Origin of the sequence: Flavonifractor hominis (assembly GCF_040095835.1) — a bacterium.
GTDB classification, from domain to species: Bacteria; Bacillota; Clostridia; order Oscillospirales; family Oscillospiraceae; genus Flavonifractor; species Flavonifractor hominis.
Genome location: NZ_JBBMFT010000001.1, coordinates 339849 through 566779, shown reverse-complemented (window position 1 = coordinate 566779; position 226931 = coordinate 339849). Strand labels below are relative to the sequence as shown.

227 protein-coding genes, 2 tRNA genes, 1 other RNA gene, 3 pseudogenes and 1 other annotated feature (2 of these 234 cut by a window edge) are annotated in these 226931 nt (G+C 54.3%); of the genes and pseudogenes, 101 read left to right on the top strand and 132 right to left on the bottom strand.

Annotated elements, in window-relative coordinates; translation table 11 throughout:
- Both WMO45_RS02925 and WMO45_RS02920 read right to left on the bottom strand, forming a co-directional pair.
- On the bottom strand, positions 1-764 hold the 5' portion of the coding sequence (locus WMO45_RS02925) for a DMT family transporter (protein ID WP_349139151.1). Its footprint begins 193 nt before the window's first position; 764 of the gene's 957 nt are visible here — the first part of the coding sequence; it begins with the start codon at positions 762-764; its stop codon lies off the left edge, out of view.
- Positions 761-2464: an ABC-ATPase domain-containing protein gene (locus WMO45_RS02920; RefSeq protein WP_349139150.1), complete on the bottom strand. Its 1704-nt coding sequence runs from the start codon at positions 2462-2464 to the stop codon at positions 761-763. The genes WMO45_RS02925 and WMO45_RS02920 overlap by 4 nt, the downstream gene beginning before the upstream one ends.
- A gap of 155 nt (positions 2465-2619) precedes the next feature.
- Here WMO45_RS02920 and WMO45_RS02915 point away from each other — a divergent pair, with 155 nt between their 5' ends.
- Positions 2620-3231 (top strand): TetR/AcrR family transcriptional regulator, encoded by a 612-nt coding sequence (locus WMO45_RS02915; protein WP_349139149.1) that lies wholly within the window; start codon positions 2620-2622, stop codon positions 3229-3231.
- Between the two features lie 137 nt (positions 3232-3368).
- Positions 3369-3854: a hypothetical protein gene (locus WMO45_RS02910; protein ID WP_349139148.1), complete on the top strand. Its 486-nt coding sequence runs from the start codon at positions 3369-3371 to the stop codon at positions 3852-3854.
- A gap of 222 nt (positions 3855-4076) precedes the next feature.
- On the opposite strand, the pseudogene WMO45_RS13660 reads toward WMO45_RS02910, so the two are convergent.
- The 3 genes and pseudogenes from WMO45_RS13660 to WMO45_RS02900 form a co-directional block, all read right to left on the bottom strand.
- Positions 4077-4595, bottom strand: a pseudogene (locus WMO45_RS13660) (DNA polymerase beta superfamily protein); the annotation flags it as partial.
- Positions 4596-4695: 100 nt separating this feature from the next.
- Complete coding sequence (locus WMO45_RS02905; RefSeq protein ID WP_349139147.1) at positions 4696-5898, bottom strand: RtcB family protein; 1203 nt, start codon at positions 5896-5898, stop codon at positions 4696-4698.
- A 30-nt stretch (positions 5899-5928) separates the two neighbouring features.
- Positions 5929-7026, bottom strand: a complete 1098-nt coding sequence (locus WMO45_RS02900) for a slipin family protein (protein WP_349139146.1) — start codon at positions 7024-7026, stop codon at positions 5929-5931.
- Positions 7027-7555: 529 nt separating this feature from the next.
- On the opposite strand from WMO45_RS02900, the gene WMO45_RS02895 reads away from it, so the two are divergent.
- The 4 genes from WMO45_RS02895 (at position 7556) to WMO45_RS02880 (ending at position 12396) form a co-directional block, all read left to right on the top strand.
- Complete coding sequence (locus WMO45_RS02895) at positions 7556-8803, top strand: helix-turn-helix transcriptional regulator (RefSeq protein ID WP_349139145.1); 1248 nt, start codon at positions 7556-7558, stop codon at positions 8801-8803.
- Positions 8775-9725, top strand: coding sequence for a WYL domain-containing protein (locus WMO45_RS02890; RefSeq protein WP_349139144.1), 951 nt, complete (start codon positions 8775-8777; stop codon positions 9723-9725). The genes WMO45_RS02895 and WMO45_RS02890 overlap by 29 nt, the downstream gene beginning before the upstream one ends.
- A 5-nt stretch (positions 9726-9730) precedes the next feature.
- On the top strand, positions 9731-10291 hold the full coding sequence (locus tag WMO45_RS02885; RefSeq protein WP_349139143.1) for a TetR/AcrR family transcriptional regulator: 561 nt from the start codon (positions 9731-9733) through the stop codon (positions 10289-10291).
- A 146-nt stretch (positions 10292-10437) separates the two neighbouring features.
- Positions 10438-12396: an oleate hydratase gene (locus tag WMO45_RS02880; RefSeq protein ID WP_349139142.1), complete on the top strand. Its 1959-nt coding sequence runs from the start codon at positions 10438-10440 to the stop codon at positions 12394-12396.
- A 113-nt stretch (positions 12397-12509) separates the two neighbouring features.
- On the opposite strand, the gene WMO45_RS02875 is transcribed toward WMO45_RS02880, so the two are convergent.
- The 5 genes from WMO45_RS02875 to WMO45_RS02855 are packed head-to-tail and all read right to left on the bottom strand — an operon-like array spanning position 12510 to position 15902.
- Positions 12510-13262, bottom strand: a complete 753-nt coding sequence (locus tag WMO45_RS02875) for a carboxymuconolactone decarboxylase family protein (RefSeq protein WP_349139141.1) — start codon at positions 13260-13262, stop codon at positions 12510-12512.
- 14 nt (positions 13263-13276) lie between these two features.
- A complete protein-coding gene (locus WMO45_RS02870; RefSeq protein ID WP_349139140.1) occupies positions 13277-13771 on the bottom strand; it encodes a cyclophilin-like fold protein in 495 nt (164 codons plus the stop codon).
- Between the two features lie 24 nt (positions 13772-13795).
- A complete protein-coding gene (locus WMO45_RS02865) occupies positions 13796-14770 on the bottom strand; it encodes an alpha/beta hydrolase (protein WP_349139139.1) in 975 nt (324 codons plus the stop codon).
- A 14-nt stretch (positions 14771-14784) separates the two neighbouring features.
- Entirely contained in the window at positions 14785-15324 is a 540-nt protein-coding gene (locus tag WMO45_RS02860) for a flavodoxin family protein (protein WP_349139138.1), read from the bottom strand.
- Complete coding sequence (locus WMO45_RS02855) at positions 15321-15902, bottom strand: sugar O-acetyltransferase (RefSeq protein ID WP_349139137.1); 582 nt, start codon at positions 15900-15902, stop codon at positions 15321-15323. The genes WMO45_RS02860 and WMO45_RS02855 overlap by 4 nt, the downstream gene beginning before the upstream one ends.
- Before the next feature lie 141 nt (positions 15903-16043).
- Here WMO45_RS02855 and WMO45_RS02850 point away from each other — a divergent pair, with 141 nt between their 5' ends.
- Positions 16044-16934, top strand: a complete 891-nt coding sequence (locus WMO45_RS02850; protein ID WP_349139136.1) for a LysR family transcriptional regulator — start codon at positions 16044-16046, stop codon at positions 16932-16934.
- Positions 16935-17372: 438 nt separating this feature from the next.
- Here the strand turns inward: WMO45_RS02850 and WMO45_RS02845 are convergent, their stop codons facing one another.
- The 10 genes from WMO45_RS02845 to WMO45_RS02800 all read right to left on the bottom strand — a co-directional run bounded on the left by WMO45_RS02845 (position 17373) and on the right by WMO45_RS02800 (position 24375).
- Positions 17373-17666: a hypothetical protein gene (locus WMO45_RS02845; protein ID WP_349139135.1), complete on the bottom strand. Its 294-nt coding sequence runs from the start codon at positions 17664-17666 to the stop codon at positions 17373-17375.
- Between the two features lie 122 nt (positions 17667-17788).
- A complete protein-coding gene (locus tag WMO45_RS02840; RefSeq protein ID WP_349139134.1) occupies positions 17789-18853 on the bottom strand; it encodes an FUSC family protein in 1065 nt (354 codons plus the stop codon).
- Complete coding sequence (locus WMO45_RS02835) at positions 18840-19286, bottom strand: MarR family transcriptional regulator (RefSeq protein WP_349139133.1); 447 nt, start codon at positions 19284-19286, stop codon at positions 18840-18842. The genes WMO45_RS02840 and WMO45_RS02835 overlap by 14 nt, the downstream gene beginning before the upstream one ends.
- 196 nt (positions 19287-19482) lie before the next feature.
- A complete protein-coding gene (locus WMO45_RS02830) occupies positions 19483-20160 on the bottom strand; it encodes a hypothetical protein (RefSeq protein ID WP_349139132.1) in 678 nt (225 codons plus the stop codon).
- Between the two features lie 3 nt (positions 20161-20163).
- Entirely contained in the window at positions 20164-20547 is a 384-nt protein-coding gene (locus WMO45_RS02825; RefSeq protein WP_349139131.1) for a hypothetical protein, read from the bottom strand.
- The gene (locus tag WMO45_RS02820) at positions 20535-22046 is read right to left on the bottom strand and encodes a recombinase family protein (RefSeq protein ID WP_002575864.1); all 1512 of its coding nucleotides are present in this window, start codon (positions 22044-22046) and stop codon (positions 20535-20537) included. Before WMO45_RS02820 ends, WMO45_RS02825 begins: the two co-directional genes overlap by 13 nt.
- Before the next feature lie 94 nt (positions 22047-22140).
- On the bottom strand, positions 22141-22332 hold the full coding sequence (locus WMO45_RS02815) for a hypothetical protein (protein ID WP_321118048.1): 192 nt from the start codon (positions 22330-22332) through the stop codon (positions 22141-22143).
- A 4-nt stretch (positions 22333-22336) separates the two neighbouring features.
- Entirely contained in the window at positions 22337-23281 is a 945-nt protein-coding gene (gene mobV, locus WMO45_RS02810; protein WP_002575862.1) for a MobV family relaxase, read from the bottom strand.
- A 173-nt stretch (positions 23282-23454) separates the two neighbouring features.
- Positions 23455-23850 (bottom strand): replication initiator protein A, encoded by a 396-nt coding sequence (locus WMO45_RS02805; protein WP_002575861.1) that lies wholly within the window; start codon positions 23848-23850, stop codon positions 23455-23457.
- Positions 23851-23961: 111 nt separating this feature from the next.
- Positions 23962-24375, bottom strand: a complete 414-nt coding sequence (locus WMO45_RS02800) for a cysteine-rich VLP domain-containing protein (RefSeq protein WP_002575860.1) — start codon at positions 24373-24375, stop codon at positions 23962-23964.
- A gap of 228 nt (positions 24376-24603) precedes the next feature.
- On the opposite strand from WMO45_RS02800, the gene WMO45_RS02795 reads away from it, so the two are divergent.
- Together WMO45_RS02795 and WMO45_RS02790 are read left to right on the top strand one after the other, a co-directional pair.
- The gene (locus tag WMO45_RS02795) at positions 24604-24867 is read left to right on the top strand and encodes a hypothetical protein (protein WP_002575859.1); all 264 of its coding nucleotides are present in this window, start codon (positions 24604-24606) and stop codon (positions 24865-24867) included.
- Positions 24868-24945: 78 nt separating this feature from the next.
- Positions 24946-25746 carry a helix-turn-helix domain-containing protein gene (locus WMO45_RS02790; protein ID WP_002575858.1) on the top strand — a complete coding sequence of 267 codons (801 nt, stop codon included), beginning with the start codon at positions 24946-24948 and terminating at the stop codon, positions 25744-25746.
- An 80-nt stretch (positions 25747-25826) separates the two neighbouring features.
- Here WMO45_RS02790 and WMO45_RS02785 read toward each other — a convergent pair whose 3' ends face one another.
- The 3 genes from WMO45_RS02785 to WMO45_RS02775 form a co-directional block, all read right to left on the bottom strand.
- A complete protein-coding gene (locus tag WMO45_RS02785; RefSeq protein ID WP_349139130.1) occupies positions 25827-27047 on the bottom strand; it encodes an MFS transporter in 1221 nt (406 codons plus the stop codon).
- A 1004-nt stretch (positions 27048-28051) separates the two neighbouring features.
- Positions 28052-28240, bottom strand: coding sequence for a hypothetical protein (locus WMO45_RS02780; protein ID WP_349139129.1), 189 nt, complete (start codon positions 28238-28240; stop codon positions 28052-28054).
- 71 nt (positions 28241-28311) lie between these two features.
- Positions 28312-28869 (bottom strand): TetR/AcrR family transcriptional regulator, encoded by a 558-nt coding sequence (locus tag WMO45_RS02775; protein WP_349139128.1) that lies wholly within the window; start codon positions 28867-28869, stop codon positions 28312-28314.
- A 202-nt stretch (positions 28870-29071) separates the two neighbouring features.
- Here WMO45_RS02775 and WMO45_RS02770 point away from each other — a divergent pair, with 202 nt between their 5' ends.
- The 4 genes from WMO45_RS02770 to WMO45_RS02755 all read left to right on the top strand — a co-directional run bounded on the left by WMO45_RS02770 (position 29072) and on the right by WMO45_RS02755 (position 31669).
- A complete protein-coding gene (locus tag WMO45_RS02770; RefSeq protein ID WP_349139127.1) occupies positions 29072-29581 on the top strand; it encodes an AAA family ATPase in 510 nt (169 codons plus the stop codon).
- A gap of 27 nt (positions 29582-29608) precedes the next feature.
- On the top strand, positions 29609-30520 hold the full coding sequence (locus WMO45_RS02765; protein WP_349139126.1) for an O-acetyl-ADP-ribose deacetylase: 912 nt from the start codon (positions 29609-29611) through the stop codon (positions 30518-30520).
- Positions 30521-30524: 4 nt separating this feature from the next.
- Positions 30525-30875, top strand: coding sequence for a DUF2200 domain-containing protein (locus WMO45_RS02760; RefSeq protein WP_349139125.1), 351 nt, complete (start codon positions 30525-30527; stop codon positions 30873-30875).
- A 131-nt stretch (positions 30876-31006) separates the two neighbouring features.
- Positions 31007-31669, top strand: coding sequence for a CatB-related O-acetyltransferase (locus WMO45_RS02755; protein WP_349139124.1), 663 nt, complete (start codon positions 31007-31009; stop codon positions 31667-31669).
- A 227-nt stretch (positions 31670-31896) separates the two neighbouring features.
- Here WMO45_RS02755 and WMO45_RS02750 read toward each other — a convergent pair whose 3' ends face one another.
- The 24 genes and pseudogenes from WMO45_RS02750 to WMO45_RS02635 all read right to left on the bottom strand — a co-directional run bounded on the left by WMO45_RS02750 (position 31897) and on the right by WMO45_RS02635 (position 50357).
- Positions 31897-32346, bottom strand: coding sequence for a helix-turn-helix transcriptional regulator (locus tag WMO45_RS02750; protein ID WP_349139123.1), 450 nt, complete (start codon positions 32344-32346; stop codon positions 31897-31899).
- Positions 32347-32608: 262 nt separating this feature from the next.
- Positions 32609-33052, bottom strand: a complete 444-nt coding sequence (locus WMO45_RS02745; RefSeq protein WP_349139332.1) for an arsenate reductase ArsC — start codon at positions 33050-33052, stop codon at positions 32609-32611.
- Positions 33044-33556, bottom strand: a pseudogene (locus tag WMO45_RS02740) (DUF5714 domain-containing protein); the annotation flags it as partial. The gene WMO45_RS02745 and the pseudogene WMO45_RS02740, both read right to left, overlap by 9 nt.
- A gap of 149 nt (positions 33557-33705) precedes the next feature.
- The gene (locus tag WMO45_RS02735; RefSeq protein ID WP_349139122.1) at positions 33706-34395 is read right to left on the bottom strand and encodes an alpha/beta hydrolase; all 690 of its coding nucleotides are present in this window, start codon (positions 34393-34395) and stop codon (positions 33706-33708) included.
- A gap of 11 nt (positions 34396-34406) precedes the next feature.
- Positions 34407-34910 (bottom strand): DUF6933 domain-containing protein, encoded by a 504-nt coding sequence (locus tag WMO45_RS02730; RefSeq protein WP_349139121.1) that lies wholly within the window; start codon positions 34908-34910, stop codon positions 34407-34409.
- Entirely contained in the window at positions 34910-35368 is a 459-nt protein-coding gene (locus WMO45_RS02725) for a metallophosphoesterase family protein (RefSeq protein WP_349139120.1), read from the bottom strand. Before WMO45_RS02725 ends, WMO45_RS02730 begins: the two co-directional genes overlap by 1 nt.
- Before the next feature lie 14 nt (positions 35369-35382).
- Complete coding sequence (locus WMO45_RS02720; RefSeq protein WP_349139119.1) at positions 35383-36021, bottom strand: Vat family streptogramin A O-acetyltransferase; 639 nt, start codon at positions 36019-36021, stop codon at positions 35383-35385.
- Between the two features lie 184 nt (positions 36022-36205).
- Positions 36206-36658 carry a flavodoxin family protein gene (locus tag WMO45_RS02715; RefSeq protein ID WP_349139118.1) on the bottom strand — a complete coding sequence of 151 codons (453 nt, stop codon included), beginning with the start codon at positions 36656-36658 and terminating at the stop codon, positions 36206-36208.
- Positions 36655-37371 (bottom strand): SDR family oxidoreductase, encoded by a 717-nt coding sequence (locus tag WMO45_RS02710; protein WP_349139117.1) that lies wholly within the window; start codon positions 37369-37371, stop codon positions 36655-36657. Before WMO45_RS02710 ends, WMO45_RS02715 begins: the two co-directional genes overlap by 4 nt.
- A gap of 12 nt (positions 37372-37383) precedes the next feature.
- Complete coding sequence (locus WMO45_RS02705) at positions 37384-37698, bottom strand: TIGR04076 family protein (RefSeq protein WP_349139116.1); 315 nt, start codon at positions 37696-37698, stop codon at positions 37384-37386.
- Positions 37695-38105, bottom strand: a complete 411-nt coding sequence (locus tag WMO45_RS02700; RefSeq protein ID WP_349139115.1) for a peptide deformylase — start codon at positions 38103-38105, stop codon at positions 37695-37697. The genes WMO45_RS02705 and WMO45_RS02700 overlap by 4 nt, the downstream gene beginning before the upstream one ends.
- Positions 38102-38674, bottom strand: coding sequence for an SGNH/GDSL hydrolase family protein (locus WMO45_RS02695; RefSeq protein ID WP_349139114.1), 573 nt, complete (start codon positions 38672-38674; stop codon positions 38102-38104). Before WMO45_RS02695 ends, WMO45_RS02700 begins: the two co-directional genes overlap by 4 nt.
- Positions 38675-38687: 13 nt before the next feature.
- Entirely contained in the window at positions 38688-39419 is a 732-nt protein-coding gene (locus WMO45_RS02690) for an AlkZ-related protein (RefSeq protein ID WP_349139113.1), read from the bottom strand.
- Between the two features lie 91 nt (positions 39420-39510).
- A complete protein-coding gene (locus tag WMO45_RS02685; protein WP_349139331.1) occupies positions 39511-40101 on the bottom strand; it encodes a TetR/AcrR family transcriptional regulator in 591 nt (196 codons plus the stop codon).
- A 273-nt stretch (positions 40102-40374) separates the two neighbouring features.
- Positions 40375-41088 (bottom strand): alpha/beta fold hydrolase, encoded by a 714-nt coding sequence (locus WMO45_RS02680; RefSeq protein WP_349139112.1) that lies wholly within the window; start codon positions 41086-41088, stop codon positions 40375-40377.
- A complete protein-coding gene (locus WMO45_RS02675; protein ID WP_349139111.1) occupies positions 41085-41531 on the bottom strand; it encodes a hypothetical protein in 447 nt (148 codons plus the stop codon). The genes WMO45_RS02680 and WMO45_RS02675 overlap by 4 nt, the downstream gene beginning before the upstream one ends.
- A 21-nt stretch (positions 41532-41552) precedes the next feature.
- Positions 41553-42455 carry a DMT family transporter gene (locus WMO45_RS02670; protein ID WP_349139110.1) on the bottom strand — a complete coding sequence of 301 codons (903 nt, stop codon included), beginning with the start codon at positions 42453-42455 and terminating at the stop codon, positions 41553-41555.
- Positions 42456-42482: 27 nt separating this feature from the next.
- Positions 42483-43847, bottom strand: a complete 1365-nt coding sequence (locus WMO45_RS02665) for an NAD(P)H-dependent oxidoreductase (protein ID WP_349139109.1) — start codon at positions 43845-43847, stop codon at positions 42483-42485.
- Positions 43844-44395 (bottom strand): helix-turn-helix transcriptional regulator, encoded by a 552-nt coding sequence (locus WMO45_RS02660; protein ID WP_349139108.1) that lies wholly within the window; start codon positions 44393-44395, stop codon positions 43844-43846. The genes WMO45_RS02665 and WMO45_RS02660 overlap by 4 nt, the downstream gene beginning before the upstream one ends.
- A gap of 162 nt (positions 44396-44557) precedes the next feature.
- The gene (locus WMO45_RS02655) at positions 44558-47212 is read right to left on the bottom strand and encodes an ABC transporter permease (RefSeq protein WP_349139107.1); all 2655 of its coding nucleotides are present in this window, start codon (positions 47210-47212) and stop codon (positions 44558-44560) included.
- Between the two features lie 13 nt (positions 47213-47225).
- Positions 47226-47894 carry an ABC transporter ATP-binding protein gene (locus WMO45_RS02650; RefSeq protein ID WP_349139106.1) on the bottom strand — a complete coding sequence of 223 codons (669 nt, stop codon included), beginning with the start codon at positions 47892-47894 and terminating at the stop codon, positions 47226-47228.
- Positions 47895-48015: 121 nt separating this feature from the next.
- Entirely contained in the window at positions 48016-48747 is a 732-nt protein-coding gene (locus WMO45_RS02645; RefSeq protein WP_349139105.1) for a class I SAM-dependent methyltransferase, read from the bottom strand.
- Between the two features lie 27 nt (positions 48748-48774).
- Positions 48775-49677, bottom strand: a complete 903-nt coding sequence (locus tag WMO45_RS02640) for a sensor histidine kinase (protein WP_349139104.1) — start codon at positions 49675-49677, stop codon at positions 48775-48777.
- The gene (locus WMO45_RS02635) at positions 49674-50357 is read right to left on the bottom strand and encodes a response regulator transcription factor (protein ID WP_349139103.1); all 684 of its coding nucleotides are present in this window, start codon (positions 50355-50357) and stop codon (positions 49674-49676) included. Before WMO45_RS02635 ends, WMO45_RS02640 begins: the two co-directional genes overlap by 4 nt.
- Before the next feature lie 166 nt (positions 50358-50523).
- Between WMO45_RS02635 and WMO45_RS02630 the strand changes: the two genes are divergently transcribed.
- The gene (locus WMO45_RS02630) at positions 50524-51141 is read left to right on the top strand and encodes a CatA-like O-acetyltransferase, family 2 (protein WP_349139102.1); all 618 of its coding nucleotides are present in this window, start codon (positions 50524-50526) and stop codon (positions 51139-51141) included.
- A 54-nt stretch (positions 51142-51195) separates the two neighbouring features.
- Positions 51196-51960, top strand: coding sequence for a MerR family transcriptional regulator (locus WMO45_RS02625; protein WP_349139101.1), 765 nt, complete (start codon positions 51196-51198; stop codon positions 51958-51960).
- Positions 51961-52499: 539 nt separating this feature from the next.
- Here WMO45_RS02625 and WMO45_RS02620 read toward each other — a convergent pair.
- From WMO45_RS02620 to WMO45_RS02575, 10 genes are all read right to left on the bottom strand, one after another.
- Entirely contained in the window at positions 52500-53099 is a 600-nt protein-coding gene (locus tag WMO45_RS02620; RefSeq protein WP_349139100.1) for a TetR-like C-terminal domain-containing protein, read from the bottom strand.
- 19 nt (positions 53100-53118) lie between these two features.
- Positions 53119-53478 carry a dihydropteridine reductase gene (locus tag WMO45_RS02615; protein WP_349139099.1) on the bottom strand — a complete coding sequence of 120 codons (360 nt, stop codon included), beginning with the start codon at positions 53476-53478 and terminating at the stop codon, positions 53119-53121.
- 177 nt (positions 53479-53655) lie between these two features.
- On the bottom strand, positions 53656-54645 hold the full coding sequence (locus tag WMO45_RS02610; RefSeq protein ID WP_349139098.1) for a DUF3089 domain-containing protein: 990 nt from the start codon (positions 54643-54645) through the stop codon (positions 53656-53658).
- Positions 54646-54892: 247 nt separating this feature from the next.
- Positions 54893-55750: an AraC family transcriptional regulator gene (locus WMO45_RS02605; RefSeq protein WP_349139097.1), complete on the bottom strand. Its 858-nt coding sequence runs from the start codon at positions 55748-55750 to the stop codon at positions 54893-54895.
- A gap of 110 nt (positions 55751-55860) precedes the next feature.
- A complete protein-coding gene (locus WMO45_RS02600; RefSeq protein WP_349139096.1) occupies positions 55861-56370 on the bottom strand; it encodes a helix-turn-helix domain-containing protein in 510 nt (169 codons plus the stop codon).
- 83 nt (positions 56371-56453) lie between these two features.
- The gene (locus WMO45_RS02595; protein WP_349139095.1) at positions 56454-56849 is read right to left on the bottom strand and encodes an SRPBCC family protein; all 396 of its coding nucleotides are present in this window, start codon (positions 56847-56849) and stop codon (positions 56454-56456) included.
- A gap of 4 nt (positions 56850-56853) precedes the next feature.
- Complete coding sequence (locus WMO45_RS02590; protein WP_349139094.1) at positions 56854-57411, bottom strand: DUF3795 domain-containing protein; 558 nt, start codon at positions 57409-57411, stop codon at positions 56854-56856.
- Complete coding sequence (locus WMO45_RS02585; RefSeq protein ID WP_349139093.1) at positions 57408-58043, bottom strand: GyrI-like domain-containing protein; 636 nt, start codon at positions 58041-58043, stop codon at positions 57408-57410. Before WMO45_RS02585 ends, WMO45_RS02590 begins: the two co-directional genes overlap by 4 nt.
- Before the next feature lie 2 nt (positions 58044-58045).
- A complete protein-coding gene (locus tag WMO45_RS02580; protein ID WP_349139092.1) occupies positions 58046-58366 on the bottom strand; it encodes a TfoX/Sxy family protein in 321 nt (106 codons plus the stop codon).
- A gap of 1 nt (position 58367) precedes the next feature.
- Positions 58368-59276, bottom strand: a complete 909-nt coding sequence (locus tag WMO45_RS02575; protein ID WP_349139091.1) for a helix-turn-helix transcriptional regulator — start codon at positions 59274-59276, stop codon at positions 58368-58370.
- A gap of 128 nt (positions 59277-59404) precedes the next feature.
- Here WMO45_RS02575 and WMO45_RS02570 point away from each other — a divergent pair, with 128 nt between their 5' ends.
- The 3 genes from WMO45_RS02570 to WMO45_RS02560 are packed head-to-tail and all read left to right on the top strand — an operon-like array spanning position 59405 to position 61143.
- A complete protein-coding gene (locus WMO45_RS02570) occupies positions 59405-59935 on the top strand; it encodes a dihydrofolate reductase family protein (RefSeq protein WP_349139090.1) in 531 nt (176 codons plus the stop codon).
- A gap of 6 nt (positions 59936-59941) precedes the next feature.
- A complete protein-coding gene (locus WMO45_RS02565; RefSeq protein ID WP_349139089.1) occupies positions 59942-60691 on the top strand; it encodes a GNAT family N-acetyltransferase in 750 nt (249 codons plus the stop codon).
- Positions 60692-60699: 8 nt separating this feature from the next.
- Positions 60700-61143: a GNAT family N-acetyltransferase gene (locus WMO45_RS02560; RefSeq protein WP_349139088.1), complete on the top strand. Its 444-nt coding sequence runs from the start codon at positions 60700-60702 to the stop codon at positions 61141-61143.
- Between the two features lie 53 nt (positions 61144-61196).
- On the opposite strand, the gene WMO45_RS02555 is transcribed toward WMO45_RS02560, so the two are convergent.
- Entirely contained in the window at positions 61197-61673 is a 477-nt protein-coding gene (locus tag WMO45_RS02555; protein ID WP_349139087.1) for a flavodoxin, read from the bottom strand.
- 154 nt (positions 61674-61827) lie between these two features.
- Between WMO45_RS02555 and WMO45_RS02550 the strand changes: the two genes are divergently transcribed.
- Together WMO45_RS02550 and WMO45_RS02545 are read left to right on the top strand one after the other, a co-directional pair.
- Complete coding sequence (locus tag WMO45_RS02550) at positions 61828-62703, top strand: LysR family transcriptional regulator (RefSeq protein ID WP_349139086.1); 876 nt, start codon at positions 61828-61830, stop codon at positions 62701-62703.
- Between the two features lie 97 nt (positions 62704-62800).
- Positions 62801-63163, top strand: coding sequence for a MerR family transcriptional regulator (locus tag WMO45_RS02545; RefSeq protein ID WP_349139085.1), 363 nt, complete (start codon positions 62801-62803; stop codon positions 63161-63163).
- A gap of 65 nt (positions 63164-63228) precedes the next feature.
- Here WMO45_RS02545 and WMO45_RS02540 read toward each other — a convergent pair whose 3' ends face one another.
- On the bottom strand, positions 63229-63972 hold the full coding sequence (locus WMO45_RS02540) for an EFR1 family ferrodoxin (RefSeq protein ID WP_349139084.1): 744 nt from the start codon (positions 63970-63972) through the stop codon (positions 63229-63231).
- 456 nt (positions 63973-64428) lie between these two features.
- Here WMO45_RS02540 and WMO45_RS02535 point away from each other — a divergent pair, with 456 nt between their 5' ends.
- Together WMO45_RS02535 and WMO45_RS02530 are read left to right on the top strand one after the other, a co-directional pair.
- On the top strand, positions 64429-65823 hold the full coding sequence (locus WMO45_RS02535) for an MATE family efflux transporter (RefSeq protein WP_349139083.1): 1395 nt from the start codon (positions 64429-64431) through the stop codon (positions 65821-65823).
- Positions 65820-66443, top strand: coding sequence for a CatB-related O-acetyltransferase (locus WMO45_RS02530; protein ID WP_349139082.1), 624 nt, complete (start codon positions 65820-65822; stop codon positions 66441-66443). The genes WMO45_RS02535 and WMO45_RS02530 overlap by 4 nt, the downstream gene beginning before the upstream one ends.
- Positions 66444-66537: 94 nt before the next feature.
- On the opposite strand, the gene WMO45_RS02525 is transcribed toward WMO45_RS02530, so the two are convergent.
- From WMO45_RS02525 to WMO45_RS02510, 4 genes are all read right to left on the bottom strand, one after another.
- A complete protein-coding gene (locus tag WMO45_RS02525; RefSeq protein WP_349139081.1) occupies positions 66538-66987 on the bottom strand; it encodes a zinc ribbon domain-containing protein in 450 nt (149 codons plus the stop codon).
- A gap of 173 nt (positions 66988-67160) precedes the next feature.
- Positions 67161-67514, bottom strand: a complete 354-nt coding sequence (locus WMO45_RS02520) for a DUF3795 domain-containing protein (RefSeq protein ID WP_349139080.1) — start codon at positions 67512-67514, stop codon at positions 67161-67163.
- Positions 67511-67888, bottom strand: coding sequence for a DUF1801 domain-containing protein (locus tag WMO45_RS02515; RefSeq protein WP_349139079.1), 378 nt, complete (start codon positions 67886-67888; stop codon positions 67511-67513). The genes WMO45_RS02520 and WMO45_RS02515 overlap by 4 nt, the downstream gene beginning before the upstream one ends.
- 87 nt (positions 67889-67975) lie before the next feature.
- Positions 67976-68051, bottom strand: a tRNA-Pro gene (locus tag WMO45_RS02510).
- Between the two features lie 450 nt (positions 68052-68501).
- Here WMO45_RS02510 and trmB point away from each other — a divergent pair.
- Positions 68502-69179: a tRNA (guanosine(46)-N7)-methyltransferase TrmB gene (trmB, locus tag WMO45_RS02505; protein WP_349139078.1), complete on the top strand. Its 678-nt coding sequence runs from the start codon at positions 68502-68504 to the stop codon at positions 69177-69179.
- A 25-nt stretch (positions 69180-69204) separates the two neighbouring features.
- Here trmB and WMO45_RS02500 read toward each other — a convergent pair whose 3' ends face one another.
- Complete coding sequence (locus WMO45_RS02500; protein WP_349139077.1) at positions 69205-70584, bottom strand: ROK family protein; 1380 nt, start codon at positions 70582-70584, stop codon at positions 69205-69207.
- Positions 70585-70781: 197 nt separating this feature from the next.
- Here WMO45_RS02500 and WMO45_RS02495 point away from each other — a divergent pair, with 197 nt between their 5' ends.
- From WMO45_RS02495 to WMO45_RS02455, 9 genes are all read left to right on the top strand, one after another.
- Positions 70782-71984 carry an AGE family epimerase/isomerase gene (locus WMO45_RS02495; RefSeq protein WP_435387676.1) on the top strand — a complete coding sequence of 401 codons (1203 nt, stop codon included), beginning with the start codon at positions 70782-70784 and terminating at the stop codon, positions 71982-71984.
- A 10-nt stretch (positions 71985-71994) separates the two neighbouring features.
- Positions 71995-72849: a MurR/RpiR family transcriptional regulator gene (locus tag WMO45_RS02490; protein ID WP_349139075.1), complete on the top strand. Its 855-nt coding sequence runs from the start codon at positions 71995-71997 to the stop codon at positions 72847-72849.
- Positions 72850-73007: 158 nt separating this feature from the next.
- Positions 73008-74354, top strand: coding sequence for an ABC transporter substrate-binding protein (locus WMO45_RS02485; RefSeq protein ID WP_349139074.1), 1347 nt, complete (start codon positions 73008-73010; stop codon positions 74352-74354).
- A gap of 133 nt (positions 74355-74487) precedes the next feature.
- A complete protein-coding gene (locus WMO45_RS02480; RefSeq protein ID WP_349139073.1) occupies positions 74488-75423 on the top strand; it encodes a carbohydrate ABC transporter permease in 936 nt (311 codons plus the stop codon).
- Between the two features lie 17 nt (positions 75424-75440).
- Positions 75441-76286, top strand: a complete 846-nt coding sequence (locus WMO45_RS02475) for a carbohydrate ABC transporter permease (protein WP_349139072.1) — start codon at positions 75441-75443, stop codon at positions 76284-76286.
- A gap of 36 nt (positions 76287-76322) precedes the next feature.
- A complete protein-coding gene (locus WMO45_RS02470; RefSeq protein ID WP_349139071.1) occupies positions 76323-77228 on the top strand; it encodes a dihydrodipicolinate synthase family protein in 906 nt (301 codons plus the stop codon).
- 34 nt (positions 77229-77262) lie between these two features.
- Positions 77263-78015: a glucosamine-6-phosphate deaminase gene (nagB, locus tag WMO45_RS02465; protein WP_349139070.1), complete on the top strand. Its 753-nt coding sequence runs from the start codon at positions 77263-77265 to the stop codon at positions 78013-78015.
- Positions 78006-79127 carry an N-acetylglucosamine-6-phosphate deacetylase gene (gene nagA, locus WMO45_RS02460; RefSeq protein WP_349139069.1) on the top strand — a complete coding sequence of 374 codons (1122 nt, stop codon included), beginning with the start codon at positions 78006-78008 and terminating at the stop codon, positions 79125-79127. Before nagB ends, nagA begins: the two co-directional genes overlap by 10 nt.
- Before the next feature lie 188 nt (positions 79128-79315).
- Positions 79316-80437, top strand: coding sequence for an ABC transporter ATP-binding protein (locus WMO45_RS02455; RefSeq protein WP_349139330.1), 1122 nt, complete (start codon positions 79316-79318; stop codon positions 80435-80437).
- Positions 80438-80485: 48 nt separating this feature from the next.
- Here WMO45_RS02455 and WMO45_RS02450 read toward each other — a convergent pair whose 3' ends face one another.
- The 4 genes from WMO45_RS02450 to csaB are packed head-to-tail and all read right to left on the bottom strand — an operon-like array spanning position 80486 to position 85568.
- Positions 80486-81148 carry an HAD family hydrolase gene (locus WMO45_RS02450; RefSeq protein ID WP_349139068.1) on the bottom strand — a complete coding sequence of 221 codons (663 nt, stop codon included), beginning with the start codon at positions 81146-81148 and terminating at the stop codon, positions 80486-80488.
- Between the two features lie 50 nt (positions 81149-81198).
- Positions 81199-82197 carry an inorganic phosphate transporter gene (locus WMO45_RS02445; protein ID WP_349139067.1) on the bottom strand — a complete coding sequence of 333 codons (999 nt, stop codon included), beginning with the start codon at positions 82195-82197 and terminating at the stop codon, positions 81199-81201.
- A gap of 60 nt (positions 82198-82257) precedes the next feature.
- A complete protein-coding gene (locus WMO45_RS02440) occupies positions 82258-83331 on the bottom strand; it encodes a glycosyltransferase family protein (RefSeq protein WP_349139066.1) in 1074 nt (357 codons plus the stop codon).
- Complete coding sequence (csaB, locus tag WMO45_RS02435) at positions 83328-85568, bottom strand: polysaccharide pyruvyl transferase CsaB (RefSeq protein ID WP_349139065.1); 2241 nt, start codon at positions 85566-85568, stop codon at positions 83328-83330. The genes WMO45_RS02440 and csaB overlap by 4 nt, the downstream gene beginning before the upstream one ends.
- Before the next feature lie 119 nt (positions 85569-85687).
- On the opposite strand from csaB, the gene WMO45_RS02430 reads away from it, so the two are divergent.
- Positions 85688-86197, top strand: coding sequence for a DUF4330 domain-containing protein (locus WMO45_RS02430; protein ID WP_349139064.1), 510 nt, complete (start codon positions 85688-85690; stop codon positions 86195-86197).
- A gap of 66 nt (positions 86198-86263) precedes the next feature.
- On the top strand, positions 86264-86809 hold the full coding sequence (locus tag WMO45_RS02425) for a phosphatase PAP2 family protein (protein ID WP_349139063.1): 546 nt from the start codon (positions 86264-86266) through the stop codon (positions 86807-86809).
- A gap of 59 nt (positions 86810-86868) precedes the next feature.
- Here WMO45_RS02425 and rplL read toward each other — a convergent pair whose 3' ends face one another.
- The 7 genes from rplL to rpmG form a co-directional block, all read right to left on the bottom strand.
- On the bottom strand, positions 86869-87243 hold the full coding sequence (rplL, locus tag WMO45_RS02420) for a 50S ribosomal protein L7/L12 (RefSeq protein ID WP_087188131.1): 375 nt from the start codon (positions 87241-87243) through the stop codon (positions 86869-86871).
- Positions 87244-87291: 48 nt separating this feature from the next.
- Entirely contained in the window at positions 87292-87837 is a 546-nt protein-coding gene (rplJ, locus tag WMO45_RS02415) for a 50S ribosomal protein L10 (RefSeq protein WP_349139062.1), read from the bottom strand.
- A gap of 44 nt (positions 87838-87881) precedes the next feature.
- Positions 87882-88016, bottom strand: a sequence feature (ribosomal protein L10 leader region).
- Positions 88017-88081: 65 nt separating this feature from the next.
- Positions 88082-88774, bottom strand: coding sequence for a 50S ribosomal protein L1 (gene rplA / locus WMO45_RS02410; protein ID WP_349139061.1), 693 nt, complete (start codon positions 88772-88774; stop codon positions 88082-88084).
- A gap of 20 nt (positions 88775-88794) precedes the next feature.
- Positions 88795-89220 carry a 50S ribosomal protein L11 gene (rplK, locus tag WMO45_RS02405; RefSeq protein WP_297212709.1) on the bottom strand — a complete coding sequence of 142 codons (426 nt, stop codon included), beginning with the start codon at positions 89218-89220 and terminating at the stop codon, positions 88795-88797.
- Positions 89221-89319: 99 nt separating this feature from the next.
- Positions 89320-89841 carry a transcription termination/antitermination protein NusG gene (nusG, locus tag WMO45_RS02400; protein ID WP_349139060.1) on the bottom strand — a complete coding sequence of 174 codons (522 nt, stop codon included), beginning with the start codon at positions 89839-89841 and terminating at the stop codon, positions 89320-89322.
- A gap of 9 nt (positions 89842-89850) precedes the next feature.
- Positions 89851-90177: a preprotein translocase subunit SecE gene (secE, locus tag WMO45_RS02395; protein WP_349139059.1), complete on the bottom strand. Its 327-nt coding sequence runs from the start codon at positions 90175-90177 to the stop codon at positions 89851-89853.
- A gap of 42 nt (positions 90178-90219) precedes the next feature.
- Positions 90220-90384, bottom strand: coding sequence for a 50S ribosomal protein L33 (gene rpmG, locus WMO45_RS02390; RefSeq protein WP_009259908.1), 165 nt, complete (start codon positions 90382-90384; stop codon positions 90220-90222).
- 319 nt (positions 90385-90703) lie between these two features.
- Here rpmG and ruvX point away from each other — a divergent pair, with 319 nt between their 5' ends.
- On the top strand, positions 90704-91123 hold the full coding sequence (gene ruvX / locus WMO45_RS02385) for a Holliday junction resolvase RuvX (protein WP_349139058.1): 420 nt from the start codon (positions 90704-90706) through the stop codon (positions 91121-91123).
- 7 nt (positions 91124-91130) lie between these two features.
- On the opposite strand, the gene WMO45_RS02380 is transcribed toward ruvX, so the two are convergent.
- The 6 genes from WMO45_RS02380 to WMO45_RS02355 form a co-directional block, all read right to left on the bottom strand.
- Positions 91131-91487 (bottom strand): TSUP family transporter, encoded by a 357-nt coding sequence (locus WMO45_RS02380; RefSeq protein WP_349139057.1) that lies wholly within the window; start codon positions 91485-91487, stop codon positions 91131-91133.
- Positions 91487-91849 carry a TSUP family transporter gene (locus WMO45_RS02375; protein ID WP_349139056.1) on the bottom strand — a complete coding sequence of 121 codons (363 nt, stop codon included), beginning with the start codon at positions 91847-91849 and terminating at the stop codon, positions 91487-91489. Before WMO45_RS02375 ends, WMO45_RS02380 begins: the two co-directional genes overlap by 1 nt.
- A 44-nt stretch (positions 91850-91893) precedes the next feature.
- Complete coding sequence (locus tag WMO45_RS02370; protein ID WP_349139055.1) at positions 91894-92610, bottom strand: tRNA threonylcarbamoyladenosine dehydratase; 717 nt, start codon at positions 92608-92610, stop codon at positions 91894-91896.
- A gap of 56 nt (positions 92611-92666) precedes the next feature.
- Positions 92667-94277, bottom strand: coding sequence for a peptidylprolyl isomerase (locus WMO45_RS02365; protein ID WP_349139054.1), 1611 nt, complete (start codon positions 94275-94277; stop codon positions 92667-92669).
- A 257-nt stretch (positions 94278-94534) separates the two neighbouring features.
- Positions 94535-94733: non-coding RNA, 6S RNA (ssrS, locus tag WMO45_RS02360), on the bottom strand.
- A gap of 18 nt (positions 94734-94751) precedes the next feature.
- Positions 94752-95066 (bottom strand): DUF1292 domain-containing protein, encoded by a 315-nt coding sequence (locus WMO45_RS02355; RefSeq protein WP_349139053.1) that lies wholly within the window; start codon positions 95064-95066, stop codon positions 94752-94754.
- Between the two features lie 214 nt (positions 95067-95280).
- On the opposite strand from WMO45_RS02355, the gene WMO45_RS02350 reads away from it, so the two are divergent.
- The gene (locus WMO45_RS02350) at positions 95281-97986 is read left to right on the top strand and encodes a transglycosylase domain-containing protein (RefSeq protein ID WP_349139052.1); all 2706 of its coding nucleotides are present in this window, start codon (positions 95281-95283) and stop codon (positions 97984-97986) included.
- A gap of 45 nt (positions 97987-98031) precedes the next feature.
- Here WMO45_RS02350 and ytvI read toward each other — a convergent pair whose 3' ends face one another.
- Complete coding sequence (ytvI, locus tag WMO45_RS02345) at positions 98032-99093, bottom strand: sporulation integral membrane protein YtvI (RefSeq protein ID WP_349139051.1); 1062 nt, start codon at positions 99091-99093, stop codon at positions 98032-98034.
- 177 nt (positions 99094-99270) lie between these two features.
- On the opposite strand from ytvI, the gene WMO45_RS02340 reads away from it, so the two are divergent.
- From WMO45_RS02340 to WMO45_RS02330, 3 genes are all read left to right on the top strand, one after another.
- Positions 99271-99711, top strand: a complete 441-nt coding sequence (locus WMO45_RS02340; RefSeq protein WP_349139050.1) for an ACT domain-containing protein — start codon at positions 99271-99273, stop codon at positions 99709-99711.
- A gap of 32 nt (positions 99712-99743) precedes the next feature.
- Positions 99744-100943 carry a homoserine dehydrogenase gene (locus WMO45_RS02335; RefSeq protein WP_349139049.1) on the top strand — a complete coding sequence of 400 codons (1200 nt, stop codon included), beginning with the start codon at positions 99744-99746 and terminating at the stop codon, positions 100941-100943.
- 81 nt (positions 100944-101024) lie between these two features.
- A complete protein-coding gene (locus tag WMO45_RS02330) occupies positions 101025-102248 on the top strand; it encodes an aspartate kinase (protein ID WP_349139048.1) in 1224 nt (407 codons plus the stop codon).
- A 52-nt stretch (positions 102249-102300) separates the two neighbouring features.
- On the opposite strand, the gene WMO45_RS02325 is transcribed toward WMO45_RS02330, so the two are convergent.
- Positions 102301-103908, bottom strand: a complete 1608-nt coding sequence (locus WMO45_RS02325) for a PucR family transcriptional regulator (RefSeq protein WP_349139047.1) — start codon at positions 103906-103908, stop codon at positions 102301-102303.
- A 206-nt stretch (positions 103909-104114) separates the two neighbouring features.
- On the opposite strand from WMO45_RS02325, the gene WMO45_RS02320 reads away from it, so the two are divergent.
- The 13 genes from WMO45_RS02320 to WMO45_RS02260 all read left to right on the top strand — a co-directional run bounded on the left by WMO45_RS02320 (position 104115) and on the right by WMO45_RS02260 (position 117810).
- The gene (locus tag WMO45_RS02320) at positions 104115-104774 is read left to right on the top strand and encodes a hypothetical protein (RefSeq protein ID WP_349139046.1); all 660 of its coding nucleotides are present in this window, start codon (positions 104115-104117) and stop codon (positions 104772-104774) included.
- A gap of 30 nt (positions 104775-104804) precedes the next feature.
- A complete protein-coding gene (locus WMO45_RS02315; RefSeq protein WP_349139045.1) occupies positions 104805-106001 on the top strand; it encodes a thiolase family protein in 1197 nt (398 codons plus the stop codon).
- Positions 106002-106013: 12 nt separating this feature from the next.
- The gene (locus tag WMO45_RS02310) at positions 106014-106358 is read left to right on the top strand and encodes a Zn-ribbon domain-containing OB-fold protein (RefSeq protein ID WP_349139044.1); all 345 of its coding nucleotides are present in this window, start codon (positions 106014-106016) and stop codon (positions 106356-106358) included.
- Between the two features lie 4 nt (positions 106359-106362).
- A complete protein-coding gene (locus WMO45_RS02305) occupies positions 106363-107235 on the top strand; it encodes an oxamate carbamoyltransferase subunit AllH family protein (RefSeq protein ID WP_349139043.1) in 873 nt (290 codons plus the stop codon).
- Positions 107222-108778 carry an acyl-CoA synthetase FdrA gene (fdrA, locus tag WMO45_RS02300; protein WP_349139042.1) on the top strand — a complete coding sequence of 519 codons (1557 nt, stop codon included), beginning with the start codon at positions 107222-107224 and terminating at the stop codon, positions 108776-108778. The genes WMO45_RS02305 and fdrA overlap by 14 nt, the downstream gene beginning before the upstream one ends.
- A gap of 15 nt (positions 108779-108793) precedes the next feature.
- Entirely contained in the window at positions 108794-110218 is a 1425-nt protein-coding gene (locus WMO45_RS02295) for a YlbE family protein (RefSeq protein ID WP_349139041.1), read from the top strand.
- A 61-nt stretch (positions 110219-110279) separates the two neighbouring features.
- Complete coding sequence (locus WMO45_RS02290; RefSeq protein WP_349139040.1) at positions 110280-111080, top strand: cyclase family protein; 801 nt, start codon at positions 110280-110282, stop codon at positions 111078-111080.
- An 89-nt stretch (positions 111081-111169) separates the two neighbouring features.
- Positions 111170-111757, top strand: a complete 588-nt coding sequence (locus tag WMO45_RS02285; RefSeq protein WP_349139039.1) for a hypothetical protein — start codon at positions 111170-111172, stop codon at positions 111755-111757.
- Positions 111754-112587 (top strand): FAD binding domain-containing protein, encoded by an 834-nt coding sequence (locus WMO45_RS02280; RefSeq protein ID WP_349139038.1) that lies wholly within the window; start codon positions 111754-111756, stop codon positions 112585-112587. Before WMO45_RS02285 ends, WMO45_RS02280 begins: the two co-directional genes overlap by 4 nt.
- Before the next feature lie 13 nt (positions 112588-112600).
- On the top strand, positions 112601-113077 hold the full coding sequence (locus WMO45_RS02275) for a (2Fe-2S)-binding protein (protein ID WP_349139037.1): 477 nt from the start codon (positions 112601-112603) through the stop codon (positions 113075-113077).
- On the top strand, positions 113074-115398 hold the full coding sequence (locus WMO45_RS02270; RefSeq protein WP_349139036.1) for a xanthine dehydrogenase family protein molybdopterin-binding subunit: 2325 nt from the start codon (positions 113074-113076) through the stop codon (positions 115396-115398). The genes WMO45_RS02275 and WMO45_RS02270 overlap by 4 nt, the downstream gene beginning before the upstream one ends.
- 112 nt (positions 115399-115510) lie before the next feature.
- Positions 115511-116830 carry a uracil-xanthine permease family protein gene (locus WMO45_RS02265; protein ID WP_349139035.1) on the top strand — a complete coding sequence of 440 codons (1320 nt, stop codon included), beginning with the start codon at positions 115511-115513 and terminating at the stop codon, positions 116828-116830.
- Positions 116831-116955: 125 nt separating this feature from the next.
- Positions 116956-117810 (top strand): patatin-like phospholipase family protein, encoded by an 855-nt coding sequence (locus WMO45_RS02260; protein WP_349139034.1) that lies wholly within the window; start codon positions 116956-116958, stop codon positions 117808-117810.
- On the opposite strand, the gene WMO45_RS02255 is transcribed toward WMO45_RS02260, so the two are convergent.
- Positions 117807-117992: a DUF6774 domain-containing protein gene (locus WMO45_RS02255; RefSeq protein WP_349139032.1), complete on the bottom strand. Its 186-nt coding sequence runs from the start codon at positions 117990-117992 to the stop codon at positions 117807-117809. The genes WMO45_RS02260 and WMO45_RS02255 overlap by 4 nt on opposite strands.
- 72 nt (positions 117993-118064) lie before the next feature.
- Here WMO45_RS02255 and WMO45_RS02250 point away from each other — a divergent pair, with 72 nt between their 5' ends.
- Complete coding sequence (locus WMO45_RS02250) at positions 118065-119201, top strand: aldo/keto reductase (protein WP_349139030.1); 1137 nt, start codon at positions 118065-118067, stop codon at positions 119199-119201.
- A 3-nt stretch (positions 119202-119204) separates the two neighbouring features.
- On the opposite strand, the gene WMO45_RS02245 is transcribed toward WMO45_RS02250, so the two are convergent.
- On the bottom strand, positions 119205-119384 hold the full coding sequence (locus WMO45_RS02245) for a hypothetical protein (protein WP_349139029.1): 180 nt from the start codon (positions 119382-119384) through the stop codon (positions 119205-119207).
- Positions 119385-119579: 195 nt separating this feature from the next.
- On the opposite strand from WMO45_RS02245, the gene WMO45_RS02240 reads away from it, so the two are divergent.
- The 3 genes from WMO45_RS02240 to WMO45_RS02230 are packed head-to-tail and all read left to right on the top strand — an operon-like array spanning position 119580 to position 122200.
- Positions 119580-120425, top strand: a complete 846-nt coding sequence (locus WMO45_RS02240; protein WP_349139027.1) for a transketolase — start codon at positions 119580-119582, stop codon at positions 120423-120425.
- 3 nt (positions 120426-120428) lie between these two features.
- Positions 120429-121376: a transketolase family protein gene (locus tag WMO45_RS02235; protein WP_349139026.1), complete on the top strand. Its 948-nt coding sequence runs from the start codon at positions 120429-120431 to the stop codon at positions 121374-121376.
- A complete protein-coding gene (locus WMO45_RS02230) occupies positions 121373-122200 on the top strand; it encodes an HAD family hydrolase (protein WP_349139025.1) in 828 nt (275 codons plus the stop codon). The genes WMO45_RS02235 and WMO45_RS02230 overlap by 4 nt, the downstream gene beginning before the upstream one ends.
- 39 nt (positions 122201-122239) lie before the next feature.
- On the opposite strand, the gene WMO45_RS02225 is transcribed toward WMO45_RS02230, so the two are convergent.
- Positions 122240-123568, bottom strand: coding sequence for an MATE family efflux transporter (locus WMO45_RS02225; protein ID WP_349139023.1), 1329 nt, complete (start codon positions 123566-123568; stop codon positions 122240-122242).
- A gap of 74 nt (positions 123569-123642) precedes the next feature.
- Between WMO45_RS02225 and WMO45_RS02220 the strand changes: the two genes are divergently transcribed.
- Complete coding sequence (locus WMO45_RS02220; protein WP_349139022.1) at positions 123643-124446, top strand: MerR family transcriptional regulator; 804 nt, start codon at positions 123643-123645, stop codon at positions 124444-124446.
- 47 nt (positions 124447-124493) lie between these two features.
- On the opposite strand, the gene trhA is transcribed toward WMO45_RS02220, so the two are convergent.
- From trhA to infC, 4 genes are all read right to left on the bottom strand, one after another.
- A complete protein-coding gene (gene trhA, locus WMO45_RS02215; protein ID WP_349139021.1) occupies positions 124494-125243 on the bottom strand; it encodes a PAQR family membrane homeostasis protein TrhA in 750 nt (249 codons plus the stop codon).
- 225 nt (positions 125244-125468) lie between these two features.
- On the bottom strand, positions 125469-125825 hold the full coding sequence (rplT, locus tag WMO45_RS02210) for a 50S ribosomal protein L20 (RefSeq protein WP_349139020.1): 357 nt from the start codon (positions 125823-125825) through the stop codon (positions 125469-125471).
- A 38-nt stretch (positions 125826-125863) separates the two neighbouring features.
- Complete coding sequence (gene rpmI / locus WMO45_RS02205; RefSeq protein WP_007488951.1) at positions 125864-126067, bottom strand: 50S ribosomal protein L35; 204 nt, start codon at positions 126065-126067, stop codon at positions 125864-125866.
- Between the two features lie 45 nt (positions 126068-126112).
- Positions 126113-126646: a translation initiation factor IF-3 gene (gene infC, locus WMO45_RS02200; RefSeq protein WP_349139329.1), complete on the bottom strand. Its 534-nt coding sequence runs from the start codon at positions 126644-126646 to the stop codon at positions 126113-126115.
- Positions 126647-126960: 314 nt separating this feature from the next.
- On the opposite strand from infC, the gene WMO45_RS02195 reads away from it, so the two are divergent.
- Both WMO45_RS02195 and WMO45_RS02190 read left to right on the top strand, forming a co-directional pair.
- Positions 126961-127326, top strand: coding sequence for an Hpt domain-containing protein (locus WMO45_RS02195; RefSeq protein WP_349139019.1), 366 nt, complete (start codon positions 126961-126963; stop codon positions 127324-127326).
- A gap of 16 nt (positions 127327-127342) precedes the next feature.
- A complete protein-coding gene (locus WMO45_RS02190; RefSeq protein ID WP_349139018.1) occupies positions 127343-129289 on the top strand; it encodes a bifunctional metallophosphatase/5'-nucleotidase in 1947 nt (648 codons plus the stop codon).
- Between the two features lie 67 nt (positions 129290-129356).
- Here WMO45_RS02190 and spoVAE read toward each other — a convergent pair whose 3' ends face one another.
- Both spoVAE and spoVAD read right to left on the bottom strand, forming a co-directional pair.
- Positions 129357-129725, bottom strand: coding sequence for a stage V sporulation protein AE (gene spoVAE, locus WMO45_RS02185; RefSeq protein WP_349139016.1), 369 nt, complete (start codon positions 129723-129725; stop codon positions 129357-129359).
- Between the two features lie 9 nt (positions 129726-129734).
- Positions 129735-130748, bottom strand: a complete 1014-nt coding sequence (gene spoVAD, locus WMO45_RS02180; protein ID WP_349139015.1) for a stage V sporulation protein AD — start codon at positions 130746-130748, stop codon at positions 129735-129737.
- Positions 130749-130908: 160 nt separating this feature from the next.
- On the opposite strand from spoVAD, the gene WMO45_RS02175 reads away from it, so the two are divergent.
- The 3 genes from WMO45_RS02175 (at position 130909) to guaB (ending at position 133808) form a co-directional block, all read left to right on the top strand.
- Positions 130909-131532: a hypothetical protein gene (locus WMO45_RS02175; protein ID WP_349139014.1), complete on the top strand. Its 624-nt coding sequence runs from the start codon at positions 130909-130911 to the stop codon at positions 131530-131532.
- On the top strand, positions 131529-132269 hold the full coding sequence (locus WMO45_RS02170; protein ID WP_349139013.1) for an acyl-[acyl-carrier-protein] thioesterase: 741 nt from the start codon (positions 131529-131531) through the stop codon (positions 132267-132269). Before WMO45_RS02175 ends, WMO45_RS02170 begins: the two co-directional genes overlap by 4 nt.
- Positions 132270-132332: 63 nt before the next feature.
- Positions 132333-133808, top strand: coding sequence for an IMP dehydrogenase (guaB, locus tag WMO45_RS02165; RefSeq protein ID WP_349139012.1), 1476 nt, complete (start codon positions 132333-132335; stop codon positions 133806-133808).
- A gap of 84 nt (positions 133809-133892) precedes the next feature.
- Here the strand turns inward: guaB and malQ are convergent, their stop codons facing one another.
- The 3 genes from malQ to WMO45_RS02150 all read right to left on the bottom strand — a co-directional run bounded on the left by malQ (position 133893) and on the right by WMO45_RS02150 (position 138471).
- Entirely contained in the window at positions 133893-135374 is a 1482-nt protein-coding gene (malQ, locus tag WMO45_RS02160) for a 4-alpha-glucanotransferase (RefSeq protein WP_349139011.1), read from the bottom strand.
- A gap of 86 nt (positions 135375-135460) precedes the next feature.
- Complete coding sequence (locus tag WMO45_RS02155) at positions 135461-135979, bottom strand: DUF4358 domain-containing protein (RefSeq protein WP_349139010.1); 519 nt, start codon at positions 135977-135979, stop codon at positions 135461-135463.
- Positions 135976-138471 carry an ATP-dependent Clp protease ATP-binding subunit gene (locus WMO45_RS02150; RefSeq protein ID WP_349139009.1) on the bottom strand — a complete coding sequence of 832 codons (2496 nt, stop codon included), beginning with the start codon at positions 138469-138471 and terminating at the stop codon, positions 135976-135978. The genes WMO45_RS02155 and WMO45_RS02150 overlap by 4 nt, the downstream gene beginning before the upstream one ends.
- A gap of 326 nt (positions 138472-138797) precedes the next feature.
- Between WMO45_RS02150 and fdxA the strand changes: the two genes are divergently transcribed.
- A complete protein-coding gene (fdxA, locus tag WMO45_RS02145; RefSeq protein ID WP_349139008.1) occupies positions 138798-138968 on the top strand; it encodes a 4Fe-4S ferredoxin in 171 nt (56 codons plus the stop codon).
- 72 nt (positions 138969-139040) lie between these two features.
- Complete coding sequence (gene brnQ, locus WMO45_RS02140; RefSeq protein ID WP_349139007.1) at positions 139041-140348, top strand: branched-chain amino acid transport system II carrier protein; 1308 nt, start codon at positions 139041-139043, stop codon at positions 140346-140348.
- 37 nt (positions 140349-140385) lie between these two features.
- Here the strand turns inward: brnQ and WMO45_RS02135 are convergent, their stop codons facing one another.
- Entirely contained in the window at positions 140386-141348 is a 963-nt protein-coding gene (locus WMO45_RS02135; RefSeq protein ID WP_349139006.1) for an alpha/beta hydrolase, read from the bottom strand.
- A gap of 301 nt (positions 141349-141649) precedes the next feature.
- Between WMO45_RS02135 and WMO45_RS02130 the strand changes: the two genes are divergently transcribed.
- Both WMO45_RS02130 and WMO45_RS02125 read left to right on the top strand, forming a co-directional pair.
- Positions 141650-142786, top strand: coding sequence for a hypothetical protein (locus tag WMO45_RS02130; RefSeq protein ID WP_349139005.1), 1137 nt, complete (start codon positions 141650-141652; stop codon positions 142784-142786).
- A gap of 18 nt (positions 142787-142804) precedes the next feature.
- Positions 142805-143509 (top strand): DUF6320 domain-containing protein, encoded by a 705-nt coding sequence (locus WMO45_RS02125; RefSeq protein WP_349139004.1) that lies wholly within the window; start codon positions 142805-142807, stop codon positions 143507-143509.
- Between the two features lie 50 nt (positions 143510-143559).
- Here WMO45_RS02125 and dinB read toward each other — a convergent pair whose 3' ends face one another.
- From dinB to WMO45_RS02105, 4 genes are read right to left on the bottom strand one after another with little or no spacing between them, the layout of a single operon-like run.
- Entirely contained in the window at positions 143560-144798 is a 1239-nt protein-coding gene (gene dinB, locus WMO45_RS02120) for a DNA polymerase IV (RefSeq protein ID WP_349139003.1), read from the bottom strand.
- A gap of 47 nt (positions 144799-144845) precedes the next feature.
- Positions 144846-148016, bottom strand: a complete 3171-nt coding sequence (locus tag WMO45_RS02115) for a peptidase (protein WP_349139002.1) — start codon at positions 148014-148016, stop codon at positions 144846-144848.
- A complete protein-coding gene (locus tag WMO45_RS02110) occupies positions 148009-150453 on the bottom strand; it encodes an efflux RND transporter permease subunit (protein ID WP_349139001.1) in 2445 nt (814 codons plus the stop codon). The genes WMO45_RS02115 and WMO45_RS02110 overlap by 8 nt, the downstream gene beginning before the upstream one ends.
- 5 nt (positions 150454-150458) lie before the next feature.
- The gene (locus WMO45_RS02105) at positions 150459-151028 is read right to left on the bottom strand and encodes a TetR/AcrR family transcriptional regulator (protein WP_349139000.1); all 570 of its coding nucleotides are present in this window, start codon (positions 151026-151028) and stop codon (positions 150459-150461) included.
- Between the two features lie 181 nt (positions 151029-151209).
- On the opposite strand from WMO45_RS02105, the gene WMO45_RS02100 reads away from it, so the two are divergent.
- A complete protein-coding gene (locus WMO45_RS02100; RefSeq protein WP_349138999.1) occupies positions 151210-152388 on the top strand; it encodes an NAD(P)-dependent malic enzyme in 1179 nt (392 codons plus the stop codon).
- A 56-nt stretch (positions 152389-152444) separates the two neighbouring features.
- Here the strand turns inward: WMO45_RS02100 and purD are convergent, their stop codons facing one another.
- The 11 genes from purD to WMO45_RS02045 form a co-directional block, all read right to left on the bottom strand.
- Positions 152445-153701, bottom strand: a complete 1257-nt coding sequence (gene purD, locus WMO45_RS02095; RefSeq protein ID WP_349138998.1) for a phosphoribosylamine--glycine ligase — start codon at positions 153699-153701, stop codon at positions 152445-152447.
- A 13-nt stretch (positions 153702-153714) separates the two neighbouring features.
- Positions 153715-154488, bottom strand: a complete 774-nt coding sequence (locus WMO45_RS02090) for a TraX family protein (protein WP_349138997.1) — start codon at positions 154486-154488, stop codon at positions 153715-153717.
- Positions 154488-155660 (bottom strand): phosphoribosylaminoimidazolecarboxamide formyltransferase, encoded by a 1173-nt coding sequence (locus WMO45_RS02085; protein WP_349138996.1) that lies wholly within the window; start codon positions 155658-155660, stop codon positions 154488-154490. Before WMO45_RS02085 ends, WMO45_RS02090 begins: the two co-directional genes overlap by 1 nt.
- A 53-nt stretch (positions 155661-155713) precedes the next feature.
- On the bottom strand, positions 155714-156421 hold the full coding sequence (locus tag WMO45_RS02080) for an IMP cyclohydrolase (RefSeq protein ID WP_349138995.1): 708 nt from the start codon (positions 156419-156421) through the stop codon (positions 155714-155716).
- A gap of 3 nt (positions 156422-156424) precedes the next feature.
- Entirely contained in the window at positions 156425-157057 is a 633-nt protein-coding gene (purN, locus tag WMO45_RS02075) for a phosphoribosylglycinamide formyltransferase (RefSeq protein ID WP_349138994.1), read from the bottom strand.
- Entirely contained in the window at positions 157054-158097 is a 1044-nt protein-coding gene (gene purM / locus WMO45_RS02070; RefSeq protein ID WP_349138993.1) for a phosphoribosylformylglycinamidine cyclo-ligase, read from the bottom strand. Before purM ends, purN begins: the two co-directional genes overlap by 4 nt.
- Positions 158098-158105: 8 nt before the next feature.
- Positions 158106-159527, bottom strand: coding sequence for an amidophosphoribosyltransferase (locus tag WMO45_RS02065; RefSeq protein ID WP_349138992.1), 1422 nt, complete (start codon positions 159525-159527; stop codon positions 158106-158108).
- 3 nt (positions 159528-159530) lie between these two features.
- Complete coding sequence (gene purC, locus WMO45_RS02060) at positions 159531-160250, bottom strand: phosphoribosylaminoimidazolesuccinocarboxamide synthase (protein ID WP_349138991.1); 720 nt, start codon at positions 160248-160250, stop codon at positions 159531-159533.
- A 2-nt stretch (positions 160251-160252) separates the two neighbouring features.
- Positions 160253-160747, bottom strand: a complete 495-nt coding sequence (gene purE, locus WMO45_RS02055; RefSeq protein ID WP_349138990.1) for a 5-(carboxyamino)imidazole ribonucleotide mutase — start codon at positions 160745-160747, stop codon at positions 160253-160255.
- A gap of 313 nt (positions 160748-161060) precedes the next feature.
- Positions 161061-161750, bottom strand: a complete 690-nt coding sequence (locus WMO45_RS02050) for an ATP-binding protein (protein ID WP_349138989.1) — start codon at positions 161748-161750, stop codon at positions 161061-161063.
- 120 nt (positions 161751-161870) lie between these two features.
- Positions 161871-162119, bottom strand: a complete 249-nt coding sequence (locus WMO45_RS02045) for an IreB family regulatory phosphoprotein (RefSeq protein ID WP_349138988.1) — start codon at positions 162117-162119, stop codon at positions 161871-161873.
- A 224-nt stretch (positions 162120-162343) separates the two neighbouring features.
- Between WMO45_RS02045 and codB the strand changes: the two genes are divergently transcribed.
- Positions 162344-163585: a cytosine permease gene (gene codB, locus WMO45_RS02040; RefSeq protein ID WP_349138987.1), complete on the top strand. Its 1242-nt coding sequence runs from the start codon at positions 162344-162346 to the stop codon at positions 163583-163585.
- A gap of 32 nt (positions 163586-163617) precedes the next feature.
- Positions 163618-164853: a cytosine deaminase gene (codA, locus tag WMO45_RS02035; protein ID WP_349138986.1), complete on the top strand. Its 1236-nt coding sequence runs from the start codon at positions 163618-163620 to the stop codon at positions 164851-164853.
- A gap of 66 nt (positions 164854-164919) precedes the next feature.
- On the opposite strand, the gene pheT is transcribed toward codA, so the two are convergent.
- The 3 genes and pseudogenes from pheT to pheS all read right to left on the bottom strand — a co-directional run bounded on the left by pheT (position 164920) and on the right by pheS (position 168654).
- Positions 164920-166977 carry a phenylalanine--tRNA ligase subunit beta gene (gene pheT / locus WMO45_RS02030; RefSeq protein ID WP_494337555.1) on the bottom strand — a complete coding sequence of 686 codons (2058 nt, stop codon included), beginning with the start codon at positions 166975-166977 and terminating at the stop codon, positions 164920-164922.
- A gap of 141 nt (positions 166978-167118) precedes the next feature.
- Positions 167119-167610: pseudogene (locus WMO45_RS13690) on the bottom strand (phenylalanine--tRNA ligase subunit beta); the annotation flags it as partial.
- An 18-nt stretch (positions 167611-167628) separates the two neighbouring features.
- Positions 167629-168654, bottom strand: coding sequence for a phenylalanine--tRNA ligase subunit alpha (gene pheS, locus WMO45_RS02025; RefSeq protein ID WP_349138983.1), 1026 nt, complete (start codon positions 168652-168654; stop codon positions 167629-167631).
- A 376-nt stretch (positions 168655-169030) separates the two neighbouring features.
- On the opposite strand from pheS, the gene WMO45_RS02020 reads away from it, so the two are divergent.
- From WMO45_RS02020 to WMO45_RS02000, 5 genes are all read left to right on the top strand, one after another.
- Positions 169031-170560, top strand: a complete 1530-nt coding sequence (locus WMO45_RS02020; protein ID WP_349138982.1) for an NAD(P)H-hydrate dehydratase — start codon at positions 169031-169033, stop codon at positions 170558-170560.
- An 11-nt stretch (positions 170561-170571) separates the two neighbouring features.
- Positions 170572-171201 (top strand): hypothetical protein, encoded by a 630-nt coding sequence (locus tag WMO45_RS02015; RefSeq protein ID WP_349138980.1) that lies wholly within the window; start codon positions 170572-170574, stop codon positions 171199-171201.
- 75 nt (positions 171202-171276) lie between these two features.
- The gene (locus WMO45_RS02010; RefSeq protein WP_349138979.1) at positions 171277-171588 is read left to right on the top strand and encodes a cysteine-rich small domain-containing protein; all 312 of its coding nucleotides are present in this window, start codon (positions 171277-171279) and stop codon (positions 171586-171588) included.
- Positions 171589-171685: 97 nt separating this feature from the next.
- A complete protein-coding gene (locus WMO45_RS02005; RefSeq protein ID WP_349139328.1) occupies positions 171686-173464 on the top strand; it encodes an ABC-F family ATP-binding cassette domain-containing protein in 1779 nt (592 codons plus the stop codon).
- Between the two features lie 26 nt (positions 173465-173490).
- Entirely contained in the window at positions 173491-175431 is a 1941-nt protein-coding gene (locus tag WMO45_RS02000) for a family 10 glycosylhydrolase (protein ID WP_349138978.1), read from the top strand.
- 264 nt (positions 175432-175695) lie between these two features.
- Here WMO45_RS02000 and WMO45_RS01995 read toward each other — a convergent pair whose 3' ends face one another.
- Positions 175696-176838 carry a YibE/F family protein gene (locus tag WMO45_RS01995; RefSeq protein WP_349138977.1) on the bottom strand — a complete coding sequence of 381 codons (1143 nt, stop codon included), beginning with the start codon at positions 176836-176838 and terminating at the stop codon, positions 175696-175698.
- An 81-nt stretch (positions 176839-176919) separates the two neighbouring features.
- Positions 176920-178791 carry a purple acid phosphatase family protein gene (locus WMO45_RS01990; RefSeq protein WP_349138976.1) on the bottom strand — a complete coding sequence of 624 codons (1872 nt, stop codon included), beginning with the start codon at positions 178789-178791 and terminating at the stop codon, positions 176920-176922.
- A gap of 236 nt (positions 178792-179027) precedes the next feature.
- Between WMO45_RS01990 and WMO45_RS01985 the strand changes: the two genes are divergently transcribed.
- From WMO45_RS01985 to WMO45_RS01975, 3 genes are all read left to right on the top strand, one after another.
- Complete coding sequence (locus WMO45_RS01985) at positions 179028-180128, top strand: HD-GYP domain-containing protein (protein ID WP_349138975.1); 1101 nt, start codon at positions 179028-179030, stop codon at positions 180126-180128.
- On the top strand, positions 180125-182647 hold the full coding sequence (locus WMO45_RS01980; RefSeq protein ID WP_349138974.1) for a hybrid sensor histidine kinase/response regulator: 2523 nt from the start codon (positions 180125-180127) through the stop codon (positions 182645-182647). Before WMO45_RS01985 ends, WMO45_RS01980 begins: the two co-directional genes overlap by 4 nt.
- 666 nt (positions 182648-183313) lie before the next feature.
- The gene (locus tag WMO45_RS01975) at positions 183314-183658 is read left to right on the top strand and encodes a hypothetical protein (protein WP_349138973.1); all 345 of its coding nucleotides are present in this window, start codon (positions 183314-183316) and stop codon (positions 183656-183658) included.
- A gap of 47 nt (positions 183659-183705) precedes the next feature.
- On the opposite strand, the gene WMO45_RS01970 is transcribed toward WMO45_RS01975, so the two are convergent.
- Positions 183706-184521 carry a cell wall hydrolase gene (locus tag WMO45_RS01970; RefSeq protein WP_349138972.1) on the bottom strand — a complete coding sequence of 272 codons (816 nt, stop codon included), beginning with the start codon at positions 184519-184521 and terminating at the stop codon, positions 183706-183708.
- 401 nt (positions 184522-184922) lie between these two features.
- Between WMO45_RS01970 and WMO45_RS01965 the strand changes: the two genes are divergently transcribed.
- Positions 184923-185013: transfer RNA gene (locus tag WMO45_RS01965), tRNA-Ser, on the top strand.
- Positions 185014-185068: 55 nt separating this feature from the next.
- Here the strand turns inward: WMO45_RS01965 and WMO45_RS01960 are convergent.
- From WMO45_RS01960 to WMO45_RS01910, 11 genes are all read right to left on the bottom strand, one after another.
- Positions 185069-185728, bottom strand: coding sequence for a hypothetical protein (locus tag WMO45_RS01960; RefSeq protein ID WP_349138971.1), 660 nt, complete (start codon positions 185726-185728; stop codon positions 185069-185071).
- A 114-nt stretch (positions 185729-185842) separates the two neighbouring features.
- Positions 185843-187105 carry a nickel pincer cofactor biosynthesis protein LarC gene (gene larC, locus WMO45_RS01955; protein ID WP_349138970.1) on the bottom strand — a complete coding sequence of 421 codons (1263 nt, stop codon included), beginning with the start codon at positions 187103-187105 and terminating at the stop codon, positions 185843-185845.
- A complete protein-coding gene (gene larB / locus WMO45_RS01950) occupies positions 187102-187863 on the bottom strand; it encodes a nickel pincer cofactor biosynthesis protein LarB (protein ID WP_349138969.1) in 762 nt (253 codons plus the stop codon). The genes larC and larB overlap by 4 nt, the downstream gene beginning before the upstream one ends.
- The gene (gene larE / locus WMO45_RS01945; RefSeq protein WP_349138968.1) at positions 187864-188607 is read right to left on the bottom strand and encodes an ATP-dependent sacrificial sulfur transferase LarE; all 744 of its coding nucleotides are present in this window, start codon (positions 188605-188607) and stop codon (positions 187864-187866) included.
- A 12-nt stretch (positions 188608-188619) separates the two neighbouring features.
- Positions 188620-189153 (bottom strand): FmdE family protein, encoded by a 534-nt coding sequence (locus WMO45_RS01940; RefSeq protein ID WP_349138967.1) that lies wholly within the window; start codon positions 189151-189153, stop codon positions 188620-188622.
- 15 nt (positions 189154-189168) lie between these two features.
- On the bottom strand, positions 189169-190800 hold the full coding sequence (locus tag WMO45_RS01935) for an ABC transporter ATP-binding protein (protein WP_349138966.1): 1632 nt from the start codon (positions 190798-190800) through the stop codon (positions 189169-189171).
- A gap of 1 nt (position 190801) precedes the next feature.
- The gene (locus tag WMO45_RS01930) at positions 190802-191605 is read right to left on the bottom strand and encodes an ABC transporter permease (protein WP_349138965.1); all 804 of its coding nucleotides are present in this window, start codon (positions 191603-191605) and stop codon (positions 190802-190804) included.
- Entirely contained in the window at positions 191602-192567 is a 966-nt protein-coding gene (locus tag WMO45_RS01925; protein WP_349138964.1) for an ABC transporter permease, read from the bottom strand. Before WMO45_RS01925 ends, WMO45_RS01930 begins: the two co-directional genes overlap by 4 nt.
- A gap of 29 nt (positions 192568-192596) precedes the next feature.
- A complete protein-coding gene (locus WMO45_RS01920) occupies positions 192597-194177 on the bottom strand; it encodes an ABC transporter substrate-binding protein (protein WP_349138963.1) in 1581 nt (526 codons plus the stop codon).
- Positions 194178-194377: 200 nt separating this feature from the next.
- On the bottom strand, positions 194378-196252 hold the full coding sequence (locus WMO45_RS01915) for a DUF4914 family protein (protein ID WP_349138961.1): 1875 nt from the start codon (positions 196250-196252) through the stop codon (positions 194378-194380).
- A gap of 381 nt (positions 196253-196633) precedes the next feature.
- Positions 196634-197404, bottom strand: coding sequence for an XRE family transcriptional regulator (locus WMO45_RS01910; protein ID WP_349138960.1), 771 nt, complete (start codon positions 197402-197404; stop codon positions 196634-196636).
- A gap of 180 nt (positions 197405-197584) precedes the next feature.
- On the opposite strand from WMO45_RS01910, the gene WMO45_RS01905 reads away from it, so the two are divergent.
- The 4 genes from WMO45_RS01905 (at position 197585) to WMO45_RS01890 (ending at position 201738) form a co-directional block, all read left to right on the top strand.
- Positions 197585-197863, top strand: coding sequence for a DUF6514 family protein (locus tag WMO45_RS01905; protein WP_349138959.1), 279 nt, complete (start codon positions 197585-197587; stop codon positions 197861-197863).
- A 138-nt stretch (positions 197864-198001) separates the two neighbouring features.
- Complete coding sequence (locus tag WMO45_RS01900; RefSeq protein WP_349138958.1) at positions 198002-199123, top strand: SLC13 family permease; 1122 nt, start codon at positions 198002-198004, stop codon at positions 199121-199123.
- A 127-nt stretch (positions 199124-199250) separates the two neighbouring features.
- Positions 199251-201086: a TIGR03960 family B12-binding radical SAM protein gene (locus tag WMO45_RS01895; RefSeq protein WP_349138957.1), complete on the top strand. Its 1836-nt coding sequence runs from the start codon at positions 199251-199253 to the stop codon at positions 201084-201086.
- The gene (locus tag WMO45_RS01890) at positions 201079-201738 is read left to right on the top strand and encodes a TIGR03936 family radical SAM-associated protein (protein WP_349138956.1); all 660 of its coding nucleotides are present in this window, start codon (positions 201079-201081) and stop codon (positions 201736-201738) included. Before WMO45_RS01895 ends, WMO45_RS01890 begins: the two co-directional genes overlap by 8 nt.
- Before the next feature lie 29 nt (positions 201739-201767).
- Here the strand turns inward: WMO45_RS01890 and WMO45_RS01885 are convergent, their stop codons facing one another.
- Both WMO45_RS01885 and WMO45_RS01880 read right to left on the bottom strand, forming a co-directional pair.
- Complete coding sequence (locus tag WMO45_RS01885; protein WP_349138955.1) at positions 201768-202349, bottom strand: HdeD family acid-resistance protein; 582 nt, start codon at positions 202347-202349, stop codon at positions 201768-201770.
- 99 nt (positions 202350-202448) lie between these two features.
- The gene (locus WMO45_RS01880; protein ID WP_349138954.1) at positions 202449-202844 is read right to left on the bottom strand and encodes a thioesterase family protein; all 396 of its coding nucleotides are present in this window, start codon (positions 202842-202844) and stop codon (positions 202449-202451) included.
- Between the two features lie 128 nt (positions 202845-202972).
- Here WMO45_RS01880 and WMO45_RS01875 point away from each other — a divergent pair, with 128 nt between their 5' ends.
- Positions 202973-203428, top strand: a complete 456-nt coding sequence (locus tag WMO45_RS01875) for an AlbA family DNA-binding domain-containing protein (RefSeq protein WP_349138953.1) — start codon at positions 202973-202975, stop codon at positions 203426-203428.
- Between the two features lie 6 nt (positions 203429-203434).
- Here the strand turns inward: WMO45_RS01875 and WMO45_RS01870 are convergent, their stop codons facing one another.
- Together WMO45_RS01870 and WMO45_RS01865 are read right to left on the bottom strand one after the other, a co-directional pair.
- Positions 203435-203815, bottom strand: coding sequence for a DUF4363 family protein (locus WMO45_RS01870; RefSeq protein WP_349138952.1), 381 nt, complete (start codon positions 203813-203815; stop codon positions 203435-203437).
- Positions 203815-204492 (bottom strand): DUF421 domain-containing protein, encoded by a 678-nt coding sequence (locus WMO45_RS01865; RefSeq protein ID WP_349138951.1) that lies wholly within the window; start codon positions 204490-204492, stop codon positions 203815-203817. Before WMO45_RS01865 ends, WMO45_RS01870 begins: the two co-directional genes overlap by 1 nt.
- 89 nt (positions 204493-204581) lie before the next feature.
- On the opposite strand from WMO45_RS01865, the gene WMO45_RS01860 reads away from it, so the two are divergent.
- The 18 genes from WMO45_RS01860 to WMO45_RS01775 all read left to right on the top strand — a co-directional run.
- Complete coding sequence (locus WMO45_RS01860) at positions 204582-205418, top strand: metallophosphoesterase (protein ID WP_349138950.1); 837 nt, start codon at positions 204582-204584, stop codon at positions 205416-205418.
- Positions 205419-205598: 180 nt separating this feature from the next.
- Positions 205599-206690 (top strand): carbamoyl phosphate synthase small subunit, encoded by a 1092-nt coding sequence (locus tag WMO45_RS01855; RefSeq protein ID WP_349138949.1) that lies wholly within the window; start codon positions 205599-205601, stop codon positions 206688-206690.
- Entirely contained in the window at positions 206683-209979 is a 3297-nt protein-coding gene (carB, locus tag WMO45_RS01850) for a carbamoyl-phosphate synthase large subunit (protein ID WP_349138948.1), read from the top strand. The genes WMO45_RS01855 and carB overlap by 8 nt, the downstream gene beginning before the upstream one ends.
- Before the next feature lie 525 nt (positions 209980-210504).
- Positions 210505-211554, top strand: coding sequence for a D-alanine--D-alanine ligase family protein (locus WMO45_RS01845; RefSeq protein ID WP_349138947.1), 1050 nt, complete (start codon positions 210505-210507; stop codon positions 211552-211554).
- A gap of 13 nt (positions 211555-211567) precedes the next feature.
- Entirely contained in the window at positions 211568-212959 is a 1392-nt protein-coding gene (locus WMO45_RS01840; protein WP_349138946.1) for a UDP-N-acetylmuramoyl-tripeptide--D-alanyl-D-alanine ligase, read from the top strand.
- A gap of 34 nt (positions 212960-212993) precedes the next feature.
- Positions 212994-214895 carry a ribosomal protection-like ABC-F family protein gene (abc-f, locus tag WMO45_RS01835; protein WP_349138945.1) on the top strand — a complete coding sequence of 634 codons (1902 nt, stop codon included), beginning with the start codon at positions 212994-212996 and terminating at the stop codon, positions 214893-214895.
- On the top strand, positions 214892-215530 hold the full coding sequence (locus WMO45_RS01830; protein WP_349138944.1) for a YdcF family protein: 639 nt from the start codon (positions 214892-214894) through the stop codon (positions 215528-215530). The genes abc-f and WMO45_RS01830 overlap by 4 nt, the downstream gene beginning before the upstream one ends.
- Before the next feature lie 12 nt (positions 215531-215542).
- Positions 215543-216607, top strand: coding sequence for a peptide chain release factor 1 (gene prfA / locus WMO45_RS01825; RefSeq protein ID WP_349138943.1), 1065 nt, complete (start codon positions 215543-215545; stop codon positions 216605-216607).
- A 42-nt stretch (positions 216608-216649) separates the two neighbouring features.
- Positions 216650-216907 carry a hypothetical protein gene (locus tag WMO45_RS01820; protein ID WP_349138942.1) on the top strand — a complete coding sequence of 86 codons (258 nt, stop codon included), beginning with the start codon at positions 216650-216652 and terminating at the stop codon, positions 216905-216907.
- Between the two features lie 149 nt (positions 216908-217056).
- Positions 217057-218073 carry an L-threonylcarbamoyladenylate synthase gene (locus tag WMO45_RS01815; protein ID WP_349138940.1) on the top strand — a complete coding sequence of 339 codons (1017 nt, stop codon included), beginning with the start codon at positions 217057-217059 and terminating at the stop codon, positions 218071-218073.
- Positions 218074-218193: 120 nt separating this feature from the next.
- Positions 218194-218427, top strand: a complete 234-nt coding sequence (locus tag WMO45_RS01810; protein ID WP_349138939.1) for a hypothetical protein — start codon at positions 218194-218196, stop codon at positions 218425-218427.
- 42 nt (positions 218428-218469) lie between these two features.
- Positions 218470-218952: an RNA polymerase sigma factor gene (locus tag WMO45_RS01805; RefSeq protein WP_349138938.1), complete on the top strand. Its 483-nt coding sequence runs from the start codon at positions 218470-218472 to the stop codon at positions 218950-218952.
- Positions 218945-219676 (top strand): anti-sigma-I factor RsgI family protein, encoded by a 732-nt coding sequence (locus WMO45_RS01800; protein ID WP_349138937.1) that lies wholly within the window; start codon positions 218945-218947, stop codon positions 219674-219676. Before WMO45_RS01805 ends, WMO45_RS01800 begins: the two co-directional genes overlap by 8 nt.
- Before the next feature lie 176 nt (positions 219677-219852).
- Positions 219853-220452 (top strand): dephospho-CoA kinase, encoded by a 600-nt coding sequence (gene coaE / locus WMO45_RS01795; RefSeq protein WP_349138936.1) that lies wholly within the window; start codon positions 219853-219855, stop codon positions 220450-220452.
- Between the two features lie 25 nt (positions 220453-220477).
- Positions 220478-221887 carry an aminopeptidase gene (locus WMO45_RS01790; RefSeq protein WP_349138935.1) on the top strand — a complete coding sequence of 470 codons (1410 nt, stop codon included), beginning with the start codon at positions 220478-220480 and terminating at the stop codon, positions 221885-221887.
- 105 nt (positions 221888-221992) lie between these two features.
- Positions 221993-223459 carry a sensor domain-containing diguanylate cyclase gene (locus WMO45_RS01785; protein ID WP_349138934.1) on the top strand — a complete coding sequence of 489 codons (1467 nt, stop codon included), beginning with the start codon at positions 221993-221995 and terminating at the stop codon, positions 223457-223459.
- A gap of 104 nt (positions 223460-223563) precedes the next feature.
- Positions 223564-224298 carry a ClpP family protease gene (locus WMO45_RS01780; RefSeq protein ID WP_349138933.1) on the top strand — a complete coding sequence of 245 codons (735 nt, stop codon included), beginning with the start codon at positions 223564-223566 and terminating at the stop codon, positions 224296-224298.
- Between the two features lie 76 nt (positions 224299-224374).
- A protein-coding gene (locus WMO45_RS01775) for an FtsK/SpoIIIE family DNA translocase (protein WP_349138932.1) crosses the window boundary here: on the top strand, positions 224375-226931 show its 5' portion. Its footprint extends 116 nt past the window's final position; 2557 of the gene's 2673 nt are visible here — the first part of the coding sequence; the start codon lies at positions 224375-224377; its stop codon lies off the right edge, out of view.

The window sequence follows — 226931 nt, the reverse complement described above, 5'->3', positions numbered from 1 at the left end:
ACCGGCCCCAGCTGTTTGACTGCAAAATTCCATGTGACAAAGCAGAGCGCCGAGGCACCCAACCCCAGAAAGACCATGTTCAGCAGGGAAACGGGATCGGCGAAGCGGGTCAGCTCCGGGTGAAAATCCAACAGAAACAGCGCTGGGATCATAAACAGAATGCCGTAGAAGAATGTCCGGCGGGTGGTCAGAACGGTGGGATAACCATATCCGCTGATGAGCCTGGTCAAAATGGAGTAAAAGGCCCATACAATGGCAGCCAGCAGGGCCAGTATGTCGCCTACGGGACTGAGGTGAAGGGTGGAACCGTTGAAGCTGATGAAAGCGATACCGACCATGGCTACCGCAAAACCGAGGAAGAAATGGATGCGCAGCGTTCCTTTTTCTTTGAGCAGAAAGTGGGACAAAATGGCGGTAAAGAAGGGTGCTATAGAGACGATCACACTGATGTTGGAGGCCATGGTGCTTGTCAAAGCAATATTTTCCAGTAAATAATAAAGGCAGACTCCGCACAGACCTGCGGCAGCAAGGGTGAGTTCTTGCTTAGGTGTGGTGTCTTTCAGACGCCGGGGAAAGACCACTACCAGGGCTAAAAAACCAATGACGAAACGAATAAACAGGATCTCCACAGGCTGAAAATGCACCAACAGAACCTTTGTGGAAATAAATGTGGTACCCCAGACAAGGATCGTAAACAGTGCGGCCAAATGGCCTGAGGCAGATGGATCCAAACGAACACTGTCTTTCCAGAAGGGTCCGTTCATAGCTTCAACCCCCTATACCGATTCAGACAGGCAAAAATCTCCTGCTTTCTGGGACGGGCCAGAAAATCCGTGCCGGCTCTACGCTCACACAGGGCTGCCAGGCCCTGCTGCTCCAACATACCATCCAGCGTATCTACCACCTGCTGCAGTGTGTGTGCTCCGTCCAACAGATGGCGCTGGGCATAAAGCAGGCAATAACCCAGAGCGGCCGTCTGCTCACGGTCGGTGAGCTGTTCCACGTATCGCAAATCAATGGTCTCATGCTGAAGGGATATCTCATCCCGACCCAGGACCTTGAGCTTGACCCGTTCGCTGCTGCGCAGATCCGCACAGGGCAGAGGGCGACGGTCAAAATCCGGGGCTTTGGCGGGGGGCAGAGGGTCGGGATCCATAGGAAAGGCCCTGGCTTCCTCTTTGGCAAAGATGGTGATTTCTCTGGGGACATACCGGTCCATCTGTATGATGTGGTCAGCTACGTGAAAATAGGACCCAGAACTGCCGGCTACCAAAATGGTAGAGATATCATAGTCCTCATAAAGCGCCCGGATCCGGTCGATCAGCGGTGTGATGGGTTCCATATCCCGGTGGATGACTCGCTGCATCAGCGCATCCCGGACCATAAAATTGGTCGCACTGGTATCCTCATCAATGAGCAGCAGGGAAGCGCCTGCCTCCATGCTCTCCACCACATTGGCTGCCTGTGAGGTGCTGCCGCTGGCATCCTGAGTTTCAAAATGGACAGTGTCCTTGCCGTTGGGCAGATCGCGGATGAACATAGAGATATCGGTCCGGTGGATGCTCCGGCCATCCTCGGCCCGAATCTTTACGGCGCTGTTGTCGGTGATCACATACTCCCGACCATCTCCGGCAATGTGATTGTATACGCCTCGTTCCAGTGCCTTGAGCAGGGTGGATTTGCCATGATAGCCGCCCCCCACAATCAGGGTGATGCCCTTGGGAATCCCCATGCCGGTGAGGCGCCCTCTGTGGGGCAGGTTCAAACATACAGAGCGTTCCGGAGGGGAGCGGAAGGGAACGGCGTCTTTCATGGGCAGGGAAGAGACGCCGGATGCCCGGGGGAGAATGCTGCCATCTGCAACAAAAGCGCACAGGCCCAGCTTGGGAAGCTGGTCCCGGATGTACTGCTGATCTTCCGCCAGGTCGGCCACGGCCTGAAGGCGTCCGGCATCCGAAGGGTGATAGAAAAGGGCGGACTCTATGCACCTGGGCAGCAGCTGGAAAAGAATTTTCTCCAGCTCGCGGGCGTTAATGGTCCGACCGTTGGCAGGAAAGCCCACCTCCAGGAGGAGCAGAATATCCCCACTGGCGGGATCGATCTGGCAGGCGGTCCGCTCCAGAACCTCCTGGCCGCAGCGGCTGATGGAGATCAGCCCGCTGTGGCCCGAACCTTTGGCCTGGAAGGAAGCTTGCTCCGCCTGTTGGCTGAAGCGACGGGTCAGTGCGTCCTGAAGGGCCACGCGCTGGCAGGCGGTTTGGTACAGAGTGTGTGGAAATCCCGCTTTTGTCCCGCGCACATGGACGCTCAGTTTGGACGCAGCGGCAAAGGGATCCCCCTGCACATGGTCAATGGAGAGCACATATCCCGGGAACTGATAGGAGCCCTTGGTATCTTTATAAGCCGGATAGCTTTTCCGGTCGATCCGCGTGAGCAGATTTTTTAGATCAGCTGCTGTCTGCATAGGTATCTTCCTCCCGCGTTGATTGGAACACAACGATTTTATTATAACTGGGTTTTCCAGCTTTTACAATGCGCAGGTTTTGCTTGCATCTGTCTGGTGTGCGTGGTAAAATAAAAACAAATTGATGAAAATGTTTTTATTTTGGAGAGAAAACCATGCCCAAGGTCGCTTATTCGGAACAGGAACGAGAACAGATCCGGAAGACGCTGGTTGCCACAGGGCTTGCGCTGATGGCCAAGCAGGGGATTCAGCATACCACCGTGGAACAGATCTACCGGGCGGTAGGCATTTCCCGCACATTTTTCTATTCCTTTTTTCCCAGTAAGGAAGACCTGATTGTAGAGGCGCTCTATCTCCAGCAGCCCAAAATTCTGGCCTATGCACGCGGTCTGATGTCGGATCCTGCGCTGAGCTGGAGGCAGGCAGTGGGACAGTTCCTCCACACGTGCTGTGACGGGGAGCGCAACGGGATTGCTGTGCTGACCGTTGAAGAGCAGCAGCTTTTGTTTCGGCGGCTGTCGCGGGAGAGTTATCGGGTTTTCCAGGAGAAACAGGCCAACCTGTTTGGGCAGCTGCTGGAGTGCTTTGGAGTGCGGGCGAACCGGGAGAGGGTTGCACTGTTTACCAATCTGAGCCTGAGCGTGATGATCATCCGGCGGGCGATCCCGGATACCTTGCCGCTGTTTGTACCTGAGGCGGCGGATGAGACCGTTCGGATCCAGATCGACGCTATTTTAAATTATCTGGAACCTCTGCGGGAGAAATAAGAAAATAAACAGAAGATCCGTCGTAACAGGCGGATTTCTGTTTGCTATAAATAAAGACAAAAATAAGAATTTATTTTTATTTTGGCAGTTAGCCGGAACATGCGGCCTGCAATAGACGATCTAGGGAGGATGTATCTATGGGATTTTTTAAAAAGCTGTTCAAAGGGCCGGAAATTGACCAAGCCAAGAGCGATGCCAATGCCGGGAAAATGCGCCTGCTGTTCGATCAGGTCGTGGAGAACGGGGCGAACTATCGGCTGATCTTCGGATATACCGAGGATGTGTCCCGGTTTAATTACGGCTTTGTTCATGGCAGCCGGACAAAGATCGGCAATTTGATCGTGGGATGGAATGAGACGGATTTGACCATTGTGGTGGTTCCAACTGTGCCGGACCTGTCCGGCTGTGGCGAACCTACCTATTACCGCCGCGGGGAGATCCTGAAGGCCTATCGAAACAAATACCCGACGGACGCATTTGTCATTTATCCGGACAAAAGAGGCTACATTGCCATCAATGCCTATGACTGGCTGGAGGATGAGTCCCTGTATGTCTATGTCTCCCAGGAAAAAGAACTGGCGGATTTTACAGACTTTTTCCAGAATCGGTTTGCCACCAAGTGATTTGTATGGTACAAGGAAAGGGGACCTTGGAACGGTACCGGCCTGATTTCTAAAATCGGAACATGCATGAGCAAGATGAAAGGTCATGCCCACTTTTGCGTGGGCATGACCTTTTTGGTACTTCTTATCCTGCGTCCTACCGTCAATGCCGTTTGCTCGGCTATCGGAAAAAATATGATGGATTGGGTCAAATAGTGCCGTCCAAACGGACAGAAATAGCTGGTCCAGTTCCTCCCAGCTGCCCGACTGTGAAGGGGGCAGGCAGGTCAGCGCTTGTTTTACCTGCGCAATACTTGTTTCCAGATAGGCATTGAGATGGTCGATGCGGGGGATATAGTTGCGTTCAGGCGCACATTGCTTCTGTGTCAGGAGTTGATAGACGGTGTCTTTCATGCGCTCATCCAGCTGATGTGCCGCCAATACGGAAAAGCGCATGGGAGGCGGTGTCCCATATTCCAGGATCCACCGGCAGGCCAGGATGGGCCGCAGTACATAGAAATATTTCTTGGATCTCACCCTATCGCCGCGCAGATATTCCTGGTAATTGCCTTCCGCCATATGCAGGTAGTGCCATAGTCCGCTTCTGGAGGAGAAGTATCTGGCCAGCAATTGGCGCAGCTGCTGAGCAAACGGACTGTCTCGGTAGACGATGGGAGAAAAACTCCACTCGAAAAGAGTAGGGTTGGAGCCGTGTAGCAGACGCAGGGCCTTGCGAATATCCCAGCCGTTGATATCCAGCATACCGCGGCCAGCAGGATGCGGCAGGCCTCCCGGTCTTCGATTTGACGGAGTGTTTCCAGGATTGCCTGCTCCATGCCAGAAGTCTCCTTTCTGTGTGACGTTACTCTGCCGCCTTGAAGTTGTATATGGGGCGGAGCTGTTCTACGACTTGCGCTGTGGGGTCGATCTGGCAAAGAATCTCGTCCGTACTTTTGTAGGCCATGGGTGCTTCGTCCAGCGTGTCGGGCAGCACGCAGGTGGTATAGACCCCGGCCATTTCCAGGCGGAATTGTTCCATATTCAGCCGCTCGCGTGCGGTTTTACGACTCATGAGCCGGCCTGCGCCGTGGGGCGCGGAACAATTCCATTCTTCGTTGCCCTTACCAATACAGAGCAGGCTGCCGTCCCGCATGTTGATGGGAATCAGCAGCCGCTCGCCTGCTCTGGCGGAGACACACCCTTTGCGCAGAACCATGGCGTCGGTATCAATGTAGTTATGCACGGTAGAAAAGCAGTCGGCAGACGTCAGCCCCATCCATGTAAGAATGGTATCTGTAATGGCTCTGCGGTTCAGCTGGGCGAAGCGTTGGACCAGCTTCATATCATGGATGTAGTCTTCAAACAGCTGATCCTCCACGTAAGTCAGTTCCGCAGGAAGGTCCGACGGATGCTCTGTTCTCAGTGCCAGAATGGTGCGCTGGATCTCCTGCGCACGGCCCTGTGCTTTCAGAGATGTGATAACTGCCTGGATCTGGTGGGCAGCACTGCCCCACAGGGCCCGGCGGCCTTCTTCCTGATAGTAGTTGGCCACCTGAGTGCCCAGATGCCGGCTGCCGGAATGAACCACCAGGTATAAACGGCCGTCTTCGGCTCGATCCACTTCGATGAAGTGGTTGCCGCCGCCCAAGGTGCCAATGCTGCGGCGGGCACGTTCCAGATTTACCTTATGAGTGCAGCGAAGCGCTTCCAGGGCGAGCTGTGCGCTGTAGGGGTGGGGATTTGCCCGTATTTGACGGCCAAAGGGGATGCATTCCCGGATCACCTGATCCAGCCGCACCAGGTCGAGCGTGTTCTCTTTCAGTATGACGGTTTCCATCCCGCAGCCGATGTCCACACCCACCATAGCGGGTGCGATTTTATCCTGAATGGTCATGCTGGTACCAATGGTGCAGCCCTTTCCGGCGTGTACATCGGGCATAATGCGCAGTTTACAGCCGGCAAACGCGGCCTGATCACAGACCATCTTGATCTGCTGGCGTGCCACGTCATCCATTGTCCGGCAAAAGCAGAGGGCTGTGTTATAGGCGCCTTCGATCCGTATCATGGTTTCTCCTTCCCTCTGTATGTGCGATGGTTAACCGCTTTGCAGCAGTGCCCCCAGCTGAGCCAGCAGATCGCCGCCGCCGTTCAGGTGGATACTGCCCACGTTTTCACAGATGCGCTCCATGTATTCCATCTCTTTCAGACGCATCAACGTCTGGTTTTCCTCCATCAGTCTGGCTGTGTTCAGCAGGCTCCGGGTGGAGGCGACCTCTTCTCGGCGGGTGATCACGTTGGCCTGTGCCCGCTTTTCCGCGATAAGTACAGTGTTCATGATATCCCGGACCTCGCCGGGCAGGATGATATCCTTCACACCTCCGTCAGTGATCTCCACATAGAGGCTGGCGGCTTTTTCCTGTAGCCTGGAGAGCACCTGGCGGCTCAGCTGCTCTTTATTTTCCAACAGTTCATCCAGCCGCTGCTTGCCGACAAACTCCCGCATAGCCAACTGGGCGGCCACATGCAGCTGCTCAAGATAATCGTCGATCTCAGTTGCCACTTTTACGCAGTCTGTGATGCGGTAGGTACACACAAAATTCAGGCGCAGATTTACCTTATCGCTGGTCAGGATTTCTTGCCCGGTGATGTTCAGCTGGGTCAGGCGGGTATCGATCAACTCGACGCTCACCGGAACATGAGTCTTCCAGAAATAATAGGTACCGGGGTCAAGGATCCGCTCCAACTTCCGGTCAAAGTAGAGCCGGCCTTTTTGGTACGCCTCCACCGTTATGCGTTCACAGCAGGATGCGGGAAGCATCTCCAACACATAGTCCGGCACATCTTTAGCGACGGCAGGGGAGGAGAGATCAATCAGCTGAACGGTATGCTCCGTTTGGGTGTGCCAGAAGGCAAATTTGCCGCTGGGGAGCACCCCGGCGAACCGACCATTGGTAAAGTGTAATCCAAGCTGTTGATCCCCTACCTCCACGACGGTGGTCTGTTCCGCGACGGCGGGGTTGGAGAGCAGAATATCCAGCGGACATTTTTCTGAGGTCAGCATGGCATCCAGGGGCAATACCTCGATCTCACGGCTGCCGAACACACGATATTTGCCGGAGCCCAACGGTTTGACAAAGCGGCCGCTCTGGAACAGCAGGCCACGCTGATTGTCGTTAATTACAATTTTTTTCATATTGATATCCTCCAAAGGCTTACTGTGTGGTTGTAGTTCCCCGGCGGACCGTGCGCGGCCGATGACTTGAGCGAAGCACGCGGCGGGCGGAAAGCGCTGCTTCTGGCCCGGCTGCGTGACTGACGCGGTATCCGCCCCCCGGACAGGGCGCACGGTCTGCGGTGTGCTCCTTCCGAGAGAAGGAGCATGGGGAAGGGTGAGCATTTTTGCGTGCCGCTACGGGCAGTACCAAACCACTGGCCGCATCTGTGGATGCGGGCGGGATTCGAACCCGCGATGCAGGGACGTTACGTCCCCATGTCTCTCTGACGATGCTGCATACAGGGCCTGACGGCATGCACGTCGGCATCTCCTGGTGCACCGTGGTGACTGCAAACACCGGCCCTTGCAAGGCATATCTTACCAGGGAGATGGCTCTTGTTCATGGAAAAAAAGTTGCGAACACGAACCGAAGAGAGGAGAGATTCTTTTCATCCTGTGCAGCCTGTGGTAAGATGAAGACAAAAAGCGGCCAGGGGAGGTGCGGTATATGGCGTACAGTGAGCTGATCAAGGATTTTGGACGGATCCGCGACTACATGAGGCAGTTTTACGTCTATGGCTTTAAAAGCCGTGGAGAGTATGATGCCAAGAGTGCGCGCAGCTATGACAACGAACGCCGCCGCATCGAAAGTTGGCTGGGTGAGTACATGGAGTTTCGCCAGGATGCTGCCGGAAAAAGCGTGTTTTTGTCGGTAGACAGCCGGCGGATCCCGCACAATCCGCTTTATCGAGCCTTGAAGGCAAAGAGTTTTACGGATAAGGATGTTACCTTGCATTTTTATCTTCTGGATCTTCTGGCCGATGGGTGCGCACGTTCCGCCCGCGAGATCGTGGACCGGATTGGAGAGGACTATCTCTCCCGGTTTGATGGTTCCTTTTCTCTGGACGAGTCCACCGTACGAAAGAAGCTGAAGGAATATGTAGCGCTGGGATTGCTCTGTTCCGAGAAACGGGGACGGGAAGTATGTTACCGTCGGACGGATGACGAGCGGCTTGCGCTGTCTTCCTGGTCGGATGCGTTGGCCTTTTTCTCTGAGGAAGATCCTGCGGGAGTGATTGGCTCCTTTTTGCTGGATCGGCTGGACGGGGGAGAAGATCTGTTCCGATTCAAACACCATTACATCCTTCACGCCCTGGACAGCGAGCTGTTGTGCCAGCTGCTGCAGGCTATATCAGAACGAAGAAGCGTTACACTGACGATAAAGAGTCTGCGCAATGGAAGAGATTATGTGCGCACGGTCTGTCCCTTGAAGTTATATGTGGGAACACAATCCGGGCGTCAGTATTTGTTGGGCTATCATTATCGTGCCAGACAGATGGCATTTTTCCGCCTGGATGCGATCCAAACGGTCCAGACTGGAAGCGTAGAAGAGGAGTATGACCGGTATCTGGGCAATCAGGAACGGTTTGACCGGCACCTATGGGGGGTATCAACCGGCTCGGGATATCATTTGGATCATGTGGAGATGACGATACGCTTTGACCAGGGGGAGGAGTTCATCGTTCAGCGGTTGGAGCGGGAAAAACGCCACGGCAGCGTCGTGCGCATCGATGAACACACCGCCCGCTTTTCCGCAGATGTCTATGACGCTGTGGAGATGCTGCCATGGATACGCACCTTCATTGGCCGTATTGTAGCACTCAACTGCAGCAATCCCCATGTAGTGGAGACCTTTTACCAGGACCTTGCACAGATGAGCGCGATGTATGGAGGCAACGGGAATGGTGTTCAGTGAGATCTACGGAAGCTATTTCCAGGTTCTGTCCGCGATCCTGGCCGAAGCGGTAGAGGGACGCCTGACCGGGGCCAGTCTGACCGAGCGGGTGCGGGAGAAGGCGTTTTCAGAAAGTACGCTGGCCATCCCGGCGGCGCTCAGGCAGAAGCAGTGGCCTCTGCTGGACGATATGATGCATACCGTTCTGCACCATAAACCAACCATGCCTGTTACTATGTTGGAAAAGCGCTGGCTGAAAGCGCTGCTGTCCGATCCGCGGATCGCCCTGTTTGCCCCGGATACAACCGGATTGGAGGATGTGGAACCGCTGTACAGTCCCGATGTATTCGTCTACTATGACCGCTATAATGATGGCGATCCCTATAGCGACGAAACCTATATCCGTTGTTTTCGCACGCTCCTGCGGGCAGTGCGGGAGGGGCGCTGCCTGCAAATCGGGTTCCGGAGCCGAAGCGGTGCGGCCCGCCGTGTGGTATGCAGACCATATCAGCTGGAGTATTCCGCAAAAGACGACAAATTTCGCCTTCTGGCTGTGTCTGAAGGCCGTCTGCATATGTTGAACGTAGCCCGTATCCGCACCTGTGAGCTGCTGGAGCCCTATGATCCTGCGGCGTTTTCCCTGCCCCGGGACAAAGAAGTAGAGCTGACGATGCTCCTGCATGATGAGCGCAATGCACTGGAGCGGGTCCTGCTGCATTTTTCTCATTTTGAAAAGACAACGCGAAAACTGGATGAGCAGTGCTACGAGATCAAGCTGTGGTATGACAAAAGTGACGAGACCGAGCTGCTGATCCGGGTCCTCTCATTTGGCCCTATGCTGGAGGTGCGGGCGCCTGCCGACTTTCTGGCACATTTGAAGCGGCGTATCAGCGCGCAGAGAGAGGCATTCTCTCCGAAGCAGACAACCCCACAGAAGGAGTGACAAGCATGTCCAACACCACCAAACAGGCACTGGAGGCATCTCTGAAGCGAATGATGCTGAAAAAACCGCTGGACAAAATCACCATTCGGGATATTACAGAAGAGTGCGGCATCAGCCGCATGACGTTCTATTACCACTTCAAAGATATCTACGATTTGGTAGAATGGGTCTGTGTGGAGGATGCCTCCCGCGCTCTGCAGGGGAAAAAGACCTGTGATACCTGGCAGGAGGGCCTTCAGCAGATCTTTGACGCGGTACTGGAAAACAAGCCCTTCATTCTGAATGCCTACCGCTGTATACCAAGGGAACAGATGGAACATTTCCTCTTTCAGCTGACCTATGGGCTTATCCGGGGCGTAGTGGACGAAAAGAGTCAAGGCGTGGAGATTTCCGAAGCAGATAAGGTCTTTATTGCAGAGTTTTACAAATACAGCTTTGTAGGGATTATGCTGGACTGGATCCGGCAGGGAATGCAGGCCGACCCATCTGCTATCGTTGAAAAAGTCAGTGCCACCATGCGGGGCAATATCTCCAACTCCATACAAAATTTTATAGCGATTAGGTAAATGTCTTACAAATAAGGCCGGGTGATCAAACTTTGATCACCCGGCCTTATTTGTAAATGGCGGTATGAGAAGAGAGAGAGTAGGATAAAGCCACGATCAAAAACCGGGCCGCAAAAGAGCGGAATCGGGAAAGGAAGGCAATCAGAATGGCAAAACATATGGAAAAATGGGCTGCTGCAGCCGCAGGTCTGGCAGGCGCAGGGGCGGCTGTGGCATTGGCGAGGAAAGCGGTCCAGAACAAAAAGACGCCGGCAGGGGAGTGCGGCAGTTATCGCAATACGGAGTTGGGACGTCACGGGAAAAACCGCAAGGGCATTTACTACTCCAGCGGAAACTATGAGGCCTTTGCGCGCCCGGAGAAGCCGGAGGGGGTGGACGATAAGAGCGCCTATATTGTAGGCAGCGGCCTGGCTGCTCTGGCTGCGGCTTGCTTTTTGGTGCGGGATGGTCAAATGCCAGGTCATAACATCCATATTTTAGAAGCTATGGATGTGGCCGGCGGTGCATGTGACGGGATCTATGACCCTACCCGGGGTTATATCATGCGGGGCGGACGGGAGATGGAGGACCATTTCGAATGTCTGTGGGATCTGTTCCGTTCCATCCCTTCTTTGGAGACCCCCGGAGCCTCCGTCCTGGATGAGTTCTATTGGCTCAATAAACACGATCCCAACTACTCACTGTGCCGCGCTACGGTGAACCGGGGGCAGGATGCCCACACCGATGGAAAATTCAACCTAAGTCAGAAGGGCTGCATGGAGATCGTCAAACTTTTCCTGACTCCGGATGAGCAGTTGTACGACAAGACCATTGAGGATGTGTTTGACGATGAGGTGCTTTCCTCCACCTTCTGGCTTTACTGGCGGACCATGTTTGCCTTTGAAAACTGGCACAGTGCGTTGGAGATGAAGCTCTATTTTCAGCGGTTTATCCACCATATTGCCGGCCTGCCCGACTTCAGTGCACTGAAGTTTACCCGTTATAACCAGTATGAATCACTGATTCTTCCCATGCAGAGATATCTGGAAGAAGCCGGGGTGGACTTCCGGTTTGGCACCGAGGTGACCAACGTTCTCTTTGACATCAAGGACGGCAAAAAGGTGGCGACCGCCATTGAGTGCAAGGTCAGAGGTGTGGAACAGGGGATTGTTCTGAGTGAAAACGATCTGGTGTTTGTTACCAATGGCTCCTGCACCGAAGGGACTATTTACGGGGATCAGGACCATGCCCCCAATGGTGACGCGGAGGTACGCACCAGTGGCTGCTGGAGTTTGTGGAAGAACATTGCCCGGCAGGATCCGGCATTTGGCCGGCCGGAGAAATTCTGCTCCGATGTGAAGAAGACCAATTGGGAGTCCGCCACCATCACCACCCTGGACGACAAAATCCTGCCCTATCTTACGAATATCTGCAAGCGGGATCCAAGAATGGGCAGGGTGGTTACAGGAGGCATCGTCAGCTGCCAGGATTCCAAGTGGCTGATGAGCTGGACCATCAACCGTCAGGGCCAGTTCAAGGAACAGGATCCGGAAAAGGTGTGCGTGTGGGTGTACGGCCTGTTCACTGACGTGCCGGGCGACTATGTGAAAAAGCCCATGAGGGAATGCACCGGTAGAGAGATCACCCAGGAGTGGCTCTATCACATTGGCGTTCCGGTGGAGCAGATCCCGCAGCTGGCGGAAGAGAGCGCCGTGTGCGTACCTACTATGATGCCTTATATTACCGCCTTTTTCATGCCACGGGCCAAAGGAGACCGCCCGGACGTCATCCCAGACGGCTGTGTCAACTTTGCGTTTCTAGGCCAGTTTGCTGAAACCCCGCGAGATACGGTGTTTACTACGGAGTATTCGGTGCGCACGGCTATGGAGGCGGTGTATGGCCTGCTGGATGTGGACCGGGGGGTGCCCGAAGTGTGGGGCAGCGTATATGACATCCGAGCGTTGTTGGACAGCTCCGTGTGCCTGATGGACGGCAGATCGCCTCTGGAGATGGAATTGCCCGGGCCCTTGAACCTGCTGAAAAAGCCGGCGCTGAAATGGATCAAAGGGACGGTGCTGGAAAAACTGCTGTGGGACCATGCTGTTCTTCGGGATGGGATGCAGTAAACCGCTGCTGACAGATGCAGTTTAAATAAAATGCCGGACAGGGAACCTGTCCGGCATTTTTAGTGGTAATCCTGTGGTTTGACTCTTTTGCAGAGTATATACGGCATTCTTGCTCAAGAAAGCGCGCCGTACTCCTCATCGGTAACAGCCTCCAGCCACTGGTTGGAACAGTTCTTGCCGGGCACTTCCAGAGCCAAATGAGAGAACCAACTGTTTGGAGCTGCGCCGTGCCAGTGTTTTACACCGGTGGGGATGTTGACCACATCCCCCGGATGCAGTTCCCGGGCCTTTTTTCCCCACTCCTGATAGTAGCCCCGGCCGGCCACACAGATGAGAATTTGCCCGCCGCCCTGGTCGGCGTGGTGGACGTGCCAGTTGTTGCGGCAACCCGGCTCAAAAGTGACGTTATATACCCCAACCTGAGAGGTGGAGAGGGGCTGCAAATAGCTCTGACCCACAAAATACTGGGCAAAGCTGTCGTTAGGGGCACCGATGGGGAAGACCATCTCGTTCTGGTGCTGCGTCTTGCCATCCGCGCCAGCATCCACGGCCCAGACCTCTTTCGCCATACGGAAGGCCGCCCAGGCCTTGGGCCAGCCGGCGTAAAAAGCCGCATGAGTCAGGATTTCTGCGATTTCCTGCCGGGTGATGCCGTTTTGTTTGGCGGTGGTCAGATGGTACTGGAACGAGCTGTCCACTAACCCCTGGGACATTAAGGCTACTACAGTGACGAGGGAACGGTCCCGCAGGGAGAGTTTATCCTCCCGGTTCCAGACTTGGCCAAACAATACATCGTCATTCAATTCTGCAAATTTGGGCGCAAATTCGCCCAGAGCATCTCTGCCAGCTGTCTGCTGCACTGCCATACTGGATATACCTCCTATGCAAGAGAAAAGGTTACCTGAACGGGTCCCTCGCCCAGAATCGCCTCCAGGTCAGAGGGGTCGTCGATTCTGGCCAGCCGGGTAAAGCTCCAGGTATTGGTGCCGTAATAGATCGTGATCTGATTGCCTTGATAGAGGATCACATCACCGGGTTGGGTTGTGATCTGCTGGTCGCTTCGTGCCAGTGTTGTACCAAGCGGTCCCACTTTTTCAAAGCCGCCGTAGTCCTCCATTTCAATGGTCAGCGGACCTTGAGAGAGCAGTTCCTGAAATTCTTCGGCAGAGCGGTTATCTTCAAAGGTAGCCAGCAGTTCGTGGTCTCCTACGGTAATTTTCAATGCGGACTCCTCCTCTGCGGATGGTTGGGGGTCGGCGGTTTGCTCTGCCACAACGGTGGGGGGCAGGGAAGCGGAGGGATCGACCAAACTCTCACCGCTTCCGCAGGCGGAAAGACCGAGGACGGCGAGGAGCATGTAAAATAGTCGTACCATGCGAGGCCTCCTTCTGCAAAATTTTTACTTCAGATACGCCTGGAAAAATTCCTGGATCTTGTCGAAGGGGATGATATCCTTCCGGTCATAGAGGTCGGTATGGACGGCGCCGGGGATGATAAGTAGTTCTTTGTTGCAGGCGTAGGTGTTGTCCTTTACCATGTCGGCAAAGGCGTCTCTGCTGAAATAACAGGAGTGGGCCTTTTCCCCATGGATCATCAGCACGGCGCTGCGGATCTCATTGCTGTAGCGCAGAATGGGCATGTTGAGGAAGGAAAGGGAGGAGGTGATGTTCCATCCATCGTTGGAATTGAGGGAACGCTCTGTATAGCCCCGCTCCGTCTTGTAATAGTCATAGTAATCCTTGACAAAGAAGGGCGCATCCTCGGGCAACGGGTCCACTACACCGCCTGCCCGGGTATAGCTCCCATTTTTGTAGTCCCGGGTCCGCTGGGTGTTGAGGGCCTTTTTGGACTCATGACGGGCGTCGGCGCTATCGGCGGCATCAAAGTAACCGCGGGCGGTAACCCGGGACATATCGTACATGGTGGAAGTGACGGTAGCTTTGATACGGGTATCCATAGCGGCGGCATTCAAAGCCATGCCGCCCCATCCGCAGATGCCCAGAATACCCACTTTTTCCGGATCCACGAAATCTAGGGTGGAGAGAACATCCACTGCGGCGGAAAAGTCCTCCGTGTTGATGTCGGGGGAGGCCACATTTCGCACCTGCCCTCCGCTCTCTCCGATGAAGGAGGGATCAAAAGCCAGAGCGGCAAAGCCCCGACTGGCTAACTCCTCGGCGTACAGCCCGGCGCACTGTTCCTTCACCGCGCCGAATGGTCCAGCCACCGCTATGGCGGCCAGCTTACTCACAGCCCCCTTGGGCATATACAGATCGCCCACAAGCTCAATGCCGTAGCGGTTGTGGAAGTGTACTTTCTCCCGCAGGACCGTGTCCCGCACGGGGAAGGAATATCCGTTGTATCTGGAATTCATGTCTGCGGTCCCCCTTACACCTTCTGCCCCATCTCATAGGCCTGCTGCAGCGCGGGATGCCCCTGAATTTCGCCCACGGAGGTTACGCCGCCGGCAAAGACCGTCCCGGCAAGGCGGGCCTTTTCAAAGCAGTCGATCCAGCCCTGCAGGCCGGTGACCGTTCCATCCACGGTATGTTCATTTTCTTCAGCGGCTGCCGCCAGCAGATAGACATCCCGAAACTGATAATCGGAGGGGAAGAGCGGGTTGGCCCGGTCCAGCATGGTTTTCATCTGGCCGCACATCCCGTAGTAATAAATGGGGGTAGCAAACACAATGACATCGGCCGTCAGCATACGTTGGGTGATGACATCGGCATCGTCACGAATGACGCAGCGCTGGGTACGTTGACAGGTGAGGCACCCCTTGCAGAATGCAATGGTTTTGTCATATAGCGTGACCTTCTCCACGTGATGCCCGGCATTCTGGGCACCGCGGATAAATTCGTCCGCCAGAGTATCCGAATTGCCGCCCTTCCGTGGGCTGGTGGAGAGCACCAAAACCTTTTTGCTCATGACAGTTCCTCCTTGCTTAAGTGGCGAATGATGCTTGCAGGTACACCGCCTACAACGGTATTTTCCGGGACGTCTTTGGTTACGACCGCTCCAGCTGCTACGATAGCTCCATCTCCGATGGTTATGCCCGGAAGAATAGTGGAGTTAGAACCGATCCAGACATTTTTACCAATATGGATTGGCGAGGGGATCATACTGCCACGGTCTTTGGGCGACATGGCATGGTTAAGGGTGGCCAGTACCACATTGTGACCGATGAGGACCCCGTCTTCAATGAAAATACCGCCCTGATCCTGAAACTTACAGCCCATGTTGATAAAAACATGTTTTCCAATATGGATGTTTTTTCCGCAGTCGGTGTAAAAGGGAGGAAACAGCCCGAAACTTTCGTCTACCGGCTGGCCAATCAGTTGAGAGAAGAGGGCGCGCAATTCCTCCGGTTCGTGGTAGCTGCCGTTAATCTCTGCGGTGAGCCGCAGAGCTTCCTGACTGACGCGGTGCATGAACAAATGGGCTTCACTGCCGTTTTGTACGGGATTTCCGCTGTTCAGACACGTTAAAAATGCTTCTAAAGTCATTTTGCACTCCTGATATAGGAAGATTTGATTTCATTGTATCACTGGATAAAACAGATAACAAATACTTATAGAGAATAATGATCCATGCTTGAAAGCTATAGCTGTTCTGTGCTATCATCCGAGTATCCGGAGGTAAATGCGATGGAATTGAGAGTGCTGCAATATTTTCTGGCGGTGGCACGGGAGCAGAACATTTCAGCGGCGGCCCAGGCTTTGCACCTCACCCAACCGACCCTTTCTCGACAGCTTAAGGAGCTGGAGGAACAACTGGGCAAGCAGCTGATGGTCCGGGGCAACCGGAAGATTACCCTCACCGAGGAGGGGATGCTCTTGCGCAAGCGGGCAGAGGAGATCCTTGAATTGGTGGACCGGACGGAAAAAGAGGTCATGCGGTCCGACGATACCGTCAGCGGAGATATATACATTGGCACCGGTGAGACGGATGGCATGCGCCAGATTGCCCGGGTTGCGAACCGACTCCAGGAGCGCTGTCCTGGTATTCGCTTTCATATTGTCAGTGGAGACGCGGCGGATGTGTGTGAACGCCTGGACAAAGGTTTGTTGGATTTTGGCGTTCTCCTTGGCGACATGGATAAGACGAAGTATAATTATATGGAATTACCCATGAAGGACACCTGGGGAGTTCTGATGCGGCGGGACAGTCCGCTGGCACAGCGGGATGTCATAACACCGCAGGACTTGTGGGACAAACCGTTGATTCTCTCCCGTCAGGTTGATAATAAAAGCGGCCTGTACCGCTGGCTTCAGAAGGAACCTTCCGAGCTTCATACCGTGGCTACCTACAATCTGATTTATAATGCCTCGCTCATGGTGGATGAGGGGATGGGCTATGCCTTTACGCTGGATAAGTTGGTGAACACCAACGGCAGCGCGCTCTGTTTTCGGCCTCTGCAGCCAAGGCTGGAGTTGGGAATGTATTTGATCTGGAAGAAGGCGCAAATTTTTTCCAAAGCGGCAAAACAGTTTCTGGAGTGTTTACAGGAACGCCTGATTCCAGGACGAGAAGGCTAGGAGCATACAAAGAAAACCGGAGCCAGAGGCCACACGGGGTGGCTTTTGGCTCCGGTTGTCCCCGTCTCAGAGGTAAAGTTCCTCTGTCTTTCCACCTGAGCAGAGTACCGGGCTGCCATAGTATGGAAGGGAAAGCACCGTCAGATCTCCCGGCTTAAATTCCACGGTAGTACAGTCGAAGCCACCGCCTGTCCGATCCTGAGGCAACGGCCCTGTTCCGTAGCGAAAACATTCAAGCCGTATGGAACGGACCCTAGGTATCTATATTGAAAGACGTTCATCGGCAGTCAATGGAGGATATGCCTCAAGAGAAATAAAAAAGGGGATGGTGCGGGCTGCACCATCCCCTTTAAATCAATCTTTAAGCCGGTTTTATTTTATACGGTTTCAACATTTTGAATCAGGTCAGAAGTGGGTTTCCCGGCCTGTGAGAAATGGTTACTTCAGTTTCAACCCATCATGGAAGGCGTTGCCGACCGTTTCACTCAGCCTGCGGTAGGTGTTATGGATGGGATCGAAAGTGATGGGCTGGAGTTTGTCCGGGTCAATCTTCCCATCGGCGTCCAGTACCGACTCGTCAGCGCTGACGTTGACAATTTTGCCTACCAGACGGCGGCGCTCAGGATCATATTGGATGAGGCCGACACTCCACCGCCATCGGCAGCTCTTCGATGAGAGGGGCGTCCACGCAGCAGTTTTTCCTAGCGGCTCAGCAGTTTTCTGCGTATACATGCCGCAGATGCTGACGGGCTACATCCGCCAGCCGGACAGGACGCGCAGCTCGTCCTCACGGTCACTCTTGCCGGAGATGATCAGACAGTGACATGGAAACTCTGGGCAGCCAGGGCAATTTGTCATTCCAGGTCTGGATCGGGCAAAAGTTTGGCCGCAGCCAGCCGGTGGAAGAGCGTGGCAAATACCAATCCAAATGTTACTCCCAGAAGGGTATCCACAATGCGCAGGATTACCGCCCCCTGGAGCCCATAGATTCCGGTAGCCAGCATCAACGCGCCGAAACAGTTCATAGCGGTTTTATACCGGTAATCGACGCAAAAGCCCAGACATAGTCCCCCCAAGGGCCCCATCAACGGATGAAAAGCTTCCGGTGTTACCAGATAAAGCGCAAAAAATGCACAGGAACCCGCGATGGCTCCTACGATCCGTTGCCAAAACCGGCCAAAGGTATTCCCGGAATATGGATATTCCGACAGCAGCGACGCACAGGCAAATCCCATCCACATAAACCGCTCCACATCCAGTATCTGTCCGGCAGTCATTACCAAGCTTACACCAAGCGCCATGCGCAGCTGCCAAAGGTATACTGGTATGGAGAGATCAAACTTCCGTATCACTTGATGAAAACGAGTGGTTTTGTGCTGATCACGGTGCTTGACAAACAGAATTGCGCCGCAGATCAGATAGCCCACCAGAGCCAGAAGCCCACGGCGTATGAGAGCCTCTCCAACAACTGGATTGCCGGTCAGATAGATGTAGGCAAAGCTGTATAAACCGCCGTTACCCATTTCAGGACGCTGGGTGGTCATGCACAGCAGGGCAAAAAAGGCTGCAAAGTGCAATGGGATCAAGAGGACCGGCAGGAGCACTGCGGCCGCACAGGGAGCCAAGACCAGAATGGCCAACACCGCCGCCAGAGTGATGAGTGAGTCGCCGACACAGTATTCAAAATTAACAAAGCGAATACCAAGCATCATACAGAATAATGCTACCGCAAGGGGGGTGTTGTCGGCACCAAATACACGGGATAACAAACTGATAAAGACGATGGCAAAGGCAACAATCAATGCGGAACGTACCGCCATTGCAGACCAGTAGTATATTCTCTCACGCTTTGTGTCACAAGCGGCAATCTTCCGTTTTAGTATGGCGGGATCCATCTGCAGCGCGTCATAAAACTTCATGGTCACGTTTTTTCCCCTGTCCTTTCTCCATATGTGTAGCAAGCCTGTCTGCGTAATGCATAAAGGCTTCAAAATCTTCACTGGAACTGCGCCACAAATCATAGAAGGGCTGCAGAATACTCTCATATCCATTCTTTAATTCGGCAAGGCCGGTTTCTGTGATAAACAACCGATAGCTCCGCTCATCCGCTGTCTGCTGCTGTTTGCGTATGCAGTTTTTTTCATAGAGCGATTTCAGGCAGCGGCTCACCGCTTCTTTTTTCATGCCGCTGCCCTGACTGAGCAAAAGAGGTGTATTTTGTTCCGGCTGCAGATATAGCCGGGCCAGAAGCTCACACTCACTGGCGGTAAGCATGGATTTGCGTATAGGCAGCAGGGAGCGCACGATTTTTTGGAACTGCTGTTGATAGTGCATCATGTCAGTCCATTCCATAGCACCAGATCCTTTCTATAGTTAACGGTGTTAAGTATATGATGAAACTGCTTTGGTGTCAAGAGGTTCAGACAAAGCTTTCCCTTCTTTCAAGTGATGGAGTTTGGTCCTGTTTGTAGAGCGTGCGTAGGACAGGTTCAAAGATAAACGTTAAGGGGTTGATACCATACTGTGGTATCAACCCCTTTGATTTATTTCATTTAGTTGTATGAGAGAGCGTTTTGCGCATGGCGCGATACCCAATCAACACGGTCCAAACATAGGCGCAGGTCTTGGGGATCATCAGCATCCCGATCATGGGAATGGCATCTGCCCATAGTACCACCGGGATGTAAAAAGCAAAGCTCAGCACAATGGTCAGCCACATCCAGCGGAACGCCCGATCTTGGTGTTCTTTGGCACTGCGGTAAAACAGCACGATCACCAGAATGCCAAGCAGGGCGAAGGGAATGTTGCGGTAGATACCCCAGGAGAGGGGCGCGTCGGCGCTGAGCCACTGATTCTGCGGCATCATACACAACAGGATCCGCAGGCCAGCCAGGACATACACCGCCACAGTGAGGCCGCTCTGTCCCTTAATGCGGTACCGCTGCCGCCACACATAGTAGAGCAACACGTAGAAAATGGTCATGGTGATGGAGGTGATCCACTTTCCCAGGCCCAAGGGAACGGTGTAGTGTTCAAGGCCTGTGGTACACAGGGCATACGCCCGTGGAATCAGATGAAACGCATCGCCTGCGCCCAGTACCACCGCCATGAAACCGAACAGACGGAACTGGCCATTTCCCTTGCTACCCCGGATCATCAGGATTCCGATGGTAATGACCAAGATCAGATAGACGGCATCAAACAGAGTTTCCATGACTGCCTGCATTGTTTACTCTCCTTTTTGCTGTGTTTTGTTTTGGGGGGCGACTGTGGCAAAAGCCGCCTTGCTGAAGTTTCGGCCAAACAACAATCCGGCCAGCAGAAGCGCAGCGCCCAGACCGGTATAGAAGACGGCGATAAACCGCTCCGGCGCAATTCCGCTTACTCGCAGCCCAATGCCCCCGGTCATCATTACTGCCATAATGGCAAAGGCCTTTCGGTCAAAAAATTTCAGGAAAAAATGCCGTTCTTCCAGATAAGCGTTGATTCTGGCTGTATGTTTTTTCACCAGTTTTCCGAAGATAAACCTCTGAAACACGGCAAAGTACAGTTTACAAGGGACTACACAGGGTAGGTATCTGACGGGAGGGGTGCCGCCAGTCAGATTTTCCATGTGATGTTCAAGCTGTCGCTTGTGGCGGCTATGGTGGTGATCATCAAATCCACCACACGCCGCTTGTCATCAAAAGATACATTCTCCCAGGTATCGAGGTAGCCGGAAATCTGGCTGACCTGTTCCGGGCTGATGGCCTCCACAGTCAACTCCGCTATCCTTGCCAGAAGTTCCTGCTTGCGCCCGTCCAGTTCCGCTATCTTCACATTCACATAGGAGAACAGGACATTGTTTGCCCCCGTCAGACTGTCCACCAGCTTTTCAATCTCGCTGTCTACATGGGCAAGTTCCACTTGCAGGGCGGTGATTTTCGGGTTTGCCTTTGCCGCTTTCTTTTTTCCTGTCAGCGTCTTGTAGCTTGCCAGCTTCTTTACCATCTGCTGATAAACAACCGCTTCCAGTTCCGAAGTGATGATTTTCCCACAGCCAGGACAGCTTTTATTGTCCAGCCGTTTCGTGCAGCGGAGATACTGTTTGCCGGAGGGATTGTAGATACTCATAAGAGCATACCCGCAATTCCCGCACTTGATTTTTCCTGCCAGCCATGTGTGGGTGGCTTTCCGGGCAGACTGGATTTTCATGTTGTTCATCAGCTTCTTGCGGCAGGTCAGCCAGGTGTCGGAGGGGACGATACCCTCATGGGGAGCCAGTACCAGCATTTGGTCTTTTAAGTCGTTTTTCTTGCTGGCCTTTACATCTCGCCCTTGATACAGATAGCAGCCGTTCATGCCCGTAAAATCGGCAACGTCATTGACAATGACTGTACCTTGACTTTTGAAAAATTCGTACACATCAAGGTCTGCCTGCACATAGACAGGATTGCGTAACATCTGCGCCAGCGTGGGGCGTATCAGCTCTTTGCCATGGAACAAAATCCCCTGTTCGGCAAAGTACCGGGTAATGTCCCCGTAGGAAGTTGTGGGCTGGGCGTACATCTCAAACATCAGCCGGATATTGGCCGCTTCCTCCGGGTTTACCACCAGCTTCTTTGTGTTGATACCGTCCATCTTGATAGGCTCCGTATGGAAGCCGTAAGGGGCTTTCCCGCCCATCTTAAAGCCCCGCTGACTGCGGGAGTAGTAAGCGTCCGTTACCCGCTTCTGTATCGTTTCCCGTTCAAGCTGGGCGAACACGATACAGATATTCAGCATGGCCCGTCCCATCGGCGTGGAGGTATCAAACTTTTCCGTAGAGGACACAAACTCCACATTGTACTGCTGGAACAGCTCCATCATGTTGGCAAAGTCCAGAATGGAACGGCTGATACGGTCGAGCTTGTAAACCACGACCTTTGCAATCAAGCCCCGCTTGATGTCCCGCACCAGTTCTTGAAACTTCGGACGGTCTGTGTTCTTGCCGCTGTACCCTTTGTCTGTGTATTCCTTGCAGTTACCGCCTTTCAACTCGTATTTGCAAAATTCAATCTGGCTTTCAATGGAAATGCTGTCCTTTTTGTCTACCGATTGTCTTGCATAGATTGCGTCTATCCGATTGTTCATATTGTCGCTCCTTTTCTTAAAAAAGAAACGGAGCTGCTGACAGTTCTATTATACCGCCAGCAGCCCCGCAAATCAATGATGGGTTTGGAAAACCTTATGTCCCGGCTTCCTCACTCTCCCGCTTGTCGGCGTACTTGCGGAACACCTCATAAAGCTGCTGTTCCAGTTCCCGGCGTTTGGCTGCTTCCTGTTCCGGCGTGAACACCGGGGAGAGATTTTCCAGTGTGATTTCCTTTCCCTGAAAAGTCACGATTTCGATTTCCTTTTTGTATCTGATATTACTTATAAGATCACCTTTCCTTTCCATGCTGCCGCTGTTGCCGTTTCAGTTCCGCTAAAATCTCCGGCGGGATACGGTCAACCAGCCGCCGCATATCGTCCAGTTCGCTTTTTAACTTCGCCCGTTCCATCGTGTCATTCATCTTGCCTTTTTCGCTGGCCTTTGCCCTGACTTCCAGCTTTTCATTTTCCGCTAACAAGTCATTGATTGTGACCTTGTATTTTTTCAGTTGCCCGGAGAAGTTCTCCATCTGCGGAAACCACTTTTTCAGCATGGAGAGGGCTTCCTCTTTCTTCTTTCCGGCGTTCAGCGGGGTAATGCCGGAGAGAACCGCTTCAATGGCCCTCGCCTGTTTGGAGAGGTTGACCGCCTGTTTGAACAGCCGGGTGGGGATATGCTTCCGGCCCGTCTTGCTGGCGCTTTCCCCACGCTCCAGGTCGGGGTACTGCTCCACCATACAGGCGTGAAAATCGTCCTGCCACTTCGTCAGATTGGCCCGGTTGCCGATAATTTCTTTGGCGCACAGGCGGTTGTCCTTTGTCAGCGGCACAAAGACCAAGTGCAGATGGGGCGTTTTTTCATCCATGTGTACCATAGCCGAAACGATGTTCTCCCGGCCCACCCGGTCAATGAGGAAGTCCGCCGCCCTCTGGAAGTAGGCCGCTATCTCCTTTGGGGACTTGCCCTTGAAAAACTCCGGGCTGGCGGTAATCAGCGTGTCCACAAACCGAGTGCTGTCCTTGCGGGTGCGGCATCTGGCCTGCTCGATGCGGCTCTGAATGAAATGGTAGTAGCGGCCATCCGGCTTGACGATGTGGAAATTGTACTTGCTCCGGCTGGTGTCAATGTCCGGGTTGCTGGCGTACTGCTCCTTTTTCCGTTCATGGTGGGCTTCCAGCGGCCCCGCCGGGTGGCCCTTGTGCTTCTCAAATCGCAAAATTGCGTGTTGTGCCATTGAACTCCTTTCCCCATTCCATTCCTTTCCGGCGGGTTTTCCCGCCGAAAATATCTCTGATAGGATTGGAATGGAATGAATGTAAATAGATGGTTTTAATCTCTGTATTTCTATATACCGTCAGATTTCCGTACTTCAAGAGGATTGATTTTCGTACTCGCCAAGTACGGTTTTCAGCCCTCCGGCGTACCATAACCGGATTTCTTGAAGTCGGTGTTTGGAACCGCTTCATAGGATTTCGGGTAAATGCGGTTGGGTTTTCCACAGCCCTGTTTCTGGATTTCCACCAGCCCCGCATACTGCAACTCCCGCAGGGTGTTGACCGCTTTCTGCCGCCCGCAGCGGAGCAAAGCGACCACCTCGCAGATGGGGTAGTACAGGTAGACCCGCCCGTACTCGTCCGCCCAGCCGTTCTTCCGGGACAACTCCGCCCGGCGCAGGACAAAGGCATACAGCACCTTCGCTTCGTTGCTCAAGGGCTGGAATGTGGGTGCTTCAAAAAGGAAATTGGGGAGCCGGGTGAAACTGAACGCCTTTTCCGGCTGGTGAATATAAATCGTGTTTGTCATAGCGTGTTTTGTGGACGGTTAGAGGCCCGTTTTCCGGGGCGAATGATAAATGATACCAGCCGCCCCGGTTGAGGGCTTGCGGAGCCTTGCAAATCAAGGCTTTTCCCGCTCTTAACTGTCCACAGCAGACCTCCTTTTCCGTTCACTTTCTGTTTTCTGCCGCCTGTGAACTCTGGCGGCGCAGTCCGGGCAGTATTTGCCCCGGTTGGACTTCGGGACGAACACACCGCCGCACTCCGCACAGCGTTTCAAGTCCCTGTCCCGGTAAATCTCCGCTTCCAGCGTCCTGTCCAGCGGCAAGACCGCCCAGCGGAACCACTTGCAGCAGACGGAGAACGAAATCATCTGCGGACAGGCGCAGGTGTCGCCATCGTCCAGCGCAAGGCAGTTTCCGTCCTCGCAGTTGCAGCACTCCCGGCGTATCAGGCCGCTGGCTCGTCTCTTCTGGGGCGGGGTTATGCGGTAGGGGGAGCCGTCCGGCCTGTGTTCCAGCGGCGGCAGGTGTTGATAGGGTCTTTTGCTCATGCGTCCCTCCGTTTTCTTTGGCGTGTTCTGTTTCCAAGGTGCTTGTCCATCGATGAACTATCCCAAGTCTACACCTTTTTGACCGCCTGTGCCGTATATCCAAGAGGTAGGAAATCAGCCTGAAAAACTCCCTATTTCCACGCTCTCGGATTTGTGATATAATCAAAAAAAGATAAAAGACAAATTCAGGTTTCTGGTCTTCTTGCACAAAATAAAGGAGGAGCTATTATGCAAATTGTTTATATTCCAAGCGAATCAATGTCTGTTCAAGGTAAAAAAGATGAAATCTATAAAAGATATGGGAAAGACTGGAATATTAGAGAACAGGGAGGAGGTAACGGAAATTGGTTGTTGACCAGAAAAAGTGATGTGCTTGTAGATGGAAAAAGTTATCGTACTTTTGTACTTGAACACTACGGTAAATCCAAGCTGACAGCGAAGCTTGTTGATAAATTTCGTGAAGATGTAGCAAATGGTAAAATAAAACTGTAAATGCCTATGCCGTTATGCTATGAGCATAGTACATAGCATAACGGCTTCTCTTTCGTTGAGCTAGCAAGGAGGGTGAATATGTCTTTATCCATACAAGAGCGATTAAAAGACCTACGTGTGGAGCGTGGCTTGACGCTGGGGCAGCTTGCGGAGCAGACCGGGCTTTCCAAGTCTGCGCTGGGCAGTTACGAAACGGAAGACTTCAAGGACATCAGCCACTATGCCCTTATCCGGCTGGCGAAGTTTTACGGTGTGACCGCTGATTATCTGCTGGGGCTGTCTGAAATGAAAAATCACCCAAACGCCGATCTTGCAGACCTGCGTTTGAGTGATGAAATGATTGACCTGCTGAAAAGCGGGAGGATAGACAATACCCTGCTGTGTGAGCTGGCGGCGCACCCGGATTTCCCCCGGCTGATGGCTGACCTTGAAATCTATGTGAACGGAACGGCACTGAAACAGGCGCAGGGTGCAAACGCCATAGTGGACACGATGAGCGCAACTGTTATAAAAAAGCATAATCCTGGCATGAGTGATACGCAGTTAAGACAGCTTATCACCGCCCATATTGATGAGGACGAGTTTTGCCGCTATGTGATACAACGGGACATAAACGGGATTGCCCTTGCTCTGCGGGAAACACACAAGGACGATTTTTTCAGCGTCCCAGAGGATAACCCGCTAAAAGAAATGCTGGAAACTGCTGGTGAAATCGTCAGCCAGGACAGCGACACGGAACAAGCGTACTTGGCGTTTATCTGCAAACGGCTCAAGCTGAATTTTAGGAAGCTGTCAGTAGAAGAACGGAAGTGGCTGAAAAAGATTGCGGAAAAATCCGACTTGCTGAAGAATCCAAAACCGCAGAGAGGACGAAGATAAAAAATGCCTGAACGGCGGTTCTGGTTTTTCAGAACCACCATCCAGGCATTTTGTTTAGTAATAGAAAAAGGTGCAGTTGATTATTGCGTATTGTCAATCTCTCTCAAACCGGGTAGTAAAAATACGGCAAGCGCAACGATGATAATGCCAATTCCGCAAATGACAAACCATTTCTCAACTCCCAGCCGCTCCGCCAGAGGCCCGGAAATGACAAGGCCAAACGGCATGGCGAGGGAAGCGGCGCTTGTCAGTAGAGAAAAAACTCTCCCCAGATATTCTGGTTTGACCGTTTCTTGAAAAATCGCATTTTGCACACCGTAAAATGGAGCGGAAATTCCCATAACAGTACAGCACACAACAAAGACAAGAAATGCGTCTGGCGGCAAAAGCCCGGAGAGCATATTGCTAACGCCCATCAGGAGAACGGAAAGACCGATGGTGTACCGCCGTTTCTTAAAACCGCCCCAAATGCTCAGAATGACTCCGCCAAGCAGCATACCAACCGCAAAAGCAATTTCAGCGGCAGAGGCATGGGCCGGTGTTCCTTTGAAGTATGACATACAGATGAGAGGAAAAAGCGTACTGATTGGCATATAAAAGAACATATAAATTACACCAATCCAGAGCAGAGCAAAGAGGCCCCTGTTTTGCTTTAATACCACATACCCCTCTTTCATATCCTGTAAAAACTGTTGTCTTTTCGTTTCTGGACATAGTTCAGGCGTTGGTATGGACGAAATCGCAACAGTCACACAGGCAAGGATTGCACCCACAATATCTAACAATATAATTGCATTAAGAGGCAAAACAGCATATAAAAACGCTGCGGCAGCTGGACTGATAATCGCACTTACTGCTTGCATGGTCTGCGTGTAACCAGCGCATTTTGTAAGTTCCTCTTTTGGCACAATCATAGGTGTTGCTGCGCTGAATGCTGGAGAATGAAAAGCAGTTCCCGCACTTCGGATTAACAGGACAACCATAATAGACCATACGGGCAATTCCATGTAAAACGCCACCAGCGCCAGAATACCGCCAGCGGCGGCAATTATCAAATCCGCACCAATCATTACGCTTTTACGGCTGTGCCGGTCAACAAAAGCACCTGCAAACGGGCCTAAACAGGCTTGCGGCAAAAATCCAATCAGTGTTGCCGCCGTCAATATGATTGCAGAATTAGTTTTCGCAACCAAATAAAAGATAATGGCCATTTGCAAAATACCGCTGCTAATAAAGGATATTGCTTGTCCGGCAAGAAGTGTAAAATAAGTTTTTCTCCATGAATTGTTGTTTTGGGTCATAATGCGAACCTCCTTTTTTATTGCATTGTTCCTTTGTTTCTGCAATAAAAAGCAGGCGTTGTCCCACAGAGAGGGCAGACGCCTGCATAACAACAAAGCACGAAAAAACACCACGATACAGTTCAAAGACTGCTCGTGTCAAACCTACGTGTTCCTTTGCATACGCACGCAAAAAAAGCCCACCATCATGTGGAAAGGTACTTCTACTTTTTATTGCTTATTAGCGTACACAAATTAACACACGTAAGCCTCCTTCCAATCTCAAACTGTCGCACAGTATAACACACATCCGATAGACTTGTCAACCATTTTTAACCTTGTTTTCCATCTTGTTTTTCCATCTCTTACGGGCAGTAGCAAAGCCAGGCGAGCCAGTCAACGGTCAAGATGAACGGCGCTTTCAGCGCCGCCGTTGACAGTCTCGCCCGTCTTTGCTAATGGGTAATCAAGGCGGGAAAGCCATTTTAGGGCTTTCCCGCCCATTTCAATTTTGGGAGAAGAAAGGCCCCAAAATGAACGAGTGCGGCCAAACACTTTTAGGGATTGGCCACCTTGTCCACCCATCCAGCGGGGCGGCGGGGAACGGTCAAGGCCGGGCGTCAGCCCATTCATTTCAGCCTTGACGGTTTCCTGCCGTCCTGCTACTTTTCCCGGAGTGTGGCCACACATCTGGTCACGGTGTCCAGAGCTTTGGGACTTTTTGTCCCATAGGCCGGGGGCGGAGGACGAGGGACGGGGGCTTTCATAATACGCCCTGTCTGCTGCTGAAATCAGCCCTTTGTTTCCGGCTTACCAGCCCCAAACAAAGCCCTGCTTTCCTGCCGCGTCAAATGCCCTTGCCCTCCCCGGCGGCAACGGTATTTTCAGGGCAACGCCGACAGAGCGTATAACACACTACACTTTGCTCCGCAAAGTCGTGTGCCAAATGGGGCGCTGCCCCCTTTGGAAACCCCCGCAACAAACAGGTGCTATGCACCCAGCCGGGAGCATAGCGCCGTTTGTTGTCAGCAGCCCGTTTCACGGTCTGCGTGTAGTTCCTTGTAAACTGACCTAAAGACCAGTACAGACAACAGAACATTCAGTACCGTAAAATAGGATGGGTAGACCATCAGACCGATGCGGAGGATATTGAATCCTGCTGCGCTCCACACCAGACAGGCCAGGAGCAACAGGGTATTCCGTTTTACTTTCATTATCTGTCTCCCTTCTTGGTGAACAATGTTCAATTTCTAGAACATAAAATTCCCACAGTTGAGTGGGAATTTTAATAGAGGGTCCTGCGGACGATCTCCAGTACAACTGTGGGATCATAGTCCTGCCTTAGCAAAGCCGACAACATCAGAGAGAAGAGAAGATCCGCATATTTTTCAACGGTAAATTGTTCGGTAAAGGCATCCGGCCGAACTCTGGCATCCCGCTGCAAAACAGAACACAGTCCAGCTAAAATGTGCTGCCAGGTCTGCTGCATCTTCTGTCTCCCGTCAGATTTGTCCTCTCCCATAAAGCCGAGGGAGTGGAGGGTAAAAAATCCGGGATACTGTTTGCAGCCGTATTCCATCCGCCCGTACAGCCAGGCAATGCAGGTCTGGGTGTCCTGAAACACGGTCCCATCCTCCGGGCGGTGGAAGATCTCACACCAGACGCTTTCCACTGTGGCGCCGACCAAAGCAGCTTTGGAATCAAAATAGTTGTAAATGGAACCAACCGACACGCCGCAGGCTGCCGCCACCGAGCGGATATTGACCGCGGACCAGCCATGCTGCTGGATTAGTTCCCGGCTGGTCTTTAAGATTTCCTCTTTTGATGTGACAACGGTATTCATCGGATCACCTCAATATGAACAATGTTCATTATAAGGCTTTGCGTTATCTTGTCAAGCCTTTGGCCAATAAAAAAGTTATTGCCCAGGTCCGTGCAGTCCTTTTGATTGTCAGATAAGGCTGCCCATGCTATTATGATAAGGAGATCCGCTATCCGTTACGTTCTATATTCACGCCGCTACTGCCAGGCTGGGAGGGAACGATATGGTCTTTCTGATTGCAGGGGCATCGCACACAGGGAAAACTGTTCTTGCGCAAAGATTGTTACAGAAATATGGATACCCCTGTCTATCCATCGATCACCTGAAGATGGGCCTGATCCGGAGCGGATACACATCGCTCACACCCATGAGCAGCGACCGGGACCTGACGGATTACCTGTGGCCGGTGGTGCGGGAGATGATCAAAACCGTCATCGAAAACGGGCAGAATCTCATCGTCGAGGGCTGCTATATTCCATTTGACTGGGAAAAGGATTTTGCAGAAAAATACCGCACTCAGATTCAATACCGGTGTCTGGTGATGAGTGAAGCGTATATCCGAAGTCACTACCTGGATATTAAAAAATATGCCGATGTTGTGGAACAAAGGGTAGATGATTCAGCCTGCACAGTGGAAAGCCTGCTCCGGGACAACGCTCAAGCGCTGGAATCCTGCCAGAAATATGGTGTGGAATATGTGCTGATTGACGGGAACTATTGCGTAGATCTTTAATTGTATCGTAACCGAGGAGGTGTCCCAATGCCCCTGTACATCGTGCAAAATGACATCACCGCTATGAGGGTGGATGCCATTGTCAATGCCGCCAAAGAGAGCTTGCTGGGAGGTGGAGGCGTGGACGGTGCCATCCACCGTGCTGCAGGGCCGGATTTGTTGAGAGAGTGCCGTACCTTAGGCGGCTGCAAAACGGGACAAGCCAAACTCACGAAGGGATACCGCCTGGGCGCAAAGTTTGTGATCCACACGGTGGGGCCAGTCTGGCGGGGCGGGGAACATGGCGAGCGGGATTTGCTGGTCTCTGCCTATCGTTCGTCTCTGGAGCTGGCCTTGGATAACAAGTGTGAGACGGTGGCCTTTCCTCTGATCTCCTCCGGAGCATATGGCTACCCAAAGGACCAGGCGCTCAAGGTGGCAGTGGATACCATAGGGGACTTCCTGCTCATCCACGATATGACCGTCTATCTGGTTATTTTTGACCAGAGTGCTTACACCATTGGCGAAACGCTCTTTGCCAATATTGCCGCCTACATCGATGACCGCCATATCAACGATCAGGAGGAACCATGCCGTTGTAATGAGACTTTGGACCAGATGGGTGAGAGCTTTTCCCAAATGCTGCTGCGGAAGATGGATGAGCGAGGTATCACCGAGGCTCAGTGTTACAAAAGGGCCAACATTGACCACAAAGATTTCTCTAAGATCCGCACGGACATCCACTACAAGCCTTCCAAGTCTATTGCCATGGCCCTCGCTGTGGCCCTGGAGCTGCCGCTGGAGGAGGCGCGGGAGATGCTGGGGAAAGCTGGCTTTGCCTTCTCCAACGCCAGCAAGGGTGACATCATTGTGGAGTATTTCATCACCCACCGGAACTATAATATTTTTGAGATAAACGAGGCCCTGTTTGCATTCAATCAGAGTCTGTTGGGAGGTTGATATTGTGCCCCGTACCGATGTAACACAGATGCCCTTTTCTAAACTATACCACTTGTTGGTGGCGAAAGCTGAGAAAAAGAACCGCAGTAAAGAGGAAGTGAGTCAGGTAACTGCCTGGCTCACCGGATACACCATTGAAGATATTACTCGTCTGGAACAGTCCGAACTCAGCTACGGCGATTTCTTCCGAAATGCCCCTGCCATGAATCCCAACCGGATGCTTATCACGGGTAAGGTGTGCGGTGTCCGGGTGGAGGAGGTCGAGGATCCGCTGATGCGGGAGATACGGTATCTTGATAAGTTGGTGGACGAGCTGGCCAAAGGCAAATCCATGGAACAGATTTTGAGAAAGTAATGGTCGGATGGGAATGTGCCCCATCATGACAGGAGGATACTGCAATGAAAGAAATCAGGAAAAAACGGGCGGTTGCCACCATAGAATGCCGGGGAAAGGATGTGATATAAAACAGAGAAAGGACGACAGCTATGCATCAGATACCAGACCCTGATCAGGTCTTTCCAAACGAATATAAAACCTCTTGCTTCATCAAAAATGTGGTCAAGGCGCCCAATATCTTTATCGGGGATTACACCTATTATGATGATACGGTAGACCCTGCCGGTTTTGAAAAGAACAATGTGTTATTTAACTACCCGGAGTTTGGCGACCATCTCATCATCGGGAAATTTTGCGCCATTGCATCCGGCACAAAGTTCATCATGGGACCCGCCAACCATCGGGTCAGCAGCATCACGACCTATCCGTTCCATGTATTTGGCGGAGCATGGCAGGAGAATACCCCACCCCATCTGGATCAGCTTCCTCGGAAAGGCGACATTGTGGTCGGAAACGATGTCTGGATCGGCCGGGAGTGTGTCATTATGCCGGGCATCAAGATTGGGGATGGCGCCATCGTGGCCGCTTACTCTGTGGTAGTCAAGGACATTCCGCCTTACACGGTGTTCGGCGGCAACCCGGCGAAGTTTATCAAACAGCGCTTTGATGAGGAGCTGACCGAACTTTTGCTGAAATTTGCTTGGTGGGATTTGGAGCCGGAGACGCTGGTGGAGGTCCTGCCCTTGCTGTGTGATCCGGATTTGGAAAAGGTGAAGCAAGCGCTCAAGATAAGGCTTACGGCTACGAAATGAGTTTGTCGCCTGTCAGGTGACCACGGCTATGAAAAAGTAAAATCCCCCGATTCTGCGTCTGTAAGGCAGGCACACAGAATCGGGGAATTTTGTTGTGAAAAAATTTGAAAGCAGTGGTTCTCCTCCAGAATCGTACCGGCTTCATGCAGAAACTGGAGAGCGATACCACCGGCACCATTGAGGAGAACTTCCCCAAACGGCAGAGCGGCCGCTGCGGCGAAACACTTTCACATCTGCCCTTTCCATACGCGGGCCAAAATATCTTTCAGTACCAGCAGGGCATCGGTGTTATTGTAGCCGTAATCCACCCGCAGTTGGGTGAGCAGTTCCCGCAGTGCAGGGGCGTAGTCGTTGATGCGCACCGTTTTATGGTAGGTAGCCAGGACCGGGTATTTCTTGCTCCACACCTTGTTCCAGTCAATCCGAGCCTGTGCCTCGTCGCTGACGCTGTCGATCATCTGCTGGGCCTGCTGTTCGTCAAAGTCGTACTCGATCAGTTCGTCCAAAGTCATGTGGTAGAGCATGGCCAGGCCCTTGGACTGACGGATATCAGGCAGAGTCTCATTGGTTTCCCATTTGGAGATGGTTTGGCGGCTGACGCCCAGCTTTTCAGCTACATTTTCCTGAGAAAGCCCGCTTTTTTTCCGAGCTTGATACAAACTGCTTCCCAAACTCATGGTGTTCTCCTCCTGATTGGCGATTTCTGTGCTTCATTATACCGTTTGGCGTGCAGAAAATCCACCAAGTAAAACGGACACTTTCGCCCGGTTTCCTGACATTTTCTCCGCGGGTGTGGGAGGAAGGCTTCGGTGCCGCATGCAAGCCTTTACGATTGCCGTTTCTCTCATTGAGAGGGAACTGGAGCAGATAGCGAAATGACAGCAAGACGCCCGGAGTTTCTGAATTTGCAGAAACTCCGGGCGTTTCTTTATCCTGAATTTATTCCAATTCACCTGTTTGAACGCGGCGTTTCAAATCCAATACCTTTTCTTCAATCTGTGTCATGACGGCAAGGAAAGCGCTGTCTCCCTTGCCGCTTGGATCATCCAGTCCCCAATCTTCCCGGTGGGAGCAGGGGAATGTCGGACATTGAACGTTACAGCCCATAGTAACCACGATATCCACCACGGGAAGAGCGGATAAAGGTTTGTTGTATTGGGTCAGCGCCATATCAACGCCATAGACCTGCTTCATTAGACGTACGGCATCGGGATTGATTTGAGTGCCGGGATTGGTGCCGGCAGAAAAACACTCAAACACATCGCCTGCCAGCTGTTTGCCAAGTGCCTCCGCCATCTGGCTGCGGCAGGAGTTGTGGACACAAAGGAAAGCTACCTTTGGCTTTTTATGATTGGCGGATGCAAAGGGACAGCGACTTCCGATACACTGATTATTCCGGCTGCTGTAGGGGCAGATGGGGACGGTTCGTTCCATTTCCACTCCAAGATGTTCTCGCACAAAGTCCACAGCAGCGAGAATGGCCAGAAAGGAGTCCCGCTTACAGCAACGAGGACCGCCTGTCTTGCCGATGCACTCCAGAGCCCGGGCGGTCATCTGATTGCTCAGCCCCCAGGGTTCCCGGGCCAGCGGTGTGGACTGGGTGGCAATGGCCAAAAACTGCCCCGCGCTGATTCCGGCCCCACAAGCTCCCCAGAAGCCACAGGCACCACCGGGGACCGCTTTCCCACGACGATACATCTCATGAAGAGCGTGCTCCAGATCCAGGGTACCTCCGGCATTTTTGTAGGCGGTGAGCAGAGCAGCGCCCACCATTACATGATGCTCCGGTCCGTGCATGTGGCAGAAGGGGAGGTCCATCATCCGGCGGACGATGCTTACGGGGTCGGTGGAGCGTTCGGAAAGGCACAGACCAAAGATGCGGTCCATACCCTGGGTATGGCAGTCGTTGCAAATATAATGGCCTTTTACACAGCGGGTTTTACTGGGTTCTTTCTTATGGCAGATGGCACACTCCATGACCATATCTTGAACCAGGTATTCCAGCGGTGCGTTACAGATCAGGCATTCCTCTGTATTCAACTCTCTCTTTCCTCCCATTTTCGCAGTGCGGATAATTGCTGAGCTGTGTGGAACCAGTGTTCTGCGCCCTCTACTACAGTGAGTCTGGCGTTATGCTGGCGGCTATATTTTTCCACACTCCGGCGGGCAGTCATATTGTCACCGCTTCCATAGAGAATGCTGATGTGACAGCTCCAGTCATGGACCGGATGCTCCCGTACCCAGCACAGGTACTTCCAGGAAAGAGTCTGGCTGGAGGAAGTCGTGATCTCGCCCTGTTCCCGCAGCTCATCTTCTGATACACCGGCCTGATCCATCATAGCTAAAATCAGGCCCTCCATATCCAGAATGGGAGAGACCAGCAGAACATGCGTCGGTGAGTCAAAGGCTAACATGGCAAAATAGGCCCCTATGCTGTTGGACCGGAGAGAGACCGTTTCCCAACGGGGTCTGACCCAATTCAGCGCGGCCTGGATGTCTGATACCGCCGTCCAGGGGAGCAATGACTTGCCTTGCCCCCGGCGTTCTCCGTGACCGGGCAGGTCAATGGATAGTACCTGGTACCCCTTGGGACAGACGACCTGAGCAAAGGCCTCCGCCTCCTCCTTGCGGCCCATTTGGCCGTGCAGGAATAAGTAGCCTTGTTTTGCAGGTTCCCCGTATAAAATTGCTGGAATCGTATCGATTTGAACTCGTTGGATGTTCATAGTTCTGCCTTTCAGTTTGTCCATATAGTGGATATCCGTTCCAATCCCGTCCCGAGCCCATCAAAGCCTGCGCAACGGCTGGGACGGGTATTCACGGCATAATCCAACAGGGGCTGAGCCTGATGGGAGCAGTCCAGACACAGATCCGATGCCAGTACATCTTCCCAGGCCCGGTTGAGAAAGGCTACCTCCCGACGGCCGTGTGTGCGGGTGATAATGGGGGAGCCAGCTTGTTGCGAATATCCATCTACCTGCTCTTTGGAGCGACCAGCGGCGATGAGGCTCTCTGTGAGACCTTCGTGGAATAAGCGCGGAATATCTGCCCACTGAAAGGATGTCACGTTGAAGCGGACGAAGGTATACCGGCTATGACAGTGAACGGCCAGCAGGCATTTGTGCCCCCGCAGGTCGATCACATGCAGGTCCCAGCAGAAACGCCGGTCCGGTTCTATACCGTAGGCCGGCGTTTTTATTTTCAGGAATCTCTGCAGCGGAAAGGTAAGTCCCAGTTCCATCATTTCGCCTCATGGGGGATGGTGATCTTTTCCACTCGGAGCTTTCCAAGAGCAACCTCGGCCATCATCATAGTGATCTCCTGATGGAAGCGCCGGGGACCACATGAGCCGGGGTTGAGCCACAGAATGCCGCCCTTTTCTTCCTGAACATATTTATGGGAATGGCCGAACACCACAACGTCTACACCGGAAAGATCCGTTGATAGTTCTTTCTTGTCGTGGACCATGCAGAAGGTTATGCCGCCCAAGGTGACAGTAAGATCATGGGGGAGAGCCTCTGCCCATTCTTTGTCATTGTTGCCTCGGACGATGTAGAGAGGGGCGTACTGCCGAAGTTTATCGACAATATCCGGCTTGTTGATGTCGCCGCCATGGAGAATGGCGTCGGCGGTTTTCAAATACTCGAGCACCTCTGGACGCAATAGGCCGTGTGTGTCGGAAAGAATGGCGAGTTTCATTTGGTGTCCTCCCATCACGGCTCGATGCGGCGGATTTGCTCCAGGTCGCCGCTGCACAGAGCCTCCAAATTCCGAAAGATCTTCTCCGCATCCCAGTCCCACCACCGCAGTTCCAGCAGATAGTCCGTCAGCTCCCGGTCAAAGCGGGGACGGATTACCCGGCAGGGGTTCCCAACTGCGACGGTGTACGGAGGAATGTCGCCGGCTACCACAGAGTCGGCTCCGATAATCGCTCCGTCACCAATATGGACGCCGGGCAGGACCGTAACATTCTGACCGATCCACACATCGTTGCCGACAACGGTATCGCCTTTGAGAGGCAGATCGTCCAGCGCAGGCGTGTACATCTCCCAACCGTGGGCAAAGATATTGAAAGGATAGGTGGTGACCGAGGCTATGCGGTGGTTGGCTCCGTTCATCACAAATTCCACGCCCTTGCCGATGGCACAGAACTTGCCGATAATCAGCTTGTCCCCGATAAATGCATAGTGGTGGGTCACATGGGACTCAAAGTCCTCTCCGCCGGTGGCTGCGTCGTCATAGTAGGTATACGCCCCAACTTCAATGTTCGGACGGGTAATGACATTCTTGATATAGCAGACGCTGGGGATGTTCTCGTTGGGGTGGACAGCGTCCGGATCTGGACCAAACATAATTGGATCACCTTCTTTGCCCCTGTTGTTCCAGTATATCAGATTTTTAAACATGTCGGAAGAAGGAGATTTTCCTCCGTTACGACGCTGTGGAGGTAAAACGGAAACAACCGGAGGTTGCTATCCAGGCCGGGCTGTGTCCGCTTTCTGCTGGACCGGCTGAGAGAAAGAGACGCTTTGGGCGTCAGCTCAGACGGTCTTGGATCTGGCGGAAAAAGCAGCAGGCATCTTCCAGATCCTGCGCATTCGGACGGCCTTTTGCGATGCCGCCCACCAGCTTGAAGGGACCGAAGGTGTCATAGCCCTTACAGCTGAATTCTCCGAGTACCGGACAGCCTTTCTCCTTGGCGATCTCGGTGAGGGACTTTGCGCCGTTGCCCTTGGCTCCGCCGTAGGTATAGACAAAGAACACCGGCTTTCCCTGGGGCAGATACTGCCGGGCGAACTCCACCACGGCCTTTTGAAATTCAAAGCCGTAAATGCCGGAGGCAAAGCCGATGCAGTCGTATTCCTCCAGATGGACGACCTGGCGCACCGTCACATCGATAAGGTCGACCTCGCCGACCTGGGCCATGGCTTTCAGAACGGTCAACGTATTCCCGTGGTGGCGAGAGTAGTAGCAAATGGCAGTTTTCATGAAAGATTCCCTTTCTCCAGTTTCCAGCCGAAGTCGTTGTGGTAGATCATCTGGCGGGTCATGCCGCCGTCAATGCAAATATTCTCTCCGGTGAGAAAGCCGGCTTTATCTGAACAGAGGTAAAGCACCATATTGGCAATGTCCAGGGGATTGCCCACCCGGCCAGCAGGCTGCTGGGCTGCGTCCGGGCCGTCATAGACAGTGTAATCGGTGTCGATCCAGCCGGGAGAGATGGAATTTACCCGAACCTTGCCGGCAAGGCTCACTGCCAAGGCGTGGGTCAGGGCGGAAATGCCGCCCTTGGCAGCAGTATAGCTCTCGGTCTGAGGCTGGCTCATCCGGTCCCGGGAGGAGGAGATGTTCACGATGGCCCCACCGGGAGCAAAATAGGGCATAAACAGCTTGGCAAGGTAAAAAGGCGCAGTGACACCGACCCGCAGGGCATAGTTGAACTCCTCGTAAGTACATGCATCGATGCCGCGCATCAGGGGCAGAGCGTTGTTGATGAGATAGTCCACATGGCCGTAGTCGGCGATGACTTTTCGGGCAAACTGCTCAAGGACCGTTTGATCGGCCACATCTCCCACAAAATAGCCGCCGGGGAGCAGGTCGATGACACACACCGTAGCGCCTTCCTTCCGGAATTCCTCCGCAATGGCCTTGCCAATGCCTTTTGCGCCGCCGGTGACCACAGCAACTTTGTTTTCAAACATGGTTAGTCCTCCTCAATCTGCATCCTCGTCCAGGGCCTCAACGAAAAAACTGACTGGACGGAAGCCGTCATTGCAGGAGAGCATGGCCGACTTTGGGTTCTTCATCCAGCCGTCGTAAAAATTTTCTCCACCATGGCTCAAGGCCAGCACAAAAGGGGAGAGGGTATCCCAGGCGCTCTGGCAAAAGCCCTCGGGTTTGGCCCAGCCGTTGGCGATGAAGACCTGTCCTACCGACATGTCACAGGCATGAGAGATGGGGTTTTCATATTGGGCCATCAAATCCTCGTACCGAGTTATGCGCATGACGGTGATCTTACACTTTTTCATATGAGGATGCCCTCACAGTGATCGATTTCATGCTGGATGATCTGGGCTGTCCAGCCGGTAAAGGTTTTCAGCCGTGTCTGGAACTGCTCGTTCTGCCAGCGCACCTTGATGGATTGCCAGCGCCTGGCAGGCCGGGTGCCAATAAGGGAGAGGCAGCCCTCCTCCGTGTCATAGGGACCGGATTTTTTAATGATATCCGGGTTGAACATGATCATATAGGTGCCTTCATTGTCAAAAGCGATAATGCGCTTGTTTACGCCGATCATATTGGCTGCCATACCCACGCAGCCGTCCTTGTGGTGTTCCAACGTTTCCAGCAGATCGACGGCGACTTGAAGATCGTCAGGGGTGGCGTACTCGGCCTTTTGAGCCAGAAAGGCTTCGTCTTTACAGATATCTCGAATCACGGTTTGTCCTCCTCGTGTGCCTGAATGACCGCTGCAAGGGTTTCCGCCACAATGCGGGAGCCCTGCTCATTGGGATGAACGCCGTCACCGGCGTAAAGGTCCTGAGTGTCGGAAAGTTCGTAGAACCGCCGGCCCGTATCGGCGATAAGGGTGTGATTTTCCTGAGCGGCCTTATGATATGTGTCCGACATCTGACGGACCATCGTATCATAGTCCCAGCCCTTGGCGGTCAACTTTGCCCCGCCTTTTTGATAGGCCCAGGTGGCGTAGAGAATCGGAATGGCACCGTTTTTTCGGATTTGCCCGCATAGTTGCTCCACGCTGGAAAAGAAGCGCTCAGGGAAAGTTATGGGCCCGTGGCTCATCTCCTGGAGTACCACATAATCCCAATGCTCATGTTCCAGCGCCGCTTGTGTCTGTGCACCCAATTTGGCCTTGGGATTCAGGTGCTCTGACAACCGTGCCCCGCCCCGGGTATGACAGATTACTTCTGCGCCGGTCAGTTCAGCCAGCATCTGGGGCATACCATTGCTGGAGGTAAAACTGTTGCCCAGCATCAAGATCCGCATGATAATACTCCCTTCATCTTTCCCATCCAAGCACTGTTTGAAGTGTGGCCTCTGTGGCTGACGGGAAATTTTTGCGTACCTGTTCATAGATTAGTTGTTTGGACTGTGCAGGCTCCACGGAGTAGGCGGAGGAAATATGTTTATAGCCCCATAAGGCCTCTGGTGTGGCATAGACGGAGATGGGCCATCCATAGGGCTGGCCTTTTTTGTTCAGACGCTGCCGGAAGTCCCGGATCAGCAGATAGCCGCCCATCTGAAGGTCGGTCACAGTACCATCAAAGTTTTTTTCACCCTCTTTGCCAAAGCCGGCCAAACGCTTGAGCTCAAAGGAGTAAAGTTCATCTCTGGCGCTAAACTGGTCCATAATGTGCTTCTGGCGAAGACTGGCCAGTGCCTCATCCCAGCGGCTGTCAAAATCATAGCCGTCCCGCCGCCAGTTGGCAAAGTGGGGGAACCATTGCCTGGAAATAAAGCCGGCCTTTTTTCCAAAGAATTTGCCATAAGCTACTTGGCCGCTGCGGGCCATGAATTGCCGCCACTCCCAGGGATCTTGCTCCGGATTTCCGCTCCACCAGTAGCGCGCAGAAGTGCGCTCCTCAGCGGAGAAGCCGTTGATCTCATTTTTAAAGAGGGGGAGAAACCCTACTTCATTGACCCAGCGAATCAGTTCCTGCCAGCTGTGGATGCGGGATGGATTGTTCCAATCCATCCCACGTATCGTCCATCTGTCATTTTCGATGTCCATGGTACATACCTCCCGGTCCAACTATGATAGCACAGCGATGGGAGGACCACAATTGATGGCTTGATGCAGTAGTAAAGATGGTACACGTCTCTCAGATGTTCTCATCTTCCTGTACGCATTTCTCAATACGCTCCGCAACACGCTCCACCCCGTCAGCGCAGTCTTGGCACAGCCACTCGTTGATGATCGCAATGATTCTCTCTATGTAATAGGCGATATAATGGGGGCGATCTGCCATCGGGATATCAAACTGTTCCAGAATTGGGCTGAGAATGTGCTCTTTGTAATCTCCGTACGGTTCACATGCCTGCATATCATCCGGATTCTGAAACGCTGTACGATAGATGGTTCGGTTGTCTTTCATAAAATGGAGATACGGACGCAGATACTTCAGAGTGATCGGAAGCAGGTCCTTTCGTTCTTGGGGCTCTGTTTCATCGATCGTCTCCTCTTTGATCTGAGGAAAATAGGAGAGAAAGCGTTGATTGGTCACCTCTACAACTTCATCTATAAGATTAGAGATGGTTTCATAATGCCGGTTAAAGATAGGGAGAGTTACTCCGGCTGTTTCGCAGATCTCTTTTACCGTAATATGCTCCAGGTCCTTTTGTTCCAACAAGGTAATGAACGCTTCATCCATGCGCATGGCATCCTTGAGATAGTTTCTGACAAATTTGTCCATCTTCAAACCGCATCTCCTCCTGATTCAAATACGTTTGGTGTTCTTAAAAGAGCAGTTTTATAGGCGTGTCAAATAATCGTGTCCATGTCCATGCGACCTAAGGTCCATACAACGGGCCCGGTATCTGATATAAAAGATCCACGGTTTCCAATCGCTGCAGTCAGCAATAAAATTATAGAGGATCTGAAGTCAAAAGGGAACAACTCATTTTGTGCTTTGTGCCGATTTTAAGAACGTCCTTGTTGCTCAGGCGTCCTTTTTTGCGGATTCTGCTTACCGTCCGAGAAAGGCCTCAATGGCGGCCACAGTCTGAGCCTGCTGCTCCACTGCAGAGATTGTAGCGGTCAGATCCCCCTTCTGCGGACCATAGTTGCCAAACTGGGCATGGTTGCCCCCTTCGATCTCCACGATGTTCTCCGTGTAGTCGATGTGGTCCTCCACGCTCTGGTTAAGGGAACCGTAGATGGTCAGGGCCTTTTCATCCGGATAATCTCCGTAGATGTAAGCCCCCATCAGGATAAGGCCGTCTACCTGGTCAGGATGGTCTGAGGCGAACTTGGATGCCATGGCGCCGCCCATGGAGTGCCCGGCAATATACCAGTGCTGGATCTCAGGAAACTGAGGGATTATCTGTTCCGCGGCATCGGCATCAAAAATCGCCATATGGAAGGGCATATGTACCAAAATACAGGTGACTCCGGTCTGGCGGATCTGATCCAGCAGAGGCAGGTAGGCCTCGGCTTCCACTTTGGCGCCGGGATAGAAAATGATGGCGGTATCGGTGGGATAAGTGGGGGATAAGATGGTCAGATTGTCCTGTACAGTGATGCCGCTGTCCTGGGCCATCACCTCAAGAGCCACGTCCTCTGCCCGGTAGTAATCCGACACGTACCAGAAAAATACTCCGGCCAGAATGGCCAGGATAAGAAGAGCGATTCCTCCGGCGATGAGCCACTTTTTGCGCCGGGACGTTGGCTTTGTTTTCATACTCCCATCACCTCAGTCAGTATATGCCCAATCAAAGCCAGGGTAAACATGATGAGAAACCCGGTGATCATCCAGCCCAGCGCCTTGGAATAACCCTTGGGTGTGATACAGCCCATGGCGTCCAGCTTTTTGATGGTGGGGTGCAGCCGCCAGAAATAGGTGGCAATGGACAAGATCATAGCCACCACCGCCCACATACGTACCTGCTCTGTGCCGATGACCAGAATCACCGCCAGCAGGAAGAGAAAGATCAGCTTTACACCGGCTACCCAGTTCACCAGATAAGAGGAAAAAAGCCGCTGTTCTTCACTCTCGGGATTGGAATAGGCATGGAACACGCCTACGCCGTTGCCCAGTTGACTGCCGGGCCAGAAATAGAGGATGGCCACATTTGCCGACTCCATGATAATAAAAATGAAAATTGCAATTGATAAAATATCCATAAATTGTTCTCCCTATGACATTTATTCTCCATCCGGAACGTCGTTTTTTGATGATGTAAGTGAAGAAAAAATCGCTACACCAAGAATGATAACGCCGCCAATAAGTTCCCGAGGACCGGGTATTTCTCGTAAAAACAGAAAAGCGAACAGAATACCGTATACAGTCTCCATTCCAGAAATGACTCCGGCAATCTGTGCCTTAACGTTTCGCTGTGCTGCCACATATAGGGAATGGGCAAGTGCTGTACAAATCAGTCCAATTACCACAATTCCAGCAATATTTTGAACCGTCCACTGGGCCTGTATCAGAAACATGGAAGGCAGCAATATCACAGCAGCAGTGCCCTGTTCGTACAGACATATCGTTCTCGATCCATAAAATCTGGAAAGATAGCGGTTGGAAAGCGACATCACCGCATAGGCCAGAGCGGAGATCAGCCCCCAGACAATGCCCATCGTGGTCTCATTTTCCAGTGAAAAGGCAGGGACTGTAATTCCCACACCCAGCAGTAAAACCAAAGCGCTTATCACGCTGCGAAAACGCAACTTTTCATGAAAGAGCAGTGGCTCCAAAAAGGTGAGAAATAATGGGAAAGCAGAAAATGTGATTGTACCAATCGCCACAGAGGAACTCTGTATAGATTGAAAGAATGTTGTCCAGTGGATGGCCAAGATTACGCCCGTAAACAGAATAATTCCGTAATCCTTTTTACTCCTGAGTGTTAAGCTGGATTTCGTAACAAGGGAAAAAAGCAGGAGTGCTGCCGAAGAACAAACTACCCGCCCCCCAGCAATAATGACCGCCGGTGCATCCACAAATTGTCCCAAAACAGCAGATAAGCCAAACAACATGACAGATACATGCAGTAACCCAACGCTGTTTCCTGCTTTGACTGTTTTTTTCTTTTTTAGGTTATCTATCATTACAAAGCCCCTCTTTCTATATGGGGGTCAGGCCAATGTTTTCGAAGATTTTTTCGCTTCGTCCACCACTTTTTGATAAGGAGCGATAATATACTGGTTCATCTGTCCCTTCATCTTTTTCTGCACCGACGGAACTGCCAGCATAGCGCCCACCAGCTTCATCTGTAAAATGCGCTTTTTCTGTTTCTGGGGGAAATCGTAGATGCCATGCTTTTTATAAAACTTGTGGTCAGCTTTCATGATACCCTGCATGATATAGATCAGGTCCCGGAAGATTTTCATGCCGCCCACGCCGTAGAAATTGGCCGGGCGGGACAGCTTCTTCTCCAGAGCAAATACCAGGCAATCGGCCAAGGTCTGGATATTGGCTGCTGTGTTTCCCTCGTCGGTGGCTACGCCGCACAGATAATTACCACCCACTTCACTGCGTCCCTCCACGATCATACGCAGGTTGTTCTCATACTGATAGTCGCCGCTGATGAGGTATGCGATAGGGGTGCCGTGGGTGACAGTGCGGTGACCATTGCAGAACTGCCGGTCGTCAAAGCATTTGAAGCTGGAGTGGGTGTAGTGGTCTGAGATGGTAAAGGCATAGACGAAAGCGTCAGCGGTCTGGATGGTGCTGCGCAAAAAGGTGTCAAATCCATCCTTGTAGACGCATTTTCCGGTGATGGCACAGCCAAAGCACCCAAGACAGCCGCCATCAAAGGGGAAATCCCGCAGGTTTACCACCCGGCTCTCAATGGGAAGAGCGGCGCGAAAATCAGTGATCATGTTTTGGAGATTTTTATCCTCCGGAGCACAGTTGGTGACGATAATTACATCCTTATCTTTGCGTTTGGAAGAGAAGGGAAGTACCGGCTGATAAACCGTCTTTTCATGTTGGGGCGCTCTGGCGGGTGGCGTAACAAACAGTCCGTGTTCACAGGCGAACAACAGTTGATCGAAAAAATTCCGGGCCTCCTGCCGGCCCTGTTCCGTGAGCAGGTCATCCATATCGGCAGACAGCCCCCGAACTACTTCCATTCCCAGATCAAAGCAGTTTTCTTCCACATAGCGGTGGGCCGTCACATCGTAGAAGTGCTTGGAGGTGGTGATTTGAGAGGCAAATTTTCCGGAGAGGTCTACGCCATCGGCTTTGATGAGTTCAATAAGCCGGTGAAGCTGATAGGGGGCGATAAAGGTGTAGACCGGGTAGCAGAACAGCAGCAGGTCCGCCTGTACCAGCTCTGCGCGCAGCGGAGCAAAGTTTTTCTCATAGCTTTGGATGTGCTGGCCTACCGGAAGGATGGTGAAAGAGTGTTCTGGGTGCAGAGCCTGCAAATACAGGACAGTGTGGACCGTAGTGGAGTTCTTTCCTTTGGGACTGGCGTTCAAAACAAGAATCTTCATGGTTGTTCCTCCAATTCGTGAAGAAGGCGGCTATACCAGCCAATCTCAAATTCTGCGGCGGCGATGCCGTACTGGATGGTGTATCCCTGAAAGCGCAGTACCTCAGGCCAGTTGACCCCCGAAGGCAGCTGCTGCTGGTCCATCTGTTGAAAATATGCTCGAATGGTACACAATACCCTGTGGGTCTCGTCCATCTGCCGGATATAATCACGGATGGCGGCCAGGCGTTCCTCAGGTTTGGCCAGTCCTGCGAAAAACAGCCGGGCCAGTTCCATATTTTTCACTTTGCTTGCCTGCATGGGCTGGGCCACCCAGTTGGAAAAGGCGGCTCGACCGCTGTCTGTAATGAAAAGGGTCTTCTTGCGGCGTTTACCCTCTATGGTTTCACAGATCATCACCTTGCCCTCCCTTTCCAACTTGGAAAGGGCTGTCTGTACGCTGCCCGCACTGTGGGAGCAGATCAGAGCCAGGTTTTTCTTAATAAACTGCTGCAGTTCATATCCTGTCATAGGGGAGAGCATCAGCAATCCTAAGAGAAGGTATTCCATAATATCCTCCAATATATCGAATAGAGATATTATAGAAAAAAACAGGATTTGCGTCAACCATTGCTTGACGTTGTGTTCAACAAAACTCAGCTCACTGAAATGGATGTTGGGGCAATAGAAACAAGTCAACCGCAAGCAAATGCTGCTTGCGGTTGACTGTCATTATTCCTGCCGCAGACGCTCTACTACGGAATAGCGCTGGGCGGCGCGGCAGCTCAAAACCGGGATGAGGATACCCAGTGCCCCGAACAGGGGCAGCACCACGGCGATGGGCCAGATGGTAAAGCGATAGGTGAAAAACCAGATCAGTCCGTTGAGGGCGGGACCAAGAAATGGTGCAGTGACCACAATCAGAGCCAGGGCCAGGAATGCTGCGCCTACTGTGTAGAACAGGCCCTCCAGTGCCAGCATGGTACGCAGCTGCCGAGCTGTCATACCGATGGACTGGAGCACCGCCAGCTCCCGGCGGCGGGCGGTGATGCCGGTAAGGATGGCGTTGAAGAAATTCAGCACGCCCACCAGACCCACGATGAAGCTGAGGGCGCTCCCCAGCAAAAGGAACATGCTCCGGGTGCTCTCAAATTCCCCGGCATAGGTGGCCTTGCTCTCATAGTCAAACTGAGGATTCACATTCTCTGTGTAGTCCGCCAGAAAGGCTTCCATGGCGGCGTTTGCCTCATCTGTGGTGTCAAAGGCGTAGTACATGACGGAGTCGGTTTCCGTATCCCGGAGGAAGATCTCCGCCCCCATGATAAACTCGTCGGCACCGTAGTAGCGGTAGCTCAGAGCGGATGGCACCGTTACCAGGGCGGCTACGGTGTAGTCCACATCCCGGTACTTGATCGCCCGCTCGGTGTAAGAGGCGCCTTCCGGCACGTTCTCCCAGGAACCATAAACCTCGCCGGTATTGGGATCGTAGTATTCGAACTCCTCCACATAGCGGATGGTCACCGTATCCCCCAGCCGGGCCCAATGGCTGCTCATCTCCGCCTTGCCGTAGTCGTCGGTGCTGTACACGGCGGCGATGTAGTTCCCGTCGGAATCGTTGAGCTTGGATAGATTTCCTTCCAAAACTGTTAGATGGTCCAGCGCAAAGGACTCCATGCCGTAGAGCTGTACCCGGTCAGCCAGAAGGCCGTCTTCGGTGCGATCCTTGAATGCTACCATGCTGTCCAACTGCTCCTGGGTGTTCCACCGACTCCAGATGGAGCGGTAATACTCCTCGGTGACAAACTCCAGCGCAGGGGCAGTCTTGCCGTAGACGCGGCCGCTCCCGGTGATACCGCCCTGGGCATCCACGGCGTTGATGACCTCCTCCGGTACCTCCATCTCGTCGTTAAAAGCGTCCCCGCCGGTCTGGAACTGCCCCGCGTCGGCCAGGATAAAGTCACTGGCAGTGAAGCTGGACACATATTTGTCCATGTCGAAGCCGCCTGTGAAGGTCACGGTCAGGGTCAGCAGCACCACGGCAAGGGTCAGGGACAGCACCGTGAGAAAGGTCTTGCCTCGGCTGCGGCCCAGGTTGGCCCAGGCCATGGACAGCAGAGACACGCCTTTGCCGCTCCGTTTCCCTTTCCGCTTCAGCGCCTTGCCCTCAGTGTAGCGCACCGCCTCAACTGGGGAGACCTTGCCTGCCAGACGGCCGGGACGGCGGCAGGAAATGAGCACCGTCATCAGGGCAAAAAGGGCTGCCCCCACAAAGAGAAGTGGGCTGACCGAGACCACCGTGGTCACTCCATTGAGTTGTGCGGTAATAACAGGGGTGAGTACACCGCCCAGCAGCCAGCCCAGCAGCAGACCGACGGGGATGCCGACGAGGGAGAGAAGCAGCGCCTGAGTGCGGATGATCCGCCGCAGCTGCCGGGGCGTGGTACCGATGGTTTTCAGCAGGCCATAGAAACGGATGTCTCCCGCCACGGAGATTTGGAACACATTGTAGATGATGAGATATCCGGTGAGCAGAATGAGGGCTAGCACTCCCACGATGATAGCCACCACGGTGGGGTCCAGCTTATCCGAGAGCTGCGCCCCGGTGTAGCCCCAGTTGACGCCGGTGGAGATGTAGTTCTCTCCCGCAGTTTCCGACTGATAACCGTGGTTTACCAGGATTTCCTCCAGGTCGGAGGCGATGGAGCGGGCGCCGTGTCCCAGCATCACATCCAGATTCCAGCTGCCCGTCATACCGTCGCTGCCAGGCGGGGTAACCCCCACTTCTGCCAGAATGGCGTCCACCCGGCTTTCGGGAATGAGGATGTGGTTGGCCACCACGGCCTCGTCGTACTCCCACCAGCCGCAGAGGGTAAAGGTCTGGGTCGTCTCATGGCCGTCCACATCAAAGGTGACGGTGAATTCTGCGCCGAGTTCCGGCTCCACGCCCAGCAGTTCCAGCACATGGGTGTCTGTGGCCGCCTCGTTGGTGCCCTCTTGAGGGAGGCGTCCCTCCACCGGGTCGCAGTAGCTCCAGTGGGCCTGGTTGGCATCGGAGTAACCGATCTCTACATGGGATTTGTTGAAGGGAGCCTGGGTGGGCATCCCCAAAAATCGCCGCAGGCCCCACTGGTCAATCAGCGGATCGTCCTTCAATTCCTCAAACTGTTCCTCCGTCAGATATTTAAGCGTGCCATGGGACCAGCCTCCGGCCTGGCGGAAGTTGTTTTGCTGGATACCCTCATTGATGGAGAGGGCAATGGTAAAGAGGGAAGTAAAGAGTAGCGCCGTTAGGGCGATGGCCAGCACTGCTACGATGTTCCGGGTGCGGCTGGCGAGAAGAGAGCGCAGGCTCAGGCGGCGGATGCAGCTGCGGTTGGAGACCTTCATACTGTCCGCCCCCTTACCGCGTTACGATTCGCCCGTCCTCGATGCGGACGATACGGTCGGCCATCTGGGCGATCTCCTCGTTATGGGTGATCATTACCATAGTCTGAGCAAACTTCTGGCCGGTCACCTTCATCAGGCTGAGCACGTCCTGGCTGGTTCGGCTGTCCAGATTGCCGGTGGGCTCGTCAGCGAGAAGAATGGCAGGCTTGGTGGCCAGGGCCCGGGCAATGGCCACACGCTGCTGCTGACCGCCGGAGAGCTGATTGGGCAGGTTTTGGAGCTTTTTCTCCAGACCCAGGGTGGCGATGACCTCCTGTACGTAGGCCTCATCTACCTTGCTTCCGTCCAGCTCCACCGGCAGGACGATGTTTTCCCACACGCTGAGTACCGGCACCAAATTGTAGGACTGGAATACAAAGCCGATCTTCCGGCGGCGGAAGATGGTCAGGGCCTCGTCCTTTAGAGCAAAAATGTCCTTGCCGTCCACAGCAACGGTGCCCGAGGTGGGCCGGTCCAGCCCACCCAGCATGTGGAGCAGGGTGGACTTGCCGGAACCGGAGGTGCCCACAATGGCCACAAACTCTCCCTGCTCAATGCTCAGATCCACGCCGTCCAGGGCCTTTACCTGGGTGTCCCCGGAGCCGTAGTATTTTTTCAGATCATGGGTCTGTAAAATCGTCATGGCTGTTTTCCTCCAATAAAAAAGTCTGTACCGTCTTGTGACAATACAGACTTTAACATGGAAATCTGTCCTGATACTTTCGAGAATGTGACAGTTTTGAAAGAAGTCAGCATCGGTTTGGTCAATGTATCGCTCTGGCCCGGACCAACAGCATCATGGGCCGGCGCAGCTCGTCCCGCATGCCGGGAATGTCCAGCATTTCCGCAGAGGGCTCCGCCTCCTCCACTGCTTCCAGGACAAAGCCACTGCGCAGTAACCCCATTAGGATTTGGGTGAGTGTGTGGTGCTGCTTGCGGACCTCGCAGCCCAGAAAATGAGTGATCCGCTCCCCAGGCATGAAATACTGATCGATGGGCCAATACAGCGGCGTGCCATCTTCATCATAGGCCCAATCCTGCCCCACGCCGGCGGTGAAGACGGGGTGCTCAATGTTGAACAGAAAGATTCCATCTTTCTTCAACGTCCGATGGACTTTTTTAAAAACGGAGTCCAAGTCCTCGATGTAGTGCAAAGCCAGATTGGAGACCACGCAGTCCCATACGCCCTCTGGGTACTCATATTCATCGATCCCACAAACCCGATAGAGGATGCTTTCCCCACTGTTGCGGCGTTTGGCTTCCTCGATCATTTTCTGGCTTAAATCAATGCCCAGCACCTGCCGGGCGCCCTGCTCCACGGCGAACTTGCAGTGCCACCCATAGCCGCAGCCCAGATCCAGTACGGACTTTCCCTCCAGCGGCGGGAAAAGGGGCTTGAGCTGATGCCACTCTCCCGCTGCGGAAAGTCCGGCCTGGCTGCGGGGCATCTGCGCGTATTGCTGGAAAAATGCTTCGTTTTCATATTCGTTTCTCACAGTTTCTTCCTCCTGTGCTCTGCTTCCCTAGGCCTCCCGGGGAACATAGAGCGAAAATGAACTCCCTATCCCGGGTGTGCTTTCTACCTTCACATAGCCGCCCTGCTTTTCGGCGATCTGCCGGGTGAGGTAGAGGCCGATTCCCACGCCCTCTGCCTGCCAGGCGCCGGGGGCGCGGTAAAACCGTCCGAAAATTTTGGCCTGCTCCTCCTCGAAAATGCCCGGGCCGGTATCAGTCACCCGGATGGCGGAGAACAGCTCATAGTTTTTTACCTCCACCGTCACAGCACCGCCGGGCGGTGTGTACTTAACGGCGTTGTCCAACAGGTTGCACACCGCTTCCTCCGTCCACTTGGGATCAAAGACGGCAGAGCCCTCCGCCTGTCCAACGGTCAAAGAAATGCCCCTTTCTGCCGCCTTGGGGGCATACTGGGCGGCAGCGCGTTCCACTACCGGGGAAATTTCGCCGGGCTGGGGGTGGAGGGCCAGGATCCCCGTCTCCAGCCGGGAGGTCTTGACCAGGGCCTCAATGAGTGTCTGAAGCTTTTCCGCCTGGGCGGAGATGGCGGCGGCACAGTCCGTTCCCTGGGGCGTGAGCGGCTGTTCCGAGAGCAGCTGGGCATACAGCTGAAGATTGGCCACCGGGGTCTTGGTCTGGTGGGAGATATCGGAGATCAGAGCGCTGATCTGGTCCTTCTGCTCCCGCACGTTCCGTTCAGACAGGGCGCTGGCTGCCAGATACCGCCCCAGCCGGCTTTCCAGAGCGGAGAGGCGGCTCTCGTCAAAGGTTTTTTCGGAAAAGCTGCCGTTTATGGCTGCAGTAAGCATATCATCCAGCCGCCGGATGGTGCGGGCGATCCGCCAGCGGTCATAGACGACCACGGCCAGGGCCAGCAGCAGGGCGGTAACCATCACAAGATATCCGGTCATGGCTTCACCGCCCAGGTGTAGCCGATGCCATACACCGTTTTCAGATATTCCGGCTTGGAGGGATCGGCCTCCAGTTTGCTCCGCAGCCGCTTGACTGTGACAGACAGGGCGTTTTCCTCCACAAATTCCGCGCCGTCCGTCCACACACGATCCACCAGTGTGGACCGGGGAACGGCACGTCCCCGATTCTCCACCAGTACCCGCAGCAGTTTCTGCTCGGTTTTGGAGAGCTCCACCAACCTGCCGTCCCGGCGAAAGTCCATCTGTTCAAAATCAAAGGCAAAGGGACCCACGGACAGGGGAGAGGAGACCTTGGGAGCGCTTCGACGGAGCTGTGCATTCACCCTGGCCCGGAGTATTGCCAGAGAGAAGGGCTTGGTGATGTAGTCATCCGCTCCAGCCTCCAGTCCGGTGACCTCGTCCAGTTCCAGGTCGTTGGCGGTGAGCAGGATCACCGGAGTGGCATCGCCCTCTGCCTGCATCTGACGCAGCAAGTCCAGACCGCTGCCATCGGGGAGATTTACGTCCAGAATCAGCAGGTCAAACCGATCTTCTGCCAGCGCTTCCCGAGCCTTGGCCAGGCTTGAGCGGCAAATGACGGATGTCTCCGGCCCCGTTAGAGCCATAGTGATTCCCCGCCCCATGGTTTCGTCGTCCTCCAAAAGAAAAATGCGTTTCATGTTCGGTCCTCATCATTCGTTGTTTCCGTTTGGCTTATGGTGTTCCATTATAACACAAGTTCTGACGTTAGAACATGGAGATCGGTTGCCGACTATGGGAAGCTATGATAAAATCTACCTGCCGCGGCCAACCGAACCGGATTTGACGAACAGAATGGAGAACGACATGAAAGAAGTAGATCCCAAAAGTACCGCCCGGGCGCTGGCCTTTGAACTCTGGAGGAAGGCCCCCATGCCTATGGTGACCCTGATGAAGACGCTGGATGTGACCCCGCTGGTGCGCATGAGCCGGAAACGGGGTTATAAATTTCATATGCTCCTGTGCTGGTGCATTGGAAAGACAGCGGCCCGGACGGCAGACTTCTACCTGCTTCCGGTGGGAGACAAACTGATGCAGTACGACCAGCTGGCGGTCAATACGGTGGTGAACACCCGGGATGGTGGTATCGCTACCTGCGATATTCCCGTTTCCGCTGACTTGGAGCAGTTCAATCGAGACTACTTGAGGCTCACTGGGCAGGTTCACGTGAGCGGAGAGAGCTTTGAACTGGGCGAGGAGTATATGGTGATCGGCACCTCCGCACTGGCGGGGTATGAGATCGACGGCGCGGTGAACATTTATGCCGGGTGCTACAACAATCCATTCCTCATCTGGGGCAAATATCGAAAAAAGTGGTTCCACGCCACCTTGCCGGTATCCTTCCAGTTTCACCACACCCAGATGGATGGAATCCCAGCCGCGGAATTTTTAGAGCGGCTGCAGCAGGAGATCCATCAAATTTAAAACTTCCCCTTGACTCTGACGCTCCGTCAACTGATACAGTAACCCAAGGGAGGGATGTTCATGGAGTATTCCATTCAGGAACTGTCGCGCCTGTCCGGGGTGACCACCCGCACCTTGCGCTGGTACGACCAGATCGGGCTGCTGAAACCCAGCCGGGTAGCAGAGAGCGGCTACCGTTATTACGGCAGGGAAGAGGTAGACCGGCTGCAGGACATTCTCTATTACCGGGCCCTCGGGGTGGAGCTGGCCCGGATCAAGGAATGTCTGGACGATCCCGCCTTTGACCGTCTGGCCGCCCTAAAACGCCACCTGGCCTCTTTGGAGGCAGAGCGGGAGCGGCTGGAGAAGCTGATCCAATCGGTGAAAGATACCATTGGGGCGGAAGAAAGGAACGAGATCATGAACGACGAGCAGAAATTTGTGGTGTTTAAGCAGCAGGCCGTGGCCCATAACGAAGAAACTTATGGAGCGGAGATTCGCGCCAAGTACGGCAACCAAGAGGTGGACGAGGCCAATGCCGCGGTGATGAACCTGACCCAGGAACAGTATCAGGAGTGGATGGATCTGGGGCGGGAGATTCAGGAGCGGCTGGAAGCGGCTGTCCAGACGGGCTTGACCCCAGAGAGCGAGGAGGGCAAGGAGATTACTGCCCTCCACCGTCGGTGGCTCACCATTACCGGGAACCGGTATGACCCGGCCAAACATCGTGGAATTGTGGAGCTGTATGTAATGGATGAGCGGTTTACCGCCTACTACGATAAGCGATTTCACGGCTGTGCCCGTTTCCTGAGGGACGCGGTGGTTTATTGGGCAAAGTAAGAATGAAGCAGGCCCTCGGCAAAACGCCGGGGGCCTTATGAAGGAGAACAGGGTATGCTGGCTCCACAGGCTGTACCAGGCATGATCCAGTACCTCCATGTCCTCCAGGTAGTTTCCGGTGCTCGGAATAGCCGGGAAGATAGGCAGCAGCACAAAGGCCAGCCATACCGGGGAGCGGCGGCACATTTGCATTTCCGCTTTCAGGCAACGCAGCAGCATCTCTCACACCTCTCCGCCATTGGAGCTGGACGGAGGGGCCGCCCGCAGAGCCATAAAACACGAAAAGCACATCGGCAGGATGGCAAAAGGCCATCTGCTGGATGTGCTTTTCTCTATCAGAAGGACAATTCCATGAGCTACAATGAGCAAGAGATAACAGATACCGGTGTTCCCGTGTCAGGCTGACCCATAGCGAAATCACAGATATCCGTTGTAAAGGGCAAAGAGTGGTGTACAGCCAGAGGACACAGCGGAGTACATCAGGGGCCGGTGAATGTAATTCTCCCGACATGTCCGTAGGAAGCCGCACAGCCCTGCCGTTATTTCTCATCGCTTCCGTTTCTGGGCCGCACGCAGGACTCAATGATGTCGGCAATCATCTCCACCTCATCCGTACAGTCCCGCCGCAGCCACTCCCTGACAATTGCGATGATACCCTCCACATAGTAGGCCATGTAGTAGGGACAGTGAGCAGCTGGAACCTCAAATCGCTCCAGAATGGGGCCGAGGATATGCTGCTTCAGGTCCCCATATCGTGTATGGGCCTGCATACTGCCTGGGTTCCGGAAGGCCGCCCAGTAGACTTTTTTGTTGTCCCGGATGAAGCGGAGGTAGGGAAGAAGGTATTCGCGGGTGACCAGCACCAGGTCTTCCCGTTCCCGGCTGCCCATATTCCCCAGGACCTCCTCTTCCTGCTGAGGGAAATAGGAGAGGAAACGCTGGTTGATCATCTCCAATGTCTCATTCACCAGGTCGGAAATGGTCTCATAGTGCAGATAAAAGGTGGAGCGGTTCACACCGGCCTGGTGGCAGATCTCTTTCACTGTGATATACTCCAGTGCCTTCTCCTCCAGCAGGGCCAGGAGCGCCTCGTCCATCCGCAGGGCGGTATTGAAGTATTTGCTTTCGGACTTGTTCATCTGCCGCCCTCCTCTCTGGTTACTCTGCCGATTCGCTGATCTCCCGGGCCAGCTGCATGATTTCAAAGGCATACTTTTCCTTGCCGGACCGCAGGAGCTTTCTATAGATGGGGTAGTTCAGGCCCACGCCGACGATGCCCAGGATCCCGAGAAGGATTCCGGCACCCGTCATCAGGATGCCGCCCCCTCCGATCACCTGCATGGAAAGGCACATCCCAAGGCCGAGGACCAGGGTCATCAGGACGCCGAAGCTGTATGCAAAGATGTTGGCCGGGCCCTTCGCTTTCCGGTCCAGCTTTCTCAGGGCGACGACCTTGGAGGTATCCTTAGGGGCGTATTCGTTGGCAATGGCTTCTGCAAAAATTTTATCCGTGTTCATGGTGATGTTCTCCTCTTACAATCATTCTTCGCAGCTGCTGATATGATCATAAGGGATGTAAGACAAAAAGAGAACAACACGGTTTGGGTTTTGTGCTGATTTCAAGAACTCTGTATCGTAAAAAAGAGCCGCGATCCGGATACCCATCGTATCAGAATTGCGGCTCTTATGATATGTCTAGACCGCCCGGCCAGCCAGATAGGCGTCCAGCCGCACCTCGACATTTTCCTGCAGGTTGCGATAGAAAAACTGGTAGTCATACAGGTGGTACACACCGTCGGAGAAGATGGGCAATACCGGCGGATATTCCTCCGGCGTTACATCCGTCACCTTTAAAGCGCCCCGCTCCGAATCAATATAGGCTCCGGTGAGCTGGGGAATCTCGGTAACAATGTTACCGTCATAATCGGTAAAGCAGGCGCCCAGGTTTTCCTCTTTCCCGGCGGTTGTACCGTCGGTTTTCCAGTTGAGGGGATTGATGGCCAGGGTGCGGGTTCCGGCGGGAATCATCAGGGAATCGGTGACCGTTTCTGCTTCACTGTTGAAGGAGACGATCACCCCGGTGTCGTCTTCACCGGAGGCAAACCGGAGGTGGGGATACTCCGCCAGCTCCTCCTCCGTGATGCTCCAGCCGATGGCGTAGCAGGCCACCAACAGGTCGTTGACCTCCTCATCGGCAAAGCAATCTTTCAGCAGGCGGATGCTCATGTCGGCTCCCTGGGAGAATCCGGCCAGGATGATAGGCTGGCCCTCGTTGTAGTGTTCCAGATAGTAAGTAAAGGCGTCTTTCACGTCCTCATAGGCAATCGACAGGTAGGCTTCCCGTTCCTCGATGGGCAGTTCATAGACGTTCAGACCCACCTGCCGGTAGTAGGGGGCAAAGAATCGGGCATTCTGGTCGTAGATGCCTTTTTCCATGTTGGTGGCACCCAGAAAATCGCTTTTGGTGGTCTCGTCATCCATAGACATGTTGAAATCGCCCTCTTCGCCGCCGTAGACGGTAGGACAGATGAAAAACACATCCGCATCCGCGGTTTTGTCAGTTTCCAGATAGGCCCAGTTTTCTTCTTGAGCATACATGGAGGGTTGTTCTTCGGGTGTTCCGCACCCCGCCAGAGTGAACACCAGGATCAGGGCCAAGAGCAGTACCGTCGTTTTCTTTCCCATAGATAAATAATCCTTTTTTATCCTTTGCATAATTTCGGAGAACGCCCAGGTAATGATCCTTTGGGGACGGGCATCCTGAGTGTTTACTATAACACAAAAGAACACCGTAAAACAACTCTCCGGTTTCTGTTTTTGGCCTGGCTTCCTTTATTTCTCGCCTAGAGTGCGCACAGGGTTTTGATGCCGCCATTGGTCCATACGTTCCCGCCGCTGCCACACAGGCGCATTTTTCCGAAGAAGATAGGTCTTATTTCTTTTCTACCGGGATCCAGACCTCACAGTAGTAGTCCTGACCTTGGGTACCGTCCTCAAATTTGCTGGCGTCGCTGTACATCTCCACATTGATTCCGGCCGCGATCTTGTAGTCGAGGTTCGTGGGCAGCCACTGGGAGAAGATCTGCTGGTTCAGGCCCTGGAGAGCCTGGGGCATCCGGCCAATGCAGGGGAACACCGCCCAGGTATGGGCCGGGATGGTACGAGTGGTGAAGCCGTCCGGGATCTCCTTGGCGGGGTCGTAGTTGTCAGCGATGAGATATTCAAACTCATTGCCGCCCATGCTCTCGTCCAGATTGATGCCGTACATGCCGCACACCACGTTGCCGCCGCCTGCGGCGAAGTGCTCCGCCCAGAACTGGGGAACCTGGGCCACCGCGTCCTCATACTTGAAGGTCTTTGCCCGGCAGAGCACCGTAAACGCTTCTTTTTTCATAATCTTGCAATCCATGTTTTGACCACCTTCCAATGTCACTTTGATCCGAAGCGGAGCAAAAGAACGGACCGCGCCTCCGCTTTTTCTCAGTGCGGCAGGTGTGAGGCCGTGGAAGCGGGCAAAAGCCTTGGTAAAGCTGTCCGGCGAGTCATAGCCGAACTCCAGTGCGATGTCGATGATCTTTCGGTCCGTCGCAAGGACCTCCAGCCCGGCGGCGGAGAGCCGGCGTTGACGGATGTAGTCGCCCACCGTCATGCCGCACAGCATGGCAAAGCCCTTCTGAAAGTAAAAGGGGGACAGGGCCGCCTGCTGTGCGATGTCCCGGATGGTCAGTTCCGCCCGGAGATGTTCCTCGATATACCGGATCGCCTGATGAATGCTTGTTACCCAATCCATTGCTCACACCGTCCTTCTGGATTCAGCATACCGGAAACAAGCGGCCCCTGCCCGATTTTCTATGCTCATGTTTGTCCGGTGGCCTTTAAGAAGTGTGGAGTTAAAACATGTTATACGTTTTTCCGCGTCATAAAAATGCCGACAAGTGCCGCAAGCAGCACAATGGGGGCCAGCCTGACGAACAGCCATTCAAATGCGTGAAAGACCGTGCCGACAACGGCCGTTTCCGGATCACGAAAGTCCCAACCCAGGTAAGGACTATTGGCTACGACCAGGGCCGCTGAAATTACCACAATAACCGCGCATAGTGCGATCAGCGACCAATGAAGGAACGCTTTTTGCGTGGCCGCTCTCCGTGCAAACTGCAAATTGATGATTTCCAGTTTTTCGGAGAGGACTTTGACCGTGTCCACCTCCGATTCTATCACATTCTCTCCCAGCAACGTGCTCACAGGTGTCTCCAGGGCTTCGGACAGGGCAATCAACAGATCCGAATCCGGGACGGACAGTCCTTGCTCCCATTTGGAGACCGTTTGCCGCACCACATTCAGTTTTACGGCAAGCTCCTGTTGGGAAAGCCCTTTTGATTTCCGGATTGTTTTTATGTTTTCGCTTAACATGAGGGATAACTCCTTTCGCACAGGTGTTACCGCTATTGTAGGGAGAATGGCCCGTTGCCGCAAGCAACGCAGATTAACACGGCCTATTTCAGCAATTCCTTCCGCAAATCGTCCAGATACAGCTTCTGCTGCCGCTTCAGATAGCCAGGAACAAAGGGGCGCATCCACCAGTGCTTGGCATTGACGGTCTCCGTGCAGGTCAGGAAGGCGCCGTCCTGTGCTGCCTCAAAAATCCCCTCCCAGGAGCCCGACATGTTGCCGTTCTCCATGGTAAAGGTCCAGAGGTGGAGCGACTCACAGGCTGTGACGGTAAACTCCGTGGCATAGCCGCTTTTGGTGTGCTCCACAAAATGGGTTCCGTCCAGGAATTCCACTCGTGCCAAATCACTGCGCCAGGTGGTATGGGTAAGGTCAGTCACGGTCTGCCACACCTGTTCCAACCGGCAGGGGAGATGGACGGTCACCTTGGAAGTCGCCATAGGATCACTCCTTCTTCGGTTTCTTATTGAGCTTCAGACTGATGCCCCGGCAATCCGCCGCCTCCTGAAGCAGTGTCACGGCGGCGAGGGCACGCTCCTTGACAGGCTGTTCGCCCAGCTCCGGCTGGTTTTCCAGAGCGGTCATCACGGAACACAAATCCTCCAGAGACAGGAGATACACCGCCGTGTTGAACAAGGTCTTGCGGCGTCCATCGTTGTAATGGGCCAGAAGTTCCTCTAACATCGCCCGCTTTTCCTCCAACTGGGCAAGGTAAGCATCCAGACCCAGTTCTCGGGCCAGAGCAATATCCTGCTGCCGGTTCCGGTGCGGGACAAAGGAATCCCCGTCGTCGAAGCCCTCGTAGCGGGGACAGGGATACTCCGGGCACTCCCAGCAAAACGGAACGCCGCTGTGCTCCAGGGAGCATTTGGCAATGGCGCAGCTCTGGTTGCCTGTTCCGCCGCCGCAGCCCGGACAGTAGCCGCCCAGATGCATGGAGCACAGGGCACAGTTGAGACCACACAGAGAGAAACGGGTTTCTGTACGGGTAAAGCCTTTCATAGTACCCTCCTGATTGGGTGCCGGATGACGGTTTTCAGCCGTTCCGGCCTGCACCGCCGCACATCACTCAAATAGATCTCATGGTGATACCGGCCTTCTCCAAAGTCCTCTTCATAGCCTTGGGCCTTGGCGTATTCCTCCATGGCAGACACGGTGGCAGGCTCGTTGTCATAGGGGCCGATGTGCATGCACTGGACGCACAGGCCTTCTTCCCAGGGAAAGAACTCCACCTGGGAGAAATCCTGCTGTTTCTTTTCCGTGGTCTCCCGGATGGCCCAGTCAAAGACCTCTTTTGTCACGAACTCCGGCAGGCGGATGAGGGAGATCCACTGAAAATCCTGTTTATGGGCGTAGTCTACTCCATAGATGCCATCCTGCCACCACAGGCCCTCAAGAGGGGGGACCACGTAGTCAAAATAGCCCTCCAGTTGGTGTTTGCCCAGTTTGCTCATTTTGATGGTGAAGGCTACGGCGTAGAGCATCCCCAGGGCCTGCTTATAGGTGCCGTCTTCCTCGTTGGGATCGCCATGGCCCCGCGCGGCCAGGAAGTTTATAGCGGGTACGGTGACGATGCCCGGCATCTTGGGTGGCAGATAGAATTCCTTGTATTCTTTCTTATAGTCAAAGGCCATGGTCATTTCCTCCGTTTTGTGGGCTGTGCCTGAAGCGCCAGACAGGTAAGGCGGGTGAGAGCGGTCATGGTGTCCCGGTCGTCCACATCCTCCACCCAGATGTAATCCTTGGCCCCCTCATAGGGCGGGACTTTGGGCAGGTCGGGGAACGCCGCTTCGCCCTGTGGGGTGACTTTTACGAAAAACTGGTCGTCACAGATAACGCCGAAGAACACCTCATCGCAGTAAAGGCCGTATTCGCCGAACATCTTCCGGCTGCGGATGGTTCCGGCCTCCCGTAGCTGCTCGGCCACATAGTTTACAAAATCCTTATGAGATGCCATGTCAACTCCTCCTGTAACGGTCGGCCAGCGTTTTTGTCAACGCCCCAAGCTGCTTCCGAAGTTCTTCCGGTTCCAGCAGCTCCGCCTTGTCCCCGAAGGTCAAAACCCAGCTGAGCACGCTGTCCGCATCGGGAAAGCCCCCGGTAAAGCGCAGTTTGCCGTCCGGCTCCACAGTGAAGCGGTCCGCGCCGTACTCCTCCACCAGCCGCCAGCGGCAGGTCGGGTCAAAGAGAACGGTGACCTGATATTTTATTGGAAAGACCCGCTCTGGTTCCAGGTCGGGCAAAGGGGAGGAACGAGGGGGAAAGGGATCACCGGCGGTGAGCCCCATCATGCGGTTTAATTTGAACAGGCGGAAATCCTTCCGCATTTGGCACCAGCCCCAGACATACCAAGCAGACCAGTGGAACACCAGGTAGCAGGGCTCGACGGTACGCACCGATTCCTCCTTGGGAGAGAAATAGGTAAAGCGGATGGCGCGGTGCTGCTCAATGGCTTCCTGAATCAGCTCAATTTTCGGCGGCAGGCTGGTTTTGTACCAGGAAGACAGGTCAATGAGCATGTGGCTGCCGCCGGGTACCAGTTCACCTGTTCCGGCGGACAACTTCTCCATCAGCTGCGCATAGCGTCGGGTACCGCTGACGCTGTCCAGGCTCCGGAGCCCTGACAGGATGGCCTGCATCTCGGGAGTGGTAAGTACCGTACGGTCCACACGATACCCCTCCATGATGGAGATGCCGCCGCCCGCGCCCTGGGTGGTGGAGATGGGAATACCGGCCCGGCACAGGGACTCGATGTCCCGTTGGATCGTCCGTCGGGACACCTCGAACTGTTCCGCCAGCTCCGGAGCGGTAACTTTTTCCCGCTGGAGCAGGATGGACAGGATGCCGATGAGCCGCTCTATCTTCATGTGCCGCACCGCCTTTCCTGAGCTTTTCTGTATTATACCATAGGAATGCGACAACGGTATGTCATGTCTCTTCTGCCTTGTTCTTTTTACAACTCTTGGGTACAATAGGGACAATGGAGGGGATGCCCATGGGAAAAATTGTGTTATATCTCGCCATCAGTGTGGATGGGTATATTGCCGACGAGCAGGGCGGCGTGAGCTGGCTGGTGGGCGACGGCAGTGAGCCGGATGCTCCCGGCAGTTACCCGGCATTTTTGGATACGGTGGACGCCATCGTCATGGGATGGACCACCTATCACCAGCTGGTCACAGAGCTCTCCCCGGACAGCTGGCCCTATGAAGGCCGACCCTGTTATGTAGTGACCCACCGGCAGGAAGAGAATCAGGAAGATATTTTCTTTTGGAATGGGGAGTTGACTGACCTGGTGGACAAGCTGAAATTGGAGCATAAGGGCACTGTCTGGATCTGCGGCGGCGCGTCCGTGGCTGGGCAGCTTTTGAAAGAGAGCCGCATCGATCAGTTGTGGCTGTCGATCATCCCCACCGTGCTGGGCAAAGGCGTGCGGCTGTTCCCAGAGTTTCCACAGGAACTGCCGCTGAAGCTGGTGGGGACGGAACATTGGAACGGGATCGTGGATCTGGTGTACGAAAAGCGGTGATAAGCGATGGGTGAGCAATTTATCAATCTGACGGAAGAAAATTTAGCGCAGGAGCATCTATGCTGCATCATCCGCAGCAAGAAGCCCCATCCCGGCGTGGAGGCCAAGCGGGCCTGGCTCAAAGAGCGGCTGAAAGAAGGCCATGTGTTCCGCAAGCTGGACGCTAAGGGCGTGGTGTTCATCGAGTACGCCCCGCTGGAGACGGCCTGGGTGCCGGTGGAGGGAGAGAACTATCTCTATATCTACTGCCTGTGGGTCACCGGGGACTTCAAGGGCAAGGGCTACGGCAGGCAGCTGATGGAGTATTGCCTGGCCGATGCCAGGGCCAAGGGAAAGTCCGGCGTGTGTATGCTGGGCGCGGAAAAGCAGAAGGCCTGGCTCTCGGACCAGGCCTTCGCGGAAAAATACGGGTTTGAAACGGTGGACGCCACTCCGGACGGCTACCGGCTGCTGGCCCTCACCTTTGACGGAACGAAGCCACGCTTTGCGGAGAACGCCAAACGGCTGGAGATGGAAAATCAGGAACTGACTATCTATTACAGTTCTCAGTGTCCCTACATCCATCAAAGCGTGGAGCTGGTGCGCAAGACTTGTCAGGAGCTGGAGGCGCCCTATACCCTCATTCCGGTGGACACGCTGGAAAAAGCCAAGGCTTTGCCCTGTGTGTTCAACAACTGGGCGGTATTTTATCAGGGCAAGTTCGTGACGGTGAATCTGCTGGACGCCGCCGCGCTGAAGCGGCTTCTGAAAAAGTAGGGCAGGCTATGGAAATCCGAAAAGTTGAGAAGAATAAAAAACAGTACCTGAATTTGCTTCTGCTGGCGGACGAGCAGGAGGACATGATCGACCGCTATCTGGAGCGTGGGACCATGTATGTGCTGGAGGATGATGGAGTCGTGGCCGAATGTGTGGTGACGGACGAGGGCGGCGGCGTTCTGGAACTGAAAAACATTGCCGTAACGCCGGACTGCCAGGGCAAGGGTTACGGAAAAGCTCTGGTTGACTTTCTCGTTCGAACCTACATAGGACAGTATACGGTGCTGCAGGTGGGCACCGGGGACAGCCCCTCTACTATCCCGTTTTATGAATCCTGCGGTTTTTACAGGCATCATCTGGTTAAGAACTTTTTCACTGATTACTATGACCACCCCATCTATGAGTGCGGGGTTCAGCTGGTGGATATGGTGTATCTGCAAAGAGAGATGTAAAAAATGTGGAGTGTCCCGATAGACACTCCACATTTTTTAATATCCGGGATGCTTTACAGCTTCAGTCCTTCTGCCCAGGCTTTCAGTTCGGCCTCGTTCAGGCGGCCATTGAGCATTCGGCCATCCACAATCTTGGCACCGGGGGCACTGGAGCGTAGCCCGACCGCCGACTTGCCCAGACCGCTGCCGCCGGAGGTGGCGAAAAGAACGATGGTCTTACCGGAGAAATCGTATGCCTCCAGGAAGGTGTTGAGGATGGTGGGAGCCACATACCACCACACGGGGAACCCCAGGAAAATTGCATCGTGACTGCCCACCGGGGCATCCGTGTCGGCCAGAGCGGGGCGGGAGTGGGCATCCTTCATCTCTACGCTGGAGCGGGAACTCTTGTCCATCCAGTTCAGATCGGCGCTGGTGTAGGGAACGGCGGGTTTGATCTCATAGAGCTCCCCACCCACGGCACTTGCCAGAGTCTTCGCCGCCTTGGCGGTGGTGCCGGTAGCGGAAAAATAAGCAACCAATGCGTTCATACGAATAACCTCCTTACGCATCTTCTGGCTCCATTGTAAATCCAGCGCTCAGAAATGTAAAATACTCATTTTCTATTTACAATTATTCTATAAAGGCATTTTTATCTTGCGGGAACCGGGTGGGAATGGTAGGATGAAACAAGGAGGGATTCCCATGGAACTGCGTGTTTTGCGATATTTTCTGGCGGTAGCCCGGGAGGAGAACATCACCAAGGCTGCAGCCATGCTCCATCTGACCCAGCCTACCCTGTCCCGGCAGCTGATGCAGCTGGAGGAGGAACTGGGGGTACAGCTCTTTCACCGCAGTCGCTACCATATCGTCCTGACGGATGAGGGGATGCTGCTGCGCCGCCGGGCCCAGGAACTGGTGGACTTAGCGGACAAAACAGCCCGGGAATTTGCCGCCCGGGAGACAGAACTGATGGGAGAGATCGCCATCGGGGCAGGGGAGACCCGGAGCATGAGCTGCCTCTCCCAGGCCATCCGCACTTTTCGGGAGCGCTACCCCAAGGTCACCTTCCGTATCTTCAGCGCCAACGCCGACGATGTGAAGGAGCGTTTGGATATGGGACTGCTGGACATGGGACTGCTGACGGAGCCTGTGGATGTGGGCAAGTATGCTTTTTGCCGGATGCAGGAGAAGGACCGCTGGGGCGTATTAGTGCGGAGGGATTCTCCCTTAGCAGAGTTAGAAGCAGTTACGCCGCAGGATTTGGAATCGGTTCCTCTGCTGGTCAGTGGACGGGAGAGTGTACAGCGGGAGCTGGCCAGTTGGTTTGAGGATCGTTGGGATCGTCTGCAAATTGCCGCAACCTTCAACCTGATCCTCAACGCTGCTAATATGGTACGCTGCGGGGTTGGAGCGGCACTGGGCTTCGATCTGAACCTGGCCTTTGATGATCTCCGGTTCCTGCCCCTTTCTCCGGCTATGGAGACGGGAACGGTACTGGTCTGGAAAAAAGATCAGGCGTTGACTCCGGTGGTAGAGGCCTTCCATCAGCACATAAAAAATGTTCAACAGGCATATTAAAAGAAAGAAAATAAGCATTAGACATAGTAAACGAACCGCTTTAGAATGTGGGTGTCCGAGATAAGACGCCCACATTTTTTCGTTTGGAGGCTTCGATATGACCATACAGCAGGTGAGCGAGCGCTATCGCATCCCTATGCACATTCTGCGGGGATATGAGAGTTGGGGTTTGTGCGGCGCGGTGAAAAAGGTGATGGGCGATTGGCAGTATGGCGACGCCGATCTGGAGCGGCTGAGCACCATCATGACCCTCCACGACATTGGATTTACCGTGGGGGAAGTAGAGGTCTATATGCGCCTTTTGCTAGAGGGAAATCATACGGCAGCTCAGCGTCTCAGAATGCTGGAGGAAAAGCGCAGTGCCGCCCTGGAGGAAATCCATTTCAAGGAGCGCCAACTCCAGCGGCTGGATTACCTGCGCCATGAAATTCGAAAGCTACAAGGAGGGAAGAAGGAATGAAGCAAGTCTTTGCTGCGCTGACCGCTTTGCTGCTGCTCTGCACCATGACAGCCTGCGGCGAGTCATTAAATTTGCTCGTCCTGGGGCAGATATGCCCGGATGGTATAACGGCGCCGCCCGGCTGTGGACGTTCCGTATTGGATGGCCTGCTGGGGGCATTCATTTATGCAGCGCAGGCATTGGAAACACTGGGATGCCCATACCGGCTTTCTGTCCCGGAGGGAAATAGCAGACGCCGGACAGTTCCTGACGCACTGGCCGCACCCGTTGCAGCTGTTTCCGGAAAAGAATGGTTTCGTGCTTCGGGCAAATTTGTTAAATCCAAAGTTGGCAAGATAAGACTTCACTCCGGCCAATGCTCCCTCGTGGACCCGATAGACCCGCTCCTGCCGTCGGATCTCCTGGGCCATCCGCTCCAGCTCCGCTCGGGCGGAGGTGATGGTTTGGAGGATCTCAGCCTCCGTATCGGTATCGGAACCGATGATGTAGTTGTTGGGCATCAGTAAGCTATAGCTGCTGCTCAGAGGATACAGCTTGGAAAACTGCTTCATGGTAAGTCCGGCGTCCCCGCCACAGGTGCAGATACCGAAGGTGAACACCTGGGACTTGGGCAGCTTTTTTGCAAAGTCGACGATAAACTCCGGGGCACCCCAGGCATAGACCGGAAAGACAAAGCCGATCTGCTTGGCGTTGTCCATATTCGGTAGTTCTTCCAGGTTAACAATATCATAGGCCGCATCGCCAGTGAGGCGGGCCATTTGCCGGGCCACCCACGCCGAGTTACCGGTTCCAGAAAAATAGAAAATCATCTTTTATGCTCTCTTCCTTTGTATGCCGCGGGATTTTAAATATAATGGATCAGATGGACTTATCATACTGTCAGCACCCTGACCTGTCAATGATAGGCCATCAAAAGGACATTGACAGACGGTGGCACGCGGTATAGTATTTACTGTAAGAAAGCGAGGTGAGCACGATGTTGTTCGGAAAATTCTGTATTGATTTCGGCTCCGTACAAGTGGATACCACAAAACATTGTGCGGAGCCTTTTCGGACTGTCAAGTTGTAAAACCGGGAGGCCGGGGCAGAACATCTCTGCCTTTGGTTTTTGTACCCTTTTTGCAGACTGACAGGGCAAGATAGTTTATTTTGGGCCGCGGACGATGTTTTGTCCGCGGCCTTTTGTTATGCCCATTTCAGGGGCGATGGAACAGAGGGCGCACAGCATTGTGCTGCCCTCTGCCCTTTTGAAAGGAAGATATTACATGACCCAAAAACAAGATTTATTGACCGGGAGCGTACCCAAAAAACTGATCCGGTTTGCCTTCCCACTGTTTCTGGCCAACCTGCTGCAGGCTCTCTACAATGTGGTGGATATGCTGGTGGTGGGGAAAATGGTGGGCGAAACCGGCCTGGCCGCTATCAGCAACGCCTCCATGCTGTGCTTTATCATCAATTCCCTCTGTATCGGCCTGACCATGGGCGGGAGCGTTTTGGTGGCCCAGTACAAGGGGGCGGGCGACCAAAAGGGACAGCGTGACACCATCGGAATGCTGTTTCTCCTGTCATTGGCGGCCTCCGTTGTGGTTACCATACTCGGGCTTGCCGTCTATGAGCCGCTATTCCGGGTGCTGGATGTACCGGCGGAGGCCTATCCGGACGCCTGCGGCTATATGGAGATCATCTGCTGGGGGACCGTATTCGTCTTTGGCTACAATACAGTCTGCTCCATTCTGAAGGGCCTGGGCGATTCTAAAACGCCGCTCTTTTTCGTAGGTGCCGCCACGATTCTCAACGTCTTGCTGGATGTACTGCTGGTAGGGCCGTGTTCCATGGGCACCGCCGGTGCAGCCTGGGCCACGATCACTGCCCAAGGCGGTTCCTTTTTGGGTTCTCTGGTATATCTGTGGCGGCGTCAATGGAGTTTTCCCCACGAAAAAATAGAACTTCGCCGGGAAATCCTGCTGGCCATCTTGAAGATAGGCCTGCCCACTGCCACCCAGATGGTGGTGGTGAACACGGCCTATCTGCTGGTGACGGGAATGCTCAATCCCTTTGGCACCGCGGTGGCCGCCGCCTCCGGCGTGGGACTGAAGATCAACACCTTTGCCGGGATGCACTGCTGGGCCATTGGGCAGGCCATCACCGCCATGGTGGGCCAGTGCGTGGGAGCCGGTCAGATCCGGCGGGCCCGCCAGGTGGTGCGGTCCGGTTTGCTGCTGAACCTCGCCGTCACAGCGGCGGTAGTGGTGACGGTTCAGTTTCTGGCGGAACCTCTCATCCGCCTGTTTGACAGCACCAGCCCGGAGGTGATCCGAGTGGGCGTGCTATATCTGCGCCTGTGCTGCGGCGTCAACAGCCTGGTCTATGCCGCCATGTACACGCTGGATTCCTTTTCCATAGGTGTAGGCGCAGCCCATGTGGCCATGGTCAATGCCCTGTTGGACGCGGTGGTGGTGCGCCTGCCGGTGGCGTGGTTGCTGGCCTTTTCCCTCTCCATGGGCTTTTCCGGAATCTATCTGGGTCAGGCCCTTTCGCCCATCCTGCCCGCCCTGGTGGGGTTTATCTACTTCAAAAGTAGGGGCTGGGAAAGAAAAACGCTGGTGCGTGAGCCTTTGAGAGCGGCAGCCGAGACGAATAAGAGGAGGAGAAGAATATGAATCCATCCAACATCTATCCCCGAACAGGAGATACTCAGACCGTCTATCTCAACCAAGTCGTGACGGATCCCAGCATCCTTGTGGGAGACTACACCATGTATAACGACTTTGTCCATGACCCCGTTGACTTCGAGAAGAACAATGTGCTGTATCACTATCCCGTCAACCACGACCGGCTGGTGATTGGCAAGTTCTGCTCCATCGCCTGTGGGGCAAAGTTCCTCTTCAACAGCGCCAACCACAGCCTGCAATCCCTCTCCACCTATCCCTTTCCCATTTTCTTCGAGGAGTGGGGACTGGACCGGAGTCAGGTGGCCAAGGCCTGGGATAACAAGGGTGATATTGTCATCGGAAACGATGTGTGGATCGGCTACGAGGCGGTCATCCTGGCGGGGGTGACGGTTGGTGACGGAGCCATTATCGGTGCCCGGGCCGTCGTAACAAAAGATGTACCGCCCTATACCATTGTGGGCGGTGTCCCGGCTAAGCCTATCCGAAAGCGGTTTTCCGAGGACACAATCGCCGCGCTGTTGGAGTTGCGGTGGTGGGACTGGCCGGAGGAGCAGATCAAGGCCAATTTGGATGCCATTCAATCGGGACAGCTGGATCAAATCAGATGACCTGTTTAATTGTAAAGTCCGGGCTCCCCCTATCTTGAATGACACAGAGCAAAAAATACATCCCTCTGAAACCGCAGATTTCAGAGGGATGTATTTATGTCTCGGGCTGTTTCCAGTGATTCAGTTTTGGCAGCTGAGCCTCAAAATAGGCTCTAACTTGCTCTGGGGGCCAGGCTTCATTGGACATATGACTTTCCAGAAAATTCAGCAGTTCATCAAGGCTTGTGTAGACGAATTTCCCGTCGGCATAACACCACTTGCAGTACTCCTCGTTAAAGGTGCCGTCCGGCTCCCGGCTGATATTGGGATCCTCCAGGGGCATACCACAGCACTGGCAGATCAACTGCCTGGGGGAACCCAGCAGGGTATTGATGGAGACATCAAACAGCCTGGAAAGCAACTTCAAAGTTTCTGTGTTGGGCACTGTTTCGCCGGTCTCCCAGCGGGAAACCGCCTGCCGGGTCACATGCACTTGTTCCGCCAGCTGCTCCTGGGAGAGTCCGCGTTTGGTGCGCAGCTCCAGAAGGATTTCTTTGGTATCCATGTTGATCACCACCTTGCCCGGATTGTACCACAGTGGGAGCAAAAAGCAAAGCAACTGGCTGTTGCCCCAATTTTGCTTTGCTATCGCATCAGGCGTATCAGTATTTAACAAGCTATAAACAAAGAATAGCGCCCGCTGAAATCAGTGGATGTTCAGCGAGCGCCACTGCTTTTTTAGTTGTCCTGTTCGTGGTATTTACCATAGGCATTTTTCCAATTTTCAGCCGTTTTCATGAAAGCAGCATAATCATGGGCGCGGATGTACTCCAGTGCCTGCTTGTATTTGGAGTATTTGTAGCCGGGATGGTTGATAAAGGATTGAATGGTCTCGCAGTGTTCATATTCGTCGCAATCTGCGCAGGTAATGTGGCCTCTGGTCAGGCAGCATTTCTTCATCCTGCATTTGACCCGCCTCAAATCCCGAGAGCCGTCCAGATACCCCGGTTTGCAGCCCTTGCAGGTCTTCTCAAATTCACGGCAGGTCTTGCAGTAGGCGCCGCAGCAGCCGATTTCCTCTGTACCATTCATAGGGAGGAACTCCCTTCAGAGCGATAGAGCTTCAGAAAATCGCCGATGCTTTCTTCGACTGCATGTAGGAACGCTTCATCGCCGTATTTGATGTTGATGCACCGCTTTCCCTTTTTGCAGGCAGGTAGGCTTTCGGCCAAACGGTTCAAAAACTCCTCATCGGAAAAATGAATGGAGAAATGGTTTTTCGCTGCGGAGACCGCCACATATCCCTCATTCATCTTTTTCCCCACCAGCCACATGGGCATAGAGAAGGAGATCTTATTGGTCAGCTGGGGAAATTCCGTATTCATAAATTCTATGAATGCGCAGATATGTCGCTGTTGCTCTTCATTTAACGATGCCACATACTCGGAAACAGAAGCTACACCCATGTTACACCTCCACAGCTCGTAAATGTCAACAAAATCAAGCGATAAATGCAGAAAAACCGCCATTTCGGACGGTTTTTCTGACAAATTTGGTCCGAGTGGGGAGACTCGAACTCCCGGCATCTTGCTCCCAAAGCAAGCGCGCTACCAACTGCGCTACACCCGGTTATAAAGTTTTCCAATTGTGGTCAAACATGTGGTCAACGCCGATTTTTGACCAGTTATCGGCGAGGGTGAAAGTGCTATCAGCCTAAGTGTCCCAAGGCTTTCCGGGTTTTTCAAAGGCTGTGGCCCGAACCTGGGCCTCACGCTCCCAAAGCAAGCGCGCTACCAACTGCGCTACACCCGGTTATGGAATTGTTTTATCTGTGGTCTTGGCCGTTTTTTGACCAGCGGCTTTGTGGAAATGGTTCCCGCTTCTGGTAGTGTCCCAGCGGGGTGCATAGTTGCTGTCTTGTGGCTCACGCACTTCTTCAAAGTAGACATGATCCAGATCATCAAGTGTCAAAGGGAAGTACCCGAATTAGCATAACATCGATATTATAATATATCTGTCCAGAGATTGCAAGAAGATAATAAAATATGATATGATGAACAGCAAGAGGTGAGCAATAACATGCGAATGAGAAAAAAGCCAAATTTGATTCCGAGAATGGAGAGGTGCAAACAGGTATTGATTGAGGATCCGGAATGTCACCGTGGAAAGTGGCGTGATTTAATGCCACAAGCAGAAGAAATATATCTGGAGCTGGGGTGTGGAAAGGGGCGCTTCACAGCGGAAACTGCGGCGCAGAATCCAAAGGCCCTGTATATTGCGGTAGAGCGAGTGCCAGATGCCATGGTAATTGCCATGGAACGCGTGTGTGCTCAAGAACTGTCCAATGTATTTTTTATTGATGGAGATGTGGCGAGACTACAAGAATTTTTTGCGCCTGGTGAGATAAACCGTATCTACATCAATTTCTGTGATCCATGGCCCAGCAACCGTCATGCAAAGCGGCGGCTGACCCACCCGGATTTTCTGATGCGTTACCGTCAGGTGCTGGATGCGGCAGGGGAGATACACTTTAAAACAGATAACCACGATTTATTTGAGTGGTCTCTCTTTCAATTCCCCAGGGTTGGTTTTGAGCTTTCGCAGGTGACAAGAAATCTGCATGCTAACGGTATTTGTGGTATAATGACTGACTATGAAGAGAAATTTCATAATTTGGGAACGCCTATCAACCGCTGTGTTGCTTCGGTTGGTGTGTTGCCAGAACGAGAAGAAGAGGTAGAAAAGGAGCCGGATTGATCCGGCTCCTTTTCTGTTTGCTGATTTAATTCAACTCTGGCAGGGAAGCGGCAGCTACGGACTGACCTACGCGGCGGGCCTTTTCGTCGGGAAGAGTGGGGTTAATTTGGCGGGCGATGGCAGGATATTCATCCTTTAATACGGACTTACAGGTGTCTAGAATCAGGTCACCACCACGACCGGACATGACTCGTCCCAGCAACAGTACATGCTTGAAGCCGTAAAAATGATGGTATAGGGCCAGGGAATGTGCCAAATAAACGCCGATAGAGCGATAAATCTTCTCAGCAGGAGAACCCGGAGTCTCCATTAACTTTTGGACCTCTTTTAGTTTTTGGGCAGGGGAGAGGTCCGCTGAGAGATTGATTCCGGCAGCGGGAGCCAATTTGATGACTGCATCCTGGGAGAAATACTTCACACCGCAGCCAATATCGCCCGACCATTCATCTACCATAGCAGTATCAGAACCATCGACAGGGGAGAAAGCCAGCTCATTGAGCCAACCGGTGATATTGCCGTTTTCATCCACATAGCCCACAGCTTCGCTAGTTCCCATGGCAATGCCGAGGATATTGTTTTCTTCCAGGCTCATAGCACCGGCCAGAGCGGATACGTCTCCGTCATTGGCAACAGCATAGGGAATATCACCAAAAGTATCATGGATGGCGCGGATGTAGATGTCCTTCACTTTGGCCTCAAAGGCATCGGGGGGGACCTGAAGGAAAAGAGAGGCAACCATGGTGCGGTTTTTCACGTATACACCGGCGGAAGATACACCCACGGCATCTACTCGCGGCAGGTGTTCGGCGGCAGACTTCAAAGCAGAGACGATGCCCTCATAGTGATATTCCGGATCGGCAGTGGTTTTAGGGTACCAGACGACTTCCTCGCTGAATACGGGTTCACCGTCGATAACAGCGGAGACCTTTCGATCAGAGCCGCCGGCGTCAAAACCGATCCGACAGCCGCTCAAATGGCGGCCGACGGCTTGGGGACTGTTCTTTTCAACAGGAAGATGTTCGCAGTGTACGACCTCAAAGGGACGCTCATAGACCTTCGCCATGAAATCAGCATCAAACTCCCTGGCACCGCCTGGGCAATAGATCTGTTTCATGGCTTCGGACATATTCCGACTGCCGCTGATATAAACTTTGAAACCGCCCTTGGTCCACAACAAGGTCTTGATGATGCGGTCGACAAAATAGCGGTCAGCCTCTTCTCGCTCGGGAGTACCGTGAATGAACGTATGATAGACCGAGATCTCGCCGCCGGCCCGCTCGACAGCTAAGTGGAGCGGCTGGTGTGCATCCCGGAGGAACGCAGTGTAGAATTTCCCGAGAGGAAGAAAACCGGGATCTAGTTCGGGAAGGTGTTTCACAGGGACTTCAATGCCAAATTTGTTCATGAGGGGACCTCCTTGTTGTGGCAGTTGCCCAAAATCCGTTATCTATAGGCTACCAGTTTTTTTAAATCTGTCAAGCATATTTTCAAAGTTTTGAAAATAATTTTCTTCTTTTCCCTTGACGATACCCGGACCGGCGGGTATGATGAAGACAATCGGGGGATTCTCCCAAATTGAAAAAGGTGGGATTTTAAATGGGTATGACAGCGTTACAGAACCATCAAAAATGGATCCGGGAGGAGTTGGACCGTAGTATTCAGTTTTGGCTGAAAAACGGTATGGATCCGGTGCATGGCGGTGTATATACCTGCCTGGACCGTCAAGGGCAGGTTTTTTCCACCGATAAGAGCGTGTGGATGCAGGGGCGCTGTGCCTGGACGTTTGCCTATCTGTGCCATGTATATGGGGTGAAAGAAGAATGGTTGTCGGCCAGCCGCAGCTGCTTGGATTTTATGGAGAAATACTGCATCAATCGGGAGGCTGGTAACCGTATGTACTTTACGGTGACAGCCGATGGTAAGCCGCTGCGTCAGCGCCGGTATTGTTTTTCAGAGGGATTTTATGCCATTGCCAATGCAGAGTATTACGGTGTGACCGGGGAGCGGGAATGCCTGGAGCGTGCCAGGGCTGCATATGAACTGATTTGGCAGTTGAACCAAGGGCTGATCGAAGATCCCACTGGGCTTGGGCCTAAGACCATTCCTGCCACCCGCACGGGACGGGCGCTGGCCAATCCCATGATTTATCTGAATATCACCTCTGTCCTGCGCCGGGTGGACCCGGAACAGGAGGAGCTTTACAGTCAGCGGGCAGCCCAGTGTGTGGATGAAATTTTCCGCTACCATTATAAGCCGGAGTTGGGCTGCACACTGGAGAGTGTTGGACCCAACGGTGAGTTCAGGTCTGAGGTAACGGAAGGGCGTGTGGTCAATCCTGGACATGATATTGAATGCTCCTGGTTCCTGATGGAGGACGCCAATTACAGAGGGAATAAACAGCAGCATGCCACTGCAGTCAAGATTTTTGACCAGGCGATTGAAGCCGGTTGGGATAAGGAATATGGAGGGCTGCTCTATTTTATCGATTGCCTGGGTCGCCCGCCGGAGGCCTATGAGCACGATATGAAACTGTGGTGGCCCCATGACGAGATTCTCATTGCGAGTCTGATGATCTATCGAGATACAGGAGAGCAGAAGTATCTCGATTGGTTTGAGAAGACACTGGACTATTGTAAGAAGTACTTCTCAGACCCGGAATATGGTGACTGGTATGGCTACCTGCGTCGGGACGGCAAACCGACGATGCCTCCGTGCAAAGGAAGTACATTTAAGGGGCCGTTCCATCTGCCGCGCATGCTGATCATGTGCGATCAGATGCTGACACAGCTTCTGGAGCAGAAGTGAGGGGATACCCATGCCCTACGGAAATGTTTTTGAGAAGATCAACAGTGAATATTATCAGTTGACCAGTGCGGAAAAGAAGGTAGCGGACTATGCAGTAATCCACCAGCAGCAGACCCAGTTTATGTCCATTTCTGAGCTGGCGGAAGAAGCCGGTGTGGCTGAGGCTACCATTTCCCGTTTCTGTAAACGGTTGGGCTATAAGGGGTACAGTGCCTTTAAGCTGGCAATCGCGAACTCTACGGCTGGGCGAACAGAGAGCAGTACGCGCTCGGGAGAATTTCAGCCGGAGGATAATATTTTGGGCATCTGTCAGAAAATCTGTGATTCAGATGTAGATGCCATACGTCAGACTTTGGAACTGATTGACCCGGAGAAGATCCGGCGGGCAGCAGACATTCTGGTGTCTGCTGGTCGGGTGCTGTGCATGGGACAGGGTGCGTCCATGATTCTGGCTCAGGAGTGCGCGCATCTGTTCAGCCTGGTGCGCCCTAATTTTTATGCGGTGATCGATTCTCACATCCAGGCCATCGCGGCATCACAGCTGACCGCCCGGGACGTGGTGCTCTATTTTTCTTATTCCGGTTCCACCAAGGAATTGCTGGACAACCTGAAAATTGTCCGGGAACAGCGGGCAATGAGCATTCTTATCACTCGTTTCCCCAAGTCGCCTGGTGCAGCTTATGCGGATGTGGTGCTCCAATGCGGATCAAGAGAGGGGCCCCTGCAGGGCGGGTCGATTGCTGCACGTATTGCACAGTTATATCTTGTGGATGTTCTTTTCAGCGAGATCTGCCGCAGAGATGTAGAAGAAAGTACCCGGCATCGGGAGCAGGTGGCGGAAGTACTTTCGGATAAGCACATTTGATCTTAAATGGCGGAATGTGAAAGAAATTTGCAGAAAATAATAAAAATAAAAAATTTCTTTCAAAATGATATTGACAAATCTCAGGTTCGACTGTACAATTTGTCCAACGAGACCCGGGTAGGGACGCCCAATTTTATCAAAAATGAGGAGGAATCACAATGAAGATGAAAAAGCCTCTTGCGCTTCTGTTGGCTGCTGGTATGACACTTGGACTGGCTGCCTGCGGAAACACCACGAGCAGCGGTGAGACGACGCCTGCCGGAAGCAATACCTCTACCGGGGAAGGCAGTCAGGTGGAGCTCAGCCTGTGGGCCTTTAACATCGGTGGCTTTACGGAAGCGTCCAACTGGGATTCCCTGATTGCGGCTTTTCAGGAGGCCAACCCCGGTATCAATGTGACGGTTACTCCCATCAACTATCAGGACGGCGACCAGAAGCTGACCACCGCCATCACCTCCAACCAGGCGCCCGACATCATCTTTGAGGGCCCCGAGCGCATCGTGGGCAACTACGCCCGCAATGGCCTGATGGTGGACCTGGGCGATCTGTGGACCGCCAGCGGCTCCGACATCGCCGAGGGCATTTCTTCCGTGTCTCAGCTGGACGGTACTTACTACATGTACCCCCTGAGCGTGGCCGCCCACTGCATGGCCATCAACTACGAGGCCTTTGAGGCCGCCGGCGCGCTCCAGTACCTGGACGAGGAAACCCGCACCTGGACCACCGACAACTTCGTGAAGGCCATGGAGGCCGTCCGTGACGCCGCGGCCGCCGGCACCATCGCCATCAAGACGCCCGGCATCATCTACTGCGGCGCCCAGGGCGGCGACCAGGGCACCCGTGCTCTCGTCAACAACCTGTATTCCGACTACTATGTCACTGATGACGGCTCTTCCTACAACGCCAACAGCGCCAACAACGTGAAGGCTCTGACCCTGCTGCAGGATATGGTGGACAACGGCTCCATGAGCGCCAACGCCAGCTTCGCCGCTTCCGACGAGCTGCAGGCCTTTGCCAACCAGACCGCCGCCGTCACCTTCTGTTGGAACTACTCCAACTATACCCAGTATGCCGAGCAGACCCAGTTCACTCCCTTCGCCATGGCGTTCCCCTCTGATGACGGCGTGCCCGAGCTGGAGATGGCCGGCCCCTACGGCTTCGGTATCTTCGACAATGGTGACGATGCCAAGATCGAGGCTGCCAAGAAGTTCATCGACTTCGTGTGCAACGACCAGACTGCAGGCGTTGAGGCCGTCAAGACCACCGGCTTCTTCCCGGTGCACTCCGACTGGGGCGACGTCTACGCCGATGCTGAGGACGCGGATCTCCGCGCTCCCTTTGCTCTGATGAGCGACTACCTGGGCCGTTATTACAGCCTGACTGGCGGCTGGACCGAGCAGCGCGCTCTGTGGTGGCCCATGCTGGCTGAGATCATGACCACCGGCGCGGATCCCCAGACTGCGGCTGACAACTTTGTGCAGCAGGCCAACGCCAACATCGGCTGAACCCGTTCAGCGGCCTGACATGACCTGAGCGAATGTTGTGCCCGCTCCCTGGATGAGAGGGGGCGGGCATATTTTTTCCCGCAGATCTGTGTGCTGCGGGACGGCACTACTTAGTGAAAGAGGGGAGAGACTCATGGCGCAAACCACCGTAACGGCGCCGGCCGACCAGAAACCCAAAAAGCAAAAGAAATCGCAATTCTCCGGTATGAGCAAGGCTCTGGTCCGGAGAGAGACCATATCCGCCTACCTGTTCCTGCTGCCCAGCCTGGTGTTCTTCGTATCCTTCGTGGTGGTACCCATGTTTATCTGTGTGTTTTACAGCTTCATGGAGTACGGCCTGAGTGGCATCACGGGCTTTGCCGGACTGGACAACTACATCAGACTCTTTCAGGATGAGATCTTCCACCGCGGTTTCCTGAACACCGTACTTATCGTGGTGGTGGCGGTGCCCACGGTCACTGCTTTCTCCCTGTGGGTGAGCTCCGCCATCTACAAGATGCACTCCGTGCCCCGCTCCTTCTTCCGGTGTGTGTTCTACCTGCCGGTGGTCACCGGCTCGGTGGCCATCACCGTGGTGTGGAAGTGGATCCTCCATCCCTACTACGGCATTCTCAACCAGGTGGCCGGCACCGGCACCTTCGACTGGCTGGGCAATCAGCACACCGCCATCTGGTTTATCATCCTGATCCTGTTCACCACCTCCATCGGCCAGCCCATCGTGCTGTACGTGGCGGCCCTGGGCAACGTGGATCAGTCCCTGGTGGAGGCGGCCCAGGTGGACGGCGCCACCAAGCTGCAGGTGTTCTGGAAGATTAAGTGGCCCCAGATCCTGCCCACCACCCTGTACGTGCTGGTCATCACCACCATCAACTCCTTCCAGTGCTTCGCTCTGATCCAATTGCTGACCAAGGGCGGCCCGCTGAATTCCACCATGACCATCATGTACCAGGTGTACGACACCGCCTACCGGCTCAACGACCTGGGCTACGCCAACGCCATCGGCGTCGTCCTGGCCATCATCATCGCCGTCTTCTCGGCCATCCAGTTCAAGCTGGTCAAGACGGATTAAGGGGGGAGTGAGAGAATATGAAAGCGAAAACGACGGATCTCAGCGGCACTTCCACCGGCTACAAGGTGTTTTCGGCGGTGGTGCTGGTCCTGCTGGCCATCTTCTTCCTGTTCCCCCTGTACTGGATCGTCACCGGTTCCTTCAAGAACAAGATCGAGATCAACGCCAACTACCCCATCTGGTTCCCGCAGGATCCCACTGTGGACAACTACGCCCGGCTGTTTGAGCATCCCGCCTTCCACTGGCTGTTCAACATCGTCTTCATCTCCGCCATGGCCATGATCCTCACCTGCCTCACCGCGGCCCTAGCCGGCTACGCCCTGGGCAAGAAGCGGTTCTACGGCCGCGGGGTCCTGTTCACCATCATCATCTGCGCCATGGCCCTGCCCAAGCAGGTCATCGTCATCCCCCTGCTGCAGGAGATGACCTTCTTCCACATGAACAACAACCTGTGGGCGGTGATCCTGCCCACCGTTGGCTGGCCCTTCGGCGTGTTCCTGATGAAACAGTTCTCTGAGACCATCCCCAACGAGATTCTGGAGGCCGCCCGGGTGGACGGCGCCGGGGAGCTGCGCACCTTCTTCAGCGTGGTGTTCCCCATGATCAAGCCGGGCATCGGCGCGCTGGCCATCTTCACCTTCGTCAACACTTGGAACGACTACTTCCTCCAGCTGGTCATGCTCACCAGCGACACCAACTGGACCCTGCCCCTGGCCATCGCCAACCTGCAGGGCGAGATGTCCAACGATTTCGGCCTCATTATGGCGGGCGCGGCCTTGGCCGCTATCCCCATTGTAGTGGTGTTTATTGCATTCCAGAAGTACTTCACACAGGGGATTGCAATGGGCGCTGTCAAGGGTTGATTTTTGCTTATTAAAAATGGAGAGAAGGATTATAACATGAGCGATCTGAAAAAATACCAGGGTGTGATCCCGGCGTTCTATGCCTGCTATGACGAAGCGGGCAATATTTCCCCTGAGGGTGTGCGGGCGTTGGCTCGCTATCTTATCGGCAAGGGCGTCAACGGACTGTATGTTGGGGGATCTTCCGGTGAGTGTATTTACCAGAGCGTGGCCGAGCGCAAGCTGGTGCTGGAGAATGTAATGGCTGAGGCCAAGGGCAAGGCGGTCGTTATTGCTCATGTGGCCTGCAACAACACTGCCGATAGCATGGAATTGGCCGCGCACGCCGAGAGCCTGGGGGTGGATGCCATTGCGGCCATTCCTCCTATCTATTTCCACCTGCCGGAGTACGGTATTGCCGGATACTGGAATGATATCTCTTCCGCCGCTCCCAACACCGATTTTGTCATCTACAACATCCCTCAGCTGGCTGGTGTGGCGCTTACTCCTTCTCTGCTGGCAGAGATGAAAAAGAACCCCAGAGTCATCGGCGTGAAGAACTCCTCCATGCCGGTCCAGGACATTCAGATGTGGCGGGATGCTGGAGTCATTGTTTTCAACGGGCCCGATGAGCAGTATATCTCTGGTCTGGCTATGGGTGCCTGCGCCGGTATCGGCGGTACTTACGCGGTGATGCCCGAACTCTTTCTGAAAATCTATGAGCACTTCCAGAAAGGCGAGATGGAGCCCGCTCGTCAGATCCAGAACGACATTGACCGTATCATCTATAAGATGTGCTCTGCACATGGCAATCTGTATGCTGTAATGAAGGCCATCCTGGCCAAAAACGGTGTAACCTGTGGTTCGGTCCGCAAGCCGATGCCCGGTCTCATTGACAGCGATGCCGCTGTGGTGGACGAGGCTGCCGCTATGATTGCAGCTGCCATCGCCAAGTACTGCTGAACCGTTCCAATTTGAAAAATAGGAGAAAATTGGTATGCGTATTTATCAATCGGAAGATTACAAAGCCATGAGCCGCAGAGCGGCCAACATCATTTCTGCCCAGGTGATCTACAAACCTGACTGTGTGCTGGGACTTGCCACCGGCGGCACTCCGGTGGGGACCTATCAGCAGCTGGTGGACTGGTATAAAAAAGGAGATCTGTCTTTTGCAGAGGTCCGCTCAGTGAATCTGGACGAGTACCTGGGCTTGTCTCCTCACCATGAGCAGAGCTACCGTTACTTTATGCAGAGCAACCTGTTTGACCACATCGATATTAAGCCTGAGAATACCCATGTGCTCAATGGTCTGGCCAAGGATCCCGACAAAGAGTGTGCGGCCTACAACAAGCTGATCCAGGAGCTGGGCGGTATCGATCTGCAGCTGCTGGGTATGGGACACAACGGCCATATTGCCTTCAACGAGCCGGGGGACGACTTCGGTCTGGAGACCCATGTGGTTACCCTGACGGAGAGTACCATTGAAGCCAATAAACGTTTCTTTGAGAGCCGGGATGAGGTGCCCCGCAAGGCCCTGAGCATGGGAATCAAAAATATCATGAACGCCCGGCGCATTCTGATGGTGGTCAGTGGTGAGGATAAGGCGGACGCAGTTTATCGTGCCTTCTGCGGCCGGGTGACCAAAGAAGTGCCTGCTTCTGTTCTGCAGCTGCACCCGGATGTGACCCTGGTGGGCGACAAGGCCGCCCTGCATAAACTGGTGGAAGCGGGTGTGTCCGTATGCGGATAACCGGTGGTCGGGTATTTGATGCACAGGAGGGATTTGTCTCCCGAGACGTCTGCTTTGACGGACGGTTGATTTCCAACTCCAGTGCTGACGGCAAAACCTACGATGCCACGGGTTGCTATGTAATTCCGGGATTGACAGATCTGCATTTCCATGGCTGTGTGGGACATGACTTTTCGGATGCAGATCCGGAGGGCTTGGAGAAAATGGCCCAGTATGAGCTTTCCCGCGGTGTGACCCAGATCTGTCCTGCAGGAATGACCCTTTCGGAAGAACAGCTCACGAAAGTCTGCCAGGTGGCTGCCGCTCACCGGCGGCAGGACAAGGTAGGGGCAGTTCTGTGCGGCATCAATCTAGAAGGCCCGTTTCTGTCCATGGCCAAAAAAGGGGCACAGAACGGAGAATGGCTCCACCGTCCGGATGCAGATATGTTCCGCCGGCTAAATGCTGCTGCAGAGGGACTGGTCAAGCTGGTCTCAGTGGCGCCCGAAGAGCCGGGGGCTATGGAGTTTATTGAGTCGGTGGAGGGTGAGGTAACGGTATCCATTGCTCACACCACGGCGGATTATGATATCGCTGTAGAGGCCTTTCGGCTGGGTGCGCGTCAGGTGACCCATTTGTTTAATGCTATGCCTGCCTTTGGACACCGTGCTCCCGGCGTGGTGGGAGCGGCCTTGGACGCGCCCCAATGTAAAGTAGAGCTCATCTGTGACGGGGTCCATATCCATCCGGCAGTGGTTCGGGCGGTTTTTAAAATGTTTGGCCCTAAGCGGGTGATCCTGATTTCGGACACGATGCGGGCTGCTGGCATGCCGGACGGGGCCTATACCCTGGGTGGTCAGGACGTGACGGTAAAGGGGAAATATGCTACCCTCGCTGACGGTACACTGGCCGGCTCGGTGACGGATCTGATGAGCTGCATGAAAACTGCGGTCTCCTTCGGAATCCCTCTGGCAGACGCGGTGCGGGCCGCTGCAGTGAACCCTGCAAAGGCTATTGGCATTTTCAGTCGGGCAGGTACTTTGGAGCCTGGAAAACGAGCGAATCTGGTTGTTTTGGATGAAAATTTAAATCTGAAAGATATCTTTTTCCGTGGAGAGCCGGTTTCGATGTGAGCTGGTCCACCAAAATCAGGCCGCTCCGTTCTACTCCATTTCTATAGAGCAGAGCGAGCTGTAAAAAAGGAGAAGAGCCGCCAGACCGGCGGTGCGGCAGTGTGGAGACCTGCCGTAAAGCCCACGGGGTAACGCTCCCCGTGGACGAGGGAGTTGGCGCGGAGGCGCAGCTCTTACGGTCTATACGTATGGCAACTGTGACGCTGAAGAACATAAAGAAGGTTTATGATAACAAGGTGACGGCGGTCCACGACTTTAACCTGGAGATTGCCGACAAGGAGTTTATCGTACTGGTTGGACCCTCCGGTTGTGGTAAGTCTACCACACTGCGGATGATAGCTGGTTTGGAGGATATTTCGGGTGGAGATCTGCTTATTGATGGTAAGCGGATGAATGACGTGGAGCCTAAGGACCGAGACATTGCCATGGTGTTCCAGAGCTATGCTCTGTATCCCCATATGACGGTCTATGAAAATATGGCCTTTGCCTTGAAATTGCGCAAAGTACCCAAGGAAGAGATCGACAAAAAGGTACGGGAGGCAGCTGCTATCCTGGATATCACGCAGTATCTGGACCGCAAGCCTAAGGCTCTTTCCGGTGGCCAGCGCCAGCGCGTGGCCATTGGCCGGGCCATTGTCCGCGACCCAAAGGTGTTCCTGATGGATGAACCGCTTTCCAATCTGGACGCCAAGCTGCGCAACCAGATGCGTGCGGAAATTATCAAGCTGCGCCAGCGCATCAATACAACCTTTATTTATGTAACTCATGACCAGACTGAGGCCATGACCCTGGGCGACCGTATTGTCATCATGAAAGATGGCTTCATCCAGCAAATCGGTACGCCGCAAGAAGTGTTCGATCGCCCTGCCAATCTGTTTGTGGCCGGATTCATCGGGTCACCTCAGATGAACTTTTTCTCCGGAAAGCTGCAGAAGGTGGGAGACAGCTACCGCGTAGCAGTAGGTGAGGCCGTGGTGGAGTTGAGCGATAACGTCCAGGAGATCCTGCGCGAAAAGGGGATGGAAGACCGGGAAGTGACCGTGGGCATCCGGCCGGAGCACATTTCCTTTGCGGCGGAAGCCGGACCTCATACCATTGCCAGCAAAGTAGACGTATCTGAGATGATGGGCAGCGAGGTGTACCTCCATGTCAATGCAGTGGGTCGGGATGTGGTACTGCGCATTCCCACGGTAGAGCTGCCCCAGGAGCAGCGGGGCGGTATCCCTTACGGAACGGAGATCAACTTTGCCTTCCGTCCTGAACTCATTCATTTGTTTGACCCTGAAAGCGAGAAGAATCTGATTTATTAAAAAAGATACGGGCCGCAGTCAAAACTGCGGCCCGTATCTTTTTATTGGTTATTCGCCCAAGAGTAACTTCTGAAGTGCTGCTGGAGTATCCACAATCGTGGACGCGCCGTGAGCGGCCAGGAATGCCCGACTGCGAAAGCCCCAGCTGACAGAGATGCAGGGCAGACCCGCATTATGGGCGGTTTGGATATCTACGTCCGAATCTCCAACGTAGACCGCACCGTTGGGGGATACACCAAGCTCGGACAAAGCACGAAATACCGTATCAGGTGCCGGCTTGCGCAGTACGCCTTGAGATTCGCCGATGGATGCCGCTACCGGGATACGGGTGCCAAAGTAAGTCTGGCAGAGACCTTTGACGGCACCGTCGAACTTATTGGAGACTACGGCCAAGGAAAGTCCGGCGTTTCCCAATGCATCCAACAGATCCAGAATGCCAGGATAAGGGGCGGTTTTGTGTTCCATATTTAAAAGGTAATGGGCACGAAAATCAGCCAGACAACTGGACTCCAGTGCTTCAGAGGTGCCATCTGGCACGGCGCGGTGGACCAGTTGGCCAACTCCATTACCCACAAAAGTCCGGACTTCTTCCACAGTGCGGCCGGGCAGATTATGCAGGGACAGGGCGTAGTTTACGCTGTCGGTCAGATCCAGCAGAGTGTTCAACAGAGTTCCGTCCAGATCAAAGATAACCGTATGAAAGGGATGCATGTTGGGAATTCCTCCTGTTGCGCAGAGATTCTGAGCGTTATTATAGCACATTAGAGTGACAGGAGAAAGACGTGGGTGAGAAAAAAGCCAAGCAGGCCGCAGCCTGGAAAAGTAAATACCCAGGTAAGAAAAATGCGACGCACTACGGTAAGATTTGCCGTACCGGAAGCGGACTGTCCCGCACCCAGAATGGCGGCTGTTTTGACGTGGGTGGTGCTGACAGGCAAGCCGGCCAGCGTACATAGCAGCAGACAGGCTCCACAGCCAAGATCGGCAGCAAGACCGGCTTTGGCGGTAAGGTGGACCATATCCTGACCTATGGTGTCGATGATGCGACGGCCGCCCAAAGCGGTTCCCAAAGCCATCACGATCCCGCACAAGACCACGGGAACCAGGGGAACCGGGCGCGTGTCAGGGGGTGGGCCACCGAATTCCCAAAAGGCACATAGCAGGAGCATACCTAGAAATTTTTGCCCATCTTGGGCGCCGTGCAGGAAGGCATTGAGAGCAGCTCCAACCGTCAGACCGCGGCGACACAGTTGTTCCGAAAGGGAGAGATGAGACAGCAGACACAAAACCGTACGTCCAGCGGGAATGCCAAGCCCAAGCGAGAATACAAGGCCCAGGAGTACTTTCATCCAAGCGTCCGGAGAAAGGTTGGATAACCCGCCGGGCAGTGCCAGAGCAGCACCGGTCAGACCTGCCACCAATGCATGGCTTTCGCTGGTAGGTACACCGAATCGCCAGGCCAGCACGGCCCACAACACGATGGCACACAGCGCAGCGCACAGTGCGGAACGTGCTTGAGCGGACGAGCCACCGAAGTGAAAAATGGAATAGATGGTATCCGTTACTGCACTGTGGCTCGTTGCGGCCCACAGAACTCCTGCTAAATTACACACGGCAGCCAGCAGAGCCGCCTGCGGGAAGGAAAGTGCGTGCGTAGCCACCGCTGTGGCGATGGCGTTGGGCGCATCCGTCCAGCCGTTGACCAGCAGAGCCGCCAGTACCAACAGCCCAATGGGAAAAAGAAACGAAAGTCCGAACAAAACAACACCCCCTGTCTCCAGAGTATGGGGACAGAGGGGTGTGCATGTCTGAAAAGAAGCTCAGTAAAGGCCGATGGCGCTGAGGATGCGGAGTGCCTGCTCAGACCGAAGAGACCAGGCCGCCTGTGCTGCATGCTCCCGACGGCGCGTTCTGGCCCAACTGCCCGTTTCCCGCAGGGCAACAGCGCACAGCTGGCCAAATCGCTCAGGGGTATGGGCAGAGTAGATTACATCTGGATAGGGCTCTACCTGATCCATGCATAGCATGGAGACGATGGGGGCACCGGAGGCCAGGTACTCATATATCCGGGGGGACAGGATATCATTTTCTGGGTCGTTAAGCCGAAGAAAATTCATACATACATCGAAGCAGGACAGATAGTCCGGGACCTCTACCGGGGTGCGTGGACCCAGGAAGCGGACATTGGGCATGTGTTCCAGGGCGTCCGCAGTTGGATTGGCCATGCGCCGGCCTAAAAAGACCAGCGTGGCAGAGGGAAGGGCCCGGGCGGCATACAGTGCAGGGGTCAGGTCCAGGTCGGACCAGATCGTTCCAACATAGCCCAGAATGGGGCCGGGCAAATGGACCAGCTCTTGGGGACGCTCAGTAGGGGGGCGGGTAAACATGGGAAAATTGACCCCGTTGGGCAGCAGAGCAATGTTGTCATTACAGGGGGCCAGGTGCTCCACCAGCTGCTGGGAAGCGGCAAAGACCACATCGGCAGCCAGGGCCATGTCGCTCTCCCAGCGGGGAGGCAGGTCAGACCAGTCCCTGGCGCAGTCGTAGACCACTCCACGGTGAGGAATCAACTCCAGAAAATGCACGCCTTCAGGTGTTCCGCACCAGAACAGCGGTTCCCGGATACGATGATGTTCCATTTGCCGCAGGATAAAGCGGGCCTGTTTATGACAGCCGCGCTGAAACAGAAGCCGATGCCGCTCATCCACATCCAGAATAGGGGGAAGCGTATAGACTGTAATACCGGGGCGGACCTTTCGCCCAGAGGAAACCTGTCGGTGTCCAGGGGGTTCAAAAAACAGAAGTTTGGCTCCGGTCAGCCGGGCCATGAGCTGTTGGGTACGACTGGGAAAAGTGCTCCAGCGGGAAGGGGAGAGACATATGATTTCCTTCAAGTGCCGCTCACCTCGTCAGCGGCCAGCAGCCGTCGGGCAGTTTCGCTGTTGTGTTCCTCGACCTGACGCAGCCGCTCCACACCGCCGGAGAGAAACGCGGTATCTCCAATGCGGCTGCAGGCTGCGTCAATATGAGCACACAATTGGTCCACCGTTACTTGATTCAGATCGGTATACAGATCCTGACCGATGTAGGACAAAAAGGAACTGATTTTCTGATCATATACTACGCCTACCAGAGGCACACCTTGCCCTGCGGCAAAGACCAGTGCATGAAGACGCATGGAGACGACGACCTGCATGCGGGCAAACAGCCCGATGGTATAATCCGAACTTCCGGTATATTCCAAGATATAGTGGGGGGCTTTCATGTGCTGGGCAGCCAGTCTGGCGGCCCCTACATCCAGCCGGCGCTCGATGGGGAGAAATACGGGAATGAGGCCATATTTCTCATAGGCATAGTCCGCCGCTGCGCCAAAGAGTGCCGCTTTTGCTTCAAAGCCGGGCCAGGGACGAAGTGTAAATCCAATGTACTTGCCGGATGGATCGATACCATGGCTCTCCAAAATACCGTCTACCACCTGGGGAGGGGCAGCAGGCAGAATGACGGTAGGATCAGCGGACAGGATCACGTCGGGCCGGGTGACTCCCATATCGATCAGTTCATCCCTGGAGTGAGTATCCCGCAGCGTAATGGCGTCCACGCTTCGCTGAAGCACGCGGGAGGCTCGTTTTCGGTTGGCAGGGGAGTGGATGGGACCAATGCCGCAGCCGTACATCATGACCTGATTGCCCAGGCGTTTGGCCCAGGAGATGGTAAACAAATAGAACCAGAGCGAGCGGTGGCTGGTCACGTCCTGCATCAGGGAACCACCGCCGTTGATATACAGATGAGTCTTGCGCATCCGCCAGAGAAAACGGGGAAAGGCAAAGGTATAAATAGAATTGACCCGATAGGTCAAACGGGTGTCGTTTGGGTTACGGGAGAGAACCCAGATGGGCAGATCTGGATCAATCTGCCGCAATTCCGTGACGATAGCCTCCAGAATAGCGTCGTCGCCGGCGTTGCCGCGTCCATAGGCACCACACACCAGCGCGCCATCTCGATGACCTTTCTTACGGGCCTGACGGCGGAGGATCGTCTTGTAGATAGTGAGCTGACGCTCCAGAGTGCTCTCCAGAGAGAAGTCCTGCTTAGCCCGCTGATAGAGCCGCTCGCCCATGTGACGGCGCAGGGTGGGGTCTTTGCAAAGGGTGGTCAAATGTTTGGCCAGGGAGTGGGCATCACCGGCAGGGAAGAGCAGGCCATGGATACCGTGTTCAATGAGATAGGGGACTCCGCCTACCCGGCTGGCCACTGTGGGCAGTCCGGCACGGGCGCCTTCGGTGAGAGAATAGGGAAAGGTCTCGGATAGAGAGGTAAGAGTATTGATATCAATGGCGTGATAAAAACTATCCGTGTCTGTGATCCAGCCGGCAAAGCATACCCGCTCCGCCACGCCCAGTTCCGCAGCCAGAGATTTGAGCATGGACATCTGTTCACCGTCGCCGGCAATGAGCAGGCGCAGATTGGGACACTCCTGATAGGCCAGAGCAAAGCCGCGCACCAGTGTGGCAATGTCTTTGACCGGGTTGAGCCGGGCGGCGATACCTACCACGACAGAGTTTTCGTCTGCATCCAGGCCCACACTGCGAAAATATGCCTCACGATCCAGCGCAGGGACGCGGGGAGTAAAGTCGATGCCATTGTAGATGGTGAAAAGCTTGTCTGGATCAAATCCACGGGTAATGAGCAGGTTGGTCATGGCGTCAGAGACGCCGATACGATAGTCCAGCAGGCGCAGGGCAAGGGTATTGATGGTACCATAGGTCAGCCGGGAGAAAGGGCGGCCCAGATAATCCAGACGGTAGTCGGAATGGACCGTAGTGACTACGGGAAGACCGGTGTCCCGTCGTAACAGTGCGCCCATCATGTTGCCGCGGGCACCGTGGCAGTGAATGATCTGGTAGCCGCCTTCGCGGATCATTTGCCGCAAGGTCCGGTAGGTGCGCAACAGATTATGACCAGGGAGTACCACGGTGTGAATGCCGAGAGCCCGAGCCTCCTCAGAAAAGGGACCCTCCATAAAGCAGACCATGGTAACGTCGATGGTGTGGGAGAGGTTTTGCAGCAGGGAGTGAACATGAGTCTTTGCCCCGCCGCTGTCACCGCCGGAGATAAGGTGGATGACTTTCATAAACAAGACCTCCGAGAAAAAAAGAAAAGACTTGTCTCACCATGGAGAAGTATGTTACAATAAGCAAGTATCATTGTACCAAGTATTATGTCAATTTACAACCTCGGAGGCTACAAAAGATGATAGACGAAAAGGGAAGACTGTTTGGGAAGATCAACATTGTGGATCTGCTGGTGATTTTGGTAATCGTGATTGCTGCAGTAGTGCTTGGAATGAAGTTCCTGGGCGGCAGTGGAAACAGTGCCATTAACCCCACCAAAACACACGTGACCTATACCGTACTGGTGGAGGGGGTCGAACCGGAGGTATACGAAAATATCCAGAAGTATATCCCCTCTACGCTGATGGCTTCCGGTGAGTTGCTGGATGGTCAAGTGACCGCCGTGACTGCTGAGCCGCATGAACAGAAGATTAGCGTCAGCGATACCGGCAAGTCAGTGATTGTACCGGTGGACGATGATCTGCTGGATCTCACCTTTACCATTGAATGCAACGTGGTCAACGCAATTACCACCGAACTGGGTACTCAGGAGATTCGAGTAGGGAAGACCCATATTGTCAAAACAGATAAGATCGAACTGGCCAATGGCATTATTGTGGATTGTGTCTGGGGCGATGAGGCGGCCTGAACAAGAAACGAATAGGAGGAGCGGCGGGATGAGGTCCCGCCGCTCCCGCTTTATGGAGGAATCATTATGTTAGATGCTCTGTTGCAGTTGGATGGCGGTATCCTGCTGTGGATTCAGACGTGTGTGCGCAGCGCTGTTCTTACGCCGGTATTTACGCTCTACACACACTTGGGGGATGCCGGGATGCTGTGGATCGTCCTGTCTGTGGTGATGCTCTTTTTCCGAAAGACCCGCAGAGCTGGTGTCGTAAGCCTGACCGCGTTGTTGTTCAGCCTGATTCTGACCAATGGACTGCTGAAGCATCTGGTGGGAAGAACGCGGCCCTGGCTGACAGTGGAGGGGCTGGTGCCCTTGGTCGCTGAGCATGACCCAAATTCGTTTCCATCCGGGCATACCTGCGCCGCCTTTTCTGCCGCTTCGGCTTGGTACCGTACGCTGCCCCACCGCTGGATGAAAATCCTGGGTGTGGTACTTGCTGTACTGATGGGATTGTCCCGTCTTTATGTTGGAGTCCATTTCCCCAGTGATGTACTGTGTGGTATGCTGGTGGGCCTGTTGTGTGGTTGGCTGGCTTGCCTGCTGTGGCGCAAATATGCCGGTAAGCGGAGCTAAGGATAACAAAAAAGGACTGCATCTTAAGATGCAGTCCTTTTTTACTATTAAAAGAAAGCTTACTTCAGCTCGACCTTGGCGCCGACCTCTTCCAGCTTCTTCTTCAGCTCCTCAGCCTCATCCTTGGAGACGCCCTCCTTGATGGCCTTGGGAGCGGCCTCAACGGCAGCCTTGGCCTCAGCCAGGCCCAGGCCGGTGATCTCACGGACAGCCTTGATGACCTTGATCTTCTCAGCGCCGACCTCAGCCAGCACCACGTCAAACTCGGTCTTCTCCTCAGCAGCGGGAGCAGCAGCGCCGCCAGCAGCGGGAGCAGCCATAGCAGCGGCGGAGACGCCGAACTCGTCCTCCAGAGCGTGCACGAGCTCGGAGAGCTCCAGAACAGTCAGACCCTTAACCTCTTCGATGAGGGCAGTGATTTTCTCAGAAGCCATGATAGGTAACCTCCTAAATAAATGTTTGTAAAAATAAGTTGCGGGGAATTACTCGGCAGCCGCTTCCGCGGGAGCCTCGACGGCCTCGACAGAGCCGCCCTTCTGCTCGCAGATGGCCTTGATGACGATGGCCAAGCTGCTGATGGGAGCCAGCATAGTACCCAGGACCTGAGCCTGCAGAGCCTCCTTGGAGGGCAGCTCAGCCAGAGCCATGATCTCGTCCATGGACAGGACCTTGCCGTCCATAAAGCCGGCCTTAATGGTGAACTTCTCACCATTGAACTGCTTGGCGAACTTGTTGATCACCCGCATGGGGGCGATGGGATCGCCATGAGACAGAGCCAGAGAAGTGGTACCGTTGAGCACGGAATCCATCTCTTCCAGACCCACGTTGTTGATGGCAAAGCGCACCAGAGTGTTCTTCACCACGGCGTAGTCCAGCTCATTCTTGCGGCACTCGGCACGCAGAGCGGTGTCCTGAGCCACGGTGATGCCCTTGTAGTCCACGAGCACGCCGCTGCTGGCGCTCTTGAGCTTCTCGGTCAGCTCAGCCACGATGGCCTGCTTCTCACTGAGAACCTTTGCGTTAGGCATTTGGAATTCACCTCCGTTGAGATTGAGTCCAACTTTCTCGATGCAGACGCAACAAAAAAGCTGTTTCCGCATTCAAAGCAGCGAAAACAGCACAAAAGTCAAATCACGTTGTGGCTGCATTCTCGGCAGGAATTATGGTTTGCACCACCTGCTGTCTTTGAACACGAAATTCATTATACCATCTTGGACAGGCTATGTCAAGCATAACCTGTCCAAGAATGATATTTTTTTGCAGCTAAGCTGATTACATCAGCTTGGCGCCGTTGATCTTCACGCCGGGGCCCATGGTGGAAGCACAAACGCAGGAGCGAATGTACTGACCCTTGGCAGCGGAAGGCTTAGCCTTGACAATGGCGCCCATCAGAGCGTTGAAGTTCTCGGTCAGCTTCTCAGCGCCGAAAGAGACCTTGCCGATGGGGCAGTGGATGATGTTGGTCTTATCCAGACGGTACTCCACCTTACCGGCTTTGATCTCGGTAACGGCCTTGGCCACATCGGGAGTGACGGTGCCGGCCTTGGGGGAGGGCATCAGGCCCTTGGGGCCCAGAACCTTACCGAGGCGGCCCACAACACCCATCATGTCGGGAGAAGCCACGACCACATCATAGTCGAACCAGTTCTCTTTCTGGATCTTCTCGACCAGATCCATCTCGCCCACGAAGTCAGCGCCGGCGGCCTTGGCAGCCTCGGCCTTGTCGCCCTTGGCGAAGACCAGCACGCGCTGAGTCTTACCGGTGCCGTGGGGCAGGACGATGGCGCCACGAACCTGCTGGTCAGCGTGACGGGAGTCAACGCCCAGCTTCACGTGCAGCTCGACGGTCTCATCGAACTTGGCAGGAGCGGTCTTAACCACCAGCTCCATCGCCTCAGCGGTATCATACAGAGCGCCCTTGTCGATCAGCTTGGCGCTCTCCTGGTATTTCTTGCCTCTAAACATGCTCTATTCCCTCCTCTGGCTTAGTCGCCCACCACGATGCCCATGGAACGGGCAGTGCCGGCGATCATGCTCATAGCCGCCTCGATGCTGGCCGCGTTCAGGTCAGGCATCTTGGTCTCGGCGATCTTGCGCACATCTTCCTTGCTGATGGTGGCCACCTTGGTCTTGTTGGGCACGCCGGAGCCGGACTCGATGTTGCAGGCCTTCTTGATGAGAACGGCGGCAGGAGGAGTCTTGGTGATGAAGGAGAAGGAACGGTCGGCATAGACAGTGATCACCACGGGGATAATCAGGCCCACGTCGTTCTTGGTACGCTCATTGAACTCCTTGGTGAACGCGGCGATGTTGATGCCGTGCTGACCGAGAGCGGGGCCGACAGGGGGCGCGGGAGTTGCCTTGCCCGCGGGAATCTGAAGTTTCACATAACCAGTAATTTTCTGTGCCATTTGAAACAGCACCTCCTACGATAAATGTGGTTGGAAGCGGAATCTCGCACGGAGATCCCTCCCACGTGCGGGGGAAACGGGCCTGTGGCCCGAGGTAGGTCATTCGACCGGTTCGACCTGATCCAGTTCCAGCTCGACCGGAGTTTCACGACCAAACATGGAGACCACTACGCGGACCTTGCTGTGGTCCAGGTCGATCTCCTCGACGGTGCCCAGGAAAGATTCCAGAGCGCCATCGGTGATCTTGACGTTGTCGCCCACCTGATATCCGACCACCACTTCGCGCTTTTCTACGCCGAGAGCGGCGATCTCATCATCTGTCAGGGGGATGGCTTTGTTGCCCGAGCCCACGAAGCCAGTGGCACCGCGGACATTGCGCACCAAATGCCAGGTTTCATCCGTCATGACCATTTTGACCAGCACATAACCGGGGAACACTTTGCGTTCCACTGTCTTGGGACCGTTGTCGGTAATCTCGGTAACGGTCTCCAGAGGGATGCTGACCTCCTGGATCAGGTCCCGCAGGCCACGGTTTTCCACAGCCTTTTCAATGCTGGCGGCCACGGTGTTTTCATAGCCGGAATAGGTATGGACCACATACCACTTCGCACTCTCAGCCATGGTTACACCTTAACCCTTACCAAACAGATCCAGCAGGGCAGAGATCACGGAGCCGGCGAGGGCGTCGAACACCCAGATGCAGATGCCAACGATGATGCAGCAGACAATCACGATCACGGTGTTGTTGAGGGTCTGCTTGCCGGTAGGCCACTGGACCTTTTTCAGCTCGCTCTTCAGCTCTTTGAACCACTTGCCGATGCGGGCGAAGAAACCGGTTTTTTTCTTGGCGTCCTTTTTCTTATCAGGCTTGGCGGCTTTATCCGCCTTTGCGGGCTTCTCGGAGGCGGACGCTACTTCCTCAGAAGCGGCCTGTTCGAGCTTCTCGTATTCAGACATTCCGTTTAAACCCTTCTTTCTTCTGCGCAATAGCAGCACTCATTACTTGGTCTCGTTGTGAACCGTGTGCTTCCTGCAGAAGGGGCAGTACTTGTTCAGTTCCAGACGGTCGGGGGTATTCTTCTTGTTCTTGTTGGTGTTGTAGTTGCGCTGCTTGCACTCGGAGCAGCGCAGAGTGATCTTCACTCGGTTGCCGGCCTTCGCCATGTTCGGCACCTCCTTCATTGATTGACCGCGCGCAACAAAAAAGCTGGACGCAGCCGTTTGGGCCGAATCCAGCAACGTACAGGTGCGCAAAACGCCCCTGTTGTTTCCGTCACGGTGCGGATTCGGCTTGTTTGCCTCCCTATGTCCTCACGCTGAGGGGAAGGGTTTCATGCGTCATCACACCGTAAAAATGCGCACAAAAAAAGAGCCCTCTTTCATAGGTACTTGAACTATAGCACACCCTATGAAAGAAGTCAAGCAGTTTTTGCTTGTTTTTTGCCGTCCTTTCCGGTATAGTGGGAAAAAAGGAGTGATTTAGGTGCGCATTATGGCAATCGATTATGGCGATGCCCGGACCGGGGTAGCGATTTCTGATCCCACAGGACTTCTGGCCGGGTATACGACGGTGATCCACAGCCGCAAGGCAGAGGTAGTGGTGGCTGAGCTGGTCCGTCTGGCAGAGGAGTACAGTGTGGACGAACTGGTAATGGGCTTTCCCCGGAACATGGACGGCACCGAGGGGCCCAGGGCGGAGCTCTACCGGGCTTTTGCTGCCCAGGTAGAGGCGGCATGCGGACGTAAACCGGTGCTGTGGGATGAGCGGCGTACCACAGTGGAGGCCCACAATATTCTGCATGCCTCTGGGAAAAAAATGAAGCAGCACAAGAAAAATGTGGACGCTGTGGCAGCCACACTGATTCTGGAGGGATATTTGACTTTTAAGCGGGCCAGGGGATGACAGAAACTCAGGGCCTGCTGAACAGTTCACGCAACCCAACCACGATGAGAAAGCCGCCAAAGCATTTGTGGAGCAATTCCACATCCAGACCGGTGGCTGCCCACGCAGCTACCGCAGTGCCGGCCAGACCGGCCAGAATAGCGGGATATGCCGTACGTTTGTCTACGTACCCGTTTTTGATATGAGCGGGTAAAGCAGCGGACGCGGCAGGGAGGAAGTAGAGTAGATTGATTCCCTGTGCCTGTGTTTGGGGAAGTCCGGCGAAAGCGGTCAGATAGATGAGCAGCAGAGTGCCTCCTCCGACCCCAAAGCCGGAGAGTACCCCGGTGGCTGTGCCCACCAGAAATGGAAGCAGCCACTCCATCAGAAAAACAGCGCCTTTACGCCGCCATAGAGAATAAGCAGGGCAAATGCGCGGCGCAGCCAGAGCATATTCAGCCGACGGAATACGCTCCCTCCGATCAGACCACCCGCCAGACCGCCGGCCAGATAGGGGAGAGCAGTCACGAGATCCAGACCACCCCGAAACCAGTAGATAGCGGAAGAGAGTGCGCACAGGGGAAGAATAATGGCCACCGACGTGGCGAAGGCCTTTCGTTGCTCCAGCTTACACCATCGGGTGAGCAAAGGAACCAGAAGCATGCCGCCGCCACCGCCGAAAAAGCCATTGGTTAGCCCGGCTGCCACACCAGCCAGTGCTCCGCGTAAATTTTGCTTTATGTTCAAAAAACATCCCTCCATCAGCATTAGTTTGCCGATGGAGGGATGTTTTATACACCAAGTCCGGACAGCGATTGCACCACATCGCCGGCCATCATCAGTCCGGCGACTGGAGGAACCCAGGCTACACTGCCTGGGACAGAGCGGCGACCGGGGGGAGGAGCTTCATGCTGAAGAGGAGTACGAGGTTCTTCCGGAGACCAGAGTACCCGATGATGCAGAATCCCACGGGCACGCAATTCTTTGCGTACTACCCGAGCCAAAGGACACCCCTCCGTCTTGGAAAGGTCAGAAATTCGAAACAGGCTTGGGTCCAGCTTATTGCCTGTGCCGAGTGCGGAGAGAATGGGAATCCCCCGATTCAAAGCGGTCTCGATCAGATCGAGCTTGCAGGAGACCAGATCAATGCAGTCTACAATATAGTCATACCGGGTGTCAAAAAAGGATTCCCGACATTCTGCTTCATATTTTTCTATCCGAACGGTGGTGGAGCAGTCCGGGTTAATGTCAGCGATGCGCTCAGCCATGGCCTTGGCTTTGGGTTTTCCCAGAGTGGATATAGTGGCCTCAACTTGACGGTTTAGGTTGGTGAGCCCCACCTCATCATGGTCAACTAAGGTGAGTGCTCCCACGCCTGAGCGTGCCAGAGCCTCAGCGCACCAGCTTCCCACACCGCCTAGGCCAAATACGGCCACATGGGATTTAGCCAACCGCTCCATCGCATGCCTGCCCAAAAGCATTTCCGTGCGCAGGAATCGTTCGTCCATAAAAACCTCCATTGAGAAAAACGGACGGGGATGCCCCCGTCCGTTTTTTCGTTGTTTTAACCCACGTACTGAATACCGCTGGCCTGAGTGGCTTCCAGACCCTCTGTTAGATCATTGAGCCAGGTAACCATATCCTCATTGCGCATAGTATCAGTGGCGGTGCCCATCCAAACGGGATCATTCTGACCCTGGAAGTACACCACGTGCCAACCCTGCTGGCCAGACTGAGTATTCTCAATCAGGGTAGTGTCACCGCTCTGACGGGCGGGGTCGAAGATCCAATCGTTGAAGGCGCCAAACATCTCACCTTCATAAACCTTCTCATACAGGCCGCCGTTGGTATTGGAACCGGGATCATCCGAATTAGCGTTGGCCAGTTCGCCGAAAGATTCAGCGGTCTTATCGCCGCTCTCCCACTGAGCCAGCAGGTCTTCAGCCTCTGCCTTAGCAGCATCCAGCGCTTCCTGAGTGGGGACGGTAGACTCATCCACATCTTCCGTATCAGGATCATCTTCCTGAGTCAGGTCCGCCAGAACGAGAATATGGCGTACATCCACGGTGGGAGTTTCGTCCAGAGAACGATTCAGGAACAGGACCACGAAGTAACCGTCGCCGGTGGAGTTTTCCAGGACCTCTACGTCACCGGCTTGGCGGCTGGCATCCTTCAGCCAGGAGCCGTAACTGCTGGCGAGGTTGCTGCCTACAGTAGTGTAAAGAGTCTGATCGGGATTCTCAGTGTAAGAATCCTTGTCCTCTTCATCCACGTAGTTGGGAGCCAGTTCGGCAAATGCAGCGTCCTTATCCTCGGCAGCGTTCAGAGCATCTACGAAAGCATCAGCCTGAGCCTTGGCTGCCTCCATAGCAACCGCAGTCTCTTCCTCGGTGGGCTCTACAGTGTTGCCTTCCTCATCAGTGGTTTCAGGTACGGAACCATCGAAGAAGAGGTAACGGTACTGGAAGGTGTCCAGATCGTCGGCGTGCTCATCGTAGTAGGCCTGGATCTCCTCATCAGTATACTCCAGACTGTCCGACTTGTCGCTGTAGAAGCCATTGACCCGGGCTTCACGCTCCAGACAGGCCTTGTAGGCGGAAGGAGTCATATACTTGCCATAATTGGCCTTCAGATAACCCTCATAGGTGTAGCCGTTCTGCTCAGCACTCTGACGCATGGAGTCAATCTGCTCCTGGACATCGGCTTTTTCCTCGTCGGTCATGCTATAACCAGCTTCGTCTGCCGCATTTTCCAACGCAGCGACCTCGGTCAGGTTTTCCATGGCTTGTTCAAGGAAATAATCGTGATAGCTCTGCGTCTGGTCAGCATCCACATACTGAGTGGTCAGATCGCCCTGGGGATCAAACGAAGCGCTGGAGCCGGTGTAATAAGACATATAGTATTCGTTGACCAGCGCTGTACGGTAGTAATACTCTACGTCGGTGACATTGTAATCACGCCCACCTACGCTGACCGCTGTGGTCCGGCGTTGGAAGATACCGGAGTGCCATACCAGCAGGATTACCACCAATACAGCCACAATCACACCGATGACAGTATAGAGGATGGTCTTCCGCTTGGCGGCCTGCTGCTCTTGAAGTTCCTTCCGCTGTTTCTGCGTCAGGCCCTGAGCGGGGTCGTTCTGGCGCCGCTTCTTTTCTCTGGATGCGCTCATTTGTTGTTTCAGTCCTCTCGTAGTTGTTCCTGCAACGCAGGGGCTCCCGCCGCTGACTGCTCCGCTGACACATCCAAACATCAAACAGGGAGACGGCCGGCGCCGGTCATGTCTGGCTGGTGTAGCCAGACATTCTTATACACAATGAAGTATTATACAGGAAAGTTCAGCGCCTTTCAAGTGCGAAAACAGGTTTTACACTTTATTCATCTCCAGTAGCAGAGAAAAAGAATCCCCGCGGAACATATTGTTCCGCGGGGAACCCCGCTATAGCCGTGCGGACCCATTTAAAACCTGCACGTAATGGCAGGTGGGTTGCCTCCATGACGCTTCGTTGCTTCCAACTTCCAGCCACCGCAAAGGGTGCCGGGAGGCCTGCAGTCCACGCCATGAGGGGGCATCCCGTTTCGAAAATGTGGGTTTAAATAAAGCCCATCACGCACCAAGCAGGAAAACAACCTCTAAAAGACGGTTTTATTGGTCATCCTCTTCCTGAAACAGTGACTCCATAAACTGCTGGTAAACCAGCTCCAATTCTTCGTCACTGTCCAGTGTGGAGAGCTGTTCTTCGCCATTGACCTCCACTACTTTCAGGATGATCAGACCATATTCTTCGTCCAGATCTACATCCTTAACAGAATCATCCTCGCCTTCCTCACCTTCTACAGCAGGAAAGAAAGCCATGTAGGTCTGGCCGTTATACTCTATTGTGTCCAAATGCTCCAGTTCAAATTCATTGCCGTCTTCGTCGGTGACGGAGATAAAATCAGGTCCAAATTCTTCGCTCATATCGGGCACCATACCTTCCTTGTCATCGTCTATATTGTAGCGGCTCAGAGATGAAAATGCAAGAGTGTGATGAACCAAATTTTTTCAAAACCAGTTATGTAAAAAAATGGAACTTGCTATTGGACAACTTGACAGGACATGCTATAATACCCTATAAGTCATCCTATGACTGCATATGCAAGAAAACCGTTCCAGCAAAAACGGAGGTGTCATTTTGGCGTCAACAACCAATCAAAACCCACATCCGCGTCGAGACCGGCGCAGGAAGCAGCCCAACACAGCAGCGATGGTGCTCTCTGTGATTGGGAAGGTCGTGGGAACCCTTCTGCTTATCGGGCTCATCACAGGAGCGATCCTGGTTTGCTTTGCCGCGGTTTACATTCGGACGGTCATTCTGCCACAAGCCAGCCTGGACGCGAACTTTGATATGAATTTGACAAGCACCATTTATTATCAGGATTCTAATACGGGCGAATATGTGGAACATTTGTCACTGCATGGCACAGAGAATCGAGAACTGGTGAGTTATAGTCAGATCCCGGAAGATTTGATCAATGCCACGGTGGCGATTGAGGATGAGACGTTCTGGACCCACCATGGTGTAAACTGGAAGCGCACCCTTAAGGGCGTGCTGCTGATGTTTACTGGTGGAGATATCCAAGGCGGTTCCACCATTACCCAGCAGCTGATCAAGAATTTTACCCAGTATGACGATGTTACGGTCAAGCGTAAGATCCTGGAGATCTTCCGGGCACTGGATTTTGATGCCACCTATGATAAAACGCAGATTATGGAGTGGTATCTCAACTATATCTACCTGGGAGACAACTGCTATGGTGTAGCTACCGCGGCCCAAAACTACTTTGGCAAAGATGTCTCTGAGTTAAGCTTAGCGGAATGCGCCAGCCTGATCAGCATTACCAACAACCCCACCATTTATGGGCCCTATTCCAATGTTCGCATGACCAATCCGGATACGGGTGTGGTCACTACTGGCCGGGAGCGCAACAAACAGCGCCAGGAGCTGGTGCTTTGGAAGATGAAGGAACTGGGGATGATCAGCCAGGAGGAGTATGAATCCGCCGTGGCGGAAGAGCTGGTATTCGAGCGTGGCGAAAACGAGGAAAAAGAGACTACGATCTATAACTGGTATGATGAGCAGGTCATTACCGATGTTATGAACGATTTGATGGAGGAGTACGGCTACTCGGAACAGCTGGCATCTGACTTGGTCCTTTCCGGTGGGCTAAAAATTTATGCCTGTGCCGACCCGGAGATTCAATCCGCTGTGGAGGAAGTCTATTCCGATCGCAGTAATCTTCAGCTGACGAGTAAATCCGGACAGGAGATCCAGTCTGCTATTGTGATCATTGACCAGGATGGCAATGTGGTAGGGTTAGCGGGTGCGCTGGGAGAGAAAACCACCAACCGTGGTTGGAACTATGCCAGTCGTTCTACCCGGCAGCCCGGTTCGTCGATCAAACCACTGTCAGTATATGCGCCGGCCCTGGAATATGGACTGATTACACCGGCTACGGTATTTGATGATTACCCGGTGCAGTTGCTGGGTAGCAGTGCTTGGCCTTCTAACTCGTATGGCTACTATAAGGGACGTATGAATGTGGCTGCGGCACTGGAGATTTCTTCCAACCCGGTGGCGGTTCGTACATTCCAGGAGCTTGGTGTGGAACAATCGTTCCAATTCATGGAGGAGAAGTTCCACATTAACCTGGAAGAGGGACGAGAGAGCAACGGTGAAGTGGTAAGCGACAAGGGTGCAGCACAGTTGGCACTGGGCGGCCTGACAGATGGTGTCCGGGTAATCGATATGGCGGCAGCCTATTCCGTATTCCCGAGAGACGGTGTGTATATTGAGCCGCGTACCTACACGAAAGTGACGCGGGAGGTGGATGGCCAGGAGGTAGTGCTTCTGGACAATACCGACCAGGAAGAGGATCTGGTTCTCTCCAGCGAGACGACCTGGTATATCAATGACATGCTTCAGAACGTAGTGGAAGGAGAATATGGCGGCGCCACTGGTACGGGTGCCCGAATTTCCGGTATGACGGTAGCGGGCAAGACCGGTTCCACCAACAGCAACAACGACCGCTGGTTTGTGGGATATACGCCGTATTACACCGCTGCGGTCTGGGTTGGATATGAGATGCCGGAACGTATCAGTGCCAGCGGCAACCCGGCGGCTACCCTGTGGCAGAAGGTAATGAGTAAAGTCCATGAAGGATTGGAAGATAAGGATTTTAACCAGCCCAGTGGACTGAAATCGGTGAGCATCTGTCTGGACAGCGGTCTGCTGGCAGATGATGCCTGTCTCAACGATCCGCGGGGCAGCCGCGTAAAGAACGTATATTTGTTTGAAGATGACATTCCAACGGAACGGTGCAATCTGCATACGTCTGTGGAGGTTTGTACCGATGATCCGATTCTGAACGGTGATGGCACCGCCATAGAAGGCTTGTATCACCTGGCGGGGGATTATTGTCCACGTGGTGACGGTGAGAACGCTGGCAGCGTTAAGACGATTGGAATCTTGAACTATGTACGTGAGAGCGTGGGCGGTGTAAGTGCCAGGGACAGCGTCTATCTTTACAGTTTCCTGGAGGCACAGGGGAGCTGTACCGTGCACACCAGCGCCCCAGAGCCGGAGCCGGAACAACCGACGGAGTACGATCCGTCTCAGTTCCGGATTGAGGATCCCTCCACATGGCCGCCGGTGAACGATCCCCGCTATGAGGATTTCGACCCGGAAAATCCGGCGACTTATCCAAAGGTAGAAACGACTCCCGAGGAGACGCCCTCTGGAGGAGAGGGGACGGCAACTGCGGAACCAACACCATCGGCATCTGCAGAGCCTTCCTCCACCCCTTCAGAAGAACCTTATGTTCCGGTGGAGGGCCAATAAGAAAATAAAGCAGGACCGTGGAGCGTGCTCCACGGTCCTGCTTTATTATGCCTGTTGTTTGGATTGCCAGAATTGGCGGGCAAGAACGGCGGCCAAGGGAGCCAGAATCATTCCTAGTACGCCGAACACCTGAAAACCGACATACATACACAGCAGGGACAGCAGTGGAGGCAGTCCCACTTGTCGGCCCACCAGTTTCGGTTCTAATAGATTGCGTACCAACGTTACCACACCGTAGAGGATCAGCAAGCCAAGGCAGAGCGTACGCTTTCCACTTACAAAAGCCAGAAATGCCCAGGGTAAGAGTACAGCACCGGCTCCAAATACCGGGAGCGCGTCTACCAGTGCGGTTAGCCCTGCAATTAGCAAAGCCAGGTCAATCTGCAGCAGCAGAAGACCCACTGCTACCTCGGCAAAAGTGATCAGGATCAATACACCCTGAGCACGCAACCAGCCGCCCAGCACGCGTTTTGCTCCGGCGCTGCCCAGGGCGATCGTTTCCTGCCAGCGGGCGGGGAGGTTTCCACGTATGGCGGACAGAAGCTGAGGACGACTGGCACTGATAAAATAGGTGGCCAGAAAGGTAGTAAAAAGACTCAGTATCGCAGCGGGCAATGCAGAGATAAGATGTGAGACCGTGCTGACCAGCATATCATAAAAGCGGTTGGGGAGTGAGATTCCCTGCGTTAGCAGTTCTTCCAGGGCTTGTTGTGCCAATTCCTGGAGTTGAACGGGCAAGGCAATAACAAAACGGTAAGCCTGATTTTCCAAGGCATTGGCCAGTGTTGGAAGCCCGGCCAGCAGGGTAGGCAGACGTCCCAGCAAAAGAGAGAGCTCGTAGACGGTTCTCCACAGCAGCAGGCCCAATAAACCCAGCATAATCACGGAGAGCAGGAGCGTGCACAGCGCTGCGCCAGCCCAGCGGGGAAGGCGCAGTCGTGCTGCCAGCAGACGGACTGCTGGCTCCAGAAGTGCGGCCAGCCCAAACGCGACTAAAAACGGAAATAGCCATGGCAAAAGAAACCGGATGCAGACCCAAAGACCGGCCAGACCCAATCCGGCGTAGAGCAACCGAAGCAGAAAACGAAGGTGTGGATTCTCCGGCAAATCAGGTCCCTCCCGGTGTGACTGTAGAGATTGACAAAAAATTCAAAAATAAGAGCTGTGAAATCGGTGGAGTTGGCAAAGGTCTCCGCCTTGCAAGAAACACAGCAATGTGTTAAAATGGACCACATAGGAAAGACAAATGACTCCTGAGAGAGGACACAATGGGAGGCGCGATGGATGAGCAAAACACCTGGCTATTTTATTGTGGAGGCCGGAGCCCTGCCGGAGATTTTTTTGAAGGTGGCGGAAGCCAAGCGGCTGCTGGAGACTGGCGAGGCTGGGACTGTACACCAGGCCACTCAGCGAGTGGGGATCAGCCGAAGCGCTTTTTACAAGTATAAGGATGCATTGCGTCCGTTTAACGATATGCTCCAGGGGCGGATCATTACGTTTCAGATTTTGCTGAAGGATGAGCCTGGAGTGCTTTCCTCGGTGTTGAATATTTTTGCCAAGAGCGGCGGAAATATTCTGACCATCAATCAGGCCATTCCGGCCAACGGATGCGCAGCAGTCACCATTGGTGCGGAGACTTCCGGCCTCCAGATCCCTCTGGAAGAATTGCTGCAGCGGGCATTGGATGTGGATGGAGTATTGCGGTGTGAGATCTTGGCGGGCTGATGGCCTTTTCAATAGCAGAAGGAGGAACACGCATGGTGCAGGTAGCGATCCTGGGGTTCGGGGTGGTCGGTTCCGGTGTAGCGGAGGTGCTGGCTACCAATGAGAGTCAGATCGAACGTAAGACGGACGATCTGGTTCGGCTGAAATATATTTTGGATGTGCGGGATTTTCCAGAGAGTCCCTTTGCGGATAAGATCGTGCATGATTTTTCCATTATTGAAAATGATCCCGATGTGTCCATTGTGGTAGAGACAATTGGCGGGGCCAGAGCGGCACTGGAATTTACCCGACGGGCCCTGTTGGCGGGGAAAAGTGTGGTTACCTCCAACAAAGAACTGGTAGCGGAACACGGTTGTGAACTGTTAAAGCTGGCGGCAGAGCAAGGGGTCAGTTATTTGTTTGAGGCCAGCGTGGGCGGTGGTATTCCCATTATCCGCCCACTGAACCAATGTCTGGCAGCCAATGAGATTGAGGAGATTACCGGTATCCTCAATGGTACGACCAACTATATCCTGACCCGGATGATTCGGGCGGGGCTGAGTTTTGATGTGGCGTTGAAGGAAGCTCAGCAGAACGGCTATGCCGAACAGGATCCCACCGCAGATATCGAAGGGTACGATGCCTGCCGGAAGATCTGCATTTTGGCCTCGTTGGCGTTTGGACGGCATGTATATCCCCGCCAGGTACCGACAGAGGGGATCACCGGCGTGACACTGGCCGATATAGCCTACGCAGAGAGCTGCGGCCGGAAGATCAAATTGTTGGGGCGGGCCATCCGGCAGGCAGATGGCCGTGTGTGTGCCTACGTGGCGCCGCACCTGGTATCGGAGGAAAATCCGCTGTCCGGTGTGGAGGATGTATTCAATGCCATTGCCGTGCGGGGCAATGCCATCGGAGACGTGATGTTTTATGGCCGGGGCGCAGGCAAGCTGCCCACTGCTTCGGCAGTGGTGGCCGATGTGATCGACGCGGCCAGACATCGGGATGCCAAAAAGCGCATGGTCTGGGAAGAGGGCGGCGACGATGTGACGACCTCGCCGGACAGCCTGAAGAGTCCCTGGTATCTCCGGGGACAGGGGGTGTGCGCACGTTTCCCAACAGCCGAGGTACTCCATCGGACAGATGCCCCGGAGGAGGAACAGGCGGTTCTGACCGCCCCGATGAGCCAGACAGAGCTGGAAAAGGCTTTGGCGGGGATCCAACCGGTCTCACAGTTCCGGGTGTTGGAGTAAATGCATAAGATACCATAGGCGCGGCACATGCCGCGTCTATGGTATCGGAGATTTTCCTGATTTTAGGGGGTACATATACCAATGGGACTCATTGTTCAGAAATTCGGCGGGACTTCAGTTGCGGATGCCGACCGGATCCGTAATGTGGCCCGTATTATTACGGAAACTTACCGCAGGGGACACAATGTAGTAGCGGTGCTCTCCGCCCAGGGAGATACTACGGACGACCTGATTGCCAAGGCTGCGGAAATCAATCCTAACGCCTCCAAACGGGAGATGGATATGCTCCTGTCCACAGGCGAGCAGATCTCCTGCTCTCTATGCGCTATGGCGATTGAGGCTATGGGTTACCCGGTAGTATCGTTAACGGGATGGCAGGCAGGATTTCGCACCAACTCAGCTTATGGTGATGCTCGGATCAAGCGTATCAATACCGAGCGGGTGATGGCAGAGCTGGACAAGCGGGCCATTGTCATCGTGACGGGTTTTCAAGGGGTCAATAAGTACGACGATATCACTACCTTGGGCCGGGGCGGTTCGGATACCTCGGCGGTAGCGCTGGCAGCAGTGCTCCACGCGGATTTGTGCCAGATCTTCACGGATGTGGATGGCGTCTATACTGCCGATCCGCGCAATGTGGCGGGAGCCAGACTGTTGGAAGAGATTACCTACGATGAAATGATGGAACTGGCTACCCTGGGAGCGCAGGTGCTCCACAATCGTTCTGTGGAGATGGCCAAGCGTTACAATGTTAATCTGGAGGTTTTGTCCAGCTTCTCCGGCAAGCCGGGCACCAAAGTCAAGGAGGTTGTAAAAACCATGGAAAAACTGCACGTCAGAGGTGTGGCGAAGGATAAAAATGTAGCCCGCCTGGCGGTGGTCGGAGTGGCCGACCAGCCCGGTATTGCGTTCAAGATCTTTTCCCTGCTGGCCCGGGAGAACATCAATGTGGATATCATCCTGCAGTCTATTGGCCGTGGTGGCACGAAGGACATCAGCTTTACCGTCTGTAAGGCGGATAGCCAGCGGGCCAAGGAGCTGCTGGAAGAGCAGAAGAATGTGCTGGGCTTTGAGCGGGTGGATGTAAACGATCAGATTGCCAAGGTGTCCATTGTGGGAGCCGGTATGATTCATAATCCCGGTGTGGCAGCCAAAATGTTTGAGGCACTTTACAATGCGGGCATCAACATCAACATGATCGCCACCAGCGAAATCAAGGCGTCGGTTCTGGTGGATGCGGCCGAGACCGACCGGGCAGTCCAGGTCATTCATGACCGCTTCTTCAGCGAATTTGGTGAGAATTAAATAAGAACAAAAGGGAGCTGCGTTCCAGGTAGGAACGCAGCTCCCTTTTGTTTCAATGGTCAAGTGTAGTGAGACGATAAAGCTGCAGGGCCAGCTCCAACTGGAACCGCTGAGCTGGTATGTGTACATCCAGACCTGTAATCTCACGAATGCTTTTGAGTCGATAGACGACTGTATTATAGTGAGCATACATTTCCTCGGAAATCCGTTTTAGATTTCCATAGTTGCGGAAATAGCTCTCCAGAGTCTGAAGCAATTCGGATGAACGGGGTTGACTGTGGTCCAGAAGTCCACGGAGCGTTTCATGTACAAAGGTGTCGATTTCGGCTTCCGGCTCACTGGCATAAACCAGACGCAACAGCCCAAGATCCTCAAAGCGAGTTAAACCGCCACCACGAGAGAGAGAAGCGCGGAAGGCCAGACGGGATTCGCGATCGCTTCTGACCAGCCCAGCGATGCCGGAATGGGGCCGGCCGCAGCCCGCTATGATGGACAGAGCGTCGTAATCTTCCATATAACGATCCACACGTTCGGGAAAACGAGTCGTGAGTGCAGTAAAAGCACGATTCTCTAGCGGCGCGGAGAGTAGCAGGAGGTATTCGTCTGAGGTAGTGACCAGGTGCAGGGAAAAACCCAAATTGGTCAAAGTGGTCTGTACATCACTGGCCAGCAGCGTGCGCTGAAAAACGCCGGCATATTTGTTGTTAGTGTCTGAGCGGTCAATGACGCGTGCGCGGAGGATCAAATGATTTTGGGACAGGTCAAGACCAAAGGCACGGGCACGGGCCGCTTCGCGGTGTTCATCTGCGATGTGATCAGAAAGAAGATGCAGCAGAAATTCGTCAAAATGCTGGTCACCACGCTCCCGGACCGTGCGTTCTCGAGCGATTTCCAGAGGGATAGTTTGAAGGACTTGAGCCATGATGCCGTCGTCAAGAGCCTCAATGGGCGGCAGGCTATGATAAACATAAAGAAATCCGAAAGAGTGGCCGCCGACTCGCAGGACGTGCATTTCTGAGCCGGCAATCAAAGCGCGGTCAATCTGTTCTTCACTGTGACCGGAAAAGCGCGTGGCGTCTGTTTCGGTAAGAAACCGGGCGCGACGGTTATTGATGCAGTCTAGTACAAGAATGCTTCCGCCAGTCAGACCGGAGACCATACGGGTGATTTCCTCCAGACCCGCACCCTCTACAATGGTGCGGGTGAGCATTTCATTGACCGTAAGAGTGCTGCGCAGCAGAGCGGTCTGACGGCGCAGAAGTTCATCAGAGACAGCCTTGGTAATATCGGAAAAGCGGACCGACTCTGGAAGTTCAACCAGCGGAAAAGCCAGTTGGTCGGCACAGGCCAGCATGACTTTGGGTGTGGAACCCAAGTATTGTCCGGGTTTGAGGATCAAGCCGGACAGTCCTTTGCTGGAGAGCGTCGGGATGAAATCAGCCAGCGCCCCTGGATTGTCGTGCAGGGCAAAACATGTGCTGACCATAAGCTCGCCCGGGGAAAGCCATTTATAGTATTCCGGGGTGTCGCTCAAATTGATGCCGGTGACCGGATGCTCCAGCCCGGCATGGCCAGCCAAGACACGGCTCCCCTGAAATACAGGTAGTGACAGCAACTCAGACAAGGAGGGATGAAAAGACCATTCCGGGACACGCAGCATAGATAAGTCACCTCCGGCATAAAGGAAGATGTGGTCTGTGTCAATGCTATAACGCCTTACCAAAGAGTATAGAATAGTGTTTGTAGAAAGTCAACATAGAAATGGGGAATGTACCTTGTTATAATGTGTAATGTAGACAAAGCAAGATTTGTAAACCGAAACACGTACCTACACACATCCGAACAAATTAAAGGAGGAAAACAGGAATGGCGATCATTGACAAAATGGAGCAGCAGCTTCGGCCCCCTACGATCGGCCTCAAGCCCTATGAAGCCAAAGTGATCCCTCTGACCAGTGGTGAGGACATGCTGGTACGTGAAGCAACCTGGGATGAAATTCCTCTGCTGATGGAAACCATTGAACCTTTGATGAAGCAGCCCAAGGACTTTTATGATATCGTCGCTTCCCGTATCTATGCCGAGTTGCTGGGCATGCTGCGGTACCGGGTACGGGATGAATATGTGTTTGTCGGTGCGGTAGACGGCGAGATTGCCGGCATTGTCAATGGCCGCATGGTGGATGAAAAGGTCGGTATGAGCTATCATACCATCACGCTTAAGCGTGGCTGCCGCGTCGGTGCTCACCTGTTTGCGGCCAAGATGGAATATCATCTGGACGTCATGAATCAGGACGAGGTTCTGATCGTGGCCGAGAGCCCCAACGGCTTTAAGCGCTGGATGATCGAGTATGAGCTGGAGTCCCGTCCTGATTGCCCCCATGAGCTGGGCGGCGTACCTACTTATGTGCTGACCAAGGCATTGTGGGAGAAGCATAAGGCGGCCAAATGTACCGGTATCCGGCCCGCCTTCGAGGATGTGATCGAGGCCAACAAGATCCTGCGCAAGCCCGACAAGATCAGCGTCTGAGGAAGAACTGCAGGAAAGGATGGTGCCCATATGCGGCAGGTAGGAATCGTTGGCGTAGGCCATACCAAATTTGGCAAATCCGATGTCTCCTTCCTGGAGATGCTGACCCAGGCGGCGTTGGAAGCAATGGATGATGCCGGCGCCAAGACTGGTAAGGACAATGTGATCGATCAGGTCTTTGTGGCCTCCATGGGCGCCGGAATGCTTAATCGCATCAGCGGTTCCGCATCCGCCCTGGTGGATACTCTGAATATCCGTCCGGCTATGGCCGAATGTATTGAGAACGGCCCGGCCTCCGGAGCCTCGGCCATCAAGCTGGGCTATATGGCAATTGCTTCCGGTATGTGTGATTGTGTACTGGTAGTGGGCGGCGAGATGATGCGCGTCGTCTCGGGGTGGGAGGCCACCGATTTCGTGGCTACCATGCTCCATCCCACTGGGGAATATCCCTACGGTATTACGCTGCCGTCCTTCGCGGGATTGTTTACCCGGCTGCGCTTTGAAAAGTATGGTGAGACCAGCGAGGATCTGGCGCGCATTTCGGTCAAAAACCATGCCAATGCCATGAATAACCCCTGTGCCCACATTCAACGCAAGGTAAAACTGGAGCGTATCAGTGATCCCCGTTATGTAGACGCCACCAGTCCGATGGTGGCAGATCCTCTGCGGCAGTTTGATATGTGCCCCGTCTCCGACGGCGCCGCCGCCGTGCTGCTGGTAGCCAAGGATAAGCAGGAAGAATTGGGCTTTGGTCATAAGACCTTTGCCCGTATTGCCGGCATTGCCTCCGCTACCGACACTCACTATGTGGCAGACCGCGCTGATCCCACTGAGCTGCTGGCAGTACGTACAGCAGCGGAGAAGGCCTATAAAATGGCCGGGATGGGACCCGAGGACATTGACTGCGCCGAATTGCATGACGCGTTCCTGATCTTGGAGTTGGCCGAAAGCGAAGAGTGTGGCTTCTTCCCGAAGGGCGAGGCGCATCTGGCTGTCCGCCGGGGTGAGACTGAAATCGGCGGGAAGCTGCCGATCAACACCTCCGGCGGCCTGAAGGCAAAGGGCCATCCGCTGGGAGCCACTGGTGTCTCCCAAGTGGTGGAGTTGGTGCGGCAGGTCCGCGGTGAGGCCACTGGCCGTCAGGTAGAGGGCGCTAAGACCGGCATGGCTGTGAACTTTGGCGGTTTTGGCAACAATGTGGTCGCCACCATCGTCACCACGAAGTAAGGAGGGTCTGACATGCAAGAGATGTACGCCTATAAGTGCGACAAATGCGGGAAGCTGCACCACCCGCGCTACGCGGTTTGTCAGAATCCCGATTGCGGCGGCCGCTCCTTTACGGAAGAGCCGTTGAGCGGCCATTGCAAGCTAATTACCTGGACAAGGGTATTCAACCTGCCGGAGGGCTATATGAAAGCGTGGCTGAACTTCGGCATCGTCCAATTTGACAACGGTGTTACCGCCTTGGGACAGATCGGGTTTGACGAGCGTCCGGAGATCGGTATGGACCTGGTTTCTACTGTGGGCGTGGTAAAGGAAGGTGTGGGCAAGGACTATTACGGCTTCATCTTCCAGAAGCCCTGAGTCCATGCAGGCAGATGGGGCTGTTCCCGGCGAGCGTGTTTGTAAGACGCTAGTTAGAGCGTTGGAAGGAAGGCACGTCCCAGCGAAGATCCATTCCCGCTTCCAAAGCGCGGTAAATCTGAGTACACCGTTAGGGATGGTTACCCTATTGGCGCCAGGTCGGTGTTTACAGCCTTATTCGATCGTACTACAAGAAAGTTTGGTATCGAGTCTTCTGGAGCCGGGCGCTTTGGCGCTCGGCTCGGGAGGCATCTGGAGGGACGGCACGCTGGCAGTCAAGGTCACGGGCGCACCTGCAATAGATTTGCACCTGGCGGACGGTCCCGCCCCAGTCCCTGCAATGGCGGGGGCAATCCGGCGGTTTTTGGCCTCTGCGCCAGCCCACGGACTTGCAGGTATGGCTCTGGGACGGGTGGATGGTCCATATGCCGCACTGCTGACCCCCAGACTGGATGTGTTGCGCCGAATGGTGCGTGCGGCCGATCGGACTGGGGCGGCGGCCATGGCCCGTAGGATGGCAGGCTGTGGGCCCGGGTTAACACCCTCCTCGGATGATTTTCTCTGCGGGTATCTGGCGTTGCTGCCACAAAAAGGAGCATGGACTGGAATGGCAGAGACTGTGGCCAGCGCGGCTGCGGCGGGAACCAATGACATCAGTGCCGCGTTGCTCCAGCGTGCGGGGGAGGGACTGTTCTCGGAAGATGTGCTCGCCCTGATTGGATGCCTGCGCCGGGGGAACGATGGGCCGGAGCTGGCTGGAAGCCTGCTGCGGGTGGCCAGCTTTGGCAGCAGTTCTGGCTATGATTTCCTCACAGGGGTCTATTTTGGCGTCCTGGACGCCTGTGCCATTGGAGGGATATACATTGGTCAAACTTGAGGTGAGAAAAAACGCCTACTATGACTCGGTCACGCTGATGATCATCTCCAAGGACGTAAAGAAGCTCCCCGGCGTGAAGGAAGCGCTGGTGGGTATGGGGACCGATCTGAACCGGGAGATTGCCGGGAACATCGGGCTGGCAGGCGAAGGTTTTGATTCCGTCACAGCCAACGATTTTTTCGTGGCGGCCGAATGTGAAGATGAAGCTGCCTTTGAGGCGGTTGTGGCTAAAGTAGACGAGCTGCTCAGCAAAAAAACGGAAAATAAGGCAGCAGCCTATACACCTCCTACATTGGAAGGCGCGCTGAAGATTGATCCGGATATCAACATGGCAGTGATCTCTGTCCCAGGCAAGTACGCTTATGAAGTGGCGCAGAATTGTCTGGAACACGACATCAATGTGATGCTCTTCAGCGACAATGTAACCATTGAAGAAGAACGCGCTCTGAAGGAATATGCCGCTGCCCGGGAACTGCTGGTCATGGGCCCCGACTGTGGTACGGCAATCGTAAACAATACCCCCCTGGCTTTTGCCAACGTGGTAAAGAGCGGCGATATTGGCATGGTGTGTGCCTCTGGCACTGGCGCCCAGGAAGTATCCTGTATCATCGACCAGCTGGGAGGCGGTATTTCTCAGTTGTTGGGTACCGGCGGACGGGATCTGAAGAAAGACATCGGCGGCATTATGATGAAGTTGGGGCTGGATGCGTTGATTCAGGACCCAAAGACACGGGTGCTGACGCTGGTCTCCAAGCCCCCGGCAGCGGAAATTGCCCAGCAGATTCTGGACCAGGCGGCGGCGGGCGGAAAGCCTACTGTGGTCTGCTTCATCGGTGGCGATCCCACGGAGATCGAGAAACGGGGCCTGTGCGCGGCGATTTCCCTGGAAGATGCAGCCCATAAGGCGGTGGCACTGTCCCGTGGAGAGCAGCCGGAGGACTTTACCGGCTTTGCTATGGGTCAGGAGAAAGCAGAGACCCTGGCGGCGGTCGAGGCGGCCAAAATGGCTCCCGGGCAGGCCTATGTCCGCGGCCTTTACACCGGCGGAACCCTGTGTGATGAAGCCATGAAGCTGATGATCGGAAAGCTGGGACATATCTGGTCCAACATCCCGCTGCATCCGGAGGACCTGCTGGAAAACGCACGCAACGGCAGCAGCCGGGAACATACTTTCCTGGACTTTGGTGACGACGAGTTCACGGTGGGGCGGCCTCATCCCATGATCGATCCCTCCCTTCGGGCCGAGCGGGTCATCACAGAGGCAGCCGATCCCGGTACAGCCGTGGTGCTGGTGGACTGCGTTATCGGCTACGGCTCTCATGAGGACCCAGCCCAGGATCTGTCCGAGGCGATCCGGGCGGCCAAGGACCTGGCGGCCAGAGAGGGCCGTTACCTGGCCGTCGTAGCGTCGGTATGCGGCACCGAGGGCGACCCCCAGAGCCTGTCCGGCTCCCAGATGAAGCTGGCCAACGCCGGCGCCGTGGTACTGCCCTCCAATGCGCAGGCCACCCGCTTTGTCCAGCTCATCCTGGAGCACCTGTAAGAAGGGGGGAGGAACATGAGTAAGCTCAACGAACTCTTCGGAAAAAAGCTCTCTGTGGTCAACTTCGGCATTGAGTCTTTTTATCAGGATCTGCTCAAGCAGAGTAAGCCTGCTGTCCATGTAGACTGGAAGCCGGTGGCAGGAGGCGATAAGAAGATTGCCGGATATCTGCGGAAACTGCGCCAGCCCCCGCTGGGCGAGCGTATTGCCGCCGCCAATCAGGAGGCGCTTAACCGCATTCTGGCGGCTCAGCCGGTACTGGTGGGTATGTCTACCGCCGGCGAGGCCATCCCGGGCATGACTCCCACCACCATCCTTCATGCTGGACCTCCGGTCACATGGGAGCGTATGTGCGGACCTGTGCGTGGGGCCGTCATGGGAGGACTTATCTATGAGGGGCTTGCCAAGAATCTGGAAGAGGCAGAGGCTTTGGCGGCCAGCGGAAAAATTACGTTCTCTCCCTGTCACCACCACAGCACAGTGGGACCCATGGCGGGTGTGGTGACCTATTCCATGCCGGTGTGGCATATGGTAAATAAGACCTACGGCAATGACGCCTACTGTACCATGAACGAAGGGTTGGGCAAAGTGCTCCGCTTCGGCGCCTGCGATCAGGAGGTTTTCGACCGGTTGCACCGCATGCGCAACGAGTACTATCCCGTCCTCCGGCAGGCGCTGGAGCGCCACGGCGAGATCGACATGAAGGTCATGATCGCCCAGGCCTTGCAGATGGGCGACGAGGCCCACAACCGAAACAAGGCCGGTACATCTCTCTTCCTGCGGGAGATCATGATGGATGTGATGAACACCGACTTCCCCATGGAACAGAAGCTGGCGGCACTGGCGTTTATCAACAACAATGACCACACGTTCCTCAACCTGTCTATGCCCGTTTGTAAGTGTACGATGGACCCGATTTTTGATATTCCATATTCTACCGTGGTGGCTACCATGTGCCGCAATGGTACGGACTTCGGCATCCGCATTGCAGGCCTGGGCAAGGATGCCTGGTTCACCGCTCCGGCAGAGATCGTCAAAGGCCTGTACTTCCCAGGCTTTGATGAAGAGGATGCCAATCCGGATCTGGGCGACAGCTGCATTACCGAGACCACCGGTATCGGCGGGTTCTGTATGGCTGCTGCGCCGGCAATCGTACAGTTTGTGGGCGGTCAGGTACAGGACGCCATCAACTACTCCACCCAGATGTATGAGATCACCACCGGCGAGAGCAATACCTATAAAATCCCGGCGTTGGACTTCCGGGGCAGCGCTACGGGCATCGATCTGCTCAAGGTGATCGAGACCGGTATCCGTCCCATCATCAATACCGGTATTGCCCACAAGGAGTATGGCGTTGGTCAGGTGGGAGCCGGGCTGGTACATCCGCCGGAGGAGTGCTTCCGTAAGGCCATCGAGGCCTGTGCCCAGGCGTGGACCTGAGCCAGGACCGACGACATAGCAGCAGAGAAGCCAGAATGACTGAATGACGGGAGGTATTATCATGAGTAAATGGTCTGACATTACGATGTACGAGCTTTCCATTCCCATCGGCATCAACACCCCGCCCTGGCCCACCTATGAGCCGCTGCAAATGAAGTTCTTTAAGCGCCTGGCTCCCAACGGCGCCAACGGCCAGCTCATGACCCACTCCAACCATGTGGGTACCCACCTGGACGGCCCCCTGCATTTTGATACTGCTGGCCGCGACATGGCATCTCTGGAGTTGACCAAGCTTTGTGCCCCCGGTGTCATTGTAGACCTGTCCGACCAGAAGGAGGACTGGGGAATCTATACCCCCGAGGACATTGAAAAGCGGGTGGAGGTCAAGGAGGGCGACATCCTCATCATCAACACCGGCTACCACATCTACGGCTGGGATTCTCCCACTGCTGATGAGCGGCGCTACATGCTCCGCCACCCCGGTCCCTCCCTGGACTTTATCCAGTGGGTCCGCGACAAGAAGATCAAATGGATCGGCGTGGACTGCGGCTCTGCCGACCACCCCATGAACACCAAGATCCGCGATTGGGAGCCGCTGGAGGCGGAAAAGTGCGACAAGGTGTTCCAGGAGCGCTACGGCAAGCGCCTCAATGAAATCTATCCCTGGCCCGACCACTATCAGGCCATGCACATCGAGCTCTTCTGCCAGCCCTATGAGGCCATCCATGCGGAATGCCTGGGCGGCGAGATCGATAAACTCTCCAACAAGCGGGTCGTCATTGGCTGCTTCCCCTGGAAGCTGGTAGACGGTGAGAGCTGTATTTCCCGCATTGTCGCCTTCGACGGGTTCGAAGACGTGTAACTGTCCTGCCCATGCGGGCAGCTCCCCCGGCGGAGCTGCCCGCATTTGGCCTACCCAAAGCGAAGAAGGCATAGAGGAGGGGAGACGCTATGCCGCAGCAGCTATTGGCTTATGGTGGAATGATTGCGGTAATCGCGGTGATTTCACTGCTTTACTGGTGGAAGAATGCCCCGGTGCGCCGGGCAGCTGACCGGTTCGGCCTCCTCTTCCTGGAGGCACGGGATTATGCCATGGATGGTTGGAAGTCCACCCCCGTCCGGGAAATAGACGATACAGGGAGTATCCGACTCCAGCCCCTGGAGCAGCAGCCAAGAACCGCACAGAACGCACTGGAGCGGGGGAGAAGCACCCGCTTTGCCGAGTATGACCGGGAACTTGAGGGAGCGCTAATGGACCTGTTTCAAGCCGTAGGTACCAGTGCTCATCTCAAACGCAGATATTACGATTATTTCAATACGTTTTTCACGCTCCACAAACAATTTCTTCAGGTTTGTGCCGACCCGGAAGGGACCCAGATGACCCAAGAGGCGTGGGCTGACCTGGAGGTCTATATGGGAGACCGGGTCAAGGTCATCCAGATCCTGATGCAGCGCCTGAGCGGCAAGGCAAGGCGCGAGGTGATAGGACGGCGCGTGACAGGACGGCCCCAGCCCCAGAAAAAGGAGGGGATTGGATGAAAGCATTTGAATACTTTGCGCCTGCCACACTGGAGGAGGCGTTCGATCTGCTGGACCGGTTCGGGACGGACGCAAAACTTTTCAACGGCGGGACCGACGTGGTGATCCAGCTGCGGGATCACCTCATCGCGCCCAAAGCGGTAATCGACATCAAGCGCATTCCCGGCCTGAAAGAGCTGACATACGATCCCGCGCAGGGGCTCACCATCGGGGCCTGCATGACCATGAATGAGATCGGCGAGGACCAGCAGGTCCGGGAGCACTATCCCACCTTGGCCAAGGCGGCGCTGAGTGTCGGGTCCAAGCAGGTGCGCAACCGGGCCACCTGCATCGGCAATATCGTCAATGCCTCGCCTCTGGCGGATACCTCCACGCCGCTTCTGGCCCACGATGCCGTGGTGATTGCCCGCAGCAGGGAGGGGGAGCGGCGGATCCCATTGTCGGAATTCTTTGTATTTGTACGTAAGACCAGCCTGCGGCCGGGGGAGATTGTTACTGCGATCCAGGTGCCGGTGGTCCCCGGTGCTCATGGAGAATTTACAAAAATATCCCGGCGTCGTGAGGTGGATCTGTCCACCATCTGTGCTACGGTCTTAAAGGCCGATGACGGTTGGCGGCTGGCCTACGGATCGGTGGCGCCTACACCTATCCGGTTGAGAAAAACGGAGGAGTTCCTGAACGGGGCCGTACTGAGTGAGGAGACCATTGAAACGGCGGTAGAATTGGCTCGGTCCGAGGTTTCTCCTATCGACGATGTGCGCGCCACAAAGGCCTACCGGCTGGAAGTGGTAGGCGTGGTGCTTGCCAGGAGCCTGCGGGCACTGATGTGAGGAGGGACGCAGCATGAAATACCGCGTGAATTTCTTTGTTAATGATGAGCCGGTGGAGCTCTACGTGGACGCCAATAAAACCATGCTGCGGGTGTTGCGGGAAGAACTGGCTCTTACCGGTACAAAAGAGGGCTGTGGTGCAGGTGAGTGTGGGGCATGTACCGTAATTGTAGACGGAAAGCCCATCAATGCTTGTTTGGTACTGGCTCCTGAGTTGGACGGCAAGCATATCACAACTGTGGAGGGCCTGGCCAAGAATGGAGAATTGACTGCCGTACAGCAGGCATTTGTGGATCTGGCAGCTCTCCAATGCGGATTCTGTACACCTGGCTTTATCATGTCGGCTACTGCCTTGCTCAATGAGAATCCGGATCCAAGCAGAGAGGAAATTATAGACGCCATCAGCGGCAATCTGTGCCGTTGTACCGGTTACGCCCGGATTATCGAAGCCATTGAACTGGCAGCACGGAAAGGAGGCGGCCAGGCATGAGTTACATCGGCATTCCATTCCAACGGGTTGACGCCATCAAAAAGGTAACAGGGCAGGCTACCTATGTGGATGATATCCTGATGCCCCGTATGCTGTATGCGCAGGTCAAACGCTCTCCTTATCCCCACGCTAAGATCCTGCGGATCGACACCTCCAAAGCGGAGGCGCTGCCCGGTGTGCGCAGTGTCATTACAGGAGATTGTTATACCAAACGGTGCGGTCTCTATCTGGAAGATAAAAATTTCCTGGCCGTTGGTACAGCTAAGTACCGGGGAGAAGCGGTGGCTGCGGTTTGCGCTGAAACGCCTGAGATTGCAGACGAGGCTGTGGAACTCATTGAAGTGGAATATGAAGAGCTTCCTGCGGTGCTCGATGCACTGGATGGTATGAAGCCGGACGCGCCCCTCATCCATCCGGATCTGCATACCTATAAGGTTGCTCCAATTTTCCATCCGAAGCCCCATACCAACATCTCTCACCACTATAAGCTGCGTAAGGGAGATGTGGAAACGGCCTTTGCTGCATGTGACGTGGTGACAGAGAACACCTATTATATTCCCCATGTTCAGCATGTGCCTCTGGAGCCCCATTCCGCTGTTGCTCAGTACGATTTGGATGGAAAGGTGACGGTGTGGGGGTCTATCCAGTCGCCCTATGCGGTGCGTCAGGCCCTGTCCACCGCATTTGATATTCCGCTGAATAAGCTGCGGGTTATCTCTCCATACGTGGGAGGCGGTTTTGGCGCCAAAGCCGGCACGACGCTGGAAGGTATTATTATTCCTTTGGCCAAGCGAAATCCTGGGCGTCCGGTGAAGCTGTGCTATACCCGTGAGGACGAGTTTGAAAATTCTTATGTCCGCCAGGGACTGCATGCCAAGATCAAAACCGGTATCAACAAGGATGGTAAGATCTTGGCAGTCAAAACCGAGTTTGTCTGGGATGGCGGTGCCTATACGGAATATGGTGTCAACATCACCAAGGCGGGCGGTTGGGCCTCCGCCGGCCCCTATGATATCCCCAATGTCTGGACGGACAGTTACTGTGTCTATACCAACCATCCGGTGGGTGGACCCTATCGCGGGTTCGGCATGTGTGAGATCCACTTTGCGATTGAACAGAACATCGACGAAGTGTCTGAAGCTATCGGCATGGATCCGGCGGAGGTACGGCGCATCAATGGTCTGCGCCCCGGCGGTATTACTGGTACCGGAGAGGTGATGGAAGTTTCCGGCTTCCACGACTGTCTGGACCAAGTCATAAAGGATATTGACTACGGCACACCCTGCCAACAGCCAGAGAACCCGCATAAAGTCCGGGGTAAGGGCATTGCCGCGGGTTGGAAATCACCCTCCCAGCCTACCAATGCTGGCAGTTCTGCGATTATCCGTATGAATGAGGATGGCACTTATATCCTTATGACCAGTGGTCAGGAGATCGGCCAGGGGTCGGAGACTGCTCTCATACAGATTGCAGCGGAAACTTTGGACGTAGATCCCACGCTTATCTCCTGTCGGTTTGGCGATACCGATCACACTCCTTACGAGTGGCAGACGGTTGCCAGCCGCACTACCTACTGTGCCGGCAACGCCATCAAGCTGGCTTGTGAGGATTTGAAGAACAAAATTCTGGATCTGGCACAGATCAAACTGGGCGCCTACAAGCGTGAGCTGGAGATCAAGGGCGGTTATGTGGTCCATAAACTCTATCCCGACCGCAAAGTACCTTTGAGCGAGTTCGCCTTAGGCCTTGCATTCCCGGATGGATCTGGTGTGGGTGGTCCAGCCATTGGCGTGGGCACCTTCACGCTGGAAAACAATCTGAACGTGGATCATGAGACTGGTATGGGCTCCCATCCGGCGGCGTTCTGGACCATTGGTTTCAACGGAGCAGAGGTAGAGGTAGATACGGAGACTGGCCATATCAAAGTTTTGAAGATGTGTTCCTGCTTCGATGCTGGCAAAGTCATCAATCCGTTGACCTATACTTGCCAAGCAGAGGGGGCTATGGTACAATCTTTGGGTACGGCACTGTTTGAAGAGCTTAAGCTGAAAAACGGGAAGATTTTGAATAAGAGCTTCGTGGACTATAAGATCCCGACGGCAGATGATGTGCCCGAACTGATTGTCAAATATGTGGAGCACGCTGAGCCTACGGGTCCTTATGGTGCCCGCGGTGTAGGTGAACCGCTGATGGTTCCTGGTGCACCTGCCATTGCCAATGCAGTTTATGACGCCATTGGGGTGCGGTTCAAACGTATGCCCATCACGCCGGATGACGTACTGCGGGCGCTGCGGGAGAAGAGAGAACAGGAAGCAATGTAACAGCACAACCGGTAATCCGACTCCGGCTATGGAAAGGAGGAAGAAGACCGGAGGCGGTGTCGTGTGCGCGCAGCAAGAGGAAGATGTATGACAATTGGAGGGAGGTATTCCATTGGCCAGAAAGATTGACATCAGTCAGGGCATATACAATGCCCCAGAGCAGCTGGGCTGGCCCAGGACGATGGTCCTTGGCTTCCAGCATATGTTTGCCATGTTTGGCGCTACCGTCCTGGTCCCTATCCTCACCGGCCTTAGCATCTCCGTCACCCTGCTCTGCGCGGGCGTGGGTACCCTTCTGTTCCATCTGGTCACAAAGGGAAAGGTGCCTGCGTTCCTTGGTTCCTCCTTTGCATTCCTGGGCGGCTTTTCTGTTATCTGCGGCGGAGCAGCAGGTGATCCAGGCTTCGATGCCAGCATGTTGCCCTATGCATGCGGCGGTATTGTGATCGCCGGCCTGCTTTATCTGGCCCTCTCTGGACTCATTACGATTTTTGGCATCAAGAAAGTCATGCGCCTGTTCCCGCCGGTTGTAACGGGACCGATTATCATTCTTATCGGCCTTATTCTGTCTCCCTCGGCCATTACCAATGTGCAGAGCTGTTGGTGGCTGGGTGTTATCACCATGGCCATCATCGTGGGCTGCGCTGTGTTTGGCCGAGGAATGATTGGAATCATTCCGATTCTGCTGGGTGTGGTAGGCGGTTACATCATCGGTGCGGTGACCGGACAAGTCAACATCGCCATGCCCGAACAGTTTGTGGCTTTCCCACACCTGACATTTGCCAAGTTTGAGATAGGCGCTATTTTGACAATGGCTCCTATTGCACTGGCAACTATGATGGAACATGTGGGTGATATCTCGGCCATCGGTGCCACTTGTAAGAAGAATTTTATCGCAAACCCCGGACTGAACCGTACGCTGTTGGGCGATGGACTGGCCACCTCGCTGGCTGGCTTGGTGGGCGGCCCGGCCAACACCACATACGGCGAGAATACCGGTGTTCTGGCACTCTCCAAGGTATATGATCCCCTGGTCATCCGTATTGCGGCAATTCTGGCGATTGTCATGTCTTTTGTACCCATTTTGGAAAATGTTATTGCCGCCATGCCGTCTGCCGTTATCGGAGGAGCGTCCTTTATCCTTTATGGTATGATCTCCGCTATCGGTGTACGCAATATGGTAGAGAATCAGGTAGACCTGACCAAGCAGCGCAATCTGATGATTGCTGCTATCATCCTGGTTTCGGGTCTTGGCATCAACTCCATCGGTGGGCTGCAGCTGGGGCCCTATGTCAACCTGTCCGGCCTGGCCTGCGCAGCAATTTTTGGTATTGTCCTCAATGCAATCCTGCCTGGAAAAGATTATGAATTTAACATGGAAGATCTGGGTGAGAATGTAGAGTCTGAGATTCGTGGGGAAATCAAAAAATAACATAGCGATGCGTGGCTATGCAGAAGCCGTCGGCACGTGTGTGCCGGCGGCTTTTTAAACAGAAGCCCTCTTTACAGTGGATGGATCGCTGCCGTATAATACCAACGGTAAGGAAGTGATTCAACGTGAAAACCGGAATCGTTTTGGAGGGTGGCGCTATCCGGACTATTTTTTCGTCTGGTGTTTGCGATGCACTGCTTACTCGTGATCTGCTGCCTGACTATGTGATCGGAGTATCGGCGGGCATTGCTTATGGCGTCAGCTATGTCTCTAAACAGAGCCGCCGCAATTTGGAGATCATGGAGCGGTATGTCCACGACCGGCGTTATATGGGCTTTGGCAACCTGCTGCACCGGGATAACCGGGCCTATTTCGGCCTGGAGTTTGTATTTGACACCATTCCCAATCAGCTTGTCCCATTTGATTATGAGACATTCGGTGCGTTCCAGGGGGAAGTGGAGGCAGTCGTGACCAACCTGGAGACCGGGAAGGCAGAATATTTTCCTGTGAACCGATCGGATGAAAAGTTTACTCTGCTGCAGGCGACCTGTGCCATGCCACTGCTGTTTCCGATCTTCCACATTGACGGTAAACCTTGCCTGGATGGTGGGGCAGCGGATGCTATCCCCTATCAGTGGGCACTGGACCAAGGGTGTGACCGCGTGGTGGTGATCCTTACCCGTGAACGGTCCTATCGGCGCCGTCCAGAGAAGCTCCAGCCGGCCATTGATCGGATCTATCATAAATACCCCAATTTCTGCCAGACTATGCGCCGCAGGGCCGAGATTTATAATGCGGACCGGGAGCATTTGTTTGAACTGGAGAAGCAGGGAAAGGTGCTGATCTTTGCGCCTAATGATACCAGCGCGTTCCATCGTACGGAACGGGATGTGACCAAGATCCGGGCACTTTGGCGGGATGGTTATCAGGAAGGACTGGCCCGACTGGATGAAGTTGAGGCATTTTGGAACGGAAACTAAGACTGACTGCTCTCCTGAACAGCCCGCTGGGCGGCGATAAGTGCAATATTATCTCCCAGAGTGGTGAAGAAGGCAGCCAGCACGCCGGCTTGTTCGGCACTGACACCGTCAGTAAGCCGGATGGCCGCAAGACAGGCCAGGAGAGCCAGACTTTCTCCTGAAAAATGGTGTTCGATTCCCATAGTGCCACCCCCCCACATTCCATTCTATGATATGGGCAGGAAGCGGTGCAGATATAAAAAGGAGGATGCAGTATGCGATATAGAGAACATAAAGCGCTGGGGGTCAGAACCTCACTGTTGGGATTTGGATGCATGCGTTTTCCAACGGATGAACAAGGGGTGATTCTGGAGGATGCGGCTGTAGCAATGCTCCACCGCGCGTTGGAGGCGGGGGTCAATTATATAGATACCGCCCATTTTTATCAAAATAGCCAGAACGAGCCTTTCGTGGGGCGCGCACTGGAGGGAGTCCCCCGCGAGAACTACTATCTGGCCACCAAACTGCCTACTTGGAAGGTGGATTCTGTGGCCGATGCACAGGCAATTTTTGCCCTGCAGCAGGAGCGCCTGAAAAGCGAGTATTTTGACTTCTACCTGCTTCATTCACTGGACAAAAAGCGCTGGGAGCGGATGGTGGAACTGGGCATCGTAGAGTGGTGTGAGCAGCTCCAGCGCGAGGGGAAGATACGTAGGTTTGGGTTCTCCTTCCACGACGATTACACGGTGTTTGAACAGATCCTTCGGTATCGGACTTGGGATTTCTGTCAGATCCAGCTCAACTATCTGGATACACAGGTACAGGCCGGAATGCGGGGATACCGTCTGGCGGAGGAGCTGAGAGTCCCGCTGATCATTATGGAGCCGGTAAAGGGGGGAGCGCTGGCGTGCCTGCCGGAAGATCTGGAGGCTGGGCTTGCTGCGGCACGGCCTGAGTGGTCCTCCGCGTCCTGGGCGCTGCGTTGGGTAGCAGGGCTTCCCAATGTGTTGACCGTGCTCAGCGGTATGAGCTCGATGGAGCAGGTGGAGGATAATCTGGCCACCTTTGAGACGCTGGAGCCGCTGAATGGGGAAGAGCAGACGCTGCTGGAGCATACGGCTGATCAACTGCGCATGCGCCGGAAAAATGGTTGCACAGGCTGCGAATATTGTATGCCATGTCCCGCAGGGGTAGACATCCCAGAGCATTTTCGTCTCTGGAACCGAATGGACCAGTGCCGGGATGGCGCATTGGTCTGGAAACCGTGGAACCAGACGGTTAAGCCTGAAGCCAAGGCCGACCACTGCATTGGCTGTGGTCGGTGTGAACAGTTGTGCCCGCAGCACATTTCCATCCCGGCTGATCTGGCCAGGGCTAAAGCTGACCTGGATGCGGTACCTCGCCCAAACTGAGGGTCAAAAATCCGATTGCCCACCAGTAATATCACGGATGAGAGCGTGCCAGTCATCGCTGTCCTGGGTGGCGTGGGCATGTTCAATAAACTCCCGTTGCTGATCGGGGGACAGCGCAGAAAACCAGCGTATATCCGGCGCCCCCGGCAGTTCGGCAGTAGGGCCAAAACCTTCCTGATACATACGGATTCCTCCTTTCCAAAGTAGTATGTACAGTAGAAGGAGAAAATATCCATAAGCACCGGCATACCAAAAACCAGAAGAAGAAAGCCGTCGTTTTTTTGCGTTCGGACAGTTGAAACATACAGTTTGGTACGGTATACTAAATTAGTAGAATCGTGCGGCCATCAGGCCAATCAAGATGGAAAGGTGAATTGGATGGAACAGACAAACGTCCACGCGCTGGCCGTTACAGCGGCACGCGCACGTCTGCTGGCGATGGACATGGTGTACAAGGCGGCTTCCGGCCACATCGGCGGCTCCCTGTCCTCTATGGACATCCTTACGACCTTGTATTTTCGTATGATGCGGGTGGATCCTGCCAGACCACAAGACCCTGAACGGGACCGTTTCGTGCTCTCCAAGGGACATTGTACACCGGCGCTCTATCCCATGCTGGCGCTGAAGGGATTTTTCCCTGTGGAGGATTTGAATGGGTTCCGCCACATCGACAGTCAGATGTCGGGTCATGCTGAGATGAAGTATGTCCGTGGTGTGGACATGTCTACCGGCAGCCTGGGACAGGGTATCTCTGCCGCTGTTGGTATGGCTTTGGCGGGCAAAGCGGATGGCCTGGATTATCGGGTGTACACGTTGCTGGGTGACGGCGAGATCGAGGAAGGTCAGGTATGGGAGGCAGCTATGGCTGCGGCCAAGTATCACCTGGACAACCTGTGCGCCATTGTGGATGTGAATGGCCTGCAGATCGATGGTGCCACAGCAGATGTGATGCCGTCTGAGCCGCTGGATCAGAAGTTTGCGGCGTTCAATTGGAATGTGATTCATGTGGATGGGCATGACTTCAATGCTCTGGAAGCGGCATTCCTGGCCGCTGCTGCCCATAAGGGCGCACCCACCGTGCTGTTGGCCAAGACCATCAAGGGTAAAGGTGTATCCTTTATGGAGAATGAGTATGGCTGGCATGGCAAGGCGCCCAATCGGGAGCAATATGAAATCGCACATGCGGAGCTGGCTGCTGCGCTGGCAGAACTGGAGGGGAAATAAGCCATGAGTGAAACGATCGCGACCCGTGTTGCTTACGGGCAGGCTCTGGCCGCTCTGGCGGACGAATATCCCCAGCTGGTGGTATTGGATGCTGACCTGTCCGGTTCCACGCAGAGCCATTTCTTTGCCAAAGCCCATCCTGAACGCTTTTATAATATGGGAATTGCCGAGGCTAACATGACCTCGGTGGCCGCTGGTCTTGCCGCCTGCGGGAAAATGGCATTTACCAACAGCTTTGCTATGTTTGCCACAGGACGTGCCTGGGAGCAGGTGCGCAATTCTGTAGCGTATCCCGGACTAAATGTGAAGATCGTCGGTTCCCATGGCGGACTGTCTGTGGGTGAGGATGGGGCAACCCATCAGTGCATTGAAGACTATGCCATCATGCGGGCCATTCCAGGGATGATGGTTGTCTCCCCCTGTGATGGACCGGAGATGCGTTTGGCCGTCAAGGCTCTGCTGGACTATGAGGGACCGGCCTATATGCGTTTGGGCCGTCTGGCCGTGGAAAGCGTCACTGACGAGATCCCGGGCTATTCCTTCCAGCTGGGCAAGGGAGTGACCTTGCGGGACGGCAGTGATGTAACAGTAATCGCCACCGGTATGATGGTCCAGATGGCGGTGAAGGCGGCTGAGCAGCTGGCGGGCGAGGGAATTTCCGTGCGTGTGATAGACATGCATACCATTAAGCCCTTGGATGAGGAGCTGGTGATCAAGGCTGCACGGGAGACCGGCGCCATTGTCACTTCGGAGGAAGCCACCATTGTGGGTGGCCTGGGTTCTGCTGTGGCTGAGTGCGTAGCCGAGCATTTCCCGGTGCCTGTACTTCGCCACGGTGTCAATGATGAGTTTGGACGTTCCGGTAAGGCTCAGGATGTGCTCAAAGCCTATGGCCTGACTCCGGAAGGAATTGTGGAGAAAGTGCGGCAGGCACTGAAGCGGAAGCCGTGAACGAGATTCGATTAATCTGTCTGGATATGGACGGCACCCTCTTGGATGATGACCACGCTACCGTACCCCAGCGTAACCTGCGTGCCTTGCGGACAGCTGCGGAGCGGGGAGTAGACATTGCCATTGCCAGCGGCCGTGCCTGGGATCTGCTGCGGGAGATAAATGCTCAGTTGGGGGTAGTACGCTACGGTGTGCTCTCCAATGGCGCTGCGGTGCTGGACGCCAAAACCGGAGAATGGCTATACCGCAAGAGTATTCCGGAGGAGCCCCGACGCAGAGCAGTTTCACTGTTGCTGGAATGGGGAATCCCGTTTGAGGTTTACTGCGATGGAGAAAACTATATCCAGCGTGACCGAAAGCAAGAGACGGTTTCTCGTGCATTGTCTCAGGCATTCCGGCACATTCTGGAAACCAGGTCTCATTTTCCGGAAGATCTCAACCGCGCACTGGATGGCAAGGCAGTGGAGAAGATTCATCTGTTCCATGTGCCAGAGGAACGGCGGACAGACCTGTTGAACCGGCTGGAGGAGTTTGGATCGTTTGCGGTTACCAGTTCTTTTGGACAGAATATGGAACTGACGGCTCTCGGAGTGAACAAATGTACCGCTGTACAGGCGCTGTGCGCCCGATTGGGGCTTGGACCGGAACAGGTGATGGCCTTTGGCGATGCAGGCAACGACTTGGAACTGCTTGCTTGGGCGAATTGGTCTTTTGCCATGGGCAATGCGACGGACGAGGCGAAACAGACGGCCCGCTTTCTCACTGGCACGAACCATGAAGCAGGGGTCGGCATGGCAGTAGAACAATATGTGCTGAATCTGTAAACAAACGGCGCATGGCGAAGAGCCATGCGCCGTTTTACATCAATATTCAGTTTGAATCTCAGGGTTGAGGCGCAGCTTGCGGAAATAATACCACAAAAAGCACAGCGTAAATCCCAGACAGATCCCTTCGGAGAGTAGGGGAGAAAACCAGATGCCCCACTCACCAAACAGGCTCGAGAGCAGGATCAGACACCCGGCGATAAGTACCAGTCCACGTCCAAAAGAGATGGTAAGAGCGGGCACGGGATGCTCCATAGCGGTGAAGAAACCGGAGACTACTACGTTGAATCCAAGCAGCAGGAACGACGTGGAGTACATACGCAGCGCAGCGATGGAATCGAGGTAGAGAGGATTGTCCTGAGCCAGGAACAATCCAACGATGGGGCCGGCAAACAGTTGGCAAAGCACAAAGAAGCTTATGGCAAAGAAGGCAGTGAATCGCAGAGCATAAGATAAAAATCGATGGCACATATGCCGTTCCCCGGCACCCAGGTGATAACTGGATAGGGGCTGGATACCGTGGGCAATGCCGATCATGGTCATGAGCACCAGGGTATTGACGTAACTGATAATGGTATAAGAGACAATTGCGTCTTCACCGATGACCCGAAGAATGATATGATTGAACAGGAAGATGACTACACCATTGGATAGCTCACTCAAGCCGTCGGAAAGGCCAAGGGGGAGAATACGGCGGTAAACGCCAAAGTCCGGTTTAAAGCGTCCAAAGCGCAGCGGTTCACGGTGAGTAAGGAAATAGAGGACAAATACCACCGTGGAAGTGACCTGCGCCAGACCGGTAGCCAGTGCCGCGCCCCATACACCCCAGTGAAAGTGCATGACAAACACATAATCCAGCACAATGTTCATAATAGCGCAGGAGAGTACACCGATGGTACTGACATGCGGCGCGCCGTCTGCCTTGACCTGGACTTCCAGGTTATAGGAAATAGTAAAAAAGACGGAAAAACATGCGATAATGGCTACGTATTCTTTTACCAGCGGCAGGGTAGTGGCAGTTGCCCCAAGAAAAAGAGCTACCCGTTCCAGATTGAGCAGGACTACAGCAGTCAGCAGCAGAGTAACCACTGTGACGACGGCCAGATTTTGATTAAAATAATTGCGGGCCCGCTTTACGTCCTGTTGTCCCAGTGCAATAGACAGAACCGTGGAGGTACCTGTTGCCAGTAGGATGCCCAATGTAAAAATCAGGGATACAAAGGGGAGAGAGAGATTGACGGCTGCCAGTGCGTGATCGCCCACGCCCCAGGAGACGAACATACCATCTACCATAGAGTAGAGGGAAAAGATCCACATGGATACAATGGATGGAATGGTAAACTTAAAAAACTTCCGGATTGTGTTCAAGGGTAAAACCTCCTCTGTTGATACTATGGTAAACCCTCGTACTATCCGAGAGTCAAGAGGCAGGAGGGAAAAAGTTGAAGGAATTTTATCAGATCCACGAGCTGGCCAAGCTCTTCGATCTCTGTCCGGATACGCTGCGCTATTATGAAGAGAAGGGGCTGCTCCATCCGGTGCGTGGAGAGAACCGATACCGCCTTTATGGAATCCAGGATATCTGTACCCTGAATATCATCCGTTCGCTACGGGAACTGAATGTCCCGACCAAGGAGATCCGGACCTACCTGGAGCGTCGTTCGGTGGAAGAGACTCTGAATCTGCTGGATCAGGAGGAAGCGTTGCTGGAGCGGCGCATGTCCGAGTTGGAGCAGGCTCATCGGGAAGCAGAACAACGCCGGGCCAGGTTGGAACAATACAGCCGGGTAGAGGCTGGACGGGTAGAACTGATCCGGGAAGCGGAACGTCCGTATGTCTTTTTGCGGGAGGATATTATTCTGGAGCGCGAAATCGACTTCTTGCTCAAAAAACTGGAACAGCGGCACCAGGCATATATCAAAATAATAGGTGAGCAGTGTATGGGGGCTGTGGTGGACGGAGAAAGCCTGCAAAAGGGAGTTTATAATCACTTCTCCAGGGTATTTTTTCTGACGCAGCCGGGACTGCCCTATGATGCGGTGCTTCCAGCGGGGATGTATGCCAGGCTTTATTATCGTGGAGCCTATGACCAGCTCAAACAGCATTGCGACGTTCTGATGGAGGGCGTGGAACGGGCCGGATTCCGACCGGCTGCGCCGCCCTTGGAACTTTATCGGGTGGATGCCCATGACACGAATCGGGAAGAGGAATATGTGACAGAATTGCAGGTATGGCTGGAGAAATAGGCGTAAAAAAGAAGGGTGCCGGCCTTATTGGCCGGCACCCTTTCCAATCAAGGGAGCCGAACGATCACCAAATACATCAGTAGATAATGGAATATGGAACCCAGCAGAATAAATACATGAAAGATCTCATGACATCCAAAGTGGGGATTGTCCCGACCCGGCCATTTTACGGCGTAGAGCACGCCGCCCACGGTATAGAGGATTCCACCACCCAAAGTCCAGAAAAAACCATCAGCAGGAAGCATACGCATTAGGGGAACCAGCGCCACCAGTGCCAGCCAACCCATGCTGATGTAGATGCCGGCCGTGATCCACCGAGGAGCCGTGATCCAAACCAGCGTCAGGATGGAGCCGGCAATAGCCAGAGCCCAGATCACACCGAACAATCCCCATCCCCAGGCGCCCTGTTCCCGCAAAACGACCAGACAAACGGGAGTATACGTGCCTGCGATCAGAAAATAAATAGAAGTGTGATCATATTTGCGCAGGGCAATTCGGCCAGATACGCTGGTATTGAGGCTGTGATAGAGGGTGCTGGCTGTATAAAGGCCTGTCATACTCAGGCCATAAATGAGAAACGATACTGAGTGCCAAGCATCCAGCCCGAGGAGCGCGCAGCGTATCAGAAGAAGTATTGTGCCAACTGCAGCCATCAAGGCACCGGCTCCGTGGGTGATGGCAGACCAGGGACGCAGGCCATCGTAAGGGTCCCGATCCTTCTCACGCACCTTTGGCTTGGATGGATGGGCGTGAAGTGGAGCATAAAAAGAACGGCGGCGGGGGAGCGTATATTCCATATCCATTAAAATCACCTTACCTTGTTCTTAGTATACACCCAATCACAATAAATAATCAATATAAACTTTAAATATAATTTTTAAAATTATATCGAGAGATTTGAACAACTTGTGTGGTGAGCGCCTAATCAGTATACCCATATACAGGAAGATTATAATGCAAAAAAGTCCCATCCAAGAACAGCCGAAAACCGGGTCCTTGGATGGGACTTTTTATACAGGTGATTAGCCCAGCTGAGCCTTTGCCATCTCGGTCAGGGCAGTAAAAGCAGCCTTATCGTTGACAGCCAGCTCGGCCAGCATCTTGCGGTTAATCTCCACGCCAGCCTTCTTCAGGCCGTTCATAAAGGTGGAGTAGTTCATGCCGTTGGCCTTGCAGGCGGCAGAAATACGGGTGATCCACAGGGAACGGAAATCGCGCTTCTTCAGCCGACGGCCGGTGTAAGCATAAGTCAGGGACTTCATGACCTGCTCGTTGGCCATCTTGAAGTGCTTGCTCTTGGCGCCCCAGTAGCCCTTGGCCAGCTTGAGGACCTTATTTCTTCTCTTGCGCGTCATCATCGCGCCTTTAACTCTAGCCATTTGTAAAAGCCTCCTATGTTAAGGTAAAATAGTCAATCTTATTTGTAGGGGATCATGCGCTTGATGGCGGGCTCGTTGGTCTTGTCCGCATAAGCGCCGGCGCGGAGGCCTCTCTTGCGCTTGGTGTCCTTGTCGTGACCGTTGAGCAGGTGACGCTTGTTGGCATGGGCGCGCTTGACCTTGCCGGACTTGGTCAGGCTGAATCTCTTCTTCGCGCCGCTGTGAGTCTTCAGTTTAGGCATGGTGGTATACTCCTTTACAGTTCAATTCAAAGTGCAGGGGCTTACTCAGGATTTCTTAGCTTCTTTGGCAACCTTGGGAGAGAGGAAGATGGACATATGCCGTCCGTCCAGCTTGGGGTCCTTGTCCAACGCGGCCACCTCGCTGCACTGCTCCGCGAACTTGAGCAGCAGGCCCTTACCGATGTCGGTGTGAGCCATTTCACGCCCGCGGAAACGGACCGTTACCTTGACCCGGTTGCCCTCGGCCAGGAACTTCTGAGCATTGCGGAGCTTGACGTTGAAATCGTTCACATCGATGCTCGGCGACATGCGGACTTCCTTAATCTCCACCACATGCTGATTTTTCCGCGCCTCTTTCTCCCGCTTGGTCTGCTCAAATTTGTATTTACCATAGTCCATGAGCTTGCACACGGGCGGAGTTGCGGTGGGCGAGATCTTCACCAGGTCCAGGTTTGCCTCAATGGCGCGCTCCAGCGCTTCACGGGCGGACATGATACCCAGCTGCTCGCCGCTGTCGGAGACCAGGCGAACTTCCTTGTCGCGGATCTCTTCGTTGATCTGATGACCCTGTTTGCTGATACGAAAGCACCTCCAATTCTAAAACGCATACAAAAAACGTGGCTACCATCCGGTACCCACGCGCACAAAAACACAACCGCAAACACGGCGTGCTGCAAAGCATGTTGACCTCTTTGCCGAAGGCGGGAGGTGAGGACGGGGTACCGTACCTACTTTGTTGTAGCTTGTTTATTATAGCAGTCTGTCTGGTGGATGTCAACAGGAAAATGGGCAGGAAAAACGGATTTCTTTTTTGACGGATTGAGGGGGATACGATATAATCAGGGTACACAAGGACGAATTACTCGCAGCAGCATAGGGAGAGGAGAACAACTATGATGGGAGAACAGACGCTGATGGCCCTTAAGGCAGCAGGTGTGGATACCGATGGGGCAGTGGCCCGTTTTATGGGAAATACTGCGCTGTATGAGCGCTTTCTGCGCAAATTTCCCGCGGATCCCAGTTATGGACAGGCTGTGGTTGCCATGGAGACAGGCGAACTGGAAGCGGTCCTTACCGCGGTCCATACGCTGAAAGGTGTGGCAGGAAATCTGGGAATGACGCGCCTGTTTGATGCGTGCACCCATATGTTGGAATACATCCGTGGTGATAGGCCGGAGCAGGCACGTCAGTGCTGGCCGGATTTACAGCAGGCATATGAGGATGTTTTAAAGGTTCTGACGGTAGAAGGTCTGGCATAAGAGGAGTGAAAAGCATATGCAGATATCATTGGGAAAGGGAATCGGTGCGCTTGCGCTGGCTGTGCTCTTTCTGACGGCCACCGTTCCAGCCTTGGCATCGGAGGCAGACGGTCAAAATATGACCAATGCGGTCATTTTGTTTACCCATGATACCCATGATCATTTTCTGCCAACACCAGATGGCGAAGGTGGCGAATATGGGGGGTATACCCGCCTGGCTACTTTGCTCCGGCAGGAGCGGGAACGGTATCCGGACGCGGTCACACTGGATGGAGGAGATTTTTCCATGGGGACCCTCTACCAGAGTATTTATACCACTCAAGCACCGGAGCTGCGGGCGCTTGGCGCGATGGGATATGATGTGACGACTTTGGGTAACCATGAGTTTGATTACCGTGCCGGGGGACTGGCAGAGATGCTTACTGCTGCCGTGGACAGCGGGGATGCCCTTCCCGCGCTGGTACAGGCCAATTATAAACCGCCACAGGAGGACGCTGCCTCTTGGCAGGCATGGGAGTATTACGGTGTACAGGACTATGTAATTCTCCAGCGGGGTGGTGTAAATTATGGTATCTTTGGCCTGATGGGAGAGGTTGCGGACAGCAATGCCCCCATGTCCGGCATGGAATTTGAACCCATTGTACCCGCAGCCCAGCGCACTGTGGCCGCGCTGGAGGAAGCGCTGGGACAGATGGATGGGCCATCGGTCATTGTCTGCCTTTCTCACAGCGGCACCAATGAGAAGGGAAAGGGAGAGGACTATGAGCTGGCCCGGCAGGTGGATGGGATCGATGTGATTATCTCGGGGCATACCCACACCACACTGACCGAACCCATCCAGGTCAATGATACATTGATTGTATCTGCCGGGGCCTATACTGCCAACCTGGGAGAACTGGTACTGGAACTCGACCGTGACGGCACAGTATCTGGTTACCATTATCAACTGTTCCCCGTAGATGAGACCGTGTCGGAAGACCCGGCCATGAAGGCCCTGGCCAATCAATTTAAGCCTCTGGTGGAACAAGAGTATCTTTCCCAGTTTGATCTGAGCTTTGACCAGGTCCTGGCTGAAACGGAGTTTTCCTTTACACCAATTGAACAGTTTGGGGCTGAGCACCGGGAGGACCCGCTGGGGAACCTGATTGCGGACTCCTATGTATATGCCGTACAGCAGGCAGAAGGGGAGGATTATATCCCGGTGGATTTTGCCGTGGTGGCCTCCGGAGTGATCCGTGGCTCTTTTGCCGCAGGGGAAATCACCACATCGGATGCGTTTAACGTCTCATCCCTTGGCTCCGGAGCGGACGGGTCGCCCGGTTATCCGCTGATCTCTGTATGGATCACCGGGAGGGAACTGAAAGACGCCTTTGAGGTGGATGCATCTGTTACGGCATTGATGCCCGAGGCCCAGATCTATGGTGCTGGTATGACCTGGGAGTGGAATCCCCACCGGATGATTTTCAATAAGGTGACAGACTGTGCACAGATTTTGTCTGATGGTTCCACTGCTCCAATCGAGGATGAGCGGCTCTATCGGGTGGTCACAGGTTTGTATACCGGCCAGATGCTGGGAACGGTCAACGACAAGTCCTTTGGCATTCTGGCTATTACGCCCAAAGATGCCCAAGGAAATGTCATTACCGATTATGAAGCACAGATCATCCACAACCGCAATGGGTCGGAAGTAAAGGAGTGGTACGCTCTGGCTTCCTATCTCCAGTCCATGGGGCAGGTGGATGCCCGCTATGCAGCAGCGGAGGGGCGCAAGGTGGAGAACGCTACTTGGAATCCACTGAATCTGCTGAAAAATCTGAATCTCTTTGGGTGGTTGGCGGTAGTGCTGGTGGTACTGGTGTTGCTGCTGGTGATTTTCCTGGTGGTCCGGCTCACAGGCAGCAAACGGCGCAGAAGATATGGAGGAAGTCGAAAAGGGAGAGGCTATCGTCCTTACCGCGGATAGTATATAAAGCGATATTACTTTACAAATAAAATACGGCGGGCCGTATGATGCGGCCCGCCGTATTGATTTAAGATTTGGATTTGGACCGGAAGAGAAGCGCAGCAATCAGGCCGAAAAATACGGCTGCGGCGATGCCGCCGGCCGCAGCTGTGATGCCGCCGGTAAGCGCCCCCAAAATTCCATGCTCGGCTACGGCTTGGGCTGCCCCCTTGGCCAGCAGATAGCCAAAACCGGTGAGGGGAACTGTGGCTCCTGCACCGCCAAATTCCACCACGTACTGATAGAGCCCAAGTCCGCCCAAGACCACACCGGAGACCACGTAGAGCACCAGAATGCGGGCAGGGGTCAACTTGGTTTTGTCGATAAGCAACTGCCCGATCAGGCAGAGAACTCCACCGCACAGAAAAGCGCGGGCATATTCCCAGAAAACATCCATCGTATCACCTCATTTCTGTGTGGAGAAGGCAACAGCATGGCAGATACATGGTATGCTCTCACCCTGTTGTGTAGAGGTTGGGGAGAGCAGCGCACCCGTTCCGCAGAAGAGCAGCCGCTTCCAACGACCGGACTTCATGCCGTTGAGCAGCAGTCCAGTAAGCACGACAGCGGAGCAGCCACAGCCGGAGCCGCCACAGTGGACGTCCTGCCCTTCCAGGTCATAGATAAGCACGCCGCAATCCTCCAGATTGGGGACCTCCAATCCATCTCTGTGCAGCAGGTCCAGCACAATCTCCTTACCCAGCTGGCCCAAATCACCAGTGAGGATCAGGTCATAATCTGAGGGCCTGCGTCCGGTGTCCTGAAAGTGGGCGAGAAGGGTCTCGTAGGCAGCAGGTGCCATAGCCGCACCCATATTATTGGCGTCCTTGATGCCTTTGTCCACGATTTTACCTGTGGTAACGTGGGTCACATAGGGGCCTGCCCCCTCAGACGAGAGGATGACGCAGCCGGAACCGGTGACCGTCCACTGGGCAGTTGGAGTGCGCTGACCACCATACTCCAATGGTGTGCGATATTGCCGCTCGGCAGAACAGAAATGAGAGGAAGTCATACAGGCCGCATGGGTTCCGAAGCCGCCGTCCAGCAGCATGGCCCCCACGGACAAGCTTTCGGCCATGGTGGAACAGGCACCGTACAGACCATAAAAAGGGACGTTTTGTCCCCGCACAGCAAAGCCGGTGCCAATGCACTGATTGAGCAGATCACCGGCTAGAATATAGTCCAGGTTGGAGGCACTCAGTCCAGCCTTGTCCAGTGCCGCGGACAGAGCCAGCTTCTGCATGGTGCTCTCCGCTTTTTCCCAGCTCTTTTCGCCAAAGGTGTCGTCCTGTTGAATGAGGTCAAAGGTAGTGGCAAGAGGTCCTTCGCCCTCTTTTTTCCCCACCACGCTGGCGTAGCCAGCCACAGACGGGGGCGTGGCAAGGGCCACGCTTTGTCGGCCCAACTTTTTATTTCCCATAAAAGGCCTCCTTTACGTAGCAAAACAGGATAATGCTATTTTGAACGAAAAGCCAGGAAAATATGAGAGTGGATTTTGTGGTCAGGCCGTCTGTTCAAAGACGATATTTTGAGCTATAATAAAAAAGACCATTTTTGTATAAAGAGACAGGAGGCCTATCATGGTCGAAGAAGCCAAGCGAACCCTGGCCTATATCTGCCCGGTCTGCCACCAGAGCGTGGCGGTGGAGCGCAGCATTTTTCAGCTGGCGGCATCGGTCAATGAATTGCCCTGCCCCTGCGGCAAGTCCTCCCTGCGGGTGGAGATGATGGGGGATCAGGTCCGGCTAACCGTGCCTTGCCTGTTCTGCGGCAAGGACCACAGTGTCAGCTGCTCCTCACACGCCTTTCTGCATGAGAAAGTACTGGCATTTTCCTGCGCGGCATCTGGTTTGGATTGCTGCTACGTAGGGGAGGAGGGCGCAGTATTTGCGGCACTCCAGCGGCTGGAAGAGGCTCTGAGCAAACTGGAGGGAGAAGCAGGAGAAAAAGGTGCTTTTCTGGATGAGCTGGTGATGCACGAAGTGCTTTCCGAACTCAAAGAGATTGCCCAGCGGGACGGTATCTCCTGCACCTGCGGTTCTCACCGGTGGAAACTCAAGGTCAATTACAGTTCCATTGATCTTTTCTGTGCCGACTGCGGCGGTGCTATGCGCCTGCCGGCAGCTACAGCCAGTGACATTGACGACATCTGCTGTAAGACCCGGCTGCTGATTCATGGTAATACAGGAGGAAGCGGGGTATGACGTTTTACGAGGATACCTACCGGGTGGATTCCAGAGATGTAGATCCATGGTACCATTGCCGTCCCTCCGGAGTACTTGGGATCCTACAGGAGGCGGCAACCCAGGCAGCCTGCGCACTGCACGTTTCCCGGGACGAGATGCTGGATAAGTACGGTTTATTCTGGATGCTGGCCCGGATCTGGTACCGGCTGGATCGTCCATTGAGATGGAATGAACAGGTATGTGTACGCACCTGGCACAGAGGTGGACGTGGAGCGGCCTCATACCGGGATTTTGACTTGTTTGTGGATGGACAGCCGGTGGGGGAGGCGGTTTCTCTCTGGGTGTTGGCTGATGGGCAGACGCATCGGCTGGGACGGGCCTCTAAGGTAGAGGAATTCCGGGATACCGACGGTGGTGAGCTGTGTAAGACAATGCTTTTGAGCAAACTGCACCTGCCCAATGAAATGAAACCGGTGGATAAGCGGGTGTTTCATTACAGCGATATGGATGTCAACGGCCATGTCAACAACGTCCGGTATGCTGATTTTATTTGCGATGCGCTGCGCATGGAGCACTTGGGGGCGGAGCGGTTTGTCTCCTCTCTGCAGGTGGGGTATCTGGCTGAGTGCCAGCCTGGAGAGCAGATCCTGCTCTCGGCCGGAACCCAGGGAGAGAGCCAGTATATCCACGGCGCGGACGAGGCGGGAAAGAGCCGCTTTGACGGTGCGGTGATTCTGGGTACAACCAAAGCTTGACAGAGGAACTTTCATCCAGTACAATAGAAAAAATTTTAGGTGATTGCCAAAAGGAGATGCATTATGGTCAATACGGACGAACGCCAGAAGTTTACCAAACAGGGCCTTACCTTCGACGATGTGTTGCTCATTCCTGCGGAGAGCGATGTGTTGCCGGCGGACATCGACCTGCATACCCAGCTCACCAAGAAAATCACGCTGAATATCCCCCTGATGAGTGCGGCCATGGATACGGTAACCGAGTACCGTATGGCGATCGCCATCGCCCGTGAGGGCGGTATCGGTATCATCCACAAGAATATGTCCATCGGCGCTCAGGCTGAGCAGGTGGATATGGTCAAGCGCAGTGAGAACGGTGTTATCACCAATCCCTTCTGGCTGGCGCCGGGCCACACGCTGGCTGAGGCGGATGCGCTGATGGCCAAATACCGCATCTCTGGTGTGCCCATCTGCAAAGACGGCAAACTGATCGGTATCATCACCAACCGCGATATGAAGTTTGAGACCGATATGAGCCAGCTTGTAGACAATGTGATGACCAAGGAGAATCTGGTCACCGCCAAAGAGGGCGTCACGCTGGATGAGGCCAAGGAGATCCTGCGCCGCCATAAGATTGAAAAGCTGCCTATCGTGGACGATGAGTTCCGCCTGAAGGGGCTCATTACCATTAAGGATATTGAAAAAGCCACGGTTTATCCCAATTCCGCCCGCGATGAGAAGGGCCGGTTGCTGGTGGGCGCCGCTATCGGCGTTACCTCCGATGTAATGGACCGGGTGGCCGCTCTGGTGGAGGCTGGCGCGGATGTGCTCTGTCTGGACTCTGCACACGGCCATTCCCACAACATTCTGGACTGTGTCCGCCGGATCAAGGCGCTCTATCCCGATGTACAGCTGATTGCCGGCAATGTGGCTACTGCTGAGGCCACCCGTGCGCTCATTGAGGCGGGCGCTGACTGTGTCAAGATTGGCATCGGCCCCGGTTCCATCTGTACTACCCGCGTGGTGGCCGGTATCGGTGTGCCCCAGATCACCGCAGTCTATGATGCGGCCTGCGTGGCCGCCGAGTATGGCGTGCCTATTATTGCTGACGGCGGCGTGAAGTACTCCGGCGACATCGCCAAGGCGCTGGCTGCCGGTGCCAATGTGGTCATGCTGGGCTCCCTGCTGGCCGGCTGTGAGGAGTCCCCCGGGGACACCGAGGTCTATCAGGGCCGCCAGTTCAAGGTATACCGCGGCATGGGCTCTCTGGGCGCTATGGCCAAGGGCTCCAAGGACCGGTATTTCCAGGAGAACAATAAGAAGCTGGTCCCCGAAGGCGTGGAAGGCCGTGTACCCTACAAGGGACTGACCGGTGAGACCATTTACCAGCTGATGGGTGGCCTGCGTGCTGGTATGGGCTATACTGGCTGCCACAATATCGAGGAACTGCACACCAAGGCCCAGTTCATGCAGATTACCGCAGCCGGCCTGAGAGAGTCGCATCCCCACGACATCTATATCACCAAGGAAGCGCCCAACTATACCTTGGGTCCCCAGTAATTGCTTTGGATCTGACCGTTTTACAACGCGAAAAACAGCCCCCCGGAGAGAATCTCCGGGGGGCTGTTTTTCTAAAGCGGATCCTTAGCACCGGCGATAGGTGCGGGTAATTTGGCGCAGATGGCTGGAGACCGATGGATTGAGGGCGGCCTCCCGCACCCGCCAGCTCCAATTTTGCGGACCGGTGGTACCAGGGGCGTTGATCCTGGCGTCTGCCCCCAGTCCCAGAAGGTCAGGCATGGGGGCAATGGCAAGACGGCAGGGGGACATCCAGGCTCCGCACACGGCACCCCAGCCAAAGCCTTCGTCTTCCCGCAGGCGCAGATAGTTCAGCGCATATTCTCGCTCAGCGGGGCTGGCCAGGGAAAAGAGCCACTGTACAAAAGTGGGTGTATCATGGGTGCCGGTGTACATCACCGCATCCCGGGGACAGTTATGCGGCAGATAGGAACTTTCGCCAACGGGGTCAAAGGCATAGACCAGCACTTTCATCCCGGGCAATCCACTTCCGGCGATGAAATGGAGCGCATCCTGATCCAAGTCGCCCAAGTCCTCAGCAATGAGAGCCAGCCCGGGTACGGAGCGCAGCACTTCCACCAGTTCCATACCTGGTCCTTTCTCCCAATGGCCTTCTCTGGCATCTTTGGCGCCATTGGGGATGGACCAATAGGTATGAAAGGCGCGGAAGTGATCGATGCGTACCACATCATACAGCCGGGCCATGTGGGCACCGCGGCGTTTCCACCAGGCAAAGCCGGTTTTTTTATGATACGACCAGTCATACAACGGATTGCCCCAGTGTTGCCCTGTCTCAGAGAACGCATCCGGTGGGACTCCCGCTACGCCGGAGGGTGTCATATCCTCCTTGAGTTGGAAGAGCTGAGGACTGCTCCACACTTCCGCGCTGTCAGGGGAGACGTAGATGGGTAAATCTCCAATGATGGAGATCCCTTTGGAATTGGCGTATTGCTTGACAGCAGTCCACTGATGGAAAAAGCGCATCTGCAAAAAGGCGTAGAAAGCGCATTCCTCTTTCAGCTCAGCCCGACAGCGGGCCATGGCCTGTGGCTGACGCAGACGAATCTCATCAGGCCAATCCTTCAGCTCTTTGCCGCCGAAGCGTTCCCGCAGAGCCAGAAACAGGGTATAGTCAGGCAGCCAGTCCGCTTCATTCCTCACAAAGGTATCCAGTTCTTCGGTGCAGGAAGCACGGGCTCGCTCCCAAGCTGTACGCAGCAGGGGCAGGCGGGTCTGATGGAGCCAGGCATAGTCCACCCGGTCTGGGTCTTCCCGGCGAGCGGAGGCCACTTCTTCCTGGGTCAGCAAGCCTTCTCCGGCCAGTTCATCCAAATCGAGAAATAGGGGATTACCAGCAAAGGAAGAGGCGGACATATAAGGAGAATCGCCACCACCCGGCGGGACCAGGGGCAGGATCTGCCAAAATCTCTGTCCGCTGTCAGACAAAAAGTCAATCCAGCGCCGGGCGGGCGCACCTAATGTGCCAATACCGTACGGACCTGGCAGAGAGAAAACAGGGAGCAGGATACCGCTTGCACGTGCTTGCATAAACAGGCCTCCAATGTGAACAGGATTTGCGTCCATTTCATTATAAGCCTGTGTCAGGTAGGCTGCAACCCCCGGATGAAAGGAAGTTACGCTCCGGTTTCGATCTTTGCTCGGATGGCGTCAAACACAGTATCCTGATCGGGACACATGACCATCAGAATGGTACCATCGTTCAAAGTCTCCAGTCTGGCTTGATTGGCAATGTCATACTGATCGGCCAGATAAAGTTCAAAATTCTGCCTTTGTTGATCAATAAAGCCATTCAGCCCATCCAGCACGGTCTGCTCCTTTCCCGCGGCGGGATAAATGGCCGCGATACCATATGCCTTGACGTTCATAGGAGAGACGGAAAGCGCGAAGGCCTGCATGTCTTCTCCGGACACACCAAGCATGGAAAAGAGAAGTTCAGCCGTTTCATCTTCAGAGGAAGTTAAGACCGACATAGATTCATTCAATTCTTGGTCACGTGCTTCTTCAATGGCACTTTGGTAGAGCTGTGCGCGTGCTTCATTGCTCATGGCGGTTTCCTGTGCCTGTTGAGTGCTGGTACAGCTGGTCGCAAAGCTCAAAACCAGCAGTAGAGGCAACAGTTTGAGGTGATTCACATTAGGTCCTCCTTTGCATCATCCTGTGTTACGGTTTCCTGGAGCGGGGCGTACAGGCGAAGCCGCCCTTCGCAGACATCTACCAGAGCGGTATCTCCTGCCCGCAGCGTGCCGTTGAGCAGTTGTTCGGCGGCAGGGTCCTCCACCTGGGTGCGGATGGTGCGGCGGAGGGGTCGTGCGCCGTAATCTGGGTCAAATCCCTCGTTGGCGAGGGCGTCCAGTGCACCGTCGGTGAAGCGCAGTGTAATGCCGAGTGCCAGCATTCGCTGGGCTACCTGCTCCAGCATCCGCTGGGCAATGTCTCGGATCTCCGAACGGTCCAGTTGGGTGAATACAATGGTCTCATCCAACCGGTTGAGAAATTCCGGGCGAAAGACTTTTTTCAGATCCTCCAGCACGGCTCCGCGCAGCTCTTCCAGCGAGCGGGTCCCGTGCTCTGAGCGCTGTGCGGCGGAAAAGCCCAGGCGGGTCCCTTTGGCGGTGATCCGGGCAGCGCCTACATTAGAGGTCATAACCACGATGGTATTTTTAAAATCAGCCCGGCGGCCCTGGGCGTCGGTGACCACTCCGTCCTCCATAAGCTGGAGGAGGATGCCCCAGATATCCGGATGCGCTTTTTCAATCTCGTCAAAAAGGACTACCGAGTAAGGTTTTCGCCGGATACGTTCCGTGAGCTGCCCACCTTCCTCATGCCCCACATAACCGGGCGGTGAACCAATAAGGCGGGAGACGGTGTGCTTTTCCATATACTCGGACATATCAAAGCGCAGCATGGCTTCCTCACTGCCGAACAATGCCTGAGCCAGGGCCTTACACAGTTCGGTTTTACCTACGCCTGTAGGACCAAGGAAAAGAAAGCAGCCGGTGGGACGCCCGGGTTCCTTAAGTCCAACCCGGCCCCGGCGGACTGCCCTGGCCACGGCGCGGACGGCCTCCTGCTGTCCCACGACTCTCTGGTGGAGTTCCTGTTCCAGACGGAGCAATCGATCGCTTTCAGCTGTGGTGAGGGTGGTGACTGGGATCCCTGTCCAGCCAGATACCACGGCGGCCACATCCTCTGCAGTGACCGAGCCGGTGTTCTGTCCGGAGCGCCAGAGCGCTTTTTCTTCCTCCAGTTCTCTGCGGAAATCCTGTTCCGCATCCCGCAGCATGGCAGCCTTTTCAAAGTCTTGTCCCCGGATCGCCTCCTCTTTCTCCCGACGGGTACAGGCCACTTTTTCTTCCAGTTCCCGCAGGTCGGGCGGAGTCGATAGCCGCTCCATGCGCACCCGGGAGGCCGCCTCATCGATGAGGTCAATGGCCTTGTCGGGCAGACGGCGGTCACCGATGTAGCGCACAGAGAGAGCAACGGCAGCGTCGATGGCCTCGTCAGTGATCTGGAGGCGATGGTGCGCCTCGTACCGATCACGCAGACCATGCAGGATTGCTACGGCAGTTGCACGGTCAGGCTCGGGGACCAGAACAGGTTGAAAGCGGCGCTCCAGTGCAGCATCTTTTTCGATATACCGGCGGTATTCTTCGGTGGTAGTGGCGCCGATAACCTGTAACTCCCCGCGCCCCAGAGCCGGCTTGATGATGTTGGCTGCGTCGATAGCGCCTTCCGCAGAACCTGCGCCTACAATCGTGTGTAGCTCATCAATGAACAAAATAATACTGCCGGCCCGCCGGACCTCAGCCAGAATGTTTTTGACCCGTTCCTCAAATTCTCCTCGATATTTGGTGCCGGCCACCATGGAAGAAAGGTCCAGAGAAACCAGACGTTTGCTCTGCAGATCTTCGGGGACGTCACCGGCCACCATGCGCCGGGCCAATCCTTCGGCTACGGCGGTCTTGCCCACGCCTGGTTCGCCGATCAGGGCCGGATTGTTTTTCTGCCGGCGGGACAGAATTTGGATGACTCGGGTGATCTCCTGATCGCGCCCGATGACCGGGTCCAGCATTCCGCTGGCTGCCAGCTTGGTCAGATCACGGGAAAATTGGTCCAACAGCTTGGTCTCGCCTCCATATTCCCGTTCCCTTGCGCGTCCCGTGTTCCGATAGGGAGAGGGCGCGGCCTCACCGCCCATAGCGGCGGTTACATCAGCATGGAGGCGACGTGGTTCCACCCCGGCAGCAGAGAGAACTCGTACCGCAACGCCGTCTCCTTCCCGCAGAATGCCAAGCAACAGGTGTTCCGTGCCCACGTAATGGTGGCCCAGGCGAGCTGCTTCGGTAAGGGAGAGCTCAATGATCTTTTTGCACCTGGGCGTCAGCCCTTGGGAGGGAGGGCTGCCCGGAGCACCTACTCCCACCATGCGGGCGACAGCAGCTTTAAGTGTCTCGGGTTCCAGGCCGGCAGCTGACAGGACTTTGGCAGCCACGCCACGCCCTTCCCGGATCAGTCCCAACAAAAGATGCTCACTGCCCACATAGCCATGACCCAGTTCAGCGGAACACTCCTGGGCCAGGCGCAGCGCAGTCTGGGCCCGCTGGGTAAAGCGCGTTTCATTCACAGCCTCACCTCGTCTGCCGCGGATGGGAAAAATCGGTTTCCAACGTCGTTTGACGGGCTTCATGGGTTTCTTCACGCCCCTTTTCTTTGGTTCGATTCCGGTGTACACCGCTGTGCGGTGCGCCCTCCAGCTCCGGAGTCAGGCTTCCGGCGGTCTCCATATGGAATTGTGAGGGTCTATCCATAGGTATTTTGCCTCCTGTCAATGGATTGCTTCTAGTTTTTCCCGCTGTAAAAAAATATACCCACTGCAGAGGCATTTTAGCATTGCATTTTTGAAAAGTTATGATACAATACTTTTAGTCTTAGAGTTTGGAGGTGTATCCAATGGCCTATGTTATCAGCGACGCTTGCGTGAGCTGCGGTTCCTGCGAGGGCGCTTGCCCCGTGGGCGCTATCTCCCAGGGCGACGATCGCTATGTCATCGATGCCGGTTCCTGCATTGACTGCGGTTCCTGCGCCGATACCTGCCCCACCGGTGCCATCTCCCAGGGCTGATTGAGTACGTAAGCACGAAAAGAAACAGCGGCATGCCATTTGGTATGCCGCTGTTTTTAAACTAAAGGAGGAATGCGGTCGGTGAAAGAGAGACAACTGAGCGGCGGGGACCTCTTGCTGGTAGGCTTTACCCTGTTCTCTATGTTTTTTGGTGCGGGCAATCTGATCTTTCCGCCCAATGTGGCGGCCCAGGCCGGTACTATGACCTGGCCGGCGATGGCAGGACTGGCCATCAGTGCGGTAGGGCTTCCCGTGCTTGGGGTAGTGGCAGTGGCGCGGGCCGGAGGATTGGATGTATTGGGGCGGCGGGTCCATCCGCTGTTCGCCCGTGTGTTTACCATTGTAGCCTACTTGGCCATTGGCCCCTGTCTGGCCATTCCCAGAACGGCGACCACATCCTTTGAAATGGCAGTTCCCCCGTTTGTGGGGGAGGGAGCTCCTATTGGACTGTACCAACTGATCTATTCTTTGCTTTTTTTTGCTGCGGCGCTTTGGATTGCACTGCGCCCTGAGAAGCTCACCGACCGCCTGGGAAAAATTTTGTGCCCTATTCTGGTAGCGCTTATTGTGATCACATTTGTGGGGTGTCTGCTCAATCCATTGGAGGGATATGGAAATCCTACCGGGGACTATATTACCCATCCGGTGGTCAAAGGATTCCTGGAAGGCTATCAGACCATGGATACCATTGCTGCTCTGGCGTTCGGGATTGTAATTGCAGTCAATATCCGTGCCCGCGGTATAGAGACGCCTAGCGCCATTGTAAAGGGAACCGTGCGGGCCGGAGGAATCGCAGGGATCATGCTCCTGGCGATCTATTGTATGCTGGCCCATATCGGGGCACTGTCTGGCGGAGCCATCCCTGGACCGGCTGATGGTGCGGAAGCACTGACCAACATAGTGGGGCTGCTCTTTGGACGGATCGGGAATATCCTGCTGGCGGGGATTTTTCTGATCGCCTGCTTCAATGTATGTGTGGGGCTGATCAGTTCCTGCGGAGAATATTTTTACAGTATTTGCCCTAAACTGAGTTATCGGGGATGGGCGGTACTCTTTGCAGTAGTAAGCATGATTATTTCCAATGCCGGACTGACCCAGATCATCGCAGTCTCTGCGCCGGTACTTGGGGCGATCTATCCGGTGGCTATCGTGCTCATCGCCTTGTCGTTTTTCCAGCGCTGGCTGGAAGGGAAACGGCTGGTTTATCCAGTGGCGGTCCTGCTGACAGGGGTATTCAGCATCCTTTACGCATTGAAGGGTCTTGGGTTGCCACTGAGCGTGCTGAATTATATGCCTCTGGCTTCTGTGGGCCTGGGATGGGTAATTCCGGCAGCGATTGGAATTTTGCTTGGCCTGCTCCTTTCCAAAAAGAAAACATAAAAAACCGCCGCGCCGATCGATTCGGTGCGGCGGTTTTTTATAAAGTCTCCAGCAAAAAACGACCTATGCTTTCCATAGCTTCGCCCGCTTTTTTCATAGGAAACATTTGAAATACATGCCACAGGTCGGTCCATACTTCCAGCCGGCAGGGGACGGCAGCTTGAACCAAGCGGTCCCGAAGGCGGACGGAATCGGAGAGAAGCAGTTCGTTTGTACCAGCCTGGATCAGAGTAGGAGGAAATCCTTTCAAATCACCAAGCAGGGGAGAAAGGTGGGGATCGGCCCAGTCTAAGCCCCGGGCATAAGCATCCCGCACAGCATAAATATAATTAAGCGTGAGTACGGGATCAATAGCCGCCCTTTCACGGTAAGATTTTCCACTGGCAGTCATATCCGTCCAGGGAGAAAGAAGAATCAGAGCCCTAGGTAACCGCCGACCGGCTTCTTTGAGCAGGTGGGTGAGTACCAGGGTCAGATTGCCGCCGGCGGAGTCGCCCGCAACCACTACATCCCGAGCGCCATACCCCTGGTACATCAGATAGTCCCACGCCTTCATGGCATCCTCGACAGCAGCGGGGTAGGGGTGTTCAGGTGCTAGACGATATTCAAAAGAAAGCACCTGCCAGCCGGTAACATTGGCCAGCTTGGAGGCCAGGATACGGGAGTAGCCCAAGTTACCGCTGGTATAGCCCCCTCCATGGCAATACAAAATGGCTCTGCGCCGGTCGTGGCCGCGGTTGGGACGTACCCAAGCGCAATTCATCCCATCCAGTTCAAAGGGCTCCCAACTCATTCCGGCCATAGGAGCAATCAGACGGCCCAGCAACTCCTGTCCCCGGCGCTGTTTCTCCAGGTCTTCTACATTCATGGTCTCAGGGGTAGCTGCGGTGTGAACCGCGCGCAGTGCCCGCATGAACGGGTCCAGCCGCTGCTGCTCTGCGGCCTGGCGCTGCTGCGGCGTGCGGCGGGTCAGCTTCATACGGATGCGTTCTTCTTCCATAGCGGTTCCTCCTTGCATCGTGGGGCCATTATACCACAGAGTATGAAAAAAGGAAAGCGGCAAGATGCGCCGCCGTTCCCCTTGTGGCAAGGTGGATATCGTGGTATCATGATTATAAATCCTGCAGACCGGGGGCGGAGAGCATATGGCAAAACAGCGTGGAGGCGGAAAACCGGAGTGGTACCCGCTTGACAATGCGGGGGTACTGTATTCGGCCCTTCAGAAAGAAAAATACTCCGCAATTTACCGGTTTTCGGCAGTGTTGGAGGAGCCGGTGGACCGTGATACACTTCAGCGGGCAGTGGACCGGACGATGCCCCGTTTTCCATCCTTTGGTGTGCGTATAAAAAAAGGCGCCTTCTGGTACTATTTTGAACCTAACGATGCACCTGGCCCCTTTGTAAAGCAGGATATTTCCAATCCATGCCAACCGGTGCGTTTTCGGGAAGATGATGGATGGTTGGTTCGGTTTTACTATTATGGAAACCGGATTTCACTAGAGGTGTTCCATGCGGTCAGCGATGGTGCGGGGGCGCTGATCTTTTTTAAAACTTTGCTGGCAGTCTATTTGCGTGAACGAGGATATACCATTCCAAACACCCACGGCATCCGGGATGTGGATGAGCCTCCCACAAAAGAAGAACGTGAGGATGCCTATGGTCGTTACGCAACGGTAAAACCACGTCGCGAGAAACGGGGAAAGAAAGCCTATCAGAACAATGGTACGGCCGAACCGTTTTACACGTTAAATGTGACCATGGGATTTTGTTCTGTTGCAGCGCTAAAAGCAAAGGCAAAGAGTTATGAGGTATCCATCACCGAGTATCTGACGGCAGTCTTGCTTCAGGTCCTGCTGGACAAGCAGCACCGGGAACGGCCTCGGAAAGAGCGTCCGGTCGCATTGGCTATTCCCATTAACCTGAGGCCATGGTTTCCGTCAGAAACCCTGCGTAATTTTATCCTTACGGTCCGACCGGCTATAGACCCCGCACTGGGAGAGTATACATTTGAGGAGATCGTGTCCCAGGTACACCATTTTCTGCGTCTGAACATCAATCGTCAGCAGATGCAGGCTGCACTTACCGGAAATGTAAAATTCACTACGAACCGTCTGTTGCAGATTGTGCCGATTGTATTGAAAAATCCGGTGATGTCCCTCGGGTATCATCTGGCTGGAGTACGGCCCTATTCCGGTACCTACACCAACCCGGGACCGTTTCATGTACCTAAGGAGATGGAACCCCACATCCGGCATATGGAGGTCATCCTGGGCCAGGCTACCATGCCTCGCCCACACTGTGCCTCGATCAGCTATGGGGATGTGATGGAGATTACCTTTGCAGGTACCATGCAGGAGAGTGACACCGAGCGGGAATTTTTCCGTTTTCTCGTACGGGATGGAATCTCTGTCAAAGTGGAAAGCAATCGTACCCAATAACCCGAAGGAGGAGCCCGTATGTCCTATTGCGTCCATTGCGGTGTAGAGCTGGATGCTACTGCATCCTTCTGCCCGCTGTGCCATACGCCGGTACTTGATCCGGCACAGCCGGTGGATACCGTTGGCCCCAAGTATTTTCCGACCCAGCGAGGGGAAGTGCCGCCGGTTGCCAAGCAGGAGCTGGCTCTGCTGATTACGTCCATGCTGGCCTCTGTAGCGGTATGCTGCGGTATCCTCAATGTGTTTCTGCGTCCCAATGAAGGATGGTCATTGTATGTCATTGGCGCGGCAGCAATGCTGTGGCTCTGGCTGGTGCCGCCATTGCTGGCCCGTGGGATGCACCTGCTTCTGCGGTTGCTGGTGGATATCCTGGCAGTTGCTTTATATGTCTACCTCATTGCTTTAAATCTAAATGGCCGCACCTGGTTTTTGGGGTTGGCAGCCCCCATTATTTTATGGGGAGGAGCCGTGTTGTTGCTGCTGGGCCTGGTTTTGCGGGTATACCGGCGTTCCTTGCTCAGTACATTGACGATTTTGTTAGGCAGTATAGGAGTGTTCCTGCTTGGGGTAGAGTTTTTTGTAGATCGCTGGCTCTATCATATGTGGGATCCTTCCTGGTCACTGGTGGTGCTCACGGTTTGCTTGGGGCTGGTCATTCCACTGATTGTCATTCGCCGTGTTCCTTCTCTTCGCGAAGAAGTGCGCAGGCGCTTTCATCTATAATCACATAAAAAAGAGACGTTCTGCAGTGTGCAGAACGTCTCTTTTTTCACCTAGTCTACTGGCGGCAGTCGATCCTCTTCACGAGCGGCAGGGGTGTCCCGGTGGAGAGAGGATGCGATGGAAATGGCTCCACGACCAAAGCGGCAGCGGATACCATCCATGGTTTTTTCCAGCTGTTCCAGTTTATCACGGCGGGGGATGGCATCTACGGCGAACAGACTGACTTGCTCACCGGCACTTGCCTCATCCACCAGGTTTTGTGCAGTGACGGTCAATGCTCGTACTGGCGCAGTGGGCTCCCAGCAAGTATAGAGCAATTCCATGGCCGCTTCCGTCAGGTCACGGGACACATAAGTTGGTGCGTCCAATCGTTTTTGACGACAGATATCCCGAAACGCCGGATCCCGAACCGTGATTTGCAGCGTAGTACATTTGAGATGATGTTCCCTCAGACGTGCAGCCACCTCGTCGGCCAATTCAGATGTAGCGGTGCGTAGCTGAGCCCATCCAGTGAGATTGTGCGGGAAGGTGAGTCCGTTGCCAACGGATTTTGGCCCGGGTTGGTCTCGGGCGGGAATGACCGGGGCGTGTTCTGCTCCGGTGGCGTAGTCATGCAGGGTATAGCCCTGCTTTCCTAGAATACTGCCCAAAACCTCCCGGTCCGACCGGGCCAAGTCCCCAATGGTGCAAATTCCATACCCTTCCAGTACCGCTGCTGCAGCCCGACCGACAAACAGCAGATCCGTAACAGGGAGGGGCCAGAGCAGCTGCTGAAAATTATCCCGGGTAATGACGGTGGTGGCGTCCGGCTTTTTGTAGTCGCTGCCCATTTTGGCAAATACTTTGTTGAAGGATACGCCGACTGACACGGTGAGGTGCAGTTCCTCTCGCAGTACACGCCGGATCTCGTCAGCCAGAGCTTTGGAGTCGCCACCAAAGAGGTGGAGAGTTCCAGTCACATCCAGCCAGCTTTCATCGATGGAAAAGGGCTCTACCAGGTCGGTATAGCGCTCGTATATGGCGTTTACCCTGCGGGAGTAATCCCTGTATTTCCAATGATGAGCAGGGAGAAGAACCAGGTTTGGACATTTTCGGCGGGCCTGCCATATGGTCTCAGCGGTTTGGACACGGAAGGATTTTGCAGCTTCGTTTTTGGCCAATATGATACCGTGCCGAGAGGCTGGATCACCGCAGACAGCCACCGGCTGACTCTGAAGTTCCGGGTGATCCAGCAGCTCTACCGAGGCGTAAAAACTGTTCAGGTCACAGTGTAAAATGACACGGTCCATATTTTTGCCCCCCTTGCTCTCTATTATAAGAAGCACCGGGGCAAAAGTCAAACTGATGTTCTATCTTTTTTGGAAGCACGTCGGCGGTAAAGCAGAAGAAGTACGACCACTCCAGCGGCAGCTGCTGCGATGCTCCACAGCAGGATAGGAGTAGTGGTAGAAGCGGTCAGGACCACGGTTCCGTCTCCAGGGGCCTCAAAGACCAAATAACTGCCATCCCGCTGGGCCTCGACGGGAAGGAGATTGCCGTCCTGATACAGTGCAACACCGTCTGCATCGTCAGCCAACACGCGTAAAGTAACCGTATCCGGGGTGATGGTTCCGTCGGTGATGGTATAGTCATAGGCGGCGACCGCTCCGGAAACAGGCCGGTCATCCCGCATTTGGACGGTCAGAAGCGCGTTGGGGGAGAAATCTCCCTCGGCCAACAGCAGGGGACGTGTCCCGCCGGAGGAAATGGTGGTTACCCAGTCCTCATAGACTGCTTCTACTGTCAAACTGCGAGTAATGTAGTCGCGGTCGAAGGGAGCCCATTCTCCATACCGTCCGCCGTCACTGGGCACCTCTGGAAAGTCGGCAGAGGCCAGCCGACCGCCATAAGGTACGTCGATACATGCCACTACCTGGTCTCCGGCCTGAAACGTCACAGAAAAAGAGAGAAAATCCTGTGGGACAGTCTCCAGTTTGGAGAACTCGGAGAAGGAGAGAGGGGTGGTCTGACCTTCATAATCGATTCCGTCCACACCTACCGCATCTTCCCGGAGATAGTAGTTATCGGACACGGTACCGTCAGCCCAACCGGCAACGGCCCCTTGACGCTCTCCGTTGCCGTACAGGCGAGTCATGGCGGCACAATTCTGGATGTCATGCCCTTCGCCTACGATTCCACCCAAACTGCTGTCGCCTGACAAATCGGCCTGAGCGGCACAGCTGCGGATGAGAGCGCGGGAGAGTCCGGCGATGCCACCCACATAATTTCCGCCGTCTGCAGATACCGAACCCATGCTGGTACAGGAGAGGGTGGCTCCTACCTCAGCCCGGCCCAGAATGCCGCCGGCACACTCGTTCTTGGCTGAGACATCGCCCCGGTTGTCACAGTGGTATACAATGGCTTTCAGCAGGGTGGTGGTGTCCACCAATAGATGTTCTTCATCCAAATCCAGGTTCAGATCCTCTTCCGGATCCATAGACAGTTCAGGAGACACGATGCCGGCGATACCGCCCGCATTGGCATCTGCCTGAATTTCACCCTCGTTCCGGCAGTCACACACCCGACCAGGGCCACTCTGTGCTGCCTGTTCCGAGGTGTTCTCTTCAACGGTCTTTTCTGGGGTTTTGGTCAGCCCGCTGATGGCTTGGCGTACCGCATCCAGCTGTTGGATAATGGCGGTGGTCGTATCGTAGAGCTGCTGATTGGCCTGTGTGGCGCCCTGCGTCATTTGGGTAACCTGATCGCCAATCGCATCCAGGTGCTGATCAAGTTCATCCAGCCTCTGTTGTCCTTTTTCCTGCAGAGTGGTACGGTACTGATTCAGCGTGTCTTCTATGCGATTCATCTGGGTATTGACCACCCGCAGCTGCTCTACACTGCCATCGCTGAACGCTTTGGCGTGAGTATTAAGGGCGGAAATGGTGGTCTCCAGTGCAGCGGAGGCCTGCTGCATGTCGCCTTTGGCGTCAGATATGGATGAGCTGGTATCCGACCAGAGTTCACTCAGACGATCGGCAAGACTATGTACTTCGGACGGTAGATTTTTCAGATGGGTATTGATCCGGTTGATACGGCCCTGCAGATCGATGGAGCCGATACCATAGCGCTCATAAGCTTCCAGTACGCCGCTCAGGTCGCCCTGACCGAGAGATTGAAGTGCCTGCTTTCCGAATGCTTCTATGTTATGGACATCCTGGGCAGTACCCTGTATTTCGGAGACCAAACCGTTGCGCTCATATTCCAGCAAGTCCAGGGTGAAGGATACATTTTCTGCCGTATCGGAAAGGCCGGAATCCAGTGCCCCGCTCAGAGAGGAGAGACCTTTTCGCAAGGCGGTAATCTGAACGTTGATTTCTTCCAGATCGCTGTTGGCAGACTGGGCAAAGGCATCCACCTCATCCAGCAGTGTTCCCATAGCGCTGTTGATGGCTTGCACGCTTTCATAAACCGGATCTGCAGCGGCAGCGGTGTCGGCACTCAGATCTGAGGCCAATCCATCGGCTGTATCCTGGATGGCGGAGAGAGAACTTTGGATTGCAGAGGTATCTCCGATGGCGTTGCCAGTTACAGTATGTACCTGTCCGGCAAACTGACTCATGAGAGCCGAGAGACCGCCCAGCGCCTCATCCAGTTGATCTATGGGACTCTCCCCGTAGCTGAGGACAGTATAGGGCTCAAACTGCCCTACGATCCCGCCCACATCCTTGCGGCCCAGAATGGCTCCGCGGTTAGTGGAAGAGAGGATGGTCCCGTCCTGTCGCCCGGCAATGCCGCCGGTATTATAGCCGGTGTGAGAGTATCCCACCGTAGAGGTATTAACGCAGGACTGGATGGTGCCACTGTTAAGCCCAGTGATGCCACCGGTGTCGGTGGCGGCATCGTTGCCGCCGGTATTGATTTCACCCTGGTTGGTACAGTGGTCGATGAGTCCCTCGTTGTGCCCGGCGATGCCGCCGCTGTGGGTGTTACCGGTGACCTCTGCTTTGTTGACGCAGCTGCGAAGCACACCGGTACTGCCGTTAAATCCAACGACCGCACCCACATCCTCGTCACCGGTTACATCACCGGTGATCGTAACCGCTTCGATGGTACCGTAATTCTCGCCGGCCAGAATACCCACCTGGTCCTGAGAACCGCCGGGTGCCACAACACCGTCCAGTGTCAGGTTTTTTACGAGTGCCCCTTCGGCCAGGGTGCGGAATAGGCCGGTTTTGGAGCCCTTGTCCAGCCAGGTGAAGCCGGTGATCGTGTGCCCGGCGCCGTCAAAGGTCCCGCGGAACACCGGGATAGTGCTGAAGTCTGTACCAGCTAGGCTGATATCTTCAGCCAGTACCACGGTACGGCCTTTGGACCAGGTATCCGAGGTGCAGTCTCTCGCCAGTTCGATCAAATCTCTGGCATCCCGGATGGTGATGACGCTGTCCTCCGCCTGGGCAGTGGGCAGAAGTCCAAGGCCAAGCGCCAGGGCTAGCAGCAGTGTGGCGCTTCGTCTACGGAAATCATTCATGGTTATTCTCCTCCGTTTCGTCGTCATTCTGCCGCCTGCTCTCAATAAGGGCATCAACGCTGCCATGGAGGATACCTTTGAATTCTCCATCAATAAAGCCAGACACATGGCCGCGCACGTGGCCATCCAAACGCATGGTTCCATTCTGGAAACGCTGCTTCCGGTCCCGGTTGAGGGTAATGGCTGTACGTTCGATGAGGGTGTCACCCAGAACCAGCAGCTGGGGCAGGACCGTCATAACCAGGATGATGGAGGTAAGCGTGCCCCGGCCCAGGGTAGCGCCGATGGAGGAAATAATGGTGTCCGTGGAGAGCTTGCCGATGAGGAACCCAGCTACCGTCATGATGGAACCGGAGGTAAGGATCGTGGGGAAGCTCTGGTTGAGGGCCTCAATAGCGGCAGACTTCCGGTCCAGAGTAGTTTTCAGCTGTAAGTATCGGTTGGTAATCACAATGGCATAGTCAATGGTAGCGCCCATCTGAATGGCGCTGACAATCAGATAGCTCATGAAAAACAGATTGGTATCCGTCAGGAAGGGGAAGGAGAAGTTGATCCAGATGGAGCCTTGGATAGTGAGTACCAGCAAGATGGGTAGACCCGCCGATTTAAAGGTAAACAGCAAAATGATTACTACAAAGAGCACGGTGAGTACGCTGATTTTCAAATTATCTCCCGTAAAAGAGTCGGCCAGATCCCGGGCGTTGGTGGAATTGCCCACCAGTACCACGTCATTTCCGTAGTATTCACTGGCAATGGAGCGGATCTGATCCAGAAGCGCGCAGATTTCGTCCCCCTCCTCAGGCAGATCGGCAGTAAAAACCAGGCGGGTCCAGTGCTCACCCTGCAATTGGCTGAGTCCGTCATCCAGCGCTTGCTGCAGCTGTTCTACTTGAGACTCCTGCTCGCCCGTAAGATTGACCACGCCCTTGTCCTTCTGTTCCAGGAGAAACTGGAAAATATCCACCAGGGGTACGGAGTAGTCATCCGGATTTTGGAAAATAGCACCGTACTCCTCAACGCTCAGCCCATATGCCTGATAGAGGAGTCGGGCCAACTCAATGTCTACCCCGGCCAACTCGGAAAACTGCCGGGGCGTCATTTTATCCGTGAGGTAACGGCCATCTTCTACCTCAATGTTGGCCAGGCCGGTGGCCGATGTTACGTGGTCCAGGGCCTTCACCTGGCGAAGAATGGCACCTTCGCTGTCATAATTGCCGCGCGGGACCAGTACGGCAATGGTGTTGGTGTACCCAAAGGTTTCGTTGATCTTATCCATGGCGATGCGGGTTTCCGGGCGGTTACCGGAGTTAGTGGAATTGGTCGAAAATACATAGTCGCATCGATTGGAACAATAAATGCCTCCTATGATACAAAAGAGGAATACCACGGGCAGGACAAAGCGCAGCTTCATCACAAGCCGCCCCCACCCGGCGATGGAGGGAACCAAGTTGCGATGTCGGGTACGCTCGATTCCCCGGTTGAAGAGCATCAGCAGCCCAGGCATCAGTAGGAAGACCGACAGCATGGAACATACGATGCCCTTCGAGAGAACGATACCCATATCAAAGCCGATGCGGAACTGCATCAGCATTAGTGCCACCAGACCAGAAATAGTCGTCAGGGAGGAAGAGGAAATCTCCACAATGGCCTTACTCAGCGCCGTGATATCTGCCTCCCGAGCATCCAGGCCGTTTTCACGTTCTTCCATGTACCGATGGCAGAAAATGATAGCGTAGTCGATGGCCAGAGCCAGCTGGAGAACCACCGCGATGGCATTGGTAATAAAGGAAACGGATCCAAGAAGAAAGTTGGTCCCCATATTTAAAACAGCAGAGACCACAAAAACGATAAGAAAGACCACTACTTCCAAATAGCTCTTGGAAGTGAAGAGAAGAACGGCCACAATCACTGCCGCAGCAATGGCCAGAATGACACTCATTTCCTTCATCAAGCTGTCCGAATCATACTGGTCACCGCTGGGGAAGACATAACTGTCGTAGGGCGCGACCAGATCCCGGACGGCCTGAAGGGCAGATTTTGCCTCTGTACTGCCCTCCTCTCCGGAGAAAGAAACCGAAAAAAGAGCAGAAGAGTCCTTGTAATGCTCTTCGCTCTGATCAAAGGCAACGGAGGATACACCGTCCAGTGCGGCCAGATCATCCCCAATGCTCTGAGCTTGGTCATAGGTTACATTGGAGAGCATTACCTGGGCAGAGGCCAGAGTAGTAAACTCTTCTTCCATCAGGGTCAGGCCACGCCGGGTCTCGGTGTTAGCTGGGAGATAAGAGGTAATATCGTTGTTGATCTCCACTTTATCAATGGAGTTGCCGCAAAAAAGTACAGCTGCCAAAAATACCAGATAAAATGCTTTCCGCTTGTCGACGATAAAGCGAGCCAGTTTTGTTATTGCGGTTTCAGAATTTGAATTCTGGGTCATAATATTCAACCTTTCTGAAGGGAAGAGGGCGACTGAGGAATAAAACGCTCCACATGCTGTATCAATACTTCATCGGAGATCATTGTACCGTTGGTAACCCACCAGCGCAGCAGGGAGAGCAGTCCACCTGCATAGAAGCGTGCTGTGATTTCTGGATCCAGATCAATGGTTCCGGTCAATTTGGTACGCAAAGCCTCTGTAATGATCTCATACAAAACATCGAATTGTGTATCATGTTCACCCGCCAACAGCATAGCTTTATGAGCCTTTAAAAATTCAAAAGCATTGTGGAACAGAGCCATAAAGTATTCTTTGGGCCCGGTACGGGGGTCAAGCGAAGGATCCACAGGCTCGAAGGACCGCTCCAACTCCCCGATGGCATAGCGCAGCAGGGCCTGCTTGTCATCAAAGTGGGCGTAAAAGGTAGTACGGTGTACCATGGCTCGCTGGCAGATGTCCACCACTGAGATTCGGCTGAATGGACGCTCCTCCAGTAGGGTAAACAACGCCTCGGTCAGATGCTTGCGAGTACGGCGCTGCCGCAGGTCCTCGTATGAGGAATCATGCTGTTTCATAAATCGTCCGCTCCTTTTCGTTTGCATGGTGAACACAATAGCATGATTTTCTACATATGTCAAGATAAACAACATCTGTAGATAAAGATGGGAGTAAAGAAGAGAAGGAAGTGATTGACGTAAGAAAAAGAGAAGGGTATGATTATGTTAGCATATTAAAGAAATAAGGAGCGTGCTGCCAATGAACCCCATTGCCGAAGAAAGTATGAAGCTGCACCGTGAGAAACGTGGCAAGCTGGAAGTTGTGCCTACCGTTCCCCTCAACGATGCCCATGATCTGTCTGTGGCGTATACGCCCGGTGTAGCGCAGCCCTGTCTGGAAATTCAGAAGGACGTGAGCAAGAGCTATGAGCTGACCCGGCGCTGGAACCTGTGCGCAGTGGTGACCGATGGCTCGGCCGTACTGGGATTGGGTAACATCGGGCCGGAGGCAGGTATGCCGGTAATGGAGGGCAAATGCGTGCTCTTCAAACAGTTTGGCGGGGTGGATGCCTTCCCGCTGTGCATTAAAAGCCAGGATGTGGATGAGATCGTACGCACGGTCTACCTGCTCTCTGGCTCCTTCGGCGGAATCAATCTGGAGGACATTTCCGCGCCCCGCTGCTTTGAGGTGGAGCGCCGGCTGAAAGAGTGCTGTGATATTCCCATCTTCCACGACGACCAGCACGGTACAGCGGTGATTACCTTGGCTGGTCTGATCAACGCTCTGAAGGTAGTGGACAAGCAGAAGGAGGAGGTCCGGGTCGTAATCAACGGCGCAGGTGCGGCAGGCCTGTCGGTTTGCCGGCTGCTGTTTTCTGCCGGTTTCCGGCACATCACGCTGTGCGACAAGAGCGGAATTCTCTGCGACGGTGTCACTGAGGGGATGAATCCCTATATGGCTGAAATGGTTCAGAAGACCAATCTGGAGCATAAGACCGGCAAATTGGCTGACGCGTTGGTGGGGGCAGATATATTCTTGGGTTACTCCGCACCCAACCTGGTAACGGCAGACATGGTACGTACCATGAACCGGGATGCGATCATCTTTGCCTGTGCCAATCCAACCCCCGAGATTTTCCCGGAGGAGGCCAAGAAAGGTGGTGCGGCGGTCATCTCTACCGGCCGCAGCGACTATCCCAACCAGATCAACAATGTCATGGTATTTCCCGGGATTTTCCGCGGGGCCTTTGACGTGCGGGCCAGCGATATCAATGAGGAAATGAAGATGGCTGCCGCTATGGCTCTGGCAAATCTCATTTCTGATGAGGAGCGTTCCCCCGAGTACATCATTCCAAACGCCTTCGATCCGCGGGCTGCCCAAGCGGTAGCTGCTGCTGTAGCGGAGGCTGCCCGGAAGAGCGGCGTGGCCCGCATCTGAGCGAAATAAAAAAGCCTTCCCACCGGTAAAAATGGTGGGAAGGCTTTTTTATATTCTTATACCCGGCCAATGTCTGTCCGGAAATGCATATCCTGAAAGTGGATATGTTGGGCGGCGGCGTAGGCACCGTTGATAGCGGCTTCCAGATCGGAACCGGTGGCGGTTACCCCCAGTACCCGACCACCGTTGGTGAGGACGCTGCCGTCCTCCATCAGGCGAGTACCGGCGTGGAACACCACAGCCGTCCGGCCAGCTTCTTCCAAGCCTGTAATGGGATATCCCTTTTCATAGCTTGCGGGATAACCGCCGGACGCCAATACCAGACAGCAGGCTGCACCATCTTTCCAATGTACATCCACCTGATCCAGAGTTCCAGTCCGGCAAGCCTGGAAAATGTCCATAAGATCGCTGTCCAGCAGGGAGAGCACTGCCTGGCATTCCGGATCACCAAAGCGGGCGTTATATTCCACGACCTTTGGACCGTCAGGGGTGAGCATCAGGCCGAAATAAATCACCCCACGGAAGGGACGGCCCTCCGCCTTAAGTGCGGCTACAGTAGGAAGGAAAATCTCCTCCATGCAGCGCTTGGCAATCTCTGGAGTATAGTTGGGGGAAGGGGAGATGGCGCCCATCCCGCCGGTGTTGGGACCAAGGTTACCGTCATAGGCGCGCTTGTGGTCCTGAGAGGAGGGCATGGGGACCAGGTGCTCCCCGTCGCAGAAGGCCAGAACGGTCACCTCAGGGCCTGTCATACATTCCTCAATGACGACTCGGGCACCGGCGGCCCCAAACTTGTGATCGCCCATCATGGCCCTGACGGCCTCTTCGGCTTCCTCCACGGTCTGGGCTACCACAACCCCCTTACCCAGGGCTAGGCCGTCGGCCTTTACCACAATAGGAGCGCCCTGGGCCTGTACATAGGACAGAGCCTGCTCCATATCGGTAAACGTCTCGTAGCGAGCAGTGGGGATGTGATACTTGGCCATCAGGCTCTTGGAAAAGCTTTTGCTGGACTCAATGATGGCGGCATCCGCTGTGGGACCAAATGCGGGGATTCCGGCAGCATCCAATGCATCAACCATCCCCAGGGCCAGCGGATCATCAGGGGCAACCACTACAAAGTCAATTTTGTGCGCGACAGCCCAGTCTACCATAGCCTGTACGTCGGTGGCTGAGATCGGTACACACTGCGCCAATGCGGCAATCCCTCCGTTGCCGGGCGCGCAGTAAAGCTGATTCACTTTCCGGCTTTTTGACAGGGCCCAGGCAATGGCGTGCTCCCGGCCACCGCCGCCTACAATCAGTACATTCATGCAAAACACCTCATTATAGCACATTGCTCAGAGCCCAAAGCCCCAGCAGATGGGCCGGATAAAATACATAGAAGAACCACTTGTTTTGAATGCCTAGCTGTCCGCGGTATCCAGCTAACAGCAGCAAAGAAAGCTCGGCGCACAAGCCGTATATTCCGTAAAGCGAAAATACTTGCGCAATATAACCACCAAATGCTGCCTGGGTCATCGTGGACAGAGCGGCCAACAGTTGTCCCAAGGGGAGATAGATCAGGTAAAACAGCGCCAGGCCAATCCCCATGCAGAGCAACTGTTTTTTTCGCTCCTCGCCGCAGAGATAGAGGGAAAAGACCAATACCACTGCTGGAAACCCATAGTCCGTGTTCAGAAGCAGCGCCAGCACGCAGGAAGCAAACAGGGGCAGTGCTGCTACAGCGGGACCCCGGTTTCGCCTGGAAAGCTGTTCAAAACCATAAATGGCGCATGCGCTCAAAAAGAAGCTGAGCATAATACTGCCGCCCCAGACTCCGGTGAGGAGTGTGTAAGGAATCTGAGCAATCAGTGTAAACAGCCCAAGCCGAAACAGGTAGCGGGAGAAAAAGCGGGTCCTGCGGCACCCCTCAGCCAGAAAATAGGCAAAGATGGGGAACGCCAGCCGCCCAATGAGTCGTGGCAGAAGGTCCAATGCAGCGGGCAGTCCCAAATCGGAGGCCAGATGAGGGAAGGCGACCCCGATATGGTCAACTAGCATGAACAGAGCGGCCAGAGACTTCAGGAATGCGGCACTCAGGCCATAGCGTTGCTTCATCAGTGGTGGAACAGACGCATCCCGGTAAAGGACATGACAATGCCGTACTTATTGCAAGTATCAATGACATTATCGTCCCGGATGGAACCACCAGGTTGGACAATATACTCCACGCCACTTTTACGGGCCCGCTCTACATTGTCGCCGAAGGGGAAGAAAGCATCACTGCCCACCGTTACACCAGACTGAGTAGCGATCCAAGCCTTTTTCTCCTCAAGGGTGAGTACCTCCGGCTTCACTTTAAAGGTATTTTGCCACACGCCTTCGGCCAATACGTCCTCGTACTCGTCCGAAATATAGACATCAATGGCGTTGTCACGATCGGGGCGGCGGATCCCATCCACAAACTGCAGACCAAGCACCTTGGGGTGCTGACGCAGCAGCCAGTTGTCAGCTTTGGATCCGGCCAGGCGAGTACAGTGGATACGGCTCTGCTGGCCGGCGCCCACACCGATGGCCTGGCCATCCTTCACATAGCAGACCGAGTTGGACTGGGTGTACTTGAGCGTAATAAGGGCAATGAGCATATCCCGCTTGGCCGTCTCCGGCAGATCCTTACGCTCAGTGACGATGTTCTCCAGCAGCGCTTCATTGATCGCAAAGTCATTGCGGCCCTGCTCGAACGTGATGCCGTAAACGTCCTTGCGTTCCACATGCTTGGGAACATAGTCGGGATCGATCTCGACCACGTTGTAGCCACCCTTACGCTTGGTCTTGAGAATCGCCAGAGCTTCCTCAGTATAACCAGGAGCAATGACACCATCGGATACCTCCAGCGCCAAGTAACGGGCGGTTTGGGCGTCACATACATCGGAGAGGGCGGCCCAATCGCCGTAGGAGCATAGCCGGTCGGCACCGCGGGCCTTTACATAGGCGCAGGCAATGGGGGACAGGTCCATATCCTGGGCAAAGTAGATCTGCCGCTCTACGTCGGTGAGCGGGGTACCAACTGCAGCTCCAGCAGGCGAGACATGCTTAAAGGATGCGGCAGCAGGCAGACCGGTGGCCTGTTTAAGCTCTTTTACAAGCTGCCAGGAATTGAAAGCATCCAGGAAATTGATATAGCCAGGCTTGCCATTGAGGACACGGATGGGAAGTTCACCATTTTCCATAAAGATACGGGCGGGTTTCTGGTTGGGGTTGCAGCCATATTTCAGTTCCAGCTCGGTCATGTTCATACCTCCAATGAAAAAGGGCGGGCGGTCACGGTGGCCGCCCGCCAGGCTTATGCGTGCTTATTATAGATCACAGTTTCCCAATCACCCATTCTGCGGTCAATATAGCGCACGAACAGAGAGACCTTATTGTCCTCGTTCAGGCTGTCCCACAGCAACTGGGCAAACTCCTGGGGCGTCTGGCAGGGAATAGATACCTGCTCCGGCTCTCCCTGGAAAGAGGGCAGGGGAGTGCCATCACCCATGTAGGTGTGGATAAAATGCCCCTGTCCAGCCAGCGGGGCTTCATAGTCAAAGAAGTAGCGGCGGCAGGACGCAGGGTCACCGTCTGCACTCTTGAGAATAGAGAGGGTATACGCCCCGTTTTTCTGTACAAGGCCGGAAATGCGAGGGGTGTAGTTAGGCTCATCCGGTTCAAAAGTGCGGGTTGCAAGCGCTTCTGCAAAGCTTTTACCTGCAGCAAGACCTTCCCGGATGGTATCGGTCTGATCACCGTTGGTCACAATGGTAGAGGTGCCAAACACCCGCACAGGGGCATAGATGATGAGGGATGGGTCCGTCATCTTGGAAGGATCAAAGGCCTGGGTGCGGATTCCGTCCGGGGTCTCTACAAAGACCCGGTTGCGGGAGTTCTCACTGCGGCCCATGATGAAATAGGCAATGACAGACTTATCCCCATCAGGGGAGGAACCAATTACAATACCCCGTCCGGGATAAGGGTTTGCGCGCAGCAGCGCGGTCAGGTCCAGATTGTTCATGTTTCACGCTCCCTCTGATATCTTCACAGCCCGTCCCTCCACAGAGAGACGGCCTTCACAAAACAGTGAGACGGCACGGGGCAGAATCTGCCATTCGGCCTGCTCCATTACCCGACGCTGAAGGCTCTCAGGAGTATCGTCCTCCCGGATCTCAACGGCTTTCTGCAGAACAATGGGACCGCCGTCGGGCTCTTCGTTGACAAAATGTACCGTGGCGCCTGTGACCTTGACGCCGTAGGCCAATGCAGCTTCATGCACATGCAGGCCGTAATATCCCGCTCCGCAGAAGGAGGGGATAAGAGCCGGATGGACATTGAGAATGGCGTTCGGATAGGCCTGCACCATCTCTTCGGTCAGAATGTGCATGAAGCCTGCCAATACCACAAGTCCAATGTCCAGTTCCCGGAGCTTGGCCACCAGAGCACAGGTCATTTCCCGGTTGGACGCATATTCTTTCCGGGCTACCACATAGCCTGGAATCCCAGCTTGGGCAGCCCGCTCCAGCGCATAGGCGTCAGGACGCGAGGACAAAACGGCGGCCAGGACGCCATTTTTTAGTTCGCCCCTATTCTGGGCATCAATGAGAGCCTGGAGGTTCGTACCTCCTCCTGAGACCAGAACCGCAATCCGGATCATACCAGCTCCACTCCCGCTTCGCCCTTGATCACATCACCGATGACATAGGACTGCTCGCCGGCACGGGTCAGGATATCCAGAGCATGTCCGATCTGATCTTTGGGAATGGCAATAACCAGACCAATACCCATATTAAATGTGTTGTACATGTCACGCTGAGGAATATCACCCGAGCGCTGAATAATCTCAAAGATGGGAGGCACAGGGAAGGATGCCTTCCGAATGCGGGCGGTGAGGCCCTCCTTCATCATGCGGGGCACATTCTCATACAGACCGCCGCCAGTGATGTGGCTCACGGCTTTGACATCTACGCCGTGCTGACGCAAGCAGCGGATGGCACGTACATAGATGTGAGTAGGACGCAGAAGTTCCTCACCCAACGTGTGACCCAGCTCAGAAATTCGAATCTCTAATGCTTTGCGGTTATCCAGCCCCAACACTTTACGGACCAGGGAAAAACCGTTGGAGTGCACACCGTTGGAGCTCAGACCGATGAGCAGATCGCCCTCCTGAAGGGTAGAGCCATCGATCATCTTGGCCTCGTCCACCAGACCCACGGAGAAACCGGCCAGGTCATATTCGTCTTCGGGATAGAATCCGGGCATCTCAGCGGTCTCCCCGCCAATGAGGGCGCACCCGGCCTGACGGCAGCCTTCCGTAACACCGGAAACAATGGACTCAATACGGCTGGGGACGTTTTTGCCTACCGCCAGATAGTCCAGGAAGAACATGGGCATAGCGCCAGAGCAAATAATATCATTAACACACATGGCGACACAATCGATACCCACAGTGTCATGCTTATCCATAAGGAAGGCAATCTTGAGCTTCGTGCCTACACCGTCGGTACCGGAGACCAGCACGGGCTTTTGCATACCGGCCGTGTCAGGGGCAAACAGGCCGCCAAAGCCACCTAGTGTACCCATAACGCCGGGGATATAAGTGGACTCCACCAGAGGTTTGATACGGTTAACGGCCTCATATCCGGCAGTGACATCGACGCCGGCAGCTGCGTAGGATTCGGAGTGAGAGTTATTCATAGTGCTATTTATTCCTTTCCGGTCCAGCAATACGTGCAGATTTTCTCTTTGTCAATACCGATGGCCTCCAGGAGACCGTCCAGGGACTGATAGCCCAAGGAGTCAAAACCCAACTTCTCACAGATGGACTTGAGCATACACTGACCCCGCTGAGTGGAAGCATCAGCATATTCCTCCAGATGCTGTTGCCCTTCGTCACCTTCCAGCTCCTGAATGGTGCGGCGGGCCAGCAGTTCCATATCGGAGTTACTGCGGGAAAAGTTCAGATACTTGCAGCCATACATAACGGGAGGGCAAGCGGAACGCATATGTACCTCTTCCGCACCGGACTCGTAGAGAAATTCCACGGTCTCCCGCAGCTGAGTGCCGCGGACGATGGAGTCGTCTACAAACAGCAACTTTTTGCCCTCGATGAGTTCAGGCACAGGGATTTGTTTCATTTTAGCCACCTGGTTGCGAGCTTCCTGGTTGACCGGCATAAAAGAACGGGGCCAGGTGGGCGTATATTTGACAAAGGGACGAGCAAAGGGTTTGCCGCTGCGGTTGGCAAAACCAATGGCGTGGGGCACGCCTGAGTCGGGCACGCCGGCCACATAGTCTACCTTGGGCAGCTGACCCTTGCGAATCTCATCACGGGCCATGATCTCGCCGTTCCGGTAACGCATGACCTCTACATTAACTCCTTCGTAGTTGGAGTTGGGATAGCCATAGTAGGTCCACAGGAAGGCGCAGATCTTCATTTCCTCGCCAGCAGGGGAGAGCGTCTCCCAGCCGTCAGCATTAACCCGAACGATCTCACGCGGGCCCAGTTCGTAGGCATCGTGATAACCCAGCTTGTGATAGGCAAACGACTCAAAAGAGACGCAGCAGCCCTCCTCATTCTGCCCAATAAGGACCGGCAGCCGGCCCAATTTATCCCGTGCAGCCCAAATACCGTCTTCGTTCAGCAGCAGAATGGTAGCCGAACCGTCAATCTCATCCTGGGCGTGGCGGATACCGGAGACCAAGTCATCCTTTTGATTGATAAGCGCAGCGATAAGCTCGGTGGAATTGACTTTGCCCGAACTCATAGCCATGAACTGATGCCCGTGGTCCGAAAAGTAACGCTCGATGAGTTCTTCAGAATTGTTTATGATGCCTACGGTTGTGATGGCATACAGGCCCAGATGGGAACGGACCAGCAGCGGCTGTGGATCGGTATCGCTGATGCATCCGATGCCTGCGCAACCGTGAAATTCCCCCAGATCCTTGTCAAACTTGGTGCGAAAAGGGGTATTTTCGATGTTGTGGATCTGTCGCTGAAAACCATCTTTCTGGTCATAGACCGCCATGCCGCCCCGCTTGGTCCCCAGATGGGAGTGATAATCGGTGCCAAAAAACACATCGAGGACGCAATCCCGGCGGGAGACTGTGCCAAAGAAACCGCCCATGGATTACTTATCCCCCATCAGGCGGCGCATGACCTCCTCATAGGCCTCTTCTGCACCGCCCAGATCTCTGCGGAACCGGTCCTTGTCCAGCTTCTCATGCGTATTCTCATCCCACAGACGGCAGGTATCGGGGGAGATCTCATCGGCCAGCACAATGGTACCATCAGCGGTCTTGCCAAACTCAAGCTTGAAATCCACCAGATCGATTCCGATCTCCTTCATAAAGCCCTTGAGCAGATCGTTGATACGGAAGGAGTAGTCCTTGATGAGGCGCAGCTCATCACGGGTGGCCAGCTTCAGAGCGATGGCGTGATGGCCGTCCATCAGCGGGTCGCCCAGGTCGTCATTCTTATAAGACAGCTCGATGGTGGGTTCATCAAAAACGATGCCTTCCTCTACACCGTAGCGCTTGGCAAAAGAGCCGGCGGAGATATTGCGGATGATAACCTCCAGAGGTACGATGGTGACCTTCTTCACCGCGGTCTCACGATCATTGAGTTCCTCCACGTAATGAGTCGGTACGCCGGCGGCCTCCAAACGACGCATGAGGTTGTTGGTCATGCGGTTGTTGATGGCACCCTTACCTGCAATAGTGCCTTTTTTCAGACCATTAAAGGCGGTGGCGTCGTCTTTATAGGAGACGATAACTACATTGGGGTCGTCTGTGGCATAGACTTTCTTGGCTTTTCCCTCGTACAGCTGCTCTCTCTTTTCGTAAGACATGATTAAAACTCCTCTTTCTGGATTTTTTGATCTTTCAGTTCTACTTCCGCGGCCATTTGAGCTTTAAACTGGGCCAACCGGTCGGCCAGAACATCATCAGAAATCGCCAGCATCTGGGCGGCCAGAATGGCGGCGTTATCTGCTCCATCCACAGCTACACAGGCCACGGGAATTCCCTTGGGCATCTGGACCATGGAGAGAAGGGAGTCCAGGCCGCCCATCATGGAAGTCTTGATAGGCACCCCGATGACAGGCAGGGTAGTATAGGCAGCCAATACCCCTGCCAGGTGGGCAGCTTTTCCCGCGGCGGCAATGATGGCGCCGAAGCCCTTTTCCTTTGCCTGGGACGCAAAACGTTCCGCTGCGACGGGTGTCCGGTGCGCGGAGATGATGTGTACCTCTACGGGAATGCCGAAGGATTTGAGACGCGCAATGCAAGGACGCATGGTGTCCAGATCCGAGTCGGAACCCATAATAACAGCCACTGATTTGCTCATAGGACCCTCCTGTAGACCAAATATTTTTTAGCCATGGAAAAAATAAATCAGGGTATCCGGTAGTATGGATACCCTGATGTTATTTTCCCCTAAAATTGGGCAGGCGGGTGCCCATAATAATCCAGACCCCAGAACGCAGAATGTGCATCCGCATCACCCTGTGTACCTCCCCTGCCGCAAAAATATATATACAATATATCGGATTTCGACGCGCATTGCAAGGGTGTATTTGGAATTTCGTGCGCTTTCCACAAGGGGGGACAGGGGAAGAATCCGTCCGATTGTAGAGTGTGCGCCAGTGGAAGATCTGTGCTCAGCGCAGAGAACCGTCGGTGCCCACTACTACACAGTGCAGGGGAATGTCCCGGCCACTGTTCGCCACGGCGGTCTGGACAGCCCGCAGGATTCCACCACAGCAGGGGACCTCCATCCGTACCACAGCAACGCTGCGGACCTCATTTTGAGCCAGAATGGCAGTGAGCTTTTCGCTGTAGTCACCCTCGTCCAGCTTGGGACAGCCGATGAGTGTCACACGTCCCTGAATAAAATCACGGTGGAATGCGCCGTAGGCATATGCGGTACAGTCGGCAGCGATCAGCAAATCACAGCCTTGAAAATAGGGCGCATTGATAGGGGCCAGCTTGATTTGTACCGGCCATTGCCGCAGCTGGCTGGGGATCTCACCTGCAGAGACTACACCGTCATCTGTCCGCTGGATGGTGCGGCTCATACTGCCCGGGCAGCCGCAGGGCAGGGGAGCGGACTTGGCAGCTTTTGCGGCCATGACAGCAGCATGATCGTAAGCGGGGGCCTCTCGTTCTTCAAAGGTGATAGCCCCGGTCGGGCAGGCAGGCAGGCAATCGCCCAGTCCGTCGCAGTAGTCCTCCCGGGTAAGCCGGGCCTTTCCATCCACCATTTCAATGGCCCCTTCGTGGCAGGCGGCGGCGCACATACCGCAGCCATTACAGGCCGCCTCGTCAATGCGAATGATCCGTCGTTTCATAGAGCAGTTCCTCCTTTAACATCATTGGGCAGAGTATAACATGGGGAAAGAAAACAGTCTGTTGTTTGTACAACAAAAAAGCAGGACGCCGTAAAACGGCGTCCTGCTGAGTCGTACCGATCAATCACGCAGATATTGCTTTACCAATTCCTGTAGCAACTCGTCCCGGTCCAGCTTTCGGATCAAAGCGCGGGCGTTGTTATAATTGGTAATATAGGTGGGATCCTCTGAGAGGATGTACCCCACGATCTGGTTGATCGGATTATACCCTTTTTCCTGCAAAGACTGGTAGACAGAGGAAAGAATATCCTTAATCTCCGGATCCTTCTCATACTGAATACTAAATTTGCGGGTATAGTCCATTTCCATGCCTGGTACACCTCCCTGTATCATTCTGTTCCCTATTGTATCCGAAATCACTAGCTGTGTAAAGGGGAAAGATAAAATTTTAGGAAGAATTAAGATTCGACTATGTGAAAGGAAAGAGAAGCTTGTCAGAAGAGAGGGGAACATGCTGGACGATAGAGTTCAGATATGATATAGTAAGCCGTGTGTATCAGATGTGTTCGAACTGTATAAAGGGGGTATTTCAGATGGCACAGAGAACAAGTAAGAGACAAGGTGCAGACGACGATTACGCACTGGAGGCAGTGCCAGCCACAGCACGCAAGGGCTTTTGGAGCATGTTTGTGGTTATGATGGGCTTTACGTTTTTCTCTGCCAGTATGAGCGTAGGGGCCAAGCTGGGCAACGGTCTGGATTTTACCGGATTTATCTGGTCGGTGGTCATCGGCGGCATTATACTTGGAGCCTATACCGGAGGATTGGCCTATATTGGCTGTGACACCGGATTTACCCTGGACCTGTTGGCTCAGCGCTCCTTTGGTACAGCAGGCTCCAAATTGGCCTCGGTGCTGATTGCTTTCACACAAATCGGCTGGTTTGGCGTGGGCGTTGCTATGTTTGCTATTCCAGCTGCAGAGCTGTTGGGAATTAGTCCGGTCATCCTGGTAATCATTGCGGGCGCCTGCATGACCGCGTCGGCGTACTTTGGAATCAAAGCTTTGACCATCGTCAGCGCCATTTCCGTACCGCTGATCGCGGTGCTGGGGATCTATTCCATGGTTCTCTCCGGCATAGAAGGCGGTGGACTGGTAGCAATCTTTTCCAAGTCGGCAGGCAGCCTTTCCATTCTGGGAGGTGTGGGGCTGGTCATCGGCTCCTTTGTCAGCGGCGGTACGGCAACCCCCAATTTTGTCCGATTTGCCAAGAATAATACGGTAGCGGTTACCACCACAGTAATTGCTTTCTTCTTAGGAAATTCTCTGATGTTTGCCTTTGGTGCCGTTGGCGGCGCATTTACCGGCAAGGATGACATTTTTTACGTCATGATTGCCCAGGGACTGGCTATCCCAGCACTTATCGTATTGGGGGCCAATATCTGGACCACCAATAACAACGCGCTATACACCGGCGGCTTGGGACTGACCAATATTACCGGCCTGCGGCAGAAGCCCATGGTACTGGTCTCTGGTGTGGTGGGTACGGTAGCAGCTATCTGGCTGTATAACAATTTTGTGGGTTGGCTGAACTTTCTTAATGCCACACTGCCTCCGGTAGGCGCTATCGTCATGCTGGACTACGTGATGCACCGTAAGAACTACCGGGCTGGGGCAGCCCCTGCGCACAAGGTGCATTGGGGTTCCATTGTAGGAGTGGTTGCAGGCGCTATTGTAGGTAACTTCGTCACACTCGGCATCACCTCCATCAACGCTATGATCGCAGCCTGCATCTGCTATCTGTTGGCCGAATACCTCATCTATCGGAAAAAATAAAATCCAGTGAACAAGAAAGGCGGTATTGAATCATGCTGGTCCGAAATGTATTTCTGGAAAATGATACTCAGGCTACTGACATCCGGGTATTGGATGGTAAATTTGCCGAGATTGCACCCGGCCTTGCCCCAAAACCGGGGGAGGAAATCTATGATTGCTCCGGTTGGCTGGTACTGCCACCATTTATTGAGTCCCATGTCCATCTGGACACCTGCCTGACGGCGGGAGAGCCGGTGTGGAACCAATCCGGCACGCTGTTTGAGGGAATTCAGTGCTGGAGCCTGCGGAAAGAAACCCTGACCCGGCAGGATGTGCGGGAGCGGGTCTATCGGGCGGTACGGATGCAGGCTCAGAACGGTGTTCAGTTTGTGCGTACCCACGTGGATGTCACAGATCCTAAGCTCACCGCCATGGAGGCTATGCTGGAACTCCGGGAAGAGCTGCGGGATACCATTGATATTCAGGTGGTTGCCTTCCCACAGGAGGGGATCGACTCCTTCCCCAATGGCCGGCAGCTGTTGGAAGATGCCGTACGCATGGGCGCTGATGCGGTGGGCGCCATCCCTCACTTTGAGTTTACACGGGAATATGCGGTGGATTCCGTTAACTTCGCTGTAAAACTGGCGGAGAAGTATGACAAGCTGGTGGATGTCCACTGCGATGAGATCGATGATGAGCAGAGCCGCGGGCTGGAGGTACTGGCTGCCCGTGCTTACGAATCCGGCCTGAAGGACCGGGTGACTGCCAGCCACACCACTGCCATGCACTCTTATAACAACGCCTATGTGACCAAATTGATGCGTTTGCTGAAAATGAGTCAGATCAATTTTGTGTCCAATCCTCTGGTAAATACCCACCTGCAGGGGCGCATGGATACCTACCCCAAGCGTCGTGGCATCACCCGGGTCAAGGAACTGTTAGCAGCTGGGTGCAATGTATCGTTCGGACATGACGACATTTTTGACCCCTGGTATCCTTTGGGCACAGGCAATATGCGGGATGTGGTATTTATGGGCCTGCATGTCTGTCAAATGATGGGTTATCAGGAGATCATGGACTCCTATAAACTGGTGTCCACCAATGCGGCCCGGACCCTCCATCTGGGGGATTCCTATGGAATTAAGGAGGGCAACCCGGCCAATTTCATTGTGCTGGACGCGGACAACTTCTACAATGCTCTCAACCGCAAAAGCGAGGTTCTCTACTCCTTCCGGAAAGGGCGTGTTATTGCCAAGTCAAAGCCCGCAGTGCGCGAAGTTCTCTTTTGATTCAAGTTCAGCAAAAAAACGGCTCTCCGCTGTAGCGGAGAGCCGGTTTTTTGCTATTGTAGTGGATTACCGCAGGACGGCGCCCAGCTGGCTGGAGAGAGCCTCCAGCACCTTCTTTACGTCGGCGTCGGCCTCCTCACCGGTGAGGGAGCGGTCATCGGCCCGGAGCACCAGGTTGAAGGCTACGGACTTCTTGCCCTCATCCACGCCCTTGCCGCGGTAGATGTCGAACAGGGACACCTGCTTGATCAGCTTACCGCCGGCAGAGCGAATGCAGTCCTCCAGCTGGCCCACAGTGACCGTCTCCTCGCACACCACTGCAATGTCGCGGGTCAGGTTGGGGAACTTGGGCAGGGGGACATACTCAGGATCGGCACCCTTGGCCAGAGCCAGTTCATTCAGTTCCAGCTCAGCGCAGTACAGTTCGGCGTCTACACCATAGTTCTGGGCCACCAGGGGGTGGATCTGGCCCAGCACACCGATACGGTGCTCACCGGCGTATACCTCGGCCACCCGTCCGGGATGATAGGAAGGGTTAGGCACGCAGGGAACCTGGAAGCGGATGTTCTCGGCTCGCAGATCCTTCAGAATGGCCTCCACAGCGCCCTTCAAGGTGTAGAAATCCATGTTCTCGCCGTAGGCGCCCATGGACAGCACCTTGTTTTCCACCGCCAGGCCATCCTTACCGCCGGGCAGATAGGTGCGGCCTACCTCATACAGACGCACGTTCTGGTTGCGGTAGTTATAGTTGCGTGTCAGGATCTCCAGCATGGAGGGCAGCACGGTGGTGCGCATGATGGAAGTATCTTCACCCAGGGGGTTCAGGATCTTGAAGGACTGACGGCGGGGATCATCGGCAGCCCAGCGGATCTTGTCATAGCAAGTGGGGGAGATGAAGGAGTAGGTGATGATCTCATCATATCCCATGGCCCGGCACATGGAGCCCAGCTGCCGCTCCAGCAGTTCCTCCTTGCCGTAGCCGCCCAGGGTGGTCTGGCCGCGCATGAGAGTGCAGGGAATGTTGTTGTACCCGTGGAACCGGGCCACTTCCTCGGCCAGGTCGGCCATACCGATGACGTCGGCGCGCCAGGAGGGAACGGTGACCTGATCGCCCTCCACTTGGAAGTCCAGCTTCTTCAGGATGGCCACCATTTCGTCCTCGGCCACATCGGTGCCCAACAGGCCGTTGATGCGGTCGGGCTCCAGCTTGAGTACCCGAGGCTGGGGCACATAGTTAAGGATATCAATGGTGCCGTCCAGCACCTCGCCGGCCCCCAGCAGCTCGACCAGTTCGCAGGCACGATCCACAGCGGGCAGGGTGTTCATGGGATCCAGGCCCTTCTCGAACTTAGCGGAAGCCTCCGTACGCATGCCCAGGGCCAGGGCGCCCTTGCGGATACAGGTGCCGTCGAAGCAGGCGGACTCGAACACCACGTCGGTGGTGTCGGAGACGATCTCGCTGTTCTCGCCGCCCATGATGCCCGCCAGGCCCACGGCACGGTGCTCGTCGGCGATGACCAGGTGGTTAGCGTTGAGCTTGCGTACCTGGCCGTCCAGGGTGGTGAGTTCCTCACCCTCCTCGGCACGGCGTACAATGATCTTGCCGCCCTTCACGTAGCGGTAGTCAAAGGCATGCATGGGCTGACCGTATTCCAGCATCACATAGTTGGTGATGTCCACGATGTTGTTGATGGGACGCACGCCCATGGCGCGCAGCCGTTCCCGCATCCACTTGGGGGAGGGGGCAATCTTCACGTTGCGCACCATCCGAGCGGTGTAGCGGGGGCACAGATCAGCAGCGGGCGTCTCCACGTCCAGCAGCTCCATCAGGCTGCCCTCAGCTCCGCCCTTCACCACCGGCTGGTGGAGGGAGAGGGGAGCATCAAAGGTAGCGGCAGCCTCACGGGCCAGGCCGATCACGGACAGGCAGTCGGGCCGGTTGGGAGTAATCTCAAATTCCACCACGTGATCATCCAGTCCGATGACAGGCTTGATGTCATCGCCGGGCTTGCAGTCCTCGTTCAGCACAAAGATGCCGTCGGGGATGCAGTGGGGGAACTCAGCCTGCTGGGCATGGAGATCCTCCAGGGTACAGATGGAGTTGGACTTGGTGTTGTAGGCCACCAGATCCCCTTCGTGGAGGTTGGGGCAGGTGGTGGAAACGGCAGCAGTGCTGTCGCCGGTGTCCAGGGTTACATCATAGGCGGAATAGCCGGTGACGGCAACGGCGGTCACCTTGGCAGCAACCACGGGACCGTAGATCTTGTGGCCGGGCTGGATGTCAGCGGGAATGGAGGGCTTCTCCTTGTCCAGCGGCTTGTAGTCGCCCAGGATGACGGCGGGAACGATGGCGGCATAGGGGAAGTCCCGGGTATCCAGGCCCAGCTCAGAAAGACCGCAGAACATGCCGTTGGACACCACGCCCCGCAGCTTGCCTTTCTGAATCTTCACGCCGCCGGGGAGGGTGGACTTGTGGAGAGCCACCGGCATCAGGTCACCAGGATGGATGTTCCAGGCGCCAGTGACAATCTGGATGGGCTCATCCTGAGCCACATCCACCTGGCAGACCCACATGTGGTCGGAATCGGGATGCCGCTCCATGGACAGCAGTCGGCCCACCACCACGTTGGAGATCTCCTCCCCCAGGTCGTGGGTCAGCTCCACTTTGGAGCCGGAGAGGGTCATAGCCTCGGCAAATTCCTTGTCAGAGGCAGTTACAGTAACAAATTCATTCAGCCATTTTCTGCTCAGATTCATGGTTTCTCCACCCCTTTCTCAGAATTGCTCCAGGAACCGCACGTCGTTCTCAAAGATCAGCCGCAGATCGGCAATCTTGAACCGGCGCATGGCGGTGCGCTCCAGGCCGATGCCGAAGGCCCAGCCGGAGTACACGTTGGGGTCGATGCCGCTCATTTCCAGCACCCGGGGATGGATCATCCCAGCGCCCAGCAGCTCGATCCAGCCCTCACCCTTGCAGGTGGGGCAGCCCACACCGCCGCACTTGTGGCACTGTACGTCCATCTCGCAGGAGGGCTCGGTGAAGGGGAAGTGGTGAGGGCGGAACCGGGTCTTGGTGCCCTTGCCGTAGAGCTGCTCCACGACGGTGTTCAGGGTGCCCTTCAGGTCCGCCATGGTGACTCCCTTGTCAATGACCATGCCCTCCACCTGGTGGAACATGGGGGAGTGGGTAGCGTCCACCTCGTCCTTACGATACACCCGGCCGGGGGCGATGATGCGAATGGGCAGCTCCATGGTGTCCATAGCCCGCACCTGCATGGGAGAGGTCTGGGAGCGGAGCATCACCCGGCTGTCTTCATCAAAGTAGAAGGTGTCGCTCCAGTCGCGGGAGGGATGGCCCTCTTCCGCATTGAGCCGGTCAAAATTCAGCTCGGCCAGCTCCACTTCAGGGCCGTCCAGTACGGTGAATCCCATGCCGATAAAGATGTCCTTGATCTCGTCCAGGGCAATATACATAGGGTGGCGGTGTCCGTGCTCCACTGCCTTGCCGGGGACGGTGATGTCCAGAGCTTCAGCCTCCAGCCGGTCCTCCAGAGCTTTGGCCTCCAGTTCCTTGCCCTTGGTTTCCAGAGCACCCTCCAGGGCGGCGCGCACCTCGTTGGCCAGCTGGCCCATGACGGGCCGCTCCTCGGCGGACAGCTTACCCATCTGCTTAAGCACCGCGGTGAGCTCACCCTTTTTGCCCAAATATTTTACCCGCAGGGCATCCAGTTCCTGGGCATTCTGGGCTCCATCCAGAGCGGCCAATGCCTCTTGACGGATCTGTTCCAATGTTTCCTTCATATATCGCAGCTCCTTTGCTTTTTTGACATGAAAAAAGCCTTTCCTCCCAATTACTTGGGACGAAAGGCAAGCCTTCCGCGGTACCACCCGCAATTCCCGCATGTGGCGGGCGCTTTCGGCCCCGATAACGTGGGGCCATGCCGTCCCTGTCTCCAGGGCCGCTCCAGGACGAACCGACCGGGTCGTACCCCGCATCCGCTTTCAGCCGGTGACGGACGCTCTCTGCTGGGACGAAAACCGCTCTTTTTCCCTTCTTCGCATTGTATCTAAATTTATAACACAAACCGTAAAAAAGTGCAAGATGAAATTGACTCACTTCTTTCCCAAGCATATAATGAGAGCTGTTTCCAATGAATCGTTAGGAGAGTGGACTGGCATGAGAATTGCGACAGCGCAACAGATGCGAGAACTGGACCGTTTGACGATAGAGACCGGACGGCATACCGCGTTGGAACTGATGGAACGAGCTGCTGCTGCCCTGGCCGCGGCAGCAGTGGAACTGGCAGGCAAGCCAACAGGCCGGGCTGTGTGTTTCTGTGGGGCAGGCAACAACGGCGGAGACGGCGTGGGCTGTGCCCGGCTGCTGCTGGAGCGTGGATTTGAGGTGCGCTGTATCCTGGTAGGACAAAGAGAGAAAATGACTCACAGCACCCGTTCTATGGAGTTTCAGCTGATTTCAGCGGGGGGAAAATTGGAAGAATTTCAGCCGGATGATCCGGAGTTTGCCCGTTGGTGCCTAGAATGTGACGTGATGGTGGATGCGCTCTTTGGTATTGGTCTGAACACGGCGGTATGTGGGGATGCCCTTACGGCTGTCCACATGATGAATACCTGCGAAATCCCAGTATTGTCTGCTGATATCCCTAGTGGTGTGGAGGCGGATACCGGCCGGATTTTTGGTGCGGCGGTACATGCCAAGCGTACGGTGACCTTTACGCTCCCTAAAGCAGGGCACTACGTTGGAAAAGGCGGTTTGTGCACCGGGGAACTGACGGTGGCGGACATCGGGATTCCACGCGAGTTAGTGGACGCCCAGGAATATCCGGTCCAGAGCGTGGAGGCTGACGATATTCACCTGCCACACCGACAGCTGGATGCCCACAAGGGTGACTTTGGAAAAGTCTATATTCTGGGAGGCAGTGTGGGCTATACTGGTGCACCGGCCCTTGCTGCCAGAGCTGCAGTGCGTACCGGTACCGGACTGGTCAACCTGGGGCTTCCGGCCCCCGTGTGGCCCATTGTGGCGGCCAAACTGGACGAACCTATGCCTCATCCGCTGCCGGCGGGGAAGGACGGGCAGCTCTCGCTGGAGGCCGGGGAAGCCGCCCTGGCACAGATATCCAGCTGTGGGATCTGCCTGCTTGGACCGGGGCTTGGGCGCAGCAACAGCACTGCCGCTGTGGTGCGTCATTTGCTGCAAGAGATCCGTCTGCCGGTAGTTCTGGATGCCGACGGCATAAACGCGCTGGAGGGACATATAGATGTGTTGGACGCCCGTCAGGGCCTGCACACAGTGCTCACCCCCCATGACGGGGAATTTGCTCGCTTGGGTGGTGACCTGTCCGATGGTGACCGGCTGCGTGCAGCTCGGACATTTGCTATGGAGCACACCTGCTGCCTGGTCCTGAAGGGACACCGCACCATTACGGCATTCCCAGATGGGTCTGCCTACATCAATACCACCGGCAATCCTGGTATGGCTAAAGGGGGCAGCGGCGATGTGCTGTCTGGCATCATCCTATCCCTGCTGGGACAGGGATTTCCTGCCCGGCAGGCAGTGCCCATGGCGGTTTGGCTCCACGGCGCGGCAGGAGATGTTTGTGCCCAAGAGATCGGGGAGTACGGCATGACGCCCTCTGATCTTATTGATGCCTTACCTGCGGTCATCCGAAAGCATGTAGGATAGGAGGAAACCAAGTGCGCCACCGGATCGGGATGAGCGTACTAATGATGACCCTGTGCCTGGGCCTGTGCGCCTGTGCCCCAGCAGGGAGTGAAAACAAAGCGGAACAACTGGCGATGGAAATTCGCGGAGAATATCTATCCATGACGGAGTGCCAGTCCACAGTCGATATTACCGCCGACTATGGGCAGCGAGTGTATGAATACAGCGCGCAACTCACTTATACTTCGGGTGCGGAAATGGTGTTAACCCTTACCGCACCGGAGCTTGTGGCGGGTATTTCGGCTCGTATACAGGACGGCGAAACAACATTGGAGTATGACGGGATACGGGTAGAGACGGGGCCTCTGGATGAAGCGGGGCTAAGTCCGGTGGATGCGGTCCCAGCTCTGCTGGAATATATCAAGGGCGGCTTTATTGCTGAGTGCGGTATGGAGGAAACAGAGGAAGGCGGCGAACAGCTTCGTTTGATCTGCCGGGATCCGGAAGAAGAAGTGGGAAGCGGGCGGGAATGTTCCCTGTGGTTTGACCCGGACAGCCATGCGTTGCTGGGCGGAGAGATTTCTCAGGATGGGAACGTGATCGTTCGGTGCCAGTTCAACGCATTTCATTTTTCACTCCCGCAGGAGAATGCCGACCCTTGACAGATACCACAAAGCCGTGTACCATGGATAAAAACGGGCTGGGTGCGGCAACGCTGCCAGGGAAAGGAAGTAAATATGGATCAGGAGAAGGAATATTGGGAGGGCAAATCCTTTGCCTTTTTTACCAACAAAGCCTGCGAATATTATCCCTGTCACACGATGCCTGACGGAGAGGAGCTCAACTGTCTGTTTTGCTACTGTCCGCTTTACATGCTTGGGCGGGAGTGCGGTGGAAATTACCGGTATCTGCCCAGCGGCATCAAAGACTGCAGCAATTGCACCCTTCCACATCAGCGAAAAAGCTACGGCTATATCGCCAAATCGTTCCAGCGTATTGCGCAGACCATGGCGGAACGGGAACGGGAACAGGATCCCTCCGGAACGTGATGAGGATCAATAGGCGCCGGCCCCCGTAAAAATGCGGGGACCGGCGTTTTTATATGCCGGATTGGCAGATTACAAAGGATGAAAGCGAGGAATGAATATGTTGCTCTCTGCCGAACGGCTGACTAAGACTTACGGCATGCGGGTACTGTTGGATCAGGTCTGTTTTTATGTGGAGCGAGGAGATAAAATCGGAGTCATTGGGCTCAATGGTGCAGGAAAATCCACCTTGCTGCGCCTGTTGGCTGGGGTAGAAGAACCAGACGAAGGTACTGTGCGGCTGGACCCGAATGTGCGGCTGGAGTACTTGCCCCAAAATCCGGTGTTTCCCGCCGGACGCACGGTATTGGAGCAAGTTCTTCTGGGACTGAATGAAGCGGATCGTTCTTTAGCTGAGTATGAAGCCAGGACCATCCTCAATCAGTTGGGGGTAGTCCATTTTAACCAAGATGTGAGCGAACTCTCCGGCGGAGAGCGCCGCCGTGTAGCGCTGGCAGCGGTACTGGTGCGCCCCAGCGACATATTGATACTAGACGAGCCCACCAACCATCTGGACAACGATATGGTAAACTGGCTGGAGGATTATTTGAAAACCTGGAAAGGCGCACTGGTGATGGTCACTCACGACCGCTATTTTCTTGAACGGATTGTGAAGCGTATGGTGGAAGTCGAGGACGGTAGGCTTTTTACTTACGAGGGAAACTATGATAAATATCTGCAGCAGAAAGCGGCCCGATTGGAAAGCGAAAAGGCCAGCGAACGCAAACGTCAAGCCATTCTCCGTCGAGAGTACCAATGGGTAATGCAGGGCCCCACCGCCCGCGGGACCAAAAGCCGGGAACGGCTGGAACGATATGAGGCTCTGAAGTCCCAAACCGGTCCCGTGGAAAAAAACACCATGGAACTTTCCGCCCGGTCCAGCCGTCTAGGGAAAAAGACGGTGGAACTACGCCAGGTGGGAAAATGTTTTGGAGAGCGGACTGTGCTGCGGGAGTTTGACTGCATGCTTCTCCGGGACGACCGAATCGGCATCGTGGGTGCCAATGGCAGCGGCAAATCCACCCTTCTAAACCTGATCGCTGGAGAACTTCTCCCAGACAGCGGCGAGATTGAGGTAGGGGAGACGGTACGCATCGGCTATTTCCGGCAGGAAGTGCCCGATATGGATGGGGATATCCGGGTGATTGACTATGTAAAGGAAATCGGGAACCGGATTGAAACTCCGTCTGGAATGCTTACCGCTTCTCAACTGCTGGAACAGTTTCTCTTTCCGGCGGAGGTTCAATGGAGTCCCATCTGCAAACTTTCCGGCGGCGAAAAGCGGAGGCTTTATTTGCTGGCCGTGTTGGCTGCCGCACCCAATGTCCTGCTATTGGACGAGCCCACCAATGATTTGGATATCCAGACCCTGGCCGTGTTGGAAGACTATCTGGACTCCTTTCCGGGCGCGGTAGTAACCGTCTCCCATGACCGGTATTTCCTCGACCGGGTGGTGCGCCGGGTATTCGCTGTGGAGGCGGATGGACGGGTAAAGGGATACCCCGGAGGATATACGGAGTACCTGCAGACCCGCCGGGCAGAGGAACGCTCCAAGGTGGAAAAGGTTCCCTCGCCGGAGAAAAAGCCGGAGCGTTCCGCCCCTCGAAAGCTGAAATTCAGCTACAAGGAACAACGGGAGTTTGAGACCATTGACGCCGATATCGCCGCACTGGAGGCACAGCTGGCTCAAGTGACAGCTGCCCAGACCGCTCAGGCCACCGATTATGTGGCGCTTCAGGAACTACAGACAAAACAGGGAGAACTGGAGGCCGCACTGGAGGAGAAGATGGAGCGCTGGGTCTACCTCAACGACCTGGCCGATCAGATCGCCAAGCAATAACACAGATATACACAAAGGAGAATATCATGCGAACACATTGGAAGTCCCTGCTAGCCGTACTGATTTTAGGAGCACTGGCTCTGGCCGGCCTAAGTGTTTCCACCCAGCCCGGCGCCTCAGCTGCTGGTAATGGGGGGACACAGGAGGAATTCCGTGCTATGTGGGTGGCCACCGTATACCGTCTGGACTATCCCAGCCAGGCCACTACAGACCCAGCCGTGCTCAAGCGGGATGCAGACCAGATCCTGCAGGGATGCGTGGATATGGGAATGAATGCGGTGATCCTGCAGGTGCGTCCCTCCGCTGATGCACTTTATCCCTCTGAATATTATCCATGGAGCAAGTATCTCACCGGCACTCAGGGAACTGCACCGGCAGATGGGTTTGATCCGCTGGCCTATTGGGTGGAGCAGGCTCATGCGCTTGGCCTCGAACTGCATGCCTGGATCAATCCCTTCCGTATCACCAAGAGCGGCCAGAGCGAATTTGATGCTCTGACTGCCGATCATCCCGCCAAAGTACATCCCGAATGGGTCGTAGAATATGACGGCAATTACTACTTTGATCCCGGTTTGCCAGAGGTGCGGGAGTACATTGTCCAGGGAGCGGAAGAACTGGTCCGCAATTATGATCTGGACGGCATCCACCTGGATGACTATTTTTATCCGGGCAGTGGATTTAACGACGCTGCCACCTATGCCGCTTATGGCGCTGGTTTTTCCGATCTTGGAGATTGGCGGCGGGACAATGTTAATCAGTTGGTTAAGACGCTTGGTGAGCGTTTGCACGCCATCGATCCGGAGCTGTCTTATGGTATCAGTCCTTCCGGAGTCTGGGCGGACAAGAGCAGTTTGCCAGAGGGATCCAACACTACCGGCGGATATGAGAGCTACTATGCCTCTTATGCCGACAGCCGCAAATGGGTAAAAGAGGGGTGGATCGATTATATTTGTCCCCAGATTTACTGGTATATCGGTCATAAAAGTATGGACTATGCTACCATTGCACGCTGGTGGGCAGACACTGTAAAGGGTACAGGCGTTTCACTTTACATAGGAATGGCGGATTATCAGGCCGGGAATAATGATCCAACCAATCCGTGGTACGGGATCACAGCCATTCAGAAACAGTTGGAATTCAACGACACGCTGTCGGAGGTAACGGGTGAAGTTCATTTTCGTTATCAGCTCATTGCCGCTAACAGCGATTTGGTACAGCTCTACCGAGAAAGCTATGGGCAATCACAGGTAACACCCACACCGACGCCGGAACCCACATCGACCGTTGTGCCGGAGCCCACCGCAACACCAAAGCCGTCAGACCCCATCTACCTCAATACCGTGGAACACACAGCCTATATAGAGGGAAGCAACGGCAGTTTCCGGCCTGAGGCATCCCTCAGCCGCGCAGAAGCTGTGGCTATGTTGGCTCGATTGAGTGTGGACGAGCAAGGAAAACCGCTTTACAGTGGTGAAAGTGGCACTGGTGGTTTTTCTGACCTGACAGGGGAGGAGTGGTATGCACCTTATGTGGCGTTTGCCGCACAATATGGTGTAGTGAATGGTTACCCGGACGGGACCTTCCGTCCGACGCAAAGTGTGAGCCGGGCCGAGCTGGTCAAGCTCATCGCCGCTTATTTTGATGCGGCAGAGATCGGAGGTGTTTCCTTCCCGGATGTACCGGCAGACTACTGGGCGGCTCAACCTATTGCGCTGGCAGCACAGGAGGGATGGGTCTCTGGTTATCCGGACGGCACGTTCCGTCCGGATCAGAATGTGAGCCGAGCAGAAGCAGTCAAGATGCTCAACCATGCACTGGGGCGCATCGCAGGTCAGCGGGAGGCTGCCATGCCCTTTGACGATGTTGAAGATGAGTATTGGGCCTACGAGGAAATTCTGGAGGCATCGGTTTCCCACACCTATGAGAGCGACGGCCAGCAGGAACAGTGGCTGAGTTACGAACCATAAAAAAGTGCAGCGGGCACCCAGTATGGGCGCCCGCTGCGACTTTGTTCTCCAAAACATATCCGACCTTGAGAAAGTAACCGATTCATACGTGGGGTCCTATTTTTTCTGCTTGAACAGATGCCGCAAGGCACTCTCTGCATCCCCCAGCTGGCGAAGAAAGGCCAGTGGATTGGCACAGAAGAGCAAGACACCAGCCAACAGTCGTCTTAGAAATCTGAGCACAAAAATCCCCCTGGCCCAGTATAGGCCGGGGGGATTGCGGATTCAGTCGTTTTCAGTCGGAGAAGCCGTATGGCGGGTATAAAGAAATACCGCCAGGGCAACTGTTACCGGTACGGCCAGCACGATGCCAAAGCTGCCGGAGAGGCCCTGCATGATGGCAATGCCGATGTTATTCGAGTTGATAATCTGTCGATAGGGCAAATTGTAGGCATAGTCCAGCACCAACATGGAGATGCTGCCACCGGCAAAGGCCAGAATAAGGGTGTTGGAATCGGTACCCATCATATCCCGGCCCACATGCATTCCGGCCCGAAAGAGCTCCTTACGTGACAGCTCAGGATTTTGGGCATGAATCTCAGCGATAGAGCTGCCGATGGACATGGCTACATCCATCACTGCGCCCAGGCTTGAAATAAGCAGTCCGGAGAATAGAAGACCACCTACTTGGACTCCGCTGGTGGTGGAAAGGGTAAGCAGGCTTTCGATATCTGACACATTCCAGCCGGTGATACCGGTAGCCATACTGAACAGGGTAGCAGAAAGTCCGGCAATTACCACACCGGCTACCGTACCACCCGTAGCGACCAACGTCTTCATGGTTGGTCCTCCAATCAAGTACATGGTCACAAGCGTGGTCACTACACAGATGAACACCGCCACCCAAAAGGGAGACCAGCCGCGGTAGACCAAGGGAAGATAGACAAAGAGAATACAGAAAAAGGTGAACACCAGACCAAGCGCACCCTTGACCCCCTGTTTTCCTCCCACCAGACACAGTACCAGAAGATAGGCCGCGGCAAACGCATAAATTACCCACTCCCGGTCTTGAGAATAGATGCTGGTGATGGTAGAATCGCCCGCTACAGACTGCATGACCACCACATGCATCCCCACCGTGCATCCGGCGCCAAAGAGGAAGCCCGAAGAACTGGTAGTTTCCAATTCCTGCCCGGCCCGGACACCTGTGGTCATCTCCACCAGCACCCGCTGTTCTCCCACTCGGGAGCCATCAGGTTGGAGGTTATCCTGGAGAATCTGGGTCACCACACCTTTTTCAAACGTCTGGCCATCCCGATTGACCAGTTCTACTCGGTCAATCTGATTGATGTAAAAGGTAAACAGAAGAAACATAGCCAGCACCAGCAGCGGGATGCCCCAGCGCACAAGGCCTTTTTTGATATTCAATGATGCTCAGCCTTTCTGATTGAATTGAAATTCCCGGCGGCCAAGGGCCGCCGGGAATCAGATCTTACACGGCCCGACGGATTATGCGCCGAGCGTCACGCCCAGAGTAGCAAAGAAAGAAGCGGGCAGGTAATAGTTGCCGTCAGCCAGGAGCGCGTCTGCGGTCACAGTCTTACCATCCACCGTCAGTTCCAGACTTACGCGGGCACCAGTGGACGGGGTAGAGGACGGTACGGCATCGGTGTAGCTCTTGCCAGTCGTAACAGTTACACTGCCATTCCAGCTGACGTCAAACTGGTTATCAGCGCCAGCCACAGAGGCAGCCACATCGCGCAGGCGGTAATAGGTCTCGCCGTCGCTGGTCAGGCTGGAGATAGAAGCAGCCTCGTCGCTCTTCTCAATGGTAAAGGTATCATCGATCTGCTCCACTTTGCCCTCGGAGGTGATCTGATAGGTCGTAATGGAGAAGCTATCGCTGTCCATATCGATAACCGAATAGCTGGGCAGCCAGTTCTGACTGCGGTTGGCAATGTAGTCCTGCTGGCTGGCGATGAGCTCATAGAACTTGGAACCGGATGCAGAGTTGGCGGTCATATACAGCGTGCCCTTGGGGTTGACCACAGTGTTGCCGGTGGTATCCTCAATCGTGTAGCAGCCGTTGTCAGCCTGGAAGGCATCGTGAGCGGCAGTACCGGCAGTATCGCTCTCCTCGGGATACAGAGGGATCTTCTCATCGGTCTGGGTGTTATAGGCGTTGTCCCAGTCGTAATCAGTGCCCTCGTCGTTCAGGCGGAACTCGTAAGTGCCATGCGTCTGGCCATCACCATAGAGCAGTTTGGAACGGCTGTAGGTGTGGTCGTGTCCCTGGAGTACCACATCGATATCATATTCGTCAAAGATGGGAGTGAGCTGGGTGCGCAGAATCATGCCATCAGTATCCGAATGATCCAGACCAGTACCGTAGATATCCTGATGGATGGTAACGATCCGCCATGCGGCGTCAGGATCCGAAGCAACAGCCTGCTGGATGGTCTTTTCGTGCTCGGCCACATTATAATTGTTGGTGTTAAGTACGATGAACAGGCCAGAGCCGTAGGAGTAGTAGTAGTCGCCGCCGGCCTGGGTCTTGCCGTTTTCTGTGGCGTTGGGGTTGTTAAAGTGGTAGGTATAGTCGGGATTGAGGGAGTCGTGGTTGCCGATGGTGGTCGCAACAGGCAGGCCGGCCAGCACATCGGGGGAGAGATAACCGGCATATTCTTCTTCTTTTGCCTGGCCGGTCTTATTGACCTGGTCACCGGCAGAGATGATGAAGTTCACACCGGGATTTTGTTCCGTGGCAATCTCCAGAGTACGATTCCAGGCAAAGGCATCGTTGCGGGCAGCGGTGTTAGCGGCGCCGGAGTCAGCCTTCAGGGTATCGCTGCCCTGAGGCTGGCCCTTGGAGGCTCCGATCTGAGGGTCGCCCACATAAAGCATCTTGACCTGATCAAAACTGCCAGTCTTGTACTCCTGCACTTCAGTCTGGGTGCCATTTTTCTCCACAGTGTAGTAATAAGTGGTATTGGCTTGCAGTCCGGTAACCGTGACATGGTTATAATCATAGGCCACCCCGTCGGTCAGGCTGTCATCCACCTGGGCAGCAGTGCCGGTAAAGGCGGTCAGATGTTCCTTATCCGTACCGAAGTGGACGACAGGGGTAGCTTCTTTGCCGCTTTCCGTTTTGCTGTACCAGGCAAAGTTGAGCTGCGTTTCATCCGCACCGGGAGTCAAGGATACCTGAGTATAATCGGTGGCGAGCGTCTCCCATTCCTTGACCCACGCCTGCCACTCAGCGGATCCACCGGTGACGCTGCTATCGTTGTAGTTCGCAGTGGCGGCCAGAGCCAAGGGGCAAACGCTCAGCACCAGCGCACCGCTGAGAAGACTGGCCAGGACTTTTTTGCGTGTCTGCATGTGTTCCAACTTCCTTTGCAGTATGTTTTGGTTTTTGAACCAGGAGGCAGTATAGCACCGAAAAAAAGCGTCTGCAAGGAGCCTTTCCAAAGCTTTCCGCAACCTTTACATGGACTTTACGTTAGAAGCAATTCTATGCTGCTTGCATGCGAGAAGAAGAAAAGGAACTATTGACGAACGGTCAGAAAATACATAAGATAACATAAACAGGGTTTGCAACAAGGAGGAAAACCAACATGATATCCGCCGCTCTTGGCTATGAACCAGAAGTACCAAACACTTTGTTAATCGTAGATGATACAGAGATCAACCGTGCTATTTTACACCAGATCTTTTGTTCATCATATGCAGTCGAGGAGGCGGAAAATGGACAAATTGGTTTAGAGAAGCTACTGGACCACCCGGGGCGGATCTGTGCAGTGCTGCTGGATGTAGTTATGCCTGTCATGGGTGGGATGGAACTGCTCAAGCGTTTGAAGGAAAACGGATTGCTGGCCCAGTTACCGGTTTTTCTCATCACAGCAGAGACCAGCAGCCAGATGATTGAAGAGGCCTATGCTCTTGGTGTAGTAGATGTGATCAACAAGCCGGTGGTGCCCTATATCGTGGAACGACGGGTAAATTCAGTGATTGAGCTCTATCAGGCCAGAAAGCGGCTTGGCAACGTGGTAGAACTCCAGCAGTCCAAGCTGCTGGAGCAGACAAAACAGATCATGACACTTAGCTTTGGCATGATTGAGGCGCTGTCTACCGCCATCGAATTTCGCAGCGGGGAATCCGGAGATCATGTCCGGCGCATCCACGACATCACCAGCATCTTGCTGCGTGAAACAGAGCTGGGTGCAGGACTATCCGAGGAAACCATTGAACAGATTGCCTTGGCAGCTATTATGCATGACGTAGGAAAAATTGCCATACCGGACGCAATTCTCAATAAGCCCGGGCGACTCACTAGTGAGGAATTTGAGGTAATGAAGACCCATACCAGTCAGGGCAGTGCTCTGCTGTCCAGAATCCCGCAAATGCGGGAGCATGGAGCCTATGAGTACGCCTATGACATTGCCCTGCACCACCATGAGCGCTGGGATGGGCGTGGTTATCCAGACGGACTGAAGGGGGATGATATCACCATCTGGGCTCAGGTGGTCTCCATTGCCGATGTATATGACGCACTGGTCAGCAAGCGTGTCTATAAAGATGCGTTTGGATTTGATCAGGCTGTAGAGATGATCCGCAGCGGGCAATGCGGCGCGTTTAATCCCAGATTGCTGAAAAGCTTTTTCAGTGTAGAAAAGCGTTTGCGGGAGCTGTATCATCCGGCGGAGGGATGCGTATGAGCGGGAAGAGACGTGTCTGGAAAAAAGTTGTAGGCGGTCTGCGTTTCTATCTCCTGATGCTGCTGGTATTTTTAACGCTGTCTATTCTAAGCCTGCATATTCTTCAGGAAGAATTGCTGGAAAACGCCCAGCAGACCGGCAGTGCTCTCGCCCGCAGTTATACTTTGGAAGAGGAACGGAGCGCTACCACCTACGAGTCTTTGATCAAAGTGGCTGCACAATACCTGGACCGTCAATTTCGCCAGGGAGCAACCGATGAGGAGCTGCACGAGTGGATGCAGGTCTTTTTTGAAACAATTCAGAATGTTACAGGCAGCGACTCGGTAGACCCTTACGCCGTGATTGACGGTGAGATTGTAGCCGCCAACGACTGGGAAGGGGACGAAACTTACAATTTCTCAGAGACAGGCTGGTATCAACAAGCCTTGGAGGCAGACGGTGAAGTAATTTATACCGATGCCTATACCGATGTCATCACCGGCAGAAACATCATCACCATCGCGGTCAAAAGCGGAACTGGGGAAAACGTGATCGCATTTGATATTTTCCCGGAGAGATTCCGTATTTCGTCCAATACCATTGAACTTCCGGAAGGAAGTTCGTATTTCTTGTGTGATCGGAGCGGAACGCTTCTCTATGCACAGACGGAAATGCAGAGTGATCCGGATGAGATGCAGGACTATGTGAGCGGGATTGTTGAACAGATGCGGCGTGGAGAACTGGCACGTGCAGATTCCTATGTGCTTGATTTGGAGGGCAGGCAGCGAGGCGTCTACTATAGTGTTGCGGAAAATGGCTGGATCTCCATTATTACCATACCCTTCCGGACGATTCTGGGAGGACTGCTGCGGCTGACCATTACATTTTCCGTCGTATTTCTGATCCTGATTCTGTTTACGGTCTTCATGGGGGTCCGAGACTATCTGTTGCGCCGGCGTGTGGAGCGTACCAATGAAACGGTCCGGGTACTGGGGAACTCCTACTACGCCATTTACCGCATTAATTTTACCAGCGGCGCCTATGAGATCATAAAGGGGTCGGAGTATATCCGAAAACGGTTGAAGAACCGAGGGGAGTATCCGCAGTTTTTGTCCGTACTCTCTGAAGTGATCGAGCCTGTAGCCGTTCAAGAATTTTTGCGGTGTTTTTCTCTGGAAAATGTCCGTGCACTGGTCAAGCAGCGAGTGCGTGATTTCGGTGGAGATTTCCGGCGTAGTTTCCATGGTGAATACCGTTGGGTCAATGTACGGCTGCTTTTCGATGAATCGTTGTCCAAAGGTGAGGTTGTGCTCTGTTTTCGCGAAATTGAAGCGGAAAAACAGGCACAACTCAAACAGATGCATCTGTTGGAAGATGCCCTGGATACGGCTAAGCGGAACGAAGAGTCCCAGAACCAGTTTTTCTCCGCTATGTCGCACGATATGCGCACACCGCTCAATGCCATCATCGGATTGTCGGAGCTTGCCGCTAAGCAAACCAATGATCCGGAAAAGATCGAGGCCTACCTGCAAAAGATCAACCGTTCCAGTAAACAACTGTTGGGATTGATCAACGATATTCTGGAGTTCTCCAGACTTAAGCGCGGCAAACTGGACTTGAACGAACAGGAATTTGATCTGGAAGCCTGTCTGAATGAATGTGTGGATTTGTTCCGTGAGCAGATCGAGACAGAAGGAAAACACCTTCAGGTCTCCGTCACACTGGAGGACGGCACCGTTATGGGCGACAGCTTCCGTATTACTCAGATTCTAAACAATCTGCTCTCCAATGCGGTCAAATTCACGCAGCCCGGTGATCGGATTATGGTCCAGCTCCGACAGGTAGAGGGGCAGGAGTATGCCAAGTATCAATTTATCGTTTCAGATACCGGTGCCGGAATGAGTAGAACATTTCTTGCGCATGTTTTTGAGCCCTATGAACGTGAAACCCGCTTTGGCGCCAGAAACGTGGCTGGTACTGGTCTTGGTATGGCGATCGTGAAGAACCTGGTCTCTCAAATGAATGGGCAAATCGCTGTAGAGAGCGAATTAGGAAAGGGAAGTACCTTTACGGTTACACTACCCTTGGAGCGGATCCAGCCATCCAAACCAACAGACAACACGCAGGCAGAAGAACAGATTCGTCTGGAAGGGCGGCATATCCTGTTGGCGGAAGATAACGAGGTAAACATGGAAATCGCCACTGAGCTGCTTTCTATGCACGGCGCGGAGGTGACACAGGCTTGGAACGGCAGGGAGGCGGTAGAACGCTTCGAGGCATCTTCACCCGGTTTTTTTGATGCGATTTTGATGGACATGCAGATGCCTGAGATGAACGGTTGCGATGCAGCACGGGCAATTCGCGCTATGAAACGCACCGATGCAGCCGATATTCCCATTCTGGCGGTCACTGCCAACGCATTTGCGGAAGATATTGCAGCCACAACAGAGGCCGGCATGGACGCACACATCTCAAAACCTATCGATGTTCTGGTCCTGTGCCAAACCCTGACGGAGCTGTTGCGTAGGAGAGAGCGTTAGGTGAATCACGCTATAGAAAATGGGCGGTATGGTTATACACCATGCCGCCCATTTTCTATGGATCAAAGTAATCGGGGCGCAGTTTGAATAAATGACGTCAGAAACGGGAACACTGGCGCAGAATTCGGCTCACAGCCAGACAGAAAAGGTGTATCCGATATGGACAATTATTTTTGCGGTTGGTATTTTAAGTGTCAGTCCGAGAAGCAGACGCTGGCACTGATTCCGGCTCTCCATATCACAGGTGGGGAAAAAAGCGCTTCCATACAGATTATCTGTGACACAGGGACTTGGAATATACCGCTGCCAGCCGATGGGGTCCAGATTAAACGCACGCAGCCCCTGGCTTTGATGGGAAACAGCCATTTTAGCCCGAACGGAATATCTCTGCAAGTAGACAGCGGAACATGCCATGCATTTGGCTCTCTGCAGTTCGGCCGCCCCACGCCTCTACGCTATGACATTATGGGACCATTTACTTTGGTCCCGTTTTTGGAATGCCGTCACAGCGTATTCAGCATGTGGCATCGTGTGAGGGGAGAGGTATGTGTAAACGGCGTTAACTACCGGTTTTCAGACGCGACAGGCTATATTGAGGGCGACCGTGGACGCTCTTTTCCAAAGCGGTACCTTTGGACTCAATGCATCGTTCCAGGTGGCGCTTTGATGCTGTCTGTAGCAGAGATCCCGCTTGGCCCCGTCCGTTTTACCGGTATCATTGGCGTAGTATGGCTGGGAGGCAAAGAATATCGCCTTGCCACCTATCTGGGGGCCCGAGTGTCCGAGCGCACAGATGGACGTATCACAGTTCAGCAAGGTGGTTTGAGCCTGTCGGCTGTACGGTTGGAGCGAAACGGACAGCCGCTTCACGCGCCACAGTATGGGGCAATGACACGGATCATCCGGGAAGCCCCTGCCTGTCGGGCTTATTATCGCTTTACCTGTAACGGGGCCCCTCTGCTGTCATTTGAAAGTGAACAGGCTTCCTTTGAGTATGAATATTCGCAATAACAAAAACGAGTGCCGCAAAAATTTTGCGGCACTCGTTGCTACCTAAATTAAGCGAAGAAAGCATGGGCTCCGATGGTGGCTACATAGGGCCGGTTTCTGGAAGCCCAACTGCCCGGAGCAGTTACGGGGTTGACGAAATAAAGCGCATTTCCTGCGGTGTTTACGCCCTCCAGGCACAGCTTGGCAGCGATAACACTCTCTGCATTGGGAGTACGGTAGATGCTCCCATTTCTTGCAGGAGTAAACTGGTTGCGCTGGAAAATGACCTCATAGACGGTATTGGGAAACTTGCTGCTGGCCACACGGTTGAGCACGACATTACCTACGGCAATCTTCCCTTCCAGAGACTGGTTTCCGCTCTCAGCATTGATGATGCGAGAGAGCCAGTAGACCACATCTGCCTGATACGTCTGCTCACCAGAAGTAATCGGGCCGCTTCCAGACGTGATAAGAATATCACTGTTGGTTCCATCCCAGCTGACAACTGCGCCCAAAGCTTTACACAGCGTACGAACTGGGACCAGAATGTTGTTGGCGTCGCTCTTTACTCCGTCCGGCACATAGAGATAACGGCCGTTAGCCTCAATATATTTTGCGCCGGGCTTAATGCGGAGCGAAAGACCTGGGGCCGTGACTTCGGCCTGGCTGTTGACCCAGGTCGCTGTGGCACTGGGGTAGAGCGCTTTCACGATGGGCCAATAAGAGACATATGTGTTTCCGTCCACCACTTCGCTGGCGACCTTTGTCTCAAGGGCGGTGCCGTTGACTACGAATTCGACGCCGCTCTCTGCCGCGAATGTTGGGCCGGCCAGGGTCGCGCAAAGGGCCAGACTAACAAGCGCGCAAAGGGCTCGTTTCTGCATGATGGTGATTCCTCCTGTTACAGTCTGTTACTTGTTGTTTACTTTTTTGTAACCACATTGTAACCAATATGAATCTATAAAGTCAATAGGAAAATTTGCTGAAAATTGTAAAAGCATTGCGGCCCAATGGATACAGGCTTAATATCTTTTTTTGAAGAAGCATCATTTTGCAATTTTCGCTGCTTTTTGCAGGGTAAGTGATAACAAAAAACATCTATCCGGTTACAAGTATGGGCAGCAGAAAACTTGTTCAGATAAATGCTGCATCCAAAGGCAAGGAAGCAGTTCAAACGGTATTCTCCAAAAAAATTTATTTTTTTCAAATTTCCTCTTGACGAAATGAAAATATCTGCTATAATAATCAACGTTGTCCGCCCCGGTGACTAGGGCGGAGCTCCGATGGAGTAGTATCGAAGTGGTCATAACGAGCACGACTGGAAATCGTGTAGCCGCTAACACGGCTCGAGGGTTCGAATCCCTCCTACTCCGCCAGAAAAAAGGCAACTGCGAAAGCAGTTGCCTTTTTTGTTTTACATGCTGATGTGATTTATACGAAAGCAGATTCGATCTGTGCTTCAGGAGCAAGTATCTGAATATACCCAGACAAGACATTTACGGCATCATCGATGACTGTTCTGGGCAGGTCGGGTGTACCAAAGATCGGGTAGAACACATGGCAGCTGTCCGGCCGCGCAGCGGTACGGGCATCTGTACCGGCGATTTGACTGAAAATAATACCGCTCTCATCACGGGCACAGAAATCGCCAGGATAGGTATGTAATTCTCTCTCATGAAGTCCAATAAAAGGCTCCTTTTCAGCGGCAAGGTATAGTTCAACCGTGCCGCACAGCTGATCGGCATCATGGGCACCAGATAGTACATGCGTGGTGAGTTCCATCAGGAAGGGGACTTCAGCGATGAGGTTTTGTTCAGGAAATGGCTGGCCTTTTAGAATAATTGACTCAAACTGCAGCAATACCGGGTAGGTTTTGCGAAATCGCTTGAAAAAGCGGACATAGGGATTTTCACCAAATACTGCTTTTCGCTCATATGTTGCAAATCGCTGACGGCAGTCTGTAAGTTCCTGTTGGACCAGGCTACGGAAGTCTGCCTGGCACCACTGGTTAGGTTCCGGATAGTGGACCTCCACTATACCGAAAGGAATGTTTATATCGTTCAGTGAAGTGTGCCTTGTTATAGACAGCATATCATTTTCTTCCTTTCCTGTTTCATCCAGTTCTTTGATGCTTTCATCATACGAAAGCTTGACGATTCTGTCAACAAAAAAGGGACACGACGTTTATGTCGTGTCCCTTTTGGTTCAATGGGCCAGGTGTTCCGCTTCCTCCAGAGTCAGCCCATGCTCGCGGGCAATACGGGCCAGATCCTCATATTCCCCCTTTTCCCGCACTGTGCCCCAGCCGCACGCGTGTTTGATGCCTACTGGGCCGTAGGGCGTCTCTGCAGTGCGCAGGCTGCGCTCCAAGGTGTAACGTCGGCAGAGTGTCTCACGTACGCCCAGCGTGGTTGTATGGCGGAAGAGCAGCTTTAGAAGCGCCTCACGGTCTTCTACGCGGCACAGGCAGGTGAGCAGAACCGCCGGGCGTCCCTTTTTCATGCCGATAGGCGTGGTAAACGCATCCAATGCACCGGCCCGAAGCAGTTCCTCCTGGGCAAAGGCAATGGCCTCCGGCGTCATATCGTCCAGATTGCACCGCAGTTCGGCCACCTCATCCCCGTTTTGGTTCCTTTCACCCAGCATGGCCCGGACACAGTTGGCCGCTTCAAACTGTTTACTGCCCACACCGTAGCCGATCGCCTGTACCGTCATGACCGGCATAGGCCCGAAATGATGGACAAAATGCTTAAGCAGCGCCGCACCGGTGGGAGTGCACAGTTCGCCCCGGATGGCCCCGGAGTAAATGGGAACACCCTGGAGCAGATAAGCGGTGGCCGGAGCGGGGACAGGGAGGATGCCATGGGCGCACCGCACCTGCCCGCTGCCCACGTGGATGGGGGAGGCTACTATCTTATCTGCGCCGATCTGATGCATCAGCAGGCAGACCCCTACCACGTCGGCCACAGCGTCCAGCGTACCCACCTCATGGAAGTGGATCTGGTCCACCGGACAGCCATGGGCATGACTCTCAGCCTCAGCGATCAGGTGATACACAGCCGCAGCATCTGCCCGAACCGGCTCAGGCAAATCCAGGTGGGAGAGAATGTGTTCGATCTCGTGCATGCCGGTGTGATGATGGTGGTGCTCGTGGTCATGAGGATGCACATGGTCATGGTCATGGTGATGGTGGTGCTCATGTTCATGCTCGTGCTCACGGGAATGGTGCATGTGTACTTCCGGGAACACATCATGGCTGTGTTCCTCCTGGCCGTTGACACACACCTCTACCCGGGTGCCGGAGATGCCGCAGGTCTCTGCCGGCAGGGTGCGCAGCGCTACGCCGGGCAGTCCCAAGTGGTTCATTTGCTCCAGGAAGGCTTGACGATCCTCCACCAATTCCAGCAGAGCGGACATAAGCATATCACCCGCGGCCCCCATGCCGCAGTCCAGATACAGTGTTTTCATGCGTGTTTTCCCTCCAAATGATTGATCATACTGGCCAGATAACCCGCGCCAAAGCCGTTGTCGATATTTACTACACTGACTCCACTGGCACAGGAGTTAAGCATGGACAGCAGGGAAGATAACCCTCCAAAGCAGGCGCCGTATCCCACACTGGTAGGCACAGCAATGACCGGACAATCCGCCAGTCCGCCGATGACGCTGGCCAGCGCGCCCTCCATACCGGCAATGGCGATGATGACTCGGGCATTCATGATCTCCTCCATATGGCTGAGCAGTCGGTGCAGACCCGCCACACCCACATCATACAGCCGAGTAACCTGATTGCCCAGCGCCTGGGCGGTCAACGCGGCTTCTTCCGCCACCGGCATATCGCTGGTGCCTCCCGTAGCTACCACAATGGTGCCCACGCCATCCGGTTCCGGCAGATTCCCCACGATGCCGATTCGCCCCATCTCATGATAAACAAAAGGATGGGACGGGGATATGGCATCGGCGGACTGCCGGGACATACGGGTAATAAGAATGGTCTCCTGGCCGCCGGCGCGCATGGCGTCTACAATACCGGCGATCTGTTCCGGAGTCTTGCCCGCGCCGTATATGACCTCTGCCGTCCCCTGACGCAGGCCTCTGTGGTGGTCCAGCTTGGCATAGCCCAACTCCTCAAAGGGTTCCATTTTCAGCTTCAGCAGGGCCTCATCCACCGGGACGCTGCCGTTGGCCACCTGCTCCAACAGAGCTCTGATTGCACGTTGTTCCATTTATCGTTCCTCCAGATCCAGCAGAATGGGTGAGAAGTAGGGCGTCAGAGCACCCCGGATGGCGGACGCCTCCCGCACAGCCCGCTCCATCTGATCCCCGGGCAGCTGCAGTCGGGCCGCGCCATGAAAGACTCTTACCCGGAAGTCGGTAAAGCCCAGGCGGAACAGAGCCTCTTCCGCTTCCTCTACCCGGTGCAGCACCTCTCCAGTGATCGGCTCGCCGGTTGGAATGCGGGTAGCAAGGCAGGCATAGGCCGGTTTATTCCAAGTAAAAAGTCCTGCCTGCTTGGAACAGGCGCGGATCTCCGCCTTGGTTAGGCCGCACTCCCGCAGAGGGGAACGGACAGACAGTTCCCGGATGGCCCGCATACCTGGGCGGTCCTCCGCCTGATCGGAGGCATTGGTGCCATCCAGCAGGATAGGGTAGCCATCGGAAATTGCCCGGTCTTTCAGAGTTTGAAACAGACGGCGTTTACAGTGATAGCAGCGATCAGCAGGGTTGGACGTGATTGCAGGCTCGGACAGGACATCCAGCTCCAGCACCGTTACCTCCACCCCCAACTTTTTCGCCAGGCGGAGCGCGTCCGCATGTTCAAAGGCCGGTTGAAAGGCGGTCTTGATATAGTAAGGTTTTACATCCGCCCCGCAGCGCAGCCCTTCATAGAGCAGATAGGCAGAATCCACACCGCCGGAAAATCCCAGAGCGCACTTGGGATTTCCCCGAAAAAAATCCTGTAACGTCATAGGCGTCTCCTCTCAGACCCCAAAGCGGTCATACGGCCGGTAGCAGTCCAGGCACAGCTTGCGCCCATCCTGCAGACGGAGCAGATGCTCAGCGGTCATCTCTCCACAGCCATCGCAGGGGAGGGAATGAAACAGGCGGGCCCGTTCCGGCACCGCCAGGACGGCGGGCTTGACATCAAATAACTGGGCGGGATCCGTTTGCTGCAGATACTGAAAACGGGCCTGTTTGTCCGTCAGCTCTGCCGGGGTGGGGCGGAGCACCAGGCGCACAGAGCGTCCGGTGCTACGGTTATAGAAGGAGAACGCCTGTTTTCCACGCAAGTGAAACAGCAGATTGCCCCGGCCGATGCTGCACCCCAGTACCACCTGAATGGCATCCACGCCGCAGGCGTCGTTTTCGGCGATACAAACCACCTCTTCATCGGAAGAAAAGCCTATGTCCAGCAGCTGCATGGCATAGCGGGCGGCCTGAAAACCAATGGTCAATCCGCCGCAGGCGTGTCCGTGAAAGGCTACACAGGCCTCCCAGAGCGATTGTCGATCCATAAAAATCGTCCTCTCTTATATGATAAGGTTGTCGAATTGGACATGGATGTAATCCACTGGATCCAATTGGCGCAGAGCTCCATGCTCCAGCAGAAACATCCGATCGGAGACCTTCAGTGCTCCATCCAGGTCATGGGTGATCATCAGCATGGAAAATCCGCGACTATTTTGAAGGCCCTTGAGCATCCGCAGAAGGTTTGCCTTGCCTGACGGGTCCAGCATGGAAGTGGGTTCATCGGCGATAAGCAGAGACGGTTCCATGGTCAGTGCCCGGGCAATGGCCACCCGCTGCTTCTGCCCACCGGAGAGCGCATGAATGGGGCGCTCCAGAAAGCTGTCACAAGCGAACAGCCCCACCTCTTCCAGGGCCTGTTCCGCTACCCCGGGGCGGAAGTTTCCGGACAGGCGCATGGGCTCCTCCACCGCCTGCCGGACATTGATATAGGGGTCGAGCGCAGCCTGTGGGTCCTGCAGAACGATCTGCATGCCTCCAATGCGGCGGTGAAGGGAGCACAGGTCTACTGCAACTCCCTGAAAATACACCTGCCCCCCGGCGCAGACAGGCAACAGACCGGCTATGGTCCGGGCCAGAGTAGTTTTGCCCGCTCCGGAGCGGCCCACGATGCTCACGATCTCTCCGCTGTACAGTTCCAGAGAGAGATCCCGCAGCACGTTCTGGCGGCCATAGGCGTGAGAGAGATGGCTGCATGACAGCAGAGTCACAATACCGCCCCGGTTACAAGCCAGCTGCCGGCCGTCGTCCTGGCAGACCAGTTCGGGGACGCGGTGAGCACACTCAGGCAGGCTCTGGGTACAGCGGCCGTAAAAGGGGCAGCCGTCGGCATGGCTGGCATAGGGTACGGTGGTAGGCCGGATACCCCAGATGTCCCGCACCGGATTGAGGCCAATGGCAGACTGGAGCAATCCCCGTGTGTACGGGTGGCAGGGGCGATTTAGAATCGCTCCGGTGGGGCCGGCCTCCTCCACGCGGCCGCCGTAGAGCACCATCATCCGTCCGCTCAAATCGGCAGCCAGTTTCATGTCGTGGGTAATGATGAGAAATGCGGTACCCAGACGCTGGTTGATGGAACGGATCAGCTGGGTAATGGCTTGGCTGGAGGCCAGATCCAGTGCCCCGGTGGGCTCATCCAGCAGCACCAGAGGCGGGTTCAGCGCCAGCGCACATGCCAGCAGAAATTTCTGGGCCATACCGCCGGACAGTTCCCGGGGCAGACGAGACAGATCCGCCGGTTCCAATCCAACCAGTTCCATGAGCTCAGCCATACGGCGCTCCAGCGCCGGACCGGAGAAATCCCGACACAATACCTCTCTGAGCTGTTCATACAGGGGGAGGGAAGGGTTGAGCCATTCCGGCGAGGCCTGAAAGGCAATGGAAAATTCTTTCATACGCAGAGTGCGCAGCTTGCGCTCATCCATGGCCAGCAGATCCTGACCGTTGAGCAGAACCCGTCCACAAACCTGGGCGGACGGGTCGGACAGGCAGGCGATCGCTCGGGCGACCGTGGTCTTTCCGCTGCCAGACTCGCCCACCAGAGCCAGGATCTCTCCCCGGTCCAGCGTGAAGGAGAGGGGATGTACCGTAAAGTCCGGGTATCTTACCGATAATTGATCGACTTGCAGCAGCATGTTATCCCTCCGTGTCCAGCCGTTGTTCCAGCCCGCGGACCAGCAGGCGCAGCAACAGCGTAGACAGAATCAGGGCTCCCGCCGGTGCGGCGAGCCACCAAGTCCAGAATGCAGTCTGATAGATGCCCGGGAACCGAATGGCGCGGGCGATCATCATCCCCCAGGAGCGGGCCAGTGGGTCGGACAAGCCAAGGAAAGCCAGCGAGGACTCCTGCAGGATGGCGCGGCCTACCACCGCCAGCGCACTCACCGCCAACAGCGGCCAGAGGGCGCGGCCCATGTGGGCGCGGATCAAATACCATGGGCTCCCACCATACAGCTGGGCCAGGCGTACATAGTCCGCCCCACGCAGGGAACGGGTCTTTGCCCGCATTTGACGGGCAATGGGAGCCCAGGAGAACGCGGCGATGATCCAGATAATGTTCCAGGTACTCTGTCCCAGAAACGCACCCAGTACGATCATAATGGGCAGCTGTGGGATGGAGAGCAGCACCTGAATGAGAAAGGAGATGACTAAATCAACCCGGCCGCCGGAAAAACCTGCCCAGGTACCAAGGAATCCGCCAACCAGAAAGGAACACAGCGCAGTGGCAAGACCAATGCCCATGCTGCGAAAATAGCCGGCGCTGACCTGGGCGTACACATCCACGCCCAGATTGTCTGTTCCCATCCAGTGCGCGGGGGAGGGGGCCTCCAGTGAAGTTCCGGAGGGCAGTTGGGCATCATGTGGGTATCCCGTCACACCCCAGAGGAAAAATAAGCTCAGCAAGAGCAGTGCCAGGGCAGGCAGCCATTGTCTTTTCATACCGGTTCCTCCTCGCGGTCCAGCCTGCGGTTGACCAGGTCCGCCGCAGCCAGGCTGAGTAGAACCAGCACGGAAGAGAGCAGAAACACGCCCTGGATCATGGGATAATCCCGGTACTGGACCGCCTCCTGCAGCACGGTGCCCAAACCGGGGTAGGAAAACACATTCTCAATGAGCAGGGTACCGCCCACCGCTCCCCCCACACTGAGGAAAAGCTTGGCCACAATGGGGGTGGCCGCGTTGCGCAGGATGTAGCGCAGGCAGATGCGTCCCTCGCCCAGCCCCTTTGCCCGGGCGTTCAGCAGGTATGGCCGGCCGGTAATCTCCAAAAAGCTGGCCCGGGCGGTAAAGTAAAGCCCTGGCGTGAGCACCCCCGTCAGGGCGCACACCGGCATCAGACTGTGCAGCAGCACATCCCCTACCTGTTGCCACAGAGACTGATAGTGGGCAAACGCTGTATAAGCCCCGGACAGCGGGATCCAGTCAGAAGGAGCAGCCACCAGAAACAGCAGCAGAACGCCAATGAGAAACGGAGGGATCTCCGCCAAAAAAGACAGCACAGGGAAGAACACTCGGTCAGCACCGCGGCAACGGATACACCACAAGGCCAGCATCACTCCAAAGACCAGACTGAGGACCAGTGAAGCTCCCATGATCCAGAGGCTCCAGGGCAGCCGCTGACCCAATACATCCGTCACGGGTCGCTTATAGTGGATGCTTTGGCCAAAATCGCCGCGCAAATTGCCTGCCAGAGTCCGCTCCAGCTGTTGGAGCAGGGGCTGGTCCAGCCCGTAATAGGCCCTCAGAATCTCCTTCTGTTCCTGGGAGTAGGCCAGAGCATCGTCCCCTGCCGCCGAGGAGGTATAATCAAACGGGTCGCCGGGCATCAGCCGGGGAATGGCAAAGTTGAGCAGATAAATCACCACGAAGGCACCCAACAGCATCAACAGTTTTCGTTTCATGCGTCCCCTTTCCCGGCCGGGCACGCCGGTCAGCGTGCCATATAGGACAGGCGGTTCTGTTCCGCCTGCTGGTAGGCATAGGTCTTCATCCAGCCGTCATAGTAATCGGTATGATACATGGAATAGGTAGATTGATTGGCGATCACAAACAAAGGGATCTCCTGGCTGACCAATAGTTCCAATTGCTGGAACAGGTCCACCCTCGCATCGAAATCCGTTTCATACATCTGTGCTTCGGCCAGAGCGGTCATCTCATCATTGGTATAGCCGATGGCGCCCATATAATGGGGGCTTGTCCCGGTAAACTTGGCCTTGTCGGAAAAGAGAGTACGCATATAAGTCGGCGGATTGTTGCCCCAGCCGCCGTTGCCCACCAGGGCAAATTCATAGTCCCCCTCATTGACTTTGGCATCCCGGGAAGCGGAGTCCAGCGCCTGAACCGTGACCTCCACACCGGCGGCGGTAAGGCCATTTTTCAGAATCTCCGCTACCGCCAGATCGTCCCCGCTGTCACTGCACAGAAGGGTTACAGAATATCCCTTGCCACCCAGTACGGCTTTGGCCGCCTCCGGGTCATAGGGATACTGGACCACCTGGTCGTTGTAGAACAGGCTCCCGGAGGGAACATAGCCCGCGCTGCCCACGGTTCCGGCTCCGCGGAAGACATTGTCTACCACGCTCTGCCGGTCCAGGGCGGCATAAACGGCCTGACGCAGGGTCAGATCCAGAAAATCCGGGCAGCGCTCATAGTTGATGAGCATCTTATAGCCATAATCGTTGGCCTTCTCCACCAGAGCGATGGTGGGATCGCTGGTATAGGTGTCCATGAGATCCACAGGCAGGGAGGTGATATCGATCTCGCCCCGGTCAAAGGCCAGCAACGGGTCGCTGACCGGCACAAACTGGATCCGCTCGGTGGCCTGTGTGCCGTTGCACCAGCCGTCATAGGCGGTAAATTCATAGCTGCCGGTCGCTCCATCGTACGCTGTGCATGTATACGCTCCGCTGCCCACCAGGTAACCATCGCCGGTGTAAGAATAGGGATCGTCCACATTTTCCCAGATGTGTTTGGGAAGGATCACAAAGCTGCCCAAGCTGGACAGTGTGTCCGCCGTAGCCTCGGACACCGTAATGGTGATGGTGTGTTCATCTGTCACGGTATAGTGGTCCACCAGATAGTCTGAGCCAGTGCCAAGAGAATTGGAGACAGGAGGATACTCCTTATAATAATCCAACGTAAAGGCAACATCTTCCGCCGTGAGAGGCGTTTCATCCTGGAAGCTTGCATTTTCAAAAAGTGTAAAGGTATAATCATTTCCGTCAATCGACCAGGACTGTGCCAGCCATGGCACGTCGCCCTGTTCGTCTTTTTCCAGCAAACTCCCGTACACCAGGCGCATCTTAGCAGTACCGGGACCGCGGGAATTGTGCAGATAGGGGTTTGGGGCACCATAATCTGTACCGCCCTCTAGGCGGAGGGCTTCCACCGTGTAAGGTGTTGCAGCCTGCGGTGTGTCGGAAGCAGTGGGTACAGCGCACCCGGAAAGAGCGCCAAATACAAGTGTGGCCGATAAAAGCATGGCGGCCGGAGTAAGAAAATGTCGTTTCATGGGGTCTCCTTAAACAAATGAGGTAATGTAGACAAAAAAGTTCACCATGTGCGCTAAGCGCACATGGTGAACTTCGGTCCACCTGTTTAAAATGTGCAGGGAAGTAGAGGAAAAGGCTTCGGCCTTCCATAAATTGCTTCAGCAATTCTGACTCAGTATACCAAAAAGGGACGTTCCTGTCAATTCCGTTACTGGATCAATTATTCCAGGCCCAGAGGGATAATGTTGCAGTACTCCTCGACAGAACCATTGCGCTTAAAGCACTCCAGGATCTGCTTACCCACAGGATGAAGCTCCTCCACATCATAGACAGACAGCTCCTTGGCAAAGAAATCGTAAAGGATCTGTGCGCCAGCATCGTAACCTTTGATTCCCAGGGTATCCTGGGTCTCGGGCTGGAGGAACTCATGGGAGATATGCTGGCCGTCCACCTTCATCTCCTTCAGGGCATAGCCCACCAGGGGACACCGTGCGGGGACCAGGCGATCCTTCTTCATGTTTACACCGCCGCGGCGGGCCAGATATTCCCGGGCGATCCACTCTGCGGCAAAACCGACCTTCCACACACCGATGTACTGGTTGGGAATCAGGACATAACGGGTAGCGGGGCAGTTAATGATCTGCTCCAGCAGGAGATTGGCATGCTGAACCCGCTTACCGGTGGCGAACGGCCAGAACGAACCGACACCTTCGCTGGCCAGCGCTCCGCCGCCAGTAATGCTGGGGTTTTTATATCCGCGGGGAGCCACCAGGCGCCACAGCCAAGCCACAGCAGGGGGAACGATATGCATCAATCCCATGATACCGTAGGTGGGATGCTCGGCAGAATTGGGCGGCATACGCACACCAAAGCTGCGTACATCCACATCGACAGAGGACCAAACAATATCATGGATCATCCGGCGCGGGATGATCACGCGGGGGTTGGGGCAGGGCTTGCCGTTAGAGTCCGGGGTATGCTCCCAGGGCAAGCAGGTGGCCCGAGGTACACCCTGAAGATTCAAAAACAGCAGCGGCTCTTTGGAGTGGATCGCGATCTTCTCATACATCGGATCGCACCCATATTCTGTAATACCGTCAACCCGGACAAACCAGCCATCTTCACCATCCGCCAGAGCAAGCTTGCCGTTGTTGCGCTGGAACGAGGGATGGCAGATTGCCATATCGTCGGTAACAGGTTCAATGGTACAGGTGTCACTCATGCTGATGTAGCGTTCTTCATGGGTCTGGGCGTTCACGCCCAACAGAACACGGCCGTCTCCGGCACGCTGTACATCCTGAAGCAGCTCACTTTTACCGCCGCCGGACGCACCTTCGTGCATCATAACAATCTCATTTTCATAAGGCGTGATAATACGGGCAGAGGAGGCATGTGCCGTTACCCACCCTTCCTGCTCACCAATATCCAGCAGCACACTATAGATACCCTTCTTGGCGGAGGGGCCGGGATAAAGATTGTAGGCGAAGATCTCGTGCAGGTCAGGATTGCGCAGGTGTACACATACCTGTTTGCCATCAAAATGAGTGTGGCGGAAGGGGGGGGCCACATAAATCACAGAACGGGGGGTGAAGTGATTGATATGCTTGACCTCTACAAATGCCTGCAACTGGGACAGGGCAAATGCAAAGAATGCAGCGTTCCTGGGGCACAGAAGCACCGAATCATAGCCATACTGGTATCCACCGGCCTTGAACGGCACCAGGATCAGTTCCTGACGAGTGAGCCAACGGAGGGTCTCCGTGCGCAGGTCGTCAAAGGGATAGCCGTAAACATCCTGGAACCGGGGCTTGTCCGTGGGCAGGTCGTCGGCAATACGCATACTGTCAGGATCTCTGCGCCGCATATAATCTTCCGGGAAATTAACTGCAGCACCATTTTTACAACGGACTACGTCCGCTTCTTTAATAATCTTACCATTGATCTCATATTGAACTTCGATGCGATCGGTATATTCGTTGCCGAAAATCAGTTCAAACAGGACTTCTTTGCTTTCCGGAATGATAACACTGGGGCTGTTATAAATGACAGCCTCCACTTCCTTCGGCAGGGAAAATTTTTCAAATAGTACGTTCATGGCCGGGCCTCTCTTTCTCATGCATTATCGTTCCGCCTGTCCACCGTCAGCAGCGAACTGCATGGGCGGGCTGTGCGGCCTGAACACGGCTGCCGGAGCAGGTGCGTACCCGTGGGCGATGTGATAGTTATTATACTAGTGCACCATTGCTTTGTCAACAAGGTAAAACGCAAAATTTGAGTGATACAAACTTTCAACTTGCATTTTTGAAAGAGGTTGGCCATGAAATAAATTTTAAATTTTTTAGCAATATGTAAATTAACATATATATAATGAAGAAAAAAGCATCTGTACAAATAAACAAAATGAATTTTGCTCAGGAGAAAAAATGCAGGATTTCATTCCTTACAATTCGTTTTAAACAACGCTGCCGACGGAATATTATTCCAGTCGGCAGCTGCGTGCACATCCGATTACCGTTCCAAGATACTCTAAAGTATCGTCCGGGTGTATGATGATATCTTTGAAATCCAGATTTGGGGCTACCAGCTTTGTAGTACCACGCCGCCGGCAGAGCCGGCGGACCAGAATCTGTTGATTAAACCGAAACAGTCCGTATTCCTGTGGATGTGGGTAGGTTCGTTTACAGAGCAGGATACTCCCGGCCGGATAGAGCGGCTCCATACTTCCATTGGAGAGCAAGACAGCAAACTCAGCTTCTCGAGCAGCGCGGTCAGTCTCCGGAATCAGCACAGGTCTGAAAAAACATGGATCATCTGTCCATTGATCCGTAACGCCCATATCGGCAGACACATAGCAAAGTGCTCGCCTTACCGGAAAACTTCCGGCCAGATGCATGGGCGGAGCACCCAGCAGAGTGATCATAGACTGGACGGATTGTTTATAGCGCTCGTCTAAACTTCTAAATTCTGTAAGCAACTGGACCTCTTGGCTGGATAAGAATAAAATGCATCCATCCTCTTTACAGGTAGGAATATTGCATTCAACAGGAAGATCATCATCCAAAAGATATTGTATGGGGATCTGGAGCACCCGGGTAATCTTATCCACCGGACCAACGGCCGGGTTTTTCGTTTGCCCGGAGAAAATTTTGTTCAGTGTACCTACAGGGACCCCGGAGCGCTGGGCAATTTCTTCGGTGGTCATATGCCGCAGCTTTTTGATGTAGACCAGTTTTTCGGCAATGGACATACAGGAGCCCTCCCATACAAAATATGCTGACCAAATGTGGTAAAAAACTAGAAAAACAGGTCAAAATAGTCCGTTTATATTGACTTCTTCCTGCGAAGTTATAAGATGATAACAAAAACAGAATTTCTGTTAGGGGGTATGAGGAGGCGCAGTCTTCATATGGAAGTATAGCACTGCTACATGCGAAAAAAAGGAAGAATCTGGTCGTTTTATCAGGAAAACAGCAACTGGGAGATTGAGGAGAGAGTGTGTATGAGACAGAATCACATGATGTACCGCGTGTTCCTGGACAAAGCATCCAGACCGCAGATGTATGGAATACGTGGCAGAAATGGTGTATGTGTAAAACGGATTTCCACTGACTTTTATGAAGTGAACCGTTTGGTGGAATGCTGCAACAGCGCGGGTCTTTCCCCGCTCCACCTTGCCGATGTAGTAGACGATTTTCGACGTTCCTGACCATATAGCCATGTGGTTAGGACTTGACCGATGCCGCAGAATCGAGTAGACTGTAAGCGGCAATCGGCTGACAATATCAACATGCAAAAAGCCACCCGCCGGGTGGCTTTTTACATTCCCAGAAAAGGGGAGAGGTCTGTGAAACAGGTATGCGGCGCTGTAATACACTGGATGAAACATGAAACCGTTTTTTGCATTGCAGCGGTGTGTGCACTCTTATCCATGTTACTCAATCCACCTTCGGCGGCCTACTTGAACTACGTGGATTGGCGGGTTATCTCCCTGTTGTTCTGTCTGATGGCTGTCGTAGCAGGATTCCAAGAATGTGGTGTATTTGCCGTACTGGCGCAGAAACTGCTCTCTGGCGAACGGCGGATGCATTTTGTAGAGCTTTGTCTGGTCCTGCTTCCCTTTTTTGTATCCATGCTGGTCACCAACGACGTAGCACTTATTTCCTTTGTGCCCTTTTCCATTTTGGTGCTTGGCTTGATCGGCCGAAGGGACCGTCTTATTTACATTATTGTACTTCAGACCATTGCAGCAAACCTTGGCAGCATGGCTACCCCCATAGGAAACCCGCAAAACCTTTACCTGTATGCCAATTATGGTCTAACTCCAGGGCAGTTTTTTGGTGTAATGCTGCCGCTGGTATTGGTCAGTCTGGTTGGCCTGACTATCGCCGCTTTGCGGGGAAAGTCGGAGGGAATCAGTGTCTCCTTTCCAGAGCAGGCGCAGCTGCGCCGTCCTGGACGACTCGGTTTGATGGCGGGACTTTTCGCGTTGTGTCTGCTGTCAGTCTTCCGTGTATTCCCTTATCCAGCGCTTTTGGTTGTGGTTCTGGCCGCACTCATTCTGTTTGACCGCACACTGTTTCGGCGTGTGGACTATGGCTTGTTGGCTACCTTTATCTGCTTTTTCCTTTTCGCAGGCAACATTGGAGCTTGCACTCCTCTGCAGCGCGGACTTTCCGCAGTTGTAAGCCAAAATACCGCGCTGGCCTCTTTGCTGACCAGCCAAGTCATCAGTAATGTCCCAGCTGCTGTCCTGCTCTCCGGATTTACAGCCGATTGGCGGGGACTGCTTATCGGTGTCAACGTGGGCGGGTTGGGTACACCCATTGCCTCTTTGGCAAGCCTAATTTCACTTAAAATCTATCTCCGTTCCAGTGGAGCACGGGCAGGGGAGTACTTGATGACATTTACTGTAGCGAACGCTCTGGCATTGGCCATTTTGTGTATCGCTGCCATCCCATTACTGTAAAAGCCATTTTTTGGAATTTTTTAAGCCGGAAATGTTCAGAAAAAGGGCTTGTCAGCCTGTATATGAAATAGTATAATATAATTTACTGTTTTTCGGATACTATCGATGGATATAGAGAGGGTTCGGCATGAATCGTACTTTGGAACACATCTTGCCGCGGGTACAAAAGCCGGCGCGGTATACCGGCGGAGAGTACAACGCTGTGGTCAAGGACCGGCACGCAGTAGACGTGCGCTATGCGCTCTGTTTCCCGGATACGTACGAGATTGGTATGTCCAATCTCGGTATACGCATCCTCTACGGCGTTATGAACGAGATGGAAGGCGTCTGGTGTGAGCGCGTGTTTGCCCCCTGGGGCGACATGGAGGAAGAGATGCGCCGGGAGGGAATTCCGCTTTACGGACTGGAAAGCGGGGATTCCATTGCTGATTTTGACCTGATCGGCTTTTCTCTGGGATATGAAATGGCCTATACCAACGTGCTCAATATGCTGGACCTGGCTGGTCTTCCGCTGCGTGCGGAAGAACGTACCAGTCTTTCTCCCATTGTGGTGGCCGGCGGCACCTGTGCGTTCAATCCCGAGCCATTGGCTCCTTTTGTGGATCTGTTCGTGCTGGGCGAAGGCGAGGATGTCAGTGTGGAAATCATCCAGACCTACCGCAAAGCCAGAGAGGAATGCTGGGACAAAGAGGAGTTTTTACAGGTTGCCGCACAAATTCCCGGTGTCTACGTACCGTCACTGTACGATGTCTCTTATCACGAGGACGGGACCTTGGCTGCCATCACCGCTCGGGAGCCTGCACCGGCAGTGGTAACCAAGCGTATTGTACAGGACTTTGATAAAAGCTATTTCCCGGTCAAGACCATTGTGCCCTCCACAGAGATTGTCCATGACCGGGTGATGTTGGAGCTGTTTCGCGGCTGTATCCGCGGCTGCCGTTTCTGCCAGGCGGGTTATGCCTATCGGCCTGTCCGTGCCCGGGACCCTCAGCGGCTGATCCAGCAGGGAATCGAGGCATGTAAGGATTCCGGATATCAGGAGATGACCCTGTCCAGTCTTTCTACCAGCGACTACCGGCCGTTGGAATCACTGTGTGACGGACTTCTTGAGTGGTGTGAACCCAATAAAGTCTCGCTGTCCCTTCCCTCGCTGCGGGCAGACAATTTTTCTCTGGGACTAATGGAGCGGGTGCAGCATGTACGCAAGTCCGGCCTCACCTTTGCACCGGAGGCCGGAACTCAGCGCCTACGGGATGCGATCAACAAAAATGTGACGGAAGAAGATCTGCTGCGCTCCTGCCGGACTGCGTTTTCCGGCGGTTGGAGCAGTGTGAAGCTTTATTTCATGCTCGGTCTGCCCACTGAAACGGATGAAGACGTGCTGGGAATTGCGGACCTGGCAGAAAAGGTCTATCAAACCTGGCGGGAGTGTACGCCCAACCCCAAGCGTGGTGTAACGATCACCGTGTCCACAGCCTGCTTTGTCCCCAAGCCGCACACCGCTTTCCAGTGGGAGCCGCAGGTGGCAATGGAGGAGTATAAGCGTCGGGTAAAATTGCTGCGGGAACACATGCGCGGCCGTTCCATTCGTTATAGCTGGCATGACCCGGAGACCAGTTTTCTGGAAGCGGTATTCTCCAGAGGGGACCGCCGTATAGCCGAGGTACTGGAGACAGCCTGGCATCACGGGGCGAAATTTGACTCCTGGAGCGAATACTTTGATTTTGATCGCTGGATGGCGGCGTTTGCCGAGTGCGGTCTGGATCCGGCGTTTTACGCCAATCGCACCCGTGACAAAGACGAGGTACTTCCTTGGAGTGTAACCTCTACCGGTGTGTCTCGCGCTTTCCTTTGGCGTGAGCGGGAACGTGCCTATCAGGCCGTAATTACCCCTGACTGCCGGAAACAGTGTACCGGCTGCGGTGCGGATAAGCTCTATCCAGGAGGAACATGTGATGCATAGATTGGCGTTTTGCAAAGCGGATACCGCTAAATTTATTTCTCACCTGGATCTAATGCGCACCTTTCAGCGCTCTTTTCTCCGGGCCGGGATCCCGATCAAGCATACGGAAGGTTTTAATCCACACGCTTTTGTATCCATCCCTTTACCGTTGTCAGTCGGCTTTTCCAGCGGGTGTGAGGTGTTGGAGTGTCAGGTTCTGAATACTCCTCTGGAAGAGGTTCCAGACCGAATGAATGCAGTACTTCCGGCGGGAATCACGGTCAAACGTTGTTATGAAGCTGTGCGTCCAGCCAAGGAACTTTGCTATGTCAATTACATCGTCACTCTGGAATATGAGGCTGGCGCCCCTTTTGGTGCAGAAAGCGCCATTCAGGAACTGCTGGGACGCGAACATCTTGTCATGGCTAAGCGGAGCAAAAAGGCCAAGAGCGGTCAAGTAGAAGTAGATCTGATTCCGTTGATTGCCAAAGCTACTGTGGAAGAGCGTAGAGACACCATTGCACTGGATTTGATTCTCAAAGCGCAGAATCCTGGTCTCAATCCAGAGTTGATTGTCTCTGCCATCCGGCAGCATTGTCCCGATGCAGCACCGGACTACGCAATATATCACCGTCGGGCTGTGTTGGATAAAAATTATGAGATTTGGGAATAAAAAGAGACCCGCCGAAGGCGGGTCTCTTTTTATTCAAAGTCAATTGGGTCTACCGGATGCAGCTTGCGGTATTCTTTCGTCCAGTGGGAAACCTTAAAGATGGTCCACAGATCGGATACTCCTTCAAAAATCAACACTGCGCCAATCAACATGGCCAGTGCTTCTGCTGCCAAGAAGGGCCGAAATACCACAATCAGTCCCAACGCTACCGAACAAAGTGAAAGCACTAGAGGGATCGTCCAACGCTGATAGAAAAGTCCACGCAATTCAATGGCACGCTTGAGGTTGATCAGGCCATCCACCAGTACAAACAGACCCACAATCATCGGCAGAACAGAAGCCGCAACTGCCGGCCGGATAAGAAACAGCAGTCCTATCGCAGCCGCCACAATACCAAGAAACAGCTCCAACACAAAGTTGCCCTGACGGCTGTCCCGCAGGAAGAAGCTGATGACTGTTACCAGGCCGTAAATGAGCAGGATCGTACCAAAGAATAAACAGATTACCGTAATGCTCGTATCCGGCCAGAGCAAAAGGAACAGCCCCAGCACAATGTAAAGTATCGCAGCCAGGATGAAGCTGATCTTCATATTGCGCAGGAATTCTTTCATAACGCAACCACCTTTCTTGACGGGCTCAGTATATACCACCAGGTGAAAAATGTCACTAGACAGAACACCGAGAACGTCAAACCAGAGGAGCGGGATCCATCACTGTGCAGCCTTTTTCGCCTCAGTCTTACTGAGGAAGCGATCGTTCTGGATGATAAACCGTTCATGCACACCCTTGCCAATGGGGCCTGCCTCATCAAAGGCAGTTACAGCAAAGGTGAGTTTGCGGCCTTCCACAGCGGTAAGTTCTGCCTCAGCCCAGACCCGCATACCAATGGGAGTCGCCGCATCATGACTGACATCCAGATGGGTCCCTACGGTGCCCTGCCCCTCCTCCAGACCAGCCTGGACAGCATCAACAGCTGCCCCTTCCATCAAGGCAATCATCTGAGGCGTGGCAAATACGGGCAGCAGTCCACTGCCTACAGCTGCAGCAGTTGTCTCCTGCGTAACCACACACTCGGCTCGTCCTTTGCTTCCAACGGTAATTGACATGATATTGCTCCTTTCAACCGGGAAATTGGTCCCATTTTACAACAAGTCAAGCGGAAAGGCAAGAGTCACACTCTTGCCAAACCGCAGTGTGTTTTTTATAATAGGCAAAAGGAAAGGAGCGCTCTGCCATGTTTGATTGGACACAGATCAGCCACTACCGGGAAAACAACCGTCTGGAGGCCAAACTGGCTACCGGCGGCCTGCCTAAAAGTATCTGGGAAACCTATTCGGCTTTCGCCAACTCGTACGGCGGAATTATTCTGCTCGGTGTAGAGGAACTGCCGGACCACACCCTGCGGGTACAGGGGTTGTTGGATCCCTGGGAATTGGTAGAGGAGTTCAATACCATGCGTAGGGATCCCAAAGTGGTTAGTGCGGACCTGCTGCAGGAAGAAGATGTGCAGGTAGTTCATACCGAAGATGGAGACATAGTGATTATTACAGTCCCTCCGGCGGAGCAAGACCAACTTCCGGTATACATCGGTGGAGATATGGTCCGTGGATCCTACCGGCGCAGTGGGGACGGGGACTACCACTGTACCCGCGCCGAACTCAATGCTATGTTGGCCGGTCGTTCTCATTGAACTGGATCAGAACACGTTTTTCAGGGTCAGCTGCTCTGCTTCGCTGAGCAGGCTGATCTGAGTGAGCAGCCTGGCGTTGGCCGCAGAATATTCCCCGCTTTCCCGGCAGGTAAGATATTGTTCCACCTCACAAAAGGACGCATAGATCTGGTCGGTGTCGGAATGGCGGAGCAATACGTGCAGATATACGTCCCGCGCCTTCCAAGTCTGAAGCGCCTGCTCTGTCAACTCCAGCGCCCGGGGCCAGTCTTCTGCCTCGGCCAGGCGTTGCGCCTGCTCCAAAAGAGAATTCAATTCTCCGGTAAAACCGCGCAGATAAGCGGTGTTGCACAGTGTGGCACCAAATACCGCCCCCAGCAGAAGCACTGCGACCCACAGCCGTTTCATCAGCTCTCCTCCTTTGCCGCTAAATAGACCTGATTTTGTTCGTCTACCGTCAGCAGAAATACATCTTCTGTACGTTTGATGTTGTGCTGTTTCAGCTGCCGGTCCAGCCAGATATCATCCAGCCCCCGATGATGCAGGTTGCGGGTGAGAACCCGACCATCGTTGATGATCACAGTAGGAAGTCCGGGGTCTTTGGGGTGCATCTGCATCTGTTGAGCCGTAACCGGCTGTTGTGCAGCAAAGGGAAGCACCGAGATCTGACCATTGGTCTCCAGAATGGCATACTTGACAGTGGAAATATCTGTAATTCCCTTCATGCGCAGTTCTTCCATTAGTTCATCCACTGTAAATCGATTTTTTTGCATTTCCCGCTGACGGAGGATCCCATTTTCCACGATAATGCTGGGCCGGCCGCAGACTACAGCGCGAAAACGGACGCTCTTCATCGTTAATACTGACAATGCCATGGTGATACACAGCAGTGTGAGTATAGGGATGATACCTGTAAGCAGTGGAATTCCAAAATCCTGCATGGGTACTGCAGCCAGATCTGCAATGAGCAGGGCCAATACCAGCTCAGATGGTTCCAATTCTCCCACTTGTCGCTTGCCCATCAGGCGGATGCCGGCAATGATAAAGACATAGAGAAGGATCGTGCGCAGAAACGCAATGACCATGAAAGGACCTCCTGAGCGTCGGATTTATCTCTCAGTATGACCACGCAAAGCGTGGATATACCTCACACAGTCAAAAAGGAGAACCACACATGAAGAAAAAAACGATCATAACTGGCGTTGCTTTGGGCACCGGAGTCCTGCTGCTGTGCCTGGGGCTCGATGCACGTTTGACCGTACGTACCTATCGTATAGAGAGTGATAAGGTAACCGATCCGGTACGTTTGGCGGTGCTGACCGATCTGCATGCCTGCAAATACGGCCCGGGGCAGCGTAACCTGCTGGAGGCAGTAGCAAAGCAGACACCGGACGTCGTGCTGTTATGCGGGGATATTGTAGACGATGATCCTGCCATGCCGGAAGAACGGGCTCTGGACACGGTAGAAGCCCTGGCCCACAGATGGCCGACCTACTATGTGACCGGCAATCATGAGATCTGGACCGGACGTTCAGACGAAGTCAAGCAGGCACTTCGAACCCGTGGCGCAGTCGTGTTGGAAGGGGAGAGCGTGAATGTGACTGCTGGAGGGCAGGTCTTTACGATTGCCGGGATCGACGATCCTTCCATTGGAGAAGTGGCCTGGCAAACGCAGTTGGATGCCGTAGAGGGAAGCACCGGTAAAGGCTTCTTTTCCGTCCTGCTGACCCACCGGCCGGAGCGAGTAGGAACCTATGCGCAGACAGAATTTGACTTGATCCTGGCAGGTCATGCCCATGGTGGCCAGTGGCGCGTGCCCGGTCTTATCAATGGAGTTCTGGCCCCCAACCAGGGGCTCTTTCCTTCGTATGCGGGCGGGATGTATACACTTGGAGACCAAGGTCCTGTTTTGATCGTCAGCCGCGGCCTCGCCCGAGAAAGTACTCGCATCCCTCGGCTGTTTAACCGGCCCGAAATTGTGATTGTAGACGTGGAGCCTGCAAAAAAATAATTAGTACATCTTTCTATTTTTTAGACTTTTGGAGGTCGTTACCGGAGAAAAGCGGCACATTTTGGTTCTTTTTTGTACAAAACGACATTTTTAAAAAATTGAAGAAAAAAAGGTTGCCAGCACGCCCGATTTCGGTTACAATTGAACGGATATATAGGAACGAAAGGCGTGATAAAAAAGATGAAGGCGACCTTGATCCTGGAAAATGGCATGACGTTTGAAGGGCAGAGCATTGGCTCCACCAAAGATCGTGTATGCGAGATGGTGTTCAACACCTCTATGACTGGATACCAGGAGATCCTGACCGACCCCTCCTATGCAGGACAGGGGATCGTAATGTGCTATCCCCTCATTGGAAATTATGGTGTTAATCACGAGGACAATGAATCGTCCCGTCCTTGGGCGGAGGCGTTTATCGTGCGTCATATGACCCGGCGTGGCAGCAATTTCCGCTGCGAAGGCGGGTTGGATTCCTATTTGAAAGAATATGATATTACCGGGATTGAAGGCGTGGATACCCGTGCCTTGACCCGTATACTCCGCAGTCAGGGGACCATGAATGGTATGATCACCTGTGCGGAGCATTTTTATGTGGATGAGTGTCTGGAGCGGATTCACGCCTACCGGGTAGAGGGCACCGTAGAGCGAGTGACCCGCAAACAGGTAGAGATTTATCCTGCCCTGAACGACCAGCAGTTCCGGGTGGCCCTGATGGATTACGGCGTGAAAGAGAATATGATCCGCTGCCTGCAAAAACGCGGATGTGAAGTGACGGTCTATCCCGCCCACACCCCGGCAGAAACCATTCTCACCGGTGGATTTGATGGTGTCATGCTCTCCAATGGTCCGGGCGACCCGGCAGACAATCAGGCTATCATCGCCGAGGTGCGCAAGCTCTATGACTCCGACCTGCCGCTGTTTGCCGTGTGCCTGGGACATCAGCTGCTGGCACTGGCCACCGGAGCCGAGACCCGGAAGATGCGTTTTGGACACCGGGGCGGCAACCACCCTGTGAAGGATCTGGAACACGGCCGGGCCTATATCACCAGCCAGAACCACGGCTATGTGGTCACCGCGGAGAGTGTGGACCCCGCTGTGGCGGAGATTTCCCACGTAAACGTCAATGAGGGCAGTGTGGAGGGGCTGAAGTATAAGCGCCCCAACTGCTTTACGGTTCAATTCCACCCGGAGGCCGCCCCTGGTCCCATGGATACGGAATATCTGTTTGACCGCTTTGTTGAAAACATGAAGGGAGGACGGACCCATGCCTAAGAATCCGCAGATTAAGAAAGTACTGGTACTGGGCTCCGGTCCCATCGTCATCGGCCAGGCAGCCGAGTTCGACTACGCCGGGACCCAGGCCTGCCGTGCCCTGAAGGAAGAGGGCGTGGAGGTGGTACTGGTCAACTCCAACCCCGCCACCATCATGACCGACAAGGACATCGCCGACCATGTGTATATCGAGCCGCTGAATCTGGCCAGTGTGGAGCAGGTTATTGCCAAGGAACGTCCTGACTCTATTCTGCCCACTCTGGGCGGCCAGACCGGCCTGAATCTGGCCATGAATCTGTATGAGCAGGGTATCCTGCAGAAGTACGGTGTACGCCTGTTGGGCACCAGCCCGGAATCTATCCGCAAGGCCGAGGATCGTCAGGGCTTTAAGGACGCTATGGAGGCCATTGGCCAGCCCTGCGTTACCAGTGACGTGGTGGAGAGCGTGGAGGATGCGGTGGCTTTTGCCGGGCGCATCGGGTATCCCGTCATTGTCCGCCCGGCCTATACTCTGGGCGGCACCGGCGGCGGCATCGCATACGATGAACTCTCCCTGCGGGAGATCGCCGACCGCGGCATCCACCTCTCCCGTGTGGGGCAGGTGCTGATCGAGCGGTGCATCTCCGGCTGGAAGGAGATCGAGTTCGAGGTTATGCGTGACTCCGCGGGCAACGTCATTCAGATCTGCTCCATGGAGAACATCGATCCTGTGGGTGTCCACACCGGCGACTCCATCGTTGTGGCTCCCACCCAGACTCTGGCCAACAAGGAATACCAGATGCTCCGTTCGGCTTCTCTGGAGATTATCTCTGCACTGGAGATCGAGGGCGGGTGCAACGTACAGCTGGCCCTGAACCCGGACTCCTTCGAGTACGCGGTTATCGAGGTCAACCCCCGTGTCAGCCGTTCCTCCGCTCTGGCTTCCAAGGCCACCGGTTACCCCATTGCCAAGGTGGCTGCCAAGGTGGCTCTGGGCTACACTCTGGATGAAATCCCCAATGCTGTGACCGGGAAGACCACCGCTTGCTTTGAGCCTACTCTGGACTACTGTGTGCTCAAGATCCCCCGCCTGCCTTTCGATAAGTTCACCACTGCCAGTCGTACGCTCGGCACCCAGATGAAAGCCACTGGTGAGGTCATGGCCATCGGCAATTCTTTTGAGGGTGCACTGATGAAGGCCATCCGCTCCCTGGAGCTGCCTGTAAAGTCTCTTCGCCTGCCCGGCCTGGACCAGCTGTACACCGAGGAGATCGAGGACCGGCTGGTAAACATCGACGACCAGCGTCTGTTTGTCGTGGCTGAGGCTCTGCGCCGCGGTTTCTCTCCTGAGAAGATCAACAAGATCACCAAGTATGATCTTTGGTTCCTGGACCGTTTCCACAACATCGTAACTATGGAAGATACCCTTGAGCGCGGGCATCTGGATGCCGATACTTTGCGTCAGGCCAAAGAAATGGGCTTCTCCGATGCCTGGATCGCCGCGCTCTCCGGAAAGAAGCGGGACGAGATCAAGGCTCTGCGTGAGTCTTTCGGTATTCGTCCGGCATTTAAAATGGTGGATACCTGCGCGGCTGAGTTCGAAGCTCAGACTCCCTATTATTACTCCACTTATGACGCAGAGAACGAAGCCGGTCAGCCGCTGTCCCTTCCGGAGGAAGGAGATTATGCTCCCGGCATTCCGGCCGCACCCTATCTGGCCGCCAATACGGCCCAGCCTCATCGGACCGCTCCGGTAACCGAAAAGAAGAAAGTTCTGGTGTTGGGTTCCGGCCCCATCCGCATTGGTCAGGGCATTGAGTTCGATTACTGTTCGGTTCACTCTGTCTGGGCATTTAAACGCCTGGGGTATGAGACCATCATCATCAACAACAACCCGGAGACCGTTTCCACCGACTTCGATGTGGCGGACAAGCTGTACTTTGAGCCTCTGACGCCCGAGGACGTAGAAGCTGTAGTGGAGCAGGAAAAGCCCTGGGGCGCTGTCGTTCAGTTCGGTGGTCAGACCGCCATCAAACTGGCCCAGGCTCTCACCGATATGGGTGTACCTATCCTTGGTACTCCTGCCGACGGCGTGGATGCTGCTGAGGACCGGGAACGTTTTGACGAGATTCTTAACCAGTGTGGGATTCCCCGCGCGGCTGGTCGTACGGTGTTTACCACTGAACAGGCCCTTGCCGCTGCCCATGAGGTGGGCTACCCGGTGCTAGTGCGTCCGTCCTACGTGCTGGGCGGACAGGGCATGGAGATTGCCTACAACGATCGCAATATCATCGAGTTCATGCGCATCATCAACCAGGTGGAGCAGGAGCATCCCATTCTGGTAGATAAATATCTGATGGGCCGTGAGGTGGAAGTAGACGGCGTTTTCGACGGGGAAGACGTGCTCATCCCCGGCATCATGGAGCACATCGAGCGCGCTGGCGTCCATTCCGGCGACAGTATTTCGGTCTATCCGCCCATCCACATCCCGGATAAACACAAGCAGACCATCTTGAAATACACCTACGACCTGTCCAAAGCTCTTGGAGTAGTGGGTCTGGTCAACATCCAGTTCGTGATTTATGAGGATACGGTGTACGTCATTGAGGTGAATCCCCGCTCTTCTCGTACCATTCCTTATATCTCCAAGGTCACCGGCGTGCCTGTTATCGATCTGGCCACAAAGGTCATGCTGGGTCAGAAGCTGAAGGATCTGGGCTACGGCACGGGAATCTATCCGGAAGCACACTATTATGCGGTAAAGATGCCGGTGTTCTCTTTTGAAAAGCTCACCGACGTAGATACCGGCCTTGGCCCGGAGATGAAGTCCACCGGCGAGTGCCTGGGACTGGCCGAGTCGTTCCCTCAGGCGCTGCTCAAGGCCTTTAAGGGCGCCAATATGAAAGCCCCCAAGAAGGGCGGACGCATTATCGTTACCGTCCGGGACGAAGATAAGGCTGAGATTGTTGCGATCGCCAAAGGGTTTGCAGATATGGGGATTGAAATTTTGGCCACCAGCGGCACCTGCAAGGTCCTCAACGAGGCCGGAATACCGGCCCGGTGGGTAGCCCGTGTTTCTGAGGCTCATCCCAACATTCAGGATATGATCGCCTCTGGCACAGTGGATCTGGTGATCAATACACCTACCCGTGGTCGTCGTCACGATACCGACGGCTTTAAGATTCGCCGCTCTACAGTGGAACACAGTGTGGCTTGTATCACAGCCATTGATACCGCCAAAGCCATGCTCACAGTCCGCACCGAAGGGCGCAGCGCTGATCTGCATCCGCTGGACATCACCACAATTTGATTCACTTGATACGAAAAAGCCGCAGGATATCTGTCCTGCGGCTTTTTTACACTCATATGGTATGTACCGTCCCGGAATGAAAGAGAAGCTCGTCCTCTGCATACCAACGGCGGGTCCCATCAGCAAACTGGACCCGGAACAGTCCACTGTTCCGGGCGTCCACAATGGTTCCGCCCGCTTGAGAGAGTGGTCGGCATCCCACACAAGCTACCCCTCGGACCGTAACACGGCCCATTAGGCGCGAGTTTGTTATAGAATATGTACTTGCATTAACCTTCATGATGAATTTCCTCCCCGGCTATACTATAATATGATATAGATGGAATATACTGTATCCTGTAAAGGAAGCAATTATCAAGCGAAAACCGCCGCAAAACCAGAAAAGTCTGTATGGAGGATTCAAGTGCCGTATTGGGGTGAAACACAGGTTATTTAGTGGAATGCAGTTGAGTCTGTCATAATAACGTGCTATAATATATAATTAGCGCATATCATATTGTAATGAATTCACTATTGAGGTGTATTATGAAGATCGTAGTGCTGGCGGGCGGACTTTCCCCCGAGCGGAACGTATCTCTTTCCACGGGGACCATGGTAACGGAGGCTCTGCGTGCTCTGGGGCACCGGGCCGGTTTGGTGGATATGTACTTTGGTGTGGAAGAAGGACTACGGGCAGAGTCATTTTTTGACGCACCTATCCCAGAACAATTTAAAAAAGTAGACCGTAAGGCGCCGGATCTGGAAGAGATCCGCCGCAGTCGGAAAGGTGGAGGCTCAAGCCTGTTCGGGCCCGGTGTGCTGGAGCTGTGCACTATGGCGGACATTGTGTTCCTGGCTCTCCACGGCAGCTGCGGAGAGGATGGACGGGTCCAGGCTGCGTTGGAACTGATGGGCATCCCTTATACCGGCGCGGGCTATCTGGGCAGTGCCATTGCCATGGATAAAGACCTGACCAAGCGGATGGTGGCCGACGTGGTAAGTACTCCCGGTTGGAAAACAGTGGACTACACTGCTGAGGACATCGATGCGCTTGTGGAGCATGCCAGGCTACCGTTGGTGGTAAAACCTGTAGCCAGCGGTTCTTCCATTGGGGTATCCATTACCCATACCGCCGAGGAGTTACGGCAGGCATTGACGGATGGGCTGGCGCTGGGTGGCCGCACTGTACTGGAGGAATATGTGAAGGGTCGCGAGATCCAGGTCGGGATTCTGGAAGATAAGGCCCTGCCCTCCATTGAGATTATTCCCAAGCAGGGATTTTACGATTACGAAAACAAGTACCAGCCCGGAGCCGCATTGGAGGTCTGTCCAGCTCCCATTACTCCGGAGGAAGAAAGCCGGGTCGCTCAGGCGGCATTGCGGGTCTATGAGACACTGGGGCTGTCCGTCTATTCCCGGGCAGATTTTATCCTTACCGAGGACGGAGAACCCTGGTTCCTGGAGATCAACACTCTGCCTGGAATGACACCCACCAGTCTTCTGCCTCAGGAGGCAGCAGCGGTCGGGATCGATTATAACCAGCTGTGTCAGCGTATTGTACATGCCTCACTTGAGGCCCGAAAACAGGGAAGGTAAGGAGAGTTCGACAATGGAGCCGATGAGCATACGCGAGATCATGCAGGCTGTAGGAGGCCGACTGCTGGGCGAATTTGGCGATATCAACCGTATGGTAGGCCGGGTGGAGACAGACAGCCGTACCATCCATGCCGGTTCTCTCTTTGTACCTCTCGTGGGAGAACGCTTTGACGGGCACGCCTACATTAATGCTGCCCTGGAGGGAGGAGCCGCCGGCTGTTTTACTCAGCGGGAACGTGAGAGCTATCTGCCCGGCAAGTTCTACATTAAAGTGGATTCGACTCAGAAAGCTCTCCGGGACTTGGCAAAGTATTATAAGAAGAAATTCCCCATTCCTGTGGTCGCGCTTACTGGTTCGGTAGGTAAGACCACTACTAAGGATATGGTAGCCGCAGTACTCGGTGAAAAATATAAGGTTCTCAAGACGGAAGGGAACCTGAACAATGAAATCGGCGTTCCCATGACCTTACTGCGCCTGAACCATGAACATGAAATTGCTGTACTGGAATTGGGCATGAATCACGCCGGCGAGATCGATTATCTCTCCGCTATCGTCGAACCTGATGTGGTTCTTATGACCAATATTGGTGACTCTCACATTGAACATTTTGGCTCGCGGGAAAAAATCCTGGAAGCCAAAAGCGAAATCTTTCATCATGCCAAATCAGATGCCTTTGTGGTCATCAACGGGGACGATCCGCTGCTCAACACTTTACCCGCAAAATTACCTTACCGTTTTGTCCGGGTAGGGGGGAGCGAAGGCCTGGACTACCGCGCTGTTGATCTGGAGAGTGACGGCAAGAGCCGCATGACTTGTAAAGTGGAAACGCCTCACGGACAATTCCAAGTGGAAATCCCCGCCTTGGGTGATCACATGATCTATCCCACTCTGATGGCAACCGCTGTTGGGGAGCATTTTGGCCTGGATTGGGCACAGATTGCCGACGGAGTGCTTCATTTCGCACCTACCAAGATGCGCATGAACCTGCTGCACCGGGCAGACGATATCACCATTCTGAATGACACTTACAACGCCAATCCTCAGTCCATGCGTGCCGCGGTGGAAGTGCTCTCTGGCGCCCGGGGAGAATACAAGGCGGCCGTACTGGGCGATATGTTTGAATTGGGCCCTCTGGCTCCTGCCCTCCATGCCGGTGTCGGCGAATACCTTGGGCGTGCCGGAGTGGACTGCCTGGTGGCAGTCGGCGAGCTGGCCCGTCACATCTACGATGCAGCCAAAGCCACCCATGTGAAGGAGTGCTATTACTGCGCCACTAAGGAAGAAGCTAAGCCTGTTCTGGAGGGGATCCTACGCCCTCATGCCACTATTCTGGTCAAGGCCTCCCGTGGAATGGCGATGGAAGAACTGGTGGATTATCTTCTGAAGATTACGAAAGAGAGCTGATTGCTTCAGCTGTGTACTATAGGAGTAGACCAAGATGATTGACATCTCCGTCTCGAACCTGTCCAAGGAGTTCGAGGTAGGTAAAAAAATACTGGATGGGTTGACCTTTCAGGTAGACCAAGGGGAACGGGTAGGCCTGTTGGGTAAAAATGGTGCAGGTAAGACTACACTGTTCAAAATCCTAACAGGCGAATTGGATTGGGACGAGGGCGAGGTTATGATAGCCTCTGGCAAAGGGGTGGGCCTCATCTCTCAGATCCCGGTCTATCCGCCCCACTATACGGTAGAAGATGTGCTCCAGAGCGCATTTGACAAGCTCCATGCTATGGAGGCCGAATTGGTCCGCCTGAGCGAGCAGATGGGGCAGGATGGAGATCCAGCCCTGCTGCGGCGGTATGACGCACTGTCCGCAGCCTTTGAGGCTGGCGGCGGATATGATACGGCCACGGAACTGAACAAGGTATGCAATGGTCTGGAGATCTCCGCGGACATGCGCAGGCAACTCTTTTCTTCCCTATCGGGGGGAGAGAAGACGCGGGTCAATCTGGCCCGGCTGATTTTGGAAGATACGGATATTCTCCTGCTGGATGAGCCTACCAACCACCTAGATCTTCGCGCCACCGAATGGCTGGAGGAATATCTGGATCGCTATAAGGGTACTGTACTGGCCATCTCTCATGACCGCTGGTTTCTGGACCGGGTGGTTAAGCGAGTTATCGAGATCCACGATGGCAAGGCAGAATTTTATGCGGGAAATTACAGCTTCTACGTGGTAGAAAAAGAGCGCCGCTATCAGGAACGGCTCAAGCAATACGAAAAGGAACAGGCCAAAATCGAACAGCTGCAGGCGGCTGCCGAACAGCTGCGGATCTGGGCCTATTCCGGCAACGACAAAACGTTCAAACGGGCGCAGTCCATGGAGAAGCGAATCGAGCGGCTACGCACCACGGACAAGCCCACCAAAGAGCGCCGTCTGGATATCAAATTTGGCGAACGTGAGTTCCGGGGCGACGAAGTGCTCACCATCAAGGAGTTGAAAAAATCCTTCGATGGGCGTACCCTGTTCGATCACGTTAATCTGGAGGTGGTGGGCGGCGAACGGATTGCCCTTCTGGGGGACAATGGTACCGGCAAGTCCACACTGCTCAAAATCCTCTTGGGCGAGGAGACTCCAGATTCGGGAAAGCTCCGAATGGGGCCATCTGTAAAGGTTGGATACTTGCCGCAAATTATCCATTTTTCTCACCCGGAGCGCAATTTGGTGGACACCATGATCTACGATCAGAACTGTTCCACTCAAACTGCACGCAACCGCCTGGCGGCATTTAATTTCCGCGGGGAGGACGTATTTAAGCCGGTATCCGCCCTTTCAGGCGGCGAGCAGAGCCGCCTGCGTCTGTGCATGCTGATGGATGAGAAAATCAACCTGCTGGTCTTGGATGAGCCTACCAACCACTTGGATGTAGCCAGCCGGGAGTGGATTGAGGAGGCAGTGGAGAGCTATGAGGGCAATTTGCTCTTTGTCTCTCACGACCGCTATTTCATCAATCGCTTTGCAACCCGCATCTGGATGCTGGAGGATGGCAAAATTACGGATTTCCGTGGCACCTTCGAAGAGTACCGCGCCGCACAGGAACGGCGAAAACTCCAGGCGGCGGTCCCATCAAAACCGGAGCCTGAAAAGCCCAAAAAAGAGAAACCGAAGCGCACCGGTGGTACCAAGGAGCTTGAAAAACAGGTTGCGGCAGCCGAACGCGCCGTGGCAAAGGCCGAGGAGCGGCAATACGAACTCTCTCAGAAAGCAGAGGAAGTAGCCAGCAATTATCTGGAGCTCCAAAAGGTATATGAAGAACAAAAGGCTCTGGAGGATGAAATTGCTGCACTGTATACCAAGTGGGAGACTCTGGCAGCTGAACTGGAGGAGGCCAGAGGGTGAGAAAAAAAAGTGCCTATCATCCCTATGAAGGACGACGGAAACCACTGTGGCTGAAGGTTTTGCTGGCACTGCTGCTGGCTGGCGCGGTAACCTTTGGAGGGCTTTTTGGTGCCGTCATGTACGGCGCCTATGATCATATAACGGGTGATCCGGGTATTATGGTCATCTTGGGATGCCAGGTAAAACCGTGGGGACCTTCTATCCTGCTGCAGGACCGGCTGGATAAGGCGTTAGATTATCTGGAAAGCCATCCGGACGTCCAGATCGTGGTTTCCGGCGGCCAGGGAGCAGACGAGCCCACTACTGAGGCTCAGGCCATGCATGACTATCTGGTAGAACATGGTATTGCAGCCGAACGTATCTGGCAGGAAGATCAGTCTCACAATACCTGGCAGAATGTCCAGTATACCCTGGCACTGCTGGACGAAGAAGGGGTCGATCCGGAGGAACCGGTCTTGCTGGTCTCCAGCGGTTTCCATCTGACTCGGGCCCGTATGCTCTGGGACCGGGCCGCGGAGAAAGAGACTCATCCTCTTTCCACACTTGCCGCCCCCTGTACCCACGTACCCTCCCGGCTGAAGATGTACATACGTGAGCCATTGGCGTTGGTAAAGTCGTTTATAGTTGACAGGTGATTTAACTTGGATATGATGGAAAAACTCCGGGCACTGGATTTGCATTACGCAGATGTACAGGCCCGCTTGGGTGCACCTGAGACCTATGGAGATCCTGCCCTTGTAGGTCGGCTTAACAAGGAGCAGAAGGAACTGGAGCCGGTGGTATCCGCCTACCGGACCTATCTGCGCCGTCAACAGGATCTGGCAGACGCTGAAGCGTTGATGAGTGAGCCGGAAATGAAGGAGCTGGCCCAGGAAGAATATGCACAGGCCAAGGAGGACTTGGTTTGCCTGGAGGAAAAAATCAAGCTGCTGCTGCTTCCCAAAGACCCCAATGACAGCAAGAACGTTATTGTTGAGATCCGGGCTGGTGTAGGTGGGGAAGAAGCGGCGCTGTTTGCCCACTCACTGTTCCGCATGTATTCCATGTATGCCGATACCCGTCGCTGGAAGGTAGAGGTCGATTCTGTCAATGAAACAGAATTGGGCGGTGTAAAGGAAATTTGCTTCACAATAGAAGGAGAGGGTGCCTATTCCCGTCTCAAATTTGAAAGTGGCGTCCACCGCGTCCAGCGGGTACCGGAAACGGAATCGGGTGGACGCATCCACACCTCCACTGCCACGGTAGCAGTTTTGCCCGAGGTAGATGAGGTAGATTTTGAACTGAACCCGGCAGATATTGAGATGCAGGTCTTTCGCTCTTCCGGCGCAGGTGGACAGCACATCAACAAAACCTCTTCCGCGGTACGTCTTATCCATAAGCCAACCGGTACTGTGGTAGAATGTCAACAGGAGCGCAGCCAGTTTCAAAATCGGGACAAGGCTATGCAACTGCTGCGTTCCCGGCTATATGAGGAGAAAGTACGGGAGCAGGCAGACGCTGTAACCGCAGAGCGGCGCAGTCAGGTTGGCACCGGCATGCGCAATGAACGTATCCGTACCTATAATTTCCCACAGGGCCGGTTGACCGACCACCGTATCGGGCTGACGCTCTATCAACTGGAAAGCGTAATGAACGGCAATCTGGACGAGATCATTGACAGCCTGATCACAGCCGACCAGGCTGAGCGACTCCGGAACGCTCAGGATGAATAAAATCATATATTTCCCCAATCAAACCAACAAGGAGAAACCGCTATGGAACTGATCATTCACTATACCGCCATTCCCGAGGGTCTGTCTTTGGATGCAGTCAAGGCTGACCTGGCCAATCTGTTGGAGGACGACGGCTGGCTCACCGGCTCAGGCGCAGGCTTCATCGAATTAGAGCTGGAGGACGAGAAGGTCAATCCCAAATACGGTATTCTGACCGTAAAAAACTATCTGCAAAAAGCACAGTTCACTCCGGATACCACCATTGAACTGGCTGGTACTCCGGTTGGCATTTACGAATAAGGAGGAATTTCCATGCGAAAAGCCATTGGTATCCTGCAGATTATTTCTGGTGCAACTCTGGCTGCGGCAGGTATTCTGGCTGTTGTGCAGAGAACGTCTGCCCGGCGCGTTCGGCGCAGCCGTCATTTTTAACGATCGAGGCGAGGACATTGCAGACAAAGCGACTCTCATCTCATGACATTGCCGCCGCTTCAGAAATCCTCCACCGGGGCGGCCTGTTGGGCATTCCAACAGAAACAGTATACGGACTTGGCGCCAATGGGCTGAATTCGGAAGCGGTGTCGCATATCTTTCAGGCAAAAGGGAGACCCCAGGACAATCCTCTCATTCTCCATGTGCCGTGTGCGGACTGGCTGGAGCGGTATTGCACGGATATTCCGGATACCGCTTACCTTTTAGCCAACCGATTCTGGCCTGGTCCCCTGACGATGATCCTCCGTCGTAAGCCTGTAGTGCCAGATGCGGTAACGGCCGGCTTAGATACGGTTGGGATGCGCTGCCCGGCCCATCCGGTGTGCAGAGCCATCATTGCCGCTGCCGATGTACCGGTAGCAGCACCTTCCGGTAATACTTCGGGCCGCCCCAGCCCCACTAACGCAGCGGATATGCTGGAGGATATGGACGGTAAAATCGATGGTATCGTGGATGGCGGACCCTGTTCTGTGGGCGTAGAGTCCACCATCATCGATCTGACAGAACAGCCTCCCCGGCTGCTGCGTCCTGGAGGAATCACGCTGGAGCAGCTGCGTGACGTACTTGGTGAAGTTGCAGTGGACCCTGCAGTCACTCGATTGATGGGAAAAGATGAACATCCCAGAGCACCTGGTATGAAATATCGCCATTATGCCCCTAAGGCTCCTGTAACGGTAGTAAAGGGTGCGCCAGCGGCAGCGGCGGAATATATCCGCGCCCATCTGGCACCGGGCGATGGAGTTATCTGCTTCGACGAGTATGCCCCTTTGTTTGCCGGCTATCCTTTGGAACAGTTGGGGCCCAGCACTGATGTGCCGGAACAGGCCAGGCGGGTCTTTGAGGCATTACGCTGGTTTGACGGGACTGAAGCAACGCACATTTGGGCCCAATGTCCCGATACCACCGGTATCGGTCTGGCAGTGGCCAATCGGCTCAACAAAGCGGCTGGATTTCATATAATAGATATAGAATAAAAGACGGCGGCTCCCGCCGTCTTTTTTATGTTACAATGGTGAATGGATTGGCAGCGCCAGATCGTATTTCTAGTGAAGTCCTTACAGGGCATTCTCTATTTTTTAGTCGGAGGGGTTTATATGAAACGTATTTTGATTGGAACCGTCCTTACTGCACTGGTGTTGTCCATGGGGGTCACCACCGCATTTGCCGCCTGCAGACAACATTGCATGGATACCAATGGCGACGGTATTTGTGACTACCATGGTATACAGTGTCGGTATCTGGACGCTGACGGCGATGGCATGTGCGACAATCGCGGAACCGGCTGCCATAGCGGCGGCCATGGACGGCATAATCGCAGCTGCTGGTAAAATGGTCCGTCTGAGGCGCAGGAGGGGAGATGAAGGCAAGGTATGCGCAGCGAAGAGGAGCTCCGTGCAGCCATTGAGCAATACGAGGATACCGTGCGTCGTCTGTGCATGATCCACTTAAAAAATGAGGCGGATACCCAGGACATCATTCAGAATGTATTTCTGAAGTATCTCCTGCGCCACGAGGCATTCGAAAGCCCGGAACATGAGAAAGCCTGGTTCATTCGGGTCACATTAAACGCCTGTAAAGATCTAATCAAAAGTGTATTCCGCAACCGGACCGTCCCGCTGGAGGCGTTGAACGCCTATGCTACGAATATAAGTGACGACGCCAGGGAGGTGCTCAGTGCCGTGATGGCGCTGCCACAAGGGTATCGGGACGTGGTGTATCTCCACTACTACGAGGGCTATACCGTACCGGAAATCGGAGCACTGTTGGGCAAAAATAAAAATACCATCTACACCCATCTGACGCGGGCCAGACAGCGGCTGAGAGAAATGCTAGGGGATGACAGAAATGGATGAGAAACTTTATGCAGCTTTCGATCAGATCCGTGCCAGCCGGGAGCAAAAAGAGCAGACACTGGCCTTCCTGCTGCAGGCCAGAAATACCAAGCATCGTCCCACTCACATCCGTCGTCTGGCCGCCGTTGCCGCCTGCCTTGCAATTCTTCTGGTGGGGGCGGGTGGTTACTGGCTCTACTTTATCCCCACTTCGGTGGTCAGTATTGATATCAATCCTTCATTAGAACTTGGTATCAATCGGTTTGACAAAGTGGTTTCCGTTGACGCCTATAATGGAGATGGTCAGGCACTGGCAGACAGTCTGGATTTACGGTTTTTGGACTTTCAGACCGCACTGGAACAAGCCATATCCAATCAGAACGTGACACAGCAGATGGAAGAAGGCGCACTTTTGTCCATCACTGTAGTGGGGAAAAGTCAAACTCAGAGCGATCGGCTTCTTGCGGAAGCCGAAGCCTGCACAGCAGGGCGTGAAAATGTCCGCTGCTGCCATGGTGATATGGATACATTGGAGCAAGCCCACCACATGGGACTCTCCTTTGGGAAATATCAGGCATTTTTGCATCTTCAGGCTCTGGATCCCACCTTTACCTCCGAAGAGGCGGCTGGCATGACCATGCGGGAAATCCAAGAGCGGATTGAGGAGCTAAGTGGCATGGCAGTCTCCGATGGTTCAAACACACACAGTCACGGTCAAAAACACGGTTGGCAAAACCATCATTGATTCAAAGAGGACGGCGGTATCGCCGTCCTCTTTTTACAAATAAAAAACAACTCCCCAAGCAGATAGATTTGTGGTATACTAAGCAATAGTATATAAATGCCCATGTACAAATTTACAAATCCATAACAAACCTGTAGCAAGATATGCTATACTGGACTAGAGAGATGAGGTGACCTATGAAGCGCATCGGGATTACTGGACCCACAGGTGCTGGTAAAACCACGGCACTTAGCGTACTGTCAGACCTTGGCGTCTATGTTGTAGATGCTGACGCAGTGTATCACCGCCTTCTCTCTTCCAGTTCGTCGTTACGCCAGGCTCTGGTAGCACGTTTTGGCAGACTGATCTTGGCTCCAGACGGTACTGTGGATCGAAAGGCACTGGGACGTATGGTCTTTGCTGATCCTACTGCTCTGTCCGCTTTAAATACCATTACTCACCGCTTCATTCTGGAAGATATCGATCGTCAGTCTGTACTGGCTGCACAGGAGGGGCGGACCGCGCTGGCGATTGACGCTATTGCACTGATTGAGAGCGGCGTAGGAAAAAGCTGCGACACCATTGTGGGGATTTTAGCCCCCAAAGATGTGCGGATTCGCCGGATTATGGCTCGTGAGGGCATTTCAGAAGCCTATGCCCGTCAAAGGGTAGAGGCACAACAAGAAGACGATTTTTTCCGTGCTCACTGTGACTATATATTAGAAAATCAAGCGGATGATACGCCCGAATCATTTCAGGTGCGTGCACATGCGCTGTTTCAAACCATACTTGGTTAAGATTGAACTAGAGGAGGCAAATCATATGGAAGAAAAACAGAAAACCACTGGTGAACTGCGGCGGGAGGCCCTGTTCTATCAGCCCAAAAACGGATATGACCGTTTGAGCGCACAGGATGAGGCGGATATGAAGGCCTACTGTGAAGATTATAAAAAATTTCTGGATGCCGGCAAGACCGAGCGCGAGTGTGTAGATGAGACGGTTCGTCTGGCTCAGAGCCATGGCTTCCAACCTTTTACCCGCGGCATGGCAGTCAATCCGGGTGATAAACTCTACCGAGTAAACCGCGGCAAAGCAGTCATGCTGGCTGTAGTCGGTTCTAAACCTTTGAGTGAAGGAGTCAATATCGGCGCTGCCCATATTGATGCTCCCCGCCTGGATTTGAAGCCCAATCCGCTCTATGAAGATTCCGAGCTGGCCTTCCTCAAAACCCATTACTATGGAGGTATCCGTAAGTATCAGTGGGTTACCATCCCTCTGGAACTGCATGGTGTCATTGCACTCAAAGATGGTTCGACCATAAAAGTTGCTATTGGCTCCGGTGCTGGTGAACCGCAGTTCACGATTGATGATCTGCTGCCCCACCTTGGTTCCGAGCAGTCCAAAAAGCCGCTGGGCGAGGCCATTCCTGGTGAAAGTCTGAATCTGCTGGTTGGTGGCCGTCCTTTCAAGGACGACAAGGGCAGTGATCGGGTCAAGCTGGCAATCTTGGATCTGCTCAACCAGAAGTATAATCTTGTGGAAGAGGATTTCATCTCTGCCGAGTTGAGCGCAGTACCTGCATTCCGTGCGGTGGATATCGGCTTTGACCGCTCCTTCATCGGCGCTTATGGTCATGATGACCGGGTATGCAGTTTTGCAGCTCTGGCCGCATTGTTTGCTCTGGATGTACCGGAAAAAACGGCAATCTGTATGCTGGCGGACAAAGAGGAAATCGGATCTGAGGGTGTTTCCGGCATGCGTTCGGCAGCCTTTGATACCTTCATGAGCGATTTGTGTGACGCTCAGCGGGTACCGCTAAAAAGCTGCTATGAGAAGTCCTTCTGTCTCTCTGCAGATGTGACGGCGGCTTTTGACCCCAATTTTGCTGACGTATACGAAAAGCGTAACAGCGCCCGGGTCAACTATGGCATGGGCCTGTGTAAGTACACCGGCGCCCGGGGTAAATCGGGTGCATCCGACGCTTCTGCGGAAGTGGTTGCCTATGCCCGTCGCGTTTTGGATGAGGCCGGTGTCGTATGGCAAATGGCTGAGCTGGGCAAGGTGGATGCCGGTGGCGGCGGTACTGTAGCCTGCTATATGGCGGAGCGAGATATTGACACACTGGATGCAGGAGTCCCTGTATTGAGCATGCATGCTCCCTTTGAGACCGTGTCCAAACTGGACTGCTTCATGACCTACAAAGGTATGAAAGCTGTCTACGAGGCTAAGTAATATAAAAAAGAAAGCTCCCAAAGAATGGAATTCTTTGGGAGCTTTCTTGCACTGCGAACTTTTTTATGATATACTTGTTCTATATCTGTGAGAGGAGGCGGCAGCGTGAGACATCACAAAAAACGCCTGACACAGACCAGGTATGTTGCTACGCTGGCAGCCTTTCTGCTCTTTTTATCCGCCTGTCTGATCGTCTTTTATTACAGTGTGAATTCTGCGGCCGAGCATTATACAGAGGAAAGCCTCCATACCAGTGTAGGACATCAAGCATATCAATTGCAGTATATTCTCAACAACCAATTCACTGCTTTGAGTTATCTTGCCGATCACATCAGCCATACAGGGGATCTTTTAGGAGAAGATAGTCTATCCTTGTTGCAGTCCGTGGAACAGCAGGGAGATTTTCAGTGTGTTATGATCTGTACGCCAGATGGAGTCGGTCATACGGCAGATGGCACAGAGACTCAAATAGGGGAGAGGGACTACTTCAAGCAAAGCATGCAAGGAAAAAACTCCATGAGCGATCCACTCTCCAGCTCGCTTAATGGAGAAGAACGGGTTGTGTTGAGTGTACCTATCTGGTCCGATGGCCAGGTGATCGGCATTTTGGGCGGTTCATATGATTTGAGAAGTATCAGTACTATGCTGTTTTCGGATCTCTATGGCGGAAAAGGCATCTCTTTTTTGATCAGCGGGAATGGGACGCTCATTATACCGGAAGGCGTTGTCTTGGAGGGTTCTGCTACACATGTAAAGGAGCTGTGTGCCTCCGTAGAATTTGAATACCCTGATACGGAAGAGTCGTTGGAATCAAACTTAAAAAATGGAGTATCCGGCAGTTGCCGGTTTCGCTATCAAGAGGAAGAGTCCTATTGGATATATGAACCGCTTGGTATCGAAGACTGGAATGTTTGCTATATCATTTCCAGAGACGACGCTCAGGAAAACTACCATTTTATCCTGCAATATGAGACTTTTTTTATAATCGCATTTTTCGGTGCTGTAGCCGGACTGTTGTTTGTGCTTCTGCGCTTTTATCTGCAGGACCGACGTGAATTGTTGCACCTGGCCAATACGGATCCGCTTACATCGCTCCTAAACAAGGAAAGCACTCAGCAGGCCATTGAACAGTGGTTGGAACGTGGCGAAAAAACAGGCGTTCAGGTTATGCTGATGCTGGATATGGACGGTTTTAAACAGATCAATGATACCTATGGACATGGTGTAGGTGACCACACGCTCCAGCAAGCAGCAACTCTCCTTAAAAGTATTTTCCGTGCCGATGATATTCTGGGCCGCGTAGGCGGAGATGAATTTATGATCCTGATGAAAAATGTTAGCGACTTGCACGCCGTGGAACGTCAAATGACGCGAGTATGCAGGTGCTTTCAGGAAATCACCATACCAGAAGCCCCCGGACTCGTAGCAGGATGCAGTATCGGCGCAGCTTATCATCCACAGCATGGAGCAAATTTTACACAGCTATACCGTCAGGCAGATCAAGCTCTTTATCAGGCAAAGGGATGCGGCAGAGGTACCTGGATAATCTGTCAAAACACTACGGAAGTTTAGTCTTTCAGTGGGGCCGCCTAGATAGGCGGTCCCACTTTTTAACCTGCATAAAGGAAGGAAAAAGGGCCATACTGATTCAAAAACACTTTGGAGGGTAGGGCAATATGCAGGAAGAAACCAGACAGACCAGTCAGACAGACTCCGATCCCGGAACGGACAGGCAACAACAGATTGTCGATATGGGTTCATCCGTAATCCATACTCAGCGCGGCACCATCCACACCTTGACCATCATAGGGCAAATCGAGGGACATCAAATACTTCAGCCTTCCGTTAAGACCACAAAATATGAACATGTCATGCCGTTGTTGGCTGCCATTGAAGAAAGTGATGAAATAGATGGCCTGTTGGTATTGCTGAATACAGTGGGTGGTGATATTGAAGCAGGCCTTGGTATCGCCGAACTAATTGCCAGCATGCGCAAACCTACAGTATCCCTGGTGCTGGGAGGAGGTCATTCCATCGGTGTTCCACTCGCCGTATCTGCGAAGCGTTCCTTTATCGCCCCTTCCGCTGCCATGACCATCCATCCGGTCCGGTTAAACGGGCTGGTGATTGGTGTATCGCAGACCTTCAACTATTTTGAACGGATTCAGGAACGAATCATACAATTCGTTATACGGAACAGTTCTGTAAAGAGAGAAGACTTTACAAAAATGATGCTTCAAACTGGCGAGCTGGCTGCTGATATCGGAAGCGTAATCTATGGAGAAGAGGCTGTGCGTATCGGTCTGATTGATGAGATCGGCGGCCTGTCCCAAGCCTTGAACTGCCTGCACGAGATGATAGAGCAGCAACGTGACTCATGTTCCGATCCATTCGATACGGAAAGGGGATAGAAATCCTTCGCATATTATGTTAATATAAAAAGGAACGACTGTACGATACAATGGCCCCGGAAAGGATTTGATTATAATGGCCACAGCTCAGAAAAAAACGACAGGAGGCAAGAAATCCTCTCCCACAAAGGGGAGGAGTACATCTTCTTCACGCAGCGGCAGCCGAAAGAAGGCAACTGCCCCTCGTCCCATCCGACGAGAGGTAGGGGCTGTTATCTGTTTCTTGCTGGCGATATTTTCTTTCTTTGGATATTTTCATATAAACGCACTCTTTGTGGATTTTTTCTGTGGTCTTGTGCGGGGCTTGATCGGTTACGGTTTTTGGCTGCTTCCTCCCATGTTGTTGGTAGCCAGCGGAATCCTGCTGTTTCACCGTGGGCGTCCAGTGCAATTCAGGGTCTGGTGTGCGTTACTGATGCCGGTGCTGGTTGGATGTCTGCTGCATCTGATCTTGGCCGGGGATAACTATACCTGGAATCTAGCACTGGTAAAACGTCTCTGGCAAGAAGGCGAAACCATGAAAAGCGGCGGCGTAATCAGCGGGATCATTGCACTGGCTCTGACTATGGTATTCAGTAAAGTTGGCGCTGGCATTATCTTTGTGTTGATCGCTGCAATCCTACTAATGGTGGCTTTCCACGTCTCGCCCGTAGACATTGTAGATCGCATTCGAGAGCGCCCCCGGATAGAATATGAAGAAGAAGAACTTCCCGAGCGCCCCCGCAGACAGCCGCGAGATGTACAAAGTGTCACTGCAGTCCGTCGCGTACAACCTCCTCAAATCGACATTCCTGTGGACGAAGGACCTCTGGTTGGGAAACGGAGCGAACCCAAGCCGATAGAAAAGAAAGAACGTTTTTTCAATCGCAAGCCATCTGTACCAACTCCGGACCAAGTGCTTGCTGAAGCAGTTCCTCCAACACTGGAACCTGAAACAGATGTGCCATCCAATGAACCTGACATTTTTGCAGCACCGTCTGAGCCCTGTACACTTCAGGAGCCCGTCACGCTATCGAAACCTGAACCTGTCGTCACACCGGTCACCCCACCACAATCCATGCCAGAAATCGAGCGGGAACCTGCCATTCCCCGCGTCAAAAAAGAAGAAACAGAAAAAGCCGCAGAGGAAGTGGCGCAGGATATTGCACGCAGCTTGGGTGGCACCACGCAGACCGCCTATCAGTATCCACCCGTATCCTTGCTGAAAGAAGGAGCTGGAGCGTCCAGCAGCGATGTGGCCGGTGAGCTGAGGGCGAATCAGGCCCGCCTAGCAGATACGATCCGCTCCTTTGGCATCGAGGCTACCATCGCCGAAGTGACTCGAGGTCCTTCTGTCACAAGGTACGAGGTAGAGCTGGACCAGGGTGTACGCCTGAATAAACTGACCAATTTGTCCGACGATATTGCACTGGCGCTCGGCGCCACCGGTGTGCGCATCGCCCCCATTCCAGACAAGATCTCCATGGTTGGTATTGAGGTGCCCAATAAACTGGTTTCCCCTGTATACATCCATGATGTCATTGATTCCAAGGAATTTAAGGACAATCCCTCCAAGGTTTCCTTTGCCGTTGGCCGTGACATCAGCAATCATAACGTGATAGGCAACATCGCTAAACTACCCCACCTGCTCATTGCCGGTACCACCGGCTCTGGTAAGTCGGTTTGCACCAATTCTCTCATCATCTCACTGCTTTACAAAGCAACGCCAGAGGAGGTCCGCCTGATTATGGTCGACCCTAAAATGGTGGAGCTTGGTATCTATAACGGCATTCCTCATCTGCTCATCCCGGTGGTTACCGATCCCAAAAAAGCCGCCGGTGCTCTTCAGTGGGCCGTTGTGGAGATGATGAAGCGCTATCGCACCTTCTCCGAAATTGGCGTACGTGATCTGGCTAGCTACAATGCCCATGCGGCCAAGACGGAAGGTATGGAGAAGATGCCTCAGATTGTAGTCGTCATCGATGAGCTGGCAGATCTGATGCTGGTTGCCGCTAAAGAGGTGGAAGAATCCATCTGCCGCGTGGCTCAGATGGGTCGTGCAGCCGGCATGCATCTGATTATCGCTACGCAGCGTCCTTCGGCCGATGTAATTACCGGCCTTATGAAAGCCAACATCCCCAGCCGTATTGCGTTTGCTGTGGCCTCCAGTCTGGAGTCGCGTATCATTCTGGACACCACCGGTGCTGAAAAACTGGTAGGCCGGGGCGACATGCTCTATTTCCCACTGGGCACCGGAAAGCCTCAGCGCGTTCAAGGGTGTCTTATTTCGGATGAAGAGGTTGCTGCTGTAGTTGGATTTATCAAACAAAACAGCGGTGCGGCGGAATACGACCAGGAAATCATGCATGACATTGAAAAGCACGCTGCGGAAAAAGAGAAGGGAAGTAAGGGTGTGGGCGGTTCTGCACCAGATGAGGTCGGCGATGACTATGATGAACTGCTTCCAGCAGCCATTGAGGTGGTCGTTGACACTGGTATGGCCTCAGTCTCCATGCTCCAGCGCCGGTTGAAGCTGGGCTATTCCCGTGCTGCCCGCTTGGTGGATCAAATGGAAGAGAAGGGGGTCGTTGGACCCTTTGAAGGCTCCAAACCCAGACAGGTACTTATCACCAAAGCTCAATGGCAAGAAATGC

What these genes read in the sequence shown, in the direction of transcription:
- WMO45_RS02920 (WP_349139150.1), bottom strand. Translation starts at nt 2,464, where the DNA reads ATGCAGACAGCAGCTGATCTAAAAAATCTGCTCACGCGGATCGACCGG.
- WMO45_RS02915 (WP_349139149.1), top strand. Translation starts at nt 2,620, where the DNA reads ATGCCCAAGGTCGCTTATTCGGAACAGGAACGAGAACAGATCCGGAAG.
- WMO45_RS02910 (WP_349139148.1), top strand. Translation starts at nt 3,369, where the DNA reads ATGGGATTTTTTAAAAAGCTGTTCAAAGGGCCGGAAATTGACCAAGCC.
- WMO45_RS02905 (WP_349139147.1), bottom strand. Translation starts at nt 5,898, where the DNA reads ATGATACGGATCGAAGGCGCCTATAACACAGCCCTCTGCTTTTGCCGG.
- WMO45_RS02900 (WP_349139146.1), bottom strand. Translation starts at nt 7,026, where the DNA reads ATGAAAAAAATTGTAATTAACGACAATCAGCGTGGCCTGCTGTTCCAG.
- WMO45_RS02895 (WP_349139145.1), top strand. Translation starts at nt 7,556, where the DNA reads ATGGCGTACAGTGAGCTGATCAAGGATTTTGGACGGATCCGCGACTAC.
- WMO45_RS02890 (WP_349139144.1), top strand. Translation starts at nt 8,775, where the DNA reads ATGGAGGCAACGGGAATGGTGTTCAGTGAGATCTACGGAAGCTATTTC.
- WMO45_RS02885 (WP_349139143.1), top strand. Translation starts at nt 9,731, where the DNA reads ATGTCCAACACCACCAAACAGGCACTGGAGGCATCTCTGAAGCGAATG.
- WMO45_RS02880 (WP_349139142.1), top strand. Translation starts at nt 10,438, where the DNA reads ATGGCAAAACATATGGAAAAATGGGCTGCTGCAGCCGCAGGTCTGGCA.
- WMO45_RS02875 (WP_349139141.1), bottom strand. Translation starts at nt 13,262, where the DNA reads ATGGCAGTGCAGCAGACAGCTGGCAGAGATGCTCTGGGCGAATTTGCG.
- WMO45_RS02870 (WP_349139140.1), bottom strand. Translation starts at nt 13,771, where the DNA reads ATGGTACGACTATTTTACATGCTCCTCGCCGTCCTCGGTCTTTCCGCC.
- WMO45_RS02865 (WP_349139139.1), bottom strand. Translation starts at nt 14,770, where the DNA reads ATGAATTCCAGATACAACGGATATTCCTTCCCCGTGCGGGACACGGTC.
- WMO45_RS02860 (WP_349139138.1), bottom strand. Translation starts at nt 15,324, where the DNA reads ATGAGCAAAAAGGTTTTGGTGCTCTCCACCAGCCCACGGAAGGGCGGC.
- WMO45_RS02855 (WP_349139137.1), bottom strand. Translation starts at nt 15,902, where the DNA reads ATGACTTTAGAAGCATTTTTAACGTGTCTGAACAGCGGAAATCCCGTA.
- WMO45_RS02850 (WP_349139136.1), top strand. Translation starts at nt 16,044, where the DNA reads ATGGAATTGAGAGTGCTGCAATATTTTCTGGCGGTGGCACGGGAGCAG.
- WMO45_RS02845 (WP_349139135.1), bottom strand. Translation starts at nt 17,666, where the DNA reads ATGTATACGCAGAAAACTGCTGAGCCGCTAGGAAAAACTGCTGCGTGG.
- WMO45_RS02840 (WP_349139134.1), bottom strand. Translation starts at nt 18,853, where the DNA reads ATGAAGTTTTATGACGCGCTGCAGATGGATCCCGCCATACTAAAACGG.
- WMO45_RS02835 (WP_349139133.1), bottom strand. Translation starts at nt 19,286, where the DNA reads ATGGAATGGACTGACATGATGCACTATCAACAGCAGTTCCAAAAAATC.
- WMO45_RS02830 (WP_349139132.1), bottom strand. Translation starts at nt 20,160, where the DNA reads ATGCAGGCAGTCATGGAAACTCTGTTTGATGCCGTCTATCTGATCTTG.
- WMO45_RS02825 (WP_349139131.1), bottom strand. Translation starts at nt 20,547, where the DNA reads ATGGAAAATCTGACTGGCGGCACCCCTCCCGTCAGATACCTACCCTGT.
- WMO45_RS02820 (WP_002575864.1), bottom strand. Translation starts at nt 22,046, where the DNA reads ATGAACAATCGGATAGACGCAATCTATGCAAGACAATCGGTAGACAAA.
- mobV (WP_002575862.1), bottom strand. Translation starts at nt 23,281, where the DNA reads ATGGCACAACACGCAATTTTGCGATTTGAGAAGCACAAGGGCCACCCG.
- WMO45_RS02805 (WP_002575861.1), bottom strand. Translation starts at nt 23,850, where the DNA reads ATGACAAACACGATTTATATTCACCAGCCGGAAAAGGCGTTCAGTTTC.
- WMO45_RS02800 (WP_002575860.1), bottom strand. Translation starts at nt 24,375, where the DNA reads ATGAGCAAAAGACCCTATCAACACCTGCCGCCGCTGGAACACAGGCCG.
- WMO45_RS02795 (WP_002575859.1), top strand. Translation starts at nt 24,604, where the DNA reads ATGCAAATTGTTTATATTCCAAGCGAATCAATGTCTGTTCAAGGTAAA.
- WMO45_RS02790 (WP_002575858.1), top strand. Translation starts at nt 24,946, where the DNA reads ATGTCTTTATCCATACAAGAGCGATTAAAAGACCTACGTGTGGAGCGT.
- WMO45_RS02785 (WP_349139130.1), bottom strand. Translation starts at nt 27,047, where the DNA reads ATGACCCAAAACAACAATTCATGGAGAAAAACTTATTTTACACTTCTT.
- WMO45_RS02780 (WP_349139129.1), bottom strand. Translation starts at nt 28,240, where the DNA reads ATGAAAGTAAAACGGAATACCCTGTTGCTCCTGGCCTGTCTGGTGTGG.
- WMO45_RS02775 (WP_349139128.1), bottom strand. Translation starts at nt 28,869, where the DNA reads ATGAATACCGTTGTCACATCAAAAGAGGAAATCTTAAAGACCAGCCGG.
- WMO45_RS02770 (WP_349139127.1), top strand. Translation starts at nt 29,072, where the DNA reads ATGGTCTTTCTGATTGCAGGGGCATCGCACACAGGGAAAACTGTTCTT.
- WMO45_RS02765 (WP_349139126.1), top strand. Translation starts at nt 29,609, where the DNA reads ATGCCCCTGTACATCGTGCAAAATGACATCACCGCTATGAGGGTGGAT.
- WMO45_RS02755 (WP_349139124.1), top strand. Translation starts at nt 31,007, where the DNA reads ATGCATCAGATACCAGACCCTGATCAGGTCTTTCCAAACGAATATAAA.
- WMO45_RS02750 (WP_349139123.1), bottom strand. Translation starts at nt 32,346, where the DNA reads ATGAGTTTGGGAAGCAGTTTGTATCAAGCTCGGAAAAAAAGCGGGCTT.
- WMO45_RS02735 (WP_349139122.1), bottom strand. Translation starts at nt 34,395, where the DNA reads ATGAACATCCAACGAGTTCAAATCGATACGATTCCAGCAATTTTATAC.
- WMO45_RS02730 (WP_349139121.1), bottom strand. Translation starts at nt 34,910, where the DNA reads ATGGAACTGGGACTTACCTTTCCGCTGCAGAGATTCCTGAAAATAAAA.
- WMO45_RS02725 (WP_349139120.1), bottom strand. Translation starts at nt 35,368, where the DNA reads ATGAAACTCGCCATTCTTTCCGACACACACGGCCTATTGCGTCCAGAG.
- WMO45_RS02720 (WP_349139119.1), bottom strand. Translation starts at nt 36,021, where the DNA reads ATGTTTGGTCCAGATCCGGACGCTGTCCACCCCAACGAGAACATCCCC.
- WMO45_RS02715 (WP_349139118.1), bottom strand. Translation starts at nt 36,658, where the DNA reads ATGAAAACTGCCATTTGCTACTACTCTCGCCACCACGGGAATACGTTG.
- WMO45_RS02710 (WP_349139117.1), bottom strand. Translation starts at nt 37,371, where the DNA reads ATGTTTGAAAACAAAGTTGCTGTGGTCACCGGCGGCGCAAAAGGCATT.
- WMO45_RS02705 (WP_349139116.1), bottom strand. Translation starts at nt 37,698, where the DNA reads ATGAAAAAGTGTAAGATCACCGTCATGCGCATAACTCGGTACGAGGAT.
- WMO45_RS02695 (WP_349139114.1), bottom strand. Translation starts at nt 38,674, where the DNA reads ATGCGGATCTTGATGCTGGGCAACAGTTTTACCTCCAGCAATGGTATG.
- WMO45_RS02690 (WP_349139113.1), bottom strand. Translation starts at nt 39,419, where the DNA reads ATGGACATCGAAAATGACAGATGGACGATACGTGGGATGGATTGGAAC.
- WMO45_RS02685 (WP_349139331.1), bottom strand. Translation starts at nt 40,101, where the DNA reads ATGGACAAATTTGTCAGAAACTATCTCAAGGATGCCATGCGCATGGAT.
- WMO45_RS02680 (WP_349139112.1), bottom strand. Translation starts at nt 41,088, where the DNA reads ATGAAAACAAAGCCAACGTCCCGGCGCAAAAAGTGGCTCATCGCCGGA.
- WMO45_RS02675 (WP_349139111.1), bottom strand. Translation starts at nt 41,531, where the DNA reads ATGGATATTTTATCAATTGCAATTTTCATTTTTATTATCATGGAGTCG.
- WMO45_RS02670 (WP_349139110.1), bottom strand. Translation starts at nt 42,455, where the DNA reads ATGATAGATAACCTAAAAAAGAAAAAAACAGTCAAAGCAGGAAACAGC.
- WMO45_RS02665 (WP_349139109.1), bottom strand. Translation starts at nt 43,847, where the DNA reads ATGAAGATTCTTGTTTTGAACGCCAGTCCCAAAGGAAAGAACTCCACT.
- WMO45_RS02660 (WP_349139108.1), bottom strand. Translation starts at nt 44,395, where the DNA reads ATGGAATACCTTCTCTTAGGATTGCTGATGCTCTCCCCTATGACAGGA.
- WMO45_RS02655 (WP_349139107.1), bottom strand. Translation starts at nt 47,212, where the DNA reads ATGAAGGTCTCCAACCGCAGCTGCATCCGCCGCCTGAGCCTGCGCTCT.
- WMO45_RS02650 (WP_349139106.1), bottom strand. Translation starts at nt 47,894, where the DNA reads ATGACGATTTTACAGACCCATGATCTGAAAAAATACTACGGCTCCGGG.
- WMO45_RS02640 (WP_349139104.1), bottom strand. Translation starts at nt 49,677, where the DNA reads ATGACCGGATATCTTGTGATGGTTACCGCCCTGCTGCTGGCCCTGGCC.
- WMO45_RS02635 (WP_349139103.1), bottom strand. Translation starts at nt 50,357, where the DNA reads ATGAAACGCATTTTTCTTTTGGAGGACGACGAAACCATGGGGCGGGGA.
- WMO45_RS02630 (WP_349139102.1), top strand. Translation starts at nt 50,524, where the DNA reads ATGAAAGAAGTAGATCCCAAAAGTACCGCCCGGGCGCTGGCCTTTGAA.
- WMO45_RS02625 (WP_349139101.1), top strand. Translation starts at nt 51,196, where the DNA reads ATGTTCATGGAGTATTCCATTCAGGAACTGTCGCGCCTGTCCGGGGTG.
- WMO45_RS02620 (WP_349139100.1), bottom strand. Translation starts at nt 53,099, where the DNA reads ATGAACAAGTCCGAAAGCAAATACTTCAATACCGCCCTGCGGATGGAC.
- WMO45_RS02615 (WP_349139099.1), bottom strand. Translation starts at nt 53,478, where the DNA reads ATGAACACGGATAAAATTTTTGCAGAAGCCATTGCCAACGAATACGCC.
- WMO45_RS02610 (WP_349139098.1), bottom strand. Translation starts at nt 54,645, where the DNA reads ATGGGAAAGAAAACGACGGTACTGCTCTTGGCCCTGATCCTGGTGTTC.
- WMO45_RS02605 (WP_349139097.1), bottom strand. Translation starts at nt 55,750, where the DNA reads ATGGATTGGGTAACAAGCATTCATCAGGCGATCCGGTATATCGAGGAA.
- WMO45_RS02600 (WP_349139096.1), bottom strand. Translation starts at nt 56,370, where the DNA reads ATGTTAAGCGAAAACATAAAAACAATCCGGAAATCAAAAGGGCTTTCC.
- WMO45_RS02595 (WP_349139095.1), bottom strand. Translation starts at nt 56,849, where the DNA reads ATGGCGACTTCCAAGGTGACCGTCCATCTCCCCTGCCGGTTGGAACAG.
- WMO45_RS02590 (WP_349139094.1), bottom strand. Translation starts at nt 57,411, where the DNA reads ATGAAAGGCTTTACCCGTACAGAAACCCGTTTCTCTCTGTGTGGTCTC.
- WMO45_RS02585 (WP_349139093.1), bottom strand. Translation starts at nt 58,043, where the DNA reads ATGGCCTTTGACTATAAGAAAGAATACAAGGAATTCTATCTGCCACCC.
- WMO45_RS02580 (WP_349139092.1), bottom strand. Translation starts at nt 58,366, where the DNA reads ATGGCATCTCATAAGGATTTTGTAAACTATGTGGCCGAGCAGCTACGG.
- WMO45_RS02575 (WP_349139091.1), bottom strand. Translation starts at nt 59,276, where the DNA reads ATGAAGATAGAGCGGCTCATCGGCATCCTGTCCATCCTGCTCCAGCGG.
- WMO45_RS02570 (WP_349139090.1), top strand. Translation starts at nt 59,405, where the DNA reads ATGGGAAAAATTGTGTTATATCTCGCCATCAGTGTGGATGGGTATATT.
- WMO45_RS02565 (WP_349139089.1), top strand. Translation starts at nt 59,942, where the DNA reads ATGGGTGAGCAATTTATCAATCTGACGGAAGAAAATTTAGCGCAGGAG.
- WMO45_RS02560 (WP_349139088.1), top strand. Translation starts at nt 60,700, where the DNA reads ATGGAAATCCGAAAAGTTGAGAAGAATAAAAAACAGTACCTGAATTTG.
- WMO45_RS02555 (WP_349139087.1), bottom strand. Translation starts at nt 61,673, where the DNA reads ATGAACGCATTGGTTGCTTATTTTTCCGCTACCGGCACCACCGCCAAG.
- WMO45_RS02550 (WP_349139086.1), top strand. Translation starts at nt 61,828, where the DNA reads ATGGAACTGCGTGTTTTGCGATATTTTCTGGCGGTAGCCCGGGAGGAG.
- WMO45_RS02545 (WP_349139085.1), top strand. Translation starts at nt 62,801, where the DNA reads ATGACCATACAGCAGGTGAGCGAGCGCTATCGCATCCCTATGCACATT.
- WMO45_RS02540 (WP_349139084.1), bottom strand. Translation starts at nt 63,972, where the DNA reads ATGATTTTCTATTTTTCTGGAACCGGTAACTCGGCGTGGGTGGCCCGG.
- WMO45_RS02535 (WP_349139083.1), top strand. Translation starts at nt 64,429, where the DNA reads ATGACCCAAAAACAAGATTTATTGACCGGGAGCGTACCCAAAAAACTG.
- WMO45_RS02530 (WP_349139082.1), top strand. Translation starts at nt 65,820, where the DNA reads ATGAATCCATCCAACATCTATCCCCGAACAGGAGATACTCAGACCGTC.
- WMO45_RS02525 (WP_349139081.1), bottom strand. Translation starts at nt 66,987, where the DNA reads ATGGATACCAAAGAAATCCTTCTGGAGCTGCGCACCAAACGCGGACTC.
- WMO45_RS02520 (WP_349139080.1), bottom strand. Translation starts at nt 67,514, where the DNA reads ATGAATGGTACAGAGGAAATCGGCTGCTGCGGCGCCTACTGCAAGACC.
- WMO45_RS02515 (WP_349139079.1), bottom strand. Translation starts at nt 67,888, where the DNA reads ATGGGTGTAGCTTCTGTTTCCGAGTATGTGGCATCGTTAAATGAAGAG.
- trmB (WP_349139078.1), top strand. Translation starts at nt 68,502, where the DNA reads ATGCGAATGAGAAAAAAGCCAAATTTGATTCCGAGAATGGAGAGGTGC.
- WMO45_RS02500 (WP_349139077.1), bottom strand. Translation starts at nt 70,584, where the DNA reads ATGAACAAATTTGGCATTGAAGTCCCTGTGAAACACCTTCCCGAACTA.
- WMO45_RS02495 (WP_435387676.1), top strand. Translation starts at nt 70,782, where the DNA reads ATGACAGCGTTACAGAACCATCAAAAATGGATCCGGGAGGAGTTGGAC.
- WMO45_RS02490 (WP_349139075.1), top strand. Translation starts at nt 71,995, where the DNA reads ATGCCCTACGGAAATGTTTTTGAGAAGATCAACAGTGAATATTATCAG.
- WMO45_RS02485 (WP_349139074.1), top strand. Translation starts at nt 73,008, where the DNA reads ATGAAGATGAAAAAGCCTCTTGCGCTTCTGTTGGCTGCTGGTATGACA.
- WMO45_RS02480 (WP_349139073.1), top strand. Translation starts at nt 74,488, where the DNA reads ATGGCGCAAACCACCGTAACGGCGCCGGCCGACCAGAAACCCAAAAAG.
- WMO45_RS02475 (WP_349139072.1), top strand. Translation starts at nt 75,441, where the DNA reads ATGAAAGCGAAAACGACGGATCTCAGCGGCACTTCCACCGGCTACAAG.
- WMO45_RS02470 (WP_349139071.1), top strand. Translation starts at nt 76,323, where the DNA reads ATGAGCGATCTGAAAAAATACCAGGGTGTGATCCCGGCGTTCTATGCC.
- nagB (WP_349139070.1), top strand. Translation starts at nt 77,263, where the DNA reads ATGCGTATTTATCAATCGGAAGATTACAAAGCCATGAGCCGCAGAGCG.
- nagA (WP_349139069.1), top strand. Translation starts at nt 78,006, where the DNA reads ATGCGGATAACCGGTGGTCGGGTATTTGATGCACAGGAGGGATTTGTC.
- WMO45_RS02455 (WP_349139330.1), top strand. Translation starts at nt 79,316, where the DNA reads ATGGCAACTGTGACGCTGAAGAACATAAAGAAGGTTTATGATAACAAG.
- WMO45_RS02450 (WP_349139068.1), bottom strand. Translation starts at nt 81,148, where the DNA reads ATGCATCCCTTTCATACGGTTATCTTTGATCTGGACGGAACTCTGTTG.
- csaB (WP_349139065.1), bottom strand. Translation starts at nt 85,568, where the DNA reads ATGAAAGTCATCCACCTTATCTCCGGCGGTGACAGCGGCGGGGCAAAG.
- WMO45_RS02430 (WP_349139064.1), top strand. Translation starts at nt 85,688, where the DNA reads ATGATAGACGAAAAGGGAAGACTGTTTGGGAAGATCAACATTGTGGAT.
- WMO45_RS02425 (WP_349139063.1), top strand. Translation starts at nt 86,264, where the DNA reads ATGTTAGATGCTCTGTTGCAGTTGGATGGCGGTATCCTGCTGTGGATT.
- rplL (WP_087188131.1), bottom strand. Translation starts at nt 87,243, where the DNA reads ATGGCTTCTGAGAAAATCACTGCCCTCATCGAAGAGGTTAAGGGTCTG.
- rplJ (WP_349139062.1), bottom strand. Translation starts at nt 87,837, where the DNA reads ATGCCTAACGCAAAGGTTCTCAGTGAGAAGCAGGCCATCGTGGCTGAG.
- rplA (WP_349139061.1), bottom strand. Translation starts at nt 88,774, where the DNA reads ATGTTTAGAGGCAAGAAATACCAGGAGAGCGCCAAGCTGATCGACAAG.
- rplK (WP_297212709.1), bottom strand. Translation starts at nt 89,220, where the DNA reads ATGGCACAGAAAATTACTGGTTATGTGAAACTTCAGATTCCCGCGGGC.
- nusG (WP_349139060.1), bottom strand. Translation starts at nt 89,841, where the DNA reads ATGGCTGAGAGTGCGAAGTGGTATGTGGTCCATACCTATTCCGGCTAT.
- secE (WP_349139059.1), bottom strand. Translation starts at nt 90,177, where the DNA reads ATGTCTGAATACGAGAAGCTCGAACAGGCCGCTTCTGAGGAAGTAGCG.
- rpmG (WP_009259908.1), bottom strand. Translation starts at nt 90,384, where the DNA reads ATGGCGAAGGCCGGCAACCGAGTGAAGATCACTCTGCGCTGCTCCGAG.
- WMO45_RS02380 (WP_349139057.1), bottom strand. Translation starts at nt 91,487, where the DNA reads ATGGAGTGGCTGCTTCCATTTCTGGTGGGCACAGCCACCGGGGTACTC.
- WMO45_RS02370 (WP_349139055.1), bottom strand. Translation starts at nt 92,610, where the DNA reads ATGGACGAACGATTCCTGCGCACGGAAATGCTTTTGGGCAGGCATGCG.
- WMO45_RS02365 (WP_349139054.1), bottom strand. Translation starts at nt 94,277, where the DNA reads ATGAGCGCATCCAGAGAAAAGAAGCGGCGCCAGAACGACCCCGCTCAG.
- WMO45_RS02355 (WP_349139053.1), bottom strand. Translation starts at nt 95,066, where the DNA reads ATGAGCGAAGAATTTGGACCTGATTTTATCTCCGTCACCGACGAAGAC.
- WMO45_RS02340 (WP_349139050.1), top strand. Translation starts at nt 99,271, where the DNA reads ATGAGCAAAACACCTGGCTATTTTATTGTGGAGGCCGGAGCCCTGCCG.
- WMO45_RS02335 (WP_349139049.1), top strand. Translation starts at nt 99,744, where the DNA reads ATGGTGCAGGTAGCGATCCTGGGGTTCGGGGTGGTCGGTTCCGGTGTA.
- WMO45_RS02330 (WP_349139048.1), top strand. Translation starts at nt 101,025, where the DNA reads ATGGGACTCATTGTTCAGAAATTCGGCGGGACTTCAGTTGCGGATGCC.
- WMO45_RS02325 (WP_349139047.1), bottom strand. Translation starts at nt 103,908, where the DNA reads ATGCTGCGTGTCCCGGAATGGTCTTTTCATCCCTCCTTGTCTGAGTTG.
- WMO45_RS02320 (WP_349139046.1), top strand. Translation starts at nt 104,115, where the DNA reads ATGGCGATCATTGACAAAATGGAGCAGCAGCTTCGGCCCCCTACGATC.
- WMO45_RS02315 (WP_349139045.1), top strand. Translation starts at nt 104,805, where the DNA reads ATGCGGCAGGTAGGAATCGTTGGCGTAGGCCATACCAAATTTGGCAAA.
- WMO45_RS02310 (WP_349139044.1), top strand. Translation starts at nt 106,014, where the DNA reads ATGCAAGAGATGTACGCCTATAAGTGCGACAAATGCGGGAAGCTGCAC.
- WMO45_RS02305 (WP_349139043.1), top strand. Translation starts at nt 106,363, where the DNA reads ATGCAGGCAGATGGGGCTGTTCCCGGCGAGCGTGTTTGTAAGACGCTA.
- WMO45_RS02295 (WP_349139041.1), top strand. Translation starts at nt 108,794, where the DNA reads ATGAGTAAGCTCAACGAACTCTTCGGAAAAAAGCTCTCTGTGGTCAAC.
- WMO45_RS02290 (WP_349139040.1), top strand. Translation starts at nt 110,280, where the DNA reads ATGAGTAAATGGTCTGACATTACGATGTACGAGCTTTCCATTCCCATC.
- WMO45_RS02285 (WP_349139039.1), top strand. Translation starts at nt 111,170, where the DNA reads ATGCCGCAGCAGCTATTGGCTTATGGTGGAATGATTGCGGTAATCGCG.
- WMO45_RS02280 (WP_349139038.1), top strand. Translation starts at nt 111,754, where the DNA reads ATGAAAGCATTTGAATACTTTGCGCCTGCCACACTGGAGGAGGCGTTC.
- WMO45_RS02275 (WP_349139037.1), top strand. Translation starts at nt 112,601, where the DNA reads ATGAAATACCGCGTGAATTTCTTTGTTAATGATGAGCCGGTGGAGCTC.
- WMO45_RS02270 (WP_349139036.1), top strand. Translation starts at nt 113,074, where the DNA reads ATGAGTTACATCGGCATTCCATTCCAACGGGTTGACGCCATCAAAAAG.
- WMO45_RS02255 (WP_349139032.1), bottom strand. Translation starts at nt 117,992, where the DNA reads ATGGGAATCGAACACCATTTTTCAGGAGAAAGTCTGGCTCTCCTGGCC.
- WMO45_RS02250 (WP_349139030.1), top strand. Translation starts at nt 118,065, where the DNA reads ATGCGATATAGAGAACATAAAGCGCTGGGGGTCAGAACCTCACTGTTG.
- WMO45_RS02245 (WP_349139029.1), bottom strand. Translation starts at nt 119,384, where the DNA reads ATGTATCAGGAAGGTTTTGGCCCTACTGCCGAACTGCCGGGGGCGCCG.
- WMO45_RS02240 (WP_349139027.1), top strand. Translation starts at nt 119,580, where the DNA reads ATGGAACAGACAAACGTCCACGCGCTGGCCGTTACAGCGGCACGCGCA.
- WMO45_RS02235 (WP_349139026.1), top strand. Translation starts at nt 120,429, where the DNA reads ATGAGTGAAACGATCGCGACCCGTGTTGCTTACGGGCAGGCTCTGGCC.
- trhA (WP_349139021.1), bottom strand. Translation starts at nt 125,243, where the DNA reads ATGGAATATACGCTCCCCCGCCGCCGTTCTTTTTATGCTCCACTTCAC.
- rplT (WP_349139020.1), bottom strand. Translation starts at nt 125,825, where the DNA reads ATGGCTAGAGTTAAAGGCGCGATGATGACGCGCAAGAGAAGAAATAAG.
- rpmI (WP_007488951.1), bottom strand. Translation starts at nt 126,067, where the DNA reads ATGCCTAAACTGAAGACTCACAGCGGCGCGAAGAAGAGATTCAGCCTG.
- WMO45_RS02195 (WP_349139019.1), top strand. Translation starts at nt 126,961, where the DNA reads ATGATGGGAGAACAGACGCTGATGGCCCTTAAGGCAGCAGGTGTGGAT.
- WMO45_RS02190 (WP_349139018.1), top strand. Translation starts at nt 127,343, where the DNA reads ATGCAGATATCATTGGGAAAGGGAATCGGTGCGCTTGCGCTGGCTGTG.
- spoVAE (WP_349139016.1), bottom strand. Translation starts at nt 129,725, where the DNA reads ATGGATGTTTTCTGGGAATATGCCCGCGCTTTTCTGTGCGGTGGAGTT.
- spoVAD (WP_349139015.1), bottom strand. Translation starts at nt 130,748, where the DNA reads ATGGGAAATAAAAAGTTGGGCCGACAAAGCGTGGCCCTTGCCACGCCC.
- WMO45_RS02175 (WP_349139014.1), top strand. Translation starts at nt 130,909, where the DNA reads ATGGTCGAAGAAGCCAAGCGAACCCTGGCCTATATCTGCCCGGTCTGC.
- WMO45_RS02170 (WP_349139013.1), top strand. Translation starts at nt 131,529, where the DNA reads ATGACGTTTTACGAGGATACCTACCGGGTGGATTCCAGAGATGTAGAT.
- guaB (WP_349139012.1), top strand. Translation starts at nt 132,333, where the DNA reads ATGGTCAATACGGACGAACGCCAGAAGTTTACCAAACAGGGCCTTACC.
- malQ (WP_349139011.1), bottom strand. Translation starts at nt 135,374, where the DNA reads ATGCAAGCACGTGCAAGCGGTATCCTGCTCCCTGTTTTCTCTCTGCCA.
- fdxA (WP_349139008.1), top strand. Translation starts at nt 138,798, where the DNA reads ATGGCCTATGTTATCAGCGACGCTTGCGTGAGCTGCGGTTCCTGCGAG.
- brnQ (WP_349139007.1), top strand. Translation starts at nt 139,041, where the DNA reads ATGCGGTCGGTGAAAGAGAGACAACTGAGCGGCGGGGACCTCTTGCTG.
- WMO45_RS02135 (WP_349139006.1), bottom strand. Translation starts at nt 141,348, where the DNA reads ATGGAAGAAGAACGCATCCGTATGAAGCTGACCCGCCGCACGCCGCAG.
- WMO45_RS02125 (WP_349139004.1), top strand. Translation starts at nt 142,805, where the DNA reads ATGTCCTATTGCGTCCATTGCGGTGTAGAGCTGGATGCTACTGCATCC.
- dinB (WP_349139003.1), bottom strand. Translation starts at nt 144,798, where the DNA reads ATGGACCGTGTCATTTTACACTGTGACCTGAACAGTTTTTACGCCTCG.
- WMO45_RS02115 (WP_349139002.1), bottom strand. Translation starts at nt 148,016, where the DNA reads ATGAATGATTTCCGTAGACGAAGCGCCACACTGCTGCTAGCCCTGGCG.
- WMO45_RS02110 (WP_349139001.1), bottom strand. Translation starts at nt 150,453, where the DNA reads ATGACCCAGAATTCAAATTCTGAAACCGCAATAACAAAACTGGCTCGC.
- WMO45_RS02105 (WP_349139000.1), bottom strand. Translation starts at nt 151,028, where the DNA reads ATGAAACAGCATGATTCCTCATACGAGGACCTGCGGCAGCGCCGTACT.
- WMO45_RS02100 (WP_349138999.1), top strand. Translation starts at nt 151,210, where the DNA reads ATGAACCCCATTGCCGAAGAAAGTATGAAGCTGCACCGTGAGAAACGT.
- purD (WP_349138998.1), bottom strand. Translation starts at nt 153,701, where the DNA reads ATGAATGTACTGATTGTAGGCGGCGGTGGCCGGGAGCACGCCATTGCC.
- WMO45_RS02090 (WP_349138997.1), bottom strand. Translation starts at nt 154,488, where the DNA reads ATGAAGCAACGCTATGGCCTGAGTGCCGCATTCCTGAAGTCTCTGGCC.
- WMO45_RS02085 (WP_349138996.1), bottom strand. Translation starts at nt 155,660, where the DNA reads ATGACCGAGCTGGAACTGAAATATGGCTGCAACCCCAACCAGAAACCC.
- WMO45_RS02080 (WP_349138995.1), bottom strand. Translation starts at nt 156,421, where the DNA reads ATGAACAATCTGGACCTGACCGCGCTGCTGCGCGCAAACCCTTATCCC.
- purN (WP_349138994.1), bottom strand. Translation starts at nt 157,057, where the DNA reads ATGATCCGGATTGCGGTTCTGGTCTCAGGAGGAGGTACGAACCTCCAG.
- purM (WP_349138993.1), bottom strand. Translation starts at nt 158,097, where the DNA reads ATGAATAACTCTCACTCCGAATCCTACGCAGCTGCCGGCGTCGATGTC.
- WMO45_RS02065 (WP_349138992.1), bottom strand. Translation starts at nt 159,527, where the DNA reads ATGGGCGGTTTCTTTGGCACAGTCTCCCGCCGGGATTGCGTCCTCGAT.
- purC (WP_349138991.1), bottom strand. Translation starts at nt 160,250, where the DNA reads ATGTCTTACGAAAAGAGAGAGCAGCTGTACGAGGGAAAAGCCAAGAAA.
- purE (WP_349138990.1), bottom strand. Translation starts at nt 160,747, where the DNA reads ATGAGCAAATCAGTGGCTGTTATTATGGGTTCCGACTCGGATCTGGAC.
- WMO45_RS02050 (WP_349138989.1), bottom strand. Translation starts at nt 161,750, where the DNA reads ATGAAACGACGGATCATTCGCATTGACGAGGCGGCCTGTAATGGCTGC.
- WMO45_RS02045 (WP_349138988.1), bottom strand. Translation starts at nt 162,119, where the DNA reads ATGGAAATGGACTATACCCGCAAATTTAGTATTCAGTATGAGAAGGAT.
- codB (WP_349138987.1), top strand. Translation starts at nt 162,344, where the DNA reads ATGGCACAGAGAACAAGTAAGAGACAAGGTGCAGACGACGATTACGCA.
- codA (WP_349138986.1), top strand. Translation starts at nt 163,618, where the DNA reads ATGCTGGTCCGAAATGTATTTCTGGAAAATGATACTCAGGCTACTGAC.
- pheS (WP_349138983.1), bottom strand. Translation starts at nt 168,654, where the DNA reads ATGAAGGAAACATTGGAACAGATCCGTCAAGAGGCATTGGCCGCTCTG.
- WMO45_RS02020 (WP_349138982.1), top strand. Translation starts at nt 169,031, where the DNA reads ATGAGAATTGCGACAGCGCAACAGATGCGAGAACTGGACCGTTTGACG.
- WMO45_RS02010 (WP_349138979.1), top strand. Translation starts at nt 171,277, where the DNA reads ATGGATCAGGAGAAGGAATATTGGGAGGGCAAATCCTTTGCCTTTTTT.
- WMO45_RS02005 (WP_349139328.1), top strand. Translation starts at nt 171,686, where the DNA reads ATGTTGCTCTCTGCCGAACGGCTGACTAAGACTTACGGCATGCGGGTA.
- WMO45_RS02000 (WP_349138978.1), top strand. Translation starts at nt 173,491, where the DNA reads ATGCGAACACATTGGAAGTCCCTGCTAGCCGTACTGATTTTAGGAGCA.
- WMO45_RS01990 (WP_349138976.1), bottom strand. Translation starts at nt 178,791, where the DNA reads ATGCAGACACGCAAAAAAGTCCTGGCCAGTCTTCTCAGCGGTGCGCTG.
- WMO45_RS01985 (WP_349138975.1), top strand. Translation starts at nt 179,028, where the DNA reads ATGATATCCGCCGCTCTTGGCTATGAACCAGAAGTACCAAACACTTTG.
- WMO45_RS01980 (WP_349138974.1), top strand. Translation starts at nt 180,125, where the DNA reads ATGAGCGGGAAGAGACGTGTCTGGAAAAAAGTTGTAGGCGGTCTGCGT.
- WMO45_RS01975 (WP_349138973.1), top strand. Translation starts at nt 183,314, where the DNA reads ATGCTGTCTGTAGCAGAGATCCCGCTTGGCCCCGTCCGTTTTACCGGT.
- WMO45_RS01970 (WP_349138972.1), bottom strand. Translation starts at nt 184,521, where the DNA reads ATGCAGAAACGAGCCCTTTGCGCGCTTGTTAGTCTGGCCCTTTGCGCG.
- WMO45_RS01960 (WP_349138971.1), bottom strand. Translation starts at nt 185,728, where the DNA reads ATGCTGTCTATAACAAGGCACACTTCACTGAACGATATAAACATTCCT.
- larC (WP_349138970.1), bottom strand. Translation starts at nt 187,105, where the DNA reads ATGAAAACACTGTATCTGGACTGCGGCATGGGGGCCGCGGGTGATATG.
- larB (WP_349138969.1), bottom strand. Translation starts at nt 187,863, where the DNA reads ATGGAACAACGTGCAATCAGAGCTCTGTTGGAGCAGGTGGCCAACGGC.
- larE (WP_349138968.1), bottom strand. Translation starts at nt 188,607, where the DNA reads ATGACGTTACAGGATTTTTTTCGGGGAAATCCCAAGTGCGCTCTGGGA.
- WMO45_RS01940 (WP_349138967.1), bottom strand. Translation starts at nt 189,153, where the DNA reads ATGGATCGACAATCGCTCTGGGAGGCCTGTGTAGCCTTTCACGGACAC.
- WMO45_RS01935 (WP_349138966.1), bottom strand. Translation starts at nt 190,800, where the DNA reads ATGCTGCTGCAAGTCGATCAATTATCGGTAAGATACCCGGACTTTACG.
- WMO45_RS01930 (WP_349138965.1), bottom strand. Translation starts at nt 191,605, where the DNA reads ATGAAAAGACAATGGCTGCCTGCCCTGGCACTGCTCTTGCTGAGCTTA.
- WMO45_RS01925 (WP_349138964.1), bottom strand. Translation starts at nt 192,567, where the DNA reads ATGAAACGAAAACTGTTGATGCTGTTGGGTGCCTTCGTGGTGATTTAT.
- WMO45_RS01920 (WP_349138963.1), bottom strand. Translation starts at nt 194,177, where the DNA reads ATGAAACGACATTTTCTTACTCCGGCCGCCATGCTTTTATCGGCCACA.
- WMO45_RS01915 (WP_349138961.1), bottom strand. Translation starts at nt 196,252, where the DNA reads ATGAACGTACTATTTGAAAAATTTTCCCTGCCGAAGGAAGTGGAGGCT.
- WMO45_RS01910 (WP_349138960.1), bottom strand. Translation starts at nt 197,404, where the DNA reads ATGTCCATTGCCGAAAAACTGGTCTACATCAAAAAGCTGCGGCATATG.
- WMO45_RS01905 (WP_349138959.1), top strand. Translation starts at nt 197,585, where the DNA reads ATGCGAAAAAAAGGAAGAATCTGGTCGTTTTATCAGGAAAACAGCAAC.
- WMO45_RS01895 (WP_349138957.1), top strand. Translation starts at nt 199,251, where the DNA reads ATGAATCGTACTTTGGAACACATCTTGCCGCGGGTACAAAAGCCGGCG.
- WMO45_RS01890 (WP_349138956.1), top strand. Translation starts at nt 201,079, where the DNA reads ATGCATAGATTGGCGTTTTGCAAAGCGGATACCGCTAAATTTATTTCT.
- WMO45_RS01885 (WP_349138955.1), bottom strand. Translation starts at nt 202,349, where the DNA reads ATGAAAGAATTCCTGCGCAATATGAAGATCAGCTTCATCCTGGCTGCG.
- WMO45_RS01880 (WP_349138954.1), bottom strand. Translation starts at nt 202,844, where the DNA reads ATGTCAATTACCGTTGGAAGCAAAGGACGAGCCGAGTGTGTGGTTACG.
- WMO45_RS01875 (WP_349138953.1), top strand. Translation starts at nt 202,973, where the DNA reads ATGTTTGATTGGACACAGATCAGCCACTACCGGGAAAACAACCGTCTG.
- WMO45_RS01870 (WP_349138952.1), bottom strand. Translation starts at nt 203,815, where the DNA reads ATGAAACGGCTGTGGGTCGCAGTGCTTCTGCTGGGGGCGGTATTTGGT.
- WMO45_RS01865 (WP_349138951.1), bottom strand. Translation starts at nt 204,492, where the DNA reads ATGGTCATTGCGTTTCTGCGCACGATCCTTCTCTATGTCTTTATCATT.
- WMO45_RS01860 (WP_349138950.1), top strand. Translation starts at nt 204,582, where the DNA reads ATGAAGAAAAAAACGATCATAACTGGCGTTGCTTTGGGCACCGGAGTC.
- WMO45_RS01855 (WP_349138949.1), top strand. Translation starts at nt 205,599, where the DNA reads ATGAAGGCGACCTTGATCCTGGAAAATGGCATGACGTTTGAAGGGCAG.
- carB (WP_349138948.1), top strand. Translation starts at nt 206,683, where the DNA reads ATGCCTAAGAATCCGCAGATTAAGAAAGTACTGGTACTGGGCTCCGGT.
- WMO45_RS01845 (WP_349138947.1), top strand. Translation starts at nt 210,505, where the DNA reads ATGAAGATCGTAGTGCTGGCGGGCGGACTTTCCCCCGAGCGGAACGTA.
- WMO45_RS01840 (WP_349138946.1), top strand. Translation starts at nt 211,568, where the DNA reads ATGGAGCCGATGAGCATACGCGAGATCATGCAGGCTGTAGGAGGCCGA.
- abc-f (WP_349138945.1), top strand. Translation starts at nt 212,994, where the DNA reads ATGATTGACATCTCCGTCTCGAACCTGTCCAAGGAGTTCGAGGTAGGT.
- prfA (WP_349138943.1), top strand. Translation starts at nt 215,543, where the DNA reads ATGATGGAAAAACTCCGGGCACTGGATTTGCATTACGCAGATGTACAG.
- WMO45_RS01820 (WP_349138942.1), top strand. Translation starts at nt 216,650, where the DNA reads ATGGAACTGATCATTCACTATACCGCCATTCCCGAGGGTCTGTCTTTG.
- WMO45_RS01810 (WP_349138939.1), top strand. Translation starts at nt 218,194, where the DNA reads ATGAAACGTATTTTGATTGGAACCGTCCTTACTGCACTGGTGTTGTCC.
- WMO45_RS01805 (WP_349138938.1), top strand. Translation starts at nt 218,470, where the DNA reads ATGCGCAGCGAAGAGGAGCTCCGTGCAGCCATTGAGCAATACGAGGAT.
- WMO45_RS01800 (WP_349138937.1), top strand. Translation starts at nt 218,945, where the DNA reads ATGGATGAGAAACTTTATGCAGCTTTCGATCAGATCCGTGCCAGCCGG.
- coaE (WP_349138936.1), top strand. Translation starts at nt 219,853, where the DNA reads ATGAAGCGCATCGGGATTACTGGACCCACAGGTGCTGGTAAAACCACG.
- WMO45_RS01790 (WP_349138935.1), top strand. Translation starts at nt 220,478, where the DNA reads ATGGAAGAAAAACAGAAAACCACTGGTGAACTGCGGCGGGAGGCCCTG.
- WMO45_RS01780 (WP_349138933.1), top strand. Translation starts at nt 223,564, where the DNA reads ATGCAGGAAGAAACCAGACAGACCAGTCAGACAGACTCCGATCCCGGA.